The sequence below is a fragment of the Thermotomaculum hydrothermale genome, from assembly GCF_016592575.1.
GTDB lineage: Bacteria > Acidobacteriota > Holophagae > Thermotomaculales > Thermotomaculaceae > Thermotomaculum > Thermotomaculum hydrothermale.
Genome location: NZ_AP017470.1, coordinates 1622501 through 1853186, shown reverse-complemented (window position 1 = coordinate 1853186; position 230686 = coordinate 1622501). Strand labels below are relative to the sequence as shown.

Annotated in this window: 221 protein-coding genes, 3 tRNA genes and 3 pseudogenes (2 of these 227 cut by a window edge); 158 read left to right on the top strand and 69 right to left on the bottom strand. The window is 35.5% G+C overall.

Going from position 1 to position 230686, the window contains the following annotated elements:
• Positions 1–656, bottom strand: partial view of a rhomboid family intramembrane serine protease gene (locus tag TTHT_RS08600; RefSeq protein ID WP_201327564.1) — the 5' portion only. It extends 46 nt beyond the left edge of the window; only the first 656 of its 702 coding nucleotides appear in the window; the start codon lies at positions 654–656; its stop codon lies off the left edge, out of view.
• Between the two features lie 146 nt (positions 657–802).
• Between TTHT_RS08600 and TTHT_RS08595 the strand changes: the two genes are divergently transcribed.
• The 5 genes from TTHT_RS08595 to TTHT_RS08575 all read left to right on the top strand — a co-directional run bounded on the left by TTHT_RS08595 (position 803) and on the right by TTHT_RS08575 (position 9236).
• Complete coding sequence (locus TTHT_RS08595; protein WP_201327563.1) at positions 803–3094, top strand: PEP/pyruvate-binding domain-containing protein; 2292 nt, start codon at positions 803–805, stop codon at positions 3092–3094.
• On the top strand, positions 3091–3840 hold the full coding sequence (locus TTHT_RS08590; protein WP_201327562.1) for a TrmH family RNA methyltransferase: 750 nt from the start codon (positions 3091–3093) through the stop codon (positions 3838–3840). Before TTHT_RS08595 ends, TTHT_RS08590 begins: the two co-directional genes overlap by 4 nt.
• The gene (locus TTHT_RS08585; RefSeq protein ID WP_201327561.1) at positions 3833–4603 is read left to right on the top strand and encodes a PLP-dependent aminotransferase family protein; all 771 of its coding nucleotides are present in this window, start codon (positions 3833–3835) and stop codon (positions 4601–4603) included. The genes TTHT_RS08590 and TTHT_RS08585 overlap by 8 nt, the downstream gene beginning before the upstream one ends.
• Positions 4604–4798: 195 nt before the next feature.
• Positions 4799–5923: an ATP-binding protein gene (locus TTHT_RS08580; RefSeq protein WP_201327560.1), complete on the top strand. Its 1125-nt coding sequence runs from the start codon at positions 4799–4801 to the stop codon at positions 5921–5923.
• A 91-nt stretch (positions 5924–6014) separates the two neighbouring features.
• Positions 6015–9236, top strand: a complete 3222-nt coding sequence (locus TTHT_RS08575) for a S41 family peptidase (RefSeq protein ID WP_201327559.1) — start codon at positions 6015–6017, stop codon at positions 9234–9236.
• A gap of 34 nt (positions 9237–9270) precedes the next feature.
• Here the strand turns inward: TTHT_RS08575 and TTHT_RS08570 are convergent, their stop codons facing one another.
• Positions 9271–9573, bottom strand: coding sequence for a hypothetical protein (locus TTHT_RS08570; RefSeq protein ID WP_201327558.1), 303 nt, complete (start codon positions 9571–9573; stop codon positions 9271–9273).
• 172 nt (positions 9574–9745) lie between these two features.
• On the bottom strand, positions 9746–10021 hold the full coding sequence (locus TTHT_RS08565) for a hypothetical protein (RefSeq protein WP_201327557.1): 276 nt from the start codon (positions 10019–10021) through the stop codon (positions 9746–9748).
• Positions 10022–10228: 207 nt separating this feature from the next.
• On the opposite strand from TTHT_RS08565, the gene TTHT_RS08560 reads away from it, so the two are divergent.
• Positions 10229–11071, top strand: coding sequence for an epoxyqueuosine reductase QueH (locus TTHT_RS08560; protein ID WP_201327556.1), 843 nt, complete (start codon positions 10229–10231; stop codon positions 11069–11071).
• Here the strand turns inward: TTHT_RS08560 and TTHT_RS08555 are convergent.
• From TTHT_RS08555 to TTHT_RS08540, 4 genes are read right to left on the bottom strand one after another with little or no spacing between them, the layout of a single operon-like run.
• Positions 11068–11961, bottom strand: a complete 894-nt coding sequence (locus TTHT_RS08555; protein WP_201327555.1) for a patatin-like phospholipase family protein — start codon at positions 11959–11961, stop codon at positions 11068–11070. The genes TTHT_RS08560 and TTHT_RS08555 overlap by 4 nt on opposite strands.
• Entirely contained in the window at positions 11948–13453 is a 1506-nt protein-coding gene (locus TTHT_RS08550; protein WP_201327554.1) for an Rne/Rng family ribonuclease, read from the bottom strand. The genes TTHT_RS08555 and TTHT_RS08550 overlap by 14 nt, the downstream gene beginning before the upstream one ends.
• Positions 13450–15957: a TIGR03960 family B12-binding radical SAM protein gene (locus tag TTHT_RS08545; RefSeq protein WP_201327553.1), complete on the bottom strand. Its 2508-nt coding sequence runs from the start codon at positions 15955–15957 to the stop codon at positions 13450–13452. Before TTHT_RS08545 ends, TTHT_RS08550 begins: the two co-directional genes overlap by 4 nt.
• A gap of 50 nt (positions 15958–16007) precedes the next feature.
• Positions 16008–17009, bottom strand: coding sequence for a CHC2 zinc finger domain-containing protein (locus TTHT_RS08540; protein WP_201327552.1), 1002 nt, complete (start codon positions 17007–17009; stop codon positions 16008–16010).
• A gap of 129 nt (positions 17010–17138) precedes the next feature.
• Here TTHT_RS08540 and TTHT_RS08535 point away from each other — a divergent pair, with 129 nt between their 5' ends.
• Entirely contained in the window at positions 17139–18407 is a 1269-nt protein-coding gene (locus TTHT_RS08535; protein WP_201327551.1) for an SAM-dependent methyltransferase, read from the top strand.
• A gap of 31 nt (positions 18408–18438) precedes the next feature.
• On the opposite strand, the gene TTHT_RS08530 is transcribed toward TTHT_RS08535, so the two are convergent.
• A tRNA-Glu gene (locus TTHT_RS08530) sits at positions 18439–18516 on the bottom strand.
• Between the two features lie 13 nt (positions 18517–18529).
• Positions 18530–18605: transfer RNA gene (locus tag TTHT_RS08525), tRNA-Lys, on the bottom strand.
• Between the two features lie 227 nt (positions 18606–18832).
• Between TTHT_RS08525 and TTHT_RS08520 the strand changes: the two genes are divergently transcribed.
• From TTHT_RS08520 to dusB, 12 genes are all read left to right on the top strand, one after another.
• The gene (locus tag TTHT_RS08520) at positions 18833–19342 is read left to right on the top strand and encodes a prepilin-type N-terminal cleavage/methylation domain-containing protein (RefSeq protein WP_201327550.1); all 510 of its coding nucleotides are present in this window, start codon (positions 18833–18835) and stop codon (positions 19340–19342) included.
• Positions 19343–19401: 59 nt separating this feature from the next.
• Complete coding sequence (gene hydE / locus TTHT_RS08515; RefSeq protein ID WP_201327549.1) at positions 19402–20457, top strand: [FeFe] hydrogenase H-cluster radical SAM maturase HydE; 1056 nt, start codon at positions 19402–19404, stop codon at positions 20455–20457.
• Positions 20458–20542: 85 nt separating this feature from the next.
• Positions 20543–21190, top strand: a complete 648-nt coding sequence (locus TTHT_RS08510) for a site-2 protease family protein (RefSeq protein WP_201327548.1) — start codon at positions 20543–20545, stop codon at positions 21188–21190.
• A gap of 25 nt (positions 21191–21215) precedes the next feature.
• Positions 21216–22214 carry a tryptophan--tRNA ligase gene (gene trpS / locus TTHT_RS08505; protein ID WP_201327547.1) on the top strand — a complete coding sequence of 333 codons (999 nt, stop codon included), beginning with the start codon at positions 21216–21218 and terminating at the stop codon, positions 22212–22214.
• The gene (locus tag TTHT_RS08500) at positions 22214–22966 is read left to right on the top strand and encodes a segregation and condensation protein A (RefSeq protein WP_201327546.1); all 753 of its coding nucleotides are present in this window, start codon (positions 22214–22216) and stop codon (positions 22964–22966) included. The genes trpS and TTHT_RS08500 overlap by 1 nt, the downstream gene beginning before the upstream one ends.
• Positions 22959–23480 carry an SMC-Scp complex subunit ScpB gene (scpB, locus tag TTHT_RS08495; RefSeq protein WP_201327545.1) on the top strand — a complete coding sequence of 174 codons (522 nt, stop codon included), beginning with the start codon at positions 22959–22961 and terminating at the stop codon, positions 23478–23480. The genes TTHT_RS08500 and scpB overlap by 8 nt, the downstream gene beginning before the upstream one ends.
• A complete protein-coding gene (locus TTHT_RS08490; RefSeq protein WP_201327544.1) occupies positions 23477–24226 on the top strand; it encodes a pseudouridine synthase in 750 nt (249 codons plus the stop codon). The genes scpB and TTHT_RS08490 overlap by 4 nt, the downstream gene beginning before the upstream one ends.
• On the top strand, positions 24207–25310 hold the full coding sequence (hisC, locus tag TTHT_RS08485; protein ID WP_201327543.1) for a histidinol-phosphate transaminase: 1104 nt from the start codon (positions 24207–24209) through the stop codon (positions 25308–25310). The genes TTHT_RS08490 and hisC (TTHT_RS08485) overlap by 20 nt, the downstream gene beginning before the upstream one ends.
• Positions 25310–25966, top strand: coding sequence for a (d)CMP kinase (gene cmk / locus TTHT_RS08480; RefSeq protein WP_201327542.1), 657 nt, complete (start codon positions 25310–25312; stop codon positions 25964–25966). Before hisC (TTHT_RS08485) ends, cmk begins: the two co-directional genes overlap by 1 nt.
• A complete protein-coding gene (locus TTHT_RS08475; protein WP_201327541.1) occupies positions 25929–26594 on the top strand; it encodes a hypothetical protein in 666 nt (221 codons plus the stop codon). Before cmk ends, TTHT_RS08475 begins: the two co-directional genes overlap by 38 nt.
• Positions 26587–27570 (top strand): UDP-glucose 4-epimerase GalE, encoded by a 984-nt coding sequence (gene galE / locus TTHT_RS08470; protein WP_201327540.1) that lies wholly within the window; start codon positions 26587–26589, stop codon positions 27568–27570. The genes TTHT_RS08475 and galE overlap by 8 nt, the downstream gene beginning before the upstream one ends.
• A gap of 2 nt (positions 27571–27572) precedes the next feature.
• Complete coding sequence (gene dusB / locus TTHT_RS08465; protein ID WP_201327539.1) at positions 27573–28559, top strand: tRNA dihydrouridine synthase DusB; 987 nt, start codon at positions 27573–27575, stop codon at positions 28557–28559.
• Between the two features lie 355 nt (positions 28560–28914).
• On the opposite strand, the gene TTHT_RS08460 is transcribed toward dusB, so the two are convergent.
• The 10 genes from TTHT_RS08460 to TTHT_RS10930 all read right to left on the bottom strand — a co-directional run bounded on the left by TTHT_RS08460 (position 28915) and on the right by TTHT_RS10930 (position 35496).
• The gene (locus tag TTHT_RS08460) at positions 28915–29655 is read right to left on the bottom strand and encodes an ankyrin repeat domain-containing protein (protein ID WP_201327538.1); all 741 of its coding nucleotides are present in this window, start codon (positions 29653–29655) and stop codon (positions 28915–28917) included.
• Positions 29656–29679: 24 nt separating this feature from the next.
• Positions 29680–29802 (bottom strand): hypothetical protein, encoded by a 123-nt coding sequence (locus tag TTHT_RS10935; protein WP_269089382.1) that lies wholly within the window; start codon positions 29800–29802, stop codon positions 29680–29682.
• Positions 29803–29888: 86 nt separating this feature from the next.
• Positions 29889–30407 carry a hypothetical protein gene (locus TTHT_RS08455; protein WP_201327537.1) on the bottom strand — a complete coding sequence of 173 codons (519 nt, stop codon included), beginning with the start codon at positions 30405–30407 and terminating at the stop codon, positions 29889–29891.
• Positions 30408–30619: 212 nt separating this feature from the next.
• A complete protein-coding gene (locus TTHT_RS08450) occupies positions 30620–31615 on the bottom strand; it encodes a hypothetical protein (protein WP_201327536.1) in 996 nt (331 codons plus the stop codon).
• Between the two features lie 201 nt (positions 31616–31816).
• Complete coding sequence (locus TTHT_RS08445; RefSeq protein ID WP_201327535.1) at positions 31817–32335, bottom strand: hypothetical protein; 519 nt, start codon at positions 32333–32335, stop codon at positions 31817–31819.
• A gap of 236 nt (positions 32336–32571) precedes the next feature.
• On the bottom strand, positions 32572–33039 hold the full coding sequence (locus tag TTHT_RS08440) for a hypothetical protein (protein WP_201327534.1): 468 nt from the start codon (positions 33037–33039) through the stop codon (positions 32572–32574).
• Between the two features lie 7 nt (positions 33040–33046).
• Positions 33047–33277, bottom strand: a complete 231-nt coding sequence (locus TTHT_RS08435) for a hypothetical protein (RefSeq protein WP_201327533.1) — start codon at positions 33275–33277, stop codon at positions 33047–33049.
• Entirely contained in the window at positions 33270–34403 is a 1134-nt protein-coding gene (locus tag TTHT_RS08430) for an IS256 family transposase (RefSeq protein ID WP_201327532.1), read from the bottom strand. Before TTHT_RS08430 ends, TTHT_RS08435 begins: the two co-directional genes overlap by 8 nt.
• 207 nt (positions 34404–34610) lie before the next feature.
• On the bottom strand, positions 34611–35351 hold the full coding sequence (locus TTHT_RS08425) for an ankyrin repeat domain-containing protein (protein ID WP_201327531.1): 741 nt from the start codon (positions 35349–35351) through the stop codon (positions 34611–34613).
• A gap of 22 nt (positions 35352–35373) precedes the next feature.
• Positions 35374–35496, bottom strand: a complete 123-nt coding sequence (locus TTHT_RS10930; protein WP_269089381.1) for a hypothetical protein — start codon at positions 35494–35496, stop codon at positions 35374–35376.
• Between the two features lie 288 nt (positions 35497–35784).
• On the opposite strand from TTHT_RS10930, the gene TTHT_RS08420 reads away from it, so the two are divergent.
• From TTHT_RS08420 to TTHT_RS08360, 13 genes are all read left to right on the top strand, one after another.
• The gene (locus TTHT_RS08420) at positions 35785–36144 is read left to right on the top strand and encodes an NADH-quinone oxidoreductase subunit A (RefSeq protein ID WP_201327530.1); all 360 of its coding nucleotides are present in this window, start codon (positions 35785–35787) and stop codon (positions 36142–36144) included.
• Positions 36135–36638, top strand: coding sequence for an NADH-quinone oxidoreductase subunit B (locus tag TTHT_RS08415; protein ID WP_201327529.1), 504 nt, complete (start codon positions 36135–36137; stop codon positions 36636–36638). Before TTHT_RS08420 ends, TTHT_RS08415 begins: the two co-directional genes overlap by 10 nt.
• Positions 36631–37296 (top strand): NADH-quinone oxidoreductase subunit C, encoded by a 666-nt coding sequence (locus tag TTHT_RS08410; protein ID WP_201327528.1) that lies wholly within the window; start codon positions 36631–36633, stop codon positions 37294–37296. The genes TTHT_RS08415 and TTHT_RS08410 overlap by 8 nt, the downstream gene beginning before the upstream one ends.
• Positions 37297–37300: 4 nt before the next feature.
• Entirely contained in the window at positions 37301–38401 is a 1101-nt protein-coding gene (locus TTHT_RS08405) for an NADH-quinone oxidoreductase subunit D (RefSeq protein WP_201327527.1), read from the top strand.
• 9 nt (positions 38402–38410) lie between these two features.
• Positions 38411–39424 carry an NADH-quinone oxidoreductase subunit NuoH gene (gene nuoH, locus TTHT_RS08400; protein ID WP_201327526.1) on the top strand — a complete coding sequence of 338 codons (1014 nt, stop codon included), beginning with the start codon at positions 38411–38413 and terminating at the stop codon, positions 39422–39424.
• A 24-nt stretch (positions 39425–39448) separates the two neighbouring features.
• Positions 39449–39895: a NuoI/complex I 23 kDa subunit family protein gene (locus TTHT_RS08395; RefSeq protein ID WP_201327525.1), complete on the top strand. Its 447-nt coding sequence runs from the start codon at positions 39449–39451 to the stop codon at positions 39893–39895.
• A gap of 10 nt (positions 39896–39905) precedes the next feature.
• Entirely contained in the window at positions 39906–40433 is a 528-nt protein-coding gene (locus TTHT_RS08390) for an NADH-quinone oxidoreductase subunit J family protein (RefSeq protein WP_201327524.1), read from the top strand.
• Entirely contained in the window at positions 40430–40732 is a 303-nt protein-coding gene (nuoK, locus tag TTHT_RS08385) for an NADH-quinone oxidoreductase subunit NuoK (protein ID WP_201327523.1), read from the top strand. The genes TTHT_RS08390 and nuoK overlap by 4 nt, the downstream gene beginning before the upstream one ends.
• A gap of 4 nt (positions 40733–40736) precedes the next feature.
• Complete coding sequence (gene nuoL, locus TTHT_RS08380; protein ID WP_201327522.1) at positions 40737–42863, top strand: NADH-quinone oxidoreductase subunit L; 2127 nt, start codon at positions 40737–40739, stop codon at positions 42861–42863.
• A 20-nt stretch (positions 42864–42883) separates the two neighbouring features.
• Positions 42884–44509: a complex I subunit 4 family protein gene (locus TTHT_RS08375; protein WP_201327521.1), complete on the top strand. Its 1626-nt coding sequence runs from the start codon at positions 42884–42886 to the stop codon at positions 44507–44509.
• A complete protein-coding gene (locus tag TTHT_RS08370; protein WP_201327520.1) occupies positions 44502–45947 on the top strand; it encodes an NADH-quinone oxidoreductase subunit N in 1446 nt (481 codons plus the stop codon). The genes TTHT_RS08375 and TTHT_RS08370 overlap by 8 nt, the downstream gene beginning before the upstream one ends.
• A gap of 164 nt (positions 45948–46111) precedes the next feature.
• Positions 46112–47518 (top strand): DUF4139 domain-containing protein, encoded by a 1407-nt coding sequence (locus TTHT_RS08365; protein ID WP_201327519.1) that lies wholly within the window; start codon positions 46112–46114, stop codon positions 47516–47518.
• Between the two features lie 5 nt (positions 47519–47523).
• Positions 47524–47991: a DUF4442 domain-containing protein gene (locus TTHT_RS08360; protein WP_408033901.1), complete on the top strand. Its 468-nt coding sequence runs from the start codon at positions 47524–47526 to the stop codon at positions 47989–47991.
• A 72-nt stretch (positions 47992–48063) separates the two neighbouring features.
• On the opposite strand, the gene TTHT_RS08355 is transcribed toward TTHT_RS08360, so the two are convergent.
• A complete protein-coding gene (locus TTHT_RS08355) occupies positions 48064–48642 on the bottom strand; it encodes a hypothetical protein (protein WP_201327517.1) in 579 nt (192 codons plus the stop codon).
• 366 nt (positions 48643–49008) lie between these two features.
• Between TTHT_RS08355 and TTHT_RS08350 the strand changes: the two genes are divergently transcribed.
• Positions 49009–50688 carry an ATP-binding protein gene (locus tag TTHT_RS08350; protein WP_201327516.1) on the top strand — a complete coding sequence of 560 codons (1680 nt, stop codon included), beginning with the start codon at positions 49009–49011 and terminating at the stop codon, positions 50686–50688.
• Positions 50689–50763: 75 nt separating this feature from the next.
• On the opposite strand, the gene TTHT_RS08345 is transcribed toward TTHT_RS08350, so the two are convergent.
• From TTHT_RS08345 to TTHT_RS08310, 8 genes are all read right to left on the bottom strand, one after another.
• Positions 50764–50964 carry an FmdB family zinc ribbon protein gene (locus TTHT_RS08345; RefSeq protein WP_201327515.1) on the bottom strand — a complete coding sequence of 67 codons (201 nt, stop codon included), beginning with the start codon at positions 50962–50964 and terminating at the stop codon, positions 50764–50766.
• Between the two features lie 12 nt (positions 50965–50976).
• Positions 50977–51312 (bottom strand): thioredoxin, encoded by a 336-nt coding sequence (trxA, locus tag TTHT_RS08340; RefSeq protein ID WP_201327514.1) that lies wholly within the window; start codon positions 51310–51312, stop codon positions 50977–50979.
• 127 nt (positions 51313–51439) lie between these two features.
• Positions 51440–51910, bottom strand: coding sequence for a cyclic nucleotide-binding domain-containing protein (locus TTHT_RS08335; protein WP_201327513.1), 471 nt, complete (start codon positions 51908–51910; stop codon positions 51440–51442).
• Entirely contained in the window at positions 51898–53319 is a 1422-nt protein-coding gene (locus TTHT_RS08330; RefSeq protein WP_201327512.1) for a tetratricopeptide repeat protein, read from the bottom strand. The genes TTHT_RS08335 and TTHT_RS08330 overlap by 13 nt, the downstream gene beginning before the upstream one ends.
• Positions 53320–53322: 3 nt before the next feature.
• Positions 53323–55611 (bottom strand): PP2C family protein-serine/threonine phosphatase, encoded by a 2289-nt coding sequence (locus TTHT_RS08325; protein WP_201327511.1) that lies wholly within the window; start codon positions 55609–55611, stop codon positions 53323–53325.
• Entirely contained in the window at positions 55604–56482 is an 879-nt protein-coding gene (locus TTHT_RS08320) for an ROK family protein (protein ID WP_201327510.1), read from the bottom strand. The genes TTHT_RS08325 and TTHT_RS08320 overlap by 8 nt, the downstream gene beginning before the upstream one ends.
• A gap of 1 nt (position 56483) precedes the next feature.
• Positions 56484–57647, bottom strand: a complete 1164-nt coding sequence (locus TTHT_RS08315; RefSeq protein ID WP_201327509.1) for a class I SAM-dependent rRNA methyltransferase — start codon at positions 57645–57647, stop codon at positions 56484–56486.
• A gap of 86 nt (positions 57648–57733) precedes the next feature.
• Complete coding sequence (locus TTHT_RS08310) at positions 57734–59071, bottom strand: sodium:solute symporter family protein (protein ID WP_201327508.1); 1338 nt, start codon at positions 59069–59071, stop codon at positions 57734–57736.
• Positions 59072–59185: 114 nt separating this feature from the next.
• Between TTHT_RS08310 and TTHT_RS08305 the strand changes: the two genes are divergently transcribed.
• Complete coding sequence (locus tag TTHT_RS08305) at positions 59186–59878, top strand: DUF2726 domain-containing protein (protein WP_201327507.1); 693 nt, start codon at positions 59186–59188, stop codon at positions 59876–59878.
• Here the strand turns inward: TTHT_RS08305 and TTHT_RS11050 are convergent.
• Positions 59868–60005: pseudogene (locus TTHT_RS11050) on the bottom strand (2-C-methyl-D-erythritol 2,4-cyclodiphosphate synthase); the annotation flags it as partial. The gene TTHT_RS08305 and the pseudogene TTHT_RS11050 sit on opposite strands and share 11 nt — an antisense overlap.
• Before the next feature lie 385 nt (positions 60006–60390).
• On the opposite strand from TTHT_RS11050, the gene TTHT_RS08295 reads away from it, so the two are divergent.
• The gene (locus tag TTHT_RS08295; RefSeq protein WP_201327506.1) at positions 60391–60630 is read left to right on the top strand and encodes a hypothetical protein; all 240 of its coding nucleotides are present in this window, start codon (positions 60391–60393) and stop codon (positions 60628–60630) included.
• 101 nt (positions 60631–60731) lie between these two features.
• Positions 60732–62261: an ATP-binding protein gene (locus TTHT_RS08290; RefSeq protein WP_201327505.1), complete on the top strand. Its 1530-nt coding sequence runs from the start codon at positions 60732–60734 to the stop codon at positions 62259–62261.
• Positions 62262–62510: 249 nt separating this feature from the next.
• On the opposite strand, the gene ispF is transcribed toward TTHT_RS08290, so the two are convergent.
• Together ispF and TTHT_RS08280 are read right to left on the bottom strand one after the other, a co-directional pair.
• On the bottom strand, positions 62511–62999 hold the full coding sequence (ispF, locus tag TTHT_RS08285) for a 2-C-methyl-D-erythritol 2,4-cyclodiphosphate synthase (protein WP_201327504.1): 489 nt from the start codon (positions 62997–62999) through the stop codon (positions 62511–62513).
• Between the two features lies 1 nt (position 63000).
• Positions 63001–64686 (bottom strand): MFS transporter, encoded by a 1686-nt coding sequence (locus TTHT_RS08280; RefSeq protein ID WP_201327503.1) that lies wholly within the window; start codon positions 64684–64686, stop codon positions 63001–63003.
• A gap of 110 nt (positions 64687–64796) precedes the next feature.
• Here TTHT_RS08280 and TTHT_RS08275 point away from each other — a divergent pair, with 110 nt between their 5' ends.
• The 11 genes from TTHT_RS08275 to TTHT_RS08225 all read left to right on the top strand — a co-directional run bounded on the left by TTHT_RS08275 (position 64797) and on the right by TTHT_RS08225 (position 75241).
• On the top strand, positions 64797–66047 hold the full coding sequence (locus TTHT_RS08275; RefSeq protein WP_201327502.1) for an acyl-CoA dehydrogenase family protein: 1251 nt from the start codon (positions 64797–64799) through the stop codon (positions 66045–66047).
• A gap of 116 nt (positions 66048–66163) precedes the next feature.
• Positions 66164–66457: an ethanolamine utilization microcompartment protein EutM gene (gene eutM, locus TTHT_RS08270; protein ID WP_236578189.1), complete on the top strand. Its 294-nt coding sequence runs from the start codon at positions 66164–66166 to the stop codon at positions 66455–66457.
• Between the two features lie 33 nt (positions 66458–66490).
• Positions 66491–68074: an aldehyde dehydrogenase family protein gene (locus TTHT_RS08265; RefSeq protein ID WP_201327501.1), complete on the top strand. Its 1584-nt coding sequence runs from the start codon at positions 66491–66493 to the stop codon at positions 68072–68074.
• A 170-nt stretch (positions 68075–68244) separates the two neighbouring features.
• A complete protein-coding gene (locus tag TTHT_RS11045) occupies positions 68245–68505 on the top strand; it encodes an ACT domain-containing protein (protein ID WP_408033915.1) in 261 nt (86 codons plus the stop codon).
• A 2-nt stretch (positions 68506–68507) separates the two neighbouring features.
• Entirely contained in the window at positions 68508–69878 is a 1371-nt protein-coding gene (locus TTHT_RS08255; RefSeq protein ID WP_201327499.1) for a PFL family protein, read from the top strand.
• Between the two features lies 1 nt (position 69879).
• The gene (locus tag TTHT_RS08250) at positions 69880–70461 is read left to right on the top strand and encodes an RNA polymerase sigma factor (protein WP_201327498.1); all 582 of its coding nucleotides are present in this window, start codon (positions 69880–69882) and stop codon (positions 70459–70461) included.
• The gene (locus tag TTHT_RS08245; RefSeq protein WP_201327497.1) at positions 70454–70690 is read left to right on the top strand and encodes an anti-sigma factor family protein; all 237 of its coding nucleotides are present in this window, start codon (positions 70454–70456) and stop codon (positions 70688–70690) included. Before TTHT_RS08250 ends, TTHT_RS08245 begins: the two co-directional genes overlap by 8 nt.
• Before the next feature lie 40 nt (positions 70691–70730).
• Positions 70731–71324: a hypothetical protein gene (locus tag TTHT_RS08240; RefSeq protein ID WP_201327496.1), complete on the top strand. Its 594-nt coding sequence runs from the start codon at positions 70731–70733 to the stop codon at positions 71322–71324.
• The gene (locus tag TTHT_RS08235) at positions 71321–73729 is read left to right on the top strand and encodes a sensor histidine kinase (RefSeq protein WP_201327495.1); all 2409 of its coding nucleotides are present in this window, start codon (positions 71321–71323) and stop codon (positions 73727–73729) included. The genes TTHT_RS08240 and TTHT_RS08235 overlap by 4 nt, the downstream gene beginning before the upstream one ends.
• Positions 73698–74459 carry an IF-2B domain-containing protein gene (locus TTHT_RS08230; protein ID WP_201327494.1) on the top strand — a complete coding sequence of 254 codons (762 nt, stop codon included), beginning with the start codon at positions 73698–73700 and terminating at the stop codon, positions 74457–74459. The genes TTHT_RS08235 and TTHT_RS08230 overlap by 32 nt, the downstream gene beginning before the upstream one ends.
• Complete coding sequence (locus tag TTHT_RS08225) at positions 74459–75241, top strand: YihY/virulence factor BrkB family protein (RefSeq protein ID WP_201327493.1); 783 nt, start codon at positions 74459–74461, stop codon at positions 75239–75241. Before TTHT_RS08230 ends, TTHT_RS08225 begins: the two co-directional genes overlap by 1 nt.
• 1 nt (position 75242) lies before the next feature.
• Here the strand turns inward: TTHT_RS08225 and TTHT_RS08220 are convergent, their stop codons facing one another.
• The 5 genes from TTHT_RS08220 to TTHT_RS08200 are packed head-to-tail and all read right to left on the bottom strand — an operon-like array spanning position 75243 to position 78903.
• Positions 75243–75902, bottom strand: coding sequence for an aminotransferase class IV (locus TTHT_RS08220; protein WP_201327492.1), 660 nt, complete (start codon positions 75900–75902; stop codon positions 75243–75245).
• A complete protein-coding gene (locus TTHT_RS08215) occupies positions 75889–77151 on the bottom strand; it encodes an anthranilate synthase component I family protein (protein ID WP_201327491.1) in 1263 nt (420 codons plus the stop codon). The genes TTHT_RS08220 and TTHT_RS08215 overlap by 14 nt, the downstream gene beginning before the upstream one ends.
• Complete coding sequence (locus tag TTHT_RS08210) at positions 77129–77695, bottom strand: anthranilate synthase component II (RefSeq protein WP_201327490.1); 567 nt, start codon at positions 77693–77695, stop codon at positions 77129–77131. Before TTHT_RS08210 ends, TTHT_RS08215 begins: the two co-directional genes overlap by 23 nt.
• A gap of 2 nt (positions 77696–77697) precedes the next feature.
• A complete protein-coding gene (locus tag TTHT_RS08205; protein ID WP_201327489.1) occupies positions 77698–78459 on the bottom strand; it encodes a hydroxymethylpyrimidine/phosphomethylpyrimidine kinase in 762 nt (253 codons plus the stop codon).
• Positions 78460–78903: a hypothetical protein gene (locus TTHT_RS08200; protein ID WP_201327488.1), complete on the bottom strand. Its 444-nt coding sequence runs from the start codon at positions 78901–78903 to the stop codon at positions 78460–78462.
• A 132-nt stretch (positions 78904–79035) separates the two neighbouring features.
• On the opposite strand from TTHT_RS08200, the gene TTHT_RS08195 reads away from it, so the two are divergent.
• From TTHT_RS08195 to rplI, 11 genes are all read left to right on the top strand, one after another.
• Positions 79036–80730: a ribonuclease J gene (locus tag TTHT_RS08195; RefSeq protein ID WP_201327487.1), complete on the top strand. Its 1695-nt coding sequence runs from the start codon at positions 79036–79038 to the stop codon at positions 80728–80730.
• Positions 80731–80763: 33 nt separating this feature from the next.
• Positions 80764–81495, top strand: a complete 732-nt coding sequence (gene pyrH, locus TTHT_RS08190) for a UMP kinase (protein WP_201327486.1) — start codon at positions 80764–80766, stop codon at positions 81493–81495.
• Positions 81488–82045: a ribosome recycling factor gene (gene frr / locus TTHT_RS08185; protein WP_201327485.1), complete on the top strand. Its 558-nt coding sequence runs from the start codon at positions 81488–81490 to the stop codon at positions 82043–82045. Before pyrH ends, frr begins: the two co-directional genes overlap by 8 nt.
• Positions 82038–82505, top strand: a complete 468-nt coding sequence (locus tag TTHT_RS08180) for a hypothetical protein (RefSeq protein ID WP_201327484.1) — start codon at positions 82038–82040, stop codon at positions 82503–82505. Before frr ends, TTHT_RS08180 begins: the two co-directional genes overlap by 8 nt.
• 128 nt (positions 82506–82633) lie before the next feature.
• A tRNA-Pro gene (locus tag TTHT_RS08175) sits at positions 82634–82710 on the top strand.
• Between the two features lie 69 nt (positions 82711–82779).
• The gene (locus TTHT_RS08170) at positions 82780–83580 is read left to right on the top strand and encodes an MBL fold metallo-hydrolase (RefSeq protein WP_201327483.1); all 801 of its coding nucleotides are present in this window, start codon (positions 82780–82782) and stop codon (positions 83578–83580) included.
• Between the two features lie 88 nt (positions 83581–83668).
• Complete coding sequence (locus TTHT_RS08165) at positions 83669–86491, top strand: tetratricopeptide repeat protein (RefSeq protein WP_201327482.1); 2823 nt, start codon at positions 83669–83671, stop codon at positions 86489–86491.
• Positions 86492–86517: 26 nt separating this feature from the next.
• The gene (recA, locus tag TTHT_RS08160) at positions 86518–87555 is read left to right on the top strand and encodes a recombinase RecA (RefSeq protein ID WP_330873131.1); all 1038 of its coding nucleotides are present in this window, start codon (positions 86518–86520) and stop codon (positions 87553–87555) included.
• Between the two features lie 22 nt (positions 87556–87577).
• Entirely contained in the window at positions 87578–89293 is a 1716-nt protein-coding gene (locus TTHT_RS08155; protein ID WP_201327481.1) for a Na+/H+ antiporter NhaC family protein, read from the top strand.
• On the top strand, positions 89274–89741 hold the full coding sequence (locus TTHT_RS08150; protein ID WP_201327480.1) for an aminoacyl-tRNA deacylase: 468 nt from the start codon (positions 89274–89276) through the stop codon (positions 89739–89741). Before TTHT_RS08155 ends, TTHT_RS08150 begins: the two co-directional genes overlap by 20 nt.
• Positions 89742–89872: 131 nt before the next feature.
• Entirely contained in the window at positions 89873–90316 is a 444-nt protein-coding gene (rplI, locus tag TTHT_RS08145; protein ID WP_201327479.1) for a 50S ribosomal protein L9, read from the top strand.
• Between the two features lie 45 nt (positions 90317–90361).
• Here the strand turns inward: rplI and acpS are convergent, their stop codons facing one another.
• Entirely contained in the window at positions 90362–90703 is a 342-nt protein-coding gene (acpS, locus tag TTHT_RS08140) for a holo-ACP synthase (RefSeq protein ID WP_201327478.1), read from the bottom strand.
• A gap of 45 nt (positions 90704–90748) precedes the next feature.
• Here acpS and TTHT_RS08135 point away from each other — a divergent pair, with 45 nt between their 5' ends.
• The 13 genes from TTHT_RS08135 (at position 90749) to TTHT_RS08075 (ending at position 104581) form a co-directional block, all read left to right on the top strand.
• Entirely contained in the window at positions 90749–92236 is a 1488-nt protein-coding gene (locus tag TTHT_RS08135) for an ABC transporter substrate-binding protein (RefSeq protein ID WP_201327477.1), read from the top strand.
• A 42-nt stretch (positions 92237–92278) separates the two neighbouring features.
• On the top strand, positions 92279–93007 hold the full coding sequence (locus TTHT_RS08130) for a PASTA domain-containing protein (protein WP_201327476.1): 729 nt from the start codon (positions 92279–92281) through the stop codon (positions 93005–93007).
• Entirely contained in the window at positions 93004–93666 is a 663-nt protein-coding gene (gene rpe, locus TTHT_RS08125; RefSeq protein ID WP_201327475.1) for a ribulose-phosphate 3-epimerase, read from the top strand. Before TTHT_RS08130 ends, rpe begins: the two co-directional genes overlap by 4 nt.
• Positions 93663–94571 carry an outer membrane protein assembly factor BamD gene (locus TTHT_RS08120; RefSeq protein WP_201327474.1) on the top strand — a complete coding sequence of 303 codons (909 nt, stop codon included), beginning with the start codon at positions 93663–93665 and terminating at the stop codon, positions 94569–94571. The genes rpe and TTHT_RS08120 overlap by 4 nt, the downstream gene beginning before the upstream one ends.
• Entirely contained in the window at positions 94568–95737 is a 1170-nt protein-coding gene (locus TTHT_RS08115) for an acyl-CoA dehydrogenase family protein (RefSeq protein WP_201327473.1), read from the top strand. Before TTHT_RS08120 ends, TTHT_RS08115 begins: the two co-directional genes overlap by 4 nt.
• Before the next feature lie 12 nt (positions 95738–95749).
• Complete coding sequence (glpX, locus tag TTHT_RS08110) at positions 95750–96727, top strand: class II fructose-bisphosphatase (RefSeq protein ID WP_269089380.1); 978 nt, start codon at positions 95750–95752, stop codon at positions 96725–96727.
• An 80-nt stretch (positions 96728–96807) separates the two neighbouring features.
• The gene (gene pilB, locus TTHT_RS08105; RefSeq protein ID WP_201327472.1) at positions 96808–98529 is read left to right on the top strand and encodes a type IV-A pilus assembly ATPase PilB; all 1722 of its coding nucleotides are present in this window, start codon (positions 96808–96810) and stop codon (positions 98527–98529) included.
• Between the two features lie 37 nt (positions 98530–98566).
• The gene (locus TTHT_RS08100; RefSeq protein ID WP_201327471.1) at positions 98567–99700 is read left to right on the top strand and encodes a type IV pilus twitching motility protein PilT; all 1134 of its coding nucleotides are present in this window, start codon (positions 98567–98569) and stop codon (positions 99698–99700) included.
• A gap of 14 nt (positions 99701–99714) precedes the next feature.
• Positions 99715–100911, top strand: coding sequence for a type II secretion system F family protein (locus TTHT_RS08095; protein ID WP_201327470.1), 1197 nt, complete (start codon positions 99715–99717; stop codon positions 100909–100911).
• Positions 100912–101002: 91 nt separating this feature from the next.
• On the top strand, positions 101003–101476 hold the full coding sequence (locus TTHT_RS08090; RefSeq protein ID WP_201327469.1) for a rhodanese-like domain-containing protein: 474 nt from the start codon (positions 101003–101005) through the stop codon (positions 101474–101476).
• Positions 101410–101868, top strand: coding sequence for a MauE/DoxX family redox-associated membrane protein (locus TTHT_RS08085; protein WP_201327468.1), 459 nt, complete (start codon positions 101410–101412; stop codon positions 101866–101868). The genes TTHT_RS08090 and TTHT_RS08085 overlap by 67 nt, the downstream gene beginning before the upstream one ends.
• Positions 101849–102634, top strand: coding sequence for an acyl-CoA thioesterase (locus TTHT_RS08080; protein WP_201327467.1), 786 nt, complete (start codon positions 101849–101851; stop codon positions 102632–102634). Before TTHT_RS08085 ends, TTHT_RS08080 begins: the two co-directional genes overlap by 20 nt.
• 114 nt (positions 102635–102748) lie before the next feature.
• Complete coding sequence (locus TTHT_RS08075) at positions 102749–104581, top strand: cytochrome c3 family protein (RefSeq protein WP_201327466.1); 1833 nt, start codon at positions 102749–102751, stop codon at positions 104579–104581.
• 51 nt (positions 104582–104632) lie between these two features.
• On the opposite strand, the gene TTHT_RS08070 is transcribed toward TTHT_RS08075, so the two are convergent.
• Entirely contained in the window at positions 104633–104896 is a 264-nt protein-coding gene (locus TTHT_RS08070) for a hypothetical protein (protein WP_201327465.1), read from the bottom strand.
• A 145-nt stretch (positions 104897–105041) separates the two neighbouring features.
• On the opposite strand from TTHT_RS08070, the gene TTHT_RS08065 reads away from it, so the two are divergent.
• The 8 genes from TTHT_RS08065 to TTHT_RS08030 all read left to right on the top strand — a co-directional run bounded on the left by TTHT_RS08065 (position 105042) and on the right by TTHT_RS08030 (position 114603).
• A complete protein-coding gene (locus tag TTHT_RS08065; protein WP_201327464.1) occupies positions 105042–106835 on the top strand; it encodes an acyclic terpene utilization AtuA family protein in 1794 nt (597 codons plus the stop codon).
• Between the two features lie 3 nt (positions 106836–106838).
• A complete protein-coding gene (locus TTHT_RS08060; protein WP_201327463.1) occupies positions 106839–107627 on the top strand; it encodes an enoyl-CoA hydratase-related protein in 789 nt (262 codons plus the stop codon).
• Complete coding sequence (locus TTHT_RS08055) at positions 107620–108441, top strand: ATP-binding protein (protein WP_201327462.1); 822 nt, start codon at positions 107620–107622, stop codon at positions 108439–108441. Before TTHT_RS08060 ends, TTHT_RS08055 begins: the two co-directional genes overlap by 8 nt.
• 4 nt (positions 108442–108445) lie before the next feature.
• Positions 108446–109105, top strand: coding sequence for an ATP-binding protein (locus TTHT_RS08050; protein WP_408033914.1), 660 nt, complete (start codon positions 108446–108448; stop codon positions 109103–109105).
• A gap of 8 nt (positions 109106–109113) precedes the next feature.
• Positions 109114–109611 (top strand): acetyl-CoA carboxylase biotin carboxyl carrier protein subunit, encoded by a 498-nt coding sequence (locus tag TTHT_RS08045; protein WP_201327460.1) that lies wholly within the window; start codon positions 109114–109116, stop codon positions 109609–109611.
• A 55-nt stretch (positions 109612–109666) separates the two neighbouring features.
• Entirely contained in the window at positions 109667–110557 is an 891-nt protein-coding gene (locus TTHT_RS08040; protein WP_201327459.1) for a tetratricopeptide repeat protein, read from the top strand.
• Between the two features lie 164 nt (positions 110558–110721).
• Complete coding sequence (locus tag TTHT_RS08035; protein ID WP_201327458.1) at positions 110722–113742, top strand: TonB-dependent receptor; 3021 nt, start codon at positions 110722–110724, stop codon at positions 113740–113742.
• A 48-nt stretch (positions 113743–113790) separates the two neighbouring features.
• On the top strand, positions 113791–114603 hold the full coding sequence (locus tag TTHT_RS08030) for a type II secretion system F family protein (protein WP_201327457.1): 813 nt from the start codon (positions 113791–113793) through the stop codon (positions 114601–114603).
• Here TTHT_RS08030 and TTHT_RS08025 read toward each other — a convergent pair.
• From TTHT_RS08025 to TTHT_RS08015, 3 genes are read right to left on the bottom strand one after another with little or no spacing between them, the layout of a single operon-like run.
• Positions 114595–115047, bottom strand: a complete 453-nt coding sequence (locus TTHT_RS08025) for a hypothetical protein (RefSeq protein WP_201327456.1) — start codon at positions 115045–115047, stop codon at positions 114595–114597. The genes TTHT_RS08030 and TTHT_RS08025 overlap by 9 nt on opposite strands.
• Complete coding sequence (locus tag TTHT_RS08020; RefSeq protein WP_201327455.1) at positions 115034–115516, bottom strand: hypothetical protein; 483 nt, start codon at positions 115514–115516, stop codon at positions 115034–115036. The genes TTHT_RS08025 and TTHT_RS08020 overlap by 14 nt, the downstream gene beginning before the upstream one ends.
• A gap of 2 nt (positions 115517–115518) precedes the next feature.
• The gene (locus tag TTHT_RS08015; protein WP_201327454.1) at positions 115519–116013 is read right to left on the bottom strand and encodes an RNA polymerase sigma factor; all 495 of its coding nucleotides are present in this window, start codon (positions 116011–116013) and stop codon (positions 115519–115521) included.
• A gap of 106 nt (positions 116014–116119) precedes the next feature.
• Here TTHT_RS08015 and TTHT_RS08010 point away from each other — a divergent pair, with 106 nt between their 5' ends.
• The 8 genes and pseudogenes from TTHT_RS08010 to TTHT_RS07975 all read left to right on the top strand — a co-directional run bounded on the left by TTHT_RS08010 (position 116120) and on the right by TTHT_RS07975 (position 122776).
• Positions 116120–116956, top strand: coding sequence for a DUF4097 family beta strand repeat-containing protein (locus TTHT_RS08010; RefSeq protein WP_201327453.1), 837 nt, complete (start codon positions 116120–116122; stop codon positions 116954–116956).
• Positions 116957–117053: 97 nt separating this feature from the next.
• Positions 117054–117632, top strand: a pseudogene (locus tag TTHT_RS11040) (GTP-binding protein); the annotation flags it as partial.
• 713 nt (positions 117633–118345) lie between these two features.
• Entirely contained in the window at positions 118346–118906 is a 561-nt protein-coding gene (locus tag TTHT_RS08000) for a LolA family protein (protein ID WP_201327451.1), read from the top strand.
• Positions 118903–119448: a hypothetical protein gene (locus TTHT_RS07995; RefSeq protein WP_201327450.1), complete on the top strand. Its 546-nt coding sequence runs from the start codon at positions 118903–118905 to the stop codon at positions 119446–119448. The genes TTHT_RS08000 and TTHT_RS07995 overlap by 4 nt, the downstream gene beginning before the upstream one ends.
• The gene (locus TTHT_RS07990) at positions 119441–121552 is read left to right on the top strand and encodes an ATP-dependent helicase (protein WP_201327449.1); all 2112 of its coding nucleotides are present in this window, start codon (positions 119441–119443) and stop codon (positions 121550–121552) included. The genes TTHT_RS07995 and TTHT_RS07990 overlap by 8 nt, the downstream gene beginning before the upstream one ends.
• Entirely contained in the window at positions 121553–121786 is a 234-nt protein-coding gene (locus TTHT_RS07985; RefSeq protein WP_201327448.1) for a hypothetical protein, read from the top strand. It abuts the gene before it with no gap.
• The gene (locus tag TTHT_RS07980) at positions 121779–122411 is read left to right on the top strand and encodes an MBL fold metallo-hydrolase (RefSeq protein ID WP_201327447.1); all 633 of its coding nucleotides are present in this window, start codon (positions 121779–121781) and stop codon (positions 122409–122411) included. The genes TTHT_RS07985 and TTHT_RS07980 overlap by 8 nt, the downstream gene beginning before the upstream one ends.
• Positions 122411–122776, top strand: coding sequence for a PilZ domain-containing protein (locus tag TTHT_RS07975; RefSeq protein WP_201327446.1), 366 nt, complete (start codon positions 122411–122413; stop codon positions 122774–122776). Before TTHT_RS07980 ends, TTHT_RS07975 begins: the two co-directional genes overlap by 1 nt.
• Here TTHT_RS07975 and hisC (TTHT_RS07970) read toward each other — a convergent pair.
• The 5 genes from hisC (TTHT_RS07970) to aroF are packed head-to-tail and all read right to left on the bottom strand — an operon-like array spanning position 122773 to position 127789.
• A complete protein-coding gene (hisC, locus tag TTHT_RS07970; protein WP_201327445.1) occupies positions 122773–123870 on the bottom strand; it encodes a histidinol-phosphate transaminase in 1098 nt (365 codons plus the stop codon). The genes TTHT_RS07975 and hisC (TTHT_RS07970) overlap by 4 nt on opposite strands.
• Position 123871: 1 nt before the next feature.
• Positions 123872–124651, bottom strand: coding sequence for a prephenate dehydrogenase/arogenate dehydrogenase family protein (locus tag TTHT_RS07965; RefSeq protein WP_201327444.1), 780 nt, complete (start codon positions 124649–124651; stop codon positions 123872–123874).
• Positions 124642–125706: a prephenate dehydratase gene (gene pheA, locus TTHT_RS07960; RefSeq protein ID WP_201327443.1), complete on the bottom strand. Its 1065-nt coding sequence runs from the start codon at positions 125704–125706 to the stop codon at positions 124642–124644. Before pheA ends, TTHT_RS07965 begins: the two co-directional genes overlap by 10 nt.
• Entirely contained in the window at positions 125703–126959 is a 1257-nt protein-coding gene (gene aroA, locus TTHT_RS07955) for a 3-phosphoshikimate 1-carboxyvinyltransferase (protein ID WP_201327442.1), read from the bottom strand. The genes pheA and aroA overlap by 4 nt, the downstream gene beginning before the upstream one ends.
• Positions 126956–127789 (bottom strand): 3-deoxy-7-phosphoheptulonate synthase, encoded by an 834-nt coding sequence (aroF, locus tag TTHT_RS07950; RefSeq protein WP_201327441.1) that lies wholly within the window; start codon positions 127787–127789, stop codon positions 126956–126958. Before aroF ends, aroA begins: the two co-directional genes overlap by 4 nt.
• A gap of 358 nt (positions 127790–128147) precedes the next feature.
• Between aroF and TTHT_RS07945 the strand changes: the two genes are divergently transcribed.
• From TTHT_RS07945 to TTHT_RS07925, 5 genes are all read left to right on the top strand, one after another.
• A complete protein-coding gene (locus TTHT_RS07945) occupies positions 128148–128621 on the top strand; it encodes a PaaI family thioesterase (protein WP_201327440.1) in 474 nt (157 codons plus the stop codon).
• Between the two features lie 10 nt (positions 128622–128631).
• Positions 128632–128910 carry a hypothetical protein gene (locus TTHT_RS07940; protein ID WP_201327439.1) on the top strand — a complete coding sequence of 93 codons (279 nt, stop codon included), beginning with the start codon at positions 128632–128634 and terminating at the stop codon, positions 128908–128910.
• Between the two features lie 27 nt (positions 128911–128937).
• The gene (locus TTHT_RS07935; RefSeq protein WP_201327438.1) at positions 128938–130986 is read left to right on the top strand and encodes a TonB-dependent receptor; all 2049 of its coding nucleotides are present in this window, start codon (positions 128938–128940) and stop codon (positions 130984–130986) included.
• A gap of 85 nt (positions 130987–131071) precedes the next feature.
• The gene (locus TTHT_RS07930) at positions 131072–132382 is read left to right on the top strand and encodes a double-cubane-cluster-containing anaerobic reductase (protein WP_201327437.1); all 1311 of its coding nucleotides are present in this window, start codon (positions 131072–131074) and stop codon (positions 132380–132382) included.
• 2 nt (positions 132383–132384) lie between these two features.
• Positions 132385–133146, top strand: a complete 762-nt coding sequence (locus TTHT_RS07925) for an acyl-CoA dehydratase activase (protein ID WP_201327436.1) — start codon at positions 132385–132387, stop codon at positions 133144–133146.
• Here TTHT_RS07925 and TTHT_RS07920 read toward each other — a convergent pair.
• The 4 genes from TTHT_RS07920 to TTHT_RS07905 form a co-directional block, all read right to left on the bottom strand.
• On the bottom strand, positions 133126–133926 hold the full coding sequence (locus tag TTHT_RS07920) for a nitrilase-related carbon-nitrogen hydrolase (protein ID WP_201327435.1): 801 nt from the start codon (positions 133924–133926) through the stop codon (positions 133126–133128). The genes TTHT_RS07925 and TTHT_RS07920 overlap by 21 nt on opposite strands.
• Before the next feature lie 59 nt (positions 133927–133985).
• A complete protein-coding gene (gene aspS, locus TTHT_RS07915) occupies positions 133986–135755 on the bottom strand; it encodes an aspartate--tRNA ligase (protein WP_201327434.1) in 1770 nt (589 codons plus the stop codon).
• On the bottom strand, positions 135739–136992 hold the full coding sequence (gene hisS, locus TTHT_RS07910) for a histidine--tRNA ligase (protein WP_201327433.1): 1254 nt from the start codon (positions 136990–136992) through the stop codon (positions 135739–135741). Before hisS ends, aspS begins: the two co-directional genes overlap by 17 nt.
• Before the next feature lie 216 nt (positions 136993–137208).
• Positions 137209–137754 (bottom strand): hypothetical protein, encoded by a 546-nt coding sequence (locus tag TTHT_RS07905; RefSeq protein ID WP_201327432.1) that lies wholly within the window; start codon positions 137752–137754, stop codon positions 137209–137211.
• Positions 137755–138075: 321 nt separating this feature from the next.
• Here TTHT_RS07905 and TTHT_RS07900 point away from each other — a divergent pair.
• Positions 138076–139210, top strand: a pseudogene (locus TTHT_RS07900) (IS256 family transposase).
• 5 nt (positions 139211–139215) lie between these two features.
• On the opposite strand, the gene TTHT_RS07895 reads toward TTHT_RS07900, so the two are convergent.
• The 4 genes from TTHT_RS07895 to TTHT_RS07880 all read right to left on the bottom strand — a co-directional run bounded on the left by TTHT_RS07895 (position 139216) and on the right by TTHT_RS07880 (position 142718).
• A complete protein-coding gene (locus TTHT_RS07895) occupies positions 139216–139380 on the bottom strand; it encodes a hypothetical protein (protein WP_201327431.1) in 165 nt (54 codons plus the stop codon).
• A gap of 17 nt (positions 139381–139397) precedes the next feature.
• Positions 139398–139625 carry a DUF2188 domain-containing protein gene (locus tag TTHT_RS07890; protein WP_201327430.1) on the bottom strand — a complete coding sequence of 76 codons (228 nt, stop codon included), beginning with the start codon at positions 139623–139625 and terminating at the stop codon, positions 139398–139400.
• 368 nt (positions 139626–139993) lie between these two features.
• Complete coding sequence (locus tag TTHT_RS07885) at positions 139994–140743, bottom strand: hypothetical protein (RefSeq protein ID WP_201327429.1); 750 nt, start codon at positions 140741–140743, stop codon at positions 139994–139996.
• Positions 140744–140753: 10 nt separating this feature from the next.
• Positions 140754–142718 (bottom strand): M1 family metallopeptidase, encoded by a 1965-nt coding sequence (locus TTHT_RS07880; protein WP_201327428.1) that lies wholly within the window; start codon positions 142716–142718, stop codon positions 140754–140756.
• 138 nt (positions 142719–142856) lie between these two features.
• On the opposite strand from TTHT_RS07880, the gene TTHT_RS07875 reads away from it, so the two are divergent.
• On the top strand, positions 142857–143630 hold the full coding sequence (locus TTHT_RS07875; RefSeq protein ID WP_201327427.1) for a class I SAM-dependent methyltransferase: 774 nt from the start codon (positions 142857–142859) through the stop codon (positions 143628–143630).
• 126 nt (positions 143631–143756) lie between these two features.
• A complete protein-coding gene (locus TTHT_RS07870) occupies positions 143757–144386 on the top strand; it encodes a class I SAM-dependent methyltransferase (RefSeq protein WP_201327426.1) in 630 nt (209 codons plus the stop codon).
• A gap of 273 nt (positions 144387–144659) precedes the next feature.
• On the opposite strand, the gene TTHT_RS07865 is transcribed toward TTHT_RS07870, so the two are convergent.
• Positions 144660–145736, bottom strand: a complete 1077-nt coding sequence (locus TTHT_RS07865; RefSeq protein ID WP_201327425.1) for a radical SAM/SPASM domain-containing protein — start codon at positions 145734–145736, stop codon at positions 144660–144662.
• Complete coding sequence (locus TTHT_RS07860; RefSeq protein ID WP_201327424.1) at positions 145726–146097, bottom strand: Rieske (2Fe-2S) protein; 372 nt, start codon at positions 146095–146097, stop codon at positions 145726–145728. Before TTHT_RS07860 ends, TTHT_RS07865 begins: the two co-directional genes overlap by 11 nt.
• 117 nt (positions 146098–146214) lie before the next feature.
• Here TTHT_RS07860 and TTHT_RS07855 point away from each other — a divergent pair, with 117 nt between their 5' ends.
• The 5 genes from TTHT_RS07855 (at position 146215) to murB (ending at position 151704) form a co-directional block, all read left to right on the top strand.
• Positions 146215–147219, top strand: coding sequence for a YeeE/YedE thiosulfate transporter family protein (locus TTHT_RS07855; protein WP_201327423.1), 1005 nt, complete (start codon positions 146215–146217; stop codon positions 147217–147219).
• A 61-nt stretch (positions 147220–147280) separates the two neighbouring features.
• The gene (locus TTHT_RS07850) at positions 147281–147478 is read left to right on the top strand and encodes a hypothetical protein (RefSeq protein ID WP_201327422.1); all 198 of its coding nucleotides are present in this window, start codon (positions 147281–147283) and stop codon (positions 147476–147478) included.
• A 115-nt stretch (positions 147479–147593) separates the two neighbouring features.
• The gene (locus tag TTHT_RS07845; RefSeq protein WP_201327421.1) at positions 147594–149144 is read left to right on the top strand and encodes an acyl-CoA carboxylase subunit beta; all 1551 of its coding nucleotides are present in this window, start codon (positions 147594–147596) and stop codon (positions 149142–149144) included.
• Positions 149145–149180: 36 nt separating this feature from the next.
• Positions 149181–150617, top strand: coding sequence for an adenylosuccinate lyase (gene purB / locus TTHT_RS07840; RefSeq protein ID WP_201327420.1), 1437 nt, complete (start codon positions 149181–149183; stop codon positions 150615–150617).
• A 208-nt stretch (positions 150618–150825) separates the two neighbouring features.
• Positions 150826–151704: a UDP-N-acetylmuramate dehydrogenase gene (murB, locus tag TTHT_RS07835; RefSeq protein ID WP_201327419.1), complete on the top strand. Its 879-nt coding sequence runs from the start codon at positions 150826–150828 to the stop codon at positions 151702–151704.
• Positions 151705–151750: 46 nt separating this feature from the next.
• Here murB and TTHT_RS07830 read toward each other — a convergent pair whose 3' ends face one another.
• Positions 151751–153517: an oxygen-binding di-iron domain-containing protein gene (locus TTHT_RS07830; protein ID WP_201327418.1), complete on the bottom strand. Its 1767-nt coding sequence runs from the start codon at positions 153515–153517 to the stop codon at positions 151751–151753.
• A 125-nt stretch (positions 153518–153642) separates the two neighbouring features.
• Here TTHT_RS07830 and TTHT_RS07825 point away from each other — a divergent pair, with 125 nt between their 5' ends.
• From TTHT_RS07825 to TTHT_RS07795, 7 genes are all read left to right on the top strand, one after another.
• Positions 153643–154470: an SIR2 family NAD-dependent protein deacylase gene (locus TTHT_RS07825; protein WP_201327417.1), complete on the top strand. Its 828-nt coding sequence runs from the start codon at positions 153643–153645 to the stop codon at positions 154468–154470.
• 92 nt (positions 154471–154562) lie between these two features.
• On the top strand, positions 154563–155327 hold the full coding sequence (locus TTHT_RS07820) for a hypothetical protein (RefSeq protein WP_201327416.1): 765 nt from the start codon (positions 154563–154565) through the stop codon (positions 155325–155327).
• Between the two features lie 91 nt (positions 155328–155418).
• On the top strand, positions 155419–156954 hold the full coding sequence (locus TTHT_RS07815) for an MFS transporter (protein ID WP_201327415.1): 1536 nt from the start codon (positions 155419–155421) through the stop codon (positions 156952–156954).
• A gap of 9 nt (positions 156955–156963) precedes the next feature.
• Complete coding sequence (locus TTHT_RS07810; RefSeq protein ID WP_201327414.1) at positions 156964–158625, top strand: metallophosphoesterase family protein; 1662 nt, start codon at positions 156964–156966, stop codon at positions 158623–158625.
• A 21-nt stretch (positions 158626–158646) separates the two neighbouring features.
• Positions 158647–159093, top strand: coding sequence for a DUF523 domain-containing protein (locus TTHT_RS07805; RefSeq protein ID WP_201327413.1), 447 nt, complete (start codon positions 158647–158649; stop codon positions 159091–159093).
• Entirely contained in the window at positions 159093–161684 is a 2592-nt protein-coding gene (gene mutS / locus TTHT_RS07800) for a DNA mismatch repair protein MutS (RefSeq protein WP_201327412.1), read from the top strand. Before TTHT_RS07805 ends, mutS begins: the two co-directional genes overlap by 1 nt.
• Positions 161685–161726: 42 nt before the next feature.
• A complete protein-coding gene (locus TTHT_RS07795) occupies positions 161727–162290 on the top strand; it encodes a DUF1648 domain-containing protein (protein ID WP_201327411.1) in 564 nt (187 codons plus the stop codon).
• On the opposite strand, the gene TTHT_RS07790 is transcribed toward TTHT_RS07795, so the two are convergent.
• On the bottom strand, positions 162287–163576 hold the full coding sequence (locus TTHT_RS07790) for a Rossmann-fold NAD(P)-binding domain-containing protein (protein WP_201327410.1): 1290 nt from the start codon (positions 163574–163576) through the stop codon (positions 162287–162289). The genes TTHT_RS07795 and TTHT_RS07790 overlap by 4 nt on opposite strands.
• Positions 163577–163682: 106 nt before the next feature.
• Here TTHT_RS07790 and TTHT_RS07785 point away from each other — a divergent pair, with 106 nt between their 5' ends.
• Genes TTHT_RS07785 through TTHT_RS07760 form a run of 6 tightly spaced genes read left to right on the top strand, consistent with a single transcriptional unit; the run spans position 163683 to position 169594 of the window.
• Complete coding sequence (locus TTHT_RS07785; RefSeq protein WP_201327409.1) at positions 163683–164594, top strand: DMT family transporter; 912 nt, start codon at positions 163683–163685, stop codon at positions 164592–164594.
• 36 nt (positions 164595–164630) lie between these two features.
• Positions 164631–165563: a serine/threonine protein kinase gene (locus TTHT_RS07780; protein ID WP_201327408.1), complete on the top strand. Its 933-nt coding sequence runs from the start codon at positions 164631–164633 to the stop codon at positions 165561–165563.
• Positions 165564–165573: 10 nt separating this feature from the next.
• Entirely contained in the window at positions 165574–166080 is a 507-nt protein-coding gene (locus TTHT_RS07775; protein ID WP_201327407.1) for a nitroreductase family protein, read from the top strand.
• Entirely contained in the window at positions 166080–168155 is a 2076-nt protein-coding gene (gene speA, locus TTHT_RS07770) for a biosynthetic arginine decarboxylase (RefSeq protein ID WP_201327406.1), read from the top strand. The genes TTHT_RS07775 and speA overlap by 1 nt, the downstream gene beginning before the upstream one ends.
• On the top strand, positions 168156–168914 hold the full coding sequence (locus TTHT_RS07765; RefSeq protein ID WP_201327405.1) for a TatD family hydrolase: 759 nt from the start codon (positions 168156–168158) through the stop codon (positions 168912–168914). It abuts the gene before it with no gap.
• Positions 168896–169594, top strand: a complete 699-nt coding sequence (locus tag TTHT_RS07760) for a tRNA threonylcarbamoyladenosine dehydratase (RefSeq protein WP_201327404.1) — start codon at positions 168896–168898, stop codon at positions 169592–169594. The genes TTHT_RS07765 and TTHT_RS07760 overlap by 19 nt, the downstream gene beginning before the upstream one ends.
• Positions 169595–169624: 30 nt before the next feature.
• Here the strand turns inward: TTHT_RS07760 and TTHT_RS07755 are convergent, their stop codons facing one another.
• Positions 169625–175486, bottom strand: a complete 5862-nt coding sequence (locus tag TTHT_RS07755) for a fibronectin type III domain-containing protein (RefSeq protein ID WP_201327403.1) — start codon at positions 175484–175486, stop codon at positions 169625–169627.
• A 174-nt stretch (positions 175487–175660) separates the two neighbouring features.
• Between TTHT_RS07755 and TTHT_RS07750 the strand changes: the two genes are divergently transcribed.
• The 16 genes from TTHT_RS07750 to TTHT_RS07675 all read left to right on the top strand — a co-directional run bounded on the left by TTHT_RS07750 (position 175661) and on the right by TTHT_RS07675 (position 192787).
• Positions 175661–176920: an arginine deiminase gene (locus TTHT_RS07750; protein ID WP_201327402.1), complete on the top strand. Its 1260-nt coding sequence runs from the start codon at positions 175661–175663 to the stop codon at positions 176918–176920.
• A 4-nt stretch (positions 176921–176924) separates the two neighbouring features.
• A complete protein-coding gene (gene rpiB / locus TTHT_RS07745; RefSeq protein ID WP_201327401.1) occupies positions 176925–177365 on the top strand; it encodes a ribose 5-phosphate isomerase B in 441 nt (146 codons plus the stop codon).
• Positions 177366–177379: 14 nt separating this feature from the next.
• The gene (locus TTHT_RS07740; RefSeq protein WP_201327400.1) at positions 177380–178642 is read left to right on the top strand and encodes a serine hydroxymethyltransferase; all 1263 of its coding nucleotides are present in this window, start codon (positions 177380–177382) and stop codon (positions 178640–178642) included.
• A gap of 1 nt (position 178643) precedes the next feature.
• The gene (locus tag TTHT_RS07735) at positions 178644–179111 is read left to right on the top strand and encodes a deoxycytidylate deaminase (protein WP_201327399.1); all 468 of its coding nucleotides are present in this window, start codon (positions 178644–178646) and stop codon (positions 179109–179111) included.
• A 295-nt stretch (positions 179112–179406) separates the two neighbouring features.
• Positions 179407–180258: a hypothetical protein gene (locus tag TTHT_RS07730; protein WP_201327398.1), complete on the top strand. Its 852-nt coding sequence runs from the start codon at positions 179407–179409 to the stop codon at positions 180256–180258.
• A 231-nt stretch (positions 180259–180489) separates the two neighbouring features.
• Positions 180490–181254 (top strand): hypothetical protein, encoded by a 765-nt coding sequence (locus TTHT_RS07725; protein WP_201327397.1) that lies wholly within the window; start codon positions 180490–180492, stop codon positions 181252–181254.
• A 120-nt stretch (positions 181255–181374) separates the two neighbouring features.
• Entirely contained in the window at positions 181375–182652 is a 1278-nt protein-coding gene (hemL, locus tag TTHT_RS07720) for a glutamate-1-semialdehyde 2,1-aminomutase (protein ID WP_201327396.1), read from the top strand.
• Between the two features lie 9 nt (positions 182653–182661).
• Positions 182662–185115 carry a leucine--tRNA ligase gene (gene leuS / locus TTHT_RS07715; RefSeq protein ID WP_201327395.1) on the top strand — a complete coding sequence of 818 codons (2454 nt, stop codon included), beginning with the start codon at positions 182662–182664 and terminating at the stop codon, positions 185113–185115.
• Entirely contained in the window at positions 185115–185594 is a 480-nt protein-coding gene (locus tag TTHT_RS07710; RefSeq protein WP_201327394.1) for a hypothetical protein, read from the top strand. Before leuS ends, TTHT_RS07710 begins: the two co-directional genes overlap by 1 nt.
• The gene (gene holA / locus TTHT_RS07705) at positions 185573–186529 is read left to right on the top strand and encodes a DNA polymerase III subunit delta (protein ID WP_201327393.1); all 957 of its coding nucleotides are present in this window, start codon (positions 185573–185575) and stop codon (positions 186527–186529) included. The genes TTHT_RS07710 and holA overlap by 22 nt, the downstream gene beginning before the upstream one ends.
• A gap of 64 nt (positions 186530–186593) precedes the next feature.
• Complete coding sequence (locus TTHT_RS07700) at positions 186594–187094, top strand: roadblock/LC7 domain-containing protein (RefSeq protein ID WP_201327392.1); 501 nt, start codon at positions 186594–186596, stop codon at positions 187092–187094.
• 2 nt (positions 187095–187096) lie between these two features.
• The gene (locus tag TTHT_RS07695) at positions 187097–187675 is read left to right on the top strand and encodes a GTP-binding protein (RefSeq protein WP_201327391.1); all 579 of its coding nucleotides are present in this window, start codon (positions 187097–187099) and stop codon (positions 187673–187675) included.
• 2 nt (positions 187676–187677) lie between these two features.
• Positions 187678–188295 (top strand): serine O-acetyltransferase EpsC, encoded by a 618-nt coding sequence (gene epsC / locus TTHT_RS07690; RefSeq protein ID WP_201327390.1) that lies wholly within the window; start codon positions 187678–187680, stop codon positions 188293–188295.
• Positions 188288–190150 carry a selenocysteine-specific translation elongation factor gene (gene selB / locus TTHT_RS07685; RefSeq protein ID WP_201327389.1) on the top strand — a complete coding sequence of 621 codons (1863 nt, stop codon included), beginning with the start codon at positions 188288–188290 and terminating at the stop codon, positions 190148–190150. Before epsC ends, selB begins: the two co-directional genes overlap by 8 nt.
• Before the next feature lie 95 nt (positions 190151–190245).
• Positions 190246–191637 (top strand): FecR domain-containing protein, encoded by a 1392-nt coding sequence (locus TTHT_RS07680; RefSeq protein ID WP_201327388.1) that lies wholly within the window; start codon positions 190246–190248, stop codon positions 191635–191637.
• 85 nt (positions 191638–191722) lie between these two features.
• Complete coding sequence (locus tag TTHT_RS07675; protein WP_330873130.1) at positions 191723–192787, top strand: rod shape-determining protein; 1065 nt, start codon at positions 191723–191725, stop codon at positions 192785–192787.
• A 4-nt stretch (positions 192788–192791) separates the two neighbouring features.
• Here the strand turns inward: TTHT_RS07675 and TTHT_RS07670 are convergent, their stop codons facing one another.
• Positions 192792–193850 carry a hypothetical protein gene (locus TTHT_RS07670; protein ID WP_201327387.1) on the bottom strand — a complete coding sequence of 353 codons (1059 nt, stop codon included), beginning with the start codon at positions 193848–193850 and terminating at the stop codon, positions 192792–192794.
• A 63-nt stretch (positions 193851–193913) separates the two neighbouring features.
• Here TTHT_RS07670 and TTHT_RS07665 point away from each other — a divergent pair, with 63 nt between their 5' ends.
• The 21 genes from TTHT_RS07665 (at position 193914) to TTHT_RS07565 (ending at position 213467) form a co-directional block, all read left to right on the top strand.
• Positions 193914–194750, top strand: coding sequence for a TIGR02757 family protein (locus tag TTHT_RS07665; RefSeq protein ID WP_201327386.1), 837 nt, complete (start codon positions 193914–193916; stop codon positions 194748–194750).
• 12 nt (positions 194751–194762) lie between these two features.
• Positions 194763–196301: a glutamine-hydrolyzing GMP synthase gene (gene guaA, locus TTHT_RS07660; RefSeq protein WP_201327385.1), complete on the top strand. Its 1539-nt coding sequence runs from the start codon at positions 194763–194765 to the stop codon at positions 196299–196301.
• Positions 196301–197125, top strand: coding sequence for a glycosyltransferase family 2 protein (locus TTHT_RS07655; RefSeq protein ID WP_201327384.1), 825 nt, complete (start codon positions 196301–196303; stop codon positions 197123–197125). Before guaA ends, TTHT_RS07655 begins: the two co-directional genes overlap by 1 nt.
• Before the next feature lie 57 nt (positions 197126–197182).
• Positions 197183–198097, top strand: a complete 915-nt coding sequence (locus tag TTHT_RS07650; RefSeq protein ID WP_201327383.1) for a DUF4412 domain-containing protein — start codon at positions 197183–197185, stop codon at positions 198095–198097.
• Positions 198097–198903, top strand: a complete 807-nt coding sequence (locus TTHT_RS07645; protein WP_201327382.1) for an undecaprenyl-diphosphate phosphatase — start codon at positions 198097–198099, stop codon at positions 198901–198903. Before TTHT_RS07650 ends, TTHT_RS07645 begins: the two co-directional genes overlap by 1 nt.
• A gap of 20 nt (positions 198904–198923) precedes the next feature.
• Positions 198924–199694 (top strand): TatD family hydrolase, encoded by a 771-nt coding sequence (locus TTHT_RS07640; protein WP_201327381.1) that lies wholly within the window; start codon positions 198924–198926, stop codon positions 199692–199694.
• Between the two features lie 8 nt (positions 199695–199702).
• The gene (locus TTHT_RS07635) at positions 199703–200053 is read left to right on the top strand and encodes a DsrE/DsrF/TusD sulfur relay family protein (RefSeq protein WP_201327380.1); all 351 of its coding nucleotides are present in this window, start codon (positions 199703–199705) and stop codon (positions 200051–200053) included.
• A 12-nt stretch (positions 200054–200065) separates the two neighbouring features.
• A complete protein-coding gene (locus TTHT_RS07630) occupies positions 200066–200746 on the top strand; it encodes a hypothetical protein (protein WP_201327379.1) in 681 nt (226 codons plus the stop codon).
• Between the two features lie 154 nt (positions 200747–200900).
• Positions 200901–202082 carry an acetyl-CoA C-acetyltransferase gene (locus tag TTHT_RS07625; protein ID WP_201327378.1) on the top strand — a complete coding sequence of 394 codons (1182 nt, stop codon included), beginning with the start codon at positions 200901–200903 and terminating at the stop codon, positions 202080–202082.
• Positions 202083–202087: 5 nt separating this feature from the next.
• Entirely contained in the window at positions 202088–203623 is a 1536-nt protein-coding gene (locus TTHT_RS07620; RefSeq protein WP_201327377.1) for a S41 family peptidase, read from the top strand.
• Positions 203624–203644: 21 nt separating this feature from the next.
• Positions 203645–204787, top strand: coding sequence for an acyl-CoA dehydrogenase (locus tag TTHT_RS07615; RefSeq protein ID WP_201327376.1), 1143 nt, complete (start codon positions 203645–203647; stop codon positions 204785–204787).
• A 29-nt stretch (positions 204788–204816) separates the two neighbouring features.
• Complete coding sequence (gene meaB, locus TTHT_RS07610; RefSeq protein WP_201327375.1) at positions 204817–205743, top strand: methylmalonyl Co-A mutase-associated GTPase MeaB; 927 nt, start codon at positions 204817–204819, stop codon at positions 205741–205743.
• Positions 205734–206333 (top strand): dephospho-CoA kinase, encoded by a 600-nt coding sequence (gene coaE / locus TTHT_RS07605; protein WP_201327374.1) that lies wholly within the window; start codon positions 205734–205736, stop codon positions 206331–206333. The genes meaB and coaE overlap by 10 nt, the downstream gene beginning before the upstream one ends.
• Complete coding sequence (locus tag TTHT_RS07600) at positions 206314–207234, top strand: histone deacetylase family protein (RefSeq protein WP_201327373.1); 921 nt, start codon at positions 206314–206316, stop codon at positions 207232–207234. Before coaE ends, TTHT_RS07600 begins: the two co-directional genes overlap by 20 nt.
• Entirely contained in the window at positions 207235–208053 is an 819-nt protein-coding gene (locus tag TTHT_RS07595) for a hypothetical protein (protein ID WP_201327372.1), read from the top strand.
• 58 nt (positions 208054–208111) lie between these two features.
• Positions 208112–208870 (top strand): PEGA domain-containing protein, encoded by a 759-nt coding sequence (locus tag TTHT_RS07590; protein ID WP_201327371.1) that lies wholly within the window; start codon positions 208112–208114, stop codon positions 208868–208870.
• A 79-nt stretch (positions 208871–208949) separates the two neighbouring features.
• Positions 208950–210203, top strand: a complete 1254-nt coding sequence (locus tag TTHT_RS07585) for a M16 family metallopeptidase (RefSeq protein WP_201327370.1) — start codon at positions 208950–208952, stop codon at positions 210201–210203.
• Positions 210187–211434 carry an insulinase family protein gene (locus TTHT_RS07580; RefSeq protein WP_201327369.1) on the top strand — a complete coding sequence of 416 codons (1248 nt, stop codon included), beginning with the start codon at positions 210187–210189 and terminating at the stop codon, positions 211432–211434. Before TTHT_RS07585 ends, TTHT_RS07580 begins: the two co-directional genes overlap by 17 nt.
• A 15-nt stretch (positions 211435–211449) precedes the next feature.
• Complete coding sequence (locus TTHT_RS07575) at positions 211450–211905, top strand: hypothetical protein (protein WP_201327368.1); 456 nt, start codon at positions 211450–211452, stop codon at positions 211903–211905.
• A complete protein-coding gene (locus TTHT_RS07570) occupies positions 211902–212870 on the top strand; it encodes an NAD(P)-dependent oxidoreductase (RefSeq protein WP_201327367.1) in 969 nt (322 codons plus the stop codon). Before TTHT_RS07575 ends, TTHT_RS07570 begins: the two co-directional genes overlap by 4 nt.
• Positions 212871–213002: 132 nt before the next feature.
• Positions 213003–213467, top strand: coding sequence for a 1-acyl-sn-glycerol-3-phosphate acyltransferase (locus tag TTHT_RS07565; protein ID WP_201327366.1), 465 nt, complete (start codon positions 213003–213005; stop codon positions 213465–213467).
• Here TTHT_RS07565 and TTHT_RS07560 read toward each other — a convergent pair.
• The 3 genes from TTHT_RS07560 to TTHT_RS07550 form a co-directional block, all read right to left on the bottom strand.
• Complete coding sequence (locus TTHT_RS07560; RefSeq protein WP_201327365.1) at positions 213457–213900, bottom strand: hypothetical protein; 444 nt, start codon at positions 213898–213900, stop codon at positions 213457–213459. The genes TTHT_RS07565 and TTHT_RS07560 overlap by 11 nt on opposite strands.
• Before the next feature lie 209 nt (positions 213901–214109).
• Complete coding sequence (locus tag TTHT_RS07555) at positions 214110–214559, bottom strand: hypothetical protein (RefSeq protein WP_201327364.1); 450 nt, start codon at positions 214557–214559, stop codon at positions 214110–214112.
• A 2-nt stretch (positions 214560–214561) separates the two neighbouring features.
• On the bottom strand, positions 214562–215470 hold the full coding sequence (locus TTHT_RS07550) for a cation diffusion facilitator family transporter (protein WP_201327363.1): 909 nt from the start codon (positions 215468–215470) through the stop codon (positions 214562–214564).
• A gap of 116 nt (positions 215471–215586) precedes the next feature.
• Between TTHT_RS07550 and TTHT_RS07545 the strand changes: the two genes are divergently transcribed.
• From TTHT_RS07545 to TTHT_RS07530, 4 genes are all read left to right on the top strand, one after another.
• Complete coding sequence (locus tag TTHT_RS07545) at positions 215587–216876, top strand: transcription antitermination factor NusB (RefSeq protein ID WP_201327362.1); 1290 nt, start codon at positions 215587–215589, stop codon at positions 216874–216876.
• 1 nt (position 216877) lies between these two features.
• Positions 216878–218068: a (Fe-S)-binding protein gene (locus TTHT_RS07540; RefSeq protein WP_201327361.1), complete on the top strand. Its 1191-nt coding sequence runs from the start codon at positions 216878–216880 to the stop codon at positions 218066–218068.
• Between the two features lie 134 nt (positions 218069–218202).
• Positions 218203–219735 carry a protein-disulfide reductase DsbD family protein gene (locus TTHT_RS07535; RefSeq protein WP_201327360.1) on the top strand — a complete coding sequence of 511 codons (1533 nt, stop codon included), beginning with the start codon at positions 218203–218205 and terminating at the stop codon, positions 219733–219735.
• Positions 219732–220055 (top strand): thioredoxin family protein, encoded by a 324-nt coding sequence (locus TTHT_RS07530; RefSeq protein WP_201327359.1) that lies wholly within the window; start codon positions 219732–219734, stop codon positions 220053–220055. The genes TTHT_RS07535 and TTHT_RS07530 overlap by 4 nt, the downstream gene beginning before the upstream one ends.
• Positions 220056–220106: 51 nt before the next feature.
• Here the strand turns inward: TTHT_RS07530 and TTHT_RS07525 are convergent, their stop codons facing one another.
• From TTHT_RS07525 to TTHT_RS07500, 6 genes are all read right to left on the bottom strand, one after another.
• On the bottom strand, positions 220107–220283 hold the full coding sequence (locus TTHT_RS07525) for a DUF362 domain-containing protein (protein WP_201327358.1): 177 nt from the start codon (positions 220281–220283) through the stop codon (positions 220107–220109).
• 86 nt (positions 220284–220369) lie between these two features.
• A complete protein-coding gene (locus TTHT_RS07520) occupies positions 220370–220624 on the bottom strand; it encodes a hypothetical protein (RefSeq protein WP_201327357.1) in 255 nt (84 codons plus the stop codon).
• A 22-nt stretch (positions 220625–220646) separates the two neighbouring features.
• Entirely contained in the window at positions 220647–221585 is a 939-nt protein-coding gene (locus TTHT_RS07515) for a tetratricopeptide repeat protein (RefSeq protein ID WP_201327356.1), read from the bottom strand.
• A gap of 246 nt (positions 221586–221831) precedes the next feature.
• Positions 221832–224483 (bottom strand): DNA polymerase I, encoded by a 2652-nt coding sequence (polA, locus tag TTHT_RS07510; protein ID WP_201327355.1) that lies wholly within the window; start codon positions 224481–224483, stop codon positions 221832–221834.
• 10 nt (positions 224484–224493) lie between these two features.
• On the bottom strand, positions 224494–224994 hold the full coding sequence (locus TTHT_RS07505) for a flavin reductase (protein ID WP_408033913.1): 501 nt from the start codon (positions 224992–224994) through the stop codon (positions 224494–224496).
• Complete coding sequence (locus TTHT_RS07500; RefSeq protein WP_201327353.1) at positions 224994–226367, bottom strand: FAD-binding oxidoreductase; 1374 nt, start codon at positions 226365–226367, stop codon at positions 224994–224996. Before TTHT_RS07500 ends, TTHT_RS07505 begins: the two co-directional genes overlap by 1 nt.
• A 288-nt stretch (positions 226368–226655) precedes the next feature.
• On the opposite strand from TTHT_RS07500, the gene TTHT_RS07495 reads away from it, so the two are divergent.
• The 4 genes from TTHT_RS07495 to TTHT_RS07480 form a co-directional block, all read left to right on the top strand.
• A complete protein-coding gene (locus TTHT_RS07495; protein WP_201327352.1) occupies positions 226656–227120 on the top strand; it encodes a hypothetical protein in 465 nt (154 codons plus the stop codon).
• 27 nt (positions 227121–227147) lie between these two features.
• Positions 227148–228251 (top strand): DUF2202 domain-containing protein, encoded by a 1104-nt coding sequence (locus tag TTHT_RS07490; RefSeq protein WP_201327351.1) that lies wholly within the window; start codon positions 227148–227150, stop codon positions 228249–228251.
• A gap of 86 nt (positions 228252–228337) precedes the next feature.
• The gene (locus TTHT_RS07485; RefSeq protein WP_201327350.1) at positions 228338–229276 is read left to right on the top strand and encodes a DUF4405 domain-containing protein; all 939 of its coding nucleotides are present in this window, start codon (positions 228338–228340) and stop codon (positions 229274–229276) included.
• Positions 229277–229292: 16 nt separating this feature from the next.
• Positions 229293–230686: the 5' portion of a sensor histidine kinase gene (locus tag TTHT_RS07480; RefSeq protein WP_201327349.1), read on the top strand. Its footprint extends 496 nt past the window's final position; the window shows 1394 of its 1890 coding nt (coding positions 1–1394); the start codon lies at positions 229293–229295; the stop codon falls past the right edge of the window.

Sequence of the window (230686 nt, the reverse complement as noted above, 5' to 3'; positions counted from 1 at the left end):
TTAATAAGGTAAAGGCCGTAGAAAAATCCCCCTATGTGAGCAAACCATGCAACTCCTCCTAATTGTTGCCCTGCTCCAAGAGAAGTTAATCCGTTTATAATTTGAAAGAATATCCAGAAGCCAATTAAAATTGCCGCAGGCATTGTAAATATTCTGAAAATAAAGATGAAAAAGAAAAGCACATAAACCCTTGCATTAGGGTATAAAAGCATGTATGCCCCAAGCACAGCAGATACAGCGCCGCTTGCACCAATTACAGGCATGGTTGAAGTTGGATTAAACATTGTGTGAATTAAAGCAGCGCAAATTCCCCCTGCAATGTAAAAGAGGAGAAAATTGAAATGCCCCAAAAAATCCTCCACATTATCTCCGAATATCCATAAATACCACATATTCCCCACAAGGTGTGAAAGGTTTGCGTGTAAAAACATTGAGGTAAAGATAGTGGTAATCGGGTGTACTGCCGGAGAAGAGTAAAGGTTTTGCATATGGATAAGTTCGGTAGGTATTAACCCGTAATTTATAACAATTGTTTGAAAGTTATATAACCCTCCTGATATTGAGAAAAAGTAAATTATTACGTTTAATATGATAATCCCCAGGGTAACATAGGGGGACTTTAATGAAGGGTTGTCATCCTTAAAAGGAAAAAACATAAAAATACTCCTTAAAATTTTGAATAGCAAAAAAATTTTAACAAAAAATTGTCTTTATTTAAAACCTTTGCTTAGTGTTTTTATTCTATTTAACAAAGTTTTAGTGTAAAATTTGTTTGAGGTTATCAGAAGGTATAAGGAGTAAAATGAAGCATTATCCTATTGAACGGGCATTTATAATTAGCAGAATGATAGACAAATATCCCATGCTTGCGGATATTATTCGCAAGAAGATGAGAAAACTACTTGAAAAAGACGGAATTATTTCAAGAGAAAAGATAAAAGAGGAAGCAAAGATTAAGGCAATGGCAGACCAGAGAAGGGAAGGGCTTACAGACCCTATAAATCAGGAATCTGCGGAGAAATGGCAACAGAGGGTTAGAGAGCATATAAAACAACTTACTGACTTTTACTTTGCTCTCAACTTTTCAATTGATAATGCACTGGATATTATAGAAGAAGTTAAAATAACAAACCTTCAACTTCAGGAATTGCTTGAAAATGAGGAATTTTCTTTTGAACTTTTTAAAGAAGCAGAGGACTACCTGAAAAAAGGCAACCTTGAACACCTTGACAATGACCCTAAAATGGAGCATATAAGGGTCAACATTATAAGAAACTTTATTAGTGATAAACTTGATTTTATCTCAATTGCAAAGAAATATTTTACTTTTCAAGATTTGAAAGAAATTAAGGCAAGAATTATAGGAAGCGGTAAGATTGGCGGGAAAGCAGCAGGGCTTTTGCTTGCTTACTCAATTTTAAAAAAAGAAGGTGAGAAAAATCAGTCTTTTCCAAAAGTCAATATTCCTGCATGCTACTTTTTATGCTCAGAGGTTTTTTACAGGTTTTTTGAACACAATAACGCATTAGATTTTCAGACTATAAAGTATAAGAGTCTTGAAGAAGTTGAAAGAGAATATCCTGAATTAAAGAGAAGGATATTGTCATTTTCTTTCCCCGATGATATTGTCCTGAAGTTAAGGGCATTGCTTGAAAAATTCAAAGGTAGACCTATGGTTGTCAGGTCTTCAAGTTTGCTTGAAGATGATACAAACTCTTCCTTTGCTGGTAAGTATGAGAGTATTTTTGTTGCAAACAATAAAACAGAAGAAGAGAATTTGCAATCTCTGCTTAATGCAATAAAAGAGGTTTACTCTTCAGTTTTTTCGCCAGATGTTATCGCCTATAGAAGAGAAAAGAATCTAATTGACTATGACGAAAAAATGGCTGTTTTAATTCAAAATGTGGTGGGTGAAAGGAGGGGAAACTATTTTTTCCCGTTTTTTTCCGGTGTTGGGTTTTCCTTTAATATGTTCAGGTGGTCTGGCAGAATTAAGCCTGAGGAAGGGCTTTTAAGGATTGTTTTAGGATTGGGAACAAGGGCTGTAGGAAGGGTAGGAAATGATTACCCGAGAATGGTTGCGTTAAGTGACCCTCTTTTGAGGCCAGAAAAGAATGTTAAGGATATTAAAAGGTATTCTCAAAAGTATGTTGATGCATTAAACCTTGAAACTGAGCAGATTGAGGCTATTAATGTTAAAACAGCTCTTGCCCTATGTTCTCCTTATGAAAAAGCTCTTGCTTTTCAGTTTGATGCAGGTGGATATTTCAGCGAATCATTCTTTCAATCTGAGCAAAATTTATTTCCTGTTATTACTTTCAAAAAACTTTTTCAAAAAACGACATTTGCTTCAGATTTTAAGGTTTTGCTTAACACTTTGAAAAAAGCATATGGAATTGAGGTTGATACTGAGTTTGCGGTAAGTGTTGATTCAGATAATAATTTAAAGTTTTTTCTTCTTCAGTGCAGGCCTCTTGCATTGCCTGGAATTAATGAAACTGTGGAATTGCCGAGGGTTAAGAAAAAAGAAAATCTTTTATTTGATGTTAAAGGTCTTTCTCCCTGTGGGGTGGCAAAGCATATTGAATATATTGTCTATGTCGTTCCTAATAAGTACAATTCCCTTTCTGATGATTCAAAAAAGTTAGAGATAGGAAGAATTATAGGACTGTTAAACAGAAAGTTGCCTCGCAAAAAATTTATCCTTATTGGGCCGGGGAGATGGGGAACAACTGATTTGAAATTAGGGGTTAAGGTTGGATATGGAGATATAAACAACACCTCTGTTTTAATTGAGCTTGCGACTCAAAGCGAGGTTTTTTCAAGTGAAGTCTCGTACGGCACACACTTTTTCCAGGATTTAGTTGAAGCAAATATATACCCTCTTTCAATTTACCTTGATAAAGAGGGAAATTATTTTAACAAAGAGTTTTTTGAAAAATCTAAAAATGTTTTACCAGATATTCTTGAAGGTTATTCAGACTTTGCGGATTATGTAAAGGTGGTTGATGTGAAAAAAGAAAAAAAGGGGAAAAGTCTGTCAATCTTTATGAGCCTTAAAAAACTGAGAGCAATAGGCGTTTTTAAAAAATGATTACCTCAAAGGATAATGACAAAATAAAGTATTTAAAAAAACTTACCTCAACAAAACACAGGAAAAGGGAGAAAAAATTTCTCGTTGACGATTTGAAAACCTATAACGAAGGTATAAAATGCGGATTTAAGCCTGTTTCACTCTTTGTATCAAAAAAGTTTGAAGATTTAACTGTGCCTGAAGGTTGCAATTTCTTTGAAGTAAAACATTCTGTTTTAGCCTCAGTATCAAATCAGCCTTCTTTTTCAGGAATAATCGCAGTTTTTAAACTTCCTGATTTTAAAAAGGATGTTTTCAATTCTCAAAGAATTGCAGTTCTTGACGGTGTACAAAACCCTGAAAATGTTGGGGCTATTTTGAGAAGTGCGGCACTCTTTGATTTTAACTCTGTAATACTTACACACAACTCAGCAGACCCTTTTTCCTTAAAATCAGTGAGGGCATCAAAGGGTGGAATTTTTTATTTAAAGACAGCAAGACTTTCAAAAGAAGAGATTTTAGAAGGATTGAAAGATAGAAGGATCTTCCTTGCAGAAAAAAAAGGGGGAAAGGGTTTATATCAGGTTAAAGTCCCTAAAGAAAAATTTGCAATTGTTTTAGGCTCTGAAGGAAGTGGAATTGAAAAAGATTTTTTGAAAATAGGGGAGAAGATAACAATTCCAACAACTGGTTTAATTGACTCTTTGAATGTTGCTGTATCCTGTGGCATAATAATGTCCCGTATGTTTGGGGGAATAGGTGAATAAAGCAACGATTTTAGTTTCAAATAGATTTAGTTGTGAAGAAAAATTTAAGATTATCTTCAAATGCAAATACGCATATTTTTTAAAATCTGAAAGAGAATATAAGAGTGTGTTAAACACTTTGAAACAGGATTCTGAAATAGTAACTCTTTTAAAAATTCCAAAACTATCTTTTGAGGGATTAAGGGATAAAATAAAAAAAACCAAAAGGGAGAAAGGAAAGATTACTGTTTTATACGCAGAATTTTCCCCATTTCAGATTTACCCCTTTGAGTGGATTGGCGACTTTGCACTTTTCCCGTTAAAGGGTTTTGTCTCAGGAAACAATAAAACGAGGGGGTATGTTTTTCTCTCAAAAGACAAAGAATTTCCCGGCATTTCTTCAGATTTTCCTGAAATGCCATACCTTGAAACTTTGGAATCAAGGAGAAAGATGGCTGAAAACACAACCTTGCACCTTATAAGGGAGATTGACGGTTTTAAAAGCATTTTTAAAGAGATTTACTATCCCTATTTAACTGATAAGAAAAACGCAAAAAGCTTTTTAAAATCTCAAGGCAATGTTTTTTCAATAAAATTTGAAAGCATTGATACTGCTGAAAGTTTTAAAAACAAACTCTCTCTATTTAAAAAAGAAAACTTTGTATTTGGCTCAAACTTATCTTCAGTGAAAAGGTATAAAAATTACCTTATCTTTTCCATTGGCCTTGAATCTGTAAAGGATTTAGTTGAGGATATCCGACACGCTAAAGCCTCTTTGAAATAACTAAAATTTCAAGAATAAAAGTTTGTTCTTTTTATATAAAATTTTGTTAATAAAATTGATTGAGATAGTATTTTCAAAGATTATTTGACAAATTTTTGATTAGAGTTTAAAATTTTACAAAACAGTGAGTTAATTCACCGAAAGTTATATCTTGAGGTGAGCACAATCACTAAATATTTTGATTATGAGGTTAAAATGTATGAAAGGCTATTGCAAAGGGTTATTCAAGAAAAAATAGACTCAGGAAAGGCAATAATTGTTTTAGGGGCAAGGCAGGTTGGAAAAACTACTTTGATTAATACATTGCTAAAGGATAAGGATTTTTTATTTATTGATGGAGATGACCCTAAAGTCAGGGCGATTTTTTCTGAACCAAATACGGAAGAGATTCGTTCAATAATTGGAAATCATAAGTTTGTTTTTATAGATGAGGCGCAGAGAATCAAGGGGATTGGGATAACAATTAAGATTATTGTGGATAAATTTAAAAAGGTGCAGTTGTTTGTTACAGGTTCTTCATCTTTTGAATTGTCAGGGCAAATAAACGAATTTTTAACAGGAAGAAAGTGGGAGTACAGGCTGTTCCCTATTTCCTGGGAAGAATTTAAAAACCATCACGGATACCTTTACTCAGAACAGCAACTTGAAAACAGGCTTATTTATGGCTTTTATCCTGAGGTTTTAAACAATCCAGGAAATGAGAAAGAGGTTTTAAAAGAACTTGTAAGCAGTTATCTGTATAAAGATGTTTTATCTTTCGGTGGAATAAAGAAGCCGGATATACTTGACAGGCTTTTGCAGTTTCTTGCTTTACAATTGGGAAGCGAGATTAGTTATTCTGAGATTGCGCAAACAGTCGGGGTGGATAAAAACACAGTTTCAAGATACATTGACATTCTTGAAAAGGCTTTTGTTGTTTTTAAGCTTAATGCTTTTAGCAGAAATATGAGAAATGAAATAAGAAAAAATAAAAAGATTTATTTTTACGATACAGGAATAAGGAATGCGTTGATTGGAGATTTCAGGCCTCTCTCTTTACGGCAGGACAAAGGTGGATTATGGGAGAATTTTTTAATAGCAGAAAGAATCAAACAACTGGAATACAAAAGGAGATTTGCAAGAATTTATTTCTGGAGAACAAAACAGCAACAGGAAGTGGATTTTATTGAAGATATTGATGGAAAAATCTTTGGTTACGAGTTTAAGTGGGAGAAAAAAAGGGGGAAAGGTTTACCTAAAACCTTTGTAAAAAATTATAAAGCAGAAACAAAGGTTATTGATAGAAAAAATTTCAGGGATTTTGTGATAATTAAGGAGTAAAATGCAAAAGTTTATTTACTTAACCTATTTGAAACAAATCCTTGTTAAATAAAGTAAAATAGTTTTGATTGAAAATACAATAGGGGGAATTATGAAAAAAATTGGAATTTTTGTTTTTATTTTTTTATTTGCATTAACACAGGTTAAGGCTGAAAATCCTGTGTTAAGGTTTCCTTCTTTAAGCCCTGATGGAAGCAAGATTGCATTTGAGTATCAGGGGGATATTTTTGTTGCAAATATTGATGGTACAAATGTCAAAAGGCTTACCGTACATCAGGCTTACGATGCATACCCTGTTTTTTCGCCAGATGGAAGTGAAATTGCCTTTACAAGCGACAGGTTTGGGCACTTTGATGTTTTTAAGGTAAGTGTTGAAGGAAGCGTGCCTGAAAGGGTGACTTATTACGGTTCTCCAGATGTTGCCCTTGATTGGAGTAAAAAATACGGAATTTTATTTTCAACCTTGAGAAATTTCAGGCAGGTTGAATGGGAAAGGGAGATTTTTTCTGCAAATTTAAAAGATAAAACCCCGAAAAGAATTTTAAACGCTGTTGCACAGGATGCAAAGGTATCGCCAGACGGGAAACTTATAGCACTCGTTAAGGGAGAGTGTAGAATTGCAAGGGAAGCGTACAAAGGCTCTGCAAACAGGGATTTATGGATTTACAATGTAAAAAAGGATAAATACTTTAAGATTACAGAATTTAACGGCCAGGATTTTAATCCTGTGTGGGTTGAAAAGAGAAAACTTTACTTTTTAAGTGCAAGGGATGGAAGGCACAATGTTTATTCCCTTGAATTAAATAATGATGGTAGCAAGGTATTAAATATAAAGCAAATCACCTTTGTAAAGGATTTCCCTATAAATTATATGTCTGCCTCAAAAGATGGTAAGGTTATAGCCTATGAAAAGGCCGGGAAAATCTATATTTTGAAAGACGGAAAAACAAAAGAGTTTTCTCCATCACTCTCAAAAGACTATGTTTTTGACCCTATAAAATTAAAAAACTTTTCATCTAAAATTGAAAGCGTCTCTGTTTCACCAAATGGGAAGTTTATTGCATTCTCTGTGCATGGAGAGGTTTTTGTAAAACTAAACGATGATAAAAAGACAAAATCGGTAAATATTAGCAAATCCCCATTTAGGGACAGGGATGTTGCATGGATAGACGATTACAACCTTGTGTTTTCTTCAGATAGAAGCGGGAATTACGATTTATACCTTGCAAAGTCTGCTGATAAGAGAAGCAAAAACCTTTACACTGCTTTGAAGTTTAAGATAGTAAGGTTAACGGATTCAAAGGGAGAGGAGAGAAAGCCCATTGTCTCTCCTGATGGTAAAAGGATAATTTACAGGGAAAACAACGGAAAATTAATTATTGCAGACATAAACCTTGAGAAAGAAAAACTTGAAAATAAAAGGGTTTTGCTTGACGGGTGGGCAACCCCTGAGGGAGTAACCTTTTCCCCTGACGGAAATTACATTGCTTACTCAATTGTTGACTTAACCTTTAACGAGGATGTTTACATCTTGCCTTTAAAGGAAGGGGCAAAGCCTGTAAATGTTTCAATGTTTCCACGGGGGGACAAACACCCTGTATGGAGTCCAGACGGAAGCAAGCTTGCGTTTTTATCTCAAAGAAATAGAAGCGATTACGATGTCTGGTTTGTATGGCTTAAAAAATCAGATTATCAGAAAACCAAACAGGATTGGGAAGATGAAAAAATCTTAAAACAGCTTGAAGAAAAGGACAAAAAGAAAGAAAAGAGCAAAAAAGAAAAGAATAGTAAAAAAGAAGAAAAGAAAAAGCCTATTCAAATTGATTTTGATGAGATTTACAACAGGGTTGTCCAGGTTACCTCTCTTCCAGGTGACGAAGGTGGGCTTGCATTTTCAAAGGATGGAGAAAAAATCTATTACACAACAAAGCTTCCCGGCAAAAAGGATAAAGACCTATTCTCAATTAAATGGGATGGCACTGAAACAAAGGCAATTACAAGAGACGGCAGGGGAGTTTACAATTTAACCTATACAAAACACGGCCTTTTCTTTTTGAGAAAGAGAGGTACCCTTGCAAAAGTCTCTTTGAAGTCTAATAAAGTAAAATCCCTTCCATTTTCAGCAAGAATGAGAATCAATTACCCTGCTGAATTAAACCAGATGTTTGAAGAAGGCTGGAGAATTTTAAAGTACAACTTCTATGACCCTGAATTCCATGGAAGAAACTGGAATAAGTTAAAAAAACTCTATAAACCAATCTGTCTTGCGGCAACAAACAAGCACGATTTCAGGGATTACTTTAATGAAATGTTAGGCCAGTTAAACGCATCTCACATGGGGCTTTACGGTGGCGGAAGGGAAAATGTTGAAAGAGAATCTGTTGGAAGAATAGGGGTTGAGGTTGAACCATTGAAAAAGGGCGTTAAAGTAACCCACATTGTGCCAGACTCTCCCGCTGATAAAGAGTTTTCAAAATTGTATGTTGGAGATGTTATTCTTTCTGTTAACGGCAATGAGGTAACACGAGACACAAACTTCTGGTCTTTCTTTAGCGATACAGTAAACAAGAGAGTTTACCTTGATGTAAAGGGAAAAGACGGGAAAATTAGAGAGGTTGTGATAAGGCCTGTTGCATCTTTGAGAAACGAATTGTACAGAGAGTATGTTGAATTTAACAGAAAGCTTGTTGAAAAGTATTCAAACGGGAAATTAGGTTATATTCACATTCAGGGAATGGATATGCCGTCCTTTGAAAGGTTTGAAAGGGATTTAGAAGCGGCAGGAAAGGGCAAGGAAGGGCTTGTAATTGATGTCAGGTTTAACGGAGGAGGCTGGACAACAGATTACTTAATGGCAATTTTAAATGTAAAACAGCACGCATACACAATACCACGGGGGGCGACAGATTCCCTGAAAAACCACTTAAAATTCAGGAATTACTATCCATTTGCAGAAAGATTACCTTTCTATCCGTGGACAAAGCCTTCAATTGCTTTGTGCAATTCTTCAAGTTATTCAAACGCAGAAATTTTCTCACACGCATACAAGACACTGGGAATAGGTAAACTTGTTGGAAGGCCAACATTTGGCGCAGTTATCTCAACCGATGGGGAAACACTTATTGACGGAATGTACATAAGAAAGCCATTCAGGGCTTGGTTTGTTTATAAAACAGATAAGGATATGGAAGGAAACCCTGCAATTCCCGACTATATTGTTAACAATCCACCAGACTGGAAGGTTAAGGGAGAAGACTTGCAACTTAAAAAAGCCTGCGAAGTGCTTTTGAAAGAGATAGACAAGAAAAAGTAAGGGTTTATTAACAGAACCAATAAAAAAGCCAGCTTCACGCCGGCTTTTTTTGTTTATTGAGTTTTTCTAAAAGCAGGTTTTTAATTTTCTTTAAGTTGCTTCTTTTTGTTCTTATAATTATTTTTTCCCTGTCTTTTGTTGTTAAATGAAGATAAAAAATTCCCTTAACGCTTTTTAAATCTTTTAGTTTAATCTCCCATTCAACTTTGGAATCCTTTTTAAACAAGATTTTGTCCTCTGAAATTATCAATTCTCCCCTGTTGTTTGAAACAGTGTAAGGCAAGCCAAATGTGAAAACCTCTAAAGGTGAGATAACTGAACATTCAATCTTGTCCATAAAAGCCTCCTCAAAATAAATCCGGTTTTTCAATATATTTCATTATAAATTTTACCACTTTTAAAACCATTCACCTCCCAATACCATTCCGGCTAATGATTTTGAATTATCTGTTTTAATTGAAATTGCATCCATCAATCTTGAGGAAACAAAAAAGCAGTTTTTTCCAGAATTAATTTTGTTGTTTTTTCTTGCCAGTGAGGTGTCCAGAAAGAAGGCTAATGATTATTGCCACAGCAAATAGTACTCCGATAATTGTTTCTGTTAATGAGTATTTCCCTTTCCAGAAAAAGAGATAACCGTAAAAGATGATAACAAAAATTATAATTCCTGTAATTCCGCTTACTAATCCCCTTTTTGCCTGATTTTCAGGAAGAGAGGCAATACCAAAGCCAAAAACAAAAGCCAAGATTAGAAAAACTATAGCAAGGATAAACACAGTAATCATTTGTCCCCCCTAAGCAAAATAAAAGAAAATAATCTATTCCCTATTATTATAAAAGATTTGCTGGTATTTTTGTTTTTTCTGTTTTTGTTTTCTTTATTTCGTTGTTGTCTTTTATTAACTCAATTGTGTTTTGGTTTAGTTAAAATTTTTAAAGTTTTCAGGCTTTGTTTTGTTATCTTTTTGTAACCCTGCTATAATTTGATTGCTATGAAGAAGAGGTTGCTTTTGCATATTTGCTGTGCCCCTGATGGGGTTTACATTCCGGAAACACTATCAGATGAGTTTGAGGTTATATGCTATTTTTACAATCCAAATATCTTTCCGAAAGAGGAGTATGAAAAGAGAAAAAGGGAGATGGAAAGGGTTGCAGAGGCAAAAGGCTATGAATTAGTTGTCGGGGATTACAATTATGAGGATTTTGTTAAGTCAGCGGAGAAACTGTACTATTTGCCGGAAAAGTCAGCAAGGTGTGATTTTTGTTTAAGAATGAGAATGGAAGAGAGTGCAAGAAAGGCAAAGGAGTTAAATTGCCAGGTTTTTGCAACTGTTTTGACTGTATCTCCCCACAAGGATTTTGAAAAGATAAACATAATTGGTAAAGAGGTTGGGGAAAAGTACGGCGTTGAGTATATGCCTTCAAACTTTAAAAAGAATGACGGGTTTAAAAAGTCTGTTGAAGAGGGAAAGAAGTTAAACCTTTACAGGCAGGATTACTGCGGTTGTGAGTCTTCCCTTGTTTATAGAAAGATGTTTAAGGATGCGGAAAGCGGAGATGTTGTTTTTCTTTTTTACGGAGATAAGGTTGGGATTTTTGATTTAGACAGCGTGAAAAAACACATTGAAAGGAATAATCTAAAAACTGGTTTTGTTTTTTATAAACATAAGCCGACAGAAAATGTTTTAAAGTACGCCTATGAATTAAGGATTTTTCTTGAACCTTACGACAACCTTGAGTGGAGAAAAAGGATTTTTGAGAAAAAAGGGAAAAAGGTTGAGGTTATAAAACTTTCAGATATTGCAAACAGGGATATTTTTCTTGACCCGTGCTAATTTTTAAGCTTTTCAATTAACTCTTTTGCTACCCTTTCACCTTCAGAGATTGATTTATCCGCTTTGTGAAATTCAATAAAGACAACATCGTTTAAATTAGGGGTTAAAAGGTAATCAGGTTTGTCAAACTCAAGGCTTCTCCACGCAAGTTCGTATTGAACAATGTGGAATGTCCTGTTTAATACATGGAGAATATTTGGGTCTTTCTCCTTTTTGTTTCTTCCGTTTATTCCAACCCTTCTTGCCAGTCGTTTTAGCCTGGGGAATTTGTTTAAAAGAAATCCAGTTTCGCTATCTGTTTCTTTTATCCAGGCCCTCTTATAATCAGTTGGTTTCAGGTTTAGGTTTACTGCTATTGTCTTTGTATCTGAATGTCTTTCCTTTAAAACATTTACAGGAACAGGGTTTGTTATTCCCCCGTCAATATAGTATCTATTCTTGATTTTAAAAGGCCTGAAAAGCCCCGGGATTGATATTGATGCCCTTATCGCTTCCCAGAGTTTGCAGTCCTGCAATACAACCCATTCCCCTGAATCAAGGTCTGTTGCCACAGGGTAAAAGGGGATTTTAGTATCAAAAACATAGATGTCTCCGATTACATCTCTCAGCATCTGGATTACCTTTTTGCCGTTTATAAGCCCTGAAGTTGGGAATATAGGGTCAAAGTTGAATATTACATCTGTAACCTTCATGCTTCGATAATATTCTTCTGCATCTTCCAATTTGTCAGCGGCATAGAAAGCCCCTATTACTGCACCCATTGATGTGCCTGAAATTGCTCCAATTTTAAGCCCGTTTTCTTTAAGAGTTTTTAAAATCCCTATGTGTGCCAGCCCTCTTGCCCCGCCGCTGCCTAATGCAATTGAAAAATTCTCATTAATTAAAGACAATATCGTACTCCTCTAAATGAAGGTTAGGGTCTTCCTTCACATTTATTCTTATATTAAAGTATTCGGTTAATTCTTTAACTATGAAGTAATTGTCGTTTTTAAGGTATTCTCCTATGTAAGGGTGCACCCTTATGGTAATATCCCTGTCATAATTTATTACAATCCTGTTTATTATTTCCCTTTGAATTTCAAGGAGTATGGTTGGTATTGATTTTACCCTTCCAGTACCGCGACAGTAAGGGCAAACCTGGGTTAATTCCCTCTCCAAAGACTGCTTTACCCTTTTTCTTGTAATTGCAACAAGCCCTATTTCTTCAATTGTCAGTACATTTGTTCTTGATTTGTCTTTTTTTAACTCATTTTCAAGAAGGTCTAAAACCTCTTTTCTATGCTCTTCCTCTTCCATATCAATAAAATCAACAACTATAATTCCCCCTAAGTTTCTTAGCCTGATTTGCCTTACTATCTCCGATACAGCCTCTTTGTTTGTCTTAAACACAGTTTCTTCTAAGGATTTTTTACCTATATACCTTCCTGTGTTTACATCAATTGAAACAAGGGCTTCCGTCTGGTTTATAACAATGTACCCCCCTGATTTTAGCCATACCTTTGAACGAAGTGCCCCTTCAATCTGGCTTTCAATGTCGTATAACTCAAATATTGGCTGTTTTTTTGTGTACAGTTTTACCCTGTTAATCCACCTGCTGTTTATTTTGTCAAGGAATTGAATGGTTTGCTGGTATGCAGTTTCGTTGTCAACAAGCATTAAGGTTGTGTCATCTGTAAAGTAATCCCTTATCACCTTTTCAAGAAGCCCCAATTCTTCGTGGATAAGTTTAGGTGCCCTTGAGTTCTCTGTTTTCTGGATTATCTCTTTCCATATCTTTTGTAAAAGCTCAACATCCTGTTTTAAAGCCTCTTCATCCATTCCCTCTGCTGCTGTTCTTACAATGTATCCACCTGTGCCTTTTTTTATCTTTTCCATTATCTGTTTTAATCTTTCTCTCTCTTCTTCGTCTTCAATCTTTCTTGAAACACCTATGTGAGAAATTGTTGGCATATAGACAAGGTATCTTCCAGGAAGGCTTATGTGTGCTGTAATCCTCGGCCCCTTTGTTCCAATAGGCTCTTTAGCAATCTGGACGAGTATTTCCTGTCCCTCTCTCAACAAATCTTCAATGTGAACATCGCTGTGGCTTGTTACTTTTTCGTCATCGGTATCTTCAATATTTTCTTCGTCAATGAATTCTTCAATATTCAGGATATTTTCAGAAATGTCTCCAACATAGAGGAATGCGTCTCTATCCAGCCCTATGTTTACGAATGCTGACTGCATTCCAGGTAAAACCTTTGTTACCTTTCCTTTGTAAATGTTTCCTACAATCCCTCTGTTAAACCTTCTTTCAACAAATACCTCAACAAGTTTGTTGTTTTCTATTAACGCAATCCTTGTTTCCTGATTTGTTGAGTTTACTAAAATTTCTCTTATCATAATTCTCCGTATTCTATTTTCTGTCTTTTTATTATAGCATTATCTAAATTTGTATTCTTAAAGATTAAAGGCACTATCTCGGTTATCTTTAAGCTGCCTTTATCAGGACTGAATTCGCTTTCAATAATGTATTTGCCCTTTTCAATTTCAGTTACTTTTTTTACATAATTTTTTACTTCAATCTCTTTAAATCCCCTTTTGGTTTTCTTTTTAGTTTTTAGTTTTTGCCAATCTCTATTTATTTCAAGGTTGTCTTTTGATTCAATAAGATAGTACAATTTACACTTTCCTGACAGAAATTTTCTTTTTTCAAACGGTACAATTTTCCCCTCTTTAACCCTTATCCCCTCTGGCAATCCTCTGTTGATTTTGAAAATAGCCTGATTTATGTCAACCTTTTCTTTCATTTCAACTATAAACATTTCATTTTCTCCTTCAATTCCCAATTCAAGGGCTGGAGAAAAGGTGAGAATTGGTTTGGGGGAAAAGCCTTTTGTAAATGCTATTGGGAGTTTGCTTATCCTCAACCCCCTCTGGATTATCCTTATTAAGTCAAGGTGGGATATAAATTTCATTTCATTCTTTTTGTTGAAAATAAAAAGGTAATGGTATCTCTCCTCTTCTTTTTCTGTCTTTGTTCTATTGTTTTCAATGCTAACAGCCTGTTTTAGTTTGTTGTAAAATTCTATTCTCTTTTCAAACCTCTCCTTTAAGTATTTGCCTGAACATGTGCCACATGCATTGCAGGATTTGACATCAACACACATTTCTGTGTTTTTGCCTTCTATTGCCCTTTTCAATTCCTGTAATAGAAACTTTTTTCTAACTCCAATGTCAATAAAATCCCATGGGAATTCTGTATCTTCAGGTAGGTCTATGTAATACCTTTCTATGTTTATACCGCTTTTTTTAATTGCTTTTTCCCATATTGAAAAATCAAAGGTGTCACTCCAGCCGTCAAACCTCACCCCCATTTTAAATGCTTTTTCAATAACATCTGCAACAAGCACATCTCCCCTTGATATTATCCCCTCTAAAACAGACATAGCAGGGTCGTGGAATTTGTACCTTATTCTCCTTGTTTTTACCAGTGATTTTATGTACTCCTGCCTGTTTACAGTTTCGTGGTAAGTAATCTGTCCAATCCATTGAAAAGGGGTGTGGGGCTTTGGCACAAAGGTTGAGGCAGATAGAATTACATGCCCCCTTTTTGCAAACTCAAGGCTTTTTTCGCATATTTTTACAATTCCTTCAAGGTCTTCATACTCCTCAAAGGGAAGCCCTATCATAAAGTAAAATTTTATGTGGTCCCAGCCGTTTTCAAATGCTGTTTTTGCACTCCAGAAAATATCTTCTTCTTTCAGGTTTTTGTTTATAATTTTTCTCAACCTTTCTGTGCCTGCCTCAGGGGCTATTGTAAAACCTGTTTTTCTTCCCTCTTTTATGGATATTGCAAACTCGTCTTTAAATTTGTCTGCCCTTATTGATGGAAGCGAGAGTGATATTCTTTCATCTGAATACTTTTTCATAAGTGTTTCAATTAAAAGTTCAATACCTGGATAATTTGCGGCGCTTAAAGAGGTTAAGGATATTTCATCCTGGCCTGTGTTTTTTAAAAGTGTATCTGCCTGAGTTATTAAATCTTCAGGCTTTCTCTCCCTTTGAGGCCTGTAAATGTACCCTGCCTGACAGAATCTGCACCCCTCGTCGCAACCTCTTGAAATTTCAAGTGTTACTCTGTCGTAAACAATCTGAACATTAGGCTGTACCGCCTTTTCAGGGAAATCCCTCTGCTCAAAATTTAGGGGAAATGTCCTTTTTACTTTTTTAGGGTACTCCGGGATGAGAAAAAACTCTGTTTGTCTGTACTTTGAAAACTCTGGCACATAGATAAATTCATATTCAGCAAGTTGTTCAAGTATCTGTTTCCTGTTTTTCCCGCTTTGTTTTAAGGTTTGAATTTTGTTTAAAATCTCAATTAAGTAGGTTTCCGCTTCCCCTATATAGAAAAAGTCAACAAACGGGGCAATCGGTTCCGGGTTGGATACGCAAGGTCCCCCTGCCATAATCAAAGGGAAATCTGTTCTCTCTTTGCTTCTCAATGGGATGCCTGACAAATCAAGCATATTTAGAAAGTTTGTGTAGGTTAACTCATACTGAAAGGTAAAGCCGACAACATCAAATTTATTCATTGGTGTTTTTGTCTCAAGGGAAAGTAAAGGTAATTTCTTTTCCCTTAAAATTTTCTCAAAGTCAATCCACGGTGCAAAAACCCTTTCGGCAAATATATTTTCTTGTCTGTTTATCAATTCATAGAGTATATGAAGCCCTGTGTAAGACATGCCAATTTCGTAAAGGTCTGGGAATGCTAAAAGAAACCTTAATTTATTTTCAGTGTTTTTAACTATTGAGTTTAATTCTCCCCCAGTGTATTGGCCAGGTTTTTTTACTTTTATTAAATCAGAGTAAGGGTACATTTTTCTCCAAATAGGTGTTTCTGGCAAAAAGCCGCTTTAAGATTATAAGAGAAAATAGTTTAAAAGCAAAAAAACTGCTATTTTCTTTTAAAAGTGAGGTAATCAAGGTAATCTGTGAAACAGTTTTCAAATCCACCTATTGTGTAATTTACCCCGCTTTCAGCAAAAAATTTAATGATTTTTCTATTAAACTGTTGCCCCTTTTCGTCTTTATCCCCGCAAACAAAGATTTTCTTTCCTTTAAATTGCAAAAGTTTTTCAAAATCTCCGAAAGCGGCAACAGAGAAACAGTTTTTCTTTAAGAATGCAAAGCATCCTCTAAAATCGCCTGTAATGTAAATTTCTTCCTTTTCTTCAAGTTGGGGGATATAACATTTTTTTGTTTTGTGGTGGGGGAAAACAAACTCATACCTTCCCCCTGAAATATCCCAGCCTGCAAGAAAGGTAATCTCCCCGTTTTCAAAAAATGGGATTATAAGATTATTTTTCTGAAAAACAAACTCCCTCTTTCTGTTTAGTAATCCCGCTTTATCAAGGGCTTCAATTCCAAATCTATCCTTTAACTCTTCAACAAAAAGGTGTGGTTTTTCTATTGAACTAAGTTTTAGTTTTTCAATTAAAGCATTATCAAAGCCTTTCTTTTCTAAAAAAGTCTGATGGATGAAAGAAAGGGAAGTGTTTTCTGAAATGTAAGAATAAATCTCTCTGTCTTTTTCGCTAATTTCCCCTTCAGTCTCCTTGCCAAAAACACTTTCAAGGGTTTCTCTTTTATCCCTGTTAGAAAGCCAGTCGTCTAAAATCCCCTCGTTTTTATCTTCTTTAATATCAAATTCTTTTGCTAAAAACTCAATAGCCTGCTCAAAATCAAAGCCCTTTACCTTCTTGGTTATTTCAATCTGGTCTCCTGACGCTTTGCAAACAGAGCACTTGAATGTATTGTCTGTTTCTTTTATTATCAGGCTTCCTGTTTCATCTTTATGGAATGGGCAAAAATAACCTAAAGCCCCCTCTTTTACTCCCAATTTATCCAGTACCGCCTTAATTGGCACCTGATACTTTATTTTTTCAGCTAATTTCATAATTCCCTCCGAATTTTTCTTAAATTTTATCACAAAATATGTTGCAAAAATTTTTTTGAGATATAATAAAAATAAAGAAATTCTTTTAAATCTATTCTTTAAAAACTTGTTTTTACTTTGGAGGTGAACATGGAGGGAAAAAACGGTGAATATATTTCAATTGCGAAAGATTTTTTAGCTAAATTATTGGGGGAATTTGATAAAAAGCCTGTTTTTGTGCTCTGGAACGGAGAAGAGGTTTTTGGTGATTTAAAAGATACAATAATCAAAATAAACTTTCCATGGTCTTTAAGGGAAATGTTTATTGATGCCTCTGAGCTTTCACTTGCTGAAAGCTATGTTTACGGTGATATAGACATTGAGGGAAATATATATGGAATTTTCCCCATGGCTGAATACCTTGTGGAAAAAAAGTTAAGCCTTTTGGAGAAGGCTTCTCTCTTTAACCTTTTGAGAAAGCTTCCTAAAAGGGATAAGCCTTACAGCAAAATTAGAGCAAAATTGAAAGGAGAAAAGCACAGTAAGGAGAGGGACGCTCAGGCAATTTCATACCATTACGATGTTTCAAATGAGTTTTACAAAATATTTTTAGACAAAAACTTACAGTATTCCTGTGCTTATTTTCAGACAGGAGAGGAAGATATTAACACTGCGCAGATACAGAAAATGGATTATATCTGCAAGAAGCTTTATCTTAAAGAAGGGGAAAGGCTTCTTGATATTGGTGCAGGCTGGGGTGGTTTGATTATCTATGCGGCAAAGAATTATGGGGTGTATGCTAAGGGGATAACTTTAAGTAAAAACCAGTATGAATTTGCAAATGAATGGATAAAAAGAGAGGGGCTTGAAGATAGGGTAAAAATGGAATTCAGGGATTACAGGGATTTAGATGAAAATGACAAGTTTGACAAAATAGTTAGTGTCGGAATGTTTGAGCATGTTGGGGAGAAAAATTATTCAATTTATATGAAGCATGCGTACAATTTGCTAAAAGAAGGGGGATTATTTTTAAATCACGGGATTACAATTAACAAAGTGGATTTTGGAAAACCAAGGTCGGAATTTATTCAGAAATATGTTTTCCCTGACGGAGAATTGTTGCCTATATCCCTTATTTCGGTATTTTCAGAGGATGCAGGCTTTGAGATAAGAGATATAGAGCAGTTAAGGGAGCATTACTCAAGAACAACTGCGCTGTGGGTTAAAAATCTGGAAGAAAATGCTGAAAAGTGCATAAGAGAGGCAGGCAAAGAAAGGTACAGGGTATGGCGTTTATACCTTGCTGCAAGCTCTTATCAATTTGCCATAGGAAAAATTGGGCTTTATCAAACACTGCTTGTAAAACCTGAAAAAGGCAGGGCAAACTTACCATGGACAAGAAAAGCGTGGTATTACTGATTTTTGATGAATTTTTAGGTGGATAAAAAGATGGCGTCCCCAAGGGGATTTGAACCCCTGTCGCCGCCGTGAAAGGGCGGTGTCCTAGGCCGGGCTAGACGATGGGGACGCATAAGAAAAAATGGTGACCCCGGCTGGTCTCGAACCAGCGACCCTCTGCTTAAAAGGCAGATGCTCTACCTGCTGAGCTACGGGGTCATATTTTCAAAGAACAGCGAATATCGCTGACAGGAAGGAATAATAATATACTCGAAAAAAAAAGTCAATAAAAATTTGCAAAAAAAATCCTATTAAATTAACTACATTTAGAATTTATGCAGTTTTTATGAAATTTCAATAATATTTGTGTTGTATTTTTGCTTGAATATACTTCTTTGCTATTATATAGTTATTAAGGAATGAAAATACTTTGTAAGAGGTGACTAATGAAAAATAAGGGTTTTTCACTTTTAGAGATGCTCATTGCTATTACAATTATCCTTTTAATCGGTTCAATTGCGGTTCCAAAGTACTTAAACAGTGTTAACAAGGCAAGGTGGATTGCTTCAAGAGAGCAATTGAAAAAAGTTGCTGAGGCTTTTGACCAGTATAACCTTGACCATGGGTACTACCCTGAATATGCAAGCTGGGATGAAATTGCAACTTCCGATAATGTTGTTGTAAAAGAAGGCTTAATTGACTATATTCCCTTAAAGGATAAATTTGGCCAGAAGTATGAAGGCTATTCAAAGAAGGACGGTTATCTTTTTATAGGACATGCTGCTCCAGGGAAATGGGGAATAAAGTATCCTAAATACTATATTAAAGACGGTAATTTCTTAACAGAAGAACAGTATCAGGAGTTGGTTGCCCAGGAACAGGCTAATGAAGAGGCTGCTGACACTCAGGGGCAGGAAGGCGAAGAGGGAGCAACAGAAGAAACTCCAGCTGAATAAAATCACTTTTTAAATAGACCGCCTTTAATAAAAGGCGGTTTTTTTGTAGGCGGTTTATTATGAGAAATGTTTCACAAAGAGAAATTGAGGAAATGTTAAAAGCTGAGGGAAAAGAGTTTGATTTGCTCATAGAGAAAGCAGGCAAAGTGAGAAGAAAGCATGTTGGAAATAAGGTTTATTTAAGAGGAGTAATTGAATTTACAAACAAATGTAGCAAAAATTGCTATTACTGTGGGATACGAAAAGGCAATAAAAGCTTAAAACGATATTTTATGAGTAAAGAAGATATACTGAAATCTGTCAGGTTTGCCTCTGAAAAGGGGTTAGGCTCTGTTGTTTTGCAGGGAGGAGAATTAAAGGGGAAACAGTATGTTTCATTTATTGAAGAAATAATAAAAGAGATAAAAAGAATTGATTCAAGCTTGATGATTACTCTCTCCCTTGGTGAGGCAGGTTTTGACGATTATAAAAGATGGTTTGATGCAGGTGCTGAAAGGTGTTTGTTGAGAATTGAAACCTCAAATAGCGATTTGTATAAAAAGTGGCATCCCCAAGACCACAAATTTGAGGAAAGGCTGAAATGTCTTGAAAATATAAAAAAAATAGGATATCAAACAGGGACAGGGGTTTTAATTGGAGCACCATACCAGACAATTGAGGATTTGGCAAAAGATATACTGTTTTACAAAGATTTTGATGTTGATATGATTGGGATGGGGCCCTATGTTATTCATTATCAGACACCCTGGGGAAGTGAATTTAAAGATTGGTTTGAAAGGGAAAGGGAGAATATTTTTAAACTTGCAATTAAGATGATTGCTGCTACAAGGATTGTAATGAAAGATATAAACATAGCTTCAACCTCTGCTCTTGCTGCGTTACACTCTGAGGGCAGGGTTATAGGATTGAAGGCAGGGGGGAATGTAATAATGCCAGATATTACTCTTCCTGAATATAAGGAGAATTACAAACTTTATGAAAACAAGCCGTCTTTAAATTCTCCCCTTGAACAATCCCTGAATTCAATATTACTGGTTATTGACAGGGCAGGATTTATTCCAGCAATAGGAGAGGAAGGAAGCTCACTTCATTATTTAAAGAGAGTGTCAGGGTAAATTATTCCCTTATTTATAAATCTCAAAGTTATAAGAATTTTTTTCTGGTAAAATAAAGCTATAGTTTTTTACGACGGAGGTTATTTTGAATACAGATTTAGGGATGAAGATAGCAATCGGGTTAATGCAGTATATAGCGTTGCTTTTTTCATTAACGGTTCATGAATCGGCTCATGCTTTGTCTGCTCATTTTATGGGAGACGATACGGCAAAGCATTTAGGCAGGATATCTTTGAATCCTATTGCCCACATTGATATTGTAGGGACTGTTATTATCCCCCTATTTATGATATTTTTCCCCTCATCAATTCCTTTATTTGGCTGGGCAAAGCCTGTGCCTATAAATCCCTTAAATTTTAGAGATAGGGAAGGGGGAATTTCAATAGTTTCTTTTGCCGGGCCATTATCAAACCTGATAATTATGATAATTGCAATAGTGTTATATAAAGTTGTAATGATGTTTCCTGCCCTTGCGGCTTTTCAGCCGTTAAGGCTTTTTCTATTTTATCTTGCGGCAATTAACCTTATACTTGCTGTATTTAATCTTTTACCTGTTCCCCCACTTGACGGTTCAGGTGTGCTTGCAAAGTTTATTGGTTTAAGGAACTATGAGAACTATGTGTCTAAAATAGGCCCTTACGGATTTATAATTCTTCTTGGCTTAATCTATTTCAATGTTTTTGATATTATTTTCAGGCCTTTTTATTTAATGCTAATTAGAATAATGTCTTGATTATAAAAATTTATTGGGAGTGGATATGAGTGGAAAAAGGGTTTTAAGCGGAACTCAGCCGACAGGCAAACTTCACATAGGGCATCTTGTTGGTGCACTTGAGAATTATGTTAACCTTCAAAACGAAGGAAATGAGTGTTTTTACTGTGTTGTTGATTGGCATGCTTTAACTTCTATGTATTCAAACACTTCAGCAATTAAAGAGCATATTTACGATGTTGCTGCGGGATTTATTGCAGCAGGGGTTGACCCTGATAGGTCGGTAATTTTTGTTCAGTCTGATGTAAAAGAGCATGCAGAGTTGCACCTTCTCCTCTCAATGATTACCCCGTTAGGCTGGCTTGAGAGAGTTCCCACTTACAAAGAAAAAAAGAAACAGATAAAGGATAAAGACCTCTCAAATTACGGGTTTTTAGGTTATCCGGTTTTACAGACGGCAGATATAATTATTTACAAGGCAAACTATGTTCCAGTTGGTGAAGACCAGCTGTACCACCTTGAACTTGCAAGGGAAATTGTAAGAAGGTTTCACCATATCTTCGGCAAGGAGATTTTCCCTGAGCCTGAAGCAAAGATTACAGAGGCGAAGAGGGTTCCTGGCCTTGATGGAAGAAAGATGAGCAAAAGCTATAACAATGCAATTTTAATAGAAGATACCCCTGAAGAGATATGGGAAAAGTTAAGGGTTATGAAAACAGACACGAGAAGGGTTAGAAAAACAGACCCCGGTGTTCCTGAAGATTGCCCTGTTTTTGCACTGCATAAGATTTTTTCCCCTGAAGAGGTAAGAAAAGAGTGTGCCGAAGGGTGCAGGACAGCTGGGATTGGTTGCTTCCAGTGTAAGAAGTTTTTGTCTGAACACTTGATTAAAAAGGTTGCACCTGTTGGGGAAAAATTGAGAAAATTAAAAGAGAATAAGCAATTCCTTGATTCTATACTTGACGAAGGGGCAAGAAAGGCAAGAGAGGTTGCCTCTCAAACAATGGAAGAGGTTAGAGAGGCAATGAATCTAAAGAGGAGATAATGGACAATTTTGAAAACTTTGAGATTCAGCTTGAAAACTTTACAGGCCCATTAGACTTACTTTTACAGTTGTTAAGGAAAAATAAGCTTGAAATATCAGAGGTTTCAATTGCAGAAATTACAGAAAAGTATTCGAAGATATTAAACAAAATGCAGGAAATGAACCTTGATATTGCAGGGGATTACTTTGTTATGGCGTCAACGCTAATGCTGATGAAGGCAAAATCCCTGATTCCAAGGGAGAAAGAGGCTTTTGAGGAGATGAAGGAAGAGTTGATTTTCAAACTTGAAGAGTATGAAAAGATAACAAAGCAGGCTTCAATTCTTTCTGAAAACCTTAACAGAAGGCAAAAGATGTTTGAAAGGGGATTTAAGGAAGACTTTGTCTCAAAGGAAAGGCCTCTAATTGTTTCCGAAAACGGTGCTTTTCTCCTTGCAAACCTATACGCAAATATCTTGAGAAGGCTGAAGGCTTTAGAACCTGATATTGTTAGAAAAGCAAAATACTCAATGAGACAGGTTGTATCGGCAATTTATGAGATTTTCAAAAATAGAAAAAAAACAAGGTTTTATGAGATTGTAAAGGGAAAGGACAGAACCTATGTGGTTTATTCCTTCACCTCAATACTTGAGTTAATTAAAGAACATATTTTAAAAAGCGTTCAAACTTCAACATTTTCAGAGATTATACTAATCAGGGATAAAAATTACTCATATAAGGAAAGGGACAGGATAATATCAAGGTATGAATAAAGAAACTTTAAAACAGGTTGTTGAAGCAATACTTTTTTCCTCAGATACGCCGCTAACGGCGAAAGAAATTGCTTCTTTTTTAGAAAAAGACAAAAAAGAGGTAGAGGAAATACTTGAAGAGTTAAAGGATGATTACAAATCAAAAGGGGTAAACCTTGTTTCAATTGCAGGCGGCTATCAGTTTTTAACAAATCCCAATGTTTATTCATTTGTTGCTGAATTTCACAAAAGGGAGAGCAGGCAAAGTTTTTCAAGGGCAGCTCTTGAAACCCTTGCAATAATTGCTTACAGACAGCCTATAACTGCGCAGGAGATTGCAGCATTGAGGGGGGTGCAGTCTGTTTCCCATATTTTAAGGAATTTGCTTGAAAAGAATTTGATTAAGATTGCCGGGAAAAAGGATGTAATAGGAAAGCCGTCCCTTTATAAAACCACAAGATACTTTCTTGAAACATTCGGCTTAAACTCTCTTGAAGACTTACCTGACCTTGAAGAGATGGGGGTTGAGGAATGAAAGAGAGGCTTCAAAAGATTATTGCAAGGGCAGGCATTGCTTCAAGGAGAAAAGCAGAGGAGTTGATTGAAGAGGGAAGGGTTTTTGTAAACGGCAAAAAGGCAAGATTGGGAGACAAAGCAGACCCTGAAAAAGACATAATCAAGGTTGACGGAGAAATTATAAAGCCCCTTAAAAAAAAGGTTTATATCCTTCTTTACAAACCATTGGGCTATGTGACGACAAAAAGCGATGAAAAACACAGACCAACCGTTATGGATTTACTTGCAAGAGAGGAAAAAAAGGCATTATTTCCGGTTGGAAGGCTTGATATAAACACAGAAGGCTTGTTGCTAATTACAAATGACGGAGAGTTTGCAAATTTAGTTACTAATCCAAAAACAAAGGTTGAAAAAACATACCTTGTCAAAGTTAGGGGAGTGCCAGATAAAAAGAGTATTGAGAGGTTGTTAAACGGTGTAATTGTAGAAGATAGAAGGTTAAGCGCAAAAAAGATTACTCTTTTAGGGCATCAAAACAATTCGTGGCTTAAGGTGGTATTAACTGAGGGGAAGAAGAATCAAATAAGGCGAATGTTTGAAAAGGTTGGACATCCTGTTGTTAAACTGAAAAGGGTTAAAATTGGAAACCTTGAAGTTGGAGATTTAAAGCCCGGGGAATACAGGAGGTTAACCCCTCAGGAAGTGGAAGGTTTAAAAACCCTTGCTTTAAAAAAAGGGAGGAAAAATGACGGTAAAACAACCTGATTATATTGCCTCTTTAGCCCCGTATGTTCCGGGTAAACCTATTGAGACTGTTGCAAGGGAATACGGGCTTGACCCTGAAAAGATAGTAAAACTTGCCTCAAATGAAAACCCGTTAGGCCCACCGGAAAAAGTAACCGAAGTTTTAAGGGAAAAGATTAAAGATATTCACTATTACCCAGATGGGGGAGCCTATTATTTAAGGGAAAAGGTTGCCTCAAAGTTTAATCTTGACCCTGACTGGATAATATTCGGCAATGGTTCATGCGAAATAATAGAATACTGTGCAAAGGCTTTGCTTGATTACGGAGAGCATTCAATATTTTCAGAGTACTCGTTTGCAATGTACAAGATTGCCACTTTAGCGTCAAACCACGGCTATAAAGAGATTCCCGCAAAGGATTATAGGCACGATTTAGACGCTTTTTTAAAGGCAATTGACGATAAAACCAAAATTATTTACATTGCTAACCCCAACAATCCAACCTCAACAATGATAAAAGGGGAAGAGTTAGACAGGTTTGTTGAAAAAGTGCCTGACAGTGTTTTAATTGTGCTTGACGAGGCATACTATGAGTTTGTTGATAATCCTGATTATCCTGACAGTATGAAGTATATTAAAGACTGGAGAAAGGATAATGTTTTAATATTAAGAACTTTCTCAAAGATATACGGCCTTGCAGGATTAAGGGTTGGCTATGGCTTTGGAAACCCTGATTTAATTCAAAAGATTGAAAAGGTGCGTTCCCCCTTCAACCTAAACCTGCTTGCCCAGGAAGCCTGCATTGCTGCTTTAGATTGCGAAGACCATGTTCTAAAGTCTAAAGAGCATGTGAAGAAAGAAAAGGCCTGTGTTGTGCCTGAAATAGAAAAGATGGGGTTGAGGGTTCTTGCGGAAGAGGGAAACTTTATTGCGGTTGATACTGGGAAGGATGTTGAGGAGGTTTTCCACAATATGCAAAAGAAAGGTGTAATTGTCAGGCCCTTAAAGGGCGGATACAATATGCCAACCTGGTTTAGAATGAGTTTTGGTTTAAGAGAGCACGATGAAATGTTTTTAAATGCATTGAAAGAGGTGTTAACTTGATGAAAAAGAATGTTGTTGCAATTGACGGGCCTTCAGGTGCAGGGAAAAGCACAATCGCAAAGATTATTGCAAAAAAGTTAGGGTATTTTTATTTGAATACAGGTGCAATGTACAGGGCTGTTGCACTGTACTTACACAGGAAAGGGGAAAAACCGTCTGACGAAATAACAGAAAAGGATTTAAAGGGAATTGAACTTGATTTTGACGATGAGGGAAACATATATTTAAACGGGGAGAATGTTTCAGACAAAATAATAACCCCTGAAATTTCAAAACTTGCCTCTGATTTTTCAAAACTAAAGGTTGTAAGAAAGTTTTTAACAGAGCAGCAGAGAAAGATAGGGCTGTCAAGACCATCTGTTTTAGAGGGAAGGGATATAGGAACGGTTGTCTTTCCTGACGCAAAGTACAAGTTTTTCCTTGATGCTTCCCCTGAAGAGAGGGCAAGGAGAAGGTATTTGCAGTTGAAGGAGAAAAACCCTGAAACAAAAATAACCTTTGAAGAGGTATTAAAACAGCAATTGGAAAGGGATAAGCAGGATTCTTCAAGGGATTTAGCCCCTTTAAAAAAAGCCGAAGACGCAATTTACATAGATACCACAGGAATGGAGATTGAAGATGTTGTTGAAAAGATACTTGAATTTATCAAAGAGTGAAATTTTCATTCTAATCCTTTTATTAATTTTTTCACTGCTTTTGTTTTTTGGTGTAAAGGTTGAAAAAAACTCTATCTCTTACCTTTTTATAAAGGTTCCCCTTCAGGTTAAAGGCTCAATTTCCCTTATTTTCTGGAAAAACTACCACTCTGTATTTGCTGTTTTTGCTTTTTTTGCCTATTTAATTTTTGTCGTTGAGGATAATGAGAGAAGCGTAATCCGTCCATTTGTCTTTCTTTTGATTGTCTATTTGATTTTTTCCGCAATTTTTGGTTTAAAATTTGGCTTTAACCCATTTTTAAACTCATTTGTTTCAATTTCAGCCCTTCTTTTTACCCTCTTTGCCCACATATTTTTATTTGATGCAGTTTTTAATTCAAGGGGGATAGGGGCTTTGTACATTATTCTTGTAAACGCATTTTCCGGTTTGCTCATTTACCTTTACAATTTCAGGGATATTTTAATTCCAGATTATGCCTCTTTAATTGAAGCAAAGTACTATGCACTTCCCCTCTATCAAAAGTATTCCCTTTCATTTGATTACAAAAATTTATTGCTGCCTGTTTTAATGTTTATTGCAACAATTGCCTATAAATTCCTTGCAAAAAGGAAAGTGGAAAATGGCTAAACTAAACATCCTGGTTACAGGTGGCGCAGGATACATTGGCTCCCACACAGTTAAATTGCTTTCTGAAAAAGGCTTTAATGTTGTTGTTTACGACAACCTTTCAAACGGCCACAGGGAAGCGGTTGAAAATGTAAAGTTTGTTGAAGGGGATATTTTAGACACAGAGAGGCTGTCATCTTTACTTTCTGAAGTTAAATTTGATGCATGTATTCACTTTGCTGCATTTATTGAAGTGGGGGAGTCTGTAAAAAACCCTTTAAAGTTTTATAAAAACAATGTTGCAGGAACATTAAACCTTCTGACGCTTTTAAAAAAATACAATGTTAAAAACTTTGTTTTCTCCTCAACTGCTGCAGTTTACGGCAACCCTGAAAAAACGCCGATAAAGGAAGACTTTGAATTAAAGCCTGTAAACCCTTACGGCAACACAAAACTTGCTGTTGAAAATGCTTTAAGAGATATGTCAAATGCTGGAGAAATCTCATACATTGCTTTAAGGTATTTCAACGCTTCAGGTGCCGATGAGTCTGGTTTAATAGGGGAGTCCCACAACCCTGAAACCCACCTTATTCCCCTTGTTTTAAAAACAGCAAAGGGGGAGAGGGAAAGCATAAAGATTTTTGGAACAGATTACCCAACAAAAGACGGTACCTGCATAAGGGATTACATACATGTAAACGATTTAGCAAATGCCCACATACTTGCATTAAATTACCTGATTGAGGGGGGCAAAAGCGATGTATTCAACTGCGGATACGGAATAGGTTACTCAGTGAGAGAGATTATAGATACTGCAAAAAAGGTAACAGGGATAGATTTTAGGGTTGAAGAAACAGAAAGAAGGGAAGGAGACCCTGCTGTGCTTGTTGCCGACAATAAAAAGATAAAAAAGGTTTTAAACTGGAAACCTCAATACAATGACATTGAATACATAATTCAAACAGCCTGGAATTGGGAAAAAAACAAGAGATTTTAACAATGAAAAATACAATTGAAGAATTTAAAAACAAAAAGATAAAAATAGGAAGCCTTGAAGTTTCCCCACCAACCTTTTTAGCCCCTATTGCTGACATAAGCGACTCTGTTTTCAGGCAGATTGTAAAGGAATTCGGTGGAATTGGAGTTGTTTTTTCAGAAATGATTTCAGCAGATGCTTTAACAAGGGGATGTAAAAAAACATCCTTTATGCTTAATTTTGATTTTTCTGAAAAACCGCTATTCTTTCAAATTGTTGGAAAAGAACCTTTAAGAATGGCAATGGCTGCAAGAATGCTTGAGGATTTAGGGGCAGATGGAATTGACATAAACATGGGTTGTCCTTCAAAAAATGTTACAAAAAGCGGCGGCGGTTCTGCATTGCTTATGGATTTAAAAAAGGCTGAAGAGATTATTAGAAAAGTTAGAAAGGTATTGTCTATCCCATTAACAATAAAAATCAGGGCTGGCTGGAATGAAAATAATCTTGTTTATAAAGAAATAGGGAAAATTGCTGAAAACGAGGGAGTTGACGCAGTGTTCTTTCACGGAAGAACAAAAAAACAGATGTACAGCGGCAATGTGAATTACGAGTGGATTGCTGATTTAAAATCAAGGTTAAAAATTCCCGTTATTGGAAACGGAGACATTGTTGGCAGGGAAAGTTTATTAAAAATGCTTGAAACAAAGTGCGACGGTGTAATGATTGCCCGCGCTGCAATAAAAAAACCGTGGATATTCAAAGAATTGCTTGATAATGAAAAAGTTGAAATAGAAAAACTTATTGAAATAATTGAAAAACAGTTTAAACGAATTATGAAAATATACCCTGAAAACCTTGCAAAGCACAAAATGAAACTATTCCTCTCATGGTACTCAAGAAGCCTTCCCAAAGGCAAATCAATCCGCCTTCAACTTAACGATGCAAAAACCTCAAAAGAAGTACTCAATGTCTTTGAAAACTACAGAAACTCACTTTTAGATAAATAAAACAAATAAAAAAGGCCAAATGGCCTGTGGGATAAACCTATTAATAAAATTATTAAATATCTTACAAAAATAAAAAATGATATTATTGCTGCTACAAACACATTAAAAGTTATTAGTTTGTCATTCAAGGAAAGTTTTTTTTCACTTTTATCACTTTTGTAAAATATTAACCCTAAAAAAAATAAAAAAATACTTAATAAAAAATATCCCATACATTTATTAATAGGATTATTCATTTTTTATCCCTAAAATTTGTTTCTCTTGCAAATTTTAAATCCTTGTTTCTTTCTCCTCAAAATTCTATCAAATCACACAAAACAAAAAAAGCAGGCCAAATAGCCTGCGGGGGGATTGTTTACTCTTTTGCTCCGTATTGCTTGAGGAGTTTTACTATGTCTTTGTAGCCTTTCTTTTCTGCCAATTTCAAGGCTGTGTAACCTTTATATTCTCCCTCTTTAACCTTCAAATTTGGGTTTGCTCCGTGTTCAAGCAATAGTTTTACAACATTAAAATGGCCATTGAAAGATGCTACCATAAGTGCAGTAAATCCATCTGGTGATGTATAATTCACATCAATTCCTTTTTCAATAAGTTTCTTAATCAAAGATTTCATTCCTGCCCAGCTTGTTTGCGTTAGATAATTCCTCCCATCCTCTGTTTGAGAGTTTATATCTATACCTTTATCTACTAAAAGGAGAGCAATTTTTTCTATTCGTTTTGCCTTCTGTTTGTCATGTTTTTTATAATAAGCGTAACCACTTATTGCAAAGTTCAAGGCTGTTTCTCCTTCCAATCCAGCTAATATTGTCCCATAATATTTTTTATTTATATTTGCCCCTTTCTTTAAAAGCAATTGGGTTAATTCAATGTAACCATTATACGCAGCAACCATTAGACCTGTTAATCCATCATCTGTTATATCAGGGTCAACTCCCATTGCAAGCATTAGTTTTATTTCTGATATGTTATTGGCTTTGCATGCATTTATAAATTCTTTTGCTGTTTCTTTGTTGTTTGGGAGATGACATCCCATTGTAAATGTTAAAATTAAAATCAAAAATACCTGGGAAAATCTATTAAAAAATCTTTTTTTCATATATAGCTCCTTTCTATTCGTTTTTTATTCATCATTTCCTTTAGACAACTTGTCATTTATTATCAATTCTATAGGAGTAGTTATTGCATCATCTATTTTTTCAGATGTTATTTTTCTTTCTAACGCTCCAAGTTTGCTGCTATTCAATTTTTAAATCCTTGTTTCTTTCTCCTCAAAATTCTATCAAATCACTCCAAACAAAAAAACAAGTTATAAGACCTGCGAAAAAATTACTATTTTTCAATAACAGGTATTCCTTTTTCTTCAAAAATCTTTTTAAGTTTTTGAATTACATAATCAGCATCCTTCCCTTTTAATTCTTCATTAATAGAGAACATAAAAATATAATAGTGCTTTTTCCCCTTGCTTGTACAAAGAAATTCAAAAAATCCTCCACCTTTTGATTTTTTAAAAATGATTTTTTCTACATCTTTATAAAAAACTCTTTTGTTAGAGAAAAGAATACAAATTTCAAAAAAAGAATCATAAAGCAAGATATTACTCACAATTTTCATTAAACCAAGATACAGAAAGATATTGATTAAGCAGAATACAGTAATAAAACCAAATAACCCTAAGAAAAAAGTAATATTGAAATGTTTTGATATCATTAATTTTTTAAACAAGTCAAAAAACCAATAATTAACCCAAACAAAAAGAAAAATGAAAATTAAAAAAATTATAATATTTCTTAGTGAAATTCCACATTTATAATTAGGGTCTAATGTGAATAACACTTTTTCTTTTCTCATAATTAACAACCTTTTTTAGATTCAAAATTTATTTCATCTTTGTTTTTAACCATTATATTTATCTTTTTATTCATTTTTTGTTTCTTCGCTTTCTGTGTTTTCCCTGTGAAGTGGTCTGTTTAATTTTATCAATTCAGCAAAATCTCAACAAACAAAAAAGCAGGCCGAATGGCCTGAGGAAGTTTAACACTAATAAATAGTTTTAAAAAAAATCATTTTAATTTATTCTTTTCTCCTATTTTTTCTATAAATCTAACCAATTGCTCAGGGTTTTTTAGAAGAAAGTTTATTTTACTCTCAGGCAGTTTTAGTTTTAACAATTTTTTCATTGTTTCCAATGAAATAGGGGTTAGGTAATAGATTTTTTTTATGTCTATAATTCCATAATCTTCTGATTCATAGGGGATAAAATCCATTTTGGCTATAGCAAAAAAGAATCTTTTGTGAGAATCATCCAATAGATAATGAATTTCATTATGCTTCATAGATTGCCATGAATCCTTAAATCCGCATTTATTTAAATGTTTTATGCATTTTGTATTAAAACTTTTTGATAATAGTCTGTCAATAGGGGAAAATGTTGAATGTTTATTATCCAAAATTCCACAGTAAACCTTGTTTTCAAGTAATTTCTTGTCTTTGTTTTCAAATCGTTCAATAGTACCTTTATATTTTAGAATTTTTAGTTCGTTTAGATTTGAGTACTTTATCTTGTTTGGGTTTTTCATTGGGCAGATATCAAGAACTTTTAATGGGTGTTTTCTGTAGTAGTTAATTTTTTCATCAGGAAATTCTTTATTTAATATGCAGTCTAAAAAGTCTTCTGTTACTTTTCTGGAATAAATAACTTTTTCAATTTTAATATTTCCAAAGACCATTCTATGTTTATTACCGTAAGTTAATTCGCCTTTTACAACAACATAGTATAGATAGTCTTTCCCATTTTCAAGCGCCTTTTCCACGGATGAATTTCCATAACTGTAAGAAAATATAAATGGATTTGACCCGTCAAATAAAGGATATGAGTTTTTGCAGCAAAATAGTGTTTCTAATGGATAAAATCCTCCCTTTATATATAAATTAATTACCCCAGCATAGTACCCTTTTGTTTTGGTTATGGGGGATATTTCAATCTTTTTATTTTTATAGGTAAATGATTGATTTAAAATGCATATCAAAAGCAAAATTGTCAACCATAACTTATTCATTTCTAATCTCCTTAATAATTTCAAATGTTTTTTATTTTCAGAAAACTCCTCAAAAATTTTTAATCTTTTTTTACGGCTGCGTCATTCCTGAAATTTGCCCGCTATTCAATCCCAAAACCCTTATTTTCCTTTTTATGATTTTATCAAATTACCATCCAAAAAAAGAAGGCCAGATGGCCTGTGGGGGAAATATTTATTTTACTATGGATAAAACTCTAAAATCTTCTTTGTGTTAGGGTCTATTACTGCTTTACCGCAATCAGGAATATGTCTTGATTTATACGGTTTATATTTAGATTTTTTGTTATAAGTATTAAAAAAGACAAAATATATTTTTCCATTCTTTTTAAAATAATCCCTGGGCTTTATACCACCATAAAGCGGAGCAATATCTGGTCGTTTTGTTTTTAAATCAATTAAAAAATTAATAGCATTTTGGGAAATGCTTTTATCTTTTTTTAATTCTGATAGAATCTGTTCTGCTTTCTTTTTGTCTGTGCAACTTAAATAATCTATCATCTTCTGGAATTTTCTTTCCAGTGTCCTATCGCGAAATGGATTGAATATGCAAAGGTCAGACACAGTTTCTGAACAACCAATTTCAGCATCCCTCCATGGGATTCTAAATAACACCATGCCTACAAAAAATCTTAAATAAAGTACTATTGCCAGGATTATTATTAGCATTATACCTAAAGCAATCTTCTTTTCTTTGGTCATATTATTCTCCCGGAGTAAATTGTTTTATCTTTGCTTGGTGTTTTATTATTCCTGTTTTTGGAAAATTAATTTGTATCCCTTTCATTATCTCTTTCCATTTTCTTACTTTGTTTTCTCCATCTTCTGAGCTCAATGTTTTCCCTGTGAACTGGTCTGTGTTTATTTTATCAATTCAGCAATATTCCAACAAACAAAAAAGCAGGCCACAAGGCCTGCGGGGGGAAATAATTTCTTTTTTAAAATGTCTGGATTATTGCGTATTTCTGAAGGTAAATATATACAACCAACAATACTATGCCTATTATAGTGTGCAGGTTGATGAAAAATAGTTTGTGTCTTGAGATAAAATCACGGTAAGTGATTTTATCTTTGCCGTCTTCCTGCCTTTTACCATTTTCCCTTATCCATCCTGCTAAAAATCCGCAGCATAAATAAAACAATGAAAGTAAAATAATAGCCAAACTTTCACGACCGCTTATTGTTAATTGAAAATGTTTTATTGTATATCGCACATCCCAGCCCCTCCCTAAACTCTCAAAGCTGAAACCTATACCAATTACCCCTGTTACCAATCCAACTGCAGCAAAGACGCTATCTACCATATCCAATTTAGTTAATTTTTTACCTAATGATACATAAAATGCACCACTTAAAAAAATCAATGCTTGCGTTAATACTGATAAGGCATATTCAAAATGAAACATATTTACCTCACTGATTACTTGATGCACCTTCATTTGATGCATCAGTTACAAAAGCATTAATTAAATTTTTATATTCTTCCGGCAAAGAAGAATTATTTACCATTTTACTAGCACCTAAAGAACCAAAAAACCAAAAAGTACTAAATAACGCATCTTTTTTATCCTTTTCAGAACCAGTTAAACTTTTTTCCATTCCTGAAACTTGTTTGGGTAATGTCAAGTTAATTGTGTCAGGCATGGGAAGCCTTCCGGGAAAGAGAAGAAAAAAAGCGATTAAAAGAAGAAGAATACCTCAAACTCCTTGATTGATACTTCTCATTCTTGTCTGTGAAGAAAATGTAAAGAAACTTCTCTGCGCTTTGTTCATTCTGGAAAAATCCTCGTATTCGTATGTAATCTTTTAACTCTTTAAAACACCTTTCCATCCAGTTTGTTGTCCTGAAGTAACTTCTTATCTCATGAGGGGCAAGGAGAAAGAATGTATAGTTATCAACTTTTGCCTCAATGTTTTTTAAAAACCTGTATATCTTTTTCCATTTTTCAATAAATGCAAGAAGTTTGGTTTCCCCTTCTTCCCTGCTTTCGCATTTCATTATCTCGTCTAATTCTTCTTTTATTTTCTCAAAATGATGTTTTCTTACTCTGTTTTTTATGTTTCTTTTCAGGTGAAACCAACAAAGTTGGTGCATAGTCTCAGGAAATTCTTCTTTTATCGCTTCAGATAAACCTGTTAAATCATCACTTATAATCAGTTTTACTCCTTTTAAGCCTCTTTCTTTTAAATCCCTGAATATTTCCTGCCAGAGGGATGCTTTTTCGTTTCCTCCAGGAAGAAAGTATCCTAAAATTTCTCTTTTACCGTCTTCAGATAAGCCCAATACTGCATATACTGCCTCTTTTGCCACACTGTCTCTTTTTAATGAAATGTATGTTGCGTCTATATATAGCACGGGGTATGTTTTTGTTAATCTTCTGTTTTTCCATTTTTCAATTACTTCTTCAGATATTTCACTTATTCTGCTTACATATTGAGCTGATATGTTAGTTCCTATGAGATTTTTAATTACCCCTGCTGTCTTTCTTGTGGATACTCCTGCTATAAACATTGCCTCCACAATATCTTCAAGAAAAAACATTACCCTTTTTCTCTGGGGAAGCCATTTAACCTTAAACTGACTGTCTCTTGTTCTTGGAATTTGCAATTCAATCTCTCCTAAAAAGCTTTTAGGCGTTCGCTTATAATAACCGTTTGCCCTTGTTTGGCCTCTTGCTTCTTTTAAGTATCTTTCCCTCTCTTCCAACAACATTTCCTGCAACATTTTCTTGAAAAATTCTTTAAATTGAGTGAAAATTAAATCACTCATTGGTGGTACCTCCTTTCGGGAATTTTTCTTCTGAGGTTATTTTAACCTCTCCTTCCCGAAAGGAGTTTTTTTTCTCCCTGACACAATTAATGTTACACTGCCCTTGTTTGCTATTCAATTCTTAAATCCTTATTTTCTTTTTATAAAATTCTATCAAATCATACCAAACAAAAAAAGCAGGCCTATGAAGGCCTGCGGGGGGATTGGTTACTCTTTTGCTCCGTATTGCTTGAGGAGTTTTACTATGTCTTTGTAACCTTTCTTTTCTGCCAATTTCAAGGCTGTGTAACCTTTATATTTTCCCTTTTTAACCTTCAAGTTCGGGTTTGCTCCATGTTCAAGTAAGAGTTTTACAACATTATATCTTCCAGAAAGAGATGCTGTCATCAATGCAGTAAATCCATCTGGTGATGTAAAATTCACATCAATTCCTTTTTCAATAAGTTTCTTAATCAAAGATTCCATTCCTGCCCAGCTTGCATGCATCAAATAATTACTCCCATCCTCTGTTTGAGAGTTTATATCTATACCTTTATCTACTAAAAAGAGAGCAATTTTTTCTATTCGTTTTGCCTTCTGTTTGTCATGTTTTTTATAATAAGCGTAACCACTTATTGCAAAGCTTAAGGCTGTTTCTCCTCGCCAAGCAGCTGATGCTGTCCCATAATATTTTTTATTTACATTTGCCCCTTTCTTTAAAAGCAATTGGGTTAATTCAATGTAACCATTATACGCAGCAACCATTAGACCTGTTAAACCATCATCTGTTATATCAGGGTCAACTCCCATTGCAAGCATTAGTTTTATTTCTGATATGTTATTGGCTTTACATGCATTTATAAATTCTTTTGCTGTTTCTTTGTTGTTTGGAAGATGACATCCCATTGTAAATGTTAAAATTAAAATCAATAATACCTGGGAAAATCTTTTGAAAAATCTTTTTTTCATAGACAACTCCTTTGTATTTTTATTAATTATCATTTCCTTTAGACAACTTGTCATTTATTGTCTTTTCTATAGGAGTAGTTATTGCATCATCTATTTTTTCAGATGTTATTTTTCTTTCCAACGCTCCAAGTTTGCTGCTATTCATTCCCTAAATCCTTATTCCTTTTTCTTTAAAATTCTATCAAATGACACTATACAAAAAAAGCAGGGAGAAAAACCTAAAAATTATTATTATTACTTTAAATCAAACTTATAAAATTATTTTCAATGTAAAAAGATAATTTAAAGTGTGGTATCAAACTTTTTTTGCATCAGTTTGCTATTTTCTGTCAGTATTACAAAAACAATAATAAATTGATTTACATCACATTTTGTGATAGTTTTTAAATGATTGGATTTTTTGTGTCTTGACTCTATTTAAAAGGAGGGAACCTTGTCCCACGCACAGTATATTCCACTGTTGATTTTCCTTGTAATTGCGATTCTTTTTCCGCTAATAACTCTGGCGATAGCAAGGTTTTTCAGGCCTTCAAAGTTTAGCAAGTCTAAACTTTCGCCGTACGAGTGCGGTATTGAAGAGATTACCGAAGCAAGGGAAAATTTTAATGTAAGGTACTATGTGGTTGCGGTTGTGTTTTTGATTTTTGATGTTGAAACAATATTTCTCTATCCGTGGGCCGTTAAGTACAGAGCGTTAGGCCTTTTCGGATTTATTGAAATGGGCATTTTCCTTTTGATATTAATCTTTGGTTATGTCTATGCATGGAAGAAGGGGGCGTTGGAGTGGGAGTAACACAGGAATTAATTGATAAGTTTCTTATTACAACAAGGCTTGAATGGGTTTTTAACTGGGCCAGGAAGTCTTCTGTTTGGCCAATGACATTCGGCCTTGCATGCTGTGCCATTGAGATGATGGCGACAGGTGCGTCAAGGTTTGATATGGATAGGTTTGGCGCAGGTATTTTCAGGGCTACTCCAAGGCAGTCAGATTTAATGATTGTTGCAGGCACTGTTACCCTGAAAATGGCACCGGTTGTGAGAAAGGTTTATGACCAGATGCCTGAGCCAAAGTGGGTTATATCAATGGGTGCATGTGCAAATTCTGGCGGGTTGTTTGATTCTTACTCAACATTGCAGGGGGTTGATAAGATTGTGCCTGTTGATGTTTATATTCCTGGATGTCCGCCAAGGCCTGAGTCTCTTTTGTACGGTTTTATGAGGCTTCAGGATAAGATTATGAAGTCTTCATTGAGAGACAAGTATATCAAGGAGGGGATAAATGTCTGATGAAGTAAAAAATACTCCCTCTCCTGAAGTCAACAAAAAGGAAGAGGTAAAAAAGGAAGCTCCAAAGGCTAAACCTAATGCTGATGCAAAGGCTAAAGTGGCTGCAAAGAAAGTTCCTCCAAAGCCTCAGATTGTTGTTGCACCAAAGGAAGAACCAAAGGAAGACTGGCAGAAGAATATTTTGAAAGAGTTAGGCGATAATGTAAAAGAGGCTTATGTTTCTGTAGGTGAGTTTAATGTTGTTATAGAAAATAACGAAAATTACCTTGATTCATTTCAGAAAATAAAAGATTTTGGGTTTGATTACCTTGCGGATATCTCTTCGGTTGATTACCTGAAGTTTGAAGGTGCACCGAAGAGGTTTGGGCTTTCCTATCATTTTTACTCTGTAAAGATGAATAAGAGAATGAGGGTTAAGGTTTTCCTTGATGACGGCGAAAAGGTTCCTTCCGTTATGGATATATGGAAAACCGCTGATTTTCACGAAAGGGAAGCATACGATTTAATGGGTATTGTTTTCACCGGAAGAGACAACCTTAAAAGGATTCTTCTCCCTGATGACTGGGTTGGCCATCCTTTGAGAAAGGATGAGAGCAAGATAGAGGGAAGAGAAGAGTATACCGCAAGGTTGGTAAGAAAATTAAGGGAAGAGGATTAGGCTTATGTTTAAGAGAGAGATAGTTGAATTAAACATGGGGCCGCAGCACCCATCAACTCACGGTGTTTTAAGGCTTAAACTTAAACTTGACGGCGAGACAATAGTTGATTTAGAGCCTGAAATTGGGTACCTCCACAGAGGGGTTGAAAAGCTTGCTGAAAACTTTAATTATTTGCAGGCTTTAACCCTTACCGACAGGCTTGATTATATTGCCGCTGTTTCTAACAATTTAGGTTATATTGAGACGCTTGAGAAGTTAGGCGGTGTTGAAGTTCCAAGAAAGGCTAAGTATTTCAGGGTGCTTTTGACAGAGTTAAACAGGATTGCTTCTCACTTGTTGTGGCTTGCCACACATGCCCTTGATATTGGGGCAATGACTGTATTCCTCTATGCTTTCCGTGAAAGAGAGATGATTCTTGATATGTTTGAGATGTACACAGGCGGAAGGCTTTTAACAACCACTTTTAGATACGGTGGTTTAAAGGAAGACATACCGGAAGGTTTTGATAAAAAGGTAAAAGAGTTTATTAAAATTTTTCCTTCAAGGATGGAGGATTACGAAGCGCTTTTAACTGAAAACAGAATCTGGAAGAAGAGAACAATAAATGTTGGTGTGATTTCAGCAGAAGATGCTATAAATTTAGGCCTTTCTGGTCCTGTTTTAAGGGGTTCAGGTGTTCCATACGATATAAGAAAGGTTGAGCCTTACGAGGTTTACGATGAGCTTGACTGGGAAGTTGCCGTTGAAGACGGGTGTGATACTTATGCGAGGTATAAGGTTAGATTGAAAGAGATGAGGCAGTCTCTAAGGATTGTTGAGCAGGCTTTAGAGGGAATGCCTGAAGGTGATTTCAGGGCAAAGGTTCCCAAAACATTAAAACTTCCAAAAGGTGAGGTTTACCATTCAATTGAAGCACCAAAGGGAGAATTGGGATACTATCTGATAAGTGATGGCAAGGGGACTGGCCCGTATAGATTAAAGGTTAGAGGGCCTTCATTTGTTAACCTTCAAGGATTAAAGCCGATGTGCAAAGGGCACATGGTTGCTGATACAGTTGCTATTATCGGTACCCTTGATGTTGTTTTAGGCGAAATAGACAGGTAGGGGGAATCTATGGACTGGACGACTGCTTATGTGTTGCTACCTACCGCTAAAATTATTGCGGTTTTCCTTGTGGTTTTGTTAGTGGTATTGTTTTTGACTTATGCTGAGAGAAAGGTAATTGCTTTTATGCAGGTAAGGTTAGGTCCTATGAGGGTTGGACCATATGGTTTATTACAGCCTATTGCTGATGGTCTAAAGCTATTTTTAAAAGAGGATATTATTCCTTTAAAGGCTGATAAACTTGTTTACTGGATTGCCCCGACAATTTCTATTGTACCAGCATTGCTTTCATTTTTAGTTGTTCCATGGGGAAGTGAAACCACATTGTTTGGACTGGCGAAAGAGCCTGTTCCTGCTGTGATATCGGACTTAAACATTGGTATTTTGTATATACTTGCCATCTCCTCAATTGGGATTTACGGCATACTTTTAGGCGGCTGGGCATCAAATTCAAAGTATCCACTTTTAGGTGGGCTTCGTTCCGCTGCCCAGATGGTTTCCTATGAGGTGCCATTAACACTGGCTCTGGTAGGCCCTGTTATGATGGCAAATACCCTTTCAACAAGGGGAATTGTTGAGGCTCAAAAGGATATGTGGTTTGTTTTTCCGCAAATTTTAGCATTTCTTGTTTATATTGCCTGTGCAGTTGCTGAGACAAACAGGGCTCCTTACGATTTGCCTGAGGCGGAAACAGAGCTTGTTGCAGGATTTCACACAGAGTATTCAGGTATGAAGTTTGCTTTCTTCTACCTTGCTGAATACGCAAATATGATTGTTGTTTCATCAATTGCAACAATCTGTTTCTTAGGTGGCTGGCAGCCATTCTACGGTTTGGGGTTTTTACCTATTCCGTCTTTTGTATGGTTTGCAATCAAGGTTGGTTTATTCCTTTTTGGGTATCTGTGGATTAGGGCAACCTATCCAAGGTACAGGTATGACCAGTTGATGCAGATAGGCTGGAAGTTCTTTATCCCGGTAACCTTGATTAACATTTTTATTACAGCATTCTTTTTATTGAAGTAAAGAGGTGGCAAAGTGAAGGGGTTAGTGAATTTTATAAAGACATTCAATTACAAGGATTTGATACAGGGTGCTGCCGTTACATTTAAGCATCAGTTTAAGAAAACTGTAACTGTGCAGTATCCTAAGCAAAAGTTAAAGCCTTTTCCGAGGTTTAGAGGAAGGCTTACTTTACTAAAAGACGAAAACGGTGAGGACAAATGCGTATGCTGTATGGCATGCGTAAGGATTTGCCCCACTCAGGTTATTGAGATTAAGCCTGGTAAAAAAGAGGGCAGAAAAACAAGGTATCCTGAAGAGTATAACTTTAATATGGATAGATGTATTTTCTGTGGGCTCTGTGTTGAGTCGTGCAACTTTGGTGCTATTAAGCTAAATGATGAATACGAGCTTGCACAGTACTCAAGAAAGGATTTTTACTTTAACAAAGAAAAAATGTATGTTCCCACCCCTAAGGTGGAGTACAAGAAGTAAGGGGGGGCAGATGGAAGCGTTAAGTCAATTTTTATCCCATTACCTTATCTATATTGTAATGGGGTTGAGCATTGTAACCGCTCTGGGAATTGTATTTTCAAAGAATGCGATTCACTCGGTTATTGCAATGCTTTTTACAATGATTTTAGTTGCGGGGATTTACCTTTTGTTTGATTCAGAATTCCTTGCTGCTGTTCAATTGCTTGTTTATGCAGGGGGTATAATTGTTCTATTCCTCTTTGTGGTTTTGCTTGTTGCTCTGCATAAATTGGAGAATTTAAGGCTTTACAACACCTATTCCCTTGTGTCTGTTATTTTAGTCATTGCTTTAATTGTTCTTTTAGGTGCAACCTTTTATGCAATGCCTTTTGGAGAAGCACCTAAGGTTGTACACAACATAATTGCAGGCGGAAGTACAGAGGCTGTGGCTATGACACTTTACACAAAGTTTATTCTTCCATTTGAAATTGCGTCTGTTCTTCTTCTTGTCGCTTTAATTGGCGCGATAATTCTAACAAAAGCGAGGACGGAACAATGATACCGATAAGCCATGTTTTAATTTATTCAGTTATTCTTTTTTCAATAGGGGTTTTAGGTGTTTTAATTAGAAGAAATGCTCTTATTATGCTTATGTCATTAGAGTTGATGATGAATGCGGCAAATGTTAACCTGATTGCCTTTTCAAGGTATTTAGACAATGTTGCAGGACAGGTTTTTGCCATATTTGTTATGTGCGTTGCGGCGAGCGAGGTGGCCATAGGCCTGGCAATCGCGGTGGCTCTTTACAGGAATAAAAATTCTATTCAAATAGACCATTTTAATGAGTTGAAGGGATAGGCCTATGTTTATGAAGTATATCTGGTTAGTACCGCTGTTTCCTTTTATCGGGACTTTTATTAATGGGCTTGTTGGCAGGAAGAGGTTTTCCAAAAAAACAGTTGCTGCTATTGCAAACACAACAGTTGCACTTTCTTTTATACTGATGGTGCTATCTGTTTTTGAACTTGCAAAACTTCCTGCTGAAGCGAGGAATGTAACTGTTCACCTATTTGATTGGATAAATGTTGGTGCTGCACATATCTCAAACAATTTAAATGCAGTATTCAATGTTGCATGGGAATTTAAGTTAGACCCGTTGTCAGCTGTAATGGGGCTTGTTGTTACAGGCGTTGGTTTTGTAATCCACATTTACTCAATAGGGTATATGTGGGAAGAAGAGGGGTTTGCAAGGTACTTTGCATACCTTAACCTCTTTATGGGTTCAATGCTTATCCTTGTTTTAGGTGGAAATTACCTGATGATGTTTATCGGATGGGAAGGCGTTGGGCTATGTTCTTACCTTCTTATCGGTTATTACTTTGACAAAAAGTTTGCATCAGATGCAGGTAAAAAAGCGTTTATTGTAAACAGGGTTGGAGACTTTGGTTTTGTTATTGGTTTGATGTTTATATTTGTTGCATTTGGGTCTTTAAACTTTGACCAGGTTTTCTCAAGGGTTGCTGAAGTTTACCAGATGGGTTTCAACTATGGAAACTGGCACATTTCAGGGCAGATGCTTTTTAACATAATTGGTGTTTGCCTTTTTATTGGTGCAACAGGAAAATCTGCTCAGATTCCACTCTATGTGTGGTTGCCTGATGCTATGGCAGGCCCAACTCCTGTTTCTGCTCTTATTCACGCTGCTACAATGGTAACTTCAGGGCTTTACATGATAGCAAGGTCAAGTGCTATCTATTCAAACGCACCTATAGCTTTAATGGTTGTTGGCCTTGTTGGAGCAACAACAGCACTATTTTCCGCAATTATAGGCACTGCACAGTACGACATAAAGAAGGTGCTTGCATATTCAACAGTTTCACAGTTAGGCTATATGTTTATGGCAATGGGTGCTGCTGCATACTGGGCAGGTATTTTCCATGTTATGACTCACGCTTTTTTTAAAGCTTGCCTGTTTTTGGGTTCAGGTTCTATTATCCATGCTATGCACCATGCTTATCACAAAACAAACGAGCATCATAAAGACCCGCAGGATATGAGAAATATGGGCGGGTTAAGGAAGTTGATGCCTACAACATACTGGACATTCTTGATTGCAACTTTGGCAATTGCCGGAATCCCCGGTTTTTCTGGTTTCTTCTCAAAGGATGAAATCCTCTGGAAGAATGCAGAGATGGCTCTTGTTTATGGGCATAAGATTTACTGGTTTTACTGGCTGTTAGGGGCAATTGCCGCTGGGTTTACCGCTTTCTATATGTTCAGGCTTGTTTTTATGACTTTCTTTGGAGAATTTAAGGGAACAGAGGAGGAGAAAAAGCATATTCACGAATCTCCCAAGGTTATGACATGGCCTTTGATAATTCTTGCCGCAGGCGCTCTTTTAGGCGGTTACCTTGGATTTCCTCAGCTTTTAGGAAAGTATTTAGGGCATATTCCCAATATGCTTGAAGAGTGGCTTGAGCCTGCTTTAAGGCATCCTCATTTCCTGCGTGCAACACACCATGCAAGCGAAGCGGTTGAGTTTGGCTTTATGGGGCTTTCAATACTGATTGCTTTAATTGGTATCGGTATTGCATACCTCTTTTACATTAAAAGGCCAGATTTACCTGAAAAATTTGTCAATACATTTAGCGGTGTTTTCCATGTTGTTCACAACAAGTTCTTTGTTGACGAAATATATGAAGCAATGTTTGTTCAGGCTACAAAGAATTTAGGTACTTACCTCTGGGGTTTTGATGTCTGGGTTGTTGACGGAATTGTTAACGGCGCAAGACATTTTACTATCATGGTTTCAGAGGCAAGCGGATACTTTGACAGAATTGTTGTTGACGGCCTGGTAAACATTGTTGGACAGACGGTTGAAGGCATAGGTTATCTTTTCAGAAGGGTACAAACAGGTTATGTTCAAACCTATGCGTTTGTTATGGCACTTGGGTTTATAGTTTTAATCGGTTATTACATATTTAGATAAAGAAAGAGGAGAGTGGGTAAATGAGTAATGTGAACAATGTGTTAGGGTTTCCAATTTTAACAATTGTAACCTTTTTACCGACAATTGGAGCGATACTTATAGCACTTTTCCTGAACAAGGAAAACACAAAGGCAATAAAGTACAGTGCGTTCTTTATTGCGGTTGTTGATTTCATTCTTTCACTTCCGTTGTGGTTTTACTATGACCCAACAACATGGAAGATGCAGTTTGAGGAAAGTGTTAGCTGGATTCCTTCATTAGGTATAAGGTATGCAGTTGGGATTGACGGTATATCTTTGGTTCTCGTTCTTTTAACGACTTTATTGGGTTTTATTGCTATTTGGTCTTCCTTTGAAGCTATTAAGCACAGAGAAAAAGAGTACTATGTTCTGTTGCTGCTTTTGCAGACAGGTATGTTAGGGGTATTTATTGCAGAAGACTTCTTCTTGTTTTATGTTTTCTGGGAAGTAATGCTTGTTCCAATGTACTTCCTTATTGGAGTATGGGGAGGCCCAAGGAAGCTTTATGCAGCAATCAAGTTCTTCCTCTATACACTTGCAGGTTCTGTTTTAATGCTTGTGGCAATCCTTGCACTTTACTTTTACAACCACAAGGTTAACGGTGTGTGGACATTTGATATTCAGTCTTACCATCAGCTTGCATCATACATTGCTGCCCACACTTCAAAAACCTGGCAGTACTTGCTTGCAATTGCATTCTTTTTAGGATTTGCAATTAAGGTTCCAATGTTCCCATTCCACACATGGTTGCCAGATGCTCACGTTGAAGCACCGACAGCAGGTTCAGTAATCCTTGCCGGTGTTCTCTTAAAGATGGGAACTTACGGATTTTTGAGATTCTTGCTTCCTATTTTTCCTGATGCAACAAAGGCTCTGTTACCTTACTTTGTATTCTTAGCAATTGTAGGTATTATTTACGGTGCTTTAGTTGCACTTATTCAGAAGGATATGAAAAAGCTTGTTGCATACTCATCCGTTTCCCACCTTGGTATGTGTATGCTTGGTCTTTTTGCCTTAAATCCAAATGGAATTAACGGTTCAATTATCCAGATGATTAACCACGGTATTTCAACAGGCGCACTCTTCTTGATAGTTGGTATTGTTTATGAGAGAAAGCACACAAGGCTTATTAAAGAGTACGGCGGATTATCAAAGATTATGCCTGTTTACGCAACCGTGTTTATGATAATGACTTTATCATCAATAGGACTTCCTGGGTTAAATGGCTTTGTTGGTGAATTTACAATACTTGCTGGTGCATTCCAGGCAAAACCAATCTGGGCAATTGTTGCAACATCAGGTATTGTTTTAGGCGCTGCATATATGCTCTGGCTATATCAGAGGGTAATGTTCAACGAAGTTTCAGAAGAAAACCTTGAGCTTCACAAGAAAGGTGTTTTAAAAGACTTAACACCAAGGGAAGTTGCTTACTTTATGCCTTTGATTTTGCTTGCATTCTGGATAGGCCTTTATCCAAAGCCATTGTTCAGGGCATTAGAAGCACCTGTAAACCACCTTGTTGAACAGGTTGAACCAGGGTTTTTCAGCAGGGAACAGGTTAAATTTGATTTAAACAAAGCAAAGAAAGAAATAGAAAAAGAGGCAGAAGAGGGACACCATGAATAACATCCTCTCTCAGATAGCAAGTAGCAGTTCGCTGTTGCTGCCTGAGATTGTGCTTATAATAGGCGCAACAGTGGTGCTATTCGGAGCGTTTTTCGCTAAAAAGAAAACCCATTTGCTTGCAGGGTTATCAATACTTACTCTGGTAATTGCTGCAATCGCACTGTTTAAAGTGCCTTTAAATGAAACAGGCTTTTTTGGCTTGTACAAGTCAGACGGGTTTTCTCTCTTAATCAAGGTAATAACACTTTGGGTTGGATTACTTGTAATTTTACTGTCAATTGATTTTGTTGACGAAAACAAGTACTCTTCCGCTGAATATTTTTCATTAATCCTCTATTCTATAAGCGGAATGTTTTTAATGGCTTCCGCAAACGACTTGCTTACAATCTTTGTATCTCTTGAATTGATGGCTATTTCAGTTTATGTGCTTGTTGGTTACTTTAAGTACACAAGTATTTCCCCTGAAGCAGCGTTTAAATACTTTATTTTAGGGGCTTTTTCTTCAGCCTTCTTTATCTTCGGTGCATCAATAATGTACGGTTTAACAGGAACAACAAGGATTGATTTACTCTTTCAGAAAATCCCCCTTGTTGCACCTGGCTTAAGTTTATTTGCAGTAATCGGGGTGATTTTTATCCTTGTATCTTTGGGATTTAAAATTGCGCTTTTTCCATTCCACCAGTGGGCGCCTGATGCATACACAGGTGCACCGACACCAATTACCGCTTTTATGTCTGTTGCCCCAAAGGCTGCGGCACTTGCAATCTTTATCAGAATCTTTATAGGTGCATTCGGCGGGATTAAGTATGATTGGATGCCTGCGCTTGCAGCACTTTCCTTTATGACAATGATATGGGGTAACTTTGCGGCAATAAGGCAACAGAATATTAAGAGAATGCTTGCATATTCTTCAATTGCCCACGCAGGTTATATGTCGCTTGGGATAATTGCAGGGACACCTATAGCAATTAAGGCAATGATTCTTTACCTTGTTGCTTACTCATTTATGAATATTGGTGCATTTGCTATAGTTATTATTCTCTCCAAAAAAGACGGTTTTGGAGAGAATATTGAAGATTACAGAGGAATGGCTCAGGTTCACCCTGTTCTTTCTGCAATTATGCTAATCTTTATGCTTTCCCTTGCAGGGATTCCGCCAACAATAGGATTTTTCGGTAAATTCTATCTATTTGGTGCTGCAATAAATTCCGGTTTATACTTCCTTGTAACTGTGGCAGTTTTAGCATCTGCAGTTTCACTTTACTACTATTTCAGAGTTGTAAAGATGATGTACCTTAAAGAGCATAAATTTACCAAGCAGTTTGAACTTTCTTTAAATGAAAAAGCAGTTGTTTTTCTTACAATTGTTGGAACATTGTTTGTGGGAATTTACCCAACTCCCCTCTTTGATGCTATAAAGAATGTTTTTGGAATGTAGAAACCCTCTAAGAATAATAAGCCCCGAATTTTCGGGGCTTTTTTTATTATATTTTCCTTCACACACATTAATTTCATTTGAAGACAATAATTTAATCCAACAAAAAGATGATTTTTCCCGTCTAAATGTTATAGAATTAGCTTAGACAAAAAGCGGAGGTAATTATGAGAAAGGGTCTAATTTTATTTGTTTTACTGTGCACTTTCTTTGCTTTTTCTTCAGAAGTAAGGGTGTTTAATGACAAGGTTGTATATTACCCTGATAAGCCTTCATCTTTTATAGGTTTTAACAAGGATGTAAATGTTGTTTGCAACAATGAAGTTCTTCCCATTTTTAAAGGAGAGAAAGTCCCGCAGAATTTTTCCCTTTTTAAGACTTATATTGATTACATTAAATTAAAAAATGATATTGCAACATTAAAGAAACAAAAAGAGGTTATTGATAAGGCTTTTCGCAGTTTGCAGTTGAAAAGCAACGGAGATTTTGCACTCTTTTTGAAGAATTCAGAGAATTATGCAAAGAAATATTCTTCTATTGAAAGAAAATTAAATGCTTTGAAGGTTAAAAGGGAGAAGTTGGAGAAGCTGTTAAAGTCTTCAACATATACATTAAAGCCTTATTTTTGTGATTTACCTGAAAAGATTTATTCTTTTAAAATGGAGTTTCAGGGGATACAAATATCAACCAAAAACAAATTATTTATAAATAATGATGGAAAGACCTGCAGGGTTGTTAAAGAGTTGTCTCTTTTAAATAGAAGCGGAATTGATATTAAGGCAGATGAATTTTATATACTTGCAATGAATTCATCAAGATATTTTGAGGTTATTGAATTTTATCCGTGGACTATAACAGGGGAGCCTCATATTGAACCGTCAGATAGAGAAGGTTTTCTTGGTGCTGTGCCTCAAACAAGAAGGATGATGAAAACTGCTGCAAAAGAGAAGATGCCTGTTGTTAATCAACTTGATACAAGGATATTTTTGCTTAACAATATTTCACTTCCATCAAATGGGGTTGAGAAAAAGTTTAAAATTGATGAAAAAGAGGTTAAGTTAACTAAAAGGCTTGTTGTTTATCCTTATCAATCACTTGATGTTTACAAAGAGTATTCCTTTAAACTCCCATTTGCCCCATTGGGTTCTAACTGGCAGGTGTTTGCAGGAAAGGAGTCTTACTCTAATGTTACAGGGACATTTGACAAAGAAACAGATGTTTACAGGATATTTGCTGGGAAAGAGTATGCTATAGATGTTAAGAGAGAACCTGTTTTAAATATGGGAAGTGAAGAGGGCTTTTTCAGTAAAAAGAAAATTGACAAAAAGGGATATAAAATAACATTAAGAAATTTAGGGAATAAAGAAAAAAGAGTTTTTGTAATTGACAGAATTCCCGTTTCAACATTGGAAGGGATTGTTGTTAAAGATGTTAAGGTTAAAGGTTTGAAAAAGTATAATATTAATAAAGAGGGCAAATTAAGTGGCGAGGTTAATTTAAAACCGCACGATAAGATTGTTATAGAGGTAACATTTTCAGTAGTCTATCCTGCTGATATGGATATTTACTATTAAAAGGTATGGGGGCTTTTCTAAAGAGATTATCAAGCAAGTCAGGGGGATTCAGGTTTTTTGTGATTTTTTATCCCCCGTTTTTGTTTTCTGGAATAAAGGTTGAGAAGGTTAGCAAGGATTTTAGATACATAAAAGTGAGGCTAAAACTCCGCTGGTACAATAGGAACTATGTCGGTACACAGTTTGGCGGCTCTCTTTTTTCAATGACAGACCCGTTTTATATGATAATGCTTATTAAAAATTTGGGGAAAGATTACATAGTCTGGGATAAAAAGTCCTGCATAAAGTTTATTAAGCCCGGTACAACAGATGTTTTTGCAGAGTTTAGAATAGACGATGAGATAATTGAAAATATTAAAAGAGAAGTTGATAAAAACGGGAAGGGGGAGTTTCCATTTACAGTTGAGATTAAAGATAAATCAGGCCAATTAATTGCACTTGTTGAAAAGATTGAGTATGTGAGAAAGAAATAGCAGGTTTTTAGAAACTTTTTTCATTTTTTCAGAAAGGGTTTATTTCAAGACAACTTTTTGAGTTTTTATTTATTATCTGTTTTTTATATCAGTTACAATGGCTAAGACATTCTGATAGTCTCTAATGTTTCTAAAGGTTATCATAATTCTTTCAGATGATAATAGGCTTTCTTTCATCTCTGATTGTGTAAGAGACCCTTTGCTAAAAGTTAGGTCTGCAAGGCCGTTTCTCTTTGTTTTTTTGTCAATTTTTTCTATGTTTTTAATGTTTATGTAAGACAAAAAACAATCTCCGAAAAATTTTTCCGATAATATTATCCTTTTGTTGGTAATAAAATAACGGGTATTTTTGATTTTCTTATATCTGTGTATGTATCTTCCTAATGCTAAATAAAATCCTATTAAAAGAAAAGGGATGCTAAATATGGCTCCAACAATATCCCTTCCACCTCTTGAGTGCATTTTTAGACTGCTAATTATGTTGAAAAGTGAAAAAAGCAACATAACAAAGCCGATGAAAAATACATAATAATCAATGCCTTCCATATAAAAATTTTTTTCAGGCTTTCCTTCCCATAGTACTTTTTCGTCTTTTTTAAGGAATGAATTTAGTTTTTCCTCTAAATTTTGAAAGTCTTTTATACTCTCCATAATTTATCCCCCGTTTTTTTTGTTTTTTTTATTTTACCACTTATATGTGCATGTTTTTTATATTTCCTGTTTTATCTTTTTTGTGGTTACCTTGTTAATCTTTCTAAAGTAAAATTCTTTCTTCCCTTTATACCCAGTTATGGTACCCCTTATATTTTTCTTGACATTTGATTAAATTTTTGATATATTGAAAACCACTTAAAAATCCAGGTGAAAAATTAAATAGTTTTTTTGTCTCTGAAAGAAGGGGCATCTTTTTGTTCTTTGAAAATCTATAAGGGTGGCGGAAGCCGTGAGGGGCGACCGCGGGTTATTGGTTTTTTTCAGTCTATTTTTTATTAACCTCTAAAATTTAACGGAGGTTTTATGGAATTTGATTTAGACAGATTACTTAAGGTTTTTAAAAACCAGGAGAGTGTTGAAAAAGGTTTAAAGGAATCTTCTATTTTTGATTTTGTAAGCGAGAAATTAAATGTTTCAAAAAAAGCAGCTTTTATCCTGTGTTATACCTATTATTTGCAATTGGTTTATGGCAATTGTCTTACTGTAAAAAAATTGCTTGATGTTTTACCTGAAAAGGGGTTCAAATTTGACGATTTTTATAAAGAGGTAATTAATTTAATTGAAGATTTATGGCTGTATCCATTAATTGATTCAGATCCGAGATATAGGTCTTTTTCTGATGAAAAAGACAAGAAAAAGTTTTATATCATCCCCCGCTGTATTCTTTCTAATGATGCAGCTGCTTTTTTTCATAGTGGGAAGATTAAAAAAGAGGATAATGAACAGATTATTGATTTGCTTAGTTTTTTTGACAGAGTTATTAAAATTTTCTTCAAAATGAGTGAGCATTATTTGATAGAAATTGATAGAAAATCTGTTCTGGAATTACATATTAAAAAGCTTGTTAAGAGACTCTGGGAACAAGTGCCTTACTATCAGGTTATTTCGACTTTGCCTTTTCAGGATTTAGTCTTTCTTGCAAAAGTAATATATTATTTTACTGACATCAGGATGAATACAAAGATTTTTGTGTCAAGCATCAGGGATATTCTTCAGTTTTACAAAATAGCTAATTATTTTAGAGAAGGGAATGACAACGATTTTATTCTTGTAAAATCAGGTATTCTGGAAAGAAAAAAGGACGATAGAGGCAAAATTTACTTTAAGCTTTCAAGTCAATTTATTAACGATTTGATAGGAAGAGACTATGTTGATGAAGATGATGAATATTCAGATTTATTGGAGCAAATTTCGAAGATTGATAAAAAGGAACTTTTTTACAATAAAGATATCCATGGCTCTGTAAAAGAGCTTGAAAGGGTTTTTAAACAGAGGAATTTTAAGAAGCTTGTTTCAACATACAAGAAAAGCAAGTTAAATTCAGGGATAACTGTTCTCTTTTACGGCCATTCCGGTACAGGAAAGACAGAGTTAGCACTTCAGCTTGCAAGGTCAAGCGGCAGAAAGTTGCTTAAATTAAACCTTGAGCAGGTTTTTGATATGTGGGTTGGGGAGAGTGAGAAGAATGTAAAGAGGATTTTTAATGAATATCGTAGAATTGCTGAGCAAGAGGAGAAAAAACCAATCCTGCTTTTAAACGAGATTGATGCTTTGCTTGGAAAGAGAGGCTCTGTTAATGGGAATACCGGTAGAATGTCAAACAATGTGGTTAATGTTTTTCTAAACGAATTTGAAAATTTTGATGGAATTTTAATTGCAACTACAAACCTTATTGACGAAATAGACAATGCTTTTTTCAGAAGGTTTCATTTTAAAATTAAGTTTGATTTTCCTGAAAGAGAAGTGAGAATGAAGATATGGATTTCAAAGCTAAATGGGTTAAAGGATGAAACCTATGAAAAACTTTCTTCTTTTTATTTGACAGGGGGAGAGATAGACAATGTTATTAGAAAGTTTATTATAGCCTCCACATTGAACAATAGTGAGGAGATTGATGAAATTGTTTTAAGGCTTGCTAAGGAAGAAGCAGAGTTTAAGGGTCGCAATAAGTCTAAAAGGGAAATGGGATTTAAAATAGGGTAAAAATGTGTAATAAAAAAGCCCCGAGAATTCTCGGGGCTTATTCTTTAAGGCAACCTGCCTTAATTTTTTTTACGCTCAGCTAAATCCGCCGTATCCACATGAACCGCCGGTGCTTCCTGATGAGGAAAGCCCTGCAGATGATATTGTGGACACAAGCTTTTCAGTATTTCTGCTTTTACAGTGCTCGCATTCTACATTTTCGCTTTGTGCAGAGCTGAACACTAATTTTTCAAAAGTTTTACCGCAGTCTTTGCAGCGGTATTCGTAAATGGGCATTGGTGTACCTCCTTAGTTGGATAAAAGCGCTCCCATTAAAAATTGTTCAAGGTGAGGCTTTGGCATTGCGCCTATTGCCCTGTCAATTAATTTCCCGTCTTTGAAAAGAAGTAATGTTGGAATTGATGCAATTCCGTAATTTCTTGCATAAGCCTGATGTTCGTCAACATTAACCTTTCCTATTTTAACTTTGCCTTCGTATTCGGTGGCAAGTTCTTCAAGAATCGGAGCAATCATTCTGCATGGGCCACACCATGGTGCCCAGAAGTCTACAAGTACCACTCCCTTGTGGTCTAACACCTCTGACTGAAAGTTTGCATCGGTAATTTCTACTATGTTTTTTGCCATATCTATTTCCTCCTGTCATTTTTAGCTGGCCGTTATAATGCCACAGTCACTTGTGTATGATATTACATTTTCAAAAAGGTTACAAACAAATTAACCAAATTTTTATTTTTTTGTTTTAATTGAAAATTTACCACATAGATACAAGGGCAAGTATGTCGTGGTATCTTTTATCAAGCTCTTTTAGCCTTTTTGCAAGGGTTTGAGCCATTTTCCTGTAAACAAAAAAGCCTAAATTGATGTCGCTGTCTAAAAGTGATTTAAATTCTTTCCCTTTAAACTTAAACATAATTAAATCTGTGTGTGCAATAACTGTTGCGCTTCTTTCCTGTTTACCTAAAATAGCCATTTCTCCAAATATATCACCGGGATTTAGAAAAGTAATAGCCTCTTCTTTTCCATTTATAAACCTGCTAACTCTAACCTGCCCGTCAAGTATTATGAATATATCGTCTCCCTTTGTGTTTTCTTTGATTATTGTTTTTCCTTCTTTTGCCTTCACAGGTTTTAATAATTGTGCAACTTTTTCTAATTGCTCATGGTTTAAATCCTCAAATACATAAATCTTTTTTAAAATTTCTATGGCGTTTACTTCAGACATTTTAAAGCCTCTTTCTTTTTATAGAAGTTTTCGTCAGCTTCATTATAGTATTGAAGCAGTTTTTTGGCAAATTCTTTACACTTTTCTTTATTGTTTTGAGATTTTGCCATAAGCAATTCAAGATATGCTTTGTCTTTTTCATTAAGGTAGGGAAGCAGTTTTTCAATTTTTGAATATTCTTTCTTTTCAAGGTAGTAATCTGCAATCAGGTTTATATAGAAAACTTTTCTGTCGTAAGTTAAATCATTTATTTTTTGAAGTATTGATTGAATAAGTTTTTCAGCCTGATTTTCTTTTCCCAGCCAGATAAGTAAAGGAATTTTTAGAGGTGCAATTAGCTGTCTAATAAAGTGGGGGCATTTTTCTGAATTTTCAATGGCTTTTGACAGCAAATTTTTATCTTTTATTGAGTACCCATAAAAAGCCTGTATAGGAAGTTTAAAACAGAAGTAATCTTTTGGGGGGTTGAAGCTTTGGTACAACTCTTTTATTTTTTCTGTTTCTCCTTCAAGTAAATAAAGAATGGCTTTTATGTTGTATGCAGAAAATGTGAGATATGGGATTGTGTTTTTAAGTTCTAAAATTTCGTTTAGTTTCTTCTCGGCAAGTTTAAGTTTTCCGGTGAATATGTAGCATAAGGCAAGTTTAATTTTTGAATTTGGAAAATCAGGTTTAATTGAAAGAGCTTTTTGGTAATTCTCAATAGCCTTTTTATAATTTCCCTGAGTATAGTACAGGTCTGCAATACTGTCGTATGGGTTTGCGTTGTCAGGCTCTATAAATATATATTTTTTAAAGGCATTTTCTGCTTTTTTGTATTCTTTCTTTTGAAGGTAGAGGTAGCCCAGCCTGTTTATAATCTGGGTATTGTTGGGAAATTTTTCGTGTAAGTACTCATAGTATTTTATTAATTTGTTGGTGTCTCCTATTGCTGTTTGATACATGGGAAGGATAATTGGGTATATCTCAATTCTGTCAGCATACTTGTCTATAAAGTTTTCTATCCTCTTTGCAAACTTTCTATCTCCTTTTATCTTTTCCCTCTTTGCTGTGTATTCCAGAAAAATTGAAGTGAATTCTTTTTCAAATTCAGTCCAGTTTTTTTGAGGCACAGCTATCTTTTTGTAGTAATCAGGGATGTTTGAGCCTTTCAATCCCCTTGACATCATAATCTGGAATATATAGGGTAATGGGAAGTTTGGGTCTTTTTTAATAGCAAGGGCAAACTCCTTCCTTGCTTCTGGCACATAGTACATCATTGTGTAGTTTACCCCTGCTTTGTAATGTTTTAGAGCCTCTTTGTTTTTTGTTGAATAAAGATTTTCCTTTTCGCTGAAAAATCGCATGCCCCAGATTGCTGATATTAAAATTAAGATAATTACATTAACAATCAAGAATACTCTTTTCATTTTTTACTCCCTTATCTTTAAAACAATTATTGTTGCGTCATCTTCAAGAATGTTTTCTGTTTTTCTTTTTACAGAGTCAATTACACATTTTGCTATTTCAACTGCTGTTTCTAAATTGGTGCACTCCTCTAATACTGGCACTATATTTTCTCCTAAGGATTCGGTAACCCCGTCTGTCATAAAGATAAGGGTATCCCCTTTGAGTAATTTCAGGTTTTCTTCCTGGTATTGAACATCTGGAAGCAATCCAAGAGGGAATCTTATTTTTTGCTTTTTCAGTATGCTTATTGTATTTTCCCTTATTAAATATGGGGAAGGCATCCCCGCATTTATGTAATTTAGGGTTAATTTTTCAGGGTCAAATACAAAGTATATACAGGCTACAAACATATTTTTATTGCTTCTCAAATAGAGAAGCCTGTTTGATTCTCTCATAAGTTTTGATGGGGAGTCTATGTTCACACTCCTTGCAAAGAGTGTTTCTTTTGCCGATACCATCATAATTGCGGCAGGCACTGATTTTCCTGCAACATCTCCAATTATTGCCTTTATCTTTTTATCTTCAGAAGGCAGGTAATCGAAAAAGTCTCCTCCAACAGTCCTTGCACTTTCAGAAATTCCATACACCTCAAAATTTTTTCCTTCTGGGTGAAAAGAGGGGATTAAACTTTTCTGAATAAGCCCTGCAATTTTCATGTCCCTTTCAAGCTCTATCTGCCTTTGAGCCTTTTCAATAAGTTTAATGTTCTGATAGGTTAAAGCAAATTGAATAAATATGTGTTCAAGCATTTTTTTCTGCTGCACAGTTAAAGGTTCTTTTGCAAGAACAATGGTTTTTAAATTTTCATTTTCTGAAAAGTGGTATAGATACTCGTAGCCTGTTTCCTCAAAACTTTTCAGTGGTGTTTGAGAGATTGATTTTGCGTCCATTTCTTGATAATTAAATTCGTATATTTTATGTGAGTTGAGTTTTTTAAAAGAGTTTTTCTCAACCTGAATAAATACCTGAATATCAAGTTTTAAAAAGTCGTTTAATATGTCTTTAAGGTATCTCTCTATTTCTCTGCTATCGGTAAGGGTTATCATTTTATCTGTAATTTCAAAAACCTTGGTGGCAAGTTTTCTCTCCTGCTTGAAAAGCAGAAATTCAAGTTTGTCTTTTATCCATTCGTTAATTGGGTTTAGTATGAAAACAATTAGTATACCTAACATTATTGAGTAAATCTTTAAATTCTTTGATATAAAGTTTTCCCCGAGGGTTTTGTTTAGAAAGTATAAAAGAAATGTGTAAAGTACAAGGAGAATGAGAAAGATAAAGGCATCTACAAAAGATTTTTTCAAAGCAAGTTTTTTGTTTGATATGCCGTATTTTAAAATATTGTAGAGGATAAGGGCGTTAAATATAATCTGCTGGGCTACAAAAAGTTTAACAAGCCAGAATAGAATTATTCCTTTTATTAAAATAGCAAGTATTATTAAGGTGATTGCTCCAAAGTAAAGTGAGAGATAAAAGAACCAGGATGGGAAAAACATAGGCGATTTGTTTCTTTTAAATATTGAAGCAAGGTAAAAGTATCCTGTTGCAAGCAGACCAGTTGAAACAGCGATAGATTTTATTATTGAACTTTGCCACAGTATTAAGTAGCCAATTAATATTAATCCAGGCAGTATAAATTTAAAACTCTTTTTGTGAGATTCCAATTCTCTTTCTTGAACAAAACTTGCAAGTAAAAATGGCACTCCGGGAAAGGCTATTAGCACCGCAAGCACTATAAATGATTCAAATGAGGTGTAAGAAGGGCTTACAATAAAAGCAAGGGAAGCAAAGTGGGTTATAAAAATTGCTGAATGTAAAAAATAGAGTTCTTTTATTTCCCAATTGTTTAATATTAAAGTTATAGAAAGAATATAAAGTAGCAGGGAGATAAGAATAAAAACAATTTCAGGCTGGACAATTCTCCTGATTTTTCTCTCTATTAGTATGATTTCAATTAAATCCCCTTTATTGTTTTCAAAAAGAAAGTCTGTTTCGGGGTATGTTATAAGGTTTTCTATATCATCTATACTTTTAACTAACTTGTGATTGACACCCACTATCGAAAAGCCAGGTTTTACTCCTTTTTTGAATGCTTCGCTATTCTTCTTTACAAAAAGGACTTTTATATCTTTTGCTGTTTGTAGGGGGACGATTCCCTCATCTGGGACACTTCTTGCGTAAAATAGAAAGCAAACAGCAGTTATTGCAAAAATAAAAAATGCTTTAAATTTAATAAACAGAGGTTTTTCATTCATTAAATAACTCCGCAGCACCCTTCAGAGAGAGGTACTGGTACTCTTTTATTACCTTTACATCAGGGAAGATTCCAATCTTGCTTCCAAAACAATTTTTACGCAAATAACTTTTTATTGTTTCAATTAGCAAACCTCCCAATCCGCAAACCCCTCCTCCTAAAGCAAAGGCTTCAATTCCTAAAATATTGGTAATGATTGCAAGTGCCAGTCCTAAATAGTTTCCTGTCTCTATGACAATGTCCCTTGCAATTCTGTCGTTTTTCTCCAAAAGTTTTTTCAATTCAAGTGTATTTTCTATTTCTTTTTCTGATTTTTCATTAAACCTTTCAACAATTCCCCTTTCCCCGCAGTACGCTTCAACACAGCCGTAATTCCCGCAATTGCACCTTTTCCCGTTGGGCACAATTGTGATATGCCCTATTTCGCTGTCAAGCCCTGTTTTGCTTGTTAGCACTTTGCCGTTCAGGATAATTCCACCGCCTATCCCCGTTCCTAAAGTTACCGAGACAATGTTTTTAAATTGCTTAAATTCATCTATGTTTGATACTGCAATTGCCGAGGCGTTTCCATCGTTTATTACCCTGCACTCTTTTCCTGTTTTTCTCTCAACAAATTCTTTTAAAGGGAAGTTTTTGGGTATTTCAAGGTTTGTTGAGTTTACAACAACCCCTTTGCTATTTACATTTGAGGCTATGCTTATGCCTATCTTTTCGGCATTGTTGAGGTATTTTTCAAAAATTTCAGACAAAAAATTTTCAATAGGGGGTTTTGTTTTCTCAACAACGGGGTATCCTTTTTCAAAATTGCCATTTTTGTTTGCAAGTGCAATCTTTGTGTTTGTCCCCCCTATGTCAAGAGCAAGTATTTTCATTTCATTTTATCCTCATTAAAACAAGCCCCTTCAAATACTCTGTTTCTTTCATATATGGCAAAACTGTGTGGTCTTTTGCCTGGTAAAGCCTGCCTATAACCCTTAACTTAACCCCGCTTGAAATAACCGCCTTTTCTATAATCCTGTCAAATGTGTTAATGTCAACAAGCCTTGAGCAACTCATTGTAAAAACAATGCCCCCCTTTTTTAAAAGGCTAAAGGCTTCTCTGTTAAGGTTTTCATAACCTTTAATTGCCCTGTCAAGAGTCTTTCTTGACTTTGTAAATGCAGGCGGATCAACTGATATTAAATCAAAATTTCTGCCATTTTCTTTGAAAATCTTTATAGCCTTAAAGGCGTCAAGTTTGTAATATTCCCCGTTAGAAAAGTTATTCAATTCCATATTTTTTTTGCAGTACTCAATTGCATTTTCAGAGGAATCAACAAAGGTTACCTTTTCTGCACTTTTTGCTGCGTGTAATCCAAACCCACCTATGTAAGAGAAAAGGTCAAGAACTTCCCCATTTGCAAACTCTGAAAATCTTTTCTTGTTATCCCTCTGGTCAAAGTAATAGCCTGTTTTTTGTCCCTTTAAAACAGGCACAAGCATCTTTATTCCGTTTTCCTCAATTTCAACCTCTTCAGGCACCTCACCCTTTGTTTTAACTTCTATTTCAAGGTTTTCTTTCCCCCTGAATACAGACTGGTTCTTTATTACAACAGGGAATTTTCCCAAAACAATCTCAACTGCTTTCAAGAAAGGTTCAGAGAGTTTTTCAGCCCCCATTGTGTTAAATTGTGCAGACAAAACCCTTCCACCGTAAAAATCAAGAATAAAGCCCGGCAATTCATCACCTTCTGCAAACACTATCCTTGAATTGTTTAAGTCAACTATGCTTTTTTTATACTCAACAATTTTTTTAAGTTTGTTCTCAAAAAACTGAATATTCGGGTTTACCTTTTTTCTTGAAAGTATCCTTGCGCATATAAGAGAGTGGGGGTTTATGTATGCTGTTGCAAGAAAATCTCCCTTTTCGTCAACAAGAATCCCTGTCTCCCCCTCTTCAAAATCCTTTAAATTTCTTACCTCGTTTGAGTAAACCCAGAGATAACCGTATGAGATTCTCCTCTTTGCCCTTTTGTCTTTTACAATCAATTCTTTCATTAAATTCCACCTTAATCCCTTTTGTTTGATTATAGCAAAGAAAAGGTTGGTTTTGCTATCAGGCTGAATGTAAGTTTAAAGAAATGCTAATCCTTGCTTATTTTTGAAGCGGTGAAAAAAATAATCACGGAAAAAATGCTTGAGATTAAAATATACCCAATTCCGTTTGCGTCTGGAATTTGAATTATCCTGTACTTTTCAAGAATGTAAAACAGTATTGTTATAAAAGGCGCCAGCAACAAAACAGCTTCAACCCCCTTTTTAAAATCTCTTTTTGAATATGCGGCAATAACAGGGATAAAAAGGGTTGTTGAGAAAATGCCGCTTGAAAGGTAAAAGGCGTCTTTCAAAGAATCAAAGTAAATCCCGGAAAGTGCCGCAAGGAGTGATGCGATCCAAATTGATATAATGTTAAACTTCTTGCTTTTTTTCTTTTTCATATCGTAAGAAAGAGTCATTGCCGCAACATTAAGGCAGGTATCAATTGTTGACATTGATGCAGCTACAAGCCCTATTGCCACAATTGAAAGAATAATTTTGTTTTTAATAAGCGAAATAAGGTAAAAAACGGCGCTTTCCCCGGATTTAAAAGTATCAGGCACAAAGAAAGCAACAACCATAGGGAAGAGAAAAACAAACAGCAAAGCGTTTAAGAAGGCAACACCCATTGCCTTCCTTGCCTCTTTTCCGTTTTTTGTAACCTGAAGCCTTATCCATATATCAGTTTCAACAAGCCAGCCTGGAAGGTATGCAATTAAGGTTAGAAAAATGAAAAACGGATTTATCTTTTTCAAATCAAAAACAAGTACCGAATTGTTTTCAACACCTGAATTCTTCCCTGCAATTACAAGGATTACAAAAAAAACAGCGATAAGAGAGTATTGAATAACATCTGTAACAATTACAGCCTCAACTCCGCTTAAAGACATATAAATTGCGATAACAAGCACGGAAAAAAACAATACTGCAAGGTAAGAAATATCAGTTGCCTTCCCAATTATCTTTGCAGCGACGGCCAATTCCGCTCCCCCCCAGATAATAAAAACAATCAAAATAGGGATAGCAGACAGTGTTGCCGCCCGTTCACCAAACCTTCTTCTAATCAATTCAGGCTGAGAGAATACCGGAATATCCCTGAGTTTTGGCGCAAAGATAAAGAAAATTCCAAGCACAATCAGCCACGGCAGGGATAAAACAAAAAAACCGCCAAATCCATAGTTTAAAAAAACCTCAATCCCATAAGCCACAGACCAGCTTATAGACATAAAGGTTGCAGAAAGGGAAAGCCCCGCCCTTAAACCCCCAACCTGCCTGTTGTCTGTCCAGAATGACTCTGTCGTCTCCTCTTTGCTTTTTGAAAGAAAAGAGAAGATTATAACAACTGCCGAGTAAATCAAATAAACAACAAGAAAAACCGATTTCATAGAAAGAATTATATCCTGTCCCCAAAAACAAACAAAGTTTTTTTCTTGAAGAATTTTCTGCTTAATATAAAATACAAAATATCTGCATTATTAAGTATGAGTTAGGAGGCTACAATGCTTTTAAATCTTATTGTGTTAGCGATAAGCGGATTAATTGCACTGTTGATTTTAATTATGGTAGCAAAGCAAATTATAAAGGTATTAAACAAAGAAGGTGTTTTTATTTTAAAAGAGCAAAAGTTGCCATACAGGAAAAAGAAAAGTGTTTTTACCCCTGCTGAAAGGTCTTTTTACGGGGTATTAAAAGGAGTACTGGAAGGACATGCGGATATATTTGCAAAAATCAGGGTTGCCGATATTTTAACTCCCCTTTCAAGGCTTGATAAAAGTGAATGGCAAAAGGCATTTAACAGAATTTCAGGGAAGCATTTTGATTTTGTTATATGTGATAAAAACACACTTGAAGTGTTGTGTGTTATTGAGTTAAACGACAAAAGCCATAAATCTGCAAAAAGAATGGAAAGAGACGATTTTTTAAGGAAAGCATGCGAAAGTGCAGGAATACCCTTGCTTGAAATAAATGTGAGGGAAGGGTATTCTCCAAATGAGATTAGAGACATCCTCTCAAATTATGTAAATTTAAGGGAAACAAAAGTGCCTGAAATTCCTGTTGAAGATGTTAAATTGTGCCCTAAATGTAATTCTAAAATGGTAATTAAAGTGGCAAAAAAAGGAAAAAATGCAGGAAAAAAATTCTGGGCATGCTCAAGATTCCCGGAATGCAGATATATTGAACCTATTGATTAGTTGAAATAAGCAGCACAACAGCGGTTGCAGCAATGCCTTCTTTGCGGCCGATAAAGCCCATTTTTTCAGTTGTTGTTGCTTTTATGTTTACTCTGTTTTTTTCAATTTTAAATATCTGGGCAATGTTTTTTGTCTAAATTTTTTGTCAGGGTAGGTAAACGAAATTCTACCATTCCACTGTTTTGAATTAAGATAAGACTACCTATTCTCACTCAAAAAAGAAAAAAAATCAAAAAAAACTTGTTTTTCTCTTTTTTTTTCAATATAATAAATTAAATTTAAAAGAAGAGTGATAGATGCTGGGAAATAATCTATATTTAATGACTTTTAAAGATAGTGTCAAATATTTTAAGAGAAAGGAATCTACTAATAAAATCAATGTGGACAAAAACCTAAGAAGATGGGAAATTTCTTTGAAAGAATAGTAAGGAGTGTAAGTGTATGATTTAATATAATAAAATATGTATACCTAATGTTTGATAAATAAATAAAATGAGATTAGGAGTTAAAAAATGAGTACAAAAGATGAATTGAAAAGTGAGTTTCTTCATAAACTTTACGAATTAAGCAGGGAAAAGGGATATGAACCAATCGATATGTATGAAGTTGGCAAAGAACTGGGGTTTGACAAGGGATTAACTAAAGAAATAGTTTTGGAATATCTTGTCAAAGAAGGGTTGGTTCAAATTGTAGGTCTTGGTGGTTTTATTACGATTACGAAAAAGGGTATTAATGAGGTTGAAAATGCTTAGCCCACTTCTTGATTTTCATACTCGCCACTATCCAATATCATATTTATCATTTAGTAATAAACCCACAAAAAATACATAGTAATTTAAGGAGGTGAAATAAAATGAGTGATTTTCCTAAAGATGTGATAATTTCCATCGAAGAAGAAAGATATTGGGAAGGATTAGGGAGACAAGAAATGGATTTTCATCAAGTAATAGGAGAATTAATTGATAATAGCATATCAGCCTCTGGTAAAGATTCAGAAGGTGATTTACTTCCATTCAAAATTGAGATAACATTGGAGAAATTAGGAAATAAAATATTGGTAACAGTAGCAGATGAAGGAATTGGAATGACAGTTGATGAAATAACAGAACACATTTTTTCTTTAGGTGGTAAGGGGAGATCGGAAGGACCTTTAAATGAGCATGGTTTTGGCTTGAAAAATGCTCTATGTGTCTTAACGATAGGGAACAAACTTCCTTGGACTCTTAAAACAAGAGACGACGAAGCAGTAAATCAGAAGTTGGTTTATTTAGTTAAAGGACCCTTTAGTTCCCAAATGAAATTAGAATTGGATGATATCACTTTATGGAATAAAGGACTTGCCCATGTTAAATTAGATCGTGGGACAAGAGTTGTTGCAGAGACATCTTTTGAGTTTTTCAATACATTATATCCCAGAGCAAGAACCTTTGAAACTTTGGTAGAAAGATTTATAGAACATTTAGGAGTAATGTATAGAGGATTTTTAAATAATGAACACAATAAGTTGTGGTTAAGGTGGAGAATTTTAGGGGATGATGAAAGAAATCCTAATAATAATGCTGAATGGGAAGAGTTTAGAATAAAACCAATTAAGATACCTTATGATGCAGGTGGTTCTCAATCTACAGAATTTGAAGTCGAGGGTCCAGAGGGATGTGCTAGAGCAATTTATGTTAGAGGGAATTTAGATACTGAAAAAGTAAGAGATGTTTCTCAAGGGAAACCTTATCCTTTAAAAATTTATTATCAAGGGAATATTCCAACACAAGGTATTGATATAGTTGTTAGGGGTCGTGTTCTAAAAGCTGGTCAACTTCCTGAGATTTGGCCTGATATTCCAAGACATAACAACTTTAATAAATTTGTTGGGGAACTTATTTTAAATGATTCTAAATTTAGAACTGTAAATAACAAAATTAGTTTAAATCCTCATAACCCATATTGGATAAGATTACTAGAAAAACTCGATGCTGATGATTATAAACCACAAAGAATAACTGGTGCTAAAATCGAGAGAGATTTATCAAAGAAATTGAAAATAATGTTAGAAGGACATTGCACAAACAGCACTGTCCAAAGAGATAAACCTATTTGGAGTGGTGCTGGCGTGAAAGTGGATATTTATCATGAATTAAATGATGGGGGAATACATATTTATGAATTAAAAGCGGGAACAGCTGCTCCATTAGATGCTTACCAGTTATTAATGTATTGGGATGGTGTAGTAAAAGATGAAGGGAAAAGCCCTAAAGTTGCGAGACTAGTTGCAAAAGAAATCCCAAGATCTGTTGAGAACATAATTGTAGAAATAAATAAGAGAAAAGATAGTCTTGGAAACAATTACCAACTTGAGGGGAAAACAATTGAAGAATTAGGTTTATGAAACATTTAATTGCATAGGTATTATCTTTTACTATTTTTTATACCGAGGATGTTATTCTAAAGAAGTAAACAAAAAATATATACTAAGATCCTTTTAGCAGTTCTTGCCGATCTTTTATAAATTCTAAAGATTAAGAGTTTTATAATTAATTATGTATTTTTCATTATTATTTTATTAAGACATTTATTGTTGTTAAAATAATTTTTTTTTACTTCAAAGGCAAATTTCCTTAATGCAAATATATTGCCTCTATTGATTAGTTACTGATTCCAGCAGTACAACAGCGGTTGCAGCAATCCCTTCTTTGCGGCCGATGAAGCCCATTTTTTCGGTTGTTGTGGCTTTAATGTTTACCCTGTTTTTTTCAATTTTGAGTATGTTTGCTATGTTTTCTTCAATCTTTTCCCTGAATGGGTTTATTTTTGGGGTTTCGCAGATTATTGTGGCGTCTATGTTTGATATTTCAAACCCTTTTCCCCTTGCAAGGCTTATTGCTTTTTCAAGAAAAATCCTTGAATCTACGTTTTTGAATTCCTCATTAGTATCGGGGAAGTGGAAGCCAATGTCTTTTTCGCCAATTGCCCCTAAAAGTGCATCTGTTATTGCGTGAAGCAATACATCTGCGTCTGAATGGCCTTTTAAGCCAAAGGGGGAGTCAAACTGAACTCCCCCTATTATTAGCTTTCTTCCGTATTCAAATTTGTGAAAGTCTATTCCCTGTCCTATTCTGATATCCATTTTATATTCTTGACATAGGAATTGTAACAAGTATGGTTATTAACATTTTTACCATGTAAATGAGAATTGCTACAACAATTATCCCAATAAAAATTGCAATAATTGTGGAGAGGATAGACTCGTCTCTCTCCTCTTTTTCTTTTCTAAGCCATCCCCTTGTGAGGAATAGAAGAATTGGGGATGTGATTGCAATTAATCCATAGTAAAACCACATCTGCTCAGTGTGTTTTGGGCCTTCAACAGGGCAGTAATGCATGAGAAACCAACCTGCGTATAGCGCTGTAATAATTTTTGTTAAAAACCATGGAAACTGTGCAATCCCCATGTATTCCCCTGTCCTTCCGGGAGGTGCTAATTCTGCCGCATACTGCAAGAATCTCGGCTGCCACATAGCCTCGCCTATTGACATAACAATAATGTATGCAAACAATGTGTAAACATTTGGCCCTATTGCAAGGAAGAATGTAGGCAAAGCCATTACAAAGGTGCCTAATATCATCATTTTCATTGTGTCAGATTTTGCGGTAATTGCTGCAACAAGCGGGGTTAATATAAAAATAAGTATCGGGTTAAAGTTTACGAAGAGTTCCATGTTTGCCTTAACTGTTGGGCCGAATGCCCTGTCAACATACTGTGGAAGTGTTAGCCAGTTGTGGGCAAATAATGTTTGAACAGGGATTAATGCAAAAATAAAGAATGCAAACTTTACATCCCTTAATGGGTGTTCTAAAAAGTACTGTTTTAAGCTTCTCTTCTTTGGTTTGTTTTCCTGTCTTTCTTTTTCTATCTGTTCTTCTGATTTGCCCTGAGCAAGCTCTTTTTGTTTCTTTTCTTCTAATGCCTTTGCAATTGTCTTTTTGTTAACATAAATCAATAAAACAACAATCCCTAAAAATGTTGAAATAACATAAAACCAGAAAACCCCTAACATCCCGTAATGCACATCAGGGTTAACTGCAATTCCAGCTGCTTTTAGTTTTGCAATGAAGAAATCCCTGTACCATGCTCTTATTCTCGGGGATATTAAGCCAGGCAGAAAACCGCCTAAATTCATTACTGCGTAAAGGACTGCATATCCCATTGTTGCTGTTTTTTCGTCTGTAAACTCTTTTACAGCAGCATAGGCGGCAGGTTGATACATTCCGTAACCAATAATAACAAGGAAAAGCCCAAATAGTGCAGCGTAGTATAAAACCACCCATGAGCCTTTACCAAATAGCATTTCATACGGCACGCCTGTAAAAATAATTCTGCCTATAAGCATAAAGATAAGGGAAAAAAGCAACGCCTTTCTTATCCCGATTTTATCTGACATTCCCCCTAAAAATAGCATTGCGAGGGTAATGCCTCCTGTGAAAAATCCAACAACAAGGTCTGCCTGATGGTCGTTTAGACCAAAAAAATCGTTGAAGTAAATTGCCATAAAGGTCAAAATTCCGAAGTAAACCATACCTTCAATCAGGTATGAGATGTTTACTCCCCATAAAACCTTTGGCACTTTTGCAAAGTCAATAAATGGCTGGATAATCTCTCTTAATGGGTTTGTTGCCTCTTTTTCTGTGGTAGTTGGTTCTTTAATTTCTTCATTGTCAATAGGAAGTTGGATAATCTCCTCTAATGGGTTTGTGTTGTCGTTTCCAGGGGCAATTGGGTCATAATTTCTATCATTGTTTTTCCCTTTAGCCAATTCTATCCTCCCGTAATTTTTTCTATGACAAAAATTATACCAGCAAATACGACAACTTTTCTAATTTTTTGTATTATCATTAAATTAGATAAACATTTTCGGAGGATATTATGTTTGATTTTATTTTAACCGAAGAGCAAAAAAAGTTAAGAGACGAGGCAAGGGAGTTTTCAAAGTGGGTGCCAAAGGATTTAATTCTTGCAATGGATAGAGAGGAGATACAGTTTCCCAAAGAGTACTTAAAAGAGGCGGGAAAGAGAAACCTTTTGGGGATAAGGATTCCTAAAGAGTTTGGCGGGAGGGGTTTAGGCTGGGTTGAAAATGCAATTGTTGCAGAAGAGATTGGGGTACCAAGTTATTCCCTTGCCTGTTTGTGGGGGGTGGGGGCAGACATTGTTTGTGATGCAATTGTTGAATTTGGGTGTGATGAATTAAAGGAAGAGGTTGTAAAACCTCTTTTAAAGGGGGAGGTTTACGCTGCAGAGGGGTTAACAGAACCGAGGGGTGGTTCAGATTTTTTTGGAGCGAAAACCTATGCTGTGAAAGACGGGGACGACTGGATAATAAACGGAAGTAAGAGGTTTATTGTGGGTGCTGAAGGGGCAGACTGGTTTTTGGTTTATGCGGTAACAGACAGGGATAATCCAGACCCGCACAAAAGGATAACAGCCTTTATGGTTCCAAGGACAAAGGGGGTTGAAACTGAATACATTTACGGGTTAATGGGTGTTAGAGGTGGTGGTGCAGGAAGGCTTAAACTTGATAATGTAAGAGTACCTGAAAGATATGCCTTAAATGGAATAAACGGCGGATACGAGGTTTTTAAAAGGATGATGATTCCGGAAAGGCTTGGTACTGCTGCAATGACAATCGGTTCTGTTAGGCCTGCAATAGAAATTGCAACTAAGTACACATCAAGGAGAAAGGCTTTCGGGAGAGAGATTGCAAAGTTTGAGGCTGTTGGGTTTAAGGTTGCAGATTCAGTAATGCTCCTTGATGCTGCAAGGGGGCTTGTTTACTCAACAGCGCTTGCAATAGATTCAGGTAATGCTTCCCCTGGAAGGGTAAGAAGGATGATTTCCGAAAGCAAGAAGTTTGTAACAGAAGCAGCCTGGGAGATTGCAAATAAGTGTATGCAGGTTATGGGGGGGATAGGTTACACAGATATTTATCCCATTGAAAGGATTGTGAGAGACATAAGGCTTTCAATGATATGGGTTGGTACAAACGAGATAATGCAATTAATTATTCAGCACGAATGGTACAAGGAATTCTGGCAAAAGGTTGTTAAAGAAAATGTGAGAAATGTTGAAATGGATGCGGCAAATGCCCACAGGGAAGACGAAAAGGTTTTTGAGTAAATAGTAAAATTTTATTGATTTATTTTTGTTGTTTTCCTGAATAAGTATCTATCTCTTTGCTTTTGCAAAAAAATGTTTTGTGATATTATTTTATTGAACTAATTAAGGAGGAAATTATGAATAGAGAAGCGCTTGGAATGGTTGAAACCAAGGGGTTGGTAGGCGCAATAGAAGCCGCAGATGCTATGGTTAAGGCGGCAAATGTTGTTTTAATCGGAAAGGAATACATTGGCGGCGGTTATGTTACCGTTATGGTAAGAGGCGATGTAGGCGCTGTTAAGGCTTCAACAGATGCAGGGGCAGCCGCTGCAAGAAGAGTTGGTGAGCTTGTTTCTGTTCATGTTATTCCAAGACCTCATTCAGATGTTGAAAAGATTTTGCCGGGTTATCAGGAGAAAAAGGCAAAATAATAGGCTCCAATAATAAATTTTCTGGAGATTGTAATGCTTGATTCAATTTTTGAAAAGGCTGAAATTGCCGGCAGCATCCTTGAAGAATACTCTCAGGAAGAGATAGATAGGGTTGTTGAGCAAATTGCAAAAGATGGCGAGGCTAACGCATTAAGGCTTGGAGAGCTTGCCCACAATGAAACCGGCTATGGAAAGCCTGAAGACAAAAAGATAAAAAATATTTTAGCAACAAAGCTTTTGTGGGATTCAATTAAGAATGAAAAAACAGTGGGTATTATTAAAGAAGACCCTGTAAATAAGATTATAGAGGTGGCGGCACCTGTCGGGATTGTTGCTGCCGTAATTCCTTCAACAAACCCAACATCAACAACACTTTACAAGGCTATAATTTCTTTAAAGGGAAGAAACCCGATTATTTTCTCCCCCCATCCTGCTGCAAAGGGTTGTATAAAGGAGACTGTTGATTTAATAAGAAACTCTTTAAAAAAGGTTGGGGCACCGGAAGATGCTGTTCAAATCCTTGAAAACCCGACAATTGAGTTGACTAAGCAAATGATGTCCCATCCTAAAACAGGGGTTATTCTTGCAACTGGTGGATTGGGGCTTGTAAAGGCTGCGTACTCATCCGGTAAACCTGCTTACGGGGTTGGTCCTGGCAATGTCCCTGTTTTTATTGAAAGAACTGCCGATGTTGAAAAGGCTGTAAAAGATGTTATTGCAGGAAAAACTTTTGACAACGGCACTGTTTGTGCTTCTGAGCAGGCTATTATTGCAGACAAGCCTGTGGCAAAACAGGTTGTTGAGGAGTTGCTTAAAAATAATGCCTATATCTTGAAAGGCGATGAAATGGATAAGGTGGCAAAGGTTGTTGTTACTGAAAAGTTTTCAGCAAATCCAAAGATAGTTGGAAAACCTGCAACATACATTGCACAACTTGCCGGGGTAAATGTCCCAGATAAAACTGTTGCCCTTGTCGCTCCTTTAGATGGGGTTGGCAAAGAATATCCACTTTCAGTTGAAAAATTATCACCAGTGCTTGCTTTGTACATTGAAGACGGCTGGGAGGCAGCGTGCAAAAGGTGTATTCAACTGTTGAAGTTTGGCGGGCTGGGACATTCATTGGGTATCCATACAAGAAACAAAGAGGTTTTAAAGCAATTTGCTTTAAAGAAGCCTGCATCAAGGATTATTGTTAACTCTCCAACAACGCACGGTGCTGTTGGTTATTCAACAAACCTTATGCCGTCAATGACTTTAGGCTGCGGCACTTTAGGAAACAACATAACAAGCGAAAACATAACCGCAAAGCATATGATTAATGTTAAAAGGGTGGCCTTTGAAACTAACCCTGTGAACAAGGGAAGGTTTTCCCCTTCAGATTTTTACTTTAAGGATGTTAAAGCATCAACAATTGAAAGTATAATTGAAAGCAAGTTAGGTGAGATTGATAAACCTGTTGAAAAAGATTATAAAGATGAAGTTTACGATTTTGTATGTGAAGAGGATGTTAAAAAGGCTGTAAGGGAAAACAGAAAGATTTTGATTAACGATAAAACAATGATTACTCCCCTTGCTCTTGATGAGGGGAGAAAACACAATATTTTTAAGAAGGTATAAATATGGATAGGGAAGCGTTTGTTTATAAGATTACCGAGATTATTTTCAAGCATTTTGGCCAGTATGGGACAGATAGCGTAAAACAGTGTGTAAGAGAGTTAGTAAAAACAATTGAGCCTCAAAAAGAGCTTTTAGAAGGCTCTTCTGAAAGGGAGGATAAGGATACTGCAATAATCACTGTTTTTGGTGAGAGTAAACCCGGGATTGTTGCAGGGATTACAAGTGTGTTGGCTGAAAACAATGTTGACATTACCGATATTGCCCAGACCCTTTTAGGTAAAAACTTTGCAATGATTATTATTGTTGACCTTTCCCTTTGCTCAAAAAACTTTACCGAGTTGAAAGAGGTTTTAATTAAAAAGGGCGAAGAATTAGGGGTTGCGGTATTTTCCCAGCATAAAGAACTTTTTAAATCAATGCATAGGATTTAAAGATGTTAGGTAGTTTCAGTACAAAAGAAATACTTGAAACTATCAAGATGATTCAGATGGAGCATCTTGATATTAGAACAACCACAATGGGGATTTCCCTTTTTGATTGTATTACTTCGGACATAAACTCAACATGCGACAAAATCTATGACAAGATAATGAAGTACGCGGGAAATCTTGTTACAACGGTTAAGCAGATTGAGGAAGAATTTGGTATAACTGTCGCAAATAAAAGGATTTCAGTAACCCCTGTTTCACTTACAGGTGGTGTTTCAATTACAAGGGATGGATTTATAAAGATTGCCAAAACCCTTGATAAGGCTTGCAACGAGATAGGGATTGACTTTTTAGGTGGCTATTCTGCTTTGGTGCAAAAAGGGACCACAAATGTTGAGGAAGAGTTTATAGATTCAATTCCCGAAGCACTTGCCGTAACCGAGCATATTTGCTCTTCGGTGAATGTTGCATCCACAAGGGCTGGAATTAATATGGATGCTGTAAAGAAGATGGGGCATATTATAAAAGAGATGGCAGAGCTAACAAAAGACAGGGGTGCCCTTGCAAACGCAAAGTTTGTTGTTTTTGCAAATGCTGTTGAGGACAATCCATTTATGGCTGGTGCATTTCACGGAGTTTCTGAACCTGAATGTGTTATCAATGTTGGAGTTTCAGGGCCTGGTGTTGTAAACGATGTTGTAAAAAAGGCTGGTGATGTTGATTTAGGCACTCTGTCTGAAATTATAAAGAAAACTGTATTTAAGATAACAAGGGCTGGTGAGTTAATAGGAAGGGAAGCAGCAAGAAGGTTAGGAGTGAAATTTGGGATACTTGACCTTTCTTTAGCACCCACTCCCGCTGAGGGAGACTCTGTTGCAGAGATTTTAAAGGGAATTGGGTTGGAGCAACCTGGAGCGCCAGGTACAACTGCTGCTCTTGCAATGCTTACAGATGCTGTTAAAAAGGGTGGAGTTATGGCGTCTTCCTATGTTGGGGGGATGAGTGGAGCATTTATCCCTGTTTCTGAAGATGCTGGAATGATTGAGGCTGTAAAGTTGGGGGCTTTGACTTTAGAAAAACTTGAGGCAATGACAGCGGTCTGTTCTGTTGGTCTTGACATGGTTGCTGTTCCAGGCGATACCCCTGCTGAAACAATTTCAGGCTTAATTGCAGATGAAATAGCAATCGGTGTTGTTAACGGTAAAACAACAGCAGTGAGGGTAATTGTTCCCCCCGGGGCAAAGGTTGGAGATGAGGTGCAGTTTGGCGGGCTTTTAGGTATGGCAATTGTTCAGGATATAAATAAATTTTCCGCAAAAAGGTTTATTGATAGAGGCGGTAGAATCCCTGCACCGATAACAAGTATGAGAAATTAAATTGAAGAAATCAAAATTTATGACAGAACAGGAACTTATAACAAGGCTTAAATCTGGAGATGAGGAAGCCTTTAATCTTTTTTTTGAAAAATACAAAAAGACTATTTACAACTTCGGTTTGAAGTTTTGCGGGAACAGGGAAGATGCATCTGACATATTGCAGGAAACACTTTTAAATGCTTTTAAATACATAAAGAATTTTAAAGGTGAATCAAAGCTTTCAACCTGGCTTTACAAAATTGCATCAAATGCCTGCCAGAAGAAAAAAAACTCTGAAAGAAATATTGTTTCATTTGATGAGTTAGAGGATAACCATATTCACGCATTGAATAAACATAATGAAAATCCCCATATAACTTTTGAAAAGAAAGAGATTGAAAGACTTATCCAGAAGGCTATTTTAAAACTTCCAGAGCAGTACAGAATCCCCCTGATTTTAAAAGATATTGAGGGATTAAATCATCAGGAGATGGCAGAAATTTTAGATATTTCTGTTGCAAACGCAAAGGTAAGATTGCACAGGGCAAGGTTAATGCTTAAAGCAATTGTAGAAAAATTTTTGCGGGAAGGCAAAAATGGATGATAAATGCAAAAAGATAATGGAATGTATTTCAGATTACCTTGATGGAGAAGCAACTGAAGAACTTTGCAAAATGGTAGAAAAGCATTTGCTGGAATGTAGCGAGTGCAAGTGCGTTTTTGAAAATTTAAAGAATACTGTTGAGATGCTTCATAATCTTCCAGAAGAGGAGATTCCCGGTAATATAGAACAATCTGTATTAAAAAAACTTAAAAAAATTCTCTTTAAATAATTCTGGTATAATATCACTATAAAAATCTGAAGGTTATTCTATGAAAAAAAGAGATTTTGTCCTTCTTTTTCTTGTTTTATTGTTTGCTTTTTTATTTGTTGCCAACAATAGGGATTTATTTAAAAAATCTTCTCCAGACGAAGAAAGTGTGCTGATACAGGAAACATCCCCTTTATTTGTGCCAGCTCTTATAAAGGGAAAGAAAAATGATTTAGAAAGAATTTATAAAAATTTCAACAAATTAAATTACCCTGTTGCACTGTTTAACCTAACCATGGATCCTGTTGTCTGGAATGATGCTGCTCTAAATTACAGGGGAGATTATGCAATAGTTAAAACAGTTGAAATTCTTGGAAATCCAATAGGCTATGTGGGAGTGGGAGCAAAGAATCAAACTGAAAAAAAATCCAGTATATTAAACCTGTGGATTTTTCTTTTAATTCTCTTTTTCATAGTTTCCTTTTTTTCTTTTAACCTATTTAAGGTGTTGTATTTAATTTTTCTACTTGCTTTGTCATTAATTACAAAAGAACTTTTTCCTGTTTTTCTCTTTTTTTCGATGCTCTATATTGCATATGGGAAAAGGTATATAAATGACAAGCTTGCTTCTTTAGTTTTTTTGTTTTTGCAATGATTGGTTTTTACAGCCTGTTTTTAAACCCCTTTGTTTTTTCAGACCTGATAACCTTTTTTAAAAATCCAGTATTTTTCCAGTACTTTTTTATCTTAATTCTTTCTGCAAGTTTTTTATTTGTTTTAAAGCCTTGTAAATTTTTGTTAATTTTAGTGTTGTTTAGCCTGTTTTTTTCTTCTTATGTTTTTGTTTTTTCTCTAATTTTATTTTTGATTTCAATAATAAGAGGAGAAAAAATATCAATTTTACTTTTAAAACTTCTGTTGTTTTCTATTTTTCTATCATTTTTGGGGCATTTTTATTCGTTTCAAACGGTTAAAGAGTTTGTAAAGAAGAACGATTTTTCTTACAGCTACCTGAGAGAGCAGGGAAAAACTAAACTTGAAAAGTATTTAGTGATTGCAAAAACAAGGGGTTTTGCAAATTTAAAGGATTTTGTTCAAAGAAGCGGGTTGAAAAATGAAGACTATTATGTGGCTTATATCAATATTTTAGGAGAAGTGGTGGAAAGTTATTCAAATAATCTCCCTTCAACAATGGATATTTCAGAAAAATTTTCTTCCGAGGTTGTTGATTTAGGTGGAAAGCCAAGGTTTGTTCTTGAAGGTTATGGAAGGTTTAAGGTTGGAAAGATTTTAATCTCTATCTCAAATGATGTTTATTCTCACCCCTTTGTTAAGAAGCACCCTGAAATCTTAAAATTGATAACAGTGGAAAAAGGGGATAAAGGGTTTGTGGTAAGCTGTAAAAAAATTGATTATTTTTATGCAGTTACGGATTTGGCAATTATATTTTTGATAGGTATAACTTCATTCCTGATTTTTTCATCTTCACAGAAGAGAGTGAGATTGTTTGAAAGAGTTATCTTTTCAATTTATCTTGGATTTTCAATAATTTTCATAGTGTTAGGGCTTTTCCTCTTTGTTTTTTCAAACAGGATTGCCTTTAAGGTTGTTGAAACAAACGCAGAGAATAATTTAAAGAAAATTCAAAAGTTGATAGAAAGTGAACCGAACAAAATTTCAGATGAATATTTAACCTGGCTTAAAGAGGTATTTAAAGTAGATGTGGGCATTTATGGAAATGGAGTATTGCAAATTACAACTAATAGAGCTAATTTAAGTTTATTGATGCCTTTTAAGGTTTTTAATAGTATAAAATTTGGTGAAAAAGAAATATACTTTGTCAACGGCATTGCATTCAAGGCGCTTGATTTTAAAGAGATTCCTTTTGCTGTTTTGGGTGTTGCAGGCGGGAAAGACTTTAATCCATTGTATGAATTTTTGAGAATAATCTCTTTAATCTTTTTTGTAATCTTTGTGGTTTCATACTTTGTTTCCTATGAAATTACAAAGTCTTTTGTTATGCCCCTTGTTGAACTTTCACATAGTGCCAAGGCTGTGGTTAAAGGGGATTTTGAGGTAGATATTGATTACAACAATGACGATGAGATAAAAGAGTTGATAGATTCTATTTCCTTTATGGCAAAATCACTTAAAGAGAATTACGATAGGTTGAAAACAATTATAGACAATGTTTCAAGTGCAATAGTTTTAACTGATAATAAGGGGAAAATTGTTCTTGAAAATAAAACCTTTGAGTTGCTTGAAAGAGAACTTAAAGAAAAAGCCCTTAAAGGGAAAGATTACTTTGAACTTGATTACAATAATAAGCATTATGTTGTTTATAAAAAAGAGGTTGAAGAGGGGCTTAAAATGGTGGTTATTGAGGATTTAACAGATGTGGTAAAGGCAAGTAAATTAGAGATTATTTCCGATATTGCGAGAAAGGTTGCCCACGATATTAAAAATCCATTAACTCCTATAAAACTCAATATTGAGTACCTGCTTGCAGTTTTTAAGAAAAGGGAAAGGGATTTTGAAGAAGTATTGCCAAAGGTTGCAGAAAATGTTTTACAGAAGGTTGAAGAGTTAAAGAATATTTCCTCTCAATTTTCTGGAATTTTCAAAGCGTCAAGGGATGAAAATTTTGAGAGCATAAACATAAAAGAATTTTTGGAAACCCTTTTTGCTTCCTATCCAGGTGTAAAGTTTGAGATAAAAGGAAAAGATTTTAATATAAAAGCAAGCAAATTAAAGCTTTCAAGGGTATTTGAGAATTTAATTGAGAATACAATCTCATTTTCTGAAAAACCCTATGTTGAGATTGATATAAGGGGAAATGGGGAATTTGTTAAAATTGATTACAGGGATAATTCATCAGGGATAAAGAATGAAAACATTGAAAAGATTTTTGAACCTTACTTTTCAACAAGGGAAGATGGAACAGGATTAGGCTTGTTTATTGTAAAAGAATTTGTTGAAGAAATGGGAGGAGGGATTAAGGCTTATTCTTCTGAAAAAGGAGGGCATTTTGAACTTAAATTTAGAAAAACTGCTTCTTGACGAAATTCTTAATGACAATATTCACGGGTCTTCTTACCTGCTTGAAAAAACTGTTAATTTGTTAAAAGGCAAAGAGTTAAGTGTTCAGCTTAAATTTGCAAAAAAGATTGCTGAAAAACACAAAGGAATGGCTTACCTTGTAAACTTAAAAGATTTTATTGAAAAAGAGCAGAAGGGCTGTATTGAGTTTTACAAAGAGGTAAGGGAGGCACAGAGAGAGGTTTTAGAAAGGTTTTTAAAGTATTCAGAAGGGTTGAGCATTTCTGCAATTGCAACAATAAGTTATTCTGGAATGGTGAGAGATGCTCTTGTATCCCTTTATAGAAAAAATCCTTTTTCATTATTTATTGGTGAATCAAGGCCTGCAAACGAGGGTGTGAAATTTGCTGAGCATCTTTTCAACAGCGGGGTTAAAGATATAACACTTATGACAGATGCCTGTTTGCTATCAAAGATTGATTTGTACGATTTGATTATTTTAGGTTGCGATTGTTTTACAGACAGTTTTTTTGTAAATAAAACAGGAAGCAGGGCTTTGGTTTTACTGGGAAAGTATACAAATAGGCCTGTTATTGTGCTTGCAGACAGATTTAAAAAGATAAAGGAAGAGGATATTGTTTTAAAAACTGGGGAAAAAGAAGAGATTTATAAGGGGAAACACTCTATTAAAGTTGAAAATCCATATCTTGAGACTGTCTATTTTACTGATAATGTTGTAATATTTTACTGATGAAGTTTTTAAAGAAGTTATGGAAGATAATTGTAAACTTTTACAAAAAGGGGCTTTTCACCATATCTGCTGCATTGTCTTACTATGCAATGCTTGCTATTTTCCCCTTTTTCATAATGCTTGTGTACTTTTCAACCGTCTTTTTTAAGAAAAACCTTTCAGTTGAAAAACTGGATTCTATACTAAAACTATTCCCCCCGTCAATCTCACAAACAATTGTTACAAACATAGACAAAATCATTCTATCAGGTAAAGTATTCTCAGCAATTTCTGCCGTTTTTATTGTTTACTTTTCCTTCAGGGTTTTTGCTGTTTTAGAAAGGGCTTTAAGTATAATTTACAACACAAAGGTTGAAAGGGGGTTCTGGATAGCAACCTTAAAATCCTTTGTCTTGTTTGTGTTAACTGCTTTTGGGTTACTCTTTTTATTCCTGATTTCATCTGTTATTTTTGTAATAAAAAGCAAATTTGAAACAATAACAATTATAAATTCTTATTATATTTTGTTGTTTTTGCAGGTTATTATTGAAACATTGTTCTTTGCTCTTTCTTACAAGTATATGTCTCATAAAAAATTAAAATGGAAAAATGTTTTGGTAGGTGGCTTTGTTGCGGCATTTTTGTGGGAAATTTTAAAACACATATTCGGGCTTTACATTGCAAGTATTAAGCTTTACTTCCTTCTCTATGGCTCAATCGGTTCAATTGTTTTACTTATGCTGTGGCTATACTATTCTTTTCTTGTTTATCTTTTAGGGGCAGAAATAAGCGAGGATTTATAAATTAAAAAATTATATCCGCTTCCAGAATTCCTATTAGTGCATTTGAAACAAAGCATTTTTTGAAGTTTTTTATATCTTTTTCTGGGATTATATCTTCTTTAACAAGTTTTCTTTTTATTGCAATCTGCCTGATTGTCCCTGGCAAAAGCCCTTCGCTTAATGGGGGAGTTACAATTTCCCCGTTTTGTTTTTCAAAATAAATATTACACTTCCCTGTTTGAGTGACATTTCCTTTTTCATTTAAAATTATCCCGTCATAACAATTTCTTTTTTTGGCTAATTCTGTTATTTCTTTTAAAAATCTGTAATCAGTCGTCTTGTGCAAAAGATAAGTGTTTTTTGAATAGACAAATCTATCTTTTATTAAGACTAATTTTACTTTTTTATCTGGGATTTCTCTTATGCCACTTTCAGTAAAAATACCTCTTTTTGTTGCAATTATTTTAAGGTAGTTTTTGTTATTTAAATTTAAATTGTCAATGTGTCTTACAAATTCTCCATAAGAGGGAATAAAGCCTATATCCAACTCTTCGGCACTTTTTTTCATTCTTGAATAATGTAGCTTAAGCCTCAAAGGCTTTTCATTATAAACCTTTATAGTTTCAAAAATTCCAAAATCCTCAGTATTAGGTATTCCATTTAAAAATTCAAGAATTTTCAAGGCACTTCCTTATTGATTGAGCTTTATAAACAGTTTCAAGGTATTCGTTTTTCTCATTAGAGTCAATTACAATCCCTCCGCCAACACCAAAGTATAGTTTGTCATTTATGGTATACGCTGTTCGTATCGCAATATTAAAATCGCCCTGTTTGCCATCTGCTCTATACCACCCTATTGAGCCTGTATAAATGTTTCGCTTTAATTTTTCAAGTTTGAGAATATACTGCATTGATGAAAGTTTTGGGCAGCCGGTTATAGAGCCTCCAGGGAATATATTTTCAAATATTTCTTTCATATTATTGGTTTTTAACTTTCCTTCAATAATAGATACAAGGTGATGCACATTTGAAAGTGTCAAGAGTTTTTTAAAGTGCTTAACCTGAACAGAAGGGGAGATGCATACCTTTGTTAAATCGTTTCTCAGTAAATCTGTAATCATTGCAAGCTCTGCTGAATCCTTTTTACTGTTTTTCAGAGTGGTTTTTAAAGTCAGGTCTTCTTTTTTAGAATTCCCTCTATTAATAGTTCCCTTAATAGGCTCTGTAATTATCTTACCCTTACCTATTTTGAAAAACCTTTCCGGAGAGGATGAGACAATTGAGTGGTAATTTCCGCTATCAATAAACTCAAGTATTGCTGAAAATGAAGCAGGGTTTGTTTGGTACAACCTGTAAGCAAATTGCGATATATCTCCTGAAAAAGCCCACTCTTCCTGTCTTGTAAGGTTTACCTGATAAACATTTCCTTTTTTTATCTCCTCTTTTATAAACCGTACCTTTTCGCAGTAACTTTTTTTATCTTCAGTGGTTGATATAAATTTTGCTTTAAATATTTTTTTTGTTTTTTCTAAAAGATAAGCATTCTCATAATGTTCAGTCTCCCTTGTGCATTGATAAAGAGTTTTTGTCTTCTTTGAGTATATTTTTAAATTTTTGTAAAGGAAAAACAGTGAAAGGGGAAAATTGCTGTTTAAATTGTCAGGGAGTTTACTGTCATACTCATATCCCTTTTCGTATGAAACAAAACCTATAATATCTGGTAAAATTTGAGGTTTTTCCCCAAATCTTTTAAATTTCAAATTGTTTGGAAAGTCTCTAAAAACCTTTAAAGGCTTTTCTCCGAAGATTATGTAATTGCCTTTACCGTATAAAATACAGTAAGGGTATTTTTTCTCAATTTTGAAAAAGTCTTTAAGATAAAGCTCTTTCTTTTCTCTTTCCCATTTTTCAATCACAAAAAGATAAGACATTTTCAGCAATCCTCAATCCGAATTCTGTTAAAAATGATTCAGGGTGGAACTGCACCCCGAAAATTTTGTATCTTGTATGAGTTATAGCCATTGGAATTCCCTCTCTGTTTCTGGCAATTACTTTGAAATTTTTTCCAGGGTTAGCCACATAAAGTGAGTGATACCTTGCCACTTTAAAAGGGGCTGGGATATTTTTTAAAATTCCTTGTTTCTTATGGGTAATTAAATCTGTTTTCCCGTGTATTGGTTTTGTTTTGTTAACCTTTCCTCTATCCCATACAGCCATGCACTGCATTCCCAGGCATATGCCAAAAAGAGGGATTTTGCCTTTAAAAAAATCAATGGCTTCTATTGATAATTTTGCGTCTTCAGGTTTCCCAGGGCCAGGGGAGATAATAAGCAAATCAGGATTGTATTTGTTTATTAAATCAATGCTTGTTTTGTCTGCCCTCTCCACCTCTATTTTGTTTGTGAAGTTTGAAAACAGGTGATACACATTCATTGTAAAAGAATCAAAGTTGTCTAACAAAAAAATCCTTTTCATAACTATCTCAATAGTAGGTTTAATGGATAAGGGGGATTTCCCAATTTGTAATTATGTCTCATTGCTTCTGTTAAATAGTTTTTTGATATTGCTATTGCTTCTTTTAGTGTTTTTCCTGATGCAAGGTTTGATGCAATTGCGCTTGAAAGGGCGCAGCCTGTGCCTCTGCTGTTTTCAGTCTCTATTCTTTCTCCTTTGAAAACTATTTTCTCCTCATCACTTAAAAGCAGATCGTAAGGTTTTTTTAAATGCCCCCCCTTTATTAAAATATTTTTAAATCCTTTGTTTTTTAGCAATTCTCCTAACTCTTGCTGATTTTCAGAATTTAACTTTGTTAACTCTTTTGCTTCAGGGATATTTGGAGTAATCAGGTAAATTTTACCTGCGTTTTGAGTGATTGAATCAACAAGTGCGTTGTCAGACACTTTCCCTTTTGTTGAGGTTTTTAAAACAGGGTCTAAAACTGTTTTTATGCCTTTTTTGTAAAATGTGCTTACTAACAAATCAAGGATTTCCCCTCTTCCTGTTAATCCTATTTTTGCCACCTCAATACTGTAATAATCTAAAATTGATTTTAACTGCGTTTCTACCTGTTGCAGTTTTAAAACCTCAAAACCGAAAAATTCAGTTGAGTTTTGGTATGTTAATGCAGTTAAAACAGGCAGGGGATACACATTGAAAAATGCACAAACCTTTATGTCACTTGCAAGCCCTGCACCGCCTGAGGGGTCAAGCCCCCCTGCGACAATTACGCTTTTGTTCATTTATCTGTTTGCAAATGCTTGAAATTCTTTGTATTTTAAATACTCTTTGTTTTCTAAATTAACAGGTGCTTTCTTTACCAGAATGCTCCTGACCCCTCTAATTTTGTTGGGGATTTTTCTTAAATATCTTTTGAGTTTGTAGCCTCCTAAATCGCTAACATCCACCACTATTGTGTCTTTTCCAACTATATTGTCTTTTACATCGTATCTGATTACCTTTAATGTTAGATATTTTAAAACAGGTTTTGGGTTTTTGTTTTCAATTGCAAACTCAACATTTAGATAGGCAGGGTCTCCGTTTTCGTCTCTAACAAGGTTAAACCCCAATGTCTTTACAATGTATTTGCTTCTTGCAGATATCAACTCTTCTAATGGGTTTTCTTTTTTACAGGATATTGTTGGGATAATCAAAAATATTAAAACCAAAAATAAAATCTTTTTCATTCTTTCCTCCCGATATTTTTGTCGGTTTAATTATACCAGAAAGCAGAATTGTATTTCTCTAATTCAATTTTTGTTTTTTGGCTTTTTTTAATGTTATAATCAAATGATAAAAAAAATTTTAAAGAGGGTAATATGGAAATTCTGCCGTATAAAAAGAATACGGTACAAATTGTACCTATAGGCGGGTTAGGCGAATTTGGAATGAATTCAATGTTTTTAAGGGTTAACGATGCTGGAATTGTTATTGATGCAGGGGCAATGTTTCCCGATTTTGACCAGCCGGGTATTGATGTGGTTATCCCTGATTACTCTTTCTTAGATGAACATGGGATAAAGGATGTAATTAAAGCCATTGTTATAACCCATGCCCACGAAGACCATATAGGGGCTATCCCTTTTTTGTGCCAGGATATAGGAAGGGATATTGACATTTACGGCACAAAGCTTACCATAGGTTTTATTAAGAAAAAACTTGAAGAGCACAGGTTTGAGCATAAAGTGAATTTGCATATTGTAAATGCTGGTGAAAGTGTAAGGTTTAACGAGATTAAGGTTAACTTTATTCAGGTTACACATAGTATAGTTGATAGCCTGGCACTCTTCATTGAAACGCCCTTTGGCAATGTGTTTCATACAGGTGATTTTAAAATAGATAAAACCCCTATTGACAACAGACACTTTGACTTTGCAGGGTTTGCAAGAGCTGGAGAAAAAGGGGTTGATTTGCTAATGGCAGATTCAACAAATGTGGAAAGAAAAGGATATACCCTTTCAGAAAAGGTTGTTGGTGAAAGCCTTGAGAAGATTATTTCACAATCTGTTTCAAAGGTAATTATTGCCTGTTTTTCTTCACATATACACAGGGTTCAGCAGGTTTTAAATGTGGCCAGAAAGTTAAATAGAAAAGTGGCTCTTGTTGGGACAAGCCTTGTGAACGCTTTCAATGTTGCAAAAGGGTTAGGGTATTTGAGGATTCCCCCTGATGTTTTGATTAATGATAGAGATATACCGGATATCCCACCACACAGGCTGATAATAATTACCACAGGTTCACAGGGAGAGCCGATGAGTGCCCTTTCAAGGATTGTAAGAAATGAACATAAAAGAATAAAGGTTGAAGAAGGAGACACAGTTATAATTTCAGCAAAAACAATTCCTGGAAACGAAAAGCCTGTTTTAAAAATAATAAATACACTTTACAAAAAGGGAGCTGAGGTTTATTACGAAGAGGTTTCTGAAGTTCATGTATCAGGTCATGCTTCAAGGGAAGAGTTAAAAATGGTATTTTCTATGATTAAGCCAAAATACTTTATCCCTGTACACGGAGAGATGAAGCAATTGCACCACCATATGCTTCTGGCAAGAGAAATGGGGTTGCATAGAAGGAATATAAAGATAATTGAAGACGGAGATGTGGTTGAGTTATCAAAAAAGGGGTTGAGGTATGTAGGGAAGATTCAAATAGGAAAAAAACTCATTGAGGGAAGTGGTTTTGATGAGGTAGAAGAGATTGCTTTAAAAGACAGGAGAAGAATGGCAGAGGATGGAATAATAATAGTGGCAATGGTAGTTGATGGAAAAACCTCAGAACTTATAGGGGATGTTGAAATTATTACAAGGGGATTTATACTTTTGTCTGATAGTGAAAATGAAGCCCAGATAAACGAAATGAAGGAAATAGTTAAAGAGCGTTTTTACTCTCTTGAAGATGCTATGAGGGTTGATTGGGAATATACGAGACCTCATATTCGTTCTGCTTTGAAAAAGTATATAAAAAAAAGATTTAATGCATTTCCGGTAATTTTGCCTATAATTTTAACTGTATAGTATAATTTATTTGAAATTTGAAAAGGAGAAACTATGGGTGAAGCAGCATATAAAAGAATTTTATTAAAGATGAGTGGAGAGGTGCTGGAAGGAACGCAGGGTTTTGGAATTGATCCTTCTGTTGTAAAAAGGCTTGCTAAAGAAATTGTTGATGTTCACAAATTAGGCGTTGAAATTGGAATTGTAATTGGTGGCGGAAATATTTTTCGCGGAGTTTCAGGGAGCAAGCAGGGGCTTGATAGGGTTACTGGTGATTATATGGGAATGCTTGCAACTTTAATAAATTGTCTTTCCCTTCAGGATGCAATTGAAAAAGAAGGTGTACCCACAAGGGTTATGTCTGCTATTGAAGTTAAGGAGGTTGCTGAACCTTTTATTAAAAGGAGAGCGGTAAGACACCTTGAAAAGGGAAGAATTGTAATATTTGGTGCAGGGACAGGGAATCCATTTTTTACAACAGATACCGCTGCTGCATTGAGGGCAATTGAGATTAATGCTCAAGTTTTGCTGAAAGCAACAAAGGTTGATGGTGTTTATACAGCAGACCCTGTTAAAGTTAAAGGGGCAGAATTATTGAAAGAAGTTGACTATATGACTGTGTTAAAGCATGGCTTAAAGGTAATGGATTCCACTGCAATTTCATTGAGTATGGATAATTCTCTTGATATAATAGTTTTTAACATCAAGAAAGAAGGCAACCTGTTGAGAGTTGTAAAAGGCGAAAAGATAGGAACAAAAGTAATAAAAGGAGGAGGCAATGATTAAGGATGTTTTGAAAGATGCTGAATCTCATATGAAGAAAACCGTTGAGGTTTTTAAACATGAAATTGCTTCATTAAGGACAGGAAAGGCAAGTGTTTCCCTTCTTGATGGGGTACAGGTTGAGTATTATGGTACCAAGATGCCACTGAATCAGATTGCAACTATATCTGCTCCAGATGCTACTTTGATTGTTGTTACCCCTTATGATATGACTGCGTTGCAGGCAATAGAGAAGGCAATTAGAGAGGCTGATTTAGGACTTAATCCTTCTAATGATGGTAAAAAAATTATGGTGCCTGTTCCTCCTTTAACAGAAGAAAGAAGAAAAACCCTTGTGAAAAAACTTCATGAATATGCAGAACAGTGCAGGGTTGCTGTCAGGAATATTAGAAGAGATGCAAGGGATAAGGTTAAGCAGTTACTCAAAGATAAAGAGATTTCGGAAGATGATGAAAAAAGGGCAGAAGACGATATCCAGAAATTAACAGACAAGTACATTGATGAAATTGATGATATATCTAAAAAGAAGGAAGAAGATATAATGCATGTTTAAAAGGCTATTTATTTTAAGCCTTTTAATTTTTTGTTTTTTTTGTTCTTTTTCTAAAGCTATACAATCCGAAGATTGTGTTGTTTTTAGTGTAAAAAATAATGTGGTAACTGAAAGTGATTTAAGGGCTTTTGCCTATATTTTTAATGAGGATTATCAAAATAAAAGAGAAGAGTTGATTAAAAAAGTGGTTGAAATAGAGAAAATGTATTACTGTCTTAAAGAAAACTACCCATTTGAGGGTGAGTTTAAAAGGGAATATCCTTATCTTTACTACCAGTTAAATTATTTTTACAATAATAGGCTTTTGCCCGCAGATAATTTTGCAGATAATGATATTGATTTTAATTTAGTGAATTACAATCTTTTTAAATTGTTGTTTGTATTAAAATATTCTTTTTTGTTGGTTGATGAAGGGGATCGTAGTTGTTTAGACGCTCCTGTCTATTTTAATAAAAGGTAAGTAAACAATGTGGGGGATAAATTTTTTTATTGAGAAGTTTGGTTAATCCCCCCCTGCTAAGTGGGCTTTTTTGTCCCCAGTTTGATTTGATTTTTTCTATCAATTTACTATAATACTTACTTGCAGGTCGGAGCGTGGCGCAGCCTGGTAGCGCACACCCTTGGGGTGGGTGGGGTCGGAGGTTCAAATCCTCTCGCTCCGACCATTTTCCTCCCTTCCAAAATTATTCAATTCATTAGTGGTAAAAAAATTTGAATAAGTTTATAATGAAAACATGAGTGAATATTCATTCATTATTCATGAGATAAAAGGTTATATTTCTTCTTTATTTCTAATCGAGACTAACGGGAAGTTTCTGCTTCTTGATGCAGGGTGCTCCTGTGATTTTAAAAAAGTTAAATCTTTTCTTGAAGAAAGAGGTAAAAGCCTTAATGACTTAAAGCTTGTTGTTGTTACCCATATGCATCCTGACCATGCAGGTGCGGTTAAGTACTTTAAAAAAAACAATATCCCAATTGCCTCAACCGAGGGGGCTTATAGGTGGTATAGAGGATTAGGTGGCTTTATACAGCACAAAATTGATACCTTTCTTGCACAGTTTTCAGCAAGAAGAAAAAAGAATATTTTAGAGCCAGTGAACTATAAAAGAAAGTTTATCCCTGATTATTTGTTAAAAGATGGAGACACACTCCCCTTTTTCCCTGATTGGAAGGTGGTTTTTACGCCAGGTCATACGCTTTATGATATTTCATTGTTTAATGAGAAAGGGAAGGTCTTTTATCTTGCAGATCTTATTTTAAAAATGGGGGACAAATATGTGCTTCCATTCCCGATAATATTCCCGGATTTGATGAAAAAATCCCTGGATAGAATTAAAGAGTATAATTTTGATACACTTCTCCTTGCTCACGGAGGATTGTTAAAGGAAAGAGGTCTCTCACAAAATTTTTCTAAAGTTATAGATAGTTTAAAAGAAACGATAGGCAAAATAGATAAAATTGAGTTTAAAATTTTTTACCCATTTTGCCTTTTTGTCCATGATAAATGGGTTTGTAAAATAAAGCAATGTCGGTAGAGGATTTTATTTAAAATTCTAAAATTTTTTGACTAATTTCTCCTATATATGCTATATTAAAACAGAATAAATAAGGGGTGAGAAAAGGGTGTTTTTTAAAAAGAGTGATGTTTTAGCCAAAGCGGATAAGTATTTAAGACAGAAAAAATATAAACTTGCTCTTGAAGAGTTTCTGAAGTATCTTCAGAAAAATCCCAACGATGTTAATATTATTAACAGAGTTGGCGATTTATACGCGCAGGTAGGCGATAAAGATAAGGCTGTGGACTTTTTTCTAAAAAGTGCCGATTACTACTATAAAGAAGGTTTTTATACCAAATCTATTGCTATTTTAAGGAAAATATTAAGGATTGACCCTGATAACATTAAAGTTTATGAAAGGCTGGCGGATTTATATGTACAGGATGGGAATATTGCAGAAGCAAAAAGGGTTTATTTGGAGATAGCTGAAAAATATACAAAACAGGGATTAAAGAAAAGAGCTCTTGAGATTTATAAGAAAATGGTTGAGTTAGACCCTCTCAACACTGTGGTTAGGTTGAAGCTTGCCGATGCTTTTATCAAAGAGGGTATGCGTGAAGAAGCGGCAGATCAGCTGATTTCAACTGCCAAAAAACTTCTTAAAATGGGAAAAAACGATGACGCTAAACAATTACTTACTGCGGCAAAGAAATTAGGCCTTGGAGACGCTGTAATAGATGTTACCCTCGCTGAAATTTATGTTGAAAAGAAAGAGTACGAAAAGGCAGAGCAAATTCTGGATAAGGCATACGCGAGAAATACAGGCAATTCACTGCTTCTTGAATTACTTGCCTTTGTTAAATTAAAAACTGGGAAACTTGCAGATTCTTTAAAAATAGCTAAGCGCTTGTTTGAACTTGACAAATCAAAATATAGAATAATTGAAACTATATTCAATGAACTTATTGCCAAAAACAAGATAAATGAGGCTTGGAGCTTAATAAAGCCTGTTATAGACCATTTGGTACTTAATGAAGAGTACGATAAAGCAATAGATCTGCTAAAGAAAATTGTTGATAAAAAACAGTATTTCATACCGGCTCTTAAAGTGCTGGCTGATATATATGATAAAAAAGAAGATAGAATATTTAATGTTACTACTCTGGAGAAACTTGTTGAGGCTTATAAAAGAGACGGAAATGTTGAGGAAGCAAGAGCTACTTTAAAAAAACTTCTTGAGTACGATCCCGCCAACATTGAATACAAAGAGGCTTTAAAAGAGTTAAAGGCATATGAAATTTCAGATGATGAAATAAGTGTTTCTGAAGAAGATTTTGAGCTTGACGAGGAAGAGTTGGTTGAAAGCCTTGACCTTGAAGATACCACTCAGAAAATGTTAGGGGGGATTTCTGAGGCTGAGTTTTACATAGAGCACGGGTATAAAGACAAAGCATATAGTATGCTTGAACAAATTCTAAGAAAAGATCCGTTAAATAAAAAGGCAAATTTATTACTGCTACCTTTGTGTAAAGAAAGAGGTGAGAGGGCTAAGGCGAGCCAGTGCTATCTTAATCTTGCTGAGATATCAATGAATGAAGGTGATTTTGAGAAAGCAGAGGACTACCTTAATCAGAGCGAAAGATTACTTCCAGGCTCTTCTGGTTTTTTAAGAAGACAACTTGAAAAGAAAAAGAAAGAAGAAGGGCTTGTTGAGGTTGAATCTTTTGATTTTGAGCCTGATGAAGAAGAAATTTCACTTTCTGATGCGGTGGAATCCTTTGACGAGGAGGAACTGGATTTTGGAATAGATAACGAGGTGGTGGGTTTACACGAAGAAGCTATTACACCTCCTGAAAATGATTTTTCTGAGGCTATATCCCTGGACGAAGAAGAAACAGAACTTGAGCTTGAAGATAACATATCAAGTGAAGATTTGTTTAATGAAGATGCGAAAGAGGGGGGAGAATTTGTCCCCGAAGAACAATCTTTTCTTGATGCAGATTCTCTTCTTGAAACATTCCAGCCTGAAAAAGAGGAAGGAAATGCATTAGAAGAATTGGATGAAGCAAAAATAGAAAGTGTAGACCTTTTTGAAGAGTTTGAAGATCTAAAATTAGAGTTTGAAGATAGCAAGAAAACTACTGAACTAAAAGAAGAACTTGAAAAAAAGGTTGTTGAAGATGAGAAAGATGCGAAAGCAGAAAAGCCTCAAGAAATTGTTGAAGATAGTGTAGATTTAACCGATGAAATAGCGGAGATAGAATTTTATATTTCTCAGAACCTTTTTGAAGAGGCGGAAGAATTATTGAACAACCTTGTGGTTGCTCATCCCAATCATAAGGATGTTCTGGCTTTAAAAGAAAAATTTGAGTCTCTAAAAGGACAGGCAGAGACAGAGCAGCTTGTTGCAGAAAAATCAGGTGATTTTGAAGAGTTGCTTGAAGAAGAGTTTATTGATTTAAAATCGCAGTTAGGCGAAGACCTTGATATTTTTCAGGATAATACAGAGTTGACAGACTCAGCACCTCAGGAAGAGGTTAAATCTCTTGATGAGCTTTTTAAAGAATTTAAAAAAGGTGTTGAGGAACAGATTGACCAGGAAGATTTCGAAACCCATTACAATCTGGGTATTGCTTATAAAGAGATGGGGCTTTACAATGAGGCAATTGAAGAATTTATTAAAGCCTCACATGATCCAAACAGGCTTTTAGATTGTAGTTTTATGATTGCGGGAGTGTATTCTGAATTAGGTGAATATAAAAAAGCAATAGAGTGGCTTGAAAGTGGCCTTGAACATGCACAAAAAACAGGAGCAGACGACAGACCTATTCTTTACGAATTGGCAACTTTGTGTGAAAAAAATGGGGACAAGGAAAAGGCGAAATCCTACTATGCAATGATTTACGAGAAAGACCCGAATTACAGGGATGTTGCTTCCAAACTTAAATAGTTAAAAAATATTAAGGAGATAAAACTATGAAACAGCCAAATAACAAGGGAATGGCAAGGGATAAAGCATTAGACCTTGCTTTAAACCAGATAGAGAAGAATTTTGGAAAAGGCTCAATAATGCGGCTTGGAGATAAGAGTATTTTAAATGTTGAAACAATATCAACAGGTTCAATTGGGCTTGATTATGCTTTGGGGGTTGGTGGTGTCCCGAGAGGAAGAATTGTTGAGGTATATGGACCAGAAAGTTCAGGTAAAACCACAATCGCTTTACAGATAATAGCGGAAGCTCAAAAGAATGGCGGCATGGCAGCCTTTATTGATGCAGAGCATGCCCTTGACCCTGAGTATGCTAAAAATCTTGGGGTTGATACAGATAACCTCTTAATTTCCCAGCCTGACTACGGGGAGCAGGCTTTAGATATTGCTGAAATGCTTATTAGAAGCGGTGCTATTGATGTGCTTGTTGTTGATTCAGTTGCTGCCCTTGTTCCAAAAAGTGAATTGGAAGGGGAGATGGGTGAAACCCAGATTGGCCTTCAGGCAAGATTAATGTCACATGCATTGAGGAAGCTTGCAGGGGCAATTTCAAAGTCAAAAACTGTTATGATTTTTATTAATCAGGTGAGAAATAAAATTGGAATTTCTTACGGAAACAACGAAGTTACCACAGGCGGAAACGCATTGAAATTTTACTCTTCGGTTAGAATTGAAATAAGAAGAATTGCTGCATTGAAAGATGGAGACAGGATTTTAGGTAATAGAACAAGGGCTAAAGTTCAGAAAAACAAAGTTGCACCTCCTTTTAAGTATGCAGAGTTTGACATAATGTTTGGAGAGGGAATCTCAAAAGAGGGTGAAATCCTTGATTACGGGGTTTCATTTGGATTGATTGAAAAAAGCGGTTCCTGGTATTCCTATGGTTCAACAAGGTTGGGACAGGGTAGGGAGAATGCAAAAAAATTCTTAAAAGAAAACAAAGACATTGCTGAAAAGATAGAAAGAGAAATTAGAAAAGAGTTAGGATTGATTAAAGAGGCGGAAACTGAAAAGAAAGAAAATTAATTTAATAATTACAATTTTAATATTGTTTTTAACGGTGCCTGTGTTTTCTCAAGACATAGGTGCCGTTTTTCATAAAAATGAGAGTTACCATTTTTTAAAAACCTCAATAACAAAAGAAAGCCTTGAAAAATTTCAAAAACAGGGAATTGTTGAAATTGATAGTGAAGATATTGTTTTCAAAAAAACAGGAGTGTTTGAAGGCAGGTTTTTTGATAAAAAGATAAAAAAAGTTAGAGTAATAAATGGCTATCTTTCTATTATTCCTCCTTTATTAGCAATAGCCTTTGCCCTTATTTTCAAAGAGACAATAATCTCCCTGTTATTGGGTATAATTTCTGGAATGTTTATAATAAACGGTTTTAATCTATTTTATGCGGTGAGAGATACCCTTTCAGAAGAGATAGTCTCTGTAATAGCAACAAAAGACCATGTGTCAATAATAATTTTCACCGTGCTTTTAGGCGGTATGGTGGGAATAATTCAGGCAGGTGGCGGAACCGAGGCTGTTGTTCAGTATTTTTCATCAAAGATAAAATCAAGAAAAGGCGCAATGCTTTACTCCTGGCTTACAGGGATAGCCATATTCTTTGATGATTATTCAAATACATTGATAGTTGGTAAGGTAATGCAACCAATAACCGATGCCTATGGCGTTTCAAGGGAAAAGTTAAGTTATATTGTGGATTCAACAGCGGCACCGGTTACCGCAATTGCAGTGATTTCAACCTGGATAGGTTTTGAAATAAGCCTTTTAAATAACCTTTTTCATCAGTATGGAATAAAAGGACTTGATGGCTATACTGCATTTATTTACTCAATCCCCTATCTCTTTTATCCAATTTTAACTTTAGTATTTGTCTTTTTTATTGCAACAACAGGTAAAGATTTTGGCCCTATGAGAAAATTTGAAATTGAAGCTGTAAGAAAGCTTTGCCAATTAAAAGGTGAAAAAAGGGAAGATAAGGGAAGCCTTGCCCTTGGACTTATCCCAGTATTGGTTGTAATTATAGTTACTTTTCTTGGAATATACTTTTCTGGTAAAGGGGAAGAAGCAAATACAATTAGAGAGATTTTTGCAAACTCAGACAGTTTTGCCTCCCTTATATGGGGTTCTTCAGCAGGGTGTTTTGTTGCTTCAATTATTGCCTTGAAGAAATTAAAGGTTAGTCAAATAATAGAAGGGTGGCTTGAAGGGTTAAAGAGTATGGTGCTTGCTGTTGTAATTCTTGCCCTTGCCTGGAGTTTGGGGGATATTTGTGGGATTTTAAAAACAGGAGACTATGTTGTTTCCCTTTTCCCTGAAAATTTTCCAATGTTTTTGCATCCAATGCTTGCTTTTTTAGTTTCAGCAATAATAAGTTTTGCCACAGGTACTTCATGGGGGACAATGGCTATAGGCTATCCACTTTTAATACCCATTGTTCTAAATACCCCATACTTGTTTGCATCAATTGCAGCAATTCTTTCAGGGGCTGTTTTTGGAGACCACTGCTCTCCTATTTCAGATACGACAATAATGTCTTCAATGTCAAGCGGCTGCAACCATATTAACCATGTTAGAACACAGTTGCCCTATGCAATTACAGTTGCTTTAATTTCCATGTTTTTCTGCTATGGACTATTGTTTTTACATTTGCCGCCTTTTGTTGATATAAGCATAGGAATTTTTATTATTGCTTTGATATTTAAATACATTGCAAAACCTGTGGAGGACTGTTATGAAAACAAGGGGAATTGAGTTTTTAGAAAAAAACAGAGTTGAACATAAGGTTTTTACATACGACCATAAGGTTAAGGGTGCAGAATTTGCAGCAGAACAAACAGGGATTGAGCTTGAGAGAATGATAAAAACACTTGTCGTCTGTGATGTTAGGGGGAAAGACTTCTATTTTGTTTTAATGCCGGGAGATAAAAGCGTTGATATGAAAAAGTTAGCAAAGTGTCTTGGAAAAAAAAAGATGAGAATGTCAACTGTTCAGGAGGCTCAAAAACTTACTAATTACCTTGTAGGTGGGATCAGCCCCTTTGGGGCTAAAACAAAATTACCGGTTGTTATGGAAAAATCCCTTGAACAATTTGAAAAAGTTGGAATAAACGGTGGTGGGAGAGGGATAATTGTTGAAATCTCTCTAAATGACTTAAAATCTTTACTAAATCCTGAAGTTTGTGAAGTGGCAAAATCTTAATGTTAACAGCCTGATATTTGAGTATATATGCATTTGTTAGCCATTGTGTTTTTTATCAATTGACCTTTTATGTCTTTTCTGGTATAAAATTTAATTTGAATGGTTAGAAACTATTAAGGAGGAAATATACAATGGAAGTTATTTTGAGAGAAAACGTAGAGGGACTGGGCAAAAGAGGAGATGTGGTAAGAGTGAAAGACGGATATGCGAGAAATTACCTTATCCCGAGAAAGCTTGCAGTCCCTGTTACAGAGGGAAATATTAAACAGATTGAACTTGAGAAGAAGAACTGGGCTTTAAAGCATCAGAAAGAGATTGAAGCGGCTGAAGCGGTTAAGGATATTATTGAAAAGATTACAATTACTGTTACAAAAAAGGCTGGCGAAAACAATCAACTATTTGGCTCTGTGACTGCACAGGATATAGCAGATGCCCTTGCTAAGGAAAAGGTTGAGATAGATAAGAAAAAAATTGAATTGCCTGAGCAGATTAAAGAGTTAGGTACATTCCCTGTTAAAATAAAAATTCATCCAGAAGTTGTTGTTGAAACAAAGGTTTACGTGGTAAGCGAATAATTCTTTTTTTAAATAATTGTCAAGCCCGGAATTTTCCGGGCTTTTTTATTTTATTCTCACACAAAAGGCAACAACATACTCTTTTTCGTGGGATAGTGAAATCTTTATGTTTTCCTTCTCTTTTCCATCAATATAGATAACGGGAATTTCACCATTTTTTAAAATTTCAATCCTGTGCCAGGAAAAAGGGGAAAGATTGTAAGCCTTATAAACAGCTTCCTTTGCAGCAAACCTTGATGCAATAAATTGTAATCTATCTTTCCTTTTTGAGTATTCTCTAATCTCCCTTTCAGTTAAAATCCTTTTAACAAATTTATCACCAAATTTATTAAATGATTTTTCAATTCGTTTTATTGAAACAATATCTGTTCCTATTTCAATATCCATACTTTCATTCTAATAAAAAAAGATGATTTGATATATAATTTTAATATGAAAAAGATATTTTTTTTGCTTTTAATATTTTTGTTTTTCCCTATTTCCTGCAGATACGGCGGGAAAACTCCCCCAAATACCCTTGTTGTTCTTGTTGACGGTTATCCCCAAACCTTTGACCCGAGGATGGGAATAGATTTATCCTCTCAAAGGATCTACCAGCTTGTTTACAACGGCCTCTTTGTCAGGGATGAAAAGGGAGAGTTAAAGCCAGACCTTGTTGAGTCGTACTATTTTAAGCACAATAGTGTTTTCAGGTTTAAATTAAGAAAGGGGATTTATTTTCACAACGGAGATGAGTTAAAGGTTGAAGATGTGTTTTATACTGTTAAATCTCTAATTGAAAAAGGTTCTTTAAAGTCTGCCCCATTTCTTGAAATAGGTGAGATGAAAAAAATTGATGATTATTCAGGCGAGCTTGTTTTAAAAAGGAAAGACCCTTCTTTTTTAATAAACCTTTGCGACGGCGCTTTTGGAGTGGTTAGCAGAAAAGACGGGGTTTCTGGAACAGGTGCATATATTATTGTAAAAAAGGATAAGGGAAAAAATATTTTATTAAAAGGGTTTGATAATTATTTCAAGGGAAAACCAAAAACAGAGTTTGTCCTTTTAAAAACAGTGAAAGACTCAACAACAAGAACATTTGAGATATTAAACAAATCTGCGGATATTGTCTTTGATTCCATACCTTACGAAAATTTAAAACTATTCAAAAAAGGAGATTACAGAATTTACAGGGGGATTAGTAATTCTGTTGAATACATTGCCTTTAATTTTAAAGATAAAATTCTTTCAGATAGAAAAGTTAGGCAGGCAATTTGTATGGCAATAGACAGGGATAGAGCAATAAAATATCTGTTTTACGGTTATGCAGTTAAGGCTTCATCTATGATAGCACCACCTAATTTTTATCACTTTGAGGGGAACCAATGTGTTTCTTCAATAAAACAGGCAAACAGAATCCTTGATTCTGCCGGATACAAAATAAAAAAAGATGGATACAGGTTTTCCCTGGAATTTCTTTCCACAACCTCTTTTCTTTCAAGGCTTAAAGCAGTTTATGTTCAGGATAGGTTAAAAAAAATAGGCATAAAAGTTGATATTGTTTCAATGGATTTTGGCACATTCTTTGACCTTCTTTCAAAGGGTAAGTTTCAAATGTATTCGGCAAGGTGGGTGGGTATATCAGACCCTGATATTTATAGAATGGTTTTTTATTCAAAAATGATTCCACCAAAAGGCTGGAACAGGGGATTTTATAAAAATGAAGAGGTGGATAGACTGGTTGAAAGCATTCCGAATCTTGAAAAAAAAGAAGAGAGAAGAAAGGTTTATAAAAAAATAAATTCTTTTATTTTAAGCGATTATGCTTACATTTTTCTATGGCATCCTGAAAATTTAATAATAACCTTAAAAAATGTTGAAAATTTAATTGTAACCCCCTCAAAGAGCTTTGCTTACCTTTATCTTGTTGAAAAAAGATAGTGGTTTTTTCTCATATTCTTTTTTGTTATACTTTACAATGAAATGAAAAAGCTATTGCTTTACCTTTTAATAATTACAATAGGCGGTTTTATATCATTTTTAAGCTTCTGGTTTACTCTACGCCGTGAAGTAAGAGGGGAAATAGTAAAAACCCCTTCAGTTATAGGAAAATCGATTGATGATGCAAAAAAAGAGCTTGCAAAATACAATTTGTTTTTAAAGGTGAATACAAATAGAAGGGTTTTTTCCGATTATATTGAAAAGGGGGATATCGCAATCCAAATCCCTGAACCGGGAAAAGTTATTAAAAAAGGCAGGAAAATAGAGGTGATTATCAGTAAAGGTTCAAGAAGGGGAGATGTTCCAGATGTTGTTGGGTTATCTATTGAGGAAGCTTCAAGAAAGATAAATATGCACGGATTAAAGGTAAGTAAAATTGCAAGTGTTTACAGTGATAAACCAGAGGGAATTGTTATTGCTCAGTCTCCTGAAAGCGGAGTTTCCGGTATCTTTAATGACAAGGTAAAGCTCCTTGTTAGCAAAGGTAAAAAACCTAAGTATTATAAAGTTCCTGATTTAAGGTATAAACCTTTAATTCAGGTGGAGAAAATTTTGAAGAAAGCTGGTATCCAATATGTTGTTAAAACATTTGCAAATCAAATAAGGGATGAGAGAATTCTGTTTGTTAAAGAGCAGTATCCTCTGCCAGGGTATATATTGCCTTCCGATAAAATATTAACCTTAAAAGTTGTAATGAGGGAAAACTTATGAAAGAGATAGCGCCTTCAATTTTATCAGCAGATTTTTGTAATTTAGGAGAGCAACTAAAAGCTTTAAAAAAAGAGGGGATGGAATTTGTTCACATTGATGTTATGGATGGACACTTTGTCCCAAACATAACCATAGGGCCTCTTGTTTGTAACTCTATTAAAAAGAATTTTCCTGATTTAAAGTTAGATGTTCACCTTATGATTGAAAATCCAATGAGGTATATTGATGCATTTGCAGAGTCTAATCCATACATTATTTATTTTCACCTTGAAGCAGAAAGGCATGCTGACAGATTAATTAACTATATAAAATCAAAAGGAGTGAAAGCAGGAATTTCCATTAACCCTGCAACTCCAGTGAGCCTTTTAGAGCATGTTTTGCCCATAGTTGATAGTGTGTTGGTAATGAGTGTTAACCCGGGATTTGGAGGGCAAAGTTTTATTCCCTATACTTTAAACAAAATAAAATTACTTAACAACATTAGAAGAGCACAGAATTACAATTTTTTTATTGCAGTTGATGGGGGGGTTAACTCAGAGAACATTGAAGAAATTTCAAGATTAGGCTGTAATTTGTTTATTGCCGGTTCTTCTGTTTTTAAAGGAAATATTGTGGAAAATTTTAAAAAATTAAATAAAACCGTTAAGGGGAAAATATGAAAAAAATTATTATAGGGCTTTTAGTATTTATCCTGTTATTTTTTAATGCCTGTAAATCGGCGAAAGAAGCCAATATTGAAAGGGCGAAAAAGATTTCAGTTTCCAAAGTATATTTAGATGGGATGGAGTATCTATTAAACAAAAATTATTCCTCTGCAAGGGATTATTTTGAAGTAATAATAGACAATGCTACCCAGTCTGAGTATTTTCCATATGCAAAATTGGCATATGCAGATGCTTTATTCTTTGATGTTTCAAAAGGCCCTATTGAGGCTTTGCCGGAATACCAGTCTTTTATTGTTTATTTCCCTAAACACAAGGAAACTCCATATGCTCAATTTATGGTGGCAATGTGTTACTTTGTTCAGATAAATGGTCCTGATAGAGACCAGACTTATGTTGATCAGGCAATGGCTGAATTTGAAAAACTTAAATCAAATTACCCAGATTCAAAGTATGCCCAGATGGCTGACAAATATATTGATTATTGCTGGAAAATAAAAGCACAGCACGAATACCTTGTTGGTGTTTTTTATTACAAGGTTAAAGGATACAAAGCGGCAGCTGATAGATTAAGGGGGCTTATTGAAAATTATGACCCGAAGTATTATGACAAAGAAAAGGCTTACTATTATTTTGCAAGAAGTTTAATGTATGAAACGAAATTTGACGAGGCTGCAAGGTATTTTAGAAAATTGTTGAAGGAATTTCCCAATACAATTTATAGAGATTCAGTAAAGGAACAACTTGATTATATTGAAAGCGGTAAGGCAGAAAAAGAATTAAAAGAAAGAAAGAAGAAAATTGAAGAAAAGTATAAAAAAGAATTGGAAAAAAGAATTAAAAAAGCAAAAGGGAAGAAAAAAAAGTCTAAAAAGAAGAAAGAAAAAGCGGAGGATAAATGAGAAATTACCCCGATTTTTTAAAGATTGAAGACTTATTAACCGAAGAAGAAAGGCTTGTTTATGATACAGTCCATGATTTTGTAAGCAATGAGGTTAAGCCAATAATTGCTGATTACTTTGAGAGGGGGGAATTCCCTATTCACCTTGTAAAACAGCTTGGAGAACTTGGTTTTTTAGGCAGCACTTTGAGTGAATATGGTGGTGCAGGGCTTTCAAATGTTGCCTATGGGTTGATAAATCAGGAATTAGAAAGGGGAGACAGCGGATTAAGGAGTTTTGTTTCAGTCCAATCCTCCCTTGTGATTTATCCGATTTATGAATTTGGTTCAGAAGAGCAGAAAAAGAAATATCTACCTGGATTGATAGACGGTAATTTAATAGGTTGTTTTGGTCTAACTGAACCAGATTTTGGTTCAAACCCTGGGGGGATGAAAACATATGCTGTCAAAAAGGGTGATAAATGGATTTTAAACGGTACAAAGATGTGGATAACAAATGCTTCAATTGCAGATATAGCAGTCGTGTGGGCGAAAACTGAAGAAGGTATCCAGGGCTTTATTGTTGAAAAAGATATGCCTGGTTTTTCTGCGCCAGAGATTAAGCATAAATTAAGTTTAAGGGCTTCTGTTACAGGAGAGTTAATATTTGAGGATGTTGAAGTACCTGAGGGAAATAGATTGCCTTTAGCTAAAGGATTGAAGTACCCTTTAATGTGTTTAACCCAGGCAAGGTATGGAATAGGCTGGGGTGCATTAGGTGCGGCAATTGACTGTTATCTAACTGCGGTTGATTATGCGAAGACAAGAATTCAGTTTGATGTTCCTATTGCAAGGTTTCAACTTGTGCAGAAAAAGCTTGCAGATATGCTCACAGAAATTACAAAGGCACAATTGCTTGCCTTGCAGGTTGGAAGGTTAAAAGATAGTGGGAAATACTCCCATTATATGATTTCTATGCTTAAAATGAACAATGTTAGAATGGCACTGGATATTGCAAGAACAGCGAGGGATATTCTTGGAGCAAACGGAATTTCCCTTGAATATCCGGTTATAAGACATATGGTTAACCTTGAATCTGTAAAAACATATGAGGGGACAGAGGATATTCACACCCTGATTTTAGGGCAATACATTACAGGATTTCAGGCTTTCAGCCTTCTAAAATAAAAGGGGGGAATTATGCCAAAGAATATTGAAGATGCGTTGGCAGGGGATTTTTTAAGGGTTGCTGAAATGGCGGCTATTGCCGCAGCAAGGACTGTAGGAAAGGGTGATAGAAAATACTCAGATAAAGTTGCAGTTGAGGCAATGAGGAAAGAACTGGATAATGTTGATATTAATGGAGAAGTTGTAATAGGCGAGGGAGAAAGGGACAAGGCCCCAATGTTATATATTGGAGAAAAGGTGGGAACAGGGGATGGTCCTGCAATTGACATTGCAGTTGACCCACTTGAAGGCACAAATCTTTGTGCAACTGGAGCAAACAATGCAATAGCAGTAATTGCTGCGTCAGAGAGAGGGGGATTGCTAAATGCCCCTGATATTTATATGGAGAAAATTATTGTTCCTCCATCTGCAAAAGGCAAGGTAAGCCTGGATAACTCTGTTGAAGAAAATTTGAAAATTATTGCCGATAGCCTTGATAGAAAGGTTGAAGACTTAACTGTTATTGTTCTCGACAGACCGAGACATGAGGAGCTTATTGCCAGAATTAGGGAAGCTGGTGCCAGGATAAATTTGATAGGTGACGGTGATTTAAGTGCAGGTATCTCTGTTGCAGTAAGGGGCACCGGAGTTCATGCAGTATTCGGAATAGGAGGCGCTCCCGAAGGCGTTTTAACTGCCGCAGCTTTAAGGTGTCTTGGTGGGGAAATACAGGGGAGGCTTATTGTAAAGGATGAGGCAACATGGGAGAGAATGCAGAAAATGGGGATTAAAGACCCGAATAAAATTTATACAACAGAAGAACTTGCAAGTGGAGAAAATATAATTTTTGTTGCAACCGGGGTAACAAACGGGAACCTTTTAAAAGGTGTTAGGTTTTTTGGTGAAGGGATAAGAGTGAACTCCCTTGTTATGAGGCTTAACCAGAGAAGAATAAGATTTGTTGATACTATTTATCTTAACGATGATATAGGTCAGGGGGTAATGTTTTAATTTTTTTTTCAAATAAAAATATTGACAAATAATATTAGATTTTTTAAACTGATTTTACTATCATTTATGAAAGGTTGCATATGGCTAAGAAGTTAGGTGATTTACTTGTTGAGGCCGGTTTAATTACCAAAGAACAATTACAAGAAGCGTTAGAAATTCAAAAAAAGGACAATGAAAGGTTAGGAACTATACTGGTTAAATTAGGTTATCTTACTGAGGAAGAGATTACCAGTTTTTTAAGCAAACAGTATGGTATTCCTGCTGTTAATCTTGAACACTTTGAGATTAGCGAGGATGTTATAAAAAGAATACCATCAGATATAGCAAGAAAATATATGCTAATACCTATTACAAGAACAGGTTCTACTCTGACTGTGGCTATGGCTGACCCCACAAATATCTATGCGTTAGATGATATTAAATTTTTAACAGGTTTAAATGTTGAACCTGTTGTTGCATCTGAGTTGTCAATAAAAAAAGCAATTGATAAATACTACGGGAGTGAAACCCAGATTGAATTGAGAAAGGTTGTTGAAGACCTTGAAGGAGACTTAGGTGAGGACACTGACCTTGAAGTTGTAGAGGATGAAGAAGAAATAGATCTTGATTCCCTTGTTGCTTCTGTTGAGGAAGCCCCTGTTGTGAAATTTGTAAATATGATGCTGGTGGACGCAGTAAAAAAAGGAGCATCAGATGTCCATGTTGAACCTTATGAAAAGTATTACAGAGTAAGATTTAGGATAGACGGTATTTTGCATGAGGTAATGAAACCACCTTTAAGTATGAAAGATGCAATTACTTCAAGAATTAAGATTATGTCAAAACTTGATATTGCAGAAAAAAGGCTTCCTCAGGACGGTAGAATTAAGCTAAAAATGAAAATAGAGGGGAAGAAAAAAGAACTTGATTTTCGTGTCTCTGTATTGCCAACCCTTTTTGGCGAAAAAATAGTTATGAGAATTTTGGATCCTGAAAAATTAATGCTTGATATGACCAGGCTTGGTTTTGAGCAGGAAAGTCTTGATAAATTTACAGAGGCAATAAGAAAACCTTATGGTATGGTGCTTGTTACAGGGCCAACAGGTTCAGGTAAAACAAATACTTTGTACTCTGCGATAAGCCAGTTGAATACCCCTGAAACCAACATTATGACAGCTGAAGACCCTGTTGAGTTTAACCTTCCTGGAATAAATCAGGTAAATGTTAGGGATGAAATAGGCCTTACTTTTGCATCTGCATTAAGGTCATTTTTAAGGCAGGACCCTAATATTATTCTTGTTGGTGAGATAAGGGACTTTGAAACTGCAGAAATTGCTATTAAAGCGGCATTAACGGGCCACCTTGTTCTGTCAACTTTGCACACAAATGATGCTCCCTCAACAATAAGCAGGTTGATGAATATGGGTATTGAGCCCTTCCTTGTTGCAACTTCTGTTAACCTTATATGCGCCCAGAGGCTTGTTAGAAGGGTTTGTAAAAATTGTAAAGAAGAGGTAAAGGTTCCCAAAAAAACCTTGCTTGATATTGGTTTTAAAGAAGAAGAATTGAAGGATTTAAAAATATACAAGGGTAAAGGTTGCGATGTTTGTAATGGTTCTGGGTACAAGGGCAGGGTAGGTTTGTACGAAGTTATGGAAGTAACAGATGCTATTAAAGATTTGATATTAAGCGGAGCGACTGCTCTTGATTTAAGGGAGCAGGCAATAAAAGAGGGGATGATTACTTTAAGGAGAAGTGGATTAATAAAAATTAAAGCTGGAATCACCTCAATTGAGGAAGTTTTAAGAGAAACTGTGTTATAATACTGTAAAATTAATTTTTTTAAATTAAGGGGTGAGTATGGATATTACTCTATCGCAGTTGCTGAAAAAAATGGTTGAATCGGGAGGAACAGACCTTCACATAACAACCAATAGTCCTCCTCAAATAAGAAAAGACGGGAAACTTATCCCCTTGAAAATGCCTCCTTTAACCCCGGCTGAAACAAAGAAATTAATTTACGCAATTATGACAGATGCTCAAAAACAAAAGTTTGAACAGGATTTAGAAGTTGACTTTTCATTTGGAATAAAGAAACTTGCAAGGTTCAGGGCAAATGTGTTTCATCAAAGAGGTGCAGTTGCAGGTGCATTCAGGCTTATCCCGTATGAAATAAGGGGGTTTAGAGAGCTTGGAATTCCAATGGTTGTTGAAAAATTGTGTGAGCTTCCCAGAGGGCTTGTGCTTGTTACAGGGCCAACAGGTTCAGGTAAATCAACCACTCTGGCGGCAATGATAGACAAAGTAAACAGAGAGAGAAATGCCCATATTATTACAATTGAAGACCCGGTAGAGTATTTACATTCACATAAAAAGTGTATTGTTAATCAGAGGGAAGTCAATACAGACACAAAATCATTTAGCAGGGCTTTAAGAGCAGCATTGAGACAGGATCCTGACGTCGTTCTTATTGGTGAGATGAGGGATTTAGAAACTGTTGAAACAGCCTTAAAGATTGCGGAAACAGGCCATTTAACCTTTGCTACATTGCATACTAACTCGGCAGTTCAAACTATAAACAGGATTATAGATATTTTCCCTGCTCACCAGCAACAGCAGATAAGAACACAGCTTTCTTTTGTATTGGAAGGTGTAATTTGTCAAACGCTTCTTCCCAAGGCTAGCGGTAGAGGAAGGGTTCTTGCACTGGAAATACTGATACCAAATGCGGCTGTGAGAAACTTGATTAGAGAGGACAAAATACATCAGATTTACGCTACAATGCAGACAGGTCAGATGAAACATGGTATGCAAACATTTAACCAATCCCTTGCTTCACTGTTTTTGCAGGGATTGATTACAAAAGAGGTAGCTCTTGCAGCATCGTCAAATAAAGATGAATTAATTGATATGATAAATAGAGGTGTTGGTACTGTTATTGAACAGCCTACTCAACCCACTACAAAGAGAAATCCAAAAATTAAATATACATAATTCGGGAGGATTTCATGATATTTGAGTATAGTGCAAGAACAAGGTCAGGGGAGACAAGAGCTGGAACTATAAAAGCGAAAAATAGGGAAGAAGCAATAAATTTATTGAGGAAGCAGGGGTTGATTCTCACTTCTTTAAGGGAGAAAAAATCAATAGGTGCTTTTGGATTTGGAGGCAAGGTAAAAAACAAGGAGCTTGCAATTTTTACCAAGCAATTTTCGGTAATGATTGATGCAGGCCTGCCTCTTGTTCAATGCCTGGATATTCTTGCATCTCAGCAGGAGAATAAATTTTTTGCAAATGTACTTGAACAGGTAAGAAATGATGTTGAGCAGGGTAGCACCCTTGCCGATGCTATGAAAAAGCATCCGAAGGTGTTTGATGATTTGTATACAAACCTTATTGCAGCTGGTGAGGCTGGTGGTATTCTTGATGTTATTATGCAAAGGCTTTCCATATATATTGAGAAGGCCTACAAATTGAAGGAATCTTTCAAAAGTGCGATGACTTATCCAATAACTGTTATTACAATAGCGGTGTTAATTGTTGCATTGATTTTGTGGAAGGTAATTCCCGCTTTTGCGTCTATGTTTGCAGGTTTAGGTGCAGAATTGCCGCTCCCCACAAGAATAGTTATTAAGCTTTCTCATTTTGTTGTTAATTTTGGTTTCTGGATAATTCTTTTCTTTATATTGGTGTTTATTGGGTTAAGGAAATTTTACCAGACAGAAACAGGCAGAAAGTTGATAGACGGTTTTGTTCTTAAACTTCCAATTTTGGGAATTATTTTTAGAAAAATTGCGGTAGCAAGGTTTAGTAGAACACTTGCAACTTTAGTATCATCAGGTGTTTCAATCCTTGAAGGGTTAATGATTACAGCAAAAACAGCTGGAAACAAGATTGTTGAAGATGCAGTATTAGAGGCAAGGCTTCAGGTAGAACAGGGTAAAACAATTTCCGAACCTTTAAAAAATACAAAGGTTTTTCCACCAATGGTTGTTCAGATGATTGGTGTAGGTGAGCAGACTGGCGCCCTTGATACAATGCTCTCAAAAATTGCTGATTTTTATGAAGAAGAGGTTGACCAGGCGGTTGCCCAGTTAATGAGCTTATTAGAGCCTGTTATGATTGTTGTTTTAGGTGGATTGGTTGGTGGTATAGTTGTATCAATGTACCTGCCTATATTCAGCTTAATTAAACATATAAAATAATCAAAAATAATAATGTTTAAGTGCCGGCTTTTAGCCGGCTTTTTTATTTTTAATGCTATAATTTTTTTGTGAATTTATTAACGGAGGTACTATGGGAGAATTAAGAAATTATTTGAAAATAGTGGGAATAATCTTTATCTTTGCCTTGTTTACCTACTTTACTTCTTTTGCAGAAAAGAAAAATTTACCACAAAAAAAGAAAATTAGTGTTGATTATATTTATAAAATTTATAAACAGGGCAATTGTTTCTTTGTAGATGCACGAAGCTTTGAGGAATATGCAAAGGGGCACATTGAAGGAGCAATAAACATCCCTTTCCATTCAGAAAAAAAAGATGATTATATAGTTAAGGCTATTGATATTTTAAACGGGGCGAAATACGTGGTTGTTTACTGTGATGGGAGTGAGTGTGGATTAAGTAAAATGCTTGCAAAAGATTTGTTAAACGCAGGTTTAAAAAAAGAAAAACTAATAATTTTTACGGAAGGATTTGACGCATGGCAAAAGAAGAATTATCCTATTTCAAAAGATTTATCTTTTCAAAAAGCATTATTTTCACAGTAAGAATAATTGTTGCATTGGTTTTTTTGTATTCTGGGTCAGTAAAAATTTTAAATCTATATCAATTTGGGGAGATAATAAATAATTATCATATTCTCCCCTCTTTTCTGATCATTCCTTTTGCATCGTTAATTACAACATCTGAGATTATTCTTGGGATTATGTTTTTGTTAGGTGTTTATGAGAAAGAAACAGCCGTTTTGTTAATTCTTTTAAATATTGTTTTTATTTTTGCAATGGCAAGTGCGATTATAAGGGGGATTGATACTTCATGCGGGTGTTTTTCCCAAAACGGAGAAGTAGTCGGAATAAAAGATATAGTCAGGGATATTGTTTTTATAATGCTAATATTGTTGGTGTTAATGGGGAGGAAGTATGGAAAAAATGATAGTTGATTCTCTAAAAAATACAGTATTGTGTGCTTTTAAAGAAGCAGTTAAAAGGGCTCAGGTGAAATCACCGGCAAAGATTTTTAATTTTGAATTTGAAAATTTTAATTGTAGAGCAAAAAAGAAATGCTTTGCTGTTTTGGAATTTAATGAGAATTCTATTGATAGTATGAAAGCGGGAATGTTTTCACAGGCCTTTTCCATTCTTCTTGAAAAAGATAACATTAAAACCTCTTTTAGAAGAGAAAATGGGGTGTGTTTAATAGAGATATTTAAACCCTCTAAAATAAAAAAAGAGGATTTTAGTGGAAGAATTAAACTAAAAATAAACAAAGAAGAGACATTTTTTTCATGCCAGAAAAAGCCTAAAAAGGTTTATGTTCATAAAATAAGGGTAAGGTTTAGAGACCTTGATGCTATGGGACATGTATCCAACAATGTTTTTTTAGTTTATCTTGAAGAGGCAAGGGTAGGATTTAAAGAGCATGTAGCAAAGGAAAGAGGCGGTTCTCTTCAATTTTGTTCGGTGGTTGCAGGTCATTCAATTGAATACCTTGCCCCAATATTTTTAGGGGAAGAGTTAGGGGTTGAAATCTTTATTTCACATTTAACTGAAAAATCATACAGGTTTAATTACACAATTCTCAATAGAAAGACTAAGCAGATAAAGGCAAGGGCATACACTAACATGGTTGGGTATGATTACAAAAAACAGGTTGTCAAAAATCTGCCTGAAGAGTTTTTTAGGCAGATTGAAGACTATGTGGTGTAGTTAATTTCAACATAATGTTTTTATTTTCAACAAAACTTTTCTTAAATTTTTGACTAAAATTGTAAACATTGCTAAAATCACCAATGGAACAAAAATTTTGGGAAGGAGCGGTAAATGAAAAAGATTTTTGTGCTGCTTTTGTTCTGTGCGGTTCCATTGGTGTTTGCAGGAGATATAAACTGTCTTGATTGCCATGGCAAAGATGGAGATTTGCCAATTCAGGTAGACAAATTCAAAAACTCAATCCACTCTGACCTTTCATGTACAGATTGCCATGTTGGTGCCGATAAGGTTAAAAAAGGAGAGGATTTTGAAGAAGTTCATCCAGACAACCTTGAAGGCAAAACCCCTCAATGTACAGATTGCCATGAAGATTATGTTGACGAATTAAAATTATCTGTTCACAAATCTCTTAAATGCTGGGATTGTCATGGAGATATCCATGCAGTAGGGGTTGATAAATCAATTACCGAAGACAAAAACCTTGTTGTAGAAATGTGTTCTAAGTGCCATGGGGATTCTGAGAAATACCATGGAAACACAATAATTGTAAATCAGTACAGGCATAGTTTTCACTTTACCAAGAAAGACAAAGATGGGCAACCTGCTGCAAGCTGTGCAGATTGCCATGGTTCTCACAATATTATGACTTCAGCCAATCCCAAATCTATGATTTATAGGGCTAATGTGGCAAAAACTTGTGGGCAGTGCCACGAAAATGAAACCAAAGAATATAGTACCAGTATTCATGCTGAAGGTGTAATGAAGGGGTATGACGAATCTCCAACTTGTACATACTGCCATAATCCTCATGAAGTTCAATCACCTGCGTATACCAAAAAAGATATTTCAAATTTGTGCCTTTCCTGTCACGAAGACTCAAGGCTTGTTAAAAGGTATGGCCTTGATTACAATGTAGGCTATACTTATAAAGATAGTTATCATTATATGGCAATAAAAAAGGGAAGCAAAAAGGCAGCGTCTTGTGTTGATTGCCATAACACCCACGCTATAATGAGTCCTGAAAATCCTAAGAGTTCAGTAAATAAAGCTAATCTTGTGAATACCTGCAAAAAATGTCATAACGATATTAATGAAAAGTTTGCTGTTAGTTATACTCACAAAGCCAGCACAAAGGGCGGAAATATTATCAACTATTATGTAAAGCTTGCATATATCTTTTTAATTATTGCAGTTATTGGTGGTATGTTCTTACATAACTTTATTGTTTGGCTTGGCTATGTAAGACGTTCCTATAGAAAGAGAAAAGAGGAAGAGAAAATTCAAAGAATGTCTAAAGCACAGGTCTGGATGCACACATTACTCTTTGTGTCTTTCTTTACTCTTGTATTAACAGGTTTTGCTTTGAGATTTCCCGATAGCACCGTTATGCATATCCTCTTCCCATTTGGTGAAGAAGTAAGGCGCTGGACTCACAGAATTGCGGCATTAGTAATGATTGCTGCCTTTATTATTCACATATTGAGGATTATAATTGGCAAAGAAGACAGAAGAGTGTTGCTTGCAATGTTGCCTGGTCCTAAAGATATCAGAAATATGAGGGATAATATTGCATATAGTTTGCTTCTGAAAGATGAATACCCATCATTCGGTAAAGTGACCTATATGGAAAAAATGGAATACCTTGCATTGATGTGGGGTACACTTGTAATGATTTTAACCGGTTTGACTCTCTGGATGCCTGAAATTGCTGCTCAATTCTTACCTTCCTGGTTTATAAAGGTGGCTGAGACAGTTCACTTTTATGAAGCAATGTTAGCAACTCTTGCAATTTTTGTATGGCACTTCTTCTTTGTAATTTTCCATCCAGGTGTATATCCTATGGATTTTACATGGATTGATGGCCAGATTCCTGTTGAGGAAATTAAACATTTGAGACCAGAATGGTACGAAGAGTTAAAAGAGGAAGGTAAAATAAAGGAATAAAAAAACAGGATTTTTAAAAGCGGGCTAAATGCCCGCTTTTTTTTGTTTGTGTTAACTAAAAACAAGCAATAGAAGGTATAAAACAGCAGCACCTACGATTAAAGGAATTAGTACAATAAAAAGAATGAAAAGTTTTAATCCTATTACAAAAAGAGCAAGAATTATCGGAAAAAATACAAGAAAGGCAATTAACCCAACAATCATTCCCGATAGGTAAAACGCAACCTTAAAAACAAGTTTAATAAACCAGAAAAAAACAATAAGTGTGATAAACCCTATTATTCCGACTGTAAGAAGCGTAAAAAGCTCAATCATATTAACCCCCTGAATTTTTATCTAAATTTTTATACGCAATTAGCATTCATTTTGTTTTATAGCAAATCGTTTATTGTGCTTACAATTTTTTTTTAATAGAATAGAAAAGAAAACTCAAGAAAAGGAAATAAAGTGAGGAGGGGGAATGAAATCTATAAAAATAGGCAATGCCGGGGGATACTGGGGTGATGACCCTGATGCATTAAAAAATCAGGTTTTAGGTGGAGAATTAGACTTCATAACCATAGATTATTTGGCCGAGATAACAATGTCAATAATGAACAAACAGAAGTTGAAAGACCCTAATTTAGGTTATGCAAAGGATTTTCTTAAACACCTTGACCCTGTTTTTGAAGAGGTTGTAAAAAGGGGGATAAAAATTATAACAAACGCAGGGGGAGTAAACCCTGTTTCTCTTGCTAATGAATTAAACAAACTTGCTGAAAGCAAAGGGCTTAAAAATGTAAAGATAGCTGTTGTTGAAGGGGATAATATCCTCAATTCAATAGACGAGTTGGCTGAAAATGGGATAGATTTTTCAAATATGGAAACAGGGGAGCCCTATGATTTGATTAAGGGCAAGGTGTTGTCTGCAAACCTATATTTTGGTGCAGCGCCTGTTGTTGAGGCTTTAAGGCAGGGTGCAGACATAGTAATCACAGGAAGGGTTACCGACACAGGGATTACCCTTGCCCCGATGATTTACTCTTTTGACTGGGATACAAAGGATTATGACAAGCTTGCATCTGGTATTGTTGCTGGCCACATACTTGAATGTGGTGCACAGAGTACTGGGGGAAATTTTACAGACTGGGAAAAAGTTCCCTCTTTTGATACTGTTGGTTACCCCATTGCAGAGGTCTTTGAAGATGGAACATTTGTTGTTACCAAACATGATTCTCTTGATGGTATGGTTACAGTTGACACTGTAAGGGAACAGCTTGTTTACGAAATGGGAGACCCGAAAAATTATATCACCCCGGATGTAATTGCTGATTTTTCAACAATAAATCTTGAACAGGTTGGAGAAAATAGGGTAAAGGTTAGCGGGATAAAAGGCTATCCCCCCACAGATTTGTTAAAGGTTTCAATCTCATACGAAGATGGATTTAAGGCAAGTGGAGCAATAATAATTTCAGGCCCTGATGCAAAGAAAAAGGCTGAAAAGTTTGCAGAAATTTTCTGGAAGAGGGTTGGAATTGAGTATGAGGATAGTTTAACAGAGTTTGTTGGATTAAACGCCTGCCACAGACACCTTGCACACATTGAAGAAGCGAATGAGATACTTTTAAGGTTTGGGGTAAGAGACCACGATAAAAGCAAGTTTGAAAGGTTTAGAAGGAAATTGCCAGCATTGATTTTAAGCGGTCCCCCTGCAGTTGCGGTAACAGGCGGGGCGCCTCAAATTCAAAATGTTGTTTCTTACTGGCCTGCACTTGTGCCTCAGGAGATTTCTAAGTGGAAGGTAATTGTTTTTGAAGGTGGAAATAAAGTATTTGAAAAAGAAGGGGAATGGGAAAAAACAGGGGGAGTTGTTAGAGAATTAAAAGATAATACTAATTTTAATGGAGATAAATTTAAAAACAGCCCGACTAAAAAAGTTAAGCTTATTGAAATAGCCCTTGCAAGAAGCGGAGACAAAGGGGACACCTGCAATATCGGGCTTATTGCAAGAAGCGATTTAGCATGGGAGTTTATAGGTTATAAAATTACTGCTGATTTAGTTAAAAAACTATTTGGTGAAATTGTTAAAGGCAAGGTTGAAAGGTATGAGGTAAAGAACCTTAACGCATTTAACTTTCTCCTACACAATGCATTAGGTGGTGGCGGGACAAAAAGTTTGAGAATTGATGCGCAGGGTAAAACCCTTGCCCATGCTTTGTTAAATCAGTATTTTGAAATTCCTGAAATAGTTTTAGACTCAGTAAAGCAGAGGTGAGAGATGTTTGAAACAGTAAAACTTGAAAAGAGAGGTTCAGTTCATTATTTAACTTTAAACAGGCCTGAAAAGAGAAACGCAATGAATGAAGTAATGCAGGCTGAAATTATAATGGCACTTGAAGAGGTTGAATCCCAAAACGGAAGGCTTTGTGTTATTACAGGTGCTGGGAATGTTTTTTGTGCAGGGGCAGACTTAAACTGGATGAGAAAAATGAAAGATTTTTCTTTTGAGGAAAATCTAAAAGATTCAAAAAAGCTTGCCTTAATGTTTAGAAAAATAAGAGAAGTTCCTTTTGTTACTGTGGCTGCAGTAAATGGGCATGCGATAGGGGGAGCGGTTGGCATAATAGCAGGTTGTGATATAGCTGTTGCAAAGCGAGGCTCTCTCTTTTCATTTGGTGAGGTTAAGCTTGGAATTGTTCCAGCTGTAATAGGCCCATACATTGTTGCAAAGACAAATCAATCTGCTGCAAGGTATTATATGCTTACAGGTGAAAGGTTTGACGCTGATAGGGCATATCAAATAGGCCTTGTTCATAAAGTTTACGATGAAAATGAGTTTGAGGAAGGGCTAAAAAAACTATTGATTCAAATACTTACCGGTGGGAAAAATTCCCAGAAAACAATTAAAAAACTTCTTGATCATATCTCCCCTGTGCCATCAAAGGAGATTGAGGATTACGCTGTTGAGGTTATTGCCAGGGCAAGGATTTCTGAAGAGGGGCAGGAGGGGATAGCCGCATTTTTTGAAAAGAGAAAACCCTCATGGCTGGAGGATAAAATTGAGTAAATTTAAGAGGGTTTTAATAGCAAACAGGGGAGAGATTGCAAAAAGAATATACAACGCATTGAGGGATTTAGATATAACCCCTGTAATCCCTGTTGTTGAGAAGGAGTATAATCAGTGCTACACCTGTTATCCCTATGCTTTATTGATTAAAACAGAAGATGGGGTATTCCTGGATAAAGAAAGATTGATTGAGATTGCAAAAAAATATAATTGCCAGGCAATTCACCCTGGTTACGGATTTCTTGCTGAAAACGCTGATTTTGCAAGGCTTTGTGAGGAGAATGGAATAATCTTTATAGGCCCTCCTGCTAACTCTATAGAGTTGATGGGGCACAAAGAGACTGCAAGGGTGATAGCCGAAAAAAGCGGGGTATCCCCTGTGCCTGGATTTTCTTTGAAGGGGTTAAGTGAAGAGGAAATTTTAAATAAGGCAAGGGGAATAGGCTTCCCTGTTTTGATTAAGGCCTCTTTAGGAGGCGGTGGCAAAGGGATGAGAAGGGTTGATAAAGAAAAAGAGTTGTTTGAGAACATCAGGATTGCTAAATCTGAAAGTAAGGAATACTTTGCCTCAGATGAAATCTTTGTTGAAAAGTACATCGTAAATCCAAGGCATATAGAGATTCAGATTTTTTCTTTTCCCGGAGGAAGGACTGTTTATTTAGGAGAGAGGGAGTGCACAATCCAGAGAAGGCATCAAAAGATTATTGAGGAAAGCCCTTCTCCTATTGTTGACGACAAGTTGAGAAAGGAGATGGGGGGAAGCGGCTGTTGCACTTGCCGATACTGTTTCCTATGTTGGTGCTGGTACTGTTGAGTTTATAGTTGACAAAGATAAAAATTTCTACTTTTTAGAGATGAATACAAGGATACAGGTTGAGCACCCAGTTACAGAAATGGTTTACGGTGTTGATTTAGTCAAGTGGCAGATTCAGGAGGCTATGGGATTGGTTGTAAATGTACCTCAGGATAAGATAAAACCTAATGGCCATGCTATTGAATTCAGGGTGTATGCAGAAGACCCGGAGAACAACTTTATGCCATCCCCTGGCAAGATATTAAAATACATAGAACCAAAAATCCCCGGTGTTAGAATTGAAAGCTCAGTAAGGGATGGATATGAAATATTCCCTGATTTTGACCCTATGATTGCCAAAGTTATTGTTTTTGATTCAAACAGAGAGGATTGTATAGAGAAGTCAAAAAGGGTTTTAAACGAGTTTGTTGTTTTAGGGGTTAAAACAAATTTGAATTTTTTAAAATCTGTTTTGGAACACCCTGCTTTTTTAAAGGGAGACATAGACACTGGCTTTGTTAGTAAATATAGGGATTTTCTATTTGAGAAGGCGAAGCCTCATTCACTAAAAGAAGAAGAGATTACCCTTCTTGCGTCAATTGTTTCAGGAAAAAAGAGTAAAGAGAAGGGCGAAGATTGTAATGATAAAAATTATTTACCGGAAATTTCAGGCTGGTTGCCTTAGGAGGGGGAATGGCAATTTATGTTATTGATGGGAAAGAGTACAATGTTGAGCAAAAAAAGTTTTTAGGGGATAAAGTTTCTGCATTGGTAAATGGTAAAGAAGTTTCATTAAATATATTCAAAGACAGAGATAAATTTTTTCTAATTAAGGAAGGCATTTTAATCCCTGTATTTTTCGCAAAAGACGAATCTCATAACCTGTACCTTCATGTTGCGGGGGAAAGCTTTAAAATTCACCAGAAGACTGTTGAAGAGCAGGCTGGTAGCCACATGGGAGGAGAATCAAGTGGGGAAATTGAGCCACCAATGCCTGGCAAAGTGTTAAAGGTTATGGTGAAAGAGGGTGATATTGTTGATGAAAATCAGGTTTTAGTGCTGATGGAGTCAATGAAATTACAGGTTGAGGTAAAAGCTCCGTTTAGCGGGAAAGTGGCTCAATTAAATGTCAAAGAAGGACAAACGATTAATGCTGGAGAGATTATAGTAAAAATTGAAAAAAGTGGTTGAAAATTAAATTTATGATAAAATATTCCAGTAAATAAACATAGGAGGAAATATAAAAATGAGAAGGTTATTCCTTTTTTTAGGTATTTTAATGTTAAGCGTAAGTGTTTCATTTGCAGGAACAAGCGTAAAAAAGGCTCAAAAGTATTACGATAAAGCAGTGGAATACTTTCAGGCCGGGAAATTTGCGAAAGCAGAGTCAAAGCTATTAAAGGCAATTGACAAAGATCCTAATTTTTCAGAAGCTTACCTTTTACTTGCGAAAACATATGCGAAAACAGGTCAGATTGACAAATGCCAGCAGTATGCATCAAAGGCATATGACCTTTCAGGTGGGAAAAACGCTGAAGCTATTGAACTAATGTATGAACTTGCAGCTTATAACAAAGACAAAAAAGGTATGGAAAAGTACGGCCTTGAACTTTTAAAGTTAAAAGGCCAAAATGCGTCACGAGCTGAAATTGGTAGAATGGAGCAATTAGCCATTCAGTACTTTCAGACAGGAAATATGAAAAAGGCTGAAGAGATTTATGAAGAAATAATGAAAGCAAAGCCAGATTATACCTATGCTTATCTGAATTTGGGTAAAATTTATATAGCAATGAAAGATTACAACAAGGCCAGAAGCATTCTTGAAAGAGGTATTGCAGCAGGTGTTGACAATGAAGAAATTGATTTTATCCTTGCTTCAATGTACTGCAATGAATTTAAAGAATACAAAAAAGCTATTCCTCTTCTTGAAAAGCTGATAAAAAACAATTCAAAATTTAAAAAGGACGCTTACTCTTATTTAATTAATGCCTGCAAAGAGACAGAAAGTATTGATAAAGGGATAGATGTTTGCGAAAACTTTATTAAAGAATATCCCGAAGATAAATTAACTCCTGAGGTTAAAAAAAGACTTGAACAATTTAAAAAGGTAAAAGAGTCACAAAAAACAAAAAAATAACTTTTTTATTGACAAATGCTTGTGTTTTATGTAAATATTTTAGTATCGTTGTGTAAGGTATAAAACTTGAAAGGAGGTGAGAGAGAGAGAAAACTAATCCATTAAATGGAAAGTATTTTGGGGTTTTGTTATAAAAACCAAATAATTTGGACGGAGGCTGTCGTATGAAAAAGTTTTTATTGGTATTAACTTTTATCCTGTTTGCTGGTTTTACCTTTGCAGGTACAACCGGTTCTATTGTCGGTAAGGTTACCGACGCTACAGGTGCTCCATTACCTGGGGTTACAGTTGTTGCTACTTCACCCTCATTGCAGGGTCAGAAGACAACAACTACAAACGCAGATGGTAAATACAGGTTGGTTCTTTTACCTCCTGGTATTTACACATTAAAATATTCTCTTGCTGGTTTCCAGGCAACCGTTAAAAAGAATGTTAAGGTTAACCTGGATGTTGTAACAACAGTAAACGCTGTATTGAAAGAAGAAGGCGTTTCTGAACAGATTGAAGTTGTTGCTGAAAAGCCTTTGATCGATGTTACAACAACAACCACAGGCGCTAACTACTCAACTGACTATGTTGAGCAGATGCCTACTGCAAGAAACTATCTCTCAGTTGTTCAGTTAACTCCTGGTGTTACCGGTTCAGATATCTCCGGTGGTATGATTGTTAACGGTGCTTCCGGTACCGAATCAAACTACATTATTGATGGTTTGAATACCACCGATATTGAAAACGGTACTCAGGGTAAAGGTCTTAACTTTGACTTCGTTGAAGAAGTTCAGGTTAAAACTGGTGGTTTTGAACCTGAATTCGGTAGATCAACCGGTGCTGTTGTAAATGTTATTACAAAGTCCGGTGGTAACGAATTCCACGGGTCAGTATTCTACTACTGGAGAAACCCATCATACTCAGCTGCTCAGCCTGAGCCATGGTACGGTTCTTCCTATATTGGAACAAAAGAATACGACTATGGTTTCTCATTAGGTGGTTACATTATCAAGGATAAACTGTGGTTCTTCCTTGCTTACAACCCATCAGTAAATGAATATTACTACAAGGTAAACAATGACAAAGACCTTGATGGTGATGGAGTTGACGATATCGGTACTTCAGTACAGAGGTTGAGAGGCGAATCTACTGTTTATGATAAGAATGACAGAGACTACTGGGCATTGAAACTTACATACAACATCAACGAAAACCACACAGTTGTTGCTTCTCTCTTTGGTGACCCAAGAGATTACTACAACAGATACGGAACAGCTCCTAAGTCAAGGGATAGAAAAACTTCATTAGGTGGTACTGACTGGACAGTTAAATACGATGGTATTTTAAGCGAAAACTTCGTACTTTCAGCTCAGATTGGTTACCACTATCAGGAAAGAAAAGATAAGCCTCTTAATGAAGAAGGCTACAACCCTGAAACATACTGGTATGGAATGACTGTATCCAACGGTGGTCTCGGTTATATGGAAGATACCGAGATGGATAGGTACCAGTACAAATTATCTCTTGAATGGTTCTTAAATAACCACGATATTAAATTCGGTTACGAATACGAAGACAATGAATTTGATTCAGGCAGAATGTACTCTGGTGGACAGGTTCTCAGACTGTACAATTACTATGATTTTGACGACGATGGAACACCTGATGCTGTTTACATGAGAAGAAGAATGTTCGCTAAAAATGACCCGAACGGTGAATTAACCGATGCTTACGGTGATCACTACACCCAGCTTTTTGATTTCTTAAGAACAAAGACAAAAACTGAATATACCGCAGTTTATGTCCAGGATAAATGGCAGGTAACAGACAACTTTATGCTCTCCTATGGTTTAAGATGGGAAGAGCAGAAGATTAAGGGTAACCACCCATACTATGGCGGTGAATTTACTGCTCTTGATATTGATGATGCTTATGCACCAAGGGTTGGTTTTACCTGGGATATCTTCGGAGATGGAACTTCCAAGCTCTATGCTCACTATGGAAGATTCTATGAATATATACCAATGGATATTAACAACAGGTCATTTGCTGAAGAAGTTCTCTACTTTGACTGGTGGTTCTTACCTGCTAACGACGCTGATACAAACGGCGACGGCCAGATTGATTTCTGGGATTTCAACCCTGCTAACTACAACTTTGATTACAATGTAAATCAGCCACTCTTTGCTCTTGGTTTTGGTGCTATTCCTTCACCAGTTTCCAAGAACATCAACGGTCAGTCAACTGATGAATTTATTATTGGTTACGACTACCTTATCAACGACCTCTGGTCTGTCGGAATCAAATTCACCTGGAGAGAGCTCAACGATGTAATTGAAGACGTTTCTTTTGACGGCGGAAATACTTACATAATCGCTAACCCGGGTAGAGACATTATCTATGATGATGAAAACGGTAACGAAGTTTACATCCCTGCTGATCAGACTGGATTCAAAAAACCAAAGAGAGATTACAGAGCATACGAGTTGAAGTTAAAGAGAAAGTTTGCTGACGGCTGGACAGTTGATGCTTCTATTATCAGATCAGACCTCTGGGGTGACTACATTGGTGGTGTTCTTCCTTTCTATGGACAGGTTGACCCGAACTTAACAGCTCAGTATGATTTACCTTCAACATTGGTTAACACAAACGGACCATTGCCTTATGATAGGCCATGGCAGGTTAAGATTAACGGATTGTACCAGTATGACTGGGGTCTCAATGTTGGTTTCACCTACACATACTACAGCGGTACTCCAATCGCTGCTTACGGTGACCCAGCATCTGATTACACAGGTTACTATGGTGAGTTCAGGCTTATCAGGAACGGTGCTCCTGGCTTAGGCAGGACAGACGCTGTTCAGTCTCTTGACCTGAACCTCTCATATACCTATGACCTTGGTAAATATGGTTCAGTAACCGGTTACTTCTATATCTACAATGTATTTAACTGGAAGGCAGTAACAGCTGTTAACCAGAGAATTACTTATGATGTACCGTCTGAAGATTATATCAATGCTAACTTTGGCGGCGACTGGGATGCATGGATCAAGTGGATTGATGGAAGATTCAATTCTCTTGATGAATTGGAAGCTTACATGGATTCAGTTGGTATGAGTGTTTACTCACACTTCATGCAGCCTGAAGCATTCCAGACACCAAGGTACATCAGATTTGGTCTCAAATATAAGTTCTAATAGAACTTAAAATGCAGGGGGGAGTTTTTCTCCCCCTTTTTTATTTTTATGAGAAAATCGCTTATTTATCAAAGCCTTTCAAATGGATTCTCATCAGGTTCAAGTGTTGTAGACCTTTTTCTTCCCCTGGGGGGGAGGTTCAAAAAGGTTGTTAAATATCTTGAAGAGGGCTTGTCTTTAGAGGAATCAGTAAAAAAGGCAAAGTTCCCTATTATTGAGTGTGTTTTTTTAACCATCGGGGAGCAAACAGGCAACCTTGAAGGTGTATGTTCAAGCCTGTCCCGTTACTATGCGATAAAAGAAAACTTTTTTTCAAAAATAATTTCCTTGTTTTTGAAGACTTTTTTTATACTTTTTTTAGGTATTGTCCTTTCTTTTATCCTTTTTAAATCAACAGGTTCAGAAGTCCCTCATTCACTCTTTGTGTTTGATGCATTTTTAATAATTGTCTGGTTTTTAATCCTTTTTCTGTTTATTTTTATCAACCCGGGCTTTTCAAAATACCTATCTGTTTTTCTTGTAAGAAACGCTTACCAGGCCGGTCTTTCTTTTCTTGATATAAAGAAATTGCTTTCTGATTTAGGCTTTTTTTATAACAAAAAGGCTGAATATTTCGCTGATTTAATCTCTTTGAAAAAAGAGTACCGTATATTTATTCAGGGCGCAGAAAAATCAGGTACCCTTGATTCTGCATTTAATAAATTAGTTGGGATTTTAGAAGAAGACTATATAAATAAACTCAATAGTTTTGAAAAAATATTCTTTTATTTAAGTGTTATAAGTGCTGCAATTGTTGTTTTTTATTCAATTTACCTCTTTGCGGTCACTTCTTTTTCTAAAGTTTTTGACGGATTATTCTAATCTGCTAACTCTGACAAGTCTTCCTTTATTAAATTCCCCTTTAAAGATAAATTTTCGTAATGTTTTATTGTCTGTTCTACCAAAAAGCTTTTTATCAAAGATTATAATAACAATTTCATTTTTGGTTTTGTACTTTGTATTTTGCAATTTTATGAAAGTGTTTTTGACAGCCTGTGTTATTTCTTTTTCTGAGGTTCTATTTAATTTCTTTTTCTTTGTGTTAAAAGGAGTTATATTTTTGTTAAATGAAAGGTCTGCAATAACTATAACATAGGTTTTTCCATCCATTTCAAAATCAACAACCTGGGTTGCAGGCCCTACAACAAGGTTTAAGGGCTTTCTTAAAGTTGCTTCAACATATGCTGACAGTTCTGATGAATGTGCAATAGGTGTTGTGAGGAGTATTGTTAATAGGAATAAAATAGTTTTTTTAAAATTTTTCATAGGTTGCTCTCCTTGTGTTTTGATTATTCATGAGAGAGGAATCAATATAATTTTTCAATCCCATAATTAATAGATAGTTGTCTCTTGCTGTTTTCTCTGTTTTGTAAGAAACCTCATCAATCCTTTTCTCAAGGTTAATACTAGCCTGTGCAATGGCTTTTTGTGCATTTTCAACCTTTTTTGTCTGGTATCCTGTGAAAATTATGCTGAATGCCAGAATTAAGCTTGCTGCTACAAGGGCAAATCTTGAGAACATATCTTTTTTAGGTTTGTTATTCATAACAATTACAACTGGCTCTACATTCTCTTCCCCTATGCCTTTTAGATAATCTCTGATTTCTATTAGTTCAAGAAATTCTTTTGTACATTTTTTACACTCTAAAAGGTGGTTTTTGTAGTTTTTCAAATTTTCTGGGTTTCCTTCTCTGTAAAGGAGTTCCATAAGCTGTTGTTCGTTTAGGCAATTCATTTTTAACCTCCCTGTATTTCTAAAATAATTTTTCTTAGTTTTTTTAAAGAAGAGTAGAGTTTTGTTTTAACTGTGTTTTCAGGTATTCCCTTAATCTCTGCTATTTCTCTAAATGTAAATCCATCTAATTCTTTCATTATCACTATTTCCCTCTCTTCTTCTTTTAATTTTAAAAGTGCCCTGTTTATAAGTTCTTTTTTTAAGCTCTTTTCTGTATGTTTAAGAGGGTTCGAGCTTTCTTTAAGGTTTTCTGGTAGTTCATCTGCTTTAAACCTCTTTTCACGCCTCAAAAAATCAATAGTTTTATTTGACGCAATTCTGAAAAGCCATGTTTTTAAAGAACTTTCTTCTCTGAATCCATCTATTTTCCTGTAAACATTTATAAAAACTTCCTGAAGAATATCTTTTGAATCTTCATCGTTGCCTATCATCTTTCTAATGTGGTTGTATAAAATTCCACTGTATTGTTTTACTATTTCATCAAAATCATATTCCATAGCACCTCTTTTGACGGAAATATCTCCCTTTTAGTTTTACCACCTTTTGCAACATTTTATTCCCTTTCCCGTAAATTTACAATGAAAAAAGATTATGGAGGCAGATATGAAAAAAATATTTCTGACTTTTTTATTTTTAGTTGGTTTGTCGATTCATGCTGAAGCATTGCAAAAAGATGTAAATCTTAAAATTAATGACATATCCTCAATTAGAACAGTTTCATTTGAATTTGTGAATGGGAAAGCAAATATTGAGGGAGCCAATATACACTCAATTGAAATAAAGGGTACAGTGAAGGTAAAAGGTAAAGATCAATCGGTTGGCGAAGAAATATTAAAAAAGGTTAACTTTAAGATAAAAAAGCATGGAGATGAATTGGAAATTTCTTTAAATTATGATGAATTAAAAAAGGAATTAAGTAGAGGAGACGGTTTTTTGGGACTTTTCTGTTCATGGGGGAGACAGCCTGAAATAAGTGTAAATTTAGATATAAAACTTCCTGAAAGCCTTGATGTTGATTTTTCTGGAGTAAATTTTGATTTAGAGGTATTGAATGTGAGAAATGTTGAGGTTGAGAATGTAAATGGGGATGTTAAGGTTGAAAATTCAAGAAAAGTCAAATGTGAAAGCGTAAACGGAAATGTTGTTTTTAAAAATATAGAGGTAAAGGCATCCTGTGAAGTTGTAAACGGAAATTTTTCGCTTGATACAAAATCGTCAAAAATTTCCTCAATTTCTTTTGAGTCAGTAAACGGTAACGCTTCTATTAAGTTGCCCCTTAAAACAATAGGGAGCATCAGTACTGAATCTTTGACTTCAAAAACAACTCTTATTTTAAAGGGAAAGAAAACGGTTAAGAAAAATCTTGAATGGAAAGGCGACGGAGATTGCGATATTGAAGTTCAGACAATAAATGGAAGAATAACAATTGAAGGATTCTAATAAATTTTTCTTTTTCTCGTATAAATCCTTATAAATTAAATTGACCGCCTTTTTTTACCGTGCTAAAATTTTATAGACATCTTTTTGGAGGACGGGATTGGTATTTTTTAATTATTCTACAATGCAGATGGTAGTAAAAATAGTTTACTATGGTCCCGGTTTATGTGGAAAAACAACAAATCTTGAATATATTTATTCAAAAACCTCTCCTAAATCAAGGGGAGAGATGGTAAGCCTTGAAACAGAAACAGATAGGACTTTGTTTTTTGACCTTCTCCCTATTGAAGTGGGTGTAATTGGGGGATTTAAAACAAGATTCCAATTATATACTGTTCCTGGACAGGTGTTTTACAATCAGACAAGAAAACTGGTTTTAAAGGGTGTTGATGGTATTGTTTTTGTAGCAGATTCTCAGAGGCCAATGCTTGAAGCAAACATTGAAAGCTTTAAAAACCTTGAAGAAAACCTTGCTGATTTAGGAATAAACATTGACGATGTCCCTATTGTCCTTCAATACAATAAAAGAGATTTGAAAAATATATGCTCTGTTGAAGAATTAAATGAGGCTTTAAATAAAAAGGGTTACCCTTATGTTGAATCTATCGCGATTACAGGAAAAGGGGTATTTGAGACTTTAAAGCTGATTTCTAAATATACACTTCTCTCGGTAAGGAAGAAGCTTAACCTTGATGAGGTCAAAAAGGCTGAAGCACCGAAAGTTTCTACTCCTGCAACTCCTCCGTCTCCAACCAATGTTGTTGAAGAAAGCAAAAAGGAGCAGGAGATAAGAGAGAATAATGAGGATTTATACCTTACTGAAGAAGAAGTTGAAGTTGATGAAGAAGTAGAAGTTGATGAAGAAGTAGAAGTTACATCTCAAAATGAACAGGCAGAGCAGGAAATACCCTCTAAAGAAATTTCCCCAAGTGATGTGAGAGAGAGTGTGGCAGATGAGAGTGTGAAAGTTGATGAGGTTGAAGAGGGTGAGGAAGTGAAAACTGCTAAAGAGGAAAAGGTTGAGGCTCCAGCAGAAAAACCACAGGAAAAGCCCATTGCAAAAGAAGAGCCAAAAAAAGAAGATTTAATAACTGTGAACTTTGATACTTCACCACAACCTAAATCTGAAAAACCTAAAAAGAAAAAGGCAATAGATGACCTTGATGTAGATAATCTTTTAGCAGGGCTGGTTCCAACAAAGCAGACTTTTATAAAGCAGTTAAAGTACGAGTTTAATTCTCAGGAGTTTAAAAAAATTAAAGGAGTTGATGTAACTTTAAACTTCAAAGATGAAAATGGAGAAGTTATCAGGGTTGAAGAGTTTTTTATGAAGCTGGATAAAAAATCCAAGACAAAGAAAGCCCTTCTAAAAATATTAGTTGATTTACTGTCATGACAAAGGCTTTTTTCCTTGTATTTTTACTTCTTTCTCAATTCCCATCAAGTTTTTTAAATTTAAAATCCTTTAAAGTTGATTTTGTACAGAAAACTCAGAGCCCTTTTTTTCCTGAAATTGAGGATAAGGGGTTTCTTGTGGTTGACGGTTGTAAATTCAGGTTTGAATACACAACAAATGATAAGAGGATAACTGTTGGAGACTGCAAAAAGATCTACCAGATAAATAAGGATGATAATTCTATAATTGTTCTTGACTATGGAAAGATCAAGACAAATCCATTTCTGTCTCTTTTGCTGGATAGAAGTAAATTAACTCAAAACTTTGTTATTCAAAAGATTGAGGGGGAAGAGCACTTTTACAGGCTTATCCCAAAAACTAAAACAGATGATATGCCTTTTACCGTTTTAAAAGTTAAACTTAATAATAAAGAGGATAAAATTCTTATGCTTGAAATTATTGATGAAACAGAGCAAAGGACTGTGTATAAATTTTCAAATTATATACCCGGGTATAAACCTGATAGTTCCCTTTTTAAAGTGGAGGCTCAAAAATGAAAAAGATTGCTTTTTTGCTTTTCTTTGTTTTTGCCGTTAACTCTTTCTCCATTACTATTAAAGGTTCAATAATGGATGAAGAGGGAAAGCCAATTGTGGATACTCCTGTTTTTCTTGTAATGAAAAAAGTTAAGTTTTCTTTAAAAAAATTTAAGTTAATTGAGGTTGATTCAAAAGTTGTTCAAACAAAAACCAATCAGGATGGATTATATAAAATTGATGTTGAAATAGACCAGTACTTTAATAAGTTTTTTGTGGATTTTGTTGGAGATGGATTTTGTTATGCAAAATATAAAAAGCCTGAACCTGAAGATATAACAAAGCTTGTTGACAAGGGGATTGATATTGTTGTTAACAGGGTTTTTAAGTTTAACAAACGCTGGAAGGATGTAAAACTTGTTCTTGACATAATTGGGAAAGACTCACCTTACTATAAGGTTTTAAAAGAATACGGTTTTCCTGATGAAAGGGTTAAATTAGAAGATGGAACTGAAAAGTGGAAGTACTATGATATAAATAAGGAGATTATAATAGGTGAGTGAAGACTTTGACCTTTCCCTTCTTAATTCAGCACAGAAAGAGGCAGTACTCTATAACAACGGCAATCTCCTTGTGTCCGCAGGAGCAGGTAGTGGAAAAACAAGGGTAATTGCATATAAAATAGCCTATCTTGTAAAAGAATTACTTGTCCCTCAGCAGAATATACTGGCAGTAACCTTTACAAATAAGGCTGCGGGAGAGATGAAGGAGAGGGTTGAATCCCTTCTTGAATTGAATTACTTTTTTGGCCAGATTTCAACATTCCATTCATTTTGTCTTAGGGTTTTGAGAAAAGAAGCCCATTATTTAGGTTATTCTCTTGATTTTGCTGTTTGCGACTCCTACGACTCTGTCCAAATAGTGAAAGAAGTTTTAAAGAATATGAGGTTAAGACTAAAAGAAAAGCCAAAGGTTGTGCATGGGATAATATCTGCATACAAAAACGGCAGAAAAACAAGCCTTCCTAAAGATTTAAGTAGCGATTTAATAAACAATGTAATAGAGGAATACAACAACTATCTCAAAAACAATAACTTAATGGATTTTGACGATTTGTTGCTCAATACATTGCAGTTGTTCAGGGAGAATGATTCAGTTTTAGATTACTATGCCTCAAATTATCCCTTTATTTTAGTTGACGAGTTTCAGGACACAAACACAGTGCAGTACGAGTTAATAAAAAGGCTTTCAAAAAATTCAATACACCTTTGCGTGGTAGGGGATGAAGACCAGAGTATATATGGTTGGAGAGGGGCTGAATACAAGAATGTTTCAAGGTTTATAGAGGATTTTGAAGATGTAAAGATTATTAAACTTGAGAAAAATTACCGTTCAACAAGAGAGATTTTAAAAGTGGCAAACAGTGTTATTTCGAACAACCCTGATAGAATAGAAAAAAAACTCTTTTCAGAACGAGAAGAAAAGGGTGAGATGGTTATTTTTGGGGGGTTAACTCCCGGGGAAGAGGCTGAATTTGTTGCTGAAAGGGTTGAGGAATTGATTGAATCCGGGGAATTGCATTCAGAGATTGCAATTTTGTACAGAGCAAATTACCTTTCAAGACACTTTGAGGATGCTTTTGTTAAAAGGGGAATTCCATACAGGGTTGTAGGCGGCATAAGGTTTTACGAAAGAAGAGAGATAAAGGATATACTTGCTTTTTTAAGGCTTGTTAACAACACACATGACAATGTTTCCTTTAAAAGGGTTATAAACCTGCCTAAAAGGGGAATTGGAGAGAAGACGCTTGACAAACTTGAGCAATATTCCACCTCATTATTTGAAGCAATAGATTTAATCCCTGAAAATTTCCCTAAATTCAAATTTTTCAAAGCGTTTAAAGAGACAATTAATAATTTAAAGCAGGCTGAATTTGATTTAAACTTTTTTGATTTGCTTTTAGAAGAAACTCAATATATTGATTTTTTGAAGAGTGAATATTTTGGCCATGAACTTGAATCAAGGATTGAAAACATATACGAATTCAGAAATGCTGTAAAAGAGTATATTCAAAGAGCTGAAAACCCTTCTTTAAAAGAGTTTCTTGATTCAATTTCCCTTGCATCTGATACAGATGAGATTAGCAAAGATGCAGTTAACTTAATGACTATCCATGCAGCTAAGGGGCTTGAGTTTAACAGCGTTTTTGTTGTTGGCCTTGAAGAGGGGGTATTCCCAACAGGCCAGAGTTTTTCCTCTTTAGAAGGGATTGAAGAGGAGAGAAGGCTTATATATGTTGCAATAACAAGGGCAAAGACAAATTTATTCCTCACATTTTCTCGCTCAAGGGGGTTTGGTGACAGGTATTTTGAAAAGAGAACTCCTTCAAGGTTTTTGAAAGAGATTCCAATTGAAAAGTTTTCTATCTCTGGATTTTCTCCATTTTCAAGCCCCGATTACTCTTCTGCTTCTTACTCTTCAAAAGAAAAGATAATTGACGATTCTGAAGGTGAAAATAAATTATCAAAGGGAGATACAGTAATCCATTCAAGATATGGAGAGGGAACGGTAATGAATGTGCTTGATGGGGGTAGCAAGGTTATTGTCAAATTTAAAAGAGTGGGAATAAAGATTTTAAAGGGCAATACCTTAAAAAAGGAGGAATAAATGTTTTTTTTATTCTTCCACAAAACAGATAATAAGATTATAGATACTGCTTTACCTCCCTTCACATGTCCAAACTGTGGTGCAGTAATAAATGCTCAAGAAGTTATTAAAGTTGTTCACAAAGGTTTTTTTCTCTTAATTCCATACAGATTTACTTTATATAAAGTTGTTTGTGGCAATTGTGGGAAAATGGTAAAATTACCTAAGGAGTTAAGGGGGTATTTAAATGATTGAAATTGAAACCTATGTTGTCAACGCTTTTTTTGTTAACAATCATGTTTTAATAGATAGGGAAAATAAGGAATTAGCTTTAATTGACGCACCTGGAATTTCTTCTGAACTTGAGAATTACTTAAAAGAGGGGTTTAAAGTAAAGTGGATTGCTTTGACTCACGGCCACATAGACCATATTGCCGGATTAAGAGATATTGTTGATTTAACAGGGGCTCCTTGGTATATAAATGAAAAAGATTTAAAGTATGTTGAACATGCACCAAGGGATATGTTTGCCTCAGTGTTAAAGGTCAAAGAACCGCCTGAAAATCCTCTTTTCTATAAAGAGGGAGATTTTCTTGAAATTGGAGATGCAAAATTACAGGTTTTTGATACACCTGGCCACACTCCCGGCGGGATTTCCCTTTATTCAGAGAAGTATTCTGTTGTTTTTACAGGTGACACCCTTTTTAAGCTTTCAATAGGAAGGACAGATTTACCCGGGGGAGATTTTGAGACTTTGAAAAACTCTATTTTAACCAAGCTCTATACTCTTCCTGACAACACAATTGTTTTTTCAGGGCATGGGGAGACAACAACAATAGGCTTTGAAAAGGAGAATAACCCTTTTGTAAGGATAAAATAATGGAAGAGAAAAGAAAGCATAAGCGAGTCTATTTTTCTTTAGATGAAGATTACTTTGTTGAAATTCAGGGAAAATCTGTTTTAAAGCCAAGGCTTCTTTCTTTAAGTGAGGGGGGATTAAGTTTTTTTCTTCCACTTAAAAAAGGGGATGACTTTAAAAAGGATGATTTAATTTTTCTTTCTTCCATAAAAACCAAAGATAAGATTATAATAAATTCTCTTGTTTCCCTTTCTGTAAGGTATGTTAGAAAAGATGAAGAGGTTAATAAAGCTATAGTAGGTTGTCAGTTTTTAGACCTACCAGAAGAAGATAGAGAAACCATTAAAAAATTGGTTGAAGAAAAAATTAAGGAATTTCCATTCTAATTTTTTCCCCTTGTTTTTAAAAACTCTTCAAGAAAAATATTGTTTTGTCTTTCTGTTCCCACAGTTACTCTGAAATAATTGTCAATGCTGTAAGGTTTCAGACTTCTTACCACCACACCTTTTGATTCAAGTTTTTCAACTGTTTTGCTTGCATTATTGTCTTTTACAAGGTAAAAGTTTCCCTTTGCCTCAATATACTCTATATTGTTTTGTTTAAAAATTTCGAAAATTCTTAACTTTTCCTCTTCAACAAGTCTTCTTGATTTTTCTTTAAAGTTTTCGCAATCTAATGCTATCTCACACCCCTTTTGAGAAAGGTAAGGAACATTAACCGGAAGCTTAATCTTCCTTAAAGCATTAATTATATTTTTATCTGCAAAGCAGTAACCGACCCTCAATCCTGCAAGCCCGTAAATCTTTGAAAAGGTTCTTAAAATTACAAGGTTTTCCCTTCCACTTTCTTTAAAGTAATTGAGAAGCGAGTTTTCTTCCCCAATGTATTCAATGTAAGCCTCGTCAACAACCGTTAAAACATTTTCAGGGATTTTCTCAATAGTTTCAACAAGGTTATCTTTTTCAATAAAATCCCCTGTCGGATTATTTGGATTTGCTATAAAAATTACCTTTGTGTTTTCGTTAACATTTTTAGGTATTGCTTCAACATTTCTTTTGAAATTTTCTTCAAGTGGAATTTCTATTAATTCTCCGTCGCTTGCTTTTATGCAGGTTTTGTATAGTGCAAATTCCTTTTCATAGGTTAATCCGGAATCCCCCGGATTTAGCATAATGCGGCAAAGCATATCAACAATTTCGCTTGAGCCGTTGCCGATAAAAAGGTTTTCAACAGAAATGCTGTAATACTCTGATAGTTTTTTTAAAAGGCTTATCCCAATTCTATCTGGGTAAATATTTACATTTTTTACTTCCTTTTCAAGAAAATTTACAACCTCTTCAGGTGGCCCAAGGGGGTTTTCGTTTGATGCTAACTTAACAATTTTTTCAGGCTTGATTCCCCACTTTCCCGATATATTCTCAATTGATTTTCCCGGCACATACTCTGGTATTAAATTTATTTTATTTGCAAATTCAACCATTTTATACCTCTATATTTTTTCTTAAACTGTCAAGGTAATCAAAGGCTGTTTCGCTGTCTTTTTGATTTATAATGTGTTTCAAATACTCTAATTGAGACTGCACTTTATTAATCTCCTTAACCGAGTGTTTGTTAAAGAGTATTTCGCTTAAAAGGAAGTTGTCTTCGCTTAAAAGCCCATTTGCTATTTCAAGGTGTTTTTTAAATGTTGTGCCTGGCACTGTTTTTATGTCAATGCAGCCTGCAAAAATAAAGGTTGCAACAAAGGGAAGGGTGAGAGAGTAAGCCATTGTTCTGTCGTGCTCTTCAAGTGAGAAGTGGTAAATCTTTAAGCCTAAGTCTTCAAAAAGTTCTGTAAAAAACTCTTTTGCTAAGTGGTCTGATTCTTCCATAATTACAACGCATTCCCCCTTTACCTTGTTCAAGTTTGCAAAGGTTGGGCCAAACATAGGGTGAATTGAGAAAAATGGATTTTTTGCGCTTTTGTAATAATCAATTATGTCTCCTTTAACAGAGGCAATATCCCCAATTATTGTTTTAGGGGATATAAATTCCTCTAACTCTTTAAAAACAGGGATTGTATTTTTAAGGTTGACTGCGTTTATTACAATATGAGGGTTAAATTCAGTAATCTCTTCAAGGTTGTTTGAAATAACTGCATTTTCAATGTTAATGTTTTTCAACTTTTCTGGATTAATGTCGTATAGAAAGAGATTGTGTTTTTTTAAAATTTCTGCTAAAAAACGCCCCATTTTCCCCATTCCCGTTATTGCTATTCGCATACTATTTCCCCCTTATTGTAGCTTCCAAGCCATTTGTAAAAGTCTGTATTTTCTTTTACTAAATTTAGGGTTTTTTTAATGTGGTTATCATCGCTACTTCCCTCAAAATCAATGAAAAACATATAGGTGTTAGGTGTACCGCTTACAGGCATTGATTCTATCCTTGTAAGGTTTATTTTGTTTTCTGCAAAGATTTTAAGTATATTGAACAAACTTCCAGCCTTGTGCTTCACAGAGAAAATAATTGATGTTTTGTCTCCCTTTGTTTGAGGCTTGTTTGAAAGTGCAAAAAACCTTGTAATGTTTTCAGAGTGGTCTTCAATATTTTCCATTAGCACTTCAAGGTGATACAATTTTGCACATAATTTATTTGCTATAACCGCAGTTGCGTCTGGTTTTTCTTCAAATAGCATTTTTGCAGCCCCTGCAGTGTCATAGTATGGCCTTGCTTCAAAGTTGTGTCTTTCAAGGAAGTCTTTGCATTGAGAGAGTGCTTGAGGGTGAGAGTAAACAACTCTAATATCCCTGTAATTTGTGTCTGGAAGAACTAAAAGGCTGTGCTGGATTTTGACTGGAATTTCCTTTATTACAAAGACATTGTGTTTGACGAGAAGGTCATTTACATCAAGAATTGAACCGCCTAAAGAATTTTCAACAGGCACAACTCCAAAGTCGTAGTACCCCTTTTCAACTCCATTGAAGACATCTGCAAATGTGTTAATGGGAATGGCTATCCCTTTTCCATTGAAGTTTCCCGCTGCAATCTCTCCATACGCCCCGTGCTCTCCCTGAAAAGCAATTAATTTGTAATCCTTGCTTTGAAGGGATTTACTCTCTTCCAAAACGGTGGAAAAAAGTTTTTTGGTAAATTCTGGTGAGATAACGCCGTGTGCGTAATTGATAACATTTGCGAGAACCTGCTTTTCCCTTTCAGGGTCAAATACCTTTTTTTTAAACTTTTTTGAGGTTAAGGCTAATTCCATTCTCCTGTTTAATAGTTTAATAATCTCAAAATCAATTGTGTCAATCTCTTTTCTCACTTTTTCAAGGTTCATTTTCCCCCCTCTATAATTACTTTTCCTTTAAGTTTTCTTAAATCCTCAAAGAAATTAGGATAAGACTTTGAAACGCATTTGTAGTTTTCAATTTCAACTCCATTTTTTGACACAAGACCGCATACTGCAAGAGCCATTGCAAGCCTGTGGTCATTTCTTGAATCTGCTTTTCCCCCAATAATGTTTGATGGGTAAACTGTCATTGAGTTTTCGTCAGCCTCAATTTTTACTCCAATCTTTGAAAATTCTTCAATCAGCCCTTCAACTCTGTTGCTTTCTTTAAACCTTAGCCTTGAAATTCCGTAAATCTTTGAAGGTTTTTCCCCCTTTGCCCCAAGGGGAATAATTGAAGGCACAATGTCAGGGCAATTTGTTACATCTATTTCAAAGTTTCTAATTGTGGATTGTTCTGTCTCTATAAAATTCTCTCCAATTTTAATTTTACAACCTGATTGCAGTAAAATATTCAGTATTTCCCTGTCTGCCTGTTTGGAATCTGGATTCAGGTTTTCAACTCTAACCTTTCCCCCAATTGCCCCTGATACAAGCATAAAGCAGGCTGATGAGAAGTCTCCCTCAACTTTAATATTCAATGGCTTTAGTTTCTTTGGTTTTATGAAGAATGTTTCATAATTCCTGTTTTCAATTGTTACACCTGTTTTTTCAAGCAAATCAAGTGTAAGGTCAATGTATGGTTTGCTTGTTAAGTTTTTAACCTTAATTTCAGAATTTTCTTCCACCTGGGTTAAGGCTATTAAAAGCCCTGTTAGAAACTGGGAAGTAATGCTTCCGTCAACCTCTGTATATCCGCCTTTAAGTTTCCCTTTTATTTTAATCGGGGGGTAACCGTTGTTGGTTTCAAGAATTACTCCCAATCTTTCAAGAGGCTTTACCATCATTCCAACAGGCCTTTTTAAAAGGCTGTTTTTACCTGTAATCTCAATCTCTTTTTCAAAAAGGGAAAGAATGGGGGTAAACATTCTTATACAAAGCCCTGCCTCATTGCAGTTGAACTTTTCCTTTACCTCTCTTTTTAGCCCTATAATTTCAACTGAATTCTCGTATCTTTCAACAATACTCCCCATTCCTTTTACAATATTTAAAGACGAAAGGCTGTCGTCGCTATTTGACGGATTTAAGATTACGCTTTTTTCATTGCAAAGTGATGCAATAGCGTATGCCCTCTGTGTAATAGATTTTGAAGGGTTAATTTTTATCGTTCCAGAAATTTCAGAAGGCAAAACCTTTATCATTTTCTTTCCTTTACAAAGTATGGATTAATGTCTTTCATACAGTTTACAAGGTTTCTCACCTGTTTTACAAGTGTATTGAATTCTTCAGGCAATAAAGCCTGTGCCCCATCGCTTAATGCCTCTTCAGGCTTGTGGTGCACCTCAACCATTATGCCGTCTGCCCCAGAAGCAACGGAAGCAAGGCTCATTGGGGGGATTAATTCAGGCCTTCCTGTTGCGTGTGATGGGTCAACTATTACAGGCAAGTGGCTTAAGGTTTTAACAACTGAAACTGCTGAAATGTCAAGGGTATTCCTTGTGTAGGTTTCAAAACTCCTTATTCCCCTTTCGCATAAAATCACATTTGGATTGCCCTCATTTAATATATATTCAGCACAGGATAGCCATTCAACAATTGTTGAGTGCATTCCCCTTTTAAGCATAACAGGTTTGTTTACCTTTCCAACCTCTTTTAAAAGGGAAAAGTTTTGCATATTCCTTGCGCCAATCTGGAGAATGTCAACAAATTCTGAAACCCACTGAACATCCCTCGGGTCAATTACCTCGGTTATTATCGGAAGCCCTGTTAACTCCCTTGCCTTTGCAAGTATTTTCAGCCCCTTCAATCCCAATCCCTGAAAGGAGTAGGGTGAGGTTCTCGGTTTAAATGCCCCGCCTCTTAAAATGTTTGCCCCTGCTTCCTTTACATACTTTGCAATTGTGATAGTCTGTTCTTCGCTTTCAACAGAGCATGGCCCTGCCATAATGACAAAGTCTTTCCCAATTTCAACATTCCCCACCTTTACAATTGTTTTTTCCTTTTTCTTTTTAGCAAGTCTTAAATTGTTCATCTTTTCCCCCCAGATAAATGCTTTTAAAAACAAAAAAGCCGCGAACCTTAGTATGGTTTCGCGGCTTTGTAAAAAAGAAAAAGCCGCAGGACTGTCTGCCCTGCGGCTCGCATATTTTAAGCAGACAGCCCTTATTTTAAATAAAAGTAATAAAAATAAAAGTACTGTCTGCCTGTATTCATATCCGTCTTCATCATGCTATAAAAGTTATCACACAAATCACAATTGTCAATAAAAATTTTTTTAATACTCCTTAATGGAAAAATTTGAAACTTTTAAACCAGTGTTATAGCATTAAAAACTGAAAGTACTACTTTTAATGGTTATTGTAATTGATAGGAGAAGATTGGAGAATTGTATGGGGCTGAAAGAAATAATGGCAACAAAGATGATGAGGCATTTTGCAAAGAAAAACATTCCCCTGCTTCACTTTGTTGAACCTTCAATTGTTAAGTTAACTGATGATGAAATTGAGATAAAAATACCTTTTAAGAAAAAGAACAAAAACCATTTAGGCTCAATGTATTTCGGGGTGTTAACCGTTGGGGCAGATGCCTCTGGCGGGGTGCTTGCAATGAAGTTAATTAAGGATAGCGGAAGGAAAATATCTTTAATTTTTAAGGACTTAAAGGCGGAGTTTTATAAGAGGGCAGAGGGTGATACACATTTTGTTTGCAAAGACGGAAAAGGTATAAAAGATTTAATTCAGAAGGTTATAGAAACTAAAGAGAGGCAGAATATGCCTCTTCACATTGACGCATATGTCCCCTCAAAACAAAGAGAACCGGTTGCCCATTTTGTTTTAACTCTGTCTTTGAAGTTAAAAGAGTGATTTTTTAAGTATGAGAAGAATTACAACTATACTGTTTTTTATAACCTTTTCAATTTTTTCCCTTGTTTTAGGGGTTCACCACCACAGTGACAATAGGCCTCATCCTGAGTGTAGCCTATGCGTCTTGCAGCACGATTTTTCTTCAACAGCAAGTTTGGATTTACCACTAAATTTGTTTTTTGATAAAATTTTTATTCCGTTTCCAGAGATAATTTACTCTGTTTATATTGTAAAACTGATTAAGCCATCAGGAAGATGCCCTCCTTTTTCCTCTTTTGTTTTGATTTAAGTTAATTTAAAAAACAAAGGGGGAATTATGAAAAAAATTATATATTTTTGCATTATTTGTTTGTTATCTGTATCTTTTTCATTTGCTAATAAACTGAATGAGAACAAAGGGAAGAAAGAGAATAAGAATAAAAATCAGAAGGTTGAAGAGACAATAGTTGTAACCTGTGATATTAAGCAGGAAAAGGTTTTCAAGGCTGAAAAGTCTGTAAATTACATAGATTTCAAGGATTTGAAACTGACAGCGCCATCTTCACTTTCAAATGTTTTTGAGAGAACTGCAGGTGTTACATCCTCTTCAACAGGAAATTCAAGTGTGCGTCCTGTTGTTAGAGGGCTTTACGATGAAAGGGTGTTGATGATGGTAAACGGAATAAGGCAGGAAGAGCAGTTTGGTGGGGGTAATCACACTTATTCAATAGCCCCTGAATTTATTAACTCTGTCTCTGTTTTAAAGGGTTCATCTTCGGTTACCTTTGGTTCTGATGCAATTGGCGGGGTTATAAATATGTTTTTAAACGGTTATGGTGAGGATAGAATTCCTTCAAACTTTTTTTCAGCATTCTATCAAACAGCAACAAACGGGAATAAACAACACTTTTTTTACTCAAAGAATTTCAATGATTTGTCTGTCTATTTTGAAGGATTGAACAAGGATATGGGAAACATTACAACGCCAGATGGAACTTTAAGAAACTCTTACGCAAAAGGGTATTTTTACAATACTGGTTTAAATTACAGTAAAGACAAGTGGTCGTACAAACTCAATTTTTATGGAATGCAGGCTGATTTAGGCATCCCTGTAAATCCGGTTGCAATTGATATGGGGTTTAAAAACAACGAATATAAGAGAATGCAGGGGGAAATTGATTACTCCCCGTCTGTCTCTAATTGGACTGGGGTTAAGATTATCTTTGCAAATCAGTTTAAGCACAGGCATATGTATATGGAATTGCCGTACAACAACCAATTTTCAAGGGTAAATGAGATTTTTCTAAATAAAACTTCAAGAAATGTAAGGATTTTTTCAGACTTTCTATTTGGTTCAAACCTTTTAACAGTTGGCTTTGACGGATTCAGGGAAGAGGCCTGGTCTTACAAGAGAAAGGGGCTAAAGAGTTTAGAAACATCAGAATATAATCCTCAAACAATTCCAGGGGTGATCCCCCCTTCAAAAAGGTATGGCTGGGGAATATTTGCAAGGGAAGAGCACGATTTTAACGAAAAGTTAAGCGGATTTTTGGCAGCAAGGTACGATTGGATAAAGGCTGATGCGAAGGATAATTCAGACTACTATTATTCAGGGGTAACGGATACTGATAAAAAAAGCAACTTTTCAACAGGGTTTTTGTATCAATTAACCAACAATCAGGTGTTTTATCTCAATGCAGGAACCTCATTCCGTTCACCTTCATTGCTTGAAAGGTTTTTTTACGGTGCACATCAGGATTCTGTAAATATTGGAAATCCCCACCTTAATCCTGAAAGGGGGAAGAGTGTTGATTTAGGATACAGGTTTAAAAGAGAAAAGGTTGACTTTTCTATAGGTGTTTTTAGGACAGCAATAGACAACTTTATTGAACTTGCAAACACAGGGGAGATTGATTCTAACAGTGGTCTTGAAATATGGAAGTGGCTAAACCTTTCAAAGGTTGTTTTAAAGGGTGGTGAGTTTGAAGTTCACTATCATTTTACTGATTCCTTATCCTATAAAATTAATCTTTCTTATGTAATTGCTAAAGATGTGCATACTGACTCATACCTGTATGAGATTCCCCCTGTAATTATCAACAATATTTTAGATTATTCAGGGGAAAGGGATGGAATTAAGTACAATTTTAAATTTGTTGCACACAGCGAATGCAGGCAGGATAGGGTTGCACAGTTTGAAAAACCAACTCCTGGATTTACAGTTTACAATTTTTACTCTGATTTTATGTTTTCAAAGCATTTAAGGTTTAACCTTTCAGTTACTAATATTACAGACAAGTCGTACCACAGCCATTTATCAAGGATTCGCTATATGAACGAGGGTATGGGAAGGAGTTTTAACTTTGAATTGTCTTATGTTTTTTGAGGATAGTGATTTTTGAAAACAATTAGAGTTATTGAAAAGGGAATAGGTGTTCGGTAAAATTGAGTAAATGATTTTGGGGGGTTATATGTCTGAAAAGTATGTTGATATTTATAAAAAATTGGATATGGATATAGAAAAGCATAGTGAGTTAATGTCGGCATTATTTCAGTTATTTTCAGATGTATTTTTAACTCAAAAAAACAGGCCTGAAAATATTAAATACTTTGATTGGCTAATGAGTGAGATTCACGGGAAGAGAATTGAAGAGTTAATGGAATTTAAAGATAAAAACAAACCCCTTGTTGGAACATTTTGTATCTTTATCCCTGAAGAGATTGTTGTTGCATCCGGTGGTGCTTGCTATGGATTATGCGGCGGTGCACAGTTTTCAATCCCTGATGCAGAGAGGGATTTGCCGAGGAATATTTGCCCCTTAATTAAATCAGCCTATGGCTTTAAGGTGCAGAGAACATGCCCCTATACTCAAATTTCAAACTTTATTTACGGGGAAACAACCTGCGAGGCAAAAAAGAAGACATGGGAGATATTAAACGACCTCCATCCAACTCATGTAATGCACATCCCACACATGAAGGGGAAGAGGGAAAAGGATTTGTGGAGAGAAGAGATTTACGAGTTTAAGAATCACATTGAAGAGATAGTTGGCAAGGAATTGACATTTGAAGAGTTAAAGAAAGGTGTTGAAATAATAAATAAAAAGAGAGAGGCATTGCAAAGGCTTGATTATTTAAGGAGTACAAAACCTGATATTGTGCCAATTAGCGGGCTGGATAGCCTTTTAGTTACTCAAATTTCCTTTTACGATGACCCTGAAAGGTTTTCAGACAAGGTTTTTGAACTTTGCGATGAACTTGAAGAGAGGATTGATAAGGGTATTTCTGTTTGTGAGTCTGATACTCCAAGGATTATGGTTATAGGCACGCCTATGGCTCCGCCAAACTGGAAGCTTCACCAGGTTGTTGAGACAACAGGGGGGATTGTTATAAATGAAGAGGCCTGCATTGGCCACAGGTACTTTAAAGACAACATAGATTTAGATGGTGTTGAGAGTGTTGAAGATATTATTGAGAGAATGCTTGAAAGGTATATGAAGATTGACTGCGCCTGCTTTACTCCAAATGACGAGAGAATTGACAAGATTATAAAGATGTATAGGGAAAAGAAAGCAGACGGAATAATTTACTATACGCTTTCCTTCTGCCACACTTACAATGTTGAATCTAAAAAGGTAATTGACAGGCTTAAAGAAGAAAAAATACCTGTTTTGAAGATTGAATCAGACTATTCAGCAGAGGATGTTGGTCAGATAAAAACAAGGGTTGAGGCTTTTCTTGAAAGCATCAGGTTTAAAAAGTCTTTTAAAGCCAAGAGGTGAAAATGTTTTACGGTATAGATGTGGGCTCAACTTACACAAAGATTGCAGGGTTTAACGAGGAAAGGGAGATAATTGATTTGCATGTTTTCCCAACACAGGTAAATCCAGATGAAGATGTTAAAAAGTTTTTGAAGGATAAAAATGTTGAGGTTATTGTTTCAACAGGTTACGGCAGGTATATGATAAAGGATAGTTTTAATTGCCCTGTAATAAGCGAGATTAAGGCTCACGCAAAGGGTGCATACCACTTCTTCCCTGATGTGAAAACTGTAATTGATTTAGGCGGGCAGGATAGCAAGGTTATAAAGGTTGATGAGGACGGTAATTTTTCAGATTTTAAGATGAATGACAAGTGCGCCGCAGGCACTGGAAAGTTTTTAGAGATTGTTGCATCAAGGTTAGGTGTTTCTTTAAACGAATTTGCAAGTTTAGGGGAAAATGCTGATAAAAAGATAAAAATAACCTCAATGTGTGCTGTTTTTGCAGAATCAGAGGTTATATCGCTTCTTGCAAAAAAGGAAAGCGTTGAAAATATTGTTTACGGAGTGGTTGATTCAATTGCAGACAGGCTTGTGTCAATGGTAAAGAGTTTAAGGCCTGAAGAGAGAATTGTTTTTAGCGGCGGTGGTGCTTTAAATTCTCTCCTTGTTAAGTTGTTGGGGGAAAAACTGGGGTACAAAGTTTATGTCCCTCAATATCCTCAATTTTTAGGTGCAATAGGTGCTGCCGTTAGTGCAATTGAATTAGTTGGAGATTTTGTATAAATCTGTTCTCCTGTCTGAAAATAAGTTGTTTAAGGGATTCAGGTTTTTATCTGTTTCCTTTAAGTCAATTTCAACAGAAAAAAGGCCTGTTGTTTCTCTGCCGACAGTTAATACCACTTCCCCATTCGGGGAAATTATCTGGCTTTTTCCCGTAAACTCTATCTCTTCCCCTTTTTTGTTTTTCTCTTTACCAAATCTGTTTGCGGTGATAATAAATACTCTGTTTTCAAGGCTTCTTGCAAACATTGCCCTCTGGCAATACGGCAAAACAAGGTTTGCAGAGTGAAGGATAACCTTTGCCCCGTCCAATGCAAGGCTTCTCATTGCTTCAGGAAAAATCCAGTCAAAGCAAATCATTAAGCCAACCTTGTATCCTTTCCCCGTGTCAACTGCATTAAATGGGGTATCTCCCCTTTCAAATATTTCTTTTTCCTTGTAAAAGAGGTGTGCTTTTCTGTAAATTGAAACAATACCTTTTTCTGAAACAAGCACCTGAGAGTTAAACGGCTTATCCTTCCCCTTTTCGCAAAATCCCCCTGCGATCAGGCAATTTTTCTCTCTTGCAAGGCTTAACAGCGATTTTACAAAGTATCCATTCTCATCTTCGGCCAATTCATTTGCCTGTTTTGTGTTTTCAAACAAATATCCTGTTGAACAGAGTTCAGGCAAAACTGCAATGTCAAACTTGTGTTTTTTTAGTTCTGAAACAATAAAATCTGTGTTCTCTTTTATCTTCCCAAATTCAGGCTTAAACTGTAAAAATCCAACCTTTAACTTCATTAACACCTCGCTTTGTAACCGCAGTTACGGTTATGGCTGTTACGAAAATTTAATTTTGGTTACTCTTTTTCCTCTGTGATTTTTATTTTTAATTCCTCTAACTGCCTTTTGTCAATGCTTGAAGGGGATTCTGTCATCAAACAGGTTGCTGATGTTGTTTTTGGGAATGCAATAACATCCCTGATTGATTCCCCGTTTGCAAGAATCATAACAATCCTATCAAGCCCGAATGCAATTCCCCCGTGGGGTGGTGCACCTAATTTTAATGCCTGTAAAAAGAATCCAAACTTCTCTTCTGCCTCTTTGTCACTTAATCCAATTGCCTTGAATACCTTTTTCTGAATTTCCATATTGTGGGTTCTTATGCTTCCTCCGCCTATTTCAAATCCGTTTAATGCTAAATCATAAGCCCTTGCCATAACCTTTGAAGGGTCTTTATCCAGTAAATCAAGGTGTTCTCTTTTCGGTGAGGTGAATGGGTGGTGCATTGCAACATACCTTTTCTCTTCTTCATCCCATTCAAACATCGGGAAATAGGTAATCCATACAAAAGAAAGGGTATTTTCAGGGATTAAATTTCTCTCCTTTGCGATTTTTACCCTTAATGCCCCAAGGCTTGTGCAGGCTGTTTCAAATGTATCTGCAACTATGAATACTATATCTCCCTTTTCACCGTTTAATTTTTCAAAGAGTTTTTCAGCTCTCTCTTCCCCTATAAATTTCAGGATAGGCGAGTTAAAGCCTTCGTTAGTCCATTTAAACCATGCAAGCCCTTTTGCCCCATAGGATTTTGCAATATCCTCAAAGTCTTTTATATTTTTCCTTGAGTATTCTGCCCCGCCTTTAACGAGAATTGCCTTAATCACTCCGTTGTTTTCCTTTACAGAGTCAAAAACCTTGAAACCTGCACCGCAGACAATATCTGAAATCTCATTTAATTCCATCCCAAAGCGTATATCTGGCTTGTCGCTTCCGTATTTTTCCATTGCCTCTTTGTATGTCATTCTTTTAAAGGGTGTTTCAATTTCAAAGCCTGCAACCTTGCAAATTTCTTTCATCATTCCCTCAACAACTGAGAAAACATCTTCCTCTTCCACAAAAGACATCTCCATATCAATCTGGGTGAATTCAGGCTGCCTGTCTGCCCTTAAATCCTCGTCTCTGAAGCATTTTACAATCTGGAAGTACCTGTCAAAGCCTGAAATCATCAGCAATTGCTTAAACAACTGCGGTGATTGAGGCAATGCGTAAAATTTTCCTGTGTGAATCCTTGACGGCACAACATAATCCCTTGCCCCTTCAGGGGTTGACTTTGTAAGCATAGGGGTTTCAACCTCAACAAAGCCCTTTTCATTCAGGTAATTTCTAACGGCAAGTGCAACCTTGTGCCTTAAAATAAGTTTATTTTGCAAAGGATAGCGCCTTAAATCTAAATACCTATACTTTAGCCTCAACTCCTCTGAAACCTTTGCGTTTTCGTCAATGTTTATTGGCAATGCCTCTGTTTTGTTGAGAAGTTTAACATCTGTTGCCTTAACCTCAATCTCTCCTGTGGTCATTCCTTTGTTAACCATATTCTCCGGTCTTTTTTGAACAATGCCGTCAACAGAGACAACATCCCAGTTTCTTAAAGATTTTGCCTTTTCAAAAACCTCTCCGTCGTTTTCGTCAAGGGTAACTTGCGTAATTCCCCACCTGTCTCTTAAATCAAAGAATACCAGGGAGCCTAAATCCCTGTGCGAGTTTATCCATCCACAGAGTTTTACCATTTCACCTTCATTTTTTGCGGTTAATTCCCCGCAGGTATGGGTTCTATTTATTAATTTCATCTTTTATCTCCTTTACAAGATTTTCAAAACTTATCTCTTTCTGGCTTCTATTCTCAAGGTTTTTAAAGACAACCATATTCTTTTCTGCTTCGTTTTCCCCTGCAATAATTGCAAATCTTCCCTGCTGCTTGTTTACATAATTCAATGCTTTTTTAAGGGATTTTGAGTCTGCAACAACCTCTGCGGCAAGTTCGTTTTCCCTTAAATTTTTTGCAACTGAAAAGCAATAGTCAATTGAATCTCCCGCAGGAATTACATAGATTGTTTTGTTTGAAAAATCAAAGTTTTTATTATCAAGCAAAAGAACAAGCCTGTCTATCCCTAATGCCCAGCCAAATGCAGGGGTATCAGGCCCACCTAACTCTTTTACAAGGTTGTCGTATCTTCCGCCGCCTAAAATTGCGTTCTGGCTTCCTAAATTTTCCGATACAACCTCAAAAACTGTTCTTGTGTAATAGTCAAGCCCTCTAACAAGGTTTGGGTCAAGTTCAAACTTAACATTCATCTTTTCAAGGAAGTGGAAAACTCTATCCTGATGCTTTTGGCAATCCTCGCACAAACTCTGCTGTATATCCGGTGCATCTTTCACAGTCTCCTTGCAGGACGGCACCTTGCAGTCAAGCACTCTTAAAGGGTTTGTGTCAACCCTTCTTTTGCAATCCTCGCATAAATTCTCTTTTACGCTTTCAAGGAATTTCTTTAAATTCTCCCTGTAAACAGGACGGCACTTTTCGCATCCAAGTGAATTTATCTTAACGCTTAATCCTTTTAATCCAACCTTTTCAAGAAGGTTAATAACAAGTTCAATTGTCTCTGCGTCAATGTATGGGTTTTTGCTTCCGAAAACCTCAACTCCCAGTTGAAAGAATTGTCTATACCTTCCCTTTTGAGGCCTCTCGTACCTGAACATTGGTCCTATATAAAAAAGCCTCTTAATTCCCCCCTCTGCATACATTTTATGCTCAAGGTATGCCCTTACGACAGATGCGGTGTTTTCAGGCCTTAAAGTAATGCTTCTTCCCTTTCTGTCTTTAAATGTGTACATTTCCTTGTGTACAATGTCTGTATCCTCTCCTATCCCCCTTGCAAAAACCTCGGTGTATTCAAAAATAGGGGTCATTATCTCTTTGAAATTGTAAGTCTTTAAAATTTCTCTTGCCTTTTCTTCAAAAAATCTCCACTTTTCAATATCAGGATAAAAAATATCCCTCGTTCCTTTAACCGTTTTTACAGGCATAACTCTCCCCTTTAATTTCTTTTCAGTCTGTAATTTTACTATAAAAGCCCAAAGTTTACGAAAAATTTATAAAAGCAAGGCTAATCCAATCTATTTTCAATTGCAATTATTACTTCTTCGCGGAGATTCTCAAGTTGTTTGTCAATTCTGTCCAGATAATTCATTTCCCACTTGCTTTTTAAGTCCTTTATTAAAGTTGATAAATCAATTAGTTTTTTAGAAAAGCATTGGTTGTTGTTCTTTTTCTTTTTTTAGACAGTTGAATTGCCATTTGTTATTTTTAATTTTTGCGTTAGTTATCGAAAAAGCCCTATAAAAACGACTGTTTCTCATTCGTGCTATATTGCAATAGTTTCCTCTCTCTAATAATAGTTTGATTATACTTTCCGTCGCATAGTATCTCACTTTATTTGTGTGTAACTTACCTGTTAATAAAAAAAATCTAATACTTCCTAGTAAAATATCCGTAATTTGTATTAAGAGTCTATTTTCATCATTCGGATTAGAGTTTTTTCTAGCAATAGGAATTATTTTGCAATTTTCGTCAATTATAATGTTTTTCTTTAATTGGGGATTGAGTTTTTTAATTATTCTTGAATAGTCTAAACTTCTATTATAAAATCCTTGATAATGCTCATCTCCATCTACATAGAAATTTTTTATAATTACAGGTTCATTGAAAAATAACCCGTGCAATCCACTTTTAATTCCTATTCTCATAGTCGTTTCTATTCTTTGTAATTCATCTAAATTCTCATACATATTTTTGTGTTCATCTTCAATTCTTAACACGGTTAATTTTGCACAAATAGGGGTTTCCAGTTTGTAAATAGAGTTATGAATACTATCTGAATAATAATAAATATTTTTTTTGTTGTTTTGGTGCAATGTGGCAATGGCATAAGATAGCCAACTTTTGATTATGTTTGGAATGCCGTGATTTGTTTTTTTGCCTTTATTTAATTTTTTAAATGAAATTTCGGCAGTGTAACATTAATTGTGTCAGGGAGAAAAGAAACTCCTTTCGGGAAGGAGAGGTTAAAATAACCTCAGAAGAAAAATTCCCGAAAGGAGGTACCACCAATGAGTGATTTAATTTTCACTCAATTTAAAGAATTTTTCAAGAAAATGTTGCAGGAAATGTTGTTGGAAGAGAGGGAAAGATACTTAAAAGAAGCAAGAGGCCAAACAAGGGCAAACGGTTATTATAAGCGAACGCCTAAAAGCTTTTTAGGAGAGATTGAATTGCAAATTCCAAGAACAAGAGACAGTCAGTTTAAGGTTAAATGGCTTCCCCAGAGAAAAAGGGTAATGTTTTTTCTTGAAGATATTGTGGAGGCAATGTTTATAGCAGGAGTATCCACAAGAAAGACAGCAGGGGTAATTAAAAATCTCATAGGGGCTAACATATCCGCTCAATATGTAAGCAGGATAAGTGAAATATCTGAAGAAGTAATTGAAAAATGGAAAAACAGAAGATTAACAAAAACATACCCCGTGCTATACATAGACGCAACATACATTTTCATTAAAAAGAGACAGTGTGGCAAAAGAGGCAGTATATGCAGTATTGGGCCTGTCTGAAGACGGTAAAAGAGAAATTTTAGGATACTTTCTTCCTGGAGGAAACGAAAAAGCATCCCTCTGGCAGGAAATATTCAGGGATTTAAAAGAAAGAGGCTTAAAAGGAGTAAAACTGATTATAAGTGATGATTTAACAGGTTTATCTGAAGCGATAAAAGAAGAATTTCCTGAGACTATGCACCAACTTTGTTGGTTTCACCTGAAAAGAAACATAAAAAACAGAGTAAGAAAACATCATTTTGAGAAAATAAAAGAAGAATTAGACGAGATAATGAAATGCGAAAGCAGGGAAGAAGGGAAAACCAAACTTCTTGCATTTATTGAAAAATGGAAAAAGATATACAGGTTTTTAAAAAACATTAAGGCAAAAGTTGATAACTATACATTCTTTCTCCTTGCCCCTGATGAGATAAGAAGTTACTTCAGAACAACAAACTGGATGGAAAGGTGTTTTAAAGAGTTAAAAGATTACATACGAATACGAGGATTTTTTCAAAATGAACAAAGTGCAGAGAAGTTTCTTTACATTTTCTTCACAGACAAGAATGAGAAGTATCAATCAAGGAGTTTGAGGTATTCTTCTTCTTTTAATCGCTTTTTTTCTTCTCTTTCCCGGAAGGCTTCCCATGCCTGACACAATTAACTTGACATTACCGAAATTTCACCTGCTTTTGGTGCGATTTTTCTTTTAATTTCAATTAAACTGTTTGTTATTTCTTTTTTTCTTTGGATAGGAATGAAATAAAAACAATGCCAATATCCATTTTTTTTTGATTCATCATGAAAAATTTCGTATTCTTTCATTGTTTAATCCTGTATAGTTATTTTTTATCTTTTGGTGGGCATGGGTCGTTTCCATAACTGTTTCTATTAGAAATCTTGCCATTTTTGTTATGTATGATTAATTCTGTTTTTTTGTTTTTTGCGATTTTTTTTGCTTTTTCAATTGCTTCTTTTTTTGTTCTAGTGGATTGCAATGGGGTTTTTTTTTCTTGTTTAATAGCCCATTTCCCTTTTTGGGGCACTACGTGAAAAGATGTCTTTTTCATTTATTCCTCCTTCAATTTTATTGGGCTAATTTTAGCCCAATAAAAATATAGTAATATATCTTGTGTTGTCAAGAAGAAAACAATACTATATATTGTGTCATGCTTTGAGTTAGTTGTTGGTTGTTTTTTTAGTGTGTTTTTGGGAGTTTATTCTAAATAAAAAAATGGATTTGTCACTTTAGAAATTTTTAATATATTGATGATTCTGAAAACAGCGGGGGGTATTTGATTGAAATTTTAGTGTTATTTGTTTTATGGCTGTTGTCTTTGGGAGTTATCGGGATAATTATTTTAGGGTTAATTTTTTTAAGCCTTTTCAGATAATTTTCATAAAGAGATTTAGAAACGGGGCGTTAAGCCCCGCTTTTTTATGTTAGTGATTTGTAGGATGAGAGTTTGAAGAGGATTTTGAGAAAGATTGTAAGTTGAAAGAGAATGAAGGCAAATATTATTGCAAGCCAGCCGTTGAGGATAAAGATTTTATAGGTTATAAGCAGGCCAATAAAGGTAATTATCCCCTCAACTATCTGGTATCCAAAAAATGGCAGCACTCTTTCAGGCTTTGAGAATGCTTTGAATCTGTTTTCCATAACAGTTTTTACTCTTGCTGCGTTGTGAAATAGTGAGATTATTAACCCTATTAAGAGTGTTAAAACAAGTTTAATGTGTTGCAAGATGTACGCTGTTTTTACATTTACAGTGTTGTCCATCATTTTTTTTAAAGGAAATCCTATAATCCCGCTTAAAACTCCAAAGATTATTATGTAAATGAAGAATAGCCCTAAAAATCTCCAGAAGTTTTCAGGTGATTTTTTCAGGCAGTTTACATTTTCGTCAATAAGTTTTGAGAATATGCCGGATAAAAGAAGTATCCTCACAATGAAGTAAACAAGAAGAAGTATTGCAATGATTACCGCATAAGCGCCTATTCCCCTCATTTTAGGGAGTATGTCTGCAACATAGTCAACGGTGAAGTTTATAGAGTAATAGTTTCTCCTTGCCGAAGATTTAATTGTTGTGAATATCGGGATAAAGACTAAAAGAAACATTATAAAGTCTTCAAGGTAAAGAAGAATAGCAGTTTGCTTGTTTTTCCAGATATATTTTAAATATTTCATTGCTTCCCCCTTATATTCCTAAAGTTAATATGTTTATAAAAAATTGAATAGCAGACGCAAGTGCAAGAGATGTTTTTGTTATTGCCTTGTTTGTTTTTGAGGTGAAGGATTTTATGTTGTTTGCAAGGTTGTTGTCGCAGGCGTAAACCTTTTTCGGGTCTGCAAAAGCGTAAGATATTGGCGATTTTGATTTGAATTCAAAAGCCTTCCAGTCTCCCTCTCCGTTCCATTTAAATGTCTTTTTTTCTCCGTTTTTTAACACCACAAGCACTTCAACAGGAAGGTTTTTAAAGTCTCCCCTGTTTTCAACAACAACTCTGTTTATGTATGTTTCCTTTTTTTTGTTTTCCTTTTTCTCTTTATCTGCTTTTACAGGGTTGAATTTAAAGTCGTATCCGCTTAAAGGCTTTTCTAATTCAGATTTTGCTGTGTATATTGCAAAGTCAAGCCTTGAGCCTGTTGTAATTGCCTGTTTTATAAAGTTGTAATACTTTTCCCCTGCAATTTCCTTTACGCAGGAGAAGAAGTCTTCAGGGGTTGGGTGGGTGAAGGCGAATTTGTTGTAATAGAGGTTGAAAATCTCTTTGAATTTCTTTTCTCCCACAAGGTTTTCAAGTGTTCTTAAATAGATTGTCGGTTTGGCGTACGATAAAGTTGAATAAACGCCATTTGATATAAATTCCCAGGATGCCTTTGACGGCGCTTCCTTGCCCTTGTATTGACTAAAGCCTAACCTTTCCATTGTGTAAGGGGGAACTTTAAGGAAGGGTAAATCAATCTGCATTCCATAGCCTTTTTCAATTCCGTATGCTGTTGCAAAAGAGTTTATTCCCTCATCCATCCAGGCGTTTTCAAATTCGTTTGTGGCAAAGATTGCATAGAAGTAGTTGTGCCCAAATTCGTGAATAATTAGCATTTCAGGAAATCTCATTCCTTTCGGGATTTTGTAAGATGGGAATCCGCCAGTTACAAGCATTGGGTACTCCATCCCCCCTGCCCCCATTGCTTGCGGTGGTGGGCAAACAAGGGTAAAGTGGGGGTATGGATATAGGTGGCCTGTTAAATCCCCGTAAGCGTTAAGTGCTGCTTTTAAAGCCTTAAACTGCCTCTTTACAGTGTGCTTTAATCCAGGTGGATAAAGCAAGGTAAGAGGAACATTGTTCCATTTGTCATAGGCAACCTGCCAGTAATTCCAGGCTGTCCATGCAAAGTCAATAACATTTTCTGCCTTAAATTTGTATGTTTTTTTCTTTCCCTCTGTTTGTTCGCTTATTTTAATACCTGTTGCCCCAACAATGTATTTTTCAGGAACAGTTATTGAGACATTATAGTCTGCAAAGTCTGCAAAAAATTCAGAATTCAGGTGGAATAAATGGCAATTCCATCCCCTTTCCCCTTGATAAACTGCAATTTTAGGAAACCATTGGCCAGCCATAAAAAATGTTTTCCAGTAACCTGTTCTTGCAAAGATGTGGGGAAATTTTGTTTCAAAATTTATCTCAATTTTTACTGCTTCTCCCTTTTTTACAGGCTGTTTTAAAAAGATTATCCCTATTGTGTTATCAGGTTTTACTCTAATTTTAGTTGTTTCGTCTGGCCAGAAAACATTTAGCTTTTCAGGGTTTTTAATTTCCGTCAGGTATTTAAAATTCTTTGAAAAATCCTCTCCGTTAACCGTAACAGCCAACACCTTGCAGTATCCGTATTTGTCAATATCTTTTCCTTTAAGCCTGTAATTTCTGTGTTTACCTCCGGATTCAGATAGAAAAACAGTCTTATTGTTTTGAAAAGCATTGATATAAAGGTGAAGGGGAATAATTTCTGCTGGTGATTCCGTATTGTTTTCCCAGATAATTATCTCTTTTCCCTGAATTGTTTTTTTGTTTGGATTAAGTTTAACGCTTATTGTGTAATTTAGAGAAAGGCCTGAAAGCGAAAATGCTAATAAAAGAAAAAGCGCAAAGATTCTTTTCATAATTTCTCCCCTAAAGTTTTGTTCCTCTTTTTTTACGAAAGAAATAAAAAAAGGTTTTTTAAAAAAATGCGACTATTTTGCGGTATGTTACAAAAAATGTTTTTATTAGATATAATTATTTTTAAAGGAGGTGCAAATTTGAGTGAAAAAAAGGTATGGATTCCGACACCTCGTTTTATGTTAAGAAAAAGCGTTTTAAAAACAATATTGAAAGAAGATTTTGTGAAAGGTAAAAAGTGTCTGGAAATAGGATATGGTGCAGGCGAAATTCTGAAGTTAGTGCTTGAAAAAGGGGGGGTTGCTTACGGAGTTGAATTGTCAAAAGATGCGGAAGCTTTGACAAAAGAAAGGTTATCAAATTATCTGAAAGAGAAGCGCCTATTTCTTTTAAATAGTTTTGAAGACGCTTTAAACTATGCCGACTTTGATATTTTAATGGCATTTGAGGTTTTAGAACATATAGAAAATGATGAAATAGAATTTGCCAATTGGGTAAATTTACTAAAAAGTGGCGGGTTTATCATTTTGTCAGTTCCATCTAATATGAGTAAGTGGAGTATAAGTGATGAATGGGCGGGGCATTATAGGAGATATGAGAGGAAAGATATTGTACGCTTATGTGACAAATTTGATTTAACTCTAATAAAAATAATAAGTTATGGATTCCCTTTAACAGAGATTACAGATAGGTTGATGAATGTTGTTATAGCAAAGAAAATGAAAAAAATAGATAAAAATATAACAAAAGAAGAGTTAAGTAAAAATAGTGGAGTGGACAGAAACAGTTCGTTAATTTTTAGATTTTTGTTTAATGATTTTTTTATGTTCCCTTTCTATTTACTTCAAAGGCTTTTTTTCTCAACTGATTTAGGTACAGGATATGTAGTTGTTGCTCAAAAAAACAAAAATTAGTTGTTGTAAGAATTAAAATAGAAACAGGTTTATTGTTGAAAATCTCTAAAAATTTTTTAAAGAATAACCAAAAAAGTTAAATAGAATTGTCGACAGTATTTTAATGTAAAATGCTATAATAAAAATATGAAATACAGAATTTTTGATAGCTATGCAAAAGATTATGACAACTGGTATGAAAGGAATAAACTTGTTTATCTCTCTGAGTTGGAGGCATTGAAGAGGGTTGTGCCTGAAAAGGGTGTTGGGTTGGAGATTGGTGTTGGCACTGGGCGATTTGCCTCTCCTTTAGGGGTTAAGTACGGAATAGACCCTTCATTTAAAATGGCTGAATTTGCGAAAAGAAGAGGGGTGGAAACGGTAATCGGCAGAGGGGAAAAACTTCCATTTAAAACAGGTGTATTTGATTTTGTATTGATTGTGGTTACAGTTTGCTATTTTGATGAGCCTTTAAAGGCTTTTCTTGAAGCCAAGAGGGTTTTGAAGGAAAAGGGTAAAATAATTGTTGGCTTTGTTGACGAAGAGAGTTTTTTAGGGCAATTTTATCTTGAGAAAAAGCAGTCAAGTATTTTTTATAAAGATGCAAGTTTTTATTCAGCATTTAAGGTTATTTCAATGTTAACACAGGCAGGCTTTGGTAATTTTAACTTTTACCAGACTCTATTTTCCCTGCCATCTGAAATTAAAGATATAGAACAGCCTAAAAAGGGAATAGGTGAAGGAGGCTTTGTTGTAATCTCTGCTGAAAGTGAATGAATAGGGTTTTAGGTATTGGATTCTGGGTAAATAAGGTATTTGGTATTAGTGTCTCGTCCTGATAAAGTAAACATTAATTTTATTATAAATTCTTGATTATAGATTTTAGATTTTGGATTGAGGAAGAATTTCTTTAAATAAAAGGATTTTTACCTTAATCCATAATTCATCATCCAAAATCCAACATCTTTTTAAAAAAGTTTTCTTCCTCAATCTATAATTTAACATTCAAAACCCAAAATCCCAATCCCAACCCAGTACCCATAACCTAACCTAATAAATATCAAACGGTTTTATGCCGCCTGTGTATCCTTCAGGGATGTATGTGCAGAAAGGCTCTTCTTCATAAATGTCTCCGTAAACAGCGTAAGCCCTTGCCCTGCATCCTCCACAGACTCCCTTGTACTTGCATGCCCCGCATCTTCCCTTATAATTGTCAAAGTTTCTTAATCCGCTGAACAACTCACCATTCCATATTTCTTCAAGGCTTTGCTTAAATATATTTCCGCCTGATACAGGGAAGTATGAGCATGGTAAAACCTCTCCATCGCTTCTAATAAGGCATATTGTCTGTGCTGCCACACAGCCTTTGTTTGCCTTTGTTGAAAAGGTTAAGTCCCTTCTCTTTGCGGCCTTTCCTTCCTGTTGTTTCTTTTCAATAAAAATTCTGTAATAGTGTGGTGCGCAGGTTGGCCTTACTAAAATATCTTTTTCCTTTTGTTCCAATTCATAGTGCCATTCTAAAATCCTGTCGTAATCTTCAGGTGGAATTAACTCTTCCATTATTTCTTTTCCCCTGCCTGTCGGCACAATCATAAACATATACCATGCTGTTGCCCCTAATTTTTTTGCAAGTTTGTATGTGTTTTCTATGTCGTGCATATTTCTTTTTGTAAATGAAGAATTTATTAAAAATGGAATATTGTGTTTCTTTAAAAACTCAATCCCCCTTAAAATTCCTTCAAACGCCCCTTTGTGATTTCTAAAGTTGTCGTGCACTTCTGCTGTGCTTCCGTCAAGGGATAGGGATACCATTTTTATCCCCGTTTCCTTCATTTTTTCACAGTGCTCGTCATTTATAAGGGTGCCGTTTGTTGCTATGCACATTCTAAAGCCTAAATCTGTCCCCCTTTGAGCAAGCTGATAAAGGTCTTTTCTTAAAAGAGGCTCTCCACCGGAAAGTACAAGCACAGGTTTACAAAAATCTGCTATTTTATCTAAAACCTCCATTGCCTGCTTTGTATCCATAGGCTCTGGCAGGTGCATTGTTGAAGATGATCGACAATGCACGCATGATAAATTACACCTTGGGGTTACCTCCCACGCTATCCATCTTAAATCACTTATCATTTTTATCCCCCTTGAATTTAACTTCAGGAAAAAGCAGTAAATCCTCTTTTTCTTCCTTCTTTTCCTTTATAAAAATCTTGTCGTCTTCTATTTTAACCTTGTAGAGTTTTAAATGGAAATTATTTCCCTTCCCCTCACCGTTTTCAAGGTTGAAGATGTATCCGTGCCAGTGGCATTTTACCTGGTTTTTATCATACTTTGCCTTTGTTAAATCAGCCCTTGCGTGGGGGCAATGGGAGTCAAAGACAAAGTATTTTTCACCGTTAAAGTAAACCGTGAGTTTTTTTAATCCCATTTTTACCTGTCTGGGAGTGCCTTTTTTAACTTCGTTTATGTTTATTAAAAATTTGTATTCACTCATAATTCCTCCATAATCACTCTAATTATACTTAAACTTTATTTTTTTGTAAAAATTTTTTATTGAAATGGTGATGAAAAAAGAGTAAATTTGAAATAAGAAATATTCTTAGGAGGGGATATGTTAGAGATTTTTGTTCTGGGGGTTTTATTTGGTTTTGCAATAATTTACGCAAGGTTAAACAAATTTGAAACAATCAGCGGAATGGCAACACTGGAAGATTTAACTGTAGCAAAGGCAATGGCTTTTGCAATAGGGTTGGGTATGATAATTTTGCCTTTTGAAATTGGCTTTATGCTTGCAACATATCATGTTAAACCCTTTATTTTAGGGGGAGTTGTTTTAGGTGGAATACTTTTCGGTATTGGCATGGCAATATTAGGCTACTGCCCGGGTACTCTTGCAATTTCAGCGGGAGAGGGTTCTGTTGATGCTATTGTTGGAATAATAGGCGGATTATTTGGTGGCCTTGTTTTTACTCTTGTTTTGCCTTCAATTAAAGGTATTTTAGGGCCAAATTTCGGTAAGGTTTACCTTGAAAAAATAATAGGTGGGCAGGTGATAATCTTTTACATTGTTGCGGTTATAGTCGGGATAGCATTAATGGCACTTGCATTTTACCTTAATAAATTGGAAGGGAAAAAGGATAAAAAATGGCTTTATTCAGGCATAATGCTTGGAATATTAAACCCAATTGTTTTTTTAGAGGTTGTTCAAAACAGGCCAATTGGGGCATCAACCGCTTTTCCTTATGTTGCAGATAAAATTTTCGGTTTAACTGATAATCCATACTTTCTTAAAATCCAGAAGCCTGGACACTGGGAAGTAATTTTTCTTGCAGGTGCAATTGTTTGCGCTTTTGTTTTTGCTTTAATAAAGAAAGAGTTTGCTTTTAAATATATTTATCCAAGGTGGGAGAAAACAAAGGGCAATTCAAAGGTAAAAAGGTTAATCTATGCATTTTTAGGCGGTTTTATCCTTATTTTTGGGGCAAGGATGGCAGGCGGTTGCACAAGCGGGCATATTTTATCAGGCGGAATGCAATTTGCAATAAGCAGTTTTGTCTTTGCTATCTTTGTTTTTATAAGTTTGCTTGTAACGGGAAGGTTGTTTTATAAAAAATAATAAACTTTTGATTATATTTTTCGTATAAGTAAACAGCATTTAATGAAATAGGAGGTAAATGATGGAAAAATGGCGAAGAATGTTGTTTTTAGGAATTGTTTTAATAGCGTTAGGGGTTATTTTTACAACCACTTTAAGTAGTAAATTTGGGTCTTTAGGAATTGTATTTATTGCTTTAGGAGGTTTGTTTTTTATTATAGGTATGAACAAAAAAAATAAAGAAGAAAAGGATACAGGTGAGAAAGAAAAACACGAATAATAACATTTTTTGTTACTGAATTCATTCCCTTTTTTATCTCTTTTAAAAATTGTAAAATCCCCCTTTTTTTGATAGATTAGAGACAGGTTTGCAAAAACGGTAAGAGGGGGATTAGATGACTCTTGAAGAAAAGTTAAAAGAATTAAAAGAGAGAAATGAAAAGGCTCTTTTAGGTGGTGGTAAAGAGAGGATAGAAAAGCAGCATGCAGCAGGGAAGTTGACAGCGAGGGAGAGGATTGAACTTCTTTTAGATAAAGGGACTTTTGAAGAGATTGACAGGTTTGTCGTTCACAGATGTGACAACTTTGGGATGGATAAAAAGAAAATTGTTGGGGACGGTGTTGTTACAGGCTTTGGGAGGATTGACGGAAGGCTTGTCTATGTATTTTCTCAGGATTTTACCGTTTTTGGCGGTTCACTTTCAGAGATGTACGCTAAAAAGATATGCAAGATAATGGATTTGGCAATGAAAGTTGGGGCGCCGATTATTGGCCTTAACGATTCTGGAGGTGCAAGGATTCACGAGGGTGTTGTTTCTTTAGGTGGGTACGCTGATATATTTTTGAGAAATACTCTTGCATCAGGTGTTATTCCTCAGATTTCAGCAATTATGGGGCCCTGTGCCGGTGGTGCTGTTTATTCCCCTGCAATTACAGATTTTACCTTGATGGTTAAAGACACCTCTTATATGTTTGTTACAGGGCCGGATGTGATAAAGACAGTTACCCATGAAGAGGTTACAAAAGAGGAGTTAGGGGGGGCAAGGACACACAATGAGATTTCAGGTGTTGCCCATTTTGCACTTGAAAATGATAAAGCATGCCTTGCTTGTATAAGGGAATTGCTTTCCTTTATGCCTTCAAATAACATGGAAGAGCCGCCAAGGAAGGATTGTAATGACCCGGTTGATAGGGTTATCCCTGAATTAAACACTGTTGTTCCTGATAATCCAAACCTTCCTTATGACATTAGAGACATAATAAGGCCTGTTCTTGACGATAATTACTTCTTTGAGGTGCACGAACACTTTGCAAAGAATATTGTTGTTGGTTTTGGAAGGTTAAACGGAAGGCCGGTGGGTATTGTTGCAAATCAGCCGAATTACCTTGCTGGTGTGCTTGATATAAACGCTTCAAGGAAGGGAGCAAGATTTGTGAGATTTTGCGATGCCTTTAATATCCCCCTAATTACATTTGAAGATGTGCCTGGATTTTTACCGGGGGTAAATCAGGAGCACGGCGGAATTATTGTTCACGGTGCAAAACTTCTCTACGCTTTTTCTGAGGCAACTGTGCCAAAGATTACTATTATCACAAGAAAGGCCTATGGTGGTGCTTACTGCGTAATGGCTTCAAAACATATCAGGACAGACTATAACTTTGCTTATCCAACAGCTGAAATTGCCGTTATGGGGCCTGAGGGGGCAGTTAATATCCTCTATAAAAAAGAATTGGCAAAATCAGATAATCCGGAAGAGTTGAGAAAAAAGCTTGTTGAGGATTATAAAAAACTGTTTGCAAATCCATATACCGCAGCGGAGATGGGTTTTGTTGATGAGATAATTATGCCTGAAAACACCAGGGTTAAACTGATTAAGGCTCTTGAATCACTTGATAACAAAAGGGATACATTGCCACCTAAAAAACACGGGAATATTCCGTTATAATTTTTTGAAAGAATATATTTGTTCGGAGGAAGTTTGATGGAAAGAAAAAAATACAACAACCCACTTATTACAAGGTATGCCTCAAAAGAGATGGCTTATATCTTTTCTGATGAAAACAAATTCAGGACATGGAGAAAACTCTGGCTTATCCTTGCTGAAGCGGAGAAGGATTTAGGCTTGCCTATAACAGATGAGCAGATTGAGGAGATGAGAGAGCATCTCAATGACATTGATTTTGAATATGCGGCTAAAAAGGAAAAAGAGTTAAAGCACGATGTAATGGCACATATTCACACCTTTGGTAAGGTTGCACCTTCCGCTATGTCAATAATTCACCTTGGGGCAACTTCTGCCTTTGTCGGTGATAATACAGATTTAATTCAGATGAAAGAGGGGCTTGGATTAGTCAGAAAAAGGCTCTTAAAGGTTATGAGCAATTTGAGGAAGATTGCCTGTGATTATCGCCATATGCCTACTTTGGGTTTCACTCACTTCCAGCCGGCACAATTAACAACTGTTGGGAAGAGAGCTGCTTTGTGGTTACAGGATTTGCTTATTGATTTTAAATTGATTTCCCTTCTTCTCAGCAGAATTCCTGCAAGGGGGGTTAAGGGCACAACAGGTACACAGGCAAGTTTTCTAAAACTTTTTGACGGAGATGAGGAAAAAGTTAAGCAGTTAGATGAGATTGTTGTTAAAAGAATGGGTTTTCCCAGGAGTTTAACTATTACAGGGCAAACCTATACAAGAAAGATTGACGACGATGTTATTCATGTTTTGAGGCAGGTTGCTGTATCGTGCTCAAAATTTGGCAATGATTTAAGGCTTTTGCAGCATGACAGGGAAATGGAAGAGCCTTTTGAAGAAAAGCAGGTTGGCTCGTCCGCTATGGCTTACAAGAGAAACCCAATGAGAAGTGAGAGGATGACGGCACTTGCAAGGTATTTGATTTCTCTGGCAGACAACACTGCTTTCACCGCAGCTACACAGTGGTTTGAGAGAACCCTTGACGATTCTGCAAACAGAAGAATTGTTATCCCACAGGCATTTTTAACCGCTGATGCATTGCTTTTGATTTACGCAAATATAACTGATGGCTTGAGGGTTAACGAAAAGGTTATTGAGGCTCATGTTGCAAGGGAATTGCCGTTTATGGCAACTGAGAATATTTTAATGGAGTCTGTTAAAAAAGGTGCTGACAGGCAGGAGATTCACGAGGTTATAAGGCAATACTCTCACAAAGCAATGGATGCTATAAAGCAGGGGGCAGATAAAAACCCGCTTATTGATTTTCTTGCAGAAGACAGTAGGATTCCCTTAAACAGGGAAGAGATTATGTCAATTCTTAAACCTGAAGAGTTTATTGGAAGGGCGCCGTCTCAGGTTGAAGAGTTTCTGAGAAATGAGATTGACCCAATACTTGATACCTATCAGGATATTATTGATGGGAAAAAGGTTGATTTGAATGTATAAAAAAATAACCGGGATTATTTGTCCCGGTTTTTCCCAAATAATTTGGGAGAAGGCTGTCGTATATAAATATGCAATTTTAATGCCAGAAAAGATAAATGCAATAAATTTTCTAACTTTAAGATATTAAAGGTGTTATAAAAAATCGAGATTTGATTGTAATAGGTGCTATTCAAAATATGCCGTTTTGACATACAAAAGGTGATGGGTTATGAACAGAACAGTAAGAAAAAGGTTGATTGATTTTTTTAATTTTAAAAATATAGAGTTTTTTGAAGATTTTTCACTTAAAGAGTTTACTTCATACAAAACAGGCGGTAAAACTGAATTTGTAGTCTTTCCCGACTCAACGGAAAAATTAAAGCAGGCATTTCTTTTTGCAAAAAAATTGAATATCCACTTTTACATTTTAGGCGGTGGGGCAAATGTTATTGTTAGCGACACAGGTGTTAAAGGGATTGTCTGTATTACTAAAAAATTGAATAAAATCTCTTTTAAAGAGGGCAAAATCTTTGCAGAAGCGGGAGTCAGTCTTGAAAAACTTGCAGATTTTGCTTGTGGGAAGGGTATATCAGGTTTTGAATTTGCGTACAATATACCTGGCAGTGTAGGTGGGGCAATTATTATGAATGCTGGCAACAATTACGGGGAGTTCGCAAATATTATATGCAAAGTCAGGGCAATGGGTAGAGATGGAAGGGTTTTTGTTTTTAGAAAGAATTTATGTGAATTTGGATATAGAAATTCAATCTTCAAAAGGAAAAGATTTATTGTGCTTGATGCTGTTTTTAAAGGAAGCCGTAGCGAAAAAGCACAAATTCTTTCTTTAATGAAAAAGATTAAGGAAGAAAGGGAGAAAAAATTTCCCCTTGAATACCCAAATGCTGGAAGCGTTTTTAAGAGGCCTAAAGGATACTATGCTGGGAAGTTGATTGAGGATTCAGGATGCGGTGGATTAAGGGTTGGAGATGCAATGGTGTCTGAAAAGCACAAAGGGTTTATTGTAAATTTAGGCAATGCCACTTCTCAGGATATAAAAGATTTAATATCACTTGTGCAAAAAAAAGGTTTACGAAAAATTTGGTGTTAAGTTAGAGAGGGAGCAGATTTTCTTTCCTGAGGATTTTGAATAGGCTTTAATCTTTACAAATAACTTTATTTCTTCCTGATTCCTTTGCCCTGTACAACCTTTTGTCTGCTGCTCCTATTATTTCGTATATATCAGTTTCGTCTCTCCTTTCATAAACTCCTGCGCTAATAGTTGTTTTAATAATGTTATTCCCTATTACAAACTCTTTGCCTTCTATCATTTTTCTAATATGTTCAGCCCTTTTGCAAGCATCCTGTTCCTTAGCGTAAGGTAGAATTGCTACAATTTCTTCGCCTCCGTAACGAATAACATAGTCTGTTGTTCTGAATGATGCTTTGATTATTTTTGATATTTCCTGAAGGACGAAATCTCCAGCAAGGTGGCCGTATGTGTCGTTAACAGTTTTAAAGTGGTCAATATCAAAAATAATAACACTAATAGGGTATTCGTACCTTATAGCTTTTGAAATTTCATTTGAGGCAATACTGTCAAGAAATACTCTGTTTTTTAGTCCTGTAAGAGAGTCATGTATTGCAGTATTGAAAAGCTCTTTTTTCTCCTCTCCTAACTCTTTAATTAAAACTTCATTTGCTAAAGAAGAGGAAATCGGATGGATAAGTTTGTCTAATGCTTCTTCAACAGTTTTTCTGTCTTTATCGCTTAACTCTTTTTCCATTATAAAGTATGCAGAAGCTTTTAAAGTTTCTCGCTTTGAGGTTAGGGGGATACAAAAAATATTTTGATATTCGTCAAGTGTATCTGTAACAAGTTTTATTCTTCTCATACATTTAGGAGATTGTATCCCTTCCACTAAATTTTTTATAATTGCTTTATGATGAGATGTTTCCTTCTGAGAGATTTCTCCTTTTATTACTGAAAAAATATCATACCATTCTTTTCCTTTCTCTCCCTTATCGTACACATAGGTGATAATGTCTCTAATGGGAATATTGTTTTCTTTTAAAGTAGAAAATGTTTTTCTTAAAACAGTTAAAAAATCGCTGTTATTCACTACTTCACTGAAAACCGCATTTATTATCTGGTTTGTTTTTAAAAGAATTTCTATATTTGATTCGTAAGAACTTAAAAGAAATAGACCACAGTTTAACTCTTTCAATCTATTTATCATGTATGGGATAAGCTCTTTTTTAATTATTGAGCCATGCTGTGGCGCTATTAATTCAGGCTCTTTTTTTTCAATTTCAATTAATGCGTTTAAGAGAATTTCTTTACTTGGGATATAGTGTTCATGAAATGCTTTTAAACTTGCAAAATAGCTTTCATCTTCTGCAAAGAGGGAGAATTCTTCTGTGAAACCGCCAAAAATGTCGCTTGAAAATAGTGTTTTTGTTTTTCTATCGAATGTGCAGAATGCGCCTGCAAAGTGGGCATATGGCGTGAATATAAAATCAAGCACCCTGCCATTTTTGAGAAATAGTTTCCATTTGTTCTTCTCAACGAGATAAAAGGGAGTCTCCCATTGATAGTGTTTAAGCAAAGTCTGAGTTCTCCAGTGGGTAACTATAAATTTATCCTTTCTTGGAATAAGCTTTTCCAGTGTTGAAATACAGCCAGTTATGTCAGGGTCTTGATGGTGGCAGATTATATATTTAATGTCATTAAGATTGATTAGGCTGGTGATTTTGTTTATTGTTACAGGAAAGGTAATCATGCTCCCCGGGTCAATTAATACAGACTCGTCTCCATTTCTTATTAAATAAACATGGCATTGAAAAGAGTCGTCTGGTATTTTATATCCAACCCAGAAAATATCTTCGGCTATTTCTATGGGCTTTGAATAATCTAAACTCATTTTTCCCCCTTTTAAATTTTACTTCTTAGTTAAATTATAAGCAGCAAATTCTTTTTTACAAATAAAATTCATTATTATCTTCTCAAGTGTTGAATTTTTTTCTTTGGTATTTTAGAATTTTTTCTATGCAGAATGAGGAAGTTTTCAAAGAAATAGCGGAAAAAATAAAAAATGCAGATATCCTCATTATTACAGCGGGGGCTGGAATGGGGGTAGATTCAGGGCTTCCGGATTTTAGAGGGGAAAAAGGGTTCTGGAAGGCCTATCCCATGTATGAGAGGCTTAACCTTAACTTTTACGATTGTGCAAATCCTGTACATTTTAGAAGAGATCCTCACTTTGGCTGGGGTTTTTATGGACACAGGTTAGAATTGTACAGAAAAACTAAACCTCACGAAGGTTTCAGCCTGCTTCTAAAATGGATAAAAAAATTTAACCTTGATTACTTTGTAGTTACTTCAAATGTTGATGGGCAGTTTCAAAAGGCGAACTTTCCCGATGAAAAAGTGTATGAAATTCACGGCTCAATCCATTATCTGCAATGTGTAAGGCCCTGTACCGATGAAATATGGGAGAATAAGGAGACGATTGAAATTGACTATGAAACAATGAGGGCAAAGAATATTCCATACTGTAAAAATTGCGGAGATGTGGCAAGACCGAATATTTTAATGTTTGGTGATTTTTCCTGGATATCTAAAAGGAGCAATGAACAGGAAACAAGGTTTGAAAATTTTCTTCAAAGGAATAAGAATTCTAAAAAGGTTGTAATTGAAATAGGTGCTGGTACTGCAATTCCTTCAATCAGGTATTTAAGTGAAAGAATAGGTTCATACAGTAATGCGATTGTTGTCAGGATTAACCCACGGGAGCATTTTATAAATAAACCTCATTATTCCATTCCTTTAACAGGGCTTAAAGCGCTTAAATCGATTGATAAATTTTTAGATTAGAGTTAACTTTTTTACCCCCTTTTGCTTTTTTCAATTCTAAAAATAAGGTATTATTGTTATTGCAAATTAAATTTTTGATAAGTGGAGGGATTATGGGGATTGAAAGAAACACCTTTGACATTGTTATAGTAAATGGAAGGCCTGCTGCAGGTAAATCTGAAATTATTGACTTTCTTAAAAAGGTGCCTTTAGAAGAGAGGATTGAAAAATACCATATAGGGGAGTTTGAAGAGATTGACGATTTCCCAATTTTATGGGAAAGGTTTGAAGACGACGATATCTTTGAAGAAATGGGGCTTCCAAGGGTGTTTACAGACAAATACTTTGAATATGAAGGCAAAAGGTATGAGGGATATGTTTTTAAGGAGAAATGGTTCTGGAATTTTTTGATTAAAAAACTAAACCTTTTATATGAGAAAAAGTTAAGGGATAACCCAAATTACCATGACAAATACACCCTTCTTGTTGAGTTTTCAAGGGGAAGTGAGCATGGAGGTTTTAAAACAGCCTATCAATACCTTTCGGACAAAATACTTTCAAAGGCTGCAACATTGTATATTTATGTAACCTGGGAAGAGTCTTTGAGAAAAAACAGGAGAAGGTTCAACCCTGATAGACCAGATTCATGGCTTGAACACGCACTTGAGGATAAAAAACTTGAGATGCTTTACAAGGAAAGCGATTGGGAAGAGTTTACAAAAGACGACCCTAATTTTTTACATGTGAAAGATTTTAAAATTCCCTATGCAGTTTTTAACAATATGCCTGAAAAGACTGATGATCCTGCGAAGATTAAGCCTCACCTTGAAGAGGTTATGAAAAGGTTGTGGGAAAACTATAAAAAGATTCATTCATAATTTTTTTGGTTCTTTTAAAAGTGTTTTTAAAGCCTCTCTGTTACAAACAGGGGGGCTTTTTGTGTAGTTAAAAAACTCAGAAGGAGAGTTTATGAATAGTTTTGTAAAATCAATCCCTGTTATTTTGTTAATTCTTTTAGAGACATTTGTTTATGTAAATTACTCCCATGATTTATTTGTTGCAATTTTGCCCTTTGTTGTTATTGCAATAATTACCTATCTTTACTCTTTAAACAATCCTGTTGGGCATAGCAGGGCGTTTAGAGTGAGGTCTTACTTTAACTGGCTGATTTTAGGGTTGTCCTACGCTTCCCTTTATATGGGCAGGTATAATTTAACAGTTGCTTCTGCAAAGTTTGACGAGATTGGCTTAATGTCCAAAGAGGCATTCGGCACAATATTTGGCATTGGCGCTGTGGTTTACGGTGTTTCATTTATTGTAAACGGCCCCCTTGCAGACAAGTTAGGTGGGAAGAAGACAATAATAATTGCAGCAGTTGGGGCTGCTTTATCAAATATTGCCCTTGGTTTTGTAACCTATACTGTAATGAAAAGCGGGGAGACAGCAAATCAACTTTTCTGGCCTTTTCTCTTTATTTACGCATTGAATATGTATTTTCAAAGTTTCGGTGCTGTCTCAATAGTTAAGGTAAATGCAGCATGGTTTCACATAAAAGAGAGAGGGGTTTTCGGCGGAATATTTGGCACCCTAATCTCATTAGGTATTTTCCTTGCTTTTGATTTAAACGGTGCTATTTTAGACATTACAAAAACCTCATTAAACGGGAAGACATATTACCATATATGGTGGGCATTCTTTGCCCCTGCAATTGTATTGTTATTCTTTGCTATTCTTGATATTTTTGTTATCAAAGACAGGCCTTCTCAGGCTGGGTTTGAAGACTTTGACACAGGGGATGCCACAAGATATGAAGACGGTGTGGCAAAGGAAACCTCTTTTGAAATCTATAAAAGAATTTTAAGCCACCCGGTTATTTTAATGATGATTGCAATTGAGTTTTGTTCAGGAGTTTTGAGAAACGGTATAATGCACTGGGGAGTTCACTATGCCCACAATATGAAAACAGTTGAAGTTGTAAACGGGGTAAAAAAACTTGTTTCAATAGCAGATGCTGATTTCTTTTTTCAAAACTGGGGTTTGATTTTAATGGTTGCAGGCATCACAGGCGGTTTTTTTGCAGGATACATCTCTGATAAATTTTTTGGTTCAAGGAGAGGGCCTTCGGCATTCTTCCTTTACTTTGGAATGTTTATAGGCTTTGTTGTAATGGCTTTTGCAGTCAGGTATCAGTGGTATGACATAGTTGGTTTTCTTGCATTCTTTATGTCAATGTGTGTGATTGGGGTACACGGAATGCTTTCAGGTACTGCATCAATGGATTTTGGCGGGAAGGATTCGGCGGCAACAGTTGCAGGGGTTGTTGACGGTTTTGTGTATTTAGGAACGGGTTTTCAATCTGTAACTTTGGGAAAAATCCTTGAAAACGCTGGAAGCGACCCATCAAAATGGAATTACTGGCCTATATTTCTAATTCCTTTTACCTTGATTGGACTTTATTTTACCTGGAAAATATGGAATGCTTTTCCCGAAAAAAGGAAGGGTTAAGGAGTTTTTATGAAAAAGAGTATTGTTTTTATTTTTGTTTTATTATTTCCCCTTTTGTTGTTTTCAGAAGAAGAGGTTAGTTTAATTCCTCATAGAAATTTGATTGTTAAGTCTGTGAAAGTGGAATCAGTAAATAAAGGGTTAAAATTCAATATAAAATCGACAAAGAAAGTAAAATTTGCCTCTGTAATAATAGGTTTTCTTCCTGATGAAAATGCCTTTTACCCTGTTTACAGGTTTTCGAAGAACGAATTTGTGAATGGGAAAGATTTTGAAATTTTAATCAACTGGAAAAAGTTTAAGTGGTACTTGAACAAAGATAAAACCCTTGTTTTTTACAAAATTAATTTAATAGATAAAAAAGGTAAAGAAGAGCAGTATCGTTCAAGGGTTTTAATTTCCCGTAATCATAAGATTTTGCAAACGGTAATTTACGGGCCTTACTTTGACAGGGGGGAAGACAACTCTTACACTGTTTCATTTGAATTATTGTACCCTGATAAGGCAACTCTTGTTTTCAATGGAAAAAAATATTTTTCCAGTGAAAAGAAAAAGAGGCATTTTATAAAATTAGGAAAGCTGAAAAAAGGTAATTACAAATATTACATTGAAGGTTACCCCCGTGTGTTTAATGCAAGGGTAAATGAAACAGATAATTTTTCATTTGTATTTATGTCTGATTCAAGAAACAGAAAAACTGACTTTGATGCAAACTTTGAGAATACAAATGGAAAGATTGTAAATAAGATATTTTTAACAGCCTTTAACAAAGGAGCAGATTTTATTGTTTTTGTTGGGGATATGGTTTCTGGTTACACCTTTTATGAAGACGAGTTTGAGAGGGAATTAAAAAGCTTTGCTTATGCAACAGAGCCTATTTCCTCAATTATTCCTGTCTATGAGGGAATGGGGAATCACGAGGCTTTAATGGATTGCTTTGAAAAAAACGGTGAAAAATTCTGTAAAGATAAAAAACCACCTCATTCAGCTGAAGATGTCTTTGGAAGGGTTTTTGTAAACCCTGAAAATGCAGATTTTTCTGAAAAAAAAGGGCTTCCTTCATACAAAGAAAACCTTTATTACTTTGAGTACGGAAATTGCCTGTTTGTTGTGTTAAACACAAATTACTGGTGGGGATACAACCCAGAAAAGTTTGGTGGAAACCTTGAAGGTTATATTATGGATAATCAATTAAAGTGGCTTGAAAAAGTCCTTGATAAAGAGGGCAAAGGAAAGAGAGAGATATTTGTTTTTGCCCACGAGCCGGCCTTCCCATGCAGTGCCCATTTAAAAGATGGAATGTACTATTGGGGGGGAGACCCTGCTAAAAACGGTGGAATTGACAGGCACTATGTTATTAAAAGAAGAAATGAGTTTTTAAAGGTTCTTGATAAATATGGAGTTAAGATTGTGTTTTTCGGAGATGAGCACAATTACACAAGGGTTTTGATTAACAAAGACATTGCACCTGTAAATAGGGAGATTACTCAAATTATTTCAGGGGGTGCTGGTGCACCTTTCTATGAATTGGCAGATAATTTTCCCTGGAAGAAAAATTTGAAAGCTTTTTCAAAAGAAAATCACTTTATTCTTGTTAAAGTGGGGGAAAAGGTCAGGGTTGAGGCTGTTTCAATTCACGGCTATGTTGTTGATTCATTTGAAATTAAATAAATTTTTAAATTTGAGGTTTGTATGTGCGACAAGGGGGGAGAAAAGGTAATTGTGTCTGCATGCCTCTGTGGGGTAAGGTGCAGGTATAATGGGAAGATTCTTGAAAAAAGGGATTTGCCTGTTAATCTGGAGAATGTTATTCTGATTTGCCCTGAAACCCTTGCAGGGCTAAGGATTCCCAGGACTCCAAGTTTTTTTGATAATGAAAAAACGGGAGAAGGGGTTTTAGACGGAGAAACAAAGGTTGTATCAATAGACGGGGAAGACAGGACGGAAGAATTTTTGAAAGGCTCAAAAAAGGCTCTTGAAATTGCCAGAAAATACGGGGTAAAAAAGGCTTATCTTAAAGAACGCTCCCCTTCCTGCGGGGTAAATACTGTTTATGTTAACAATAAAAGGACAAATGGAATGGGGGTTACGGCGGCACTTTTCGAAAGGGAAGGAATTGAGGTTATAGGGGTTAATTGATGGATAAAACAAAACTCACACCTGCAATGAGGCAATTTATAGAGGTTAAGGAAAAATATCCTGACCATATTGTTTTTTTCAGAATGGGTGACTTTTACGAGATGTTTTTTGACGATGCAATAAAAGCCTCTTCAATTTTAGGAATTGCCTTAACAAAGAGAAACAGCAAGGGGGGAACAAATGAAGCCCCTATGTGCGGGGTGCCTTACCATGCCTATGAGTCTTATGCTTCAAAGCTTTTAAAGGCAGGGGAGAAGGTTGTAATTGTTGAGCAGGTTGAAGACCCTAAAAAGGCAAAGGGTGTTGTAAAAAGGGATGTTGTTGCGGTATTAACCCCTGCAACAAGCCACTTAGGGGTTGATTCTGATTACAAAAAGAATTACCTTGTTTCAATTTACGCAACAGAGAAAAAATCAGCAATGGTTGTTGGAGACCCCACAACTGGAGAGTTAAGCATTTTCAGGTTTTCAGGTAAAAATTCTGCTGATAAATTGTTTGAGCAATTATCTTTGTTTCAACCAAAAGAGATTGTATCTCCTTTTGGCATTGTTGAAACAGGCTATCTTTCAAAAAAGTTAGGGTATAGCCCCTCTTTAAACGAATACGATGAATCATTTTTCAACGAAAGAGAGGGTGAGGAGAAGATAAAGGAGTTGTTTAATGTTTCAACCGTTGCAGGGTTTGGATTAAAGGGCAAGAGAGAGTGTTTAAAAGCAATTGACGGGTACTTAAATTATTTGGAAGAAAATTACAGAACTGAAAATATACCTGTAAAATCAATAAATTTAAAAGAGGTAAGCGATTACCTTATTGTTGATTCAACAACCGGCAAAAACCTTGAACTCTTTGAAACTGTATTTGAAAGAAGAAGGAGAGGGAGTTTTTTCTGGGCAATAGACAGAACCAAAACACCTCAGGGAAAGAGGAAGTTATCTGATTTTATTATGTTTCCTTTGAAATCTGTTGAGGGGATTGAGGCAAGGTTAAACTTTGTTGAGTGGCTTATTGAAAGCGGTAAAATTGATGATATTGACTCTCTTTTATCCTATGTTGGGGATATTGAGAGGATTTTTTCAAAGGTTGTTTTAAACAGTGTAAAGCCTCAGGAATTAAATATTTTAAAGCAATCTTTTGCTGTAACACCTCATTTGATTAAATTACTTGAAAATTCACCCTTTAAATCGGTTTCAGGGGAGATTTCAAACCTTGAAGATATTTACCTTTTGATTGATAAAACAATTGCTGAAGAACCACCCTCTGTAAAGGGAATGAATGTAATTAAAAATGGTGTTAACCCTGAGCTTGACTCTTTAAGGGAGATTGTTTCAGATGTTAAATCATCTTTGAGAAGACTGGAACAACAGGAAAGAGAAAAAACTGGCATTCAAAACCTGAAGGTGAAGTACAACAAGGTTTTTGGGTATTATATTGAGATTTCAAAGGCAAACCTTAAAAACGGTGTTCCAGAAGGTTACGAGAGAAAGCAAACACTTGTTAATGCAGAAAGGTTTATAACTAAAGAATTAAAGGAATTTGAAGAAAAGGTTTTAACTGCAGAGGAGAGAATTGTTGAACTTGAGCTTGAAATTTATCAGCAATTGCTTGACAGACTTAAAGAGTACAGGAGAGAGATATTTGAAACTGCGGAAAGCATAGCTATTCTTGATGTTTTACTCTCGTTTGCTAAATTAGCTGTTGAAAGGGATTACAGAAAACCTGAGATTACTGAAAAAAGTGTGCTTTACATTGAGCAGGGGAGACACCCTGTTGTTGAGGTTTTTGAGAATGAGAATTTTGTTCCAAACGATACAAATTTAACAGAGGAAAAGAGGATTGCAATTATTACAGGCCCCAATATGGGGGGAAAATCAACCTATTTAAGGCAGAATGCATTGATTGTTCTCCTTGCCCAGATGGGAAGTTTTGTCCCTGCAAGAAAGGCTGTAATAGGTATTGCAGACAGGCTTTTTTCAAGAGTTGGGGCAGGAGATAACCTTACAGGTGGGCAGTCAACCTTTATGGTTGAAATGATTGAAACTGCCAATATTCTTAACAATGCAACAGAAAATAGCCTGATTATCCTTGATGAGATAGGAAGGGGTACTGCAACATTTGACGGATTATCTTTGGCGTGGGCAATAACAGAATTCCTTGCAAAAAAGGGGCAAAAGGCACCGAGAACATTTTTTGCAACCCATTATCACGAATTAACAGACATTGATAAACTATTTTCAAATGTTGTGAACTTCAATGTTGTTGTAAAAGAATGGAATAATGAGCTTCTCTTTTTAAGGAAGGTTGTGCCAGGGGCTGCTGACAAAAGTTACGGTATCCAGGTGGCAAAACTTGCAGGGCTTCCAAAAGAGGTTATAAAGAGAGCATTTGAGGTACTTGAAAATATTGAAAAAAATGAGTTTTCTCTTGATGGAAAACCAAAGATAGCAAGAAAAGAGGCTTTTGAAATGAAGGAGAGGCCTCTTTTTATGTGGGAAGAACACCCTGTTTTGGAAGAGTTAAAATCCATAAATCCAGACACACTTACCCCCCTTGAAGCGCTTGAGATTCTTTACAAATTAAAGAAACTTTTATGATTTATCTTCGTAAAAGATAGTAAAGACTTCAGGGAGGCAATTATGGCTAATTTGCCAATTAAAGAAATTCCTCTTTCAAAGAGGGGCAACTTTTTTCTCTATGCATCTTTGGTTTTTTCTTTCTTGATTTTAATTTTTGGGGTTTACGCTTATTTTCACCTGCCTGAAAAAGTGGCTGTTCACTTCGGCTTAAATGGGCAGCCGGACAGGTTTGGGAATAAAACCGAATTACTTGGTATATCTATTTTGTTTTTTGTTATATCGTTTTTGTTCTCCCTTTTTGTTTACAAAAGGTACTATTTGTTTGAGAAATTTCCTTACCTGATTAATATTCCAGCTTTTTACATCTATGCGCAAAAACTTAATGAAGATAGACAGTCGGTCTGGATTGCGCAATACTTTGAATTCCTTGCAATTTTAATGTTTTTAGTAAACCTTATGCTTTTTATTATTTTGTATTTTATCTATTTAGGTGCATTAAATAGTAAATTGCCTTATGCATTTAATTTTTTTCTCTTCCCTTATATAATTTTTCTTCTTTCATTTACCTTTGGCTACCTCTTTAATATGTATAAAAAAATCAAAAAAGAAGCGGAAAGTATTTAAAGATATTCCTCAAGGTATTTATATTTGGGGGTTAATTCCCCTTTGTGGCAGATAATTGCGTTTTTTATTTCAGGGGGAAGATTTAATTTTTCAAAATCTACATTGTAATCTGCCTTAAGTACCGGTTTTATAAGGTTTATTAGCACAGATGAGAAGTACTCAGATGAATCTTTAGGCAATTCGCTTGGAAGGATTGTTACAACCATATCTGTTGCACCTTTGTCTAAAATTCCGTCAACAAACCTGTCTTCTTCCGGGATATAGGTTAAAAAACCTTTGTCAGGGTCTCCATCCCTTACAGTTAACTCTATTGAACCGTTTACATCGCAGGTTACGTCCCCAATAACTTTTAGTTTGTTTTCCCCTTTAAGCCACAACTCTTTGAAATCCTTTAAGGTTATCAGTTTGGGATATCTTGGGTCCCAGTATATCCCGTTTACGAGGATTGAGAGTTTAGGTATATATTTGTTAAAGTCAGGGGCGTAAAGTTCAGGGTGTTCATAGTAATGCTTAAAGGTAAACTCTTCCTTCAAAGGCTTTACAAAGTGGTAAATTCTGAAAACTATTTTGTAAATAATAGGCCTTTTTTTGTCAAAGTAACCGTTTAAAAGCTGTCCTGGGGTAATTTCTTCAACATGAAGCAGATCAAGAATCTCCCATGCCCCCCTTGACACATGGCCGTAACCTGTAATGCCTATTGTTAGAGGAAGAAGTTCTTTAGGCAATCCTTTTTTTCTTATTTCATCCCCAATCTCTGCAATCTCTTTTTTAGCGTGAGCAACTGATTTGTATTCATAAGCCCTTTTAACCTTTTCAAGGGGAGTTTCATACCCCAACATTTTGTACTTTTGCCCTGCTGCATAGAGTGTTTCTATCATTCCGGCAATTCCTGCAAACCTTCCGAAAAAGATAAGCCTTTCCCCTGTTATTGCATCTTTTATTAACTCATAATCAATCAATGTGCATTTTTTTTCAACCAGGGTTTTCAGCATAGGCATGTTGTATTCCTGCCCCTTTATTGTGTGTGAGAAAAACATATAAATCTTGTTGTCCTCTATCTTTTCTTTGGGAATTTCTTTTACCCCAATTATTATGTCTGCTTCATTTATGTTTTCTGTAACAATTGCCCCTGCTTTTTCAAACTCTGGATTGTCAATATACCTGTGAGATGAAGGCTCAACTAAAACTTTGTATCCCTCATTAACCAGCCTTTTGATGTGTGCAGGAATTAAAGGCACCCTTTTTTCCCATTTACTCTTATCTTCATTTCTTATCCCTAATATCATTCCTCCTCCTGATAATTTTTTCTAACCTTTTCTAATAATATAACATAATTAAGGGTTTAATCTGTCGCAAGTAAGGAATTTTAGGGTAATATATTTAGGGGGAATTATGAATTTTAGAATTATCTTTGTTTTAATAGTAGGGATAATTTCCATCTCATTATCCGCAATTTTTATAAGAATGTGCTCTGATATGACCTCTCTCTCAATTGCTGTTTTCAGGTTAGTTATTTCTTCCCTTATCCTGATTTCAATTGCATTTTTTAGAAAAGTGAAATTAGATAAAATTCAAAAAAAAGATTTGGTTTTAATGATTTTGGGAGGATTTTTCCTTGCATTTCACCTTTTAGCATGGATTACCTCTTTAAAATATACCTCTGTGGCAAACAGCGTTGCCCTTGTTACAACAAACCCTATTTTTGTAGGTGTTTTTTCTGTTTTTGTTTTAAAAAACAAACTTGAAAGGGAGATAGTTATTGGGATTGTGCTTTCGGTTTTAGGAAGTTTTTTAATTTCAAGGGGTTATGTTGGGGCATCAATTGAAACCCCAAACCACATTTTAGGGGATTTGCTTGCTATTTTAGGTGCTGTTTTTGCAAGTGGGTATATTTTAATTGGAAGCATTGTAAGGGAAAGGGTGGAGACATTTGAGTATATTCTGGTGATTTATACGATAACCTCTGTTATTCTTTTAATTATAGGTTTAATAGCATCTGTTACCTTTTTTAAAGGGCATAGTTTATTCTTAGGATTTTCCTTAAAATCCTATATCTTTGTTTTTCTTCTTGCAGTTGTTTCTCAGTTGTTGGGGCATACAAGCTTCAATTATTCGCTAAAATTCTTGAAACCTGATTTTGTGGCTATTGTAATTTTAGGTGAGCCTATTGGGGCATCTATCTTTGCCTATTTTCTATTTAGGGAAAGGGTCTCACTTATTCAACTTACAGGTATGGCTTTGATTTTTATTGCCGTAATTATCTCTTCAAGAAAAGGCAAAAGAATAGAGGAGATTGTTGATTAACTGAAATCTCAAATTTTTTTGTGTTAAAATTCCTGTATGCTGTTGGAGAAAGGTTCAATTGGTAAGTACAAAATAGTAAAGAGGCTTGGAAGTGGTGGCTTTGGCTCTGTTTATTTAGGAATTGATACCTGGGTAAAGAGAAAGGTTGCTATTAAAGTTCCTCACAATCAATCAGATAAGCTTGAAAAGCTTTTAAAAGAAGCGAGAATTCAGGCTAAATTGCAGCATCCCAACATTGTTCAACTGTACTCTGCTGAAAGAAGGGATGGAATTTTCTTTATGGTAAGTGAGTACATTGAGGGGGGAGCCCTTGACAAATATTTGAAAGCTAAAGGAAGGCTTAGCTGGGATGAGGCTGTAACAATTATTTTTCAGGTTTGCGATGCTGTCCAGTACGCTCATAGTATGGGGATAATCCACAGAGACATCAGGCCTGCAAATATTCTTTTAACAAGGGATAAAAGGGTAAAGATGACTGACTTCGGTACTTCAAGACACTTAAACATTGACTCTGTTGCAATGACAAGGGTGGGGTGTCCACCGTATATGGCACCTGAGCATTTTGAGGGAAAGGCGACATTTCAATCTGATGTTTATTCAATTGGCATGATGTTTTATGAATTGCTTGTTGGAAAACTTCCCTTTTCAAATTTTAACCCTTTAAAGATTGAAGAAGAGGCAAAAAACAGGCTATTTACCTCTCCAGATTTAAAGGTTGAGGGATTAACAAAGTACAAGGCTATGGTGATAATGAAGGCTCTTGCTAAATCATTAAATGAGAGGTTTAAAACTCCAATTGAATTAAAGAAGGCAATATTGAAGGTTTCGGAAGGGGAAATCGACGAAAGTATTAAACCTAAAAATACACCTTCAACAGGGGAATTGAAAAAGTATAAAAGATGCTGGAATTGTGGGAAAATTATTTCGGTAAATTCAAGGGTTTGTCCTCATTGCAACGAAAAGCAATAAAGGAGGTGTTATGAAATTAATTGATATTATAAATTCGAGATACAGTTATAGAGGCTATTTAGATAGAAATGTTGAGCAGGAGAAGATTGATTATATCCTTGAATGTGCGCGCCTTGCCCCTTCTGCAAAGAATTTACAGCCATGGAAAATTTACATTGTAAAGTCAAAGGAGATGAAAGAAAGGGTTTGTCAGGCCTATGCAAGGGATTGGTTAAAGGAAGCTCCAATAATTGCTGTCTTTGTTGGTAAAAAAGGGTCAAACTGGGTTAGACGGGACGGAGAAGATTACTTAATGTGCGATGTTACAATAATAACAGATTACTTTGTCCTTGCTGCAACTGAAATGGGGCTGGGTACCTGCTATATTGCTGCATTTGACAGGGAAAAGCTTAAAGAAGCCCTCAACCTTCCTGAAAACGAAGAGCCTTTTTTAATGACTCCTTTAGGTTATCCAAAAAAGGAGGCAAGGAGAGAAAGGTCAAGAAAACCTTTGCCTGAAATTGTTGAGGAAGTTTAATGTACTATCTTGAAACGCCAGAGGATTATTACAGGATAAAAGACTGGGGGGTAAGATACTTTTCTGTAAACGAGAAAGGGAATCTGTGCGTTAACCCCACAAAAAAGCAAGATGTTTATGTTGAAATACCCCTGCTTGTTAAGAAGGCGAGGAAAGAGTATGGATTAAATTTGCCTATAACCTTTAACTTTGGGCAGATTATAGATTACTCAATATCAAAGATTGTGCACTCTTTTGAGAAGGCAATAAAAGAGTTTGGAGGTGCAAAGGGTTATAAACCTGTTTACCCTATAAAGGTAAACCAGGATGCTTTGGTTGTTGAACAGGTTTTAAAGGGTGGAAAAGGGTTTTCTATTGGTATTGAGGCAGGTTCAAAAGCCGAGTTGTGTGCAATTATTGAAAAAGCAGATAAAAATACCACTGTTATATGCAACGGGTTTAAAGATATTGAGTATATAAAGCTAATTAAAGAGGCTGCAAATTTCTTTGATGAAATATTTGTGGTAATAGACAAGTTTTCAGAGCTTTTTTTAATAGAACAGGTTTTTAGAGAAGCGGAAAGGTTGCCTTTCATAGGAATAAGGTGCCGCCTACACACAAGGGGTACTGGGAAATGGGAGATGTCGGGGGGGGATTACGCTAAGTTTGGCCTCACTGCAATGGAGATTTTAAAGGCGATTGACTTTTTGAAAAATAAAAACCTTCTTGATAGGGTAAAACTTCTCCATGCACATATAGGCTCTCAGATAACTCACACGGTTAAAATCAAGGAGATGGTGTATGAGGCGGGAGTTTTATACTGTGAATTGAAAAAATTGGGGGTTGATATAAAGTATATTGATTTTGGCGGTGGGCTTGCTGTTGACTATGATGGAAGCAAATCTGCAACCCCTTCCAGCGCAAACTATACAATAACCGAGTATGCAAACAATATAATCTTCCACTTAAAAGAGGTTTGCGATGCCAAAAATGTTGAAGTCCCCTTTGTTTTAACTGAAAGCGGCAGGGCAATGGTGGCATACCACTCTTTTACTGTTTTTAATGTGTTTGAATACACCTCCCTCTTTAAACAGAGGGACTTGCCTGAAAGGTACGATTATTCAAAAAATGAGATTCTTTTAAACCTTAAAGAAACATTCGATGTTATTAACTCACAAAATTTAAGAGAGTACTTTCACGATGCAGTACATTTTAAAAACAGGCTTCACACTTTGTTTAATGAAGGGCTGTTAACTCTTGAAGAAAAGGCTGTTGGCGAGGTCTTATTCTGGAATATTGTCAAAAAGGCTTCCATTATTTCAAGAAAAATGCAGGATTTGCCAGAGGAGTTGGAAAATCTTGATTCCCTTCTTGCAGTCAAGTATGTAAGCAATTTTTCAATATTTAATTCAATTCCGGATTTCTGGGCAATAAAGCAATTGTTCCCTGTTTGTCCAATAGAGAGACTTAATGAAATACCTGTTGTAAATGCAACTTTGGTTGATATAACCTGTGATTCAGACGGCAAGATAGACAGGTTTGTTGATTTTGCAAAGTACAGCGACACAATAAAACTTCACAAGTTAAACGACGGGGAGTATCTTTTAGGGGTTTTTCTTACAGGTGCTTACCAGAAAACATTAGGGAATATACATAACCTTTTTGGAGAAACAGGAGAGGTATGGGTAAGTGTAAATGGAGAAAATCAATTTGAGTTTGACTCTGTTTCGCAAGGTAAAAGTGTTGAAGAGTTGCTAAAATTGAAAGGCTATAATGTTGATACTGTAAAGGAAAGAATAAAAGATAGAGATTTTATTTCTTCAATTATTGGTAAGACTTCTTACCTTAAAACTACAGGAAAGGTTTTTGCTGTAGAAAAACAGAAAAGTATTACCTTGGCATACAATGTTGAAAACCTGAGTTGCCCAAGATGCAGAGGGGAGTTGATTTCACTTGTAAGCGATGCATCTATCGTTAGCTCTTTCCGGGTGGATAAGGATAAGGAAATTGTTGAGATAACCCTTGAATCTCAGGAGGCAAAGCCTGTTTTTGAAGAATTGCTTGTTAAAAATGGGTTTTCTTTTAAGGAGATTTAAGTGCTAATAGATTCCCATTGCCACCTTGATTTTTTAAAAGAAAGAGAGATAGAAAAGGCAATTGATTTAGGAGTAAAGGGGTTTGTTATTCCCGGCATTAAGGGATACTCATACATAGCAAATCAATTGGCTGAAAAATACCAAAGTGTTTTCTATGCTGTCGGGGTGCACCCTCTATACATTAACGAAGCACCAAAAACAGCGCTAAAAACTATTTTAGATGTTGCATCTGAAAACCCAAACTGTATTGCAATTGGAGAAATTGGGCTTGATTTTTTTGAAAAAAACATTGATAAAGATTTACAGGCGCATTTCTTTGAAAAGCAGCTTGAGATTGCAAGGGAAACCAAAAAGCCTGTAATAATTCATTTGCGAAAAGGTTTTAAAGAATTCCTTGAAATAACAGATAACTTTAAAGAATTAACCTATATTATGCACATGTTTTCAGGAAAGCTTGATTTTGCAAAGGCGTTGCTAAAAAGATTTGAAAGGGTTTACTTCTCTTTTGGTGCACCTGCAATTAGAAGCAATGCAAAGAAGGCTATTGAGGTTTTAAAAGGGATTCCAGAAGACAGAATACTTGTTGAGACTGATTCCCCTGATTTGCCACCAGAGGGTTTTAGATACCCTAATGTGCCGTCAAATTTGCCATATATTGGTGAAAAAATAGCAAAGATTTTAAATAAAACAAAAAGAGAGTTTTTTGAATTAACCTTTAAAAACACTGAAGAGGCTTTTAATTGTTCCTTTCAAGGTTAGAGATTCTTTACGGAAAAGAGGGCATTGAAAAACTAAAAAAATCAAAAGTACTTGTTGCAGGTTTAGGCGGAGTGGGGGGTATTTGTGCCGAAGCACTTGTTAGAAGCGGAGTTGGGCATATAGGAGTTATTGATGGGGATTGTGTTGAAGAGAGTAATCTAAACAGGCAGATACTTGCATTTCATTCAACAATTGGTATTAACAAAACAGAAGTTTTTGAAAAGAGGGCAAAGGATATTAATCCAGAAATAAAAGTGGATAAATACCCGTATTTTATCAATAAAGATACCTTTGACAATGTGCCGCTTGAAAGTTATAAAGTTGTAGCAGACTGTATAGATTCCCTTATCCCAAAACTGAACCTTATAATAAAATGCCTTGAAAAAGATATTCCCGTTATTGCGTCAACAGGTTCAGGTTTTAAAATAAATCCAGAAATGGTTAAGTCTGGCTCTATATGGGAGACAAAAAATGACCCCCTTGCATACAGGATGAGAAAGAAGTTAAGGCAATGGGGGTATGGAGATAGGGATTTTACTGTGGTTTATTCACTTGAAAAGTCAGAGGTAAAGGGAGAGGTAGTGGGCTCTATTATGACTGTTACTGCTACCTTTGGCTTATTAATAGCCCAGAAGGTTATTGAGAAAATAATAGATAATAAACAAAAAAAGGGGGATTAAATCCCCCTTAAATTTTATGTAAGGCTAAAACTATTGCCCTTCAATTGCTCCCATTAAGGTATGCTCTTTATTGCTGAAGGCAAAGTACCCATTCATAGGTCCTTGGCCTGTTACCTGAACCCAGCCTATATTCTGGAGTAAGCTATCATCAGGAATAAAACCATGAATTTCATCAGAGATAACATCTCCAGGAAGTATGCTGTGAGGGTAAACTCCAAGTACCGTACCGTCAGTCCCGTATGCTGTAAAGTTGGTATTGTTGCCATTCTCTGATAAATTCCATACGCAAACATAAGAGTCCCACATATAGGTTTCTGGAGCAATATGGGTGAAATTGACTACATTTAATGCTCTGTCAAAAGCGTAAAGTGTGTCATAGTATCCGTCATTATTACCATTGTCACAGTTGTTTTCAAAGTTTTCCCAAGCTATGAGTTTCTGATTAGAAATAATTCTAACCGCTTTTGCTGTATCCGGAATATCCGAAAACAGAGATGTTAACTGTGTTTCAGTTTTGTTTAAAGCATTAAGTGAAATGGTTTGTTCTTCAAGAACGGAGGCACCTTCCCCTAAAAGTTGAATTTTTATCTCTGCATTATTAGATCCTAAATTAACCATTGCAATTGCTGTTGTCCCACCGAAGTTTTCTTCAATTCTCGGACAAACATAGGTGTAGAGAGAGTTTGCTTCCCCTGCCAATGTATGAACACTTACAACATTGGTTGGGTCACCTTCATTTTCTCCATAAACTGGGTAAACTGCAAACTTGTAATCTGTGTCAGGGGTAAGTCCTGTTACAAGATACTGAGTATCAGTTGTTTCTCCCCATAACTTAATTTTATCCAGTGATGTCCCAAATGGAGTGGATATTTCGTTAACTTCGTAAATTCTATAAGAATCTGGAGCTGGTTCAAGAGCATCCCAGGTTAATTGAACTTCTGTTGAACTTACAACTATTGCAGAGAGAACTTTGGAGTTATCTCCTTTTGTTTTAAGTGTTTTTGTTTGGTTGTCAGAGTCTTGCTGTTCAAAAGGAATTGCAGAAAGTCCAGCAAGCCCAACATGTGATTTGTATCCAAAAAGCTCAAACCCTATTAAATTCTGGTTGCTTTCAGCAACCACATAGGCTGTTTCAGCAGGGAAGCTATCAAAGAGGTCTTCAACCAACGCTACATCTTTGCCGTATGATGGAATATTTATTGTATTTGAAGATGTTAATTCATTCCCTGATGAATCATACGCTTTAAATATTACATTAGCCTGCTCGCTTGAAATGTTAATCAAAGCAATTCCTGTCCAGTATGTGTCATCAACTTTAATTTCAGGGTATATTATTTTGTTTGCAGGTTTACTGAATATTTTTACTCCAACAAGCTCATGCCAGTCTGTTGTTCCGAAAAGCTCAAAGCCGTCTAATTTTTTATCTGTTTCTATCTTGTACCATGAAGCACCTTCAGGCACATTGTCATTAAACAGGTTTCTTATGGTGGAAACTATTTTACCCTTTGCAGGAATTGTTTTATCCAGAGATGCCACTTCATTTCCATTGTTGTCGTAAAATCTGAATGTTACATTTGCATCACTATCTTCTGTATTTACAACAGCAAAACCTGTCCACCAGAAATCACTGACATCAATATGCGGGAAGTAAAGAGTGTGATCTTCTTCCCCGCTATCAGGAACAACAACTGAAATAGAAGCGGGAACTGATTTATTTCCTGCCCTGTCAACTGCAAAAACATAGTAGATGTATTTAGAGCCTGCAACAACATTTTCATCTGTAAATGTTGTTTCTGTGGTTACAGCGTAAGGTTCTGCTTTTGCTTTAAAAGGTGAATTTACCTTTTGAACTTCATAGTGGTCAACCCCTGAAATTTCATCATAACTCATTCCCCAGGTTAAAGTTACATAATCAGGTGTTGCAGTGTAAGTAAGGTTTGATGGGGTTGAAGGTGGGTCGTTATCCTCCATTGGAATTATTGTTGAGATTGTGTTTGATGGCTCAGAAACATTTCCATTCCAATCTTCCGCAGTAACATAATATTCGTATGTCTCGTTAACCTGAACATCGGAGTCTTCAAAACTTAAAGTGTCTGTTTGAGCAATCTCGCTATCATTTCTGAATATGTGATATAGCTTTACTCCACTTTCATTGTCGGTAGCAGGGTCAAATTCAATAATAACACTTGAGCTTGAAACAGATACAAACCTTAAATTCTGAGGTGGTGTAGGCGGATTATGGTCATCTGAAGCATTGGGCATTGTTATTTCTTTTATTTCAGAGTATCTTGATTTGTTACCAGAGGTATCAATTGCCCTTACGCAAAAGTTATAAGTTTCTCCCGGGTTTAATCCGCTTATTACATAGGTGGTTTCAGAAGTCTGTCCTATTAAAGTGTAATCATAATTCTGGAATGGGTTATTACTTGGGGTTACCTGAAATATTTCGTACCCTGCAACCGCCACATTGTCAGTTGAAGCATCCCAGCTAATCCTTGCATCTGAAGGAGATAGGGCAGTTAGTTGGATATTTGTTGGAACAGAAGGACTTTCAGTATCTGCGCTGCTATCTGTTGTGGTTGCCTCTGCTACATTTGAAAAATCAGACATATTTCCTGCGTTGTCCACTGCTTTTACTTTGTATCTATAAGTTGTCCCTGCCTGTAATCCAGTATTTGTATATTCAGTTGTAGATGCATCAACAACAGCTATTGCTGTGCCATAGTTGTCAACATCTTCTCTATAAATTCTGTATCCTGCTAAACCAGAGCCACCACTGTCAGAGGACGCTTCCCATGTTAATCTTATTGAATTATCATCTACAGTTTGTGCCTGGAGGTTTTGAGGGGTAGTTGGCGGAGTAGTATCCTCCTCATGAGGTCTTGTTCTTACAGTCAATCCATCACTGAAATCTGAATAGTTACCAGCGTTGTCAAAAGCGCGGACATGGTAGGTATATTCGGTGTCAGGTTGAAGCCCCTCATCAGTGTATGTGGTTGTGTTGGGCCCTACGGTCGCAATTTCTGACGGGCCTCTGTAAATTTTATAGCCTCCTAATCCTGACCCCCCTGTATCTGTTGATGGATCCCATTTTATTGCTATAAAATTTTCTCCTGTGCTAACAACAGTTAATCCAGTTGGAATTGAAGGAGGAACTGTATCCTGTTCAGATTCTGGAGTGGTGACTGTTATAGAACTTGAAGCTGGAGATACATTTCCCACAGAATCCCTCGATTTTAAGTAATAAGTGTATTCAGTATTTGGTGAGCAACTGTTGTCTGTGTATGATGTTGAAGTTCCACTTACTGTAATTATTTTTGTCCCATTTCTGTAAATATCAATGTAATAGTTGGATGCGCCTCCTGTGTCTGTAACTTCTCCCCATTTTAAAGAAACACTTGTGGATGATTGAGGTGTAACCTCTGTAAACACAGGGGTTGAAGGTGGTATTAAGTCAACTGATATGGGGTCTGAGTTGTTTGAAACAGAGTTATCTGAATTTGAAATAGTTAAAATTAACTGGATGTTGTCAGTTGCAGAGTCGTTAGTATATGAAAATGTAACCTGTGCCTCTCCGTCTGCAAAGGTAACCTGCGTAGGAGAAATTGAGCCTTCGCTTACAGTTATATTCGCTGTTTCATTGTAGGAGTCCATAATAAAGCCATAGTTTGATATAGCCTGAAATGAAACAGAAAAATTACTTCCAACAGTGCCACTTGGTATTGAAATAGCATAGTGGTCTAAGTATGGTGCAGGGCCAGTTGCCTCAGTTACTGTTGCTGTTGTGCTCTGGTTCCCTGCGTAATCAACAGCATAGATTTCGTAATCGTATGTTGTTTCCTCTGTTAATCCTGTGTCTACATACATCGATGCTACAGGGTCTTGGATAATTACTGTTTTTTCAAGATTTCCCGCGTTGTATCTTTTCAACACATATTCTTTTACTCCTGTGCCGTTTAAATCGGTTGAAATATCCCATGTTAATCTTATTTTGCTTTCACTTAGAGCCTGTCCTGCAAAATTCCCAGGCTCTGTTGGGGGTGTTGTGTCCTGAGATGCAGTATTTACATAGAATTTTAGCCCACCATCTGCTCCGCCCAATACAAGGTCATACCAGCCGTCACCGTTAAAGTCTCTGATATCAAGTTTTGTGTTTATTAAATAGGTTGATTGATCGTCAAATTGAGGTACGCTTGATAAAGGATTTGAATCTTTTTCATAATTAGGGTTTGTGGTTGTTCCAGTATTGGTTATTTTATAAACTTTTCCATCTGTGCCAGTTATAAGAAAGTCATAATCTCCATCTCCGTCTAAATCCCTTGCTTTTATTGAACAGTATGAAGATAAAGCAAATGGGAAGTAAGAATCACCTGTTCCATATCCGTCTTTAACCCTTACAAAATTCCCGGCCTGCCATCCATCTAAGGTTTGGTCATTGCCACCGGCATTTGTATTTATATCGTCGTTTCTATAGAAGGTTGATGTGCCGTATTGGTTTGCAATAAGGAAATCCATATCTCCATCACCGTCAAGGTCTGCAATACAAACAGCAGCATCAGGGTTGGGGGTGTACATCCCATCAAAACTCTCCGTTGATGGGCTATATCCATTTCCAATAACTTCTTCTGTAAAAGAAAAAATACCTCCAGAAATCCCGTTATTTTTAAGCAGACCTATTCCTCCAGAAGCAGTACCAAAAAAGATATCAAGGTCTCCATCATTATCGTAATCCCAGACATCAAGGCTTTTAATTGCATAAGTTGTAATTATCAAAGAAATATTGTTAAGGTTGAAGTTCAAACTTGAGTCGGAACTGGTGTTTTCAATGTATGCAATCTGGTTGTTATGAGCAACAAGCAAGTCTAAATCTCCGTCATTGTCCATATCAATTAGCAGAGGAGTAGCTAAATACCCTAAATCAATAGAACCAAACGATTTGGTTAATAAAGATGGTGTTGTTAATGCATCTGTGTAAAGATATATTTCTCCATTGTACTGTCCAACTACCAGCTCTATGTTTCCATCATTCTTTAAATCAACAAGCACAGGGCTTGTAAAAGAATCAAATGAAAGATTATTCCATTTATCTGTTTGGTGTGTAAATGTTATGCTTCCACTTGAGTTATCTCCAGTATAGTAAACAAGTGTGTTATATTTTCTTCCAAGTAAAATATCGTATATCCCATCCCCATTTATATCATAGAGAAAGGGAATTACATATTGATAGGTGTTGTATGTTCCTAGGATATCTGATGTATTTAATGTATAGTTGTAATTGTTACTGTCTCCTGTATTTTCGTAATAGTCAACAACTCCATTAGAATACCCAACAAAAAGGTCTAAATCACCATCTCCATCAATATCTGCAAGGGCAGGGGCGGCTGCCGTTTTATTATCATCAGGGATTAATATTTGAGGATCTGCAAAATCTGGAACTCCGTTTATAACACCATTGTTTTTTAAAAAATAAACCGTTCCATCATATGCCCCTATAATCAGGTCAATAAGCCCATCTCCATCAAGGTCTCCAGCTGCAGGTACAAAGTTATAAAGAACATTGTTGTTTATATCTCTTATTTCAGGGATTAATGCTCTTGAGACAAGTGTTAATCTTGTCCCATCCAGGGTGGAGTCTGTTCCTCCTACATTAGTGTCTATATCGTCATTTCTATAGTAAACTAATGATGTTTTGTTTGTCCCCACTATTAAATCCAGGTCGCCGTCTCCATCAAAATCGGCCATACACGGGTGGGTGTTTTTATATCCCGTATCCTGAATTGTAATAGTGTTGTTGTTAAAAGTTAAAGTGGCTTGAGAAAAGGTTTGTCCATATCCATTTGTAACCGAGATAGACAAAATGATTAATAAGTAAAAAAATAGCTTCTTATACATTCATCCCTCCAAATTTTTTTTCATTATTAAATATAAAAGATATAGTGGAAAATTGCCAGTTAAACTTAGAAAGAGTGATAAAACTCACTTTGAAATTTTAATAAAAAATATTAGAGTTGCCCTTTTATTTGTTTTTTTCTACAATCAGAAAGAAAAACGATAAGGAGTAGTTTGATGACCAATGTGAGGGTTTGTTCAGAGGTAGGTGTTCTTGAAAAGGTTGTAATTCATTCCCCGGGGAAAGAAATAGAGGTAATGACCCCGGAAACAGCTCAGGAGGTTTTATATAACGATATTTTAACCTTGCCTGTTGTTGCCGAAGACCATAAAGGATTAAAAAATGTTTTAAAAAAAGTTACCAGGGTTTACGAATTAAAAGATTTATTAAAGGATATTTTAAAAAACGAAGAGGTTAAAAGAGATTTTGTAATAACAATTACTGCACTTGAAAGAAGGGCAGATATTGCGGATTACTTGATGTCCCTTCCCCCTGAAGAATTGGCAGATGCCGTTGTTTGTGGAGTTGAAGAGAGAAGGGATAGCCTTGAGAAGTTTTTATCAAACAGAAACTATGCGCTTCCTCCTTTGCCTAACCTTTACTTCACAAGGGACATTTCTGTTGTTTTCCGTGGGAAGGTAATAACTGGTTCTATGGCAAACAAGGTGAGAATAGGTGAAGCGGTAATAGCAAGGTTTATATACAAACACCACCCTGAATTTAAAAGTGAGGGCTTTATCTTTGATGGAATACTTGAAGGGAATGAAAAGGTAACAATTGAAGGTGGAGATTTTCTTGTGCTTGATAAAAATGTTGTCGCTATAGGGGTGAGTGAGAGAACAACTCCTTCAAGCATTGATATTTTTGTTGAGAGGATGAAAAAAGAGGTTGTTAATGAGGAATTTCATGTATTTGCTGTGGTTCTACCCAAGGAAAGAAGCACAATCCACCTTGACATGGTATTCACAATGGTTGACAAAGATAAGTGTGTTTGTCATTACCCGTACCTATTAGGAAAGGAAAAACTGAGGGTTATCCATATAAATATAATGCCATCTGGAAAGGTATCTTTAGAAGAGGAAGAATCCTTGCTTGATGCCCTTAAAAAAGTGGGGATTAAACTTGAACCTATAATTTGTGGCGGCTCTAACCCTGTTAATCAGAAGAGGGAGCAGTGGCTTTCAGGTACAAATTTCTTTGCATTTGCCCCCGGAAAAATTATAGGATATGCCTGCAATTATAATACCTTTAAAGAGTTGGAAAAAGCAGGGTTTAAAATTGTTCATGTCAATGATATAGTAAAAGATAAGGTTAATTTAGACGATTATGAAAAGGTGGCTGTTGGTATAGAGGGAGCAGAACTGGCAAGAGGCGGTGGAGGAGTAAGGTGTATGACAATGCCTGTAAAGAGAAAACCTATAAAGATAAGGAGTTAAAGCAATGAAAATAGCCATAGGCTCTGACCACGGAGGTTTTAAATTAAAAGAAGTTATTAAAAATTATTTGATAGACAAGGGCTATCAGGTTGACGATTTAGGATGCTATTCAGAAGAAAGCGTTGATTACCCTGATTTTGCAGAAAAGGTGGCAAAGGCTGTTGCAGGTGGAGATTTCAATTTAGGAGTTTTAATGTGCGGTACAGGGATAGGGATTTCCATAGCGGCCAACAAGGTTAAGGGAATAAGGGCTGCCTTATGCCATGACGGCTTAACGGCAAGGCTTGCTAAGCAACACAATAATGCCAATATAATCTGCATGGGGGGTAGGACAACAGGAGTTGAAACTGCAAAGGATATAATTGATAATTTTCTCTCTTCAGAGTTTGAAGGTGGAAGGCATTTAAGAAGAATAAATAAAATAAAGGATATGGAAAATTCTTAAATAAGGAGTGTAATATGAAGATTGAAGCATTGAAAAAGGTTGACCCGGAAGCATTTGAGGCGCTTGTTGGGGAAACTTTGAGACAGGAAAACAACCTTGAATTAATTGCTTCAGAAAACTATGTTTCCGAAGCAGTATTAGAGATGGCAGGTTCAATTTTTACAAACAAGTATGCTGAAGGCTATCCAGGAAGAAGGTATTATGGAGGCTGCGAATTTACAGATGTTGTTGAGAGGCTTGCAAGGGAAAGGGCAAAGGAGTTGTTTGGTGCTGACCATGCAAATGTTCAGCCCCACTCAGGTTCACAGGCAAATATGGCTGTTTATTTTACTGTGTTAAATCCTGGAGACAAGATTTTAGGAATGGATTTATCCCATGGAGGCCACTTAACACACGGACACCCTTTGAGTTTTTCCGGAAGATTTTTTGAGGTTGCATCTTATACGGTAAATAAAGAAACAGAAATGATAGATTACGACGAGTTAATGGAAACTGCTGAGAGAGAAAAGCCAAAGCTTATAATTGCCGGGGCAAGCGCATATCCAAGAATTTTAGATTTTAAAAAATTCAGAGAGATAGCAGATTCTGTTGGGGCATATCTTGTTGTTGATATGGCTCACATTGCTGGATTGGTCGCAGCAGGCGAACACCCATCTCCGGTACCATATGCTGATTTTGTTACAACAACAACCCATAAAACTTTAAGAGGGCCAAGGGGTGGATTGATTTTGTGTAAGGAAGAGTATAAAAAGGATTTAAATAGAAATCTTTTCCCTGGTATCCAGGGAGGGCCTCTTGTCCACATTGTTGCTGCAAAGGCGGTTGCCCTAAAAGAGGCAATGACAGAAGAATTTAAAGAGTATCAGAGGCAGGTTAAGGCAAATGCAAAAAAACTTGCTAATGAACTTGCAAATAGGGGTTTAAGGATTGTTTCAGGCGGTACGGACAACCATTTAATGCTTGTTGATGTAACCTCTATTGGTTTAACAGGTAAAGAAGCAGAAAAGGCACTTGATAAAGCCGGAATTACTGTAAACAAAAACACCATTCCATTTGATAAAAATAAACCTCTTATTGCAAGCGGAATAAGGATAGGTACTCCTGCTGTAACCACAAGGGGAATGAAAGAGAAAGAAATGGAAGAGGTTGCAGAGTACATTGTTGATGCGTTAAAGCACACCGAGGATGATGAGTTCCTTGCAAAGATTAAAGAAAAGGTTATTTCTTTAACAGACAGATTTCCTATGGGTTATAAAAAAATTGTTGGAATAGATTAATATGTCAAGACCAGGCTGGGACGAGTATTTTATAGAGTTAGCCTATTTTGTTGCAAGGCGTTCTACCTGCACAAGAAGGCAGGTAGGCGCTGTAATTGTTAAAGACAAGCATATACTTGCCACTGGCTATAATGGTGCGCCCAAAGGAATAGCTCATTGCCTTGACACAGGGTGTTTAAGGGATAAGCTTGGCATACCGTCAGGGACAAGGCATGAGATATGTATGGCTTCCCATGCAGAGCAGAATGCTATAATTCAGGCTGCATATCACGGAATTGCAATAAAAGATGCAGTTATCTATTGCACCACCCACCCCTGTTCAATCTGTGCTAAAATGATAATAAATGCAGGTATAAAAAAGATTTACTATGTTGAAGGTTACCCTGATGAGTTGGGAAAAAAACTCCTTGACGAAGCTGGGATAGAAAGGGTAAAGTTAACAAACCCAGAAAGGGTTAATGAAAAATAGCATATATTTTTCAATCTGGTTCTTTGATAAGTTTTAAAAAAATATTGAGTGATTAAAATCACTTTAAATGTCAAAAAACAACATTTTTTTTTAATTTTTTGTTGACTTTGCAAAATCAATAGATTATATTTATGACAGTTATGATGGGAATGAAAGGAAAAAGGAAAATAGGTAAATTTTGTTATTAACACAAATTTTAGGGAATTAGGGGAGGTGATAGCTGGAATTAAGGTATTGAAAAAGAGAAATTTAAGGTTTTTTGTATAACTAAAATTACTATGAGGAGGTAAGTTTGATGAAAAAGTTATTAACAACCTTGTTTGCGGTGTTTGTGGTAGTTTCCGCATTCGCTACTGTGAATGTAGAAACTATTACACCAAATGTTTATTATCAGGGCGCTTGTGAGCGTGTTGGTACAATGAGATTCATTGTTGCCAATGATCAGGACTACCAGAGCGCAACTTCTCAGGATTTTATTCTTGTTAAAATCCAGTTAACAGATGGTGCAACCCTTTGTAAGAACCTCTTTTCTGATGCAAATGGGGACTCTACATGGGGAACTCTTGAAGTTGATGGAACTTACTGGACAGGTGGAGATGTAAAGGCTTTTGGTGCAGCCGGTGATGATACTATTTATGTAAAAATTTGTGCTGCTCCTAACAATGCTGGGGCTCTCCCTAATGCTAATAGCCAGGCGTGGTTTGTGTTAGGTAACACCCAGGCTATCGGTGGTGGCGATGGTTTGACTCCACACGCTATCTGTGTTAACTTCCAGGGCTCAACCTTTGGTTTAAACGAGTTCTTCCTTGTGTCAATTACTGATTACACAGTTTCTGCTGACTGCTTGGATGACACTCTTGACCCAAGAAATATGGTTGGTAACCTGTTAGGTACTTCATACAGCCCGGCTAACCCGGCTATTGCTTATGGTCAGCCTGAAAGCGTTCACAACTTTATTATTGGAACAACCTGCACCGTTAAAAACGGTACTCAGGATGCAGACCTTTCTGCAATTGCTCCTTCAGAAGATGTTGATCTCTGCCAGTGTTATGTTTACACTCCTGGTGGACAGGGAGAAGATGATACTTATGAATGTCATGACCTTTACAGGATAGGTACTCTTGTTCTAAACGATGGAACCTGCTAGGCATACTTGAAGGAAGATTCAATTGGTATGCTTCCTGCCGGCTCAATTATTGAGTTCTCAGTAGTTGACGCAAGCGGTAATCCTATTGATGTATACTTCGCTGACGCTCCAACATTAACTACAGACACAGGAAGCGGACTAACAATTACAGGTCCTAATTATGTAACCTCTGTAGATGCTGCTGGTACTGGTGCATATTCTGATGATAATAACACAACCCTTTATGATGGATTGGCTGGATGTCCTGACAACTATGATTCATGTGTAGATACATATGATTTGTTTGAAACTGTTCAGTATACTGTTCAGGCTGCATCAACTGCTTCTGAAGGTATTATTTACCTTGATAACTTCAAGCTCGGAAGGCTTACTTCAGACGGTCCTGTTGAAGCATACCTTAAAGTTTCCTGGTATCCTGTACCTTGCGGAACTGGAAATAGCAAGGTAATTTTGAAGTCATTGAAGTTTGTTGATTGCCCTGATGAAACTGAATATCAGCCAACATACTACCAGGATGCACTTTACTTCCCATACTTCCCGAACTCAGGTTACTGGTGGTCTGGCCTTGCAATTACAAACGTAAACTACTACTATGGAACACTTCTTCCAACAATTAACACTTACTACGGTGGTTTTGGTTATGGTTTCCTCGGTGTTGACCAGGATATCAATGTAACTCTTTACCTCATTGAAGAAGACGGTGATGTTTACGTTTACGATGCTGGTACACTTCCAAAATCCGGTATCTTAACTGTATTACTCTCAGACCCTTCATTCTCACCTGTTCTTATGAACGGTTACACCGATGATGCATTCGGTGATGAGAAGTTCTGGGTAGTTGCAGTTGGTACAGCAACAGTTGGCGATACTCCAATCGTTCTTGACGGTTTCGGAATGCTTGGAGACGGAACTCAGGCTCAGGGCTTCTTACCGAGAATTCCGACCTTTGTTGATGCTACATTTAGTGAATCCAACGGAATGTTGAATAACAAATAATTAACATTAAATTTAATAACCTAAGCCCCCTTATGGGGGCTTTTTTTATTGCCTTCCTTTATTGTTTTCACCTTTTAAAATCTGTTATAATTATCCAATCAGAGTTAAGGAGATGTGTATATGAGGGAAAAATCAAATAATCTTTTTCAATCTGCAGTTAAATCAATACCCGGTGGTGTTGATTCCCCTGTAAGGGCTTTTAAATCTGTTGGCTTGACACCTATTTTTATTGAGAAGGCTTTAGACCAGTTTATATACGATGTTGACGGGAACAAATACCTTGACTTTGTGCTTACCTGGGGCCCTGCCATTTTAGGCCACTCAAATAGAGAGGTTATTGAAGAGATAAAAAAGGTTGCCGAAAATGGCATTTCTTTTGGTATGCCGTCCCCCCTTGAAGTGAGCCTTGCTGAAAAGGTAAAGAGAATGCTTCCATTTGTGGATAAGGTAAGGTTTGTAAACTCTGGAACAGAGGCAACCATGACTGCAATAAGGCTTGCAAGGGGATATACAAAAAGGGATAAGGTGTTGAAGTTCAACGGTTGTTATCATGGCCATCACGATGCATTGCTTGTTCAGGCAGGCTCAGGAGTTGCAACATTTGGCATTCCTTCTACCCCGGGAATTCCTCAAGATACTGTGAAAACAACCTTAACCTGTGAGTATAATGATATTGATTGTGTAAGAAAACTTCTTTCAAATAATGATGTGGCCTGTGTGATTGTTGAACCTGTTGCTGGCAATATGGGGGTTGTAAAACCTGAAAAGGGTTTTCTTGAAGGGCTGAGGGAAATTTGCTCTCAAACAGGTACTCTTCTTATTTTTGACGAGGTTATGACAGGCTTTAGAATTCACTCACAGGGAGCATACGGCCTCTTTGGAATTACCCCTGATTTAGCAACATTTGGTAAGGTTATAGGCGGAGGAATGCCTGTTGGGGCAGTAGGCGGCAAAAAGGATATTATGGATTACCTTGCGCCTGAAGGCCCTGTCTATCAGGCAGGTACCCTTTCTGGCAACCCTGTTGCAATGGCGTGCGGGTTAAAAACCCTTGAGATTTACGAAAGGGACAATGTCTTTAACTCAATTATGGAAAAAGCTGAAAGGTTTTACTCAAATTTAACCGAATTGTGTGAAAACACAGAGGATATTTCTTTTAACTACGCTGGAACAATGTTTACCCTGTTTTTCAGGGATAAAGCGCCTAAAAATCTGATAGAGGTAAATGAGTGTGATTTTGATAGATTTTCAAGATTTTTCAAGTTTATGCTTGATAACGGTGTCTTGCTTCCACCTTCACAGTATGAGGCAAATTTTCTTTCCCTAAAACATATGGAAGAAGATTTAAACCGCTATATTGAATTGCTGAAAGAGTTTTTAAAAATAGAGGGGATGTAGGAGGGTATAATGGCTTACAATTTTGAGAGTGTGGAAACAAAGTGGCGCGAAAAATGGGAAAAGGAAAACCCTTATAAAGTTGATGTTGATAAAAACAAGAAAAAATTTTACTGCCTTGAGATGCTTCCCTATCCTTCTGGCAGAATTCACATGGGGCATGTGAGGAATTATAGCATAGGCGATGTTGTTGCCCGCTATCTCACAATGAATGGTTATAATGTTCTTCACCCAATGGGCTGGGATGCTTTCGGTTTGCCTGCTGAAAATGCTGCAATAAAGAGGGGAGATCATCCGAGAGTGCACACAGTAAACCATATTGAAATGATGAGAAAGCAGTTGAAAAATCTTGGATTTTCTTACGATTGGGATAGGGAGATAGCAACCTGTTTCCCTGAATACTATAAGTGGAATCAGTGGTTTTTCCTGAAAATGTATGAAAAAGGGCTTGCATACAGAAGCAAAAGGTCTGTTAACTGGTGTCCTTCCTGCAATACAGTTCTTGCAAACGAGCAGGCTGAGGGGGGAAAGTGCTGGAGATGTGATTCCGAGGTTGAACAGAGGGAGTTAGAGCAGTGGTTTATAAGGATAACAGATTATGCTGACAGATTGCTTGATAACCTTGATAAGCTTGAAGGCTGGCCTGAAAATGTAAAAGAGATGCAGAAAAACTGGATAGGGAGAAGTGAAGGGAGCATTGTTAAGTTTAAGGTGAAAGGGATTGATGAAGATATTGAAGTATTTACAACAAGGGTTGACACAATCTTTGGCTGTACCTTTGTGTGCGTTGCTCCCAACCATGAAATAGTGAAAACCTTTATTAAAAAAGGAGATAAGGCAGACGAAGTTAAGGTGTTTGTTGAAAAGATTAACAAAATGTCAAGGGAAGAGAGGCTCCAGACATCTGAGAAGTTGGGGCAGTTTACAGGGTTTTACGCAGTAAACCCATTTAATGGCAAAGAGGTTCCTATTTACCTTGCTAACTTTGTTCTTGCAGAGTATGGCACAGGGGCAGTTATGAGTGTTCCTGCTCACGATGAAAGGGATTTTGAATTCGCAAAGAAGTATGGGCTTGAGATTGTCCCTGTAATTGCGCCAGAAAAGGATTTTGTTTATAAGGGAGAGCTTGAAAAAGCGTTTACAGAGTATGGTTACCTTATAAATTCAGGGGAATTTTCAGGGTTAAAAACAGAAGAAGCAAAAAAGAAGATGAATCAATGGCTTGAAAAAAATGGTCTGGGAAGAGCAGCAATAACCTATAAATTAAAAGACTGGGGCATTTCAAGACAGAGGTATTGGGGAACACCTATCCCTATAATTTACTGCGATAAATGTGGTATTGTGCCTGTTCCCTATGAGGATTTACCTGTTGAACTCCCGGACGATGTGGAATTTACAGGTGAAGGAGGTTCACCGCTTCTAACTTCAAAAACATTTCTAAAAACCAAATGTCCAAAATGCGGTGGAGAGGCGAGAAGGGAAACAGACACAATGGATACCTTTGTAGATTCCAGCTGGTACTATTTCAGGTACATTGATCCTAAAAATAACAATGAGCCTTTTTCAAAAGAGAAGGTTGAGTACTGGTCTCCGGTTGATTTATACATAGGCGGTATTGAGCATGCAACAATGCACCTTATATACACAAGGTTTTTTACAATGTTTCTTCACGATTTAGGGCTTGTCCCTGTTGAAGAGCCTGTGGTAAGGCTTTTAACCCAGGGAATGGTAATTAAAGACGGAAGAAAGATGTCAAAGTCTTTAGGCAATGTTGTTGACCCTGATGAGATGATAAAGAAGTACGGTGCTGATGCTGTTAGGGTATTTATGCTTTTCGCTGCACCACCTGAAAAAGAAATTGACTGGCAGGATCAGGGGGCAGAAGGTGCTTTAAGGTTTTTAACAAGAATCTGGAATTTTGGAGAAGAAAACGCTGAACTTATTAAGGCAGAAACTTCTTTAAAGATAAATGAACTATCTTCTTCAGGGAAAGAGCTTCTTAAAAAACTTCACAAAACAATAAAAAAGGTTTCAGAGGATATTGAAAAAAGGATACATTTAAACACTGCAATTGCTTCTCTAATGGAGTTGTTTAATTCCCTTTCCTCATTTAAGCCTGAAAACAAGATGGATGAAATTGCAGTTAAAGGGGTTTTTCACGGGCTTGTAAAAATGCTTATGCCGTTTGCTCCCCATATTTGCTCTGAAATGGGAGAGATTTACGGAATTGATATTGCAAAGTGGCCTGAATTTAATAAAGAACTTGCGAAGGATGAAACATTCACCCTTATTGTTCAGATTAATGGTAAGGTTAAAGGAAGAGTTGAAGTTGATGCAGGAATTGATGGAGATACCGCTTTTGAACTGGCAATTAAAGATAGCAAGGTTGCAAAGGCAATTGAAGGAAAAGCTGTTGTTAAAAAGATTTATATTCCAAACAGGCTTTTAAATATTGTGGTTAAATAATGAAAAAACTATTGATAATTTTTGTTCTGACAATTTTGTTCATTTCCTGCGGGTATAAGGTTAACACTTACCCGCAGCATACATTTATTCTAAAAGCATTTAACTTTAATGACCCTTTGTTGCTTCAATTTAAGAAAGATATTGAGTGGAAGATAAAAGACAATCTCTATTTATCAGGATACACAGAAAGTAAAGATGCAAATCCTGATTTTCAGGTTTATCTTAATGTTAACAATTTTAAATCCTTTACAGTGCAAAGTGGAAGTGATAACAGGCAGACTGCAAAGGAGTTGAGATATAAAGTTGAATGTACTTTTATCAGAAATGGCAAGACCTTTGTTTTTAAAGATACAATCAAGCTTTATCAGAAATTTCCCGTAAAATCCAAATACTTTGTGGATAAGAGAAAAGAACTTGCTGGGCAACTTGCTGAAGAGATAGCATTAAGGGTAAATTCATGGATTACAAAAATAATGTAATAATTATTGAAGGGGAAGAGTATTATTTAAGAAAGAAAAAGCTTGAGGAAATTGTATCAACACTTTTGCCAGATTCTTTTTCAGATTTTAATTATCTAAAACTTGACGGGAAAAGGGTTTCGTTGAGGGAAATTTTATCTTCATGGGAAGAGTTGCCCTTTGGCGCACCAAGAAGGGTGGTTCATGTTGAAAACTTTGAGAAGGTTAAAGTAAAATCCTCTGATAAAAAAGTTTATGAAATGTTTTTGAGTGCTGTAAAGTCGGGAAATATAAAGAAGAGTTTTTTAATTCTTGAATGTGAAAGCTTTGACAAAAGAGCTGCATTTAACAAAGAGATTGCAAGAAGTGCAGAAATATTTTCATTTAAAAAGGTTAGGGAATGGGAATTCCCGCAAAAGATTGTTGAGTACGCTAATTCAAAAGGTTATTTAATTGATAGAGACGGTGTTGATTTTATTGCATCCTCTTTTTCAGATTTAATGACATTGTATTCTGAGTTAGACAAGCTTTTTGCCTATAAAAAAGAGGATAAGAAAATAACATTAAATGATATAAAAGAAGTATTATTCCCGGCGAAAGAATATACCTTTTTTGATATTCAGGATGCTTTGATAGAGAAAAACCTGCAAAAAGCTTTAAGGGTTGGAACTGCTTTAATTGAAGGAGGTACTTCCTTCGCTTCAATATCTGGGTTTTTAGAGTCAACATTTAAAAAGTCTTATACACTTGCATTTGAAGAAAAGCCATCAAATCTTTCGTACTATCAAAGAAAGCTTTTGTCTCTTGCAGGGATTTACAAAAAAGAAGGAATTGAAAGAGCTTTAATTTTAATTTACAAGGTGCTAAGTTTGTCAAGAAAAGGCACTTTGCCTGAAACGGTGTATATTACTTATCTGTTTGCTTTTTTGCAAAGGATTGCGGATAGAGGGAAATAAAAAGTGTTTTTTTTTGTTGTGAATTGTATTATAATAATCAACAGTTAGAAAAAGGGGATGGCATATGGCGTTACCAGATTTTGTAATGTATGAAGAAGAATACAAAAAATTAAAAGAGATTCTTGAGAGATTAAAAGAGGAGAGTGGTTCCAAAATTGTTTTTCTCGTGGATAAAAATGGTCAGCAGATAGCAGGTGCAGGAGAGCTTGGAAATATTGATGCTACCTCTCTTGCTTCTCTTACAGCAGGCAATGTTGCAGCGACAGATGGGCTTGCTAAACTTATAGGAGAGAAAGAATTTTCTTTGCTGTTTCATGAAGGTGAAAGGGACAATCTGCACATTTCAATTGTAGGGAAGAGAGGAATTTTAGTTGTTATTTTTGACAATAAGGCCACACTTGGCCTTGTAAGGTTAAGGGTGAAAAAGGCTTCTCAGGAGCTTGAAAAGATTTTTGATATGATTGAAGAAAAGGTTAAAAAACAGGCTGGCGATGAAGAAAAGTATGAATCGCCATTTGCTGAAATAACTGAAGAGGATATTGATAAACTTTTTGGTGATATCTAATTATGGCTTTTATAAATCATGCGGCAAAAGAGATAAATTGTAAAATTGTATACTATGGGCCAGGGTTATGTGGCAAAACCACTAACCTGCAATATATATATACAAAAACTGCGGAAGAAAGAAAAGGGAAAATGATATCCCTTGCAACAGAAACAGACAGAACCCTTTACTTTGACTTTCTTCCGATTGATATAGGTACTATCCATGGTTTTAAGGTAAAATTCCAATTATATACAGTTCCAGGACAGGTATTTTACAATGCTTCAAGAAAACTTATTCTAAAAGGGGCTGATGGGGTAATTTTTGTTGCAGATTCCCAGGAGGAGAGATTTGAGGCAAATATTGAGTCTCTGGAAAATTTACAGGAAAATTTAATAGAGAATAATTTAAGTCTTGATACCATACCCTATGTTTTGCAGTTAAATAAAAGGGATTTGCCTAATGTTGTTCCTGTTGAAGAACTGGTTAAGGAATTAAGATACAAAGGTGAACCTTACTTTGAGGCGGTTGCCATTCAAGGGTTGGGAGTTTTTGAGACATTTAAGGCCTGTGCAAAACAGGTTTTACAGACGCTTAAATAAAAATGCTTTCGTTTTTTCACACCTTTAAAGAAGATGTAAAAGCTGTTTTTAAAAATGACCCTGCAGCAACTAATATTCTGGAAGTTTTGTTGACCTATCCAGGGTTACATGCAATTACATTTCATAGATTTATTCACTTTTTGTGGAAGTTAAAAATTCCTGTTTTGCCAAGGCTTCTATCCCACATAAATAGGTTTTTAACAGGAATTGAGATTCACCCAGGTGCAAAAATAGGTAAAGGTGTCTTTATTGATCATGGAATGGGTACTGTTATAGGCGAAACGGCTGAAATAGGCGATTATTGTGTCCTCTTTCATCAGGTTACTTTGGGAGGCAGGGGAAACGAAAAAGGTAAAAAAAGGCATCCCACCCTTAAAAATAATGTTTTTGTTGGAGCAGGGGCAAAAATTTTAGGACCTGTAGAAATAGGGGAAAATACAAAAATTGGTGCAGATTCTGTTGTCCTTGATTCTATCCCTTCAAATGCTACTGCTGTAGGCCACCCGGCAGTTGTAATAAAATTGAATGGCAAAAAGATTGATAATTACTGTAAATTAAGGCACAGAAAATCTATAGAACATAAGGTTGTAACTGAGGAGATAGAAGAAAAAGATGCCTAAAAAACAGGTAATTGTTGGTACAGCAGGGCACGTTGACCACGGTAAGACCTCTCTTGTTTATAAACTAACAGGTATAGATGCAGATAGGTGGAAAGAGGAAAAACTAAGAGGTATTACAATTGATATTGGTTTTGCCCATATGGATGCAGAAGATATATCAGTTAGTTTTATTGATGTGCCTGGGCACAAAGACTTTGTTACAAATATGCTTGCAGGGGTGCATTCGATTGATTTTGCTATACTTGTGATTGCTGCTGATGAATCTGTTATGCCTCAGACTAAAGAACATTTTGATATATTAAATCTTCTTGGAATTGAGCACATTTTCCCCGTTATAACAAAGATAGACCTTGTTGATGAGGATATGCTTTCCCTTGTTCAACTTGAGGTAGAGGAATTGTTTGAGAAGGCAGATAGAAAGATTGAAAGATTGTTTAAAGTTAGTTCTGTCAGGGGAGATGGTATAGATGAATTTAAAAACTTTCTTTTTAATTTTGCAAGAAAGATAGAAAACTTTAATAGTATAAGGCCTGCTTTTATTAATATTGACAGGAGTTTTATTATAAAAGGCTACGGAACGGTTATAACAGGCACCTTAATGGCAGGAGAGTTTAGGGTTAATGATGAGATAACTATTTTGCCTTTAAGAAAGTCAGGAAAAATAAGGAACATAAATACCCACGGAGAGAAAACTGAAATTATTTCAGCCAAAAAGAGGGCAGCATTAAATCTTCCTGACTTTAAAAAAGAAGAGATAAAAAGGGGTAATATTGCAATTAAAGATAATATTGACATTACAACTCAAATAATTGATGCGAAAATAAAAGTCATTGGCGGGTATTCAAGTTTTAAAGATTTAACAAGGGTAAGGGTAAGTATAGGAACTGAAGACGCAATAGCAAGGGTTAAGCTTTTAGATGGCAAAGAGAAAAAAGTTCCCTTTGAGACATACTGCCAGTTGAGGTTTGAGGAACCTATTGCCTGTTATACTGGAGAGAAATTTATTTTAAGGCACTTTTCACCACTTTTTACAGTTGGGGGTGGGGTAGTGCTGGATAATAAACCAGGAAAGAGGAAGGGATACAAAGGGGTAGACTTTTTAAAAGAAAAAGATTCAGAAGATTTTGAGAAAATTTTACTGGCAATTGTAAAAGAAGAGGGAATGGTAGGTTTAAAAGAGTTAAGGGAAAGGCTTTTTATTAATGAAAACCACTTTAAAAATCTAATAAATAAATTGAAAAATAGCGGCAGGATAATTGTTTTAAAAAACGCTGAGGCAGTTCTTTCTTTTGATTATTATTCTATTTTAACTGAAAAGCTGACTCAAAGGGTGAGGGAGTTTCAGGAAAACAACCCCAGAAAGCAGGGGATTCCATATGCCTATTTTTCAGATTCTGAAAAGTATGTTTTAGATAGTTTGATAGCCAAAAAGAAGTTAATTAAAAATGGAGAAGTTATCCATACCCCTGATTTTAAGAGTAAATTATCTGTTGATGAAAATAGAGAGTTTGACAAACTTATTTCTTTACTTGAAAAAGGGGGATTAACCCCTCCAATGATGAATGTGCTTTCTGCTGAGTTTAAAGATAAAGCGCTGTTGAAGGATTTGCTAAAAAGAGGAGTTGAAGAGAATAAAATAGTAAGAATAAATGCTGATTTTTACCTTGCAACAGGGTTTTATAATGAATTTTTAAATAAATTTAGAAGTTTTGCTAAAAAGAAAACAGAATTTTCATTACAGGAGATTAAGCCTGTTTTCAATATCTCCAGAAGGTACCTTGTGGCATTGCTGGAGCATTTAGACGGAGAGAGTATAACAGTTAAAATTGGAGAGAAAAGAAAAGTTATTAAATAATTCTCATTTGCTTTTTATAAAAAAACCTTTTATCGCTTGAAAATGTTTTAATTTTAGTTAAAAATAGAATAAATAAGAAATTGAGGGGATTAATTATGAAATTTTTAAAGTATACTTTCCTTTTTTTGTTAGTATTAATTCCTGTTGCCATTATTAGTGTTTATACTGTTCAAAAAACAAGGCAAAAAAAGGTTATTAAACATTTCTATAATTCTTTAAACTTAATGCAAAAAGCATATCCCTTTATATCTTTTTCTTCCAGTAGAAATGATTATTTTAAAATGCTGGATAAAGCAGATGAAGTTTACAAGGATATATTAACTTACAGATTAAGCAAAGCAGAAAAAGAGATTTCTGAAATAGAAAAATTTGCAAAAGAAATTGTTACAAAAAGGAAAAGCTCATATATTTCAGAAGCACATATCGCTGATTTTGTTGGGGATGTACATATTTTAGGAGGAGGAAACACCCTTTTAAAGGCTGAAATTGATACTAAAATACGGGAAAAAGATGTAATTAAATGTGGGGAAAAAAGTGGCTGTAAAATAGGTTTTATTGACGGTTCTATTTTTACTATAAAAAGCAACTCTACAATAGTTTTTGAAAAAATAAATGAAAATAAAAAACAAAACCTCCTTGAAATATCCATAAAATTATTAAAAGGAAAAATTTCTGTTGAAACTCTGGGGTTAAGGGATTTTGACCAGGATTTTTCAATAAATGTGAAGGGTACAATTGTTAAATTTAAAGGGAATACTTCAGCTGAAATTGAATTAAGAAATGCTGGGAAAGAGGTTGCTGTATTCTGTTATGATGGAACTGTAAGAGTTATGGTAAATGGAGGAGACCAGATTTTTGATTTAACAACAAGGTTAATGTGTAGAATAAATATTGATACTGAAACAGTTGCAAAGTATAAAATTCCTCCTGCCCCAAGGGCTGAAGAGCCTATTAATCTTTCTACAATAGATAGAAATACAAGGACTAATATTGTATTTAAATGGGCTCCTTCTTTTAATGTTACGGGATATTATTTTCAGCTCTCTAAAGACCATATGTTTGCTAATGTTATAGTTGAAAAATTTGGATATAGCGGTACAACTTTGATTTTACCTATGCTTGACCCTGGCACATATTACTGGAGAGTTGCGGCTATAAACAGTGTAAATGAGAGGGGACAGTTTTCTGAAATTATAAAATTTACTGTAATTTCAGGAAGTACCAATAATTTTATAGATAATACCCCGCCTGAAGTAAATATAGAAAAGATTAATGTCTTTGGTTCCGTTGTAATTGTTTCAGGGAGAACAGAACCTGGAGCAACTTTGATAATTAACAATCATCTTGTGGAAGTTGGCAAAGATGGAAAATTCTCTTTTATCCAGAAAATGTATCAAAAAGGGAAAAATGCCATCAACATAATAGCCAGAGATGCAGCTGGAAATGAGACAAAAATTACAAAATATGCAGTAATTACCGTTGACTGATAAATAATAGACAAAATGTTATACAAATTTGAAAAAATCTTAAATAATTGTTGCAAATAGACTGCGTTTTACCTTATGATAATAAATGAAAAAGAAAAATTTGGAGAACGGTATGAGTATATTCAATCCTTCCAGCTGGTTAACTCTATTTTCAAACGACTTAGCTATAGATTTAGGTACTGCAAACACCCTTGTTTATGTTAAGAGTAAGGGAATAGTTGTTAGAGAGCCTTCTATTGTTGCAATTAACAAGAGAAACAACAAGGTTGAGGCAGTAGGCAAAGATGCTAAGGAAATGTTGGGAAAAACTCCCGCAAACATAGTTGCTATAAGACCTATGAAAGATGGGGTTATAGCAGATTTTGAAATTGCAGAGAGAATGTTAGATTACTTTATTAAAAAAGCCCATAATAGAAACTTTTTTTTAAGACCAAGAATAATTATTTCAGTTCCTTCAGAGATTACTCAGGTGGAAAGAAAGGCAGTAAAAGAAAGCGCATTAAAAGCTGGAGCAAGCGAGGTTTACCTTGTTGAACAGGCAATGGTTGCTGCAATTGGGGCTGGGCTTCCCATAGTTGAGCCTGTAGGAAATATGATTGTTGACATAGGTGGAGGCACAACAGATGTTGCAGTTATCTCTCTTGCAGGCATTGTGTACAGCAAATCTCTGAGAGAGGCGGGCAATGCAATGGATGAGGCAATAATAAACTATGTGAAGAAAAAGTACAGATTGCTTTTAGGGGAAAGGACAGCAGAAGAGGTTAAGATAAATATAGGCTCTGCCTACCCGCTTGATAAACCTCTTGAAATGGAGGTTAAAGGAAGAGACCTTGATTCTGGATTACCGAAAAGCATTATTTTGACTGACGAAGAAGCAAGAGAAGCTTTAAAGCCTGTTGTTGATAAAATTGTTGAAACAATAAGAATAACCCTTGAAAAAACTCCACCAGCCCTTGCTGCAGATATTGTAGATAGAGGGATTGTTCTTGCAGGTGGGGGAGCACTTTTAAGAAACCTTGACAAAAAATTAAGGGAAGAAACAGGATTGCCTGTGTCCCTTGCCGAAGACCCTTTAACCTGTGTTGTTATGGGAACAGGTATGATGCTTACGAATATTGATTTGTTAAGGAAGATTTCTTTAGAAGAGTAATTTCTTAATATTTAATAAAAGATAATACTCTATCAGTGTCTTTTAAATAGAAGTGAAAGTTGATGTTATATATCAAAGCATACTTAATGTCAATTGGTGGATTTTTTAATTCCTTTTTGTTTAATTCTATCTCAAGGTAATTACCGAAAAAGGATTTATTATTTTTTAATTCTTCTTTTGCCCTATCCTTGCTTATAAAAACCATTTCCTTTTTTCTGTAAAATATGTGAATTCCATTTGCATCAACCACAAAGGCGGTTAAAAACCATTGCCTTTTTGTAAAAATCCTGAAAATAGTGTCAACATTCTCTTCATAGTAAACAGGAACAATCCCTAAATCCATGAAATTTTCAGGAAGTTTCCCCATTCCTGAAATGGTAAGCATTAAAACAAAAAGGATAATAATCCCAACAATTGAAGGTATACCAAATATTAGAATTTTTTCAGGTTGACAGAGTATGTAATATGTTTTTTTACAAATACCTTTTAATTCAATTTCAGTTTTTTGTTTATCAGAAAATAGAGACCCTTTATTTATTCCAATTGAAAGAATTGTTTTATCAAACAACTCTTTATACTTTAAAATTGTTGAGGGAGCAAAAAAATCCACATAATAGACTTTCCCATTTAAATGGGAAACAAAAACATATCTATTTTTTTTGTTTTTGTGATTTAAAAAGTAAAAACTTCCCTCTGGATTATCCATTCTCTTTATAAAACAAAGTTTTGATAAAATAAACTTCTCTTTTCTTGGAAGGCTTTTAATCTTTAAAGCATTCTTTACAATTCTCACTAAATTTTCCTCATTCCCTGGTGTCACTGAAACTCTAAAAAATGTCTTTCCAGATTTAAAGGGGTAAATCTTCCAGTTATTACTCTCTTTTATTTTTAACTGTTTGAAGCCAATAGGAATGTTTAAAGATATGTCTTCAACTTTGATTTTTTTTACAGAATAGTTTTTTAGTATATTACTGCTTGCTCTTTTTACAACATTAAACAAAATTAAGTTTAATGCCACAAGGAATAAAATTATAGTGCTAAAAATAAATGTCTTTATTTTCATAATTCCACTTTATCAATTTTTAACTTTTATTTCAAAGTTTTTTATCGGATAATCTTGAATGTTATGAATAAGGAATTTAAGGTTGTTTTAGATAAACTTTACAATGAGATGAATTCAATTGAAAAGGTGAAAAACGACCCTGTTTCATTCCCGCACAAGTTTAAAGATGAAAAAGACATTGAGGTTTCAGCCTTTATTTCCGCATGCTTTGCCTTTGGAAGTGTGAAAAAAATACTTGAAACACTGGATAAAATCTTTAAAACAATGAATTTTGAGCCATACCATTACCTTAAAAACATCGATAAAAAAGGAATTAAAGAGGATTTTAGAGGTTTTGTCTATCGTTTTGTTGACGAAAATTCAATTATTGAATTCTTAAATTCCCTCTCAAGTGTTTTGAAAAGAAAGGGAAGGCTTATAGACCTGGCTGAAAAAAATATTATTCAAACAGCAGAGAATATTTTTCTTGAAATAAACTCATTTGCTGACTACCCAGATTTGATAAAAAAGAGCAATCTTCTTCCTGATATTAGAAAAAAATCCCCCTGCAAAAGGCTTAACCTTTTTTTCAGGTGGATGGTAAGAAAAGACAATGTTGATTTCGGATTGTGGAGAGATAAAATAAAACCTTCCCAATTGATTATTCCCCTTGATACCCATATTTTAAGGATTTCAAAAAGGCTTGGTTTAACAGATAGAAGAGACTCATCTTTAAAAACAGCGCTGGATATTAGTAATTCTTTAAAAAAGTTTAATCCGCAAGACCCGATAAGGTACGATTTTTCCCTGTGCCACACCGGTATTCAGGGGATATGTAATGCAGATGTTTCAAAGGCAAAGTGTAACCTTTGCAGTTTGCAACCTTTTTGCATTGAAGGTAAAATGAAAGAGAAAATATAATTGGAGGAGTAAATGAGAAAAAATGCCGTTATAGTAATTGATTACGGTTCGCAATATACCAAATTGATTTTAAGGAGAATCAGGGAGAATCATATTTACAGCGAAATTGTCCCTGTTAATACACTTTATGAAAAGATTGTTGAAATAAACCCTTCAGCAATTATTCTTTCAGGCGGCCCCCGCTCTGTTTACGACAAAGATGCTTTGACAATAGATAAGAGGATTTTTGAGGCAGGTATCCCAGTGCTTGGAATATGCTATGGTATGCAGTTAATGGCACACCTTTTAGGTGGCAGGGTTGAACCCTCTGACACAAGGGAGTATGGAAGGGCTGATGCTGAATTTAAAACAGATTCCCCCCTTTTTAAAGGGGTTAAATCCCCGTCAGTTGTATGGATGTCTCACGGGGATAAGGTTATGGAAGTGCCTGAGGGATTTGAGATAATTGCCTCAACTGAGGATACAAAGATTGCAGCAATGGGCAATGACAAAAAGAAACTATATGCAGTGCAATTTCACCCTGAGGTAAGCCACACTGAATCTGGAAAGATTATATTAAAAAACTTCCTTTTTGAAATTGCGAAAATTAAACCAGACTGGCAAATGGGTTCATTCATAGATGAAAAGGTCAGAGAGATAAAAGAAATTGTTGGAAATAAAAAGGTAATTTTAGGTTTATCCGGGGGAGTGGATTCATCTGTTGCAGCCGCTTTAATTCATAAGGCAATAGGGGATAACCTTTACTGCATTTTTGTTGACCACGGTTTGTTGAGGAAAAACGAAGGTGAAATAGTTTATAAAACCTTTAAAGAAAGGTTTGGTTTTAATCTAAAAATGGTTGACGCATCTAAAATGTTTTTGGAAAGGCTTAAGGGGGTAATAGACCCTGAGGAAAAGAGAAAGATAATAGGTAAAACCTTTGTTGAGGTTTTTGAAAAAGAGGCATCTTTGTTTAAAGATGCTGAATTTCTTGCGCAGGGTACTCTTTACCCTGATGTTATAGAGTCTTCAGCACACGGTGGCACCTCGGTTACAATAAAAACCCACCACAATGTTGGTGGTTTGCCTGAAAAGATGAATTTAAAACTCCTTGAGCCGTTAAGGGATTTGTTTAAAGACGAGGTTAGGGAGATTGGGAGAATATTGGGGCTTCCTGAGGAGATTGTATCAAGACACCCATTCCCCGGCCCTGGGCTTGCAGTGAGAATTATTGGAGAGATAACAGAGGACAAGATAAGGATTTTACAGGAAGCAGACCACATTTTTATTGAGGAGTTGAGAAAAGTTGGGCTTTACAACGACATATCTCAGGCCTTTGCAGTGTTAACCCCTGTTAAAACTGTTGGGGTTATGGGAGATTACAGAACTTACGAGTATGTTTTAGCCTTAAGGGCTGTTAAAACAGAAGACTTTATGACTGCAGACTGGTATGAGATGCCGTACAATTTATTGAAGAAGGTATCCTCAAGAATTATCAACAAGGTTAAAGGGATAAACAGGGTGGTTTACGATGTAACCTCAAAACCACCTGCAACAGTTGAATGGGAATAATGAGGGTATCGGTTGTAATTCCAACTTTTAACAGAAAAAATTTCGTAATAGAAGCTATAAAATCAGTTGTTGAACAAAGCGTATCCCCATACGAGATTATTGTTGTTGACGATGGTTCTCAAGATGGTACAGGTGAAATTTTAAAGAAAGCTTTTCCCGACATAGTCTATATCTATCAGGAAAACAACGGGGTATCTGCCGCAAGGAATAGGGGGATTAAAGAAGCAAATGGGGATTATATCGCGCTTTTAGATTCAGATGACTTATGGAAGAAAAACAAACTAAAAAAACACATAGAATTTATAAAGCAAAACCCTCATTTCAGGGTTTCACAAACAGACGAGGTTTGGATTAGAAGAGGCAAATTTGTAAATCCAATGAAGAAGCATAAAAAATACGGTGGTTATATTTTTGAAAAGTGCCTTCCTTTGTGCATTGTAAGTCCTTCAGCGGTTATTATTGAAAAAAGTGTTTTTGAAGACTACGGATACTTTGATGAATCAATGCCTGCATGTGAGGATTACGATATGTGGCTTAGAATTTCAGCTTTTGAACCAATAGGATTGCTTGAAGAAAAACTGATAATAAAAAGAGGTGGGCACGAAGACCAGCTTTCAAAATCATTTATTGGTATGGACAGGTTTAGGGTTTACGCCCTTGAAAAGATAATTAACAACCCCAATTTAAAGGGAGATTATAGAAAACTGGCAATTGAAGAGTTAATTAAAAAGTGTGAAATACTTGTAAAGGGTTACTCAAAACACAGCAAAAGTGATGTAGCTCAATATTACCGTGATTTAATGGAGAAATACAAAAAATTATAGACAATTTATACTTTAACCGTGTATTCTTGTAGAGGAGTTTAATTAGGAGGAAAAAAAATGAAGAGAGTTTTTTCAATTTTAGGAATAATTTTGCTTTACGCAACTGTATCCCTTGCAGGTGTTGTTTATACATCAAAGGTTACAACAGAAATTACCGATCCAAAGGTTAAAGAACAGATGGCAAACTCGCCCTATGGGGATATGAGTCAACCTGTTACTATGAAATGCTATGCCGAAAATGGCAAAAAGTTCAGGGTTGAGATTATTGAAGGGGGCAACACTTTTACACCAAAGGGAACAGTTGTTATTTCAAGTGATGGCAAAATGGCTTATTTTTTAAATCCGTCAAAGAAAACATACTGGAAGATGAATCTTGATGAATTGCAAAAAACAGGCGAAAGCGCAATGAAGATGATGAAGAAATTTGCAAAGATGAGATATAAAGACATATATGTAAATGTTGTAGAACTGGGAAACGGTGGAAAGATTGCAGGATATAATACAAATAAGTATAAAATGCTGGTAAAGTATGCTGTTGAAATGAAAGTATTGTTTAAAAAAATTGAGCACAAACACAAAGAGGAAACAGAAATTTATGCAACAAAAGATTTTAGTATTTCTGATTTTGATGTTTACTCTTTCAACAACACTTTCAGCACAGGAATCCCAGAGGTTGACGCTCAGGTTAAACTCAATGTAAATAAAATAGGCTTCCCTTTAAAAACTGTTACCTACAAATACGATGAAAATGGAAAATTGCAGCAAATAACAACCTTTGAGATTTTAAGCTTAAAGAAAGACTCTGTTTCGAATTCTCTGTTTGAGTTGCCTAAGGGTTACACAGAAGAGCCAAGCCCTTTTGCAAAAATGATGGGGGGACAGGGAGTAAATCAGGGGCAAAGCCCTGATTCAGAAAACAGCCCTGAAGAGGGAAAGAGCAAGAAAAAATTTAATTTTAAGGACTTATTCTAATGAGCTGGGTACAGGCTTTTATTCTTGCCCTTATTCAGGGGCTTACGGAATTTCTGCCTGTATCCTCTTCAGGCCACCTTGCACTTTTTGGGAAAATAATTGGCTTAAAAAAACCTGATATTGCCTTTGATGTAGTTATTCACCTTGCAACCCTGTTTGCTGTACTTATCTATTACAGAAAAGATATTATTGCCATAATTTTAAGCCTTTTTGGGAAAAAACCAGAAGAAGAAAAGTTTTCAAACTTTGCAGAAAGGCCGTACAGGTTTCTTTTATTCGGGATATTGGCGACAATACCGACTGGAATAATTGGGCTTTTTTTAAAAGATAAAGTTGAATCTTTCCACTCAAACCTTCACATTGTTGGATTATGTTTTTTTATTACTGCAATTTTTCTTTTTGTGGCCTGGAAAATTCAGCAGAAGGGAAACTCTAATCCCCTTTTAAACTATGGCCTGTGGCTTCCTATTTTAATAGGAATTGCCCAGGGGATAGCTATTATGCCTGGAATTTCAAGAAGCGGTGCAACAATTACAGCAGCATTGATTTTTGGAGTATGTGCCGAAGATAGTGCTGAATTTTCCTTTTTGCTTTCAATTCCAGCAATTTTAGGAGCATTTATCCTTGAATTTAAGGATATTTCACATACAGGTTTTACAATGCCATATATTTTAGGCTTTTTTGTTGCTTTAATTGTTGGAGTTTATTCAATAAAACTTGTTGAAATAGTGGTAAAAAAACTTAAACTTCATTACTTTTCCTTTTACCTTTTTGTTCTTGCAGTGATATCATTTTTAATCGGGTAAAAAGATTAAAGGGGGAGTAAATGGAGTTTATAGATTCCCATTGCCACCTTGCAATGGATTCATTTAACGATGATAGAAATGAAGTTATAGAGCGGTTTTTTGAAGAAGGGGGAATTTCTCTTTTAAGTGTATCAACGAATATTGATGAATTTTATTTAAACAAAGAGCTTTGCGAAAAGTATTCAGGGATTTACACCTCTTTAGGCTGGCATCCCCACGATGCAAAAATTTTTGGTAAAAATGAAGAAGATTTCTTAAAAAATGTTGCTGAGAAAAGGCTTATAACTGCAATTGGAGAGATAGGCCTTGATTTTTACTATGACAATTCTCCAAGGGAAGAGCAGATTAGGGCTTTTGAAATTCAGTTAAAAATAGCAAAAAAGTTTAACCTTCCTGTTATTATTCACACAAGGGATGCAGATAAAGAGACTGCATCAATTCTAAAAAAGCATAAAGGAATAAAAGGGGTTATACACTGCTTTACATCAGGGGAGGATTTTTTTAATACAGCTGTTCAGCTTGACTTTTACATTTCATTCAGCGGGATAATAACCTTTCCTAAGGCTGAGGAATTAAGGCAATTGGTAAAAAAAACACCAATAGACAGAGTGTTCTTTGAGACAGATTCTCCATACCTCTCCCCTGTGCCATACAGGGGGAAGAGGAATGAGCCGTTAAGGGTGAAATATACAATTGAAAAGGCTGCTGAAATTAAAGGGATGAATGTTGAAAATTTATCAAACATAGCAAATCAAAACTTTTTTAACCTGTTTGGTAAAAATTCTTTTTAGGAGGAGATATGAAAGTGTTGATAATAGTCAATGATGCACCATATGGAACAGAAAAGGCTTACAACGCATTTAGAATGGCCATGACTTTACAGAGGGAGCACAATGTTGATGTGAAAATTTTTCTCCTTGCAGATGGGGTATTCTGTGGTTTACCAGGGCAAAAAACCCCTGAGGGTTATTACAATATTGAAAAAATGGTTAAAGCGGTTATTAACAAAGGGGGAGAAATTAAGGCTTGCGGAAGCTGTATGGATGCAAGGGGCATTGCCCATCTTCAACTAATTGAAGGGGTAAAGAGGAGCAATATGAAAGAGTTTTCCACCTGGGTTGTTGAATGCGACAAAGTGCTTGAATTTTAAGGAGTTAAATATATGAAAAAGCTAATTGTTTTGTTGATGCTTTGTTTTTCTTTTTTATCATTTTCCCAGAATTTTAATTCTTCAAAGTTTGTTAAAGAAACAGGCACAATGCTTTACTTTAATCCGGTAAGCGTTTCTTCTGGCTTCGGGGTATTTGGATTTAACCTTTCTGTTTCAGCAGGAATTGTTGATATTTCCCAATCAACCTGGAACAGTGCTATCCCTTCTCTTGATAATACAATAACCTTTACCGAAGTTTCTTTGAGAAAAGGGTTAACAGACGATTTGGCTGTTGGGATAACTTTAAGAGACTACTCTGACATTAACTCAAATTCCTGGGGTATTTCAGCAAATTACAGGCTTATCCACGGAAATGCATTATTTCCATCTGTTGTTGCAAGGGTAACTTATTCAAATTTAACTGGAAATTCTTACATGGATGCCTATTCATATTCAGCAGGATTATTTGCATCTAAAGGAATTTTGTTTTTTACTCCATACGGTGGGGTATCTTATTTAAAATCCCATGTTAAATATAAAGGGGATTTACTCCCTCATTTTTCAAACTCAGAAAGTCAGGTTTTAATAATGGGTGGGGTAAGAATGTCCCTTCTTCCGGTTTTAAACTTAAACGCACAGGTTGTAAAAGGGGAGGCCACTGTTTACAGGATTAATGCTTCGGTAAAATTCTAAATGTGTCAGAATGGCATTAAACTCTGTAATTTTTCTGGCATAAATGTTGCATTAATTATTTATGGTGACCTCCTTTTCAGATATAAACTTTCCCCCTTAACCGGGGGATTTTTTTTTGATATACTCTAAATATAAAACTATTGAGAGGTGAATTATGGGAAAACCGGTAATTGTTGGAGCAGTAAGAACTCCTATTGGAAGATTTATGGGAGGATTGTCATCTTTAAGAGCGCCTGAATTAGGCTCTATTGTGATAAAAGAGGCTGTAAAAAGAACTGGTATTAATGTGGAAGAGATAGATGAAGTTGTAATGGGGAATGTTGTTCAGGCAGGAATTGGACAAAACCCTGCAAGGCAGGCTGCAATTTTTGCAGGCTTACCTGTTAAAATCCCTTCACTAACAGTTAACAAGGTTTGCGGTTCAGGGTTAAGGGCAATTATGCTTGCTGCCCAAACAATAAAGGCCGGGGATACAAAACTTTCCATAGCAGGCGGTATGGAGAGTATGTCAAATTGTCCCTACCTTCTTGATAAAGCAAGAATAGGGTACAGGCTTGGCAACGGTGTTTTAATTGACTCAATGGTACACGATGGTTTATGGGATATATACAACGATTACCATATGGGAATTACTGCTGAACTTGTTGCTGAAAAATATGGAATTACAAGAGAGCAACAGGATGAATACGCATATAATTCCCAGATGAAGGCTGTAAATGCAATTAAGAGTGGTGCTTTCAAAGATGAAATTGTCCCGGTTGAAGTGCCGCAGAGAAAGGGAGACCCTGTTGTGATTGATACTGATGAAGGACCAAGGGCAGACACAACGATGGAAAAATTGGCAAAACTAAGACCTGCATTCAAAAAAGACGGAACTGTAACCGCTGGAAACGCATCAACAATTAACGATGGTGCAGCTGTTTGCGTAGTTGCAGATGAGGATTATGCCAAAGAGAATAACCTTCCAATCAGAGCAAGGATAGTTGACTATGCTGTTTCAGGGTTGGAGCCTCAATGGGTAATGCTTACCCCAATCCCTGCCATAAAGATGCTCTGGGAAAAAACTGGATGGAAAAATGAAGATGTGGACCTTTATGAAATAAACGAAGCCTTTGCTGTTCAGCTTGTTGCAGTTATTGACGAATTAAAGCTTGACCCTGCAAAGGTAAATGTTAACGGCGGTGCAGTTGCATTGGGACATCCTATTGGGGCATCAGGAGCAAGGCTTATGGTAACCATGTTAAATGCCCTTGAAAAAAGAAACTTAAAGAGAGGGATTGTGGCTCTCTGCCTTGGTGGTGGAAATGCAGTTGCAATGGCAATTGAGAGGGTATAACCTTTATGAAAAAGAAGATACTGTTTCCTGTAGTATTACTTTTAACTGTTTTTGTAGGTATATTTGCTGTTGAGTACAGCAAAAAGGTTGCATCATTAGTTGATTTAGGAGATTTTTTAAAGAAAAATTCAGTTAACGAATTTACCTATAAAAAGTTTGTTGAAGGCTCAATAGACGGAATGCTTTCAACCCTTGATCCCCACTCCACCTTTTTAAATGAAGAAGCGTATAGAAGAATGACTGAGGAACAAAGGGGTAAGTTTTACGGGGTTGGAATGATTATCTCCCAGAGAAACGGGAAAATAACTGTAATTGCTCCAATTGCAAATACCCCTGCTGCAAAGGCTGGAATTCGTTCCGGCGATATAATTTACGCAATTAACGGTGAGCCGACAGAGGGGATGAATGTAAATGACGCAGTATCAAAGCTGAGAGGTAAGAAAGGGACAAAGGTTGTTATAACAATTAAAAGGCCAGGGTATAAAAAACTCCTTACCTTTACCATAATGCGTGCAGAAATACCTGAAAGGACTGTTGAATATGCATTTATGGTAAACAAAGATACAGGGTATATTCTTGTAAAAAGCTTTGGTGAAAAAACCGGCAAAGAGGTTTATGATGCCCTTAAAAAATTGCAAAAGCAGGGGATGAAAAAACTTATTCTTGATTTGAGAAATAACCCCGGTGGATTATTAAGTTCTGCTGTTATTGTTTCTGATTTGTTTTTGCCAAAGGGAGATTTGGTCGTATATATAAAGGGAAGAACTAAAGAAGAGAGGTCTGATTACTATGCAAGAAACAACTTTGGATTTGAAAATATCCCCCTTGTTGTTTTAATAAACAGGGGAAGTGCTTCAGGTTCGGAAATTGTTGCTGGTTCAATTCAGGACAATGACAGAGGCCTGATTGTGGGAAAAACCTCCTGGGGTAAGGGGCTTGTTCAAACAGTGTTTGAGATAGAGAAAAAGATGGCTCTTGCTTTAACAACTGCGAAATACTATACCCCATCTGGAAGGTGTATTCAAAGGGATTACAAAACCTCTTTTGGAGATTATTTTAATCCACAATTGCAAACTGAAGAGGAAAAGAATGAAAATAAACCTGTCTTTAAAACAACAAAATTGAAGAGAACGGTTTACGGTGGAGGGGGCATTACCCCTGATTATACCGTTGATTCCGGCAAATTAAGTGACTTTCTTGTTAAGTTGAGATTCAGGGATTCAGCATTCTTCAGGTTTGCAGTGGAATATACAAATAAGCACAAAGATATTAAAAAATCTTTTGTTGCAGATGACTCTGTTTTAGATGATTTTAAATCCTTTTTAAAGAAAAACGGGATAGATTTTACTGAAAAGGATATTAAAGATAATTTAAAACTTATTAAGGTATTGATTGAGCAAGAAGTTTTAAACATTAAATTCGGGCTGGCAGAGGGAACAAAAAGGTTTCTTGAAGTAGATAAGCAGTTTCAGAAAGCCCTTGAATTGTTTCCTGAAGCAGAAGCCCTTTACAAAAAGGCTCAAAAAACAAAGAAAAAATAGAGCGCATTTTTGGGAGGGGATATGGATTTTGAATTTACTCAAGAGCAAAAAATGCTAAAAAAAATGGTGAGGGATTTTGCAGAAAAAGAGATAAAACCCCATGTGATGGAGTGGGATGAGGCGCAGATTTTCCCCAAAGACCTTTTTCATAAAATGGGTGAGTTAGGTTTTTTGGGGGTTGTTATCCCCGAAGAGTACGGTGGTGCCGGATACGGTTATGTGGAATATGCAATAATTGTTGAAGAATTATCAAGGATTGATGGATCAATTGGTTTAGGGGTTGCTGCTCACAATTCCCTTTGCACAAGCCACATTTATATGTTTGGAAATGAAGAGCAGAAGAGGAAATTTTTAGTGCCGTTGGCAAAGGGAGAGGCTATAGGAGCCTGGGGATTGACTGAACCGGGAAGTGGCTCTGATGCAGGGGCTTTAAAGTCAACTGCAAAAAAACAGGGGGATTATTACATATTAAACGGTACCAAGCAGTTTATAACCCATGGTACATACGGGGATATTTATGTGGTAATGGCAAGAACAAACCCTGAGGCAGGGAAACATGGTATTTCTGCCTTTATCCTTGATAAATCAATTGAAGGGTTCAGGCCGGGTAAGAAAGAAAATAAATGTGGAATGAGGGCAAGTGATACCTCTGAATTGATTTTTGAAGATGCCAAAGTGCCGGCAGACAGATTGTTGGGAAAAGAGGGAGAAGGTTTTAAAAATGCACTTGCAATACTTGATGGGGGAAGGATATCAATTGCGGCCTATTGCCTTGGAATGGCTCAAGGGGCATATGAGGTTGCTTTGAGGTATTCAAAGGAAAGGTATGCCTTTGGTAAACCTATCTCCGCTTTTCAGGCAATTCAATTTAAACTTGCCGATATGGCAACAAAGGTTGAAGCAGCGAGGCTTCTCGTCTATCAGGCTGCAGCATTAAAGGATGCAGGGCAGAATGTAAACAAGATCTCTGCTATGGCAAAGCTATACGCATCTGAGGCTACTGTCTGGGTTGCAAACGAGGCTGTCCAGATATTAGGGGGATATGGCTATGTTAAAGAGTATCCTGCTGAAAAGTTTTATAGAGATGCTAAATTAGGTACCATTGGAGAAGGTACTTCTGAAATCCAGAGGCTTGTTATTGCAAGAAGCTTGTTGAGAGACTAAAGCTGTTTTTTAGTTTTTGAAAATAAATTATGGATATAGAAAAGATAGTTGAGGGGATTTTACAACAAAATATAAGGAGTATTGCAAAGGCTATAACCTTTGTGGAAAACAATCCTTCAAGCGCAGACTTAATTATCAATCCCATATTTGGGAGAACAGGCAATGCAAAAATCTTTGGAATAACAGGTTCTCCAGGGGCAGGTAAATCCACCTTAACAGATAAAATAGCCAAAAGTATAAACAAAAAAGGTTATAAGGTTGGAATTATAGCTATTGACCCGTCCTCTCCCTTTACAGGTGGGGCAATATTGGGAGACAGAATTAGAATGAATACACTTTCAACAGTTGATGGTATTTACATTCGCTCAATGGCAACAAGAGGGATGTTAGGGGGATTAAATAGAGCCTGCCTTGATGCAATTGATATTCTTGATGCGGCTCACTTTGACTATATTATTGTTGAAACTGTGGGGGTTGGGCAGGATGAGGTTGACATAGTGAAAGTAAGCGATATGAACGCTGTTGTGCTTGTGCCGGGTATGGGAGATGATATTCAGGCTTTAAAGGCCGGGATTATGGAAATTGCAGATGTTTTTGTTGTCAATAAATCGGATAGAGAGGGTGTTGATAAACTATTAACTATTTTAAACCACTTCAATACCCTTTCCGAAAAAGACACGCCTATCTTTCAAACAATTGCAACCACGGGAAAAGGGGTGGAAGAGTTAGTTGACTATATGTTAATTGGTGTTGAAAAGAATGCTCAAAAAAGTGTTGAGGAGAGAAGGCTGGAAAGGTTGAGGTACAGAGTGTTGAAAATAATTCAGGAAAAGGCTGTAGATGAGGTTCTGAAAAAGTCAAAGGATTCAATGGAAATTGGTTTAAACAAAGTGTTATTAAGAGAGAATACACCCTATCAACTGGTGGAAAAGTTAATGGAATTGCTATGCAAATAAAAGAAAAAAGGATTGTGGGACTAACAGGCGGTATTGCAACGGGAAAAAGCCTTGTCTCTTCAATGTTTGAGCAGTTAGGGGCATTTGTAATTGATGCAGACAGGGTTGCAAGGGAAGTTGTTTCAAAGGGTAGCCCTGTTTTAAAAGAGATAGAAAAATATTTTGGAAAAGATGTCATTCTTCCTGACGGTAATTTAAATAGAAAAAAACTGAGAGAAATAATTATTTCAGATAAGGAAAAGAGAGAACTGCTTAACTCAATTACCCACCCTGCAATTATTGAGAGGGAAAATGAGCTTGTAAATCAGGCTGATTCAAATTTGATAATTGTTGATGCTGCATTACTAATTGAAAGTGGCAGTCATAAAAGATTTAAAGAGATTATAGTTGTGTATGCCCCCTTTGAAGTGCAGTTAAAAAGGCTTATGGAGAGGGATAAAATGAGCAGGGAAGATGCTGAGAGGTTTATAAAAACTCAAATGGATATTGAGGAGAAAAAAAAGTACGCAACCTATATTATTGATAATTCTGACGGCATTGAATATACAAGAAAACAGGTTAAGGAGTTGTATGAGACTTTTCAAACCTAAACCCTGTTTGTACTTTTCAACAGAGTATTTTTTAGGGTTATGTGAAAAAGGGCCGAGAAGTTCTTTTGACTGCAATAAATATAGAAAGATAAGGGATAAACTGCTTGAAGAAAAGATTGTAAAGCCATCTTACATAAAGGAACCGGAACCGGCCACCTGGGATGATTTTCGCTTGGTGCATTCAAAAAATTATGTTGAAAAATTAAAAGACCCTATGTTTCTTGCAAAAATTCTATTTCTTGACTATGCCAATCCCTTTGATACAGACATTATAGATTTTTTTAAGTATGTTACAGGGGGCACAATTCAAACATTTTTTTCTGCTTACCAGGATAAAACAGTTTGTTTTAATTTAGGGGGAGGTTATCACCACGCAAAAAAAGACAAGGGCGAGGGATTTTGCCCTGTAAACGATGTTGCCATAGCTATTGTTAAGCTATTTAAAAAGTACGGAGAGATGAAAGTGTTGGTAATAGACCTTGATTATCACCACGGCAATGGTACAGCTACAATTTTTGAGAAAAATGAGAATGTGTTTACCTTTTCTATTCATAGAGATAACTGGGATACTATAAATAAGAAAAATAATATGGATATACTTCTTCCAGACGGAACTGAAGACAGCGAATATCTTCTTCAATTAAAATACTATCTTCCTGAGGTTTTTGATAAGTTTAATCCTGATTTCGTGGTTTATATTGCAGGCTCAGATATTCATATAGATGATAGCTTTGGCACTTTTAATATTTCTACAGAAGGGGTGCTTGAAAGGGACAAATTTGTGTATAATTTTGTAAAACAGCAAAATTTGCCAATGGGTGTTGTTGCAGGGGGAGGGTACGGAAAAGACTCCTGGAAGCTTTACTATAACTTTATAAAATGGGTATATAAGGGAGACTAAATGTTTAATATTCCTCTCAAATTCAGGTGGGTTTACAAGCATTTAACAAGAGCAGAATTGACATCTGGTTGTGCTTATGATTTATCTCTTGGTGATATTTTAAGCGAAAAAAAAGAGGAGAGATTCCTTGATTTTTATACTAAAAGCGGTATTAAGCTTGCCCTTAAAAAGTACGGAATGGTAAATCTCCTGCGTGAAAAGGGCTTTAATGAGATTGATGTTAAAATTGGCAAGAGGGAAGACGGCTCTGACTACCTTGTGGTATTTGAACCGCCTTTTAGAAAAAATAAATTTATTGCAGAGCTTGTTGTCCGAAAAACCTCTTTTAAGAATATTTTTCCTGTAATGAAAATTGAGTGGTTATGCCTTCAAAACATAAAAGGAAGTTTTACAAAAGAAAAGCCAAGGCTGCCCGGGCAAAATTACCCTGGCTTAGGGCTGGGGAAAGAGGCTTTACAATTAATAATGCTTATGGGAATAAGGTTAAAATTCCATGCACTCTTAAATAACCCTGAGCATTTTCACAATGCCTATATTTATTCAATTGCTTTTTACTTTGACAACCCTGAAGATTTTGGAAAACTAAAAGCCTTAGAAAGGCTAATGAAAAGCGAAAATATGAGTCTTGCAGAGTTTTCATGGGCTATGGAAGAGGGAAAGATATTTAAAGAGGGGGATGATAAACCGTATAAATGGGAGCCTGCAATGCAAATACTCCCTTTAAGAACCTATCTTGAAAAAAAGTATAACAACGATGAATACTGGAAAAAGGTAGATTACTTCTCTGGTAAATACAGGTTTTTCCTTAAAAAAGAATAGAAATGTGGCATAAAAATTGAATCCAAATTTTTTGAAATGATTTATTACGGAGGATTGTATGAAAAAGATAATTTCTATAATGACTATAATAGCCCTTACTATGGTTTCATGTCACAGGGTTTATGTTGGAGGAGGAGCGGCATATCCAACAGGTAATGGATATGTTAGTGTCGGTGGCTCTGTTGATACTGATGATAGCGGCGCTGCAATTGTTGCTGCATCATTATTGGGGATTTTGATAGGCTCAGCTATCTACAATGATGTCCATTCATACCGTGAAAAGGGATTGTCTGCGTATGATATAAACATAAAACCGAAAGACGCAGACATTTACCTTGATGGTTTGTATGTAGGAAAGGCTGACGATTTTGACGGCTCTCCTAAATTCCTTGTGGTAAAACCAGGGACCCATACTATCACTGCCAAAAAGCCTGGATACAAAACCTATACTGTGAGGGTTTCAATCAATCCAGGAGAGCAGATAAACTTAAACAAACACCTTGAGCCTGCGCCTGTTTATTCTGAAAACAAAGAATTGGTAAATAATAACTTTGAAAGTCCAAAGGTAAAAAAAGAGGAAAATAAAGTGGACAAAGTATTTGTGAGGTTTAATGTTAGAGATTTAAACGCAAAAGTTTATCTTGATGACACTTTCGTAGGCACAATAGGGGAGATAAAAAAATTACACAAGCCTTTGATTGTTGAAACAACCGTAAATTATATTTATATTGAGACCAAAGGAGCTAAAATACAATTCTCTCTTGAAAAGTTAATTAAAGAACAGGGAAGACATATAGTTATAGATACTCAATTTTAATTGGTGTTTTTAAACTGTATAATTTTTTATTTTATGCTAAAATATTAAAATAAATTTGAAAAAGTAAGCGGAGGTAAATTTGAAGTATTTGTTTTTTATATTATTCTTTCCTGTATTGCTTTTTGCTTCTTCTCCAAGATGCGAGTATGCTACATTAAATAACGGCATAAAAGTTGTTTTTGTTAAGGTTGCAGAAAACCCGGTAATTTCATCAACCGTTGTTGTAAAGGTTGGTTTAAAGCATGAAACAAAAGAGATAAATGGAATTTCCCATTTACTTGAACACTTAATGTTTAACGGTACTGAAAAGAGAACACAGAGGCAGTTGTACAACGATTTTGATGCAATAGGCTGCTACAACAATGCTTCTACCTCAGACCATTACACTGCTTATTACTTGCTTACCTCAAAAGAATACTTTGAAAAGGGGATTGAAATTCAATCTGATATGCTTTTACACTCAATTATTCCTGCGGATAAAATAGGTAAAGAAAAAGGCATTGTTATTGAAGAGATAAGAAAAGACAGAATGTCTCCGCAGTTTGAAGAGGAAAAGGCTTTTAGAAAGGCTATTTTTATGGGGACACCGTATGAGATGAAGGTTATTGGAGACGAGAAAAGCGTAAAGTCTTTGAAAAGGGCAACAATATGGAATTTTTACAAGAGATACTACTCTCCTAAAAATATGGTTATTTTGATTTCAGGTGATTTCGAAAAACAGAAGGTTATGGATTATTTGAATGAGTATTTTGGTAATGTTAAGCCTGTTGAGGTTGAAGGGAAAAACTGGGAGATAAAATGGGAAAAGGATTTTGAAAAAATTAATGTACCTTCACTACCCTATAATGTTTTTTACTTTGTGATAAAAGGGGTTAAAGCAAATTCTAAAGATTTCCCTTTGCAGGAGTGTTATACAGACTTGTTAAACTCTTTCTTGAATAAAAAATTAACCGAGATAGACCCTCAAGCATCTATTTCAACAGATTATACTGATGATTACGGTTTGATTAAGGTAAGGGTTAAGGTTAAGAGTGATGAAGAAGCCAAAAAGGTGGAAAAGATAGTAAAATCTGCAATAAAAAATCCTGATTTTATCACCGATGGGAAAATTAAAGAGTTTAAAATTTCCAGTAAAGCAGACACCCTTTTTGCCCTTGAAAGGCCACATTTTTACGGTATGTTGATGGCACCTTATCTTGCAGCAGGGTGTACTGATTTAATTTACTATAAGAAGGTTAATTATAATGATGTTAAAGCATTTGCGGAAAAAGTTAAAAACTTTGATAAGAAATCGGTTTTTATAGAGGGAAAGAAAAATGATAAAAAAAATTAATATTGCTTTAATGTTTTTGGTTTTCACAAGTTTTGTATTTGGAGGAAATTTTATTTTGAAAAAAGACGCTAAATCAGTTGCAACAGGGATAACAATCTGCTTTAAAAATAAAAAGTTTTTAGAAAAAAAACATAGTTTACCAGCGGTTTCAGATTTTGTGGGGCATTTGTTTCAGGTTAAAGAAAAAAAATTTGATGACAAATTCAAACTTTTAGGTGCTGAAGTACAGTTTTATGATTACCCATTCATTCCTTTTGATGATTACTATACAAACGATTACTTCGGATTTGTAAGAATAAAGGTTTTACCTGAAAACACAGATAGGGCACTAATTCTTGCATCTCAATTAATTGAAGAGGTAAAAAATTTCAACAACCCAGACTTTGTTATTGCTACAAAGTCAACCTTTGGTTCAAACATAATGAGAAACAAGGCGAAGGAGAGGGCAAAGGAAGAGATATGGAAAACATATTTTCCTGATGGCTTTGTTTCTCTCCCGGATTATAATTTTTCTCCAAAGTTAAGTGAGAATGATTTGAGGGAATTCTTAAAGGAATACCTTGATACTTCAAATATACTTGTTTCAATATACGGAAACTTTAACGAAGAGAGGGTTAAATCTGTTTTGAAGGATAGGTTTTATTCAAAAAACAAAACAAAAATAGTTAACAATTTGCCAGTTGCAAAGGTAAAGAATCACAACAAAGTTATAAATTTAAACTCTAAGCAGGCGTATGTATATCTTATTTATCCAGTGAAAGACAATCTGCCAGTTGATGAATACGCAAAATTAAAACTTTTAACTGCCAATGCTTCAGACAAAATTGCTTTTCAGATAAGGGAAAAGGAAGGATTGGCATACTCAATAGGTTGTTATTTAACCTATAAAGGCGGTCATACCTTTTTTGTTGCATACTGTGGGACAAATCCTGAAAAGGCCAATTATGTTGCAAAAAAAATCAGCGGTATGGTTAAAAAATTGATGCTTTCACCGGTGGTTTTTGAGGAAGAAAATTTGACCAAAATCAAAAATAGCATTGTTTTTTCAGATACTTTAAAAACCCTCCCAAATGTTAATAAGTCCTTTTTTAATGCACTTTACACACTTACCGGAAATTTTGCTTACAATAAAAATGTTCTTGACAAAGCTGTAAAAAAAGCGAGAATAAATAGGTTATGTGGAAGAGATTATTTAGATATTAATAATTATTTAAATATTATCTTAAAATAATAAGGGGTAATAGCCATGGAACTTGAGAAAGATTACTTTTTCCAGCGTAAATACATTGAAAACATTGAGCAGTTAGCAGACTTAGACGGTTCTGTACTTATTGTTTCCGAATATCAGGGAAACGATGACGTGGCTATGTTTTTCAAAGAAAAGGGATTTGAGGTTACTAATATTTCAAATCAGGATTTTATGTCTCTTGAAAAAGGCAGTTACAATGTTGTTGTTGTGGAAAATCTTTTTAATAAAGTAAAAACAGATAAGATGCCTGAGTACCTGTCCAAAGCTGCTTCAATAATGGAAGACGGAGGCTTACTTGTTACCTTTTTCTTTTCAGAAAAAGACTGTGAGAAGGAAGATGCTGAATTTGTAAACAACAGGGATGTGGAAACAATGTTTGATGAATTGTTCAAGATTCAACATATAAGAACAATGATGGACGGTACAAGGAAGGTTGTCGCTGAGAAAAAATGAAGGTATTGATAAATACCCTTCACCCTGTTGATGTCTGGAATATACCTGAAAAATACGCTATAAGATTACAAAAAGAGTTTCCTCAAATTAAAGTTGTTTATCTGAAATCAAAAGAAAATCTAATTAAAGAAATTAAAGATACAGATATTTATTTTGGCTGGTACTGCGGAAAAGATTGTTTTACTTATGCAAGAAATTTAAAATGGATTCATACTCCACAGATTGGTGTGGGGAAATTTTTTTCAGTTGAAGGATTGCTTGATAGGGTAATTCTCACAAATGCTTCCCCTGTTGATAGAAGGCAGATAGGAGAGTTTGCCTTTTCCCTATTTTTAGCTCTTCACTTTGGTCATAGCAAGATTATAAAAAATTACCTTGAAAGAAAATGGGCAAGAAAAGAAATAGGGGATTTCTTTTTAGATAAAAAAAGAAAGCCTTTAAAGGATATGATAGCGGTTGTGCTTGGATATGGCGGAATAGGAAAGGTTATTGCTGAAATGTTATCCTCTGTTGTTAAGGAAGTGAGGATTATTAAGAGAAAAAAAGAAGACATTCCCTTCAAGGTTTATACTTTAGATGAGTGGATGGACTACCTTCCTGATTCAGACGCTGTCTTCATTGCTATTCCTGCCGATAAAACAACCAGCCATTTTTTTAATTATGAAAAAATTGAAAGTTTTAAAAATTGCCCCTACATTGTAAATGTGGGAAGGGGAAAGGTTGTAAATGAAAAAGATATTGCAGAAGGATTGAAAAAAGGAAAAATTAACGGTTACGCAACTGATGTTTGTGAGATTGAACCACCAGATGAAAACTTTCTGTTGTGGGGTTTTGACAATGTTATTATTTCCCCCCACATCTCTGCGTTAGAGCCTGATTTCTGGGAAAAGCAGTTTGATTTTTTCGTTAAAAATTTGAGAAAATTTTTAAACGGGGAAAAACTTGAAAGTATTGTAAATGATTGATGTATCTTATCTAAATTCTTACAAAAACCTTCCAATGAGAAAAAATGCCTTTTTAAAGTTAATTGCAAAGGTTTATTTTTCTTTTTCAGATGGAGTGTAAGTGGCCAACTTCCTGACTTTAAAAAAGGAATAGTGCTTGTTGCACCTCATACCTCTAATTGGGATTTTGTACACTTAATGTTTTTTTCATTTTTGGTTGAGGTTAAGGTTAGCTGGTTTGGCAAGCATACCATCTTTAAATGGCCGTTTGGAAGGCTTTTCAGGTATTTAGGCGGTGTCCCTGTTGATAGAAGCAAGCACCACAGTTTTGTTGAAAAAATGATTAAAGAGTTTGAAAAAAGGGACAAATTTATACTTGCTCTATCGCCTGAAGGAACGAGAAAGCCTGTTAAGAATTGGAAGAGTGGGTTTTACTTTATTGCAAAAACTCTGAATTTACCTGTTGTCTTGTTGGGGCTTGATTACAAAGAAAAAACAATAAACTTTCTTTTCCCGATTTATTTTGATGAAAAAACATCAAAAGAAGAGGCAATTGGTACGGTTAAAAAACTTTTTTCAAGATTTAATGCAAAATACCCTGAAAAATTTATATGTTAGTGGAGAAATAAGTTAAACATTTATTTTCCCATTCAGTTGCAAGCGAATAATATTCATCTGGAATATTAATTCCGTCCAGCAAAAATAGATTTCTTTTAAACTTTGCGTAATTAATTAAAAAAATCAATACTCCTTCCAGTCTTAATGATACAAAAAGATAATAGATTTTTTTTGAATTTGCACTTGTATGCACTGTTTTGTTTTTTGCATCAAAATATTTGTTGGAAAAGTCTTCTCTATATTTATTAATAAATTCTCTATCCTCATCATTAAGCCTTTTGAAAATTTCAGCGATTAGTTTAACCAGTTCAATTGCTTTTTTTTCTTCCTCTTCTGCGCTTGTTGACTTGTCATAAAGTTTTGTTTCAAAAAAGGCAGAAATGTAACTTAGTAAGATGACAAGAATAATTATTATTACGAGACTTAAATCCATAAATTCTCCAGCAAATTTATTTTAATATTTCTTTCTATTGTTTTTTTTCTCAATTTCTTTATTGTACAAATAAATAATCTTTCTCATTTTTTACCAGTTATTCTTTTTAAATTGAGCTTCTAACTCTGTAAGCATTGATTTTTCCTAAGAACCATTGATTCAAACCTGTTATCCTTGATTTAATTTAAAAAGCCCTGATAAATTTTATATTAATGGCTAAAATATTTTTTGCAACTATTCTCCCACTCACTTGCAATTGAATAATATTCGTCGGGGATTTGAATTCCTTTCATTTTTTCAATTAAATCTTTTTTAACCTTAAAATAGTTAATGAGAAAAATTAATTCCCCTTCAAGTTTTATTGCTGAAAAAAAGTAAAAGTTTTTAAGTTTGTTTTCCCTTTTTCTTTCTTTTTCAAGTTCTTTTGCCTTTAAATCAAAGTATTGCAGGGCAAAGTCTTCCCCGTTTTTTACCACAAAGTCCCTGTCTTTTTCAGGAAGCCTGTCAATGATTTCGTTTAGAATTTTGAAAAGTTTATCTGTTTTGTTTTTTTCTTCGTCGGCAACATCCAAACCTTTAAAATCATTTCTTACAAATTTATAAACAAAGTAAAAAGTGAAAAATAAAAAACCTGTTATTATTGCAAGATTTAAAAACATATTTACTCCCTAACCCTTACTTCAACATAGATGTTTTTCACTTCAGGGAATTTTTTTGTAATCTCTTTTTCGCATAAGTCAATAATCTCTCTGATTTTTTCAGCAGTCATTTCTTTTTTAAATTCAACCTCTAATGCTGCAAGCATTGATTTTTCCCCTAAAACCATTGATTTAAGATCGACTATCCCTATAATTCCATCTTTCTCTAAAAATGTCTTTTTTATAAAGTCAGAGATTTCTTTTGGTATTGATTCCCCAATCATTAGAGACTTCATTTTTTTTCCTAAAACAAAGGCAATTGTGCAGAGAAGTATCCCTATTAAGATTGAGCCTATACCGTCAAAAAGGGTATTGCCGCTGAAATGAGAGATTAAAATAAAAATAAGGGCTATAATTAACCCTAATATGGCGGCTAAATCCTCAAAAAAGACGACAATTAGTTCAACCTGATAGCTTTTGTTTAAGAATTCAAAGATGCTTTCTTCTCCCTTTATCTTTTTTAACTCTTTGTTTGCTTTTAGAAATGATATTGATTCCATTGCAATTGAAAACAGAAGAAGCCCAATTGCAAGGTAAATGTTTTCTATTGTATTTTTGTGCAAAATTCTATGAATTCCCTCGTATATTGAGTAAATTCCTCCCAATGTAAAAAGAAGTATTGCAACCATAAATGCCCAGAAAAATTGCTCCTGTCCATAGCCAAATTGATGGGTTGAATCAGCCTTTTTCTTTGCCCTTTCCATTCCAAGAAGGAGTAAAATTTGATTTCCTGTATCTGCGGTTGAGTGTATTGCTTCTGAAAACATTGAAGATGAGCCTGTAAAAAGGAAAACAACAAACTTTGATGCAGCGATTAAAAGGTTTGCTAAAAGGGCAACTATAACAACTGATTTTGAGTTGTTGTGAGACAATTTATTTCTCCTTATTGACTTATTCCTTTGCAATATAGCACATAATAATTTGAAAAGTAAACAGGTAAAAGCCTTTGTTTTGTGTTAAAATCAACTTGTTTTTTGAAGGAGTGATTATGAATGTAAGAGAAACAGCATTTGCCATTTTAAAGAAAATTTATATAGAGAAAAAACTTGCAACAGAGGTTTATCCATCTTTTTTAGAAAAGCTTGAAGATGAAAGGGATAAAAGGCTTACCCTTGAAATAGTTTACGGGGTAAACAGGTTTAAGGGAAGGCTTGAATATGTGTTGTCTAAGTTTGCAAACAAAAATAGAACCGAAGCCGATATATGGCTTTTAATGCTAACAGGCGTTTACCAATTGCTTTTTTTAACGAGGACTCCTGCTTATGCTGTAATCCATCAAACTGTTGAGGTTGCAAAAAAGATAAATCCTAAGGTTTCAGGTTTTGTTAACGCTGTTTTAAAAAGTGTGTCAAGGAGTAAAAACAGTATCTCTTTTCCCTCAAAGGAAAATTTAAGCGATTACATTCAATACACCCTGTCATTCCCTCTTTTTTTAGGAATGAAATGGGTTGCAGACTATGGAGAGGAAAAGGCTTTAAAAATAATGAAATCTTTAAACCTAAAAAAGCCTGTTGTTTTCCGCTGTTTTAAAGATGTTTCACCGTTGAAAAAAGACTATATTGTCCACAAAACCCCTTATATTGAAGGTTCGTATCACGGCAATATCCCTGTTTTTATGATAAGGGCTGCCGAGTGCTATATAATGAATGAGGCTTCCCAGCTTGCCCCTGAACTTTTGAGAAATTTTAAGGGGCGCTTTGCATTGGATGCCGCATCTTCACCAGGGGGAAAGGGTTTTCTTCTTAAATCCTTTGGAAACTTTGATGAGGTTGTTTTCAACGATGTTAGTGTGGATAGGCTTGAAAAAATACTGGAAAACTCAAGGGAATTGCTTTTAAATGTTTCAGCAATTACAATGTCTGACTTTACAAAACCTGCTTTTAAGGAAAACTCTGTTGATGCTGTTATTTTAGATGCACCCTGCTCAGGCACAGGTACAATATCAGGCCATCCTGAAATAAAGTGGATAAGAACCCCGCAAAATCTAAAATCCAAAACTTCAGTGCAGAAAAAAATGCTTAAAAATGCCTTTGATGTTGTAAAAAAGGGCGGTGTTGTAGTTTACTCGGTATGTTCAATGGAAAAGGAAGAAGGAGAGGCAATTGTCTCTGACTTTGTGTCATCAGTTGAAAACGCAAAGATTTTTGAGCCGTTTGAGTATTCTACTGAAAATATAAGGAGATCTTTTTCAAAATTTTACAAAGAGGGATTGGGATTGAGAATTTTGCCGGATAAATTCCTTGACGGATTTTTTGTTGCTGCAATTAGAAAGGAATAAAATGTCCCGTAACTATATAAAACAACAATTGGATTTGTGTGTAAAATGCGGGAATTGTCGCTATAACTGCCCTGTTTTTCAAACAACCCTTGATGAAGGCGGGGTTGCAAGGGGTAAAATAAGCCTATTGCAATTGCTGTTAAAAGAGGATGAAAAATTTTCAGAAGAAACACTTTACTATCTTGACTCCTGCGTTGTTTGTGGAAGTTGTCAGTGTATTTGCCCGAGGGATGTTGATTATTTAAGTATTATTGAATTTGCAAGGGCAAAGGCTGTTAAAGACAATCAAATTTCAAGGCTTAAAAAGGCTTTTCTCTCATTTTTAAAATCAAACAAAAACCTTAAACTTGCCTCTTTTGCAAAAAACCTTTTTTCAAGAAAAAGCGGGCTTGTTTTTAAATTGCCGAAAATAGAGAGGCATTTTCCTTTGCCTGAAAAGCCCCTTGATAAAAAGGTTTTGCAATACAACAAGCCAGAGGGAGAAAAAAAGTTTGATGTTTTGTTTTTTCCCGGTTGTGCAACAAGGTTTATTTTTTCTGATACAGGAATGAAACTTATAAAAGTGCTGAATAAATCAGGTGTTGGGGTTTATTTTGAAGAGAGTTTAAAGTGCTGCGGTTTCCCCCATTTAACAGCAGGGGATAAGGATACATTTGAAGAGTTAAAAAGTTTTAATTTAAAGATATTTGAAAAGTATAAAGAAAAAGTTAAATACATTGTTTCAGGGTGTGCCACCTGTGGCTCAAATTTATCAAGAAATTACGAGTTGCCGATTGAATTTATTGACATAAACCCTTTGCTTTTTGATGTTTTAAACTATAAGCCACAGAAAAAACTGGATATTGACACATATTTCCATCATCCATGCCATTTAATGAAGCATCAGGGGGTGAAAAATCAACCTGAAAAACTGCTTGATTCTGTTTCAAACAGGAAAAAGCTTGAGGGGGAAGACTTTTGCTGCGGTTTTGGTGGGAGTTTTTCAATATTTGAGGCAGAAAAATCAAAGAAAATTGGAGATAAAAAGATTGATTTGATAAAAAAGTCAATAAATGGCAATATTGATAAGAGTGTTGTTGTTACATCGTGTCCGGGGTGCATAATGCAGTTAAACGATTCGTTAAAACGAAACAATTTACCTATAAAAACCGTTCACATAATAGACCTTATTTATAGCGAGATGGAGGAATAATATGAAAAAAATTAGTTTTATTTACCTTTTTAATTTTAACAACATTGTCTTTTGCCCAGTTTTTACCGCAAGGTTTACCTAATAATGTACCTTCCTTTGACCCTAAAACAGATATTAAAGTAAGTGTTGAGGGATTGCCTGCAAAAACAAAAACAGGTGAACCTGTATTGTTTAACCTGATAATTGATGTGCCTCACGGTTACCACATAACAAAAGAGTTTTTAACTGTTAAGTTTAAAAACGATACCTTTAAAATAGACAAAATGCTAACTCCAGAAGGTAAAAAGACAAGTTTAGGGGAAATTGTTGGCGGTAAAGTTAATGTTACTATAAACGGTAAGTTTGTGAAAACTGTGAAAAACCCTGTTATTGAGGTGGGATATCAGGCCTGCACCGAGGGGGAAAATGCAATGTGCTTTCCCCCTGTGACACAGGAGATTAAGACAGGGGTAAAGGTTGAAAAGGGGAAACTTACCCTTGACCAGAGGGTTGCAGGGGCGCTTGACTCAAGCGTTATGCTTGCCCTCATTTTAATCTTTATAGGCGGAATTCTTGCTTCCTTTACCCCCTGCGTTTACCCTGTAATACCTTTGACAATGGCCTATGTTGGCGCAAAGAGTGAGGGGAACAAATTAAAGGGATTTATAATATCAATTGCACTTGTTTTAGGGATTGCAACAACTTATTCAATTTTAGGGATAATATCTGCAACAACAGGAAGTGCCTTTGGCTCATTTACCCAATCTCCAATATTTATTGTTTTTCTTGGTTTTATTTTTATTGCAATGGGATTAAGCATGTTTGGATACTATGACATACAATTGCCATACACCTGGAATACAAAGCTTCAGCCTAAAAAGAAGGGTTTAATAGGGGCATTTTTAATGGGAATGGCAACAGGAATACTTGCCGCCCCCTGCGTTGGCCCAATAATTGTTGTTCTTTTAACCTGGGTTGCAAAGACAGGATCTCTTGTTAAGGGCTTTGTTTATCTATTTGATTTTGCCCTTGGAATGGGTGTTTTGTTTGTACTCATTGGAACATTTTCAGGGGTGCTCGCCTCCCTTCCCAAAGCTGGAGGCTGGATGGAAAAAGTTAAATACATTTTCGGCATACTCTTCATAGTTGCAGCTTTACTTTTTACAAAGCCTATTTTAGGAAAATACTTCTATCTCTTTGCCGTTTTGTTTTTCCTTCCGGCGTTAATTGCAATGTTTTATCATAAGGCAGTTTCTAAAAAGACAGGGCTTATACTTTTAATTTTAATAACAATTCCACTTATAGGGGTTAACTTTTTAACAGCAAAGAAGGAAAGCGGCATAACCTCAAACTATGCAACTCACATATCAAAGGCAATTGAAAAGGCAAAAAGCGAGAATAAAATCGTGGTAATAGACTTTTTTACAGACTGGTGCTCTGCCTGTGAGGAGCTTGAAAAATACACCTGGAGTAATGATGATGTAGAAAATTACCTTGATAAAAATGCAGTGTTTCTAAAACTGAATATGACTGCAAAAACAAAGGAATCACAGGAGATTTTAAAGAAGTATAATGTTATTGGCTATCCCACCGTTATTTTTATTAACGGAGATGGTAAAGAGTTAAAAAGGTTTTTTGGCTTTGTTAAGCCTGAAAAATTCTTAAAAACTGCAGAGGGTTTAAAATGAAAGTAAAAGAATTAAATGATGAAAGTTTCTTTGAGACTATTAAAAATTCAGAAAAGTTAGTAATTGTTGACTGCTATTCACCTAAGTGTGCACCCTGTAAGGTGTTAGAGCCTATTATGGAGAAGTTTGCTGACGAATTTCCTGATGCCCAGTTTTACAGGATTGATGTTGTTGAAAATTACAAAGTGATGAAAGAGTTTGGCATTTTTTCTGTTCCCTGCATACTCTTTTTTAAAAACGGCCAGCTTCAGAGCGAAGTGATTGGATTATACCCTGAGGAAACACTAAGGCTAAAGATTAAGGCGATGCTTGAAGCATAAAAAAAAGCGGGGATATTTCCCCGCTTTAATTTTTTGTTATGGTTATAGAAATTATTCTTCAGGTTCGTGAATAGCCCCGGTTGGGCAAACCTCAACGCAAGAACCGCAGTCTGTGCAAAGATCAGGATCAATTACATACTTGTCTTCACCCTCTGAAATTGCTTCAACAGGGCATTCTGCTGCACACGCACCGCATGAGATGCATTCGTCATCAATCCAGTGTGCCATATCAAAACCTCCTTTAAAAATTCTTCCTAAATATAGTAAAAAAAAAGTCCCATGTCAAAACTAATATATGCTATTTTTAAAAAAAATTAAACAGAAAGTTCAATAAGTTTAGCATCTACTCCTGAAAGCAGATTTAGTTTTCGAACCAATTCCTCGTGCTTTTCTTTTTCCCCAACAAGTTCAAGGAAAATAAGGCCATTGTCTGTGCATTTTTCTAATGTTCCAGGGTGAATTCCCAACCTTGTTTTAATTAAGCACCCCCATTCGGTTAAAATCTTTTGAACTGTAATTGCGTTTTTCTTTCTGTTGTCAATTAAAATAAGGCAAAGCCTGACAACCATAAAACCCTCCTGCTTAATTTTGTTATTTGTCAAGTTGATTTTCTAATTGATAGGCATAATTACTTTTTAATGTTTGCAGAATAGATAATTCTTGTTTTGCTTTATTATATTGTTTTAATTTGATGTAAATGGAACCTAAAATAAAATGTGCTTCTTGGTCATAAGGTTTTTCTTTCAAATATTTTTTAAAATTTGTGATTGCATTATTATATTTATTTAAAGCATAAAAAATTTCCCCTAATTGATAATAAACTCCTATTTCCTTTGGATTTTTATTTAATATGTAATTACATTCTTTAATTGCACTTTTATATTGTTTTAACTCGGTGTAAATTTTTGCTAGAATAAAATGTAATTGGTTATTATTAGGGATTTTTTTTATAGCTTTTTTGCAAATTTGTAGTGCAGTATCATATTGTTTTAAATATGAGTATAAGATGCAGAGAAGACTATATGCTTCAGCATTTTTAGGATCTAATTGGATGGCTTTATTTAGGTATTTAATTGATTTATCAAATTGATTATTTCTCGCATAAATTATTGATAGAGAACAGTAAGGTTCTGAAAAATTTGGATTAATTTCAATTACTTTTTTGAATTCTTTTTCGGCTTTTTTGTTATTTTTCCTTTTTAAAAATATCTTTCCTAGTTTATTATGAGCGGTTATATTATCTGGTTCCAATTTTATGACTTTTTTGTAATATTCTATTGATTTGTCTAACAAATTTATTTCATAGAAAACGTTTCCTAACTCCAGATAGGCTTCAACACATTTTGGATAAAAATTAATGGCTTTTTTATATTTTATAATTGCATCTTTATATTTGTGATTTTTGGCGTAAAAATTTCCTTTTTGCAAATAGAAATTTGCTATATATGGTTTACATATATAATTATAAAAAAGAAAAATTAGAATTAATATTAAAAATCCACCAAAAATTTTTTTAGCGATATTTTTCATTTTCAACTCCTTTTTTGAAAATTCTATTACTAATCTATTCTCATTTTACAGTATTGATTTTAATATCGTCAAATCCTATACTTGCCTCTAATTTTCTTGATGTTTAATAATTTTTTATAAGTTTGTTACGAGTTAGTATAATTTAACTCGATTTTATAAATTGAAATTCTAAGACTATGGTGAAATATTATCTGATGAAAAATAACACTATTCGAATTTTTTTGTAAAATTCTGAAAGATTCTTTTCTACTTTGCTTCAGCCCAATTGTTTCCAATTGATATGTTGACAGTTAAAGGCACGGTTAAATCTGCGGCATTTTCCATCTCTTCTTTTACTATTTTTGAAATTTTTTCTATGTTCTCTTCTTTTACTTCAAAAATCAATTCATCGTGTACCTGCATAATAAGTTTTGCACTTTCTTTTAAATCCCTTAATCTTTTATCAAGGTTTATCATTGCAATTTTTATTATGTCTGCGGCAGTTCCCTGAATTACCGTGTTTATTGCAATTCTTTCCCCGTGTTGCCTTATGTTAAAGTTGTTTGATTTAAATTCAGGCACATACCTTATCCTTCCAAACATTGTTTTTACAAACCCTTCCTTTTTTGCGTTTTCAATTGTGTTTTCTATAAATTCTTTAACTGAAGGCATTTTTTCAAAGTAAGACTGAATAAAATCCTTTGCCTCTTTGGGAGTTATTCCCAATTCCTGCGATAGTGAGTACTCCTTTTTCCCGTAAATTATTCCAAAGTTTATTGCCTTTGCCTTTGCCCTTAACTCAGAGGTAACCTTGTCTGCGCTAACCCCGAATAGTTGAGATGCTGTTTCGCTATGGATATCAGCACCCTTTTTGAAAGCCTCTATAAGTGTTTTATCACCAGAAAGGTGGGCTAATACCCTTAACTCAATCTGGGAATAGTCTGCTGAAATAAGTTTATAACCTTCTGGTGCAATAAATGCTTCCCTTATTCTTTTCCCCTCTTCTGTTCTTGCAGGGATGTTTTGAAGGTTGGGGTTTGATGAAGAAAGCCTGCCTGTTGCAGTTACAGTCTGATTGTAACTTGTGTGAATCCTTCCTGTTTTAGGGTGAATCAGCTTGGGAAGTGCATCAACATAGGTTGATTTAAGCTTTCCAAATTTTCTGTAATCAACTATAAGCCTTGCAATTTTGAAATCATTTGCAAGCTGTTCTAATATTTCGTGGCTTGTTGAGTATGATTTGGTTTTTTTAGTCTTTTTCAAAACAGGAAGCTGAAGTTTTTCAAAAAGCACCTCTCCTAACTGCTTTGGAGAGTTTATGTTAAACTGACAGCCTGCCTCTTCAAATATTTCCATTTCAAGCTTTTTAAGTTTTTCCTCAAACTCTTTTGACAATTTTTCAAGAAAATCTCTATCAACAAGCACTCCGTTTAATTCCATTTCAGCAAGAATTTTAACAAGTGGCATTTCAATATTTTTATACAAATCCTCCATATTTAACTCTTTAACCTTGTTTTTTAAAAGGTTTGTAAGTTGAAGTGCAACATCCGAGTCTTCGGAGGAGTATTTGTAAACCTTTTCAGCAGGCAAATCGCAAAACGAGAGTTTTTTATCCTCTGTTAACTCTTTGTATTTTATTGTGGTGTAATCAAGGTAATCCCTTGCAGCATCGTCTAAATTGTGTTGTCTCAGGTTTGAGTTTAAAAGGTAAGAGAGAATCATTGAATCGTCTTCAATCCCCTTAACCTCAATTCCGTGTCCCTTTAAGACCTGGTAATCATACTTTAAATTGTGTCCGCATTTTTTTATTTTTTCGTTTTCTAAAACAGGTTTTAAAAGAGAAATAACAGTTTGTGTTGGTAAAATCTCTTTGTTTTCTGAAATCAGGGGGATATAGTATCCTTTGTTTTTTTCAAAAGAGAAGGAAATTCCTGCAAGTTTTGGCGATACAATATCAAGGTTGCAGGTTTCTGTGTCAAAGGCAACAAACTTTTGCTTTTGAAGTATTTTTATAAACTCTTTTAGTTTTTCTATTGTATCTATTAAAACATATTCTTTCTCTTCTTCTTTGTGAGCTGTTTTGCCTTCCAATTCCAATTCTTTTATTAATGAATTAAACTTTAATTCCCTGAAAATTGAATAAAGCTTCTCAAAATCAGGCTGTTTTACCCTAAAACTTTCAATATCAATGTTTAAATTCCTGTGTATATCAAGTTCTACTAATTTTTTTGAAAGAAAAACATTTTCTCTGCTTTTTTCAAGTTTTTCTTTTGTCTTCCCCTTTACAAGGTAAAGGTTGTTGTAAAGCCTGTCCAGGCTTCCAAACTCTTTTATGAGTTTTTTTGCAGTCTTTTCGCCAATTCCTTTTGCCCCCGGGATATTGTCTGATGCATCGCCCATTAAAGCAAGAACATCAGCAACCTGATCTGGGGACACTCCAAAGAATTCTTCAATTCCCTTTGAATCATAAATTTTGTAATCTTTTTTAGGGTCTAAAATAAAAACATTGTCGTTTACCAGTTGAAACAAATCCTTGTCGCTTGAAACTATGTAAACCTTGAAGCCCTCTTGAGAGGCTTTGTAAGATAGGGTTGCAATTAAATCGTCAGCCTCAAGCCCCTCAATTTCAAGCCTTTCTATATTAAATGCATCAACAATTTCCTTAATTTTAGGTATTTGCATTGCCAAATCTTCCGGCATTTTCTTCCTTGTTGCTTTGTAATCTTCAAACATCTCATGCCTGAATGTTGGTTTTCCAGTATCAAAAACACAGACAGCGTATTCAGGATTGTAATCTTTAAAAAGTTTAATTAAAATCCTTGTAAATCCGTAAATTGCATTGTTGTCAATATTCCTTATTGCATAGTAACTTCTGAAAATGTGTGCGTAAGCGTCAATAATGTAAAAACTCTTTTCCATTCTTTTCCCCTTATTTTGTTAACACCTTTATTATTTCTCCAAAATACATTCTATGGTAATCCTTTTTTGGATAAAACTTTTCAATAGATTTATCTAAAAAATTTGAATTGTCAAGGTCTCCAAAATAGAGCTTTTTGCAAGAAAATACAAGTTTAGCCTCTTTAAAGTATGTAAAGTCTCCGTCAAAAACAGGGGTGAGCCCTGATTCTTTTACCTTGTCTCTGTCTCTTCCAGAGACAGTGCCTAATAAGGTAAGTGCCTCTTTGTGCTTTTCTTCAAAAAAGCATAGGGTAAATTCATTGTATTTTTCTGAAAATTGATATGTGTACCTTGTTGGCCTTATAAATGTGGCAGCGACATTTCTCTCCCAGATGTATCCTAAAAATCCCCAGCTTGCTGTCATTGTGTTGAAGTTGTTTTCCTTTCCCGCTGTTATTAACATCCATTCCTTTCCAATTAGTGTAAATGGATTAATTTTTAAATCCTCAATTTTAACTTCTCTAAACATAATTACTCCATATCAAATATTTTTCCTGGGTTTAAAAGGTTGTCAGGGTCAAATACATTTTTTATTTCTCTAAACAACTCAATTTCCTTTTCTGAAAACTGGTATTTCATAAACTTCTTTTTTGCAATCCCTATTCCGTGTTCTCCCGAAATTGAGCCTCCCAACTCAATTACCTTTTTAAAGAGTAAATCAAGGGCAGTTTCAACCTTTTTAACGGTTTCAGTATCTTCTTTATTAAACATAAAGTTTACATGAATATTTCCATCTCCAGCATGACCAAAGCAAACAATTGTAAGGTTAAACTGTTGAATAAGGTTTTCAACATAATCAAGGAGATTTGGAATTTCACTCCTTGGTACAACAACATCTTCGTTCATCTTTGTATTTCCGTAAAGGTTGATTATAGGGGATAGGCTTCTTCTCAATTCCCATATCCTTTCATTTTCCCCTTCGTTTTTTGCTATAGCAAAGTCAATTAATCCTATTTCTTCAACTTTTTTCCTTATCCTTTCAAGCTTTTCAAAAAGTGATTTTTTTTCTCCGTCAACCTCAATTAAAACCACAGCCTCTGCCTTTTCAGGGACATCCTTCCCCGCTTTTCTTAAAGCATTCAGGGAGAATTTATCCATAAACTCAAGCTTTGACGGCTGAAATCCCTCTGCAATAATCTTTGATATTGCCTTTGCTGCATTTTTAATTGAATCAAACATAAATATACCGCTTAAAAACCCTTCAGGTTTTGGGATTAATTTAAGGTATGCCTTTGTAATAATTCCAAGAGTTCCTTCACTTCCAACAAAAAGCCCTGTCAGGTTGTATCCTGCAACATCTTTTTTTAAAGGTTTTCCTATATAAAGTTTTTCCCCATTTATCAGTATAACCTCAAGTGCAATAACCCAATCCTTTGTAACTCCGTACTTTACCGCTCTTGGCCCCCCTGCATTTTCTGCAATATTTCCCCCTATTGTACTTATCTTTAAAGAAGACGGGTCTGGAGGATAAAAGAGGTTGAATTTTTCTGCCTTTTTTTGAATTGAGTATGTGGTTGCCCCAGGTTCAACAATGGCAATCAGGTTTTCATTGTCTATTTCAATGCTGTTCATTTTGTCAAGGACAAGGGATAATCCCCCGTTGACAGCAAGTGCACCACCGGAAAAGCCACATCCTGCACCTCGTGGAATCACTGGAATTTTATACTTTGAGCAAATCTTACAGCATTGAATAACATCCTGTTCGTTTTCTGCATAGAGGACATAGTCAGGCAGAATGTTTTTATTTGTTGCATCATATGAATTTAAAACCCTCTTTTCGAAAGAGGATGAAAATTTATTTTTAAATATTTCATTCATTTCTTTTTCAAAGTTTTTATTTAACATTTTGCCTCCTGAATTAATTATAAAGCAAAACTTTGAATTTATTACGGTATCTTATTTTTCTTGTTCGTCAATTTTGTCGAATCATAGCCTTTTGTTCGGCAAAATTGCCTTTTGAATTTTTGTTGTCTTATAAATTATTATCTCTGAATTTTTTCTTTTGAAAAATTATCTTCTTATTTTTCAGATAATTAAATTCTTAAATTTAATTTTGACAATTTGTTTTTTAAGTTTGGCACCATACTGGCAATTATAAGTATGTCTTTGAAAATTTAATCAAGGGAGGGAAAAATGAAAAAGGTATTAACATTTTTGATTATTGTATCAATGCTTGTATTCGGTTCTTCGGTTATGGCAAGAGGTGGCAAAGGTAAAGGGAGAAAAAACGGTTCATGCAGGTATTCTTCACAAATAACAACAAAAACCCAGAGTTCTAAAAAGTATCACTACAAAGGGTTAAAAGGGCAGGGGCAGATGTTGAGAGATGGTTCAGGTTCAGGTGGTCAAGCCAAGCGTCAGTACAAGGGAAGCAAAGGAAAAGGCCAGAATAATAATACTTTAACTGCATCAACTACAGCTACGACAATTCAGAATTCTAACAAGTACCAGTACAAAGGCTCAAAAGGGCAGGGGAAAGGCCAGAGGCTTAAAGACGGAAGTGGAAGCGGACAGCAAAAGAAAAACCAATACAAAGGCTCAAAAGGTAAAAGAAGCAGTGGGGCTACCACCGCAACTGATTCAACAACAACATCTTAAATTAAAAAAAATTAAATGGAGGAAATTATGAAAAAGATTTTATCAATTTTAACAATTGCAATTTTATTGGCAGTTCCCGCTATGGCAGGGAACGGTAGAGGAGCCTGTGGTAATGGAGGAGGAAGTGCGTTAGGGTCAACTTATTATGATGTGAGCCAGGAAACAACAATTAATGCAACGGTAATAGGGTTTGATACTGTTTATCCTTCAAGGCTTATTGTAACGATGGAAGATTCCAGGCAGCTTGCGGTTTTTATGGCGCCGAAATGGTATCTTGCTCAACAGAATATCACCTTTACTGAGGGACAGGTTATAACAATTATAGGTGTTTTGACTACTTTTTCTGATAGCACAGATGGAATTATTGCAAGGCAGGTAATTTCAGGAGATTCTCTTTACGAGTTCAGAGATGCAAATGGAATTCCTTTATGGATATCTACAAGAGGAATGGCAGGTAGAAAAGGCAGAAGAGGCGGAAGAGGTGGTTATGGAGCAGCGGCATATGGTAATATTAGCCCTTGCGGCAATCTCGCAACAATTATTTCATCCTTGCCTGTTCAGGATTTAAATGATGTGGAAGTTGATATGCTTGAAAAAATGAGACAGGAAGAAAAGCTTGCAAGAGATGTTTACCTTACTTTGTATGAGAAGTGGGGATTGAGGATTTTTTCTAATATTGCACAAAGTGAGCAAACTCATATGGATGCCGTAAAGGTTTTATTGGATAAATATGGTTTGGAAGACCCTGCAACAAATAATGTAATCGGAGTTTTTACAGACCAGGCGTTCACGGACTTATATAACAGCCTTGTTGAAAAGGGCAGTGTGTCTCTTACTGAGGCATTGAAAGTAGGGGCTACAATTGAGGACCTTGACATTAAAGATTTGGAAGACGAGATTGCTTTAACCAACAACGAAGACATTAAAATGGTATTCCAGAACTTGATGAAAGGTTCAAGAAACCATTTGAGAAGTTTTTATAGGCTGGTTGTTGCAAATGGTGAAACATATGAACCTCAATTCATCTCTCAGGAAGAATTTGACTCAATAGTAAACTCTCCGATGGAAAGAGGAGTTGTTTTAGACGCAGATGGTAATGTTTATTCCACTTGTGGTAGGGTGAATAACTAAAATGTGACCTCCCATAAACTCTTTAGCTAATCGGGGGCTAAAACCCCCGATTTTTTTGTTATAATTTGAAAACCTAAGGAGGTAAAATGAAAAAAGGATTTAAAATAAGAAATTTTGTATCTCTATTTATTGCATGGACAGGGTTATTGTCTATAGTTTCCGGGATAGTTTTGTACTTTGCCCCCGTGGGTAGAGTGGCATATTGGATTGATTGGCGTTTTTTAGGCTTATCAAAATCCCAATGGAATGCTTTCCATACTATTACGAGTTTCTTTTTAGCTGTTTTTGTAATATGGCATTTAATATTAAACTGGAAGCCTTTTGTAAATTATATGAAGGATAAGGTAAATAACATTAATTTCACCGTGAAAGAGTTTGCCTGGTCAATTATTATTACAATTTTAATTTCCGTTTTTTCAATATATTCAATCCCACCTATCTCTTATGTTATGGATTTTGGCGATTATCTCACTCATTCATGGGAAAAAAGAGATACAGTACCGGTTATTCCGCATGCTGAACTACTAACATTGAAAGAATTTTGCGAAAAATTAAATATTCCTCTTGATAAGGCTATACAAAGGCTCCAGATTTTAAATATTAAAGGGGTGTCTCCTGATAAAACTATTAAAGAGATAGCAGAAGAAAATAATGTTGCCCCGAAAAACATAGGGGAGATGTTAAGCTATAAATTTTCGGCAAAAAGCGAATCTTCCAAATCTACTGCTAATGAAAATCAAAATATTCATCAAAATAATCAGGTTGAGGATGAATACCAGGGTAGAATGGGAAGACAACCACAAAACGGAAGTTTTGATGGAGTAAGATATATAGGAAAGATGAGTTTGAAAGACTTTTGCTATAAATTAAATATTGATATTTCAAGGGCCAAGGAATTGCTGAAGAAAAGGGGTTTTGAAGGAATTGACGAAACTAAGACCCTCAGGGATATTGCAAGGGATAACGGTTTAATCCCGAGGGAGTTAGGCGAGATGTTATATACTCTCAAAGAAAAAGATAAATAATTGAATGGAGAACAATTTGAAAAACAAGTTTGGGGCAGGTGTAAAGAAAAAAATTTCGTCGGCAATGATACTTTTGACTAATATAGGTTTATTTGTTGTGCTTGCCTACCTTGTTTTTTATGAGAGAAACGCATATTTTTCCCTGAGAAGAGAAGCTGGAAAGGCTCTTATGACTTCTGTAAGCCACAACCTTGAATACTCTCTAAGAAGCGAGAAAAAATTGAAAGAACAGTTAAGAGGAAATCTCCTTTCCCTTGCTTCTTACTTTTCTGAAGAAGCTGTTAAAAATGGAAAATTAAATTTAGAGAGGCTAATTTCCCTATCAAGAAAATTCAAAATCTATAAGCTTGTTGTTTTTGATAAAGACTGTGAAGTTAAATATGTGTCACGGGGAAGGTTTGGACGAGGTGGATTTTTAAAGGCTAACATAAAAAGTGTTTGTCAGGGGAAAGAAGACCACTATGTTATTGGTCTTAAACAGAGTTACAGGAGAATTGGGTACAGGTTCGGGTTGGCAAAAAACCTTAAAACAGGCGGAGCAATTTTATTATTGGTAGATGCAACCTATCTTAAAGAGATGTTTGACAAAATATCATTTCTCCATGTGTTGGATAATATTGCTAAATATAAAGATATAGAATTAGTAAGATTTGAAAAATTTGACCAGGTGATTTTTGAAAAATACCGTAACCAGAATATTGCTAAAAAGCTAATCTACTCTCCGGTGACAGAAAAAAATGGGGAAGTTATTCAAACAAAGGTAGTAAGCATTGGTGATACCAGGTTTTTACTTGTATCAAGTAATGTATTTCTTGATGGAGAATGGCAGGGGTGTTTAAGGTTGGGGCTCTCGTTAAGTTATCTTCAACTCCTTGATAAAGGATTTTTAGTTTTAGCATTTATTCTGTTTGTTCTTGTTGTTTTAATGGATGCTTTTTACTTCTATGCTTTAAATAAAAGTGAAAGATTATACAGAGAAAGCTCAAAATTTAACTCTGTTTTGAATCAGATTGAAGACGGAATAGTGATTAGGCAATTGGATGGAAGCGTTTTTCAAAATGATGCTGTATCCAGATTGATTGGCGATAAAAAAAATAGTGTTTTGAGTATGTCTGATGGGGTTAAAACATTTGATATAAAAGGGAAAAAGATAATGGTGGCGAAAAAAACATACCCTTTTGGAGAGGTATTTATTATCAGGGATGTAACAATAGAAGAGGCATCAAAAGAGTCAAAGGAAAGGGAAAAAAAGATATTTTCAATGGGTAAGCTTGCCTCATCCTTTGCTCACGAGGTTAGAAACCCCTTAAATACAATTTCAATGATTATTCAGCAGGTGGCATTTTCAAAAAAATTATCTGATTCAGAGAAAGATATGATCAATATTGTAAAAGGGGAGATTGAAAGGTT

Excerpts from the sequence above, each read along its gene's own strand:
- TTHT_RS08595 (WP_201327563.1), top strand. The coding sequence starts at position 803 with ATGAAGCATTATCCTATTGAACGGGCATTTATAATTAGCAGAATGATA.
- TTHT_RS08590 (WP_201327562.1), top strand. The coding sequence starts at position 3,091 with ATGATTACCTCAAAGGATAATGACAAAATAAAGTATTTAAAAAAACTT.
- TTHT_RS08580 (WP_201327560.1), top strand. The coding sequence starts at position 4,799 with ATGTATGAAAGGCTATTGCAAAGGGTTATTCAAGAAAAAATAGACTCA.
- TTHT_RS08575 (WP_201327559.1), top strand. The coding sequence starts at position 6,015 with ATGAAAAAAATTGGAATTTTTGTTTTTATTTTTTTATTTGCATTAACA.
- TTHT_RS08570 (WP_201327558.1), bottom strand. The coding sequence starts at position 9,573 with ATGGACAAGATTGAATGTTCAGTTATCTCACCTTTAGAGGTTTTCACA.
- TTHT_RS08565 (WP_201327557.1), bottom strand. The coding sequence starts at position 10,021 with ATGATTACTGTGTTTATCCTTGCTATAGTTTTTCTAATCTTGGCTTTT.
- TTHT_RS08560 (WP_201327556.1), top strand. The coding sequence starts at position 10,229 with ATGAAGAAGAGGTTGCTTTTGCATATTTGCTGTGCCCCTGATGGGGTT.
- TTHT_RS08550 (WP_201327554.1), bottom strand. The coding sequence starts at position 13,453 with ATGATAAGAGAAATTTTAGTAAACTCAACAAATCAGGAAACAAGGATT.
- TTHT_RS08540 (WP_201327552.1), bottom strand. The coding sequence starts at position 17,009 with ATGAAATTAGCTGAAAAAATAAAGTATCAGGTGCCAATTAAGGCGGTA.
- TTHT_RS08535 (WP_201327551.1), top strand. The coding sequence starts at position 17,139 with ATGGAGGGAAAAAACGGTGAATATATTTCAATTGCGAAAGATTTTTTA.
- TTHT_RS08520 (WP_201327550.1), top strand. The coding sequence starts at position 18,833 with ATGAAAAATAAGGGTTTTTCACTTTTAGAGATGCTCATTGCTATTACA.
- hydE (WP_201327549.1), top strand. The coding sequence starts at position 19,402 with ATGAGAAATGTTTCACAAAGAGAAATTGAGGAAATGTTAAAAGCTGAG.
- trpS (WP_201327547.1), top strand. The coding sequence starts at position 21,216 with ATGAGTGGAAAAAGGGTTTTAAGCGGAACTCAGCCGACAGGCAAACTT.
- TTHT_RS08500 (WP_201327546.1), top strand. The coding sequence starts at position 22,214 with ATGGACAATTTTGAAAACTTTGAGATTCAGCTTGAAAACTTTACAGGC.
- scpB (WP_201327545.1), top strand. The coding sequence starts at position 22,959 with ATGAATAAAGAAACTTTAAAACAGGTTGTTGAAGCAATACTTTTTTCC.
- TTHT_RS08490 (WP_201327544.1), top strand. The coding sequence starts at position 23,477 with ATGAAAGAGAGGCTTCAAAAGATTATTGCAAGGGCAGGCATTGCTTCA.
- hisC (WP_201327543.1), top strand. The coding sequence starts at position 24,207 with ATGACGGTAAAACAACCTGATTATATTGCCTCTTTAGCCCCGTATGTT.
- cmk (WP_201327542.1), top strand. The coding sequence starts at position 25,310 with ATGAAAAAGAATGTTGTTGCAATTGACGGGCCTTCAGGTGCAGGGAAA.
- TTHT_RS08475 (WP_201327541.1), top strand. The coding sequence starts at position 25,929 with ATGTTGTTGAAAAGATACTTGAATTTATCAAAGAGTGAAATTTTCATT.
- galE (WP_201327540.1), top strand. The coding sequence starts at position 26,587 with ATGGCTAAACTAAACATCCTGGTTACAGGTGGCGCAGGATACATTGGC.
- dusB (WP_201327539.1), top strand. The coding sequence starts at position 27,573 with ATGAAAAATACAATTGAAGAATTTAAAAACAAAAAGATAAAAATAGGA.
- TTHT_RS08460 (WP_201327538.1), bottom strand. The coding sequence starts at position 29,655 with ATGAAAAAAAGATTTTTTAATAGATTTTCCCAGGTATTTTTGATTTTA.
- TTHT_RS08455 (WP_201327537.1), bottom strand. The coding sequence starts at position 30,407 with ATGAGAAAAGAAAAAGTGTTATTCACATTAGACCCTAATTATAAATGT.
- TTHT_RS08450 (WP_201327536.1), bottom strand. The coding sequence starts at position 31,615 with ATGAATAAGTTATGGTTGACAATTTTGCTTTTGATATGCATTTTAAAT.
- TTHT_RS08445 (WP_201327535.1), bottom strand. The coding sequence starts at position 32,335 with ATGACCAAAGAAAAGAAGATTGCTTTAGGTATAATGCTAATAATAATC.
- TTHT_RS08440 (WP_201327534.1), bottom strand. The coding sequence starts at position 33,039 with ATGTTTCATTTTGAATATGCCTTATCAGTATTAACGCAAGCATTGATT.
- TTHT_RS08435 (WP_201327533.1), bottom strand. The coding sequence starts at position 33,277 with ATGCCTGACACAATTAACTTGACATTACCCAAACAAGTTTCAGGAATG.
- TTHT_RS08430 (WP_201327532.1), bottom strand. The coding sequence starts at position 34,403 with ATGAGTGATTTAATTTTCACTCAATTTAAAGAATTTTTCAAGAAAATG.
- TTHT_RS08425 (WP_201327531.1), bottom strand. The coding sequence starts at position 35,351 with ATGAAAAAAAGATTTTTCAAAAGATTTTCCCAGGTATTATTGATTTTA.
- TTHT_RS10930 (WP_269089381.1), bottom strand. The coding sequence starts at position 35,496 with ATGAATAGCAGCAAACTTGGAGCGTTGGAAAGAAAAATAACATCTGAA.
- TTHT_RS08410 (WP_201327528.1), top strand. The coding sequence starts at position 36,631 with ATGTCTGATGAAGTAAAAAATACTCCCTCTCCTGAAGTCAACAAAAAG.
- TTHT_RS08405 (WP_201327527.1), top strand. The coding sequence starts at position 37,301 with ATGTTTAAGAGAGAGATAGTTGAATTAAACATGGGGCCGCAGCACCCA.
- nuoH (WP_201327526.1), top strand. The coding sequence starts at position 38,411 with ATGGACTGGACGACTGCTTATGTGTTGCTACCTACCGCTAAAATTATT.
- TTHT_RS08390 (WP_201327524.1), top strand. The coding sequence starts at position 39,906 with ATGGAAGCGTTAAGTCAATTTTTATCCCATTACCTTATCTATATTGTA.
- nuoK (WP_201327523.1), top strand. The coding sequence starts at position 40,430 with ATGATACCGATAAGCCATGTTTTAATTTATTCAGTTATTCTTTTTTCA.
- nuoL (WP_201327522.1), top strand. The coding sequence starts at position 40,737 with ATGTTTATGAAGTATATCTGGTTAGTACCGCTGTTTCCTTTTATCGGG.
- TTHT_RS08375 (WP_201327521.1), top strand. The coding sequence starts at position 42,884 with ATGAGTAATGTGAACAATGTGTTAGGGTTTCCAATTTTAACAATTGTA.
- TTHT_RS08370 (WP_201327520.1), top strand. The coding sequence starts at position 44,502 with ATGAATAACATCCTCTCTCAGATAGCAAGTAGCAGTTCGCTGTTGCTG.
- TTHT_RS08365 (WP_201327519.1), top strand. The coding sequence starts at position 46,112 with ATGAGAAAGGGTCTAATTTTATTTGTTTTACTGTGCACTTTCTTTGCT.
- TTHT_RS08360 (WP_408033901.1), top strand. The coding sequence starts at position 47,524 with ATGGGGGCTTTTCTAAAGAGATTATCAAGCAAGTCAGGGGGATTCAGG.
- TTHT_RS08355 (WP_201327517.1), bottom strand. The coding sequence starts at position 48,642 with ATGGAGAGTATAAAAGACTTTCAAAATTTAGAGGAAAAACTAAATTCA.
- TTHT_RS08350 (WP_201327516.1), top strand. The coding sequence starts at position 49,009 with ATGGAATTTGATTTAGACAGATTACTTAAGGTTTTTAAAAACCAGGAG.
- TTHT_RS08345 (WP_201327515.1), bottom strand. The coding sequence starts at position 50,964 with ATGCCCATTTACGAATACCGCTGCAAAGACTGCGGTAAAACTTTTGAA.
- trxA (WP_201327514.1), bottom strand. The coding sequence starts at position 51,312 with ATGGCAAAAAACATAGTAGAAATTACCGATGCAAACTTTCAGTCAGAG.
- TTHT_RS08335 (WP_201327513.1), bottom strand. The coding sequence starts at position 51,910 with ATGTCTGAAGTAAACGCCATAGAAATTTTAAAAAAGATTTATGTATTT.
- TTHT_RS08330 (WP_201327512.1), bottom strand. The coding sequence starts at position 53,319 with ATGAAAAGAGTATTCTTGATTGTTAATGTAATTATCTTAATTTTAATA.
- TTHT_RS08325 (WP_201327511.1), bottom strand. The coding sequence starts at position 55,611 with ATGAATGAAAAACCTCTGTTTATTAAATTTAAAGCATTTTTTATTTTT.
- TTHT_RS08320 (WP_201327510.1), bottom strand. The coding sequence starts at position 56,482 with ATGAAAATACTTGCTCTTGACATAGGGGGGACAAACACAAAGATTGCA.
- TTHT_RS08315 (WP_201327509.1), bottom strand. The coding sequence starts at position 57,647 with ATGAAAGAATTGATTGTAAAAGACAAAAGGGCAAAGAGGAGAATCTCA.
- TTHT_RS08310 (WP_201327508.1), bottom strand. The coding sequence starts at position 59,071 with ATGAAATCGGTTTTTCTTGTTGTTTATTTGATTTACTCGGCAGTTGTT.
- TTHT_RS08305 (WP_201327507.1), top strand. The coding sequence starts at position 59,186 with ATGCTTTTAAATCTTATTGTGTTAGCGATAAGCGGATTAATTGCACTG.
- TTHT_RS08295 (WP_201327506.1), top strand. The coding sequence starts at position 60,391 with ATGAGTACAAAAGATGAATTGAAAAGTGAGTTTCTTCATAAACTTTAC.
- TTHT_RS08290 (WP_201327505.1), top strand. The coding sequence starts at position 60,732 with ATGAGTGATTTTCCTAAAGATGTGATAATTTCCATCGAAGAAGAAAGA.
- ispF (WP_201327504.1), bottom strand. The coding sequence starts at position 62,999 with ATGGATATCAGAATAGGACAGGGAATAGACTTTCACAAATTTGAATAC.
- TTHT_RS08275 (WP_201327502.1), top strand. The coding sequence starts at position 64,797 with ATGTTTGATTTTATTTTAACCGAAGAGCAAAAAAAGTTAAGAGACGAG.
- eutM (WP_236578189.1), top strand. The coding sequence starts at position 66,164 with ATGAATAGAGAAGCGCTTGGAATGGTTGAAACCAAGGGGTTGGTAGGC.
- TTHT_RS08265 (WP_201327501.1), top strand. The coding sequence starts at position 66,491 with ATGCTTGATTCAATTTTTGAAAAGGCTGAAATTGCCGGCAGCATCCTT.
- TTHT_RS08255 (WP_201327499.1), top strand. The coding sequence starts at position 68,508 with ATGTTAGGTAGTTTCAGTACAAAAGAAATACTTGAAACTATCAAGATG.
- TTHT_RS08245 (WP_201327497.1), top strand. The coding sequence starts at position 70,454 with ATGGATGATAAATGCAAAAAGATAATGGAATGTATTTCAGATTACCTT.
- TTHT_RS08240 (WP_201327496.1), top strand. The coding sequence starts at position 70,731 with ATGAAAAAAAGAGATTTTGTCCTTCTTTTTCTTGTTTTATTGTTTGCT.
- TTHT_RS08235 (WP_201327495.1), top strand. The coding sequence starts at position 71,321 with ATGATTGGTTTTTACAGCCTGTTTTTAAACCCCTTTGTTTTTTCAGAC.
- TTHT_RS08225 (WP_201327493.1), top strand. The coding sequence starts at position 74,459 with ATGAAGTTTTTAAAGAAGTTATGGAAGATAATTGTAAACTTTTACAAA.
- TTHT_RS08215 (WP_201327491.1), bottom strand. The coding sequence starts at position 77,151 with ATGTCTTATCTTTTTGTGATTGAAAAATGGGAAAGAGAAAAGAAAGAG.
- TTHT_RS08210 (WP_201327490.1), bottom strand. The coding sequence starts at position 77,695 with ATGAAAAGGATTTTTTTGTTAGACAACTTTGATTCTTTTACAATGAAT.
- TTHT_RS08205 (WP_201327489.1), bottom strand. The coding sequence starts at position 78,459 with ATGAACAAAAGCGTAATTGTCGCAGGGGGGCTTGACCCCTCAGGCGGT.
- TTHT_RS08200 (WP_201327488.1), bottom strand. The coding sequence starts at position 78,903 with ATGAAAAAGATTTTATTTTTGGTTTTAATATTTTTGATTATCCCAACA.
- TTHT_RS08195 (WP_201327487.1), top strand. The coding sequence starts at position 79,036 with ATGGAAATTCTGCCGTATAAAAAGAATACGGTACAAATTGTACCTATA.
- pyrH (WP_201327486.1), top strand. The coding sequence starts at position 80,764 with ATGGGTGAAGCAGCATATAAAAGAATTTTATTAAAGATGAGTGGAGAG.
- frr (WP_201327485.1), top strand. The coding sequence starts at position 81,488 with ATGATTAAGGATGTTTTGAAAGATGCTGAATCTCATATGAAGAAAACC.
- TTHT_RS08180 (WP_201327484.1), top strand. The coding sequence starts at position 82,038 with ATGTTTAAAAGGCTATTTATTTTAAGCCTTTTAATTTTTTGTTTTTTT.
- TTHT_RS08170 (WP_201327483.1), top strand. The coding sequence starts at position 82,780 with ATGAGTGAATATTCATTCATTATTCATGAGATAAAAGGTTATATTTCT.
- recA (WP_330873131.1), top strand. The coding sequence starts at position 86,518 with ATGAAACAGCCAAATAACAAGGGAATGGCAAGGGATAAAGCATTAGAC.
- TTHT_RS08150 (WP_201327480.1), top strand. The coding sequence starts at position 89,274 with ATGAAAACAAGGGGAATTGAGTTTTTAGAAAAAAACAGAGTTGAACAT.
- rplI (WP_201327479.1), top strand. The coding sequence starts at position 89,873 with ATGGAAGTTATTTTGAGAGAAAACGTAGAGGGACTGGGCAAAAGAGGA.
- acpS (WP_201327478.1), bottom strand. The coding sequence starts at position 90,703 with ATGGATATTGAAATAGGAACAGATATTGTTTCAATAAAACGAATTGAA.
- TTHT_RS08135 (WP_201327477.1), top strand. The coding sequence starts at position 90,749 with ATGAAAAAGATATTTTTTTTGCTTTTAATATTTTTGTTTTTCCCTATT.
- TTHT_RS08130 (WP_201327476.1), top strand. The coding sequence starts at position 92,279 with ATGAAAAAGCTATTGCTTTACCTTTTAATAATTACAATAGGCGGTTTT.
- rpe (WP_201327475.1), top strand. The coding sequence starts at position 93,004 with ATGAAAGAGATAGCGCCTTCAATTTTATCAGCAGATTTTTGTAATTTA.
- TTHT_RS08120 (WP_201327474.1), top strand. The coding sequence starts at position 93,663 with ATGAAAAAAATTATTATAGGGCTTTTAGTATTTATCCTGTTATTTTTT.
- TTHT_RS08115 (WP_201327473.1), top strand. The coding sequence starts at position 94,568 with ATGAGAAATTACCCCGATTTTTTAAAGATTGAAGACTTATTAACCGAA.
- glpX (WP_269089380.1), top strand. The coding sequence starts at position 95,750 with ATGCCAAAGAATATTGAAGATGCGTTGGCAGGGGATTTTTTAAGGGTT.
- pilB (WP_201327472.1), top strand. The coding sequence starts at position 96,808 with ATGGCTAAGAAGTTAGGTGATTTACTTGTTGAGGCCGGTTTAATTACC.
- TTHT_RS08100 (WP_201327471.1), top strand. The coding sequence starts at position 98,567 with ATGGATATTACTCTATCGCAGTTGCTGAAAAAAATGGTTGAATCGGGA.
- TTHT_RS08095 (WP_201327470.1), top strand. The coding sequence starts at position 99,715 with ATGATATTTGAGTATAGTGCAAGAACAAGGTCAGGGGAGACAAGAGCT.
- TTHT_RS08090 (WP_201327469.1), top strand. The coding sequence starts at position 101,003 with ATGGGAGAATTAAGAAATTATTTGAAAATAGTGGGAATAATCTTTATC.
- TTHT_RS08085 (WP_201327468.1), top strand. The coding sequence starts at position 101,410 with ATGGCAAAAGAAGAATTATCCTATTTCAAAAGATTTATCTTTTCAAAA.
- TTHT_RS08080 (WP_201327467.1), top strand. The coding sequence starts at position 101,849 with ATGGAAAAAATGATAGTTGATTCTCTAAAAAATACAGTATTGTGTGCT.
- TTHT_RS08075 (WP_201327466.1), top strand. The coding sequence starts at position 102,749 with ATGAAAAAGATTTTTGTGCTGCTTTTGTTCTGTGCGGTTCCATTGGTG.
- TTHT_RS08070 (WP_201327465.1), bottom strand. The coding sequence starts at position 104,896 with ATGATTGAGCTTTTTACGCTTCTTACAGTCGGAATAATAGGGTTTATC.
- TTHT_RS08065 (WP_201327464.1), top strand. The coding sequence starts at position 105,042 with ATGAAATCTATAAAAATAGGCAATGCCGGGGGATACTGGGGTGATGAC.
- TTHT_RS08060 (WP_201327463.1), top strand. The coding sequence starts at position 106,839 with ATGTTTGAAACAGTAAAACTTGAAAAGAGAGGTTCAGTTCATTATTTA.
- TTHT_RS08045 (WP_201327460.1), top strand. The coding sequence starts at position 109,114 with ATGGCAATTTATGTTATTGATGGGAAAGAGTACAATGTTGAGCAAAAA.
- TTHT_RS08040 (WP_201327459.1), top strand. The coding sequence starts at position 109,667 with ATGAGAAGGTTATTCCTTTTTTTAGGTATTTTAATGTTAAGCGTAAGT.
- TTHT_RS08035 (WP_201327458.1), top strand. The coding sequence starts at position 110,722 with ATGAAAAAGTTTTTATTGGTATTAACTTTTATCCTGTTTGCTGGTTTT.
- TTHT_RS08030 (WP_201327457.1), top strand. The coding sequence starts at position 113,791 with ATGAGAAAATCGCTTATTTATCAAAGCCTTTCAAATGGATTCTCATCA.
- TTHT_RS08025 (WP_201327456.1), bottom strand. The coding sequence starts at position 115,047 with ATGAAAAATTTTAAAAAAACTATTTTATTCCTATTAACAATACTCCTC.
- TTHT_RS08020 (WP_201327455.1), bottom strand. The coding sequence starts at position 115,516 with ATGAATTGCCTAAACGAACAACAGCTTATGGAACTCCTTTACAGAGAA.
- TTHT_RS08015 (WP_201327454.1), bottom strand. The coding sequence starts at position 116,013 with ATGGAATATGATTTTGATGAAATAGTAAAACAATACAGTGGAATTTTA.
- TTHT_RS08010 (WP_201327453.1), top strand. The coding sequence starts at position 116,120 with ATGAAAAAAATATTTCTGACTTTTTTATTTTTAGTTGGTTTGTCGATT.
- TTHT_RS08000 (WP_201327451.1), top strand. The coding sequence starts at position 118,346 with ATGACAAAGGCTTTTTTCCTTGTATTTTTACTTCTTTCTCAATTCCCA.
- TTHT_RS07995 (WP_201327450.1), top strand. The coding sequence starts at position 118,903 with ATGAAAAAGATTGCTTTTTTGCTTTTCTTTGTTTTTGCCGTTAACTCT.
- TTHT_RS07985 (WP_201327448.1), top strand. The coding sequence starts at position 121,553 with ATGTTTTTTTTATTCTTCCACAAAACAGATAATAAGATTATAGATACT.
- TTHT_RS07980 (WP_201327447.1), top strand. The coding sequence starts at position 121,779 with ATGATTGAAATTGAAACCTATGTTGTCAACGCTTTTTTTGTTAACAAT.
- TTHT_RS07975 (WP_201327446.1), top strand. The coding sequence starts at position 122,411 with ATGGAAGAGAAAAGAAAGCATAAGCGAGTCTATTTTTCTTTAGATGAA.
- hisC (WP_201327445.1), bottom strand. The coding sequence starts at position 123,870 with ATGGTTGAATTTGCAAATAAAATAAATTTAATACCAGAGTATGTGCCG.
- TTHT_RS07965 (WP_201327444.1), bottom strand. The coding sequence starts at position 124,651 with ATGCGAATAGCAATAACGGGAATGGGGAAAATGGGGCGTTTTTTAGCA.
- pheA (WP_201327443.1), bottom strand. The coding sequence starts at position 125,706 with ATGAACCTTGAAAAAGTGAGAAAAGAGATTGACACAATTGATTTTGAG.
- aroA (WP_201327442.1), bottom strand. The coding sequence starts at position 126,959 with ATGATAAAGGTTTTGCCTTCTGAAATTTCTGGAACGATAAAAATTAAC.
- aroF (WP_201327441.1), bottom strand. The coding sequence starts at position 127,789 with ATGAACAATTTAAGACTTGCTAAAAAGAAAAAGGAAAAAACAATTGTA.
- TTHT_RS07945 (WP_201327440.1), top strand. The coding sequence starts at position 128,148 with ATGGGGCTGAAAGAAATAATGGCAACAAAGATGATGAGGCATTTTGCA.
- TTHT_RS07940 (WP_201327439.1), top strand. The coding sequence starts at position 128,632 with ATGAGAAGAATTACAACTATACTGTTTTTTATAACCTTTTCAATTTTT.
- TTHT_RS07935 (WP_201327438.1), top strand. The coding sequence starts at position 128,938 with ATGAAAAAAATTATATATTTTTGCATTATTTGTTTGTTATCTGTATCT.
- TTHT_RS07930 (WP_201327437.1), top strand. The coding sequence starts at position 131,072 with ATGTCTGAAAAGTATGTTGATATTTATAAAAAATTGGATATGGATATA.
- TTHT_RS07925 (WP_201327436.1), top strand. The coding sequence starts at position 132,385 with ATGTTTTACGGTATAGATGTGGGCTCAACTTACACAAAGATTGCAGGG.
- TTHT_RS07920 (WP_201327435.1), bottom strand. The coding sequence starts at position 133,926 with ATGAAGTTAAAGGTTGGATTTTTACAGTTTAAGCCTGAATTTGGGAAG.
- aspS (WP_201327434.1), bottom strand. The coding sequence starts at position 135,755 with ATGAAATTAATAAATAGAACCCATACCTGCGGGGAATTAACCGCAAAA.
- hisS (WP_201327433.1), bottom strand. The coding sequence starts at position 136,992 with ATGCCTGTAAAAACGGTTAAAGGAACGAGGGATATTTTTTATCCTGAT.
- TTHT_RS07905 (WP_201327432.1), bottom strand. The coding sequence starts at position 137,754 with ATGTATGAGAATTTAGATGAATTACAAAGAATAGAAACGACTATGAGA.
- TTHT_RS07895 (WP_201327431.1), bottom strand. The coding sequence starts at position 139,380 with ATGAAAGAATACGAAATTTTTCATGATGAATCAAAAAAAAATGGATAT.
- TTHT_RS07890 (WP_201327430.1), bottom strand. The coding sequence starts at position 139,625 with ATGAAAAAGACATCTTTTCACGTAGTGCCCCAAAAAGGGAAATGGGCT.
- TTHT_RS07885 (WP_201327429.1), bottom strand. The coding sequence starts at position 140,743 with ATGAAATATTTAAAATATATCTGGAAAAACAAGCAAACTGCTATTCTT.
- TTHT_RS07880 (WP_201327428.1), bottom strand. The coding sequence starts at position 142,718 with ATGAAAAGAATCTTTGCGCTTTTTCTTTTATTAGCATTTTCGCTTTCA.
- TTHT_RS07870 (WP_201327426.1), top strand. The coding sequence starts at position 143,757 with ATGAAATACAGAATTTTTGATAGCTATGCAAAAGATTATGACAACTGG.
- TTHT_RS07865 (WP_201327425.1), bottom strand. The coding sequence starts at position 145,736 with ATGATAAGTGATTTAAGATGGATAGCGTGGGAGGTAACCCCAAGGTGT.
- TTHT_RS07860 (WP_201327424.1), bottom strand. The coding sequence starts at position 146,097 with ATGAGTGAATACAAATTTTTAATAAACATAAACGAAGTTAAAAAAGGC.
- TTHT_RS07855 (WP_201327423.1), top strand. The coding sequence starts at position 146,215 with ATGTTAGAGATTTTTGTTCTGGGGGTTTTATTTGGTTTTGCAATAATT.
- TTHT_RS07850 (WP_201327422.1), top strand. The coding sequence starts at position 147,281 with ATGGAAAAATGGCGAAGAATGTTGTTTTTAGGAATTGTTTTAATAGCG.
- TTHT_RS07845 (WP_201327421.1), top strand. The coding sequence starts at position 147,594 with ATGACTCTTGAAGAAAAGTTAAAAGAATTAAAAGAGAGAAATGAAAAG.
- purB (WP_201327420.1), top strand. The coding sequence starts at position 149,181 with ATGGAAAGAAAAAAATACAACAACCCACTTATTACAAGGTATGCCTCA.
- murB (WP_201327419.1), top strand. The coding sequence starts at position 150,826 with ATGAACAGAACAGTAAGAAAAAGGTTGATTGATTTTTTTAATTTTAAA.
- TTHT_RS07830 (WP_201327418.1), bottom strand. The coding sequence starts at position 153,517 with ATGAGTTTAGATTATTCAAAGCCCATAGAAATAGCCGAAGATATTTTC.
- TTHT_RS07825 (WP_201327417.1), top strand. The coding sequence starts at position 153,643 with ATGCAGAATGAGGAAGTTTTCAAAGAAATAGCGGAAAAAATAAAAAAT.
- TTHT_RS07820 (WP_201327416.1), top strand. The coding sequence starts at position 154,563 with ATGGGGATTGAAAGAAACACCTTTGACATTGTTATAGTAAATGGAAGG.
- TTHT_RS07815 (WP_201327415.1), top strand. The coding sequence starts at position 155,419 with ATGAATAGTTTTGTAAAATCAATCCCTGTTATTTTGTTAATTCTTTTA.
- TTHT_RS07810 (WP_201327414.1), top strand. The coding sequence starts at position 156,964 with ATGAAAAAGAGTATTGTTTTTATTTTTGTTTTATTATTTCCCCTTTTG.
- TTHT_RS07805 (WP_201327413.1), top strand. The coding sequence starts at position 158,647 with ATGTGCGACAAGGGGGGAGAAAAGGTAATTGTGTCTGCATGCCTCTGT.
- mutS (WP_201327412.1), top strand. The coding sequence starts at position 159,093 with ATGGATAAAACAAAACTCACACCTGCAATGAGGCAATTTATAGAGGTT.
- TTHT_RS07795 (WP_201327411.1), top strand. The coding sequence starts at position 161,727 with ATGGCTAATTTGCCAATTAAAGAAATTCCTCTTTCAAAGAGGGGCAAC.
- TTHT_RS07790 (WP_201327410.1), bottom strand. The coding sequence starts at position 163,576 with ATGATATTAGGGATAAGAAATGAAGATAAGAGTAAATGGGAAAAAAGG.
- TTHT_RS07785 (WP_201327409.1), top strand. The coding sequence starts at position 163,683 with ATGAATTTTAGAATTATCTTTGTTTTAATAGTAGGGATAATTTCCATC.
- TTHT_RS07780 (WP_201327408.1), top strand. The coding sequence starts at position 164,631 with ATGCTGTTGGAGAAAGGTTCAATTGGTAAGTACAAAATAGTAAAGAGG.
- TTHT_RS07775 (WP_201327407.1), top strand. The coding sequence starts at position 165,574 with ATGAAATTAATTGATATTATAAATTCGAGATACAGTTATAGAGGCTAT.
- speA (WP_201327406.1), top strand. The coding sequence starts at position 166,080 with ATGTACTATCTTGAAACGCCAGAGGATTATTACAGGATAAAAGACTGG.
- TTHT_RS07755 (WP_201327403.1), bottom strand. The coding sequence starts at position 175,486 with ATGTATAAGAAGCTATTTTTTTACTTATTAATCATTTTGTCTATCTCG.
- TTHT_RS07750 (WP_201327402.1), top strand. The coding sequence starts at position 175,661 with ATGACCAATGTGAGGGTTTGTTCAGAGGTAGGTGTTCTTGAAAAGGTT.
- rpiB (WP_201327401.1), top strand. The coding sequence starts at position 176,925 with ATGAAAATAGCCATAGGCTCTGACCACGGAGGTTTTAAATTAAAAGAA.
- TTHT_RS07740 (WP_201327400.1), top strand. The coding sequence starts at position 177,380 with ATGAAGATTGAAGCATTGAAAAAGGTTGACCCGGAAGCATTTGAGGCG.
- TTHT_RS07735 (WP_201327399.1), top strand. The coding sequence starts at position 178,644 with ATGTCAAGACCAGGCTGGGACGAGTATTTTATAGAGTTAGCCTATTTT.
- TTHT_RS07730 (WP_201327398.1), top strand. The coding sequence starts at position 179,407 with ATGAAAAAGTTATTAACAACCTTGTTTGCGGTGTTTGTGGTAGTTTCC.
- hemL (WP_201327396.1), top strand. The coding sequence starts at position 181,375 with ATGAGGGAAAAATCAAATAATCTTTTTCAATCTGCAGTTAAATCAATA.
- leuS (WP_201327395.1), top strand. The coding sequence starts at position 182,662 with ATGGCTTACAATTTTGAGAGTGTGGAAACAAAGTGGCGCGAAAAATGG.
- TTHT_RS07710 (WP_201327394.1), top strand. The coding sequence starts at position 185,115 with ATGAAAAAACTATTGATAATTTTTGTTCTGACAATTTTGTTCATTTCC.
- holA (WP_201327393.1), top strand. The coding sequence starts at position 185,573 with ATGGATTACAAAAATAATGTAATAATTATTGAAGGGGAAGAGTATTAT.
- TTHT_RS07700 (WP_201327392.1), top strand. The coding sequence starts at position 186,594 with ATGGCGTTACCAGATTTTGTAATGTATGAAGAAGAATACAAAAAATTA.
- TTHT_RS07695 (WP_201327391.1), top strand. The coding sequence starts at position 187,097 with ATGGCTTTTATAAATCATGCGGCAAAAGAGATAAATTGTAAAATTGTA.
- epsC (WP_201327390.1), top strand. The coding sequence starts at position 187,678 with ATGCTTTCGTTTTTTCACACCTTTAAAGAAGATGTAAAAGCTGTTTTT.
- selB (WP_201327389.1), top strand. The coding sequence starts at position 188,288 with ATGCCTAAAAAACAGGTAATTGTTGGTACAGCAGGGCACGTTGACCAC.
- TTHT_RS07680 (WP_201327388.1), top strand. The coding sequence starts at position 190,246 with ATGAAATTTTTAAAGTATACTTTCCTTTTTTTGTTAGTATTAATTCCT.
- TTHT_RS07675 (WP_330873130.1), top strand. The coding sequence starts at position 191,723 with ATGAAAAAGAAAAATTTGGAGAACGGTATGAGTATATTCAATCCTTCC.
- TTHT_RS07670 (WP_201327387.1), bottom strand. The coding sequence starts at position 193,850 with ATGAAAATAAAGACATTTATTTTTAGCACTATAATTTTATTCCTTGTG.
- TTHT_RS07665 (WP_201327386.1), top strand. The coding sequence starts at position 193,914 with ATGAATAAGGAATTTAAGGTTGTTTTAGATAAACTTTACAATGAGATG.
- guaA (WP_201327385.1), top strand. The coding sequence starts at position 194,763 with ATGAGAAAAAATGCCGTTATAGTAATTGATTACGGTTCGCAATATACC.
- TTHT_RS07655 (WP_201327384.1), top strand. The coding sequence starts at position 196,301 with ATGAGGGTATCGGTTGTAATTCCAACTTTTAACAGAAAAAATTTCGTA.
- TTHT_RS07650 (WP_201327383.1), top strand. The coding sequence starts at position 197,183 with ATGAAGAGAGTTTTTTCAATTTTAGGAATAATTTTGCTTTACGCAACT.
- TTHT_RS07645 (WP_201327382.1), top strand. The coding sequence starts at position 198,097 with ATGAGCTGGGTACAGGCTTTTATTCTTGCCCTTATTCAGGGGCTTACG.
- TTHT_RS07640 (WP_201327381.1), top strand. The coding sequence starts at position 198,924 with ATGGAGTTTATAGATTCCCATTGCCACCTTGCAATGGATTCATTTAAC.
- TTHT_RS07635 (WP_201327380.1), top strand. The coding sequence starts at position 199,703 with ATGAAAGTGTTGATAATAGTCAATGATGCACCATATGGAACAGAAAAG.
- TTHT_RS07630 (WP_201327379.1), top strand. The coding sequence starts at position 200,066 with ATGAAAAAGCTAATTGTTTTGTTGATGCTTTGTTTTTCTTTTTTATCA.
- TTHT_RS07625 (WP_201327378.1), top strand. The coding sequence starts at position 200,901 with ATGGGAAAACCGGTAATTGTTGGAGCAGTAAGAACTCCTATTGGAAGA.
- TTHT_RS07620 (WP_201327377.1), top strand. The coding sequence starts at position 202,088 with ATGAAAAAGAAGATACTGTTTCCTGTAGTATTACTTTTAACTGTTTTT.
- TTHT_RS07615 (WP_201327376.1), top strand. The coding sequence starts at position 203,645 with ATGGATTTTGAATTTACTCAAGAGCAAAAAATGCTAAAAAAAATGGTG.
- meaB (WP_201327375.1), top strand. The coding sequence starts at position 204,817 with ATGGATATAGAAAAGATAGTTGAGGGGATTTTACAACAAAATATAAGG.
- coaE (WP_201327374.1), top strand. The coding sequence starts at position 205,734 with ATGCAAATAAAAGAAAAAAGGATTGTGGGACTAACAGGCGGTATTGCA.
- TTHT_RS07600 (WP_201327373.1), top strand. The coding sequence starts at position 206,314 with ATGAGACTTTTCAAACCTAAACCCTGTTTGTACTTTTCAACAGAGTAT.
- TTHT_RS07595 (WP_201327372.1), top strand. The coding sequence starts at position 207,235 with ATGTTTAATATTCCTCTCAAATTCAGGTGGGTTTACAAGCATTTAACA.
- TTHT_RS07590 (WP_201327371.1), top strand. The coding sequence starts at position 208,112 with ATGAAAAAGATAATTTCTATAATGACTATAATAGCCCTTACTATGGTT.
- TTHT_RS07580 (WP_201327369.1), top strand. The coding sequence starts at position 210,187 with ATGATAAAAAAAATTAATATTGCTTTAATGTTTTTGGTTTTCACAAGT.
- TTHT_RS07575 (WP_201327368.1), top strand. The coding sequence starts at position 211,450 with ATGGAACTTGAGAAAGATTACTTTTTCCAGCGTAAATACATTGAAAAC.
- TTHT_RS07570 (WP_201327367.1), top strand. The coding sequence starts at position 211,902 with ATGAAGGTATTGATAAATACCCTTCACCCTGTTGATGTCTGGAATATA.
- TTHT_RS07560 (WP_201327365.1), bottom strand. The coding sequence starts at position 213,900 with ATGGATTTAAGTCTCGTAATAATAATTATTCTTGTCATCTTACTAAGT.
- TTHT_RS07555 (WP_201327364.1), bottom strand. The coding sequence starts at position 214,559 with ATGTTTTTAAATCTTGCAATAATAACAGGTTTTTTATTTTTCACTTTT.
- TTHT_RS07545 (WP_201327362.1), top strand. The coding sequence starts at position 215,587 with ATGAATGTAAGAGAAACAGCATTTGCCATTTTAAAGAAAATTTATATA.
- TTHT_RS07540 (WP_201327361.1), top strand. The coding sequence starts at position 216,878 with ATGTCCCGTAACTATATAAAACAACAATTGGATTTGTGTGTAAAATGC.
- TTHT_RS07530 (WP_201327359.1), top strand. The coding sequence starts at position 219,732 with ATGAAAGTAAAAGAATTAAATGATGAAAGTTTCTTTGAGACTATTAAA.
- TTHT_RS07525 (WP_201327358.1), bottom strand. The coding sequence starts at position 220,283 with ATGGCACACTGGATTGATGACGAATGCATCTCATGCGGTGCGTGTGCA.
- TTHT_RS07520 (WP_201327357.1), bottom strand. The coding sequence starts at position 220,624 with ATGGTTGTCAGGCTTTGCCTTATTTTAATTGACAACAGAAAGAAAAAC.
- TTHT_RS07515 (WP_201327356.1), bottom strand. The coding sequence starts at position 221,585 with ATGAAAAATATCGCTAAAAAAATTTTTGGTGGATTTTTAATATTAATT.
- polA (WP_201327355.1), bottom strand. The coding sequence starts at position 224,483 with ATGGAAAAGAGTTTTTACATTATTGACGCTTACGCACACATTTTCAGA.
- TTHT_RS07500 (WP_201327353.1), bottom strand. The coding sequence starts at position 226,367 with ATGTTAAATAAAAACTTTGAAAAAGAAATGAATGAAATATTTAAAAAT.
- TTHT_RS07495 (WP_201327352.1), top strand. The coding sequence starts at position 226,656 with ATGAAAAAGGTATTAACATTTTTGATTATTGTATCAATGCTTGTATTC.
- TTHT_RS07490 (WP_201327351.1), top strand. The coding sequence starts at position 227,148 with ATGAAAAAGATTTTATCAATTTTAACAATTGCAATTTTATTGGCAGTT.
- TTHT_RS07485 (WP_201327350.1), top strand. The coding sequence starts at position 228,338 with ATGAAAAAAGGATTTAAAATAAGAAATTTTGTATCTCTATTTATTGCA.